The 223,943-nt window shown below is 69.9% G+C and carries 214 protein-coding genes, 2 pseudogenes and 1 riboswitch (2 of these 217 running past the window's edge); of the genes and pseudogenes, 107 read left to right on the forward strand and 109 right to left on the reverse strand.

From position 1 onward, the window contains the following. The 7 genes from OG386_RS35250 to OG386_RS35280 form a co-directional block, all read right to left on the reverse strand. Window positions 1–183: the start of a hypothetical protein gene (locus OG386_RS35250; RefSeq protein WP_328791417.1), read on the reverse strand. 717 nt of this gene lie to the left of the window's left edge; the window shows 183 of its 900 coding nt (coding positions 1–183); the start codon lies at window positions 181–183; its stop codon lies beyond the left edge, outside the window. Window positions 184–405: 222 nt separating this feature from the next. Beyond that, window positions 406–603, reverse strand: a complete 198-nt coding sequence (locus OG386_RS35255) for a hypothetical protein (protein ID WP_328791418.1) — start codon at window positions 601–603, stop codon at window positions 406–408. Between the two features lie 321 nt (window positions 604–924). After that, the gene (locus OG386_RS35260; RefSeq protein WP_328791419.1) at window positions 925–3,300 is read right to left on the reverse strand and encodes a DNA topoisomerase; all 2,376 of its coding nucleotides are present in this window, start codon (window positions 3,298–3,300) and stop codon (window positions 925–927) included. Window positions 3,301–3,341: 41 nt separating this feature from the next. Continuing rightward, complete coding sequence (locus tag OG386_RS35265; RefSeq protein WP_328791420.1) at window positions 3,342–3,563, reverse strand: hypothetical protein; 222 nt, start codon at window positions 3,561–3,563, stop codon at window positions 3,342–3,344. Continuing rightward, the gene (locus tag OG386_RS35270) at window positions 3,560–4,729 is read right to left on the reverse strand and encodes a hypothetical protein (RefSeq protein ID WP_328791421.1); all 1,170 of its coding nucleotides are present in this window, start codon (window positions 4,727–4,729) and stop codon (window positions 3,560–3,562) included. Before OG386_RS35270 ends, OG386_RS35265 begins: the two co-directional genes overlap by 4 nt. After that, on the reverse strand, window positions 4,726–5,133 hold the full coding sequence (locus OG386_RS35275) for a hypothetical protein (RefSeq protein WP_328791422.1): 408 nt from the start codon (window positions 5,131–5,133) through the stop codon (window positions 4,726–4,728). Before OG386_RS35275 ends, OG386_RS35270 begins: the two co-directional genes overlap by 4 nt. Window positions 5,134–5,283: 150 nt before the next feature. Continuing rightward, on the reverse strand, window positions 5,284–5,859 hold the full coding sequence (locus tag OG386_RS35280) for a hypothetical protein (protein ID WP_328791423.1): 576 nt from the start codon (window positions 5,857–5,859) through the stop codon (window positions 5,284–5,286). 884 nt (window positions 5,860–6,743) lie between these two features. On the opposite strand from OG386_RS35280, the gene OG386_RS35285 reads away from it, so the two are divergent. From OG386_RS35285 to OG386_RS35300, 4 genes are all read left to right on the forward strand, one after another. Further along, the gene (locus OG386_RS35285) at window positions 6,744–7,241 is read left to right on the forward strand and encodes a homing endonuclease associated repeat-containing protein (RefSeq protein ID WP_328791424.1); all 498 of its coding nucleotides are present in this window, start codon (window positions 6,744–6,746) and stop codon (window positions 7,239–7,241) included. Between the two features lie 55 nt (window positions 7,242–7,296). Continuing rightward, complete coding sequence (locus tag OG386_RS35290; protein ID WP_328791425.1) at window positions 7,297–7,584, forward strand: hypothetical protein; 288 nt, start codon at window positions 7,297–7,299, stop codon at window positions 7,582–7,584. 260 nt (window positions 7,585–7,844) lie between these two features. Continuing rightward, entirely contained in the window at window positions 7,845–7,985 is a 141-nt protein-coding gene (locus tag OG386_RS35295) for a hypothetical protein (protein ID WP_328791426.1), read from the forward strand. 386 nt (window positions 7,986–8,371) lie between these two features. Continuing rightward, the gene (locus OG386_RS35300; RefSeq protein WP_328791427.1) at window positions 8,372–8,656 is read left to right on the forward strand and encodes a hypothetical protein; all 285 of its coding nucleotides are present in this window, start codon (window positions 8,372–8,374) and stop codon (window positions 8,654–8,656) included. A 394-nt stretch (window positions 8,657–9,050) separates the two neighbouring features. On the opposite strand, the gene OG386_RS47035 is transcribed toward OG386_RS35300, so the two are convergent. Together OG386_RS47035 and OG386_RS47040 are read right to left on the reverse strand one after the other, a co-directional pair. Continuing rightward, a complete protein-coding gene (locus OG386_RS47035; RefSeq protein WP_405786513.1) occupies window positions 9,051–9,260 on the reverse strand; it encodes a transposase in 210 nt (69 codons plus the stop codon). A 35-nt stretch (window positions 9,261–9,295) separates the two neighbouring features. Next, window positions 9,296–9,571, reverse strand: a complete 276-nt coding sequence (locus OG386_RS47040; protein WP_443053247.1) for a transposase — start codon at window positions 9,569–9,571, stop codon at window positions 9,296–9,298. Between the two features lie 945 nt (window positions 9,572–10,516). Here OG386_RS47040 and OG386_RS35310 point away from each other — a divergent pair. Genes OG386_RS35310 through OG386_RS35330 form a run of 5 tightly spaced genes read left to right on the forward strand, consistent with a single transcriptional unit; the run spans window position 10,517 to window position 17,309 of the window. After that, window positions 10,517–13,456, forward strand: coding sequence for a PEP-utilizing enzyme (locus tag OG386_RS35310; protein WP_328791428.1), 2,940 nt, complete (start codon window positions 10,517–10,519; stop codon window positions 13,454–13,456). Continuing rightward, window positions 13,453–14,115: a gamma-glutamyl-gamma-aminobutyrate hydrolase family protein gene (locus OG386_RS35315; RefSeq protein WP_328791429.1), complete on the forward strand. Its 663-nt coding sequence runs from the start codon at window positions 13,453–13,455 to the stop codon at window positions 14,113–14,115. Before OG386_RS35310 ends, OG386_RS35315 begins: the two co-directional genes overlap by 4 nt. A 24-nt stretch (window positions 14,116–14,139) precedes the next feature. Continuing rightward, window positions 14,140–14,940: a phosphocholine cytidylyltransferase family protein gene (locus tag OG386_RS35320; RefSeq protein ID WP_328791430.1), complete on the forward strand. Its 801-nt coding sequence runs from the start codon at window positions 14,140–14,142 to the stop codon at window positions 14,938–14,940. Beyond that, window positions 14,937–16,337 (forward strand): glutamate ligase domain-containing protein, encoded by a 1,401-nt coding sequence (locus tag OG386_RS35325; protein WP_328791431.1) that lies wholly within the window; start codon window positions 14,937–14,939, stop codon window positions 16,335–16,337. Before OG386_RS35320 ends, OG386_RS35325 begins: the two co-directional genes overlap by 4 nt. Then, window positions 16,338–17,309 (forward strand): NUDIX hydrolase, encoded by a 972-nt coding sequence (locus tag OG386_RS35330; protein ID WP_328791432.1) that lies wholly within the window; start codon window positions 16,338–16,340, stop codon window positions 17,307–17,309. A gap of 113 nt (window positions 17,310–17,422) precedes the next feature. On the opposite strand, the gene OG386_RS35335 is transcribed toward OG386_RS35330, so the two are convergent. Beyond that, window positions 17,423–18,175, reverse strand: coding sequence for an NUDIX hydrolase (locus tag OG386_RS35335; RefSeq protein ID WP_328791433.1), 753 nt, complete (start codon window positions 18,173–18,175; stop codon window positions 17,423–17,425). A gap of 472 nt (window positions 18,176–18,647) precedes the next feature. Between OG386_RS35335 and OG386_RS35340 the strand changes: the two genes are divergently transcribed. The 6 genes from OG386_RS35340 (at window position 18,648) to OG386_RS35365 (ending at window position 22,143) form a co-directional block, all read left to right on the forward strand. Next, window positions 18,648–18,851, forward strand: coding sequence for a hypothetical protein (locus tag OG386_RS35340; RefSeq protein ID WP_328791434.1), 204 nt, complete (start codon window positions 18,648–18,650; stop codon window positions 18,849–18,851). A 78-nt stretch (window positions 18,852–18,929) separates the two neighbouring features. Next, the gene (locus tag OG386_RS35345) at window positions 18,930–19,259 is read left to right on the forward strand and encodes an SDR family oxidoreductase (protein WP_328791435.1); all 330 of its coding nucleotides are present in this window, start codon (window positions 18,930–18,932) and stop codon (window positions 19,257–19,259) included. A gap of 31 nt (window positions 19,260–19,290) precedes the next feature. After that, on the forward strand, window positions 19,291–19,716 hold the full coding sequence (locus OG386_RS35350; protein WP_328791436.1) for an NUDIX hydrolase: 426 nt from the start codon (window positions 19,291–19,293) through the stop codon (window positions 19,714–19,716). An 845-nt stretch (window positions 19,717–20,561) separates the two neighbouring features. Beyond that, on the forward strand, window positions 20,562–21,050 hold the full coding sequence (locus OG386_RS35355) for a hypothetical protein (RefSeq protein ID WP_328791437.1): 489 nt from the start codon (window positions 20,562–20,564) through the stop codon (window positions 21,048–21,050). A gap of 363 nt (window positions 21,051–21,413) precedes the next feature. Further along, window positions 21,414–21,575: a hypothetical protein gene (locus OG386_RS35360; RefSeq protein WP_328791438.1), complete on the forward strand. Its 162-nt coding sequence runs from the start codon at window positions 21,414–21,416 to the stop codon at window positions 21,573–21,575. Between the two features lie 439 nt (window positions 21,576–22,014). Beyond that, complete coding sequence (locus OG386_RS35365) at window positions 22,015–22,143, forward strand: hypothetical protein (RefSeq protein WP_328791439.1); 129 nt, start codon at window positions 22,015–22,017, stop codon at window positions 22,141–22,143. Here the strand turns inward: OG386_RS35365 and OG386_RS35370 are convergent. Then, entirely contained in the window at window positions 22,140–23,426 is a 1,287-nt protein-coding gene (locus OG386_RS35370; protein WP_328791440.1) for a ParM/StbA family protein, read from the reverse strand. The two genes, OG386_RS35365 and OG386_RS35370, sit on opposite strands and share 4 nt — an antisense overlap. A 58-nt stretch (window positions 23,427–23,484) precedes the next feature. Beyond that, window positions 23,485–23,949, reverse strand: coding sequence for a hypothetical protein (locus OG386_RS35375; RefSeq protein WP_328791441.1), 465 nt, complete (start codon window positions 23,947–23,949; stop codon window positions 23,485–23,487). Window positions 23,950–26,140: 2,191 nt separating this feature from the next. Between OG386_RS35375 and OG386_RS35380 the strand changes: the two genes are divergently transcribed. Together OG386_RS35380 and OG386_RS35385 are read left to right on the forward strand one after the other, a co-directional pair. Continuing rightward, the gene (locus OG386_RS35380; protein ID WP_328791442.1) at window positions 26,141–26,452 is read left to right on the forward strand and encodes a hypothetical protein; all 312 of its coding nucleotides are present in this window, start codon (window positions 26,141–26,143) and stop codon (window positions 26,450–26,452) included. 8 nt (window positions 26,453–26,460) lie between these two features. Further along, window positions 26,461–26,946, forward strand: a complete 486-nt coding sequence (locus OG386_RS35385) for an SLOG family protein (protein ID WP_328791443.1) — start codon at window positions 26,461–26,463, stop codon at window positions 26,944–26,946. An 88-nt stretch (window positions 26,947–27,034) separates the two neighbouring features. On the opposite strand, the gene OG386_RS35390 is transcribed toward OG386_RS35385, so the two are convergent. Continuing rightward, window positions 27,035–27,370: a histone-like nucleoid-structuring protein Lsr2 gene (locus OG386_RS35390; protein WP_266843015.1), complete on the reverse strand. Its 336-nt coding sequence runs from the start codon at window positions 27,368–27,370 to the stop codon at window positions 27,035–27,037. Window positions 27,371–27,580: 210 nt separating this feature from the next. Here OG386_RS35390 and OG386_RS35395 point away from each other — a divergent pair, with 210 nt between their 5' ends. The 4 genes from OG386_RS35395 (at window position 27,581) to OG386_RS35410 (ending at window position 30,698) form a co-directional block, all read left to right on the forward strand. Then, window positions 27,581–28,582 (forward strand): DHH family phosphoesterase, encoded by a 1,002-nt coding sequence (locus OG386_RS35395; protein WP_328791444.1) that lies wholly within the window; start codon window positions 27,581–27,583, stop codon window positions 28,580–28,582. A gap of 457 nt (window positions 28,583–29,039) precedes the next feature. After that, on the forward strand, window positions 29,040–29,435 hold the full coding sequence (locus OG386_RS35400) for a hypothetical protein (protein ID WP_328791446.1): 396 nt from the start codon (window positions 29,040–29,042) through the stop codon (window positions 29,433–29,435). 20 nt (window positions 29,436–29,455) lie between these two features. Continuing rightward, entirely contained in the window at window positions 29,456–30,259 is an 804-nt protein-coding gene (locus OG386_RS35405) for a CPBP family intramembrane glutamic endopeptidase (protein WP_328791447.1), read from the forward strand. Between the two features lie 151 nt (window positions 30,260–30,410). Beyond that, the gene (locus OG386_RS35410; RefSeq protein WP_328791448.1) at window positions 30,411–30,698 is read left to right on the forward strand and encodes a hypothetical protein; all 288 of its coding nucleotides are present in this window, start codon (window positions 30,411–30,413) and stop codon (window positions 30,696–30,698) included. A 487-nt stretch (window positions 30,699–31,185) separates the two neighbouring features. Here the strand turns inward: OG386_RS35410 and OG386_RS35415 are convergent, their stop codons facing one another. Next, window positions 31,186–31,824 (reverse strand): HAD-IA family hydrolase, encoded by a 639-nt coding sequence (locus OG386_RS35415; protein ID WP_328791449.1) that lies wholly within the window; start codon window positions 31,822–31,824, stop codon window positions 31,186–31,188. 164 nt (window positions 31,825–31,988) lie between these two features. Then, window positions 31,989–32,174, reverse strand: coding sequence for a hypothetical protein (locus OG386_RS35420; protein WP_328791450.1), 186 nt, complete (start codon window positions 32,172–32,174; stop codon window positions 31,989–31,991). Here OG386_RS35420 and OG386_RS35425 point away from each other — a divergent pair. After that, window positions 32,163–32,393 (forward strand): hypothetical protein, encoded by a 231-nt coding sequence (locus OG386_RS35425; protein WP_328791451.1) that lies wholly within the window; start codon window positions 32,163–32,165, stop codon window positions 32,391–32,393. The genes OG386_RS35420 and OG386_RS35425 overlap by 12 nt on opposite strands. Before the next feature lie 259 nt (window positions 32,394–32,652). Here the strand turns inward: OG386_RS35425 and OG386_RS35430 are convergent, their stop codons facing one another. After that, window positions 32,653–32,973, reverse strand: coding sequence for a hypothetical protein (locus OG386_RS35430; RefSeq protein ID WP_328791452.1), 321 nt, complete (start codon window positions 32,971–32,973; stop codon window positions 32,653–32,655). Window positions 32,974–33,181: 208 nt separating this feature from the next. Here OG386_RS35430 and OG386_RS35435 point away from each other — a divergent pair, with 208 nt between their 5' ends. Further along, window positions 33,182–33,652, forward strand: a complete 471-nt coding sequence (locus OG386_RS35435) for a LysM peptidoglycan-binding domain-containing protein (RefSeq protein WP_328791453.1) — start codon at window positions 33,182–33,184, stop codon at window positions 33,650–33,652. 454 nt (window positions 33,653–34,106) lie between these two features. On the opposite strand, the gene OG386_RS35440 is transcribed toward OG386_RS35435, so the two are convergent. Next, complete coding sequence (locus OG386_RS35440) at window positions 34,107–34,625, reverse strand: hypothetical protein (protein WP_328791454.1); 519 nt, start codon at window positions 34,623–34,625, stop codon at window positions 34,107–34,109. A 266-nt stretch (window positions 34,626–34,891) separates the two neighbouring features. Here OG386_RS35440 and OG386_RS35445 point away from each other — a divergent pair, with 266 nt between their 5' ends. Then, a complete protein-coding gene (locus OG386_RS35445) occupies window positions 34,892–35,740 on the forward strand; it encodes a helix-turn-helix transcriptional regulator (RefSeq protein ID WP_328793481.1) in 849 nt (282 codons plus the stop codon). Between the two features lie 330 nt (window positions 35,741–36,070). Here the strand turns inward: OG386_RS35445 and OG386_RS35450 are convergent, their stop codons facing one another. The 3 genes from OG386_RS35450 to OG386_RS35460 all read right to left on the reverse strand — a co-directional run bounded on the left by OG386_RS35450 (window position 36,071) and on the right by OG386_RS35460 (window position 38,793). Further along, a complete protein-coding gene (locus OG386_RS35450) occupies window positions 36,071–36,700 on the reverse strand; it encodes an HAD-IA family hydrolase (RefSeq protein WP_328791455.1) in 630 nt (209 codons plus the stop codon). A 321-nt stretch (window positions 36,701–37,021) separates the two neighbouring features. After that, window positions 37,022–38,257, reverse strand: a complete 1,236-nt coding sequence (locus OG386_RS35455; protein WP_328791456.1) for an MAB_1171c family putative transporter — start codon at window positions 38,255–38,257, stop codon at window positions 37,022–37,024. 8 nt (window positions 38,258–38,265) lie between these two features. Further along, entirely contained in the window at window positions 38,266–38,793 is a 528-nt protein-coding gene (locus tag OG386_RS35460; RefSeq protein ID WP_328791457.1) for a hypothetical protein, read from the reverse strand. A gap of 383 nt (window positions 38,794–39,176) precedes the next feature. On the opposite strand from OG386_RS35460, the gene OG386_RS35465 reads away from it, so the two are divergent. Further along, entirely contained in the window at window positions 39,177–39,386 is a 210-nt protein-coding gene (locus tag OG386_RS35465; protein WP_328791458.1) for a hypothetical protein, read from the forward strand. A gap of 574 nt (window positions 39,387–39,960) precedes the next feature. Here the strand turns inward: OG386_RS35465 and OG386_RS35470 are convergent. Next, window positions 39,961–40,221: a hypothetical protein gene (locus OG386_RS35470; RefSeq protein ID WP_328791459.1), complete on the reverse strand. Its 261-nt coding sequence runs from the start codon at window positions 40,219–40,221 to the stop codon at window positions 39,961–39,963. 569 nt (window positions 40,222–40,790) lie between these two features. Between OG386_RS35470 and OG386_RS35475 the strand changes: the two genes are divergently transcribed. From OG386_RS35475 to OG386_RS35490, 5 genes are all read left to right on the forward strand, one after another. Beyond that, window positions 40,791–41,132 carry a hypothetical protein gene (locus OG386_RS35475; RefSeq protein ID WP_328791460.1) on the forward strand — a complete coding sequence of 114 codons (342 nt, stop codon included), beginning with the start codon at window positions 40,791–40,793 and terminating at the stop codon, window positions 41,130–41,132. A gap of 149 nt (window positions 41,133–41,281) precedes the next feature. After that, window positions 41,282–41,434, forward strand: a complete 153-nt coding sequence (locus tag OG386_RS35480; RefSeq protein ID WP_328791461.1) for a hypothetical protein — start codon at window positions 41,282–41,284, stop codon at window positions 41,432–41,434. 13 nt (window positions 41,435–41,447) lie between these two features. Beyond that, window positions 41,448–41,507, forward strand: a complete 60-nt coding sequence (locus tag OG386_RS47045) for a hypothetical protein (RefSeq protein ID WP_442271675.1) — start codon at window positions 41,448–41,450, stop codon at window positions 41,505–41,507. A 197-nt stretch (window positions 41,508–41,704) separates the two neighbouring features. Beyond that, window positions 41,705–42,112: a hypothetical protein gene (locus OG386_RS35485; RefSeq protein ID WP_328791463.1), complete on the forward strand. Its 408-nt coding sequence runs from the start codon at window positions 41,705–41,707 to the stop codon at window positions 42,110–42,112. Further along, window positions 42,105–42,614 carry a hypothetical protein gene (locus OG386_RS35490; protein WP_328791464.1) on the forward strand — a complete coding sequence of 170 codons (510 nt, stop codon included), beginning with the start codon at window positions 42,105–42,107 and terminating at the stop codon, window positions 42,612–42,614. Before OG386_RS35485 ends, OG386_RS35490 begins: the two co-directional genes overlap by 8 nt. A gap of 115 nt (window positions 42,615–42,729) precedes the next feature. On the opposite strand, the gene OG386_RS35495 is transcribed toward OG386_RS35490, so the two are convergent. The 18 genes from OG386_RS35495 to OG386_RS35580 form a co-directional block, all read right to left on the reverse strand. Continuing rightward, window positions 42,730–43,113, reverse strand: coding sequence for an HU family DNA-binding protein (locus OG386_RS35495; RefSeq protein WP_266843047.1), 384 nt, complete (start codon window positions 43,111–43,113; stop codon window positions 42,730–42,732). Window positions 43,114–43,245: 132 nt separating this feature from the next. Continuing rightward, window positions 43,246–43,611 (reverse strand): hypothetical protein, encoded by a 366-nt coding sequence (locus tag OG386_RS35500; protein ID WP_328791466.1) that lies wholly within the window; start codon window positions 43,609–43,611, stop codon window positions 43,246–43,248. Between the two features lie 40 nt (window positions 43,612–43,651). Beyond that, window positions 43,652–45,391: a hypothetical protein gene (locus tag OG386_RS35505; RefSeq protein ID WP_328791467.1), complete on the reverse strand. Its 1,740-nt coding sequence runs from the start codon at window positions 45,389–45,391 to the stop codon at window positions 43,652–43,654. 1 nt (window position 45,392) lies between these two features. Continuing rightward, on the reverse strand, window positions 45,393–50,942 hold the full coding sequence (locus OG386_RS35510; RefSeq protein ID WP_328791468.1) for a hypothetical protein: 5,550 nt from the start codon (window positions 50,940–50,942) through the stop codon (window positions 45,393–45,395). 165 nt (window positions 50,943–51,107) lie between these two features. Continuing rightward, window positions 51,108–55,154: a type IV secretory system conjugative DNA transfer family protein gene (locus tag OG386_RS35515; protein WP_328791470.1), complete on the reverse strand. Its 4,047-nt coding sequence runs from the start codon at window positions 55,152–55,154 to the stop codon at window positions 51,108–51,110. A 136-nt stretch (window positions 55,155–55,290) separates the two neighbouring features. Next, window positions 55,291–57,345, reverse strand: coding sequence for a hypothetical protein (locus OG386_RS35520; protein ID WP_328791471.1), 2,055 nt, complete (start codon window positions 57,343–57,345; stop codon window positions 55,291–55,293). Window positions 57,346–57,486: 141 nt separating this feature from the next. Further along, the gene (locus OG386_RS35525; protein WP_328791472.1) at window positions 57,487–59,253 is read right to left on the reverse strand and encodes an AAA family ATPase; all 1,767 of its coding nucleotides are present in this window, start codon (window positions 59,251–59,253) and stop codon (window positions 57,487–57,489) included. Window positions 59,254–59,671: 418 nt separating this feature from the next. Next, a complete protein-coding gene (locus OG386_RS35530; RefSeq protein ID WP_328791473.1) occupies window positions 59,672–60,226 on the reverse strand; it encodes a hypothetical protein in 555 nt (184 codons plus the stop codon). Window positions 60,227–60,394: 168 nt separating this feature from the next. Further along, window positions 60,395–62,653: a relaxase MobL gene (mobL, locus tag OG386_RS35535; protein WP_328791474.1), complete on the reverse strand. Its 2,259-nt coding sequence runs from the start codon at window positions 62,651–62,653 to the stop codon at window positions 60,395–60,397. 94 nt (window positions 62,654–62,747) lie between these two features. After that, window positions 62,748–63,791, reverse strand: a complete 1,044-nt coding sequence (locus tag OG386_RS35540) for a hypothetical protein (RefSeq protein ID WP_328791475.1) — start codon at window positions 63,789–63,791, stop codon at window positions 62,748–62,750. Then, the gene (locus OG386_RS35545) at window positions 63,791–64,315 is read right to left on the reverse strand and encodes a hypothetical protein (protein ID WP_328791476.1); all 525 of its coding nucleotides are present in this window, start codon (window positions 64,313–64,315) and stop codon (window positions 63,791–63,793) included. Before OG386_RS35545 ends, OG386_RS35540 begins: the two co-directional genes overlap by 1 nt. Before the next feature lie 63 nt (window positions 64,316–64,378). Then, a complete protein-coding gene (locus tag OG386_RS35550; protein ID WP_328791478.1) occupies window positions 64,379–65,083 on the reverse strand; it encodes a hypothetical protein in 705 nt (234 codons plus the stop codon). Further along, entirely contained in the window at window positions 65,080–65,868 is a 789-nt protein-coding gene (locus OG386_RS35555; protein ID WP_328791479.1) for a hypothetical protein, read from the reverse strand. Before OG386_RS35555 ends, OG386_RS35550 begins: the two co-directional genes overlap by 4 nt. 74 nt (window positions 65,869–65,942) lie before the next feature. Continuing rightward, window positions 65,943–66,644 (reverse strand): hypothetical protein, encoded by a 702-nt coding sequence (locus tag OG386_RS35560; RefSeq protein ID WP_328791481.1) that lies wholly within the window; start codon window positions 66,642–66,644, stop codon window positions 65,943–65,945. Then, window positions 66,641–67,645, reverse strand: a complete 1,005-nt coding sequence (locus OG386_RS35565) for a hypothetical protein (protein WP_328791482.1) — start codon at window positions 67,643–67,645, stop codon at window positions 66,641–66,643. Before OG386_RS35565 ends, OG386_RS35560 begins: the two co-directional genes overlap by 4 nt. A 193-nt stretch (window positions 67,646–67,838) precedes the next feature. Next, window positions 67,839–70,424, reverse strand: coding sequence for a phage tail tip lysozyme (locus OG386_RS35570; protein ID WP_328791483.1), 2,586 nt, complete (start codon window positions 70,422–70,424; stop codon window positions 67,839–67,841). Between the two features lie 57 nt (window positions 70,425–70,481). Beyond that, complete coding sequence (locus OG386_RS35575) at window positions 70,482–71,786, reverse strand: hypothetical protein (protein ID WP_328791484.1); 1,305 nt, start codon at window positions 71,784–71,786, stop codon at window positions 70,482–70,484. A gap of 138 nt (window positions 71,787–71,924) precedes the next feature. Further along, window positions 71,925–72,317 (reverse strand): hypothetical protein, encoded by a 393-nt coding sequence (locus tag OG386_RS35580; RefSeq protein WP_328791485.1) that lies wholly within the window; start codon window positions 72,315–72,317, stop codon window positions 71,925–71,927. A gap of 443 nt (window positions 72,318–72,760) precedes the next feature. Here OG386_RS35580 and OG386_RS35585 point away from each other — a divergent pair, with 443 nt between their 5' ends. Next, window positions 72,761–73,270 carry a helix-turn-helix domain-containing protein gene (locus OG386_RS35585; protein ID WP_266843082.1) on the forward strand — a complete coding sequence of 170 codons (510 nt, stop codon included), beginning with the start codon at window positions 72,761–72,763 and terminating at the stop codon, window positions 73,268–73,270. Between the two features lie 635 nt (window positions 73,271–73,905). Further along, complete coding sequence (locus OG386_RS35590; RefSeq protein ID WP_328791487.1) at window positions 73,906–74,067, forward strand: hypothetical protein; 162 nt, start codon at window positions 73,906–73,908, stop codon at window positions 74,065–74,067. A 127-nt stretch (window positions 74,068–74,194) separates the two neighbouring features. Here OG386_RS35590 and OG386_RS35595 read toward each other — a convergent pair whose 3' ends face one another. Beyond that, entirely contained in the window at window positions 74,195–74,779 is a 585-nt protein-coding gene (locus tag OG386_RS35595; RefSeq protein WP_328791488.1) for a hypothetical protein, read from the reverse strand. 74 nt (window positions 74,780–74,853) lie between these two features. Further along, the gene (locus OG386_RS35600) at window positions 74,854–75,393 is read right to left on the reverse strand and encodes a GNAT family N-acetyltransferase (protein ID WP_328791490.1); all 540 of its coding nucleotides are present in this window, start codon (window positions 75,391–75,393) and stop codon (window positions 74,854–74,856) included. A gap of 955 nt (window positions 75,394–76,348) precedes the next feature. Between OG386_RS35600 and OG386_RS35605 the strand changes: the two genes are divergently transcribed. After that, window positions 76,349–76,705: a hypothetical protein gene (locus OG386_RS35605; RefSeq protein ID WP_328791491.1), complete on the forward strand. Its 357-nt coding sequence runs from the start codon at window positions 76,349–76,351 to the stop codon at window positions 76,703–76,705. A 27-nt stretch (window positions 76,706–76,732) separates the two neighbouring features. Next, window positions 76,733–77,023, forward strand: a complete 291-nt coding sequence (locus OG386_RS35610) for a hypothetical protein (RefSeq protein ID WP_328791492.1) — start codon at window positions 76,733–76,735, stop codon at window positions 77,021–77,023. A gap of 260 nt (window positions 77,024–77,283) precedes the next feature. Here OG386_RS35610 and OG386_RS35615 read toward each other — a convergent pair whose 3' ends face one another. Together OG386_RS35615 and OG386_RS35620 are read right to left on the reverse strand one after the other, a co-directional pair. Further along, the gene (locus OG386_RS35615; protein WP_328791493.1) at window positions 77,284–78,162 is read right to left on the reverse strand and encodes an undecaprenyl-diphosphate phosphatase; all 879 of its coding nucleotides are present in this window, start codon (window positions 78,160–78,162) and stop codon (window positions 77,284–77,286) included. Between the two features lie 47 nt (window positions 78,163–78,209). Then, on the reverse strand, window positions 78,210–78,938 hold the full coding sequence (locus tag OG386_RS35620) for a TVP38/TMEM64 family protein (RefSeq protein WP_328791494.1): 729 nt from the start codon (window positions 78,936–78,938) through the stop codon (window positions 78,210–78,212). A gap of 49 nt (window positions 78,939–78,987) precedes the next feature. On the opposite strand from OG386_RS35620, the gene OG386_RS35625 reads away from it, so the two are divergent. From OG386_RS35625 to OG386_RS35640, 4 genes are all read left to right on the forward strand, one after another. Then, a complete protein-coding gene (locus tag OG386_RS35625) occupies window positions 78,988–79,704 on the forward strand; it encodes a DNA alkylation repair protein (protein ID WP_328791495.1) in 717 nt (238 codons plus the stop codon). 276 nt (window positions 79,705–79,980) lie between these two features. Next, window positions 79,981–81,162 carry an elongation factor Tu gene (gene tuf / locus OG386_RS35630; RefSeq protein WP_328791496.1) on the forward strand — a complete coding sequence of 394 codons (1,182 nt, stop codon included), beginning with the start codon at window positions 79,981–79,983 and terminating at the stop codon, window positions 81,160–81,162. A 90-nt stretch (window positions 81,163–81,252) separates the two neighbouring features. Further along, window positions 81,253–82,113 carry a patatin-like phospholipase family protein gene (locus OG386_RS35635; RefSeq protein ID WP_328791497.1) on the forward strand — a complete coding sequence of 287 codons (861 nt, stop codon included), beginning with the start codon at window positions 81,253–81,255 and terminating at the stop codon, window positions 82,111–82,113. A 122-nt stretch (window positions 82,114–82,235) separates the two neighbouring features. Continuing rightward, window positions 82,236–83,027 carry a spermidine synthase gene (locus OG386_RS35640; protein WP_328793482.1) on the forward strand — a complete coding sequence of 264 codons (792 nt, stop codon included), beginning with the start codon at window positions 82,236–82,238 and terminating at the stop codon, window positions 83,025–83,027. Window positions 83,028–83,048: 21 nt separating this feature from the next. Here the strand turns inward: OG386_RS35640 and OG386_RS35645 are convergent, their stop codons facing one another. Next, window positions 83,049–84,374 (reverse strand): MFS transporter, encoded by a 1,326-nt coding sequence (locus OG386_RS35645; protein WP_328791498.1) that lies wholly within the window; start codon window positions 84,372–84,374, stop codon window positions 83,049–83,051. 66 nt (window positions 84,375–84,440) lie between these two features. Beyond that, the gene (locus OG386_RS35650; RefSeq protein WP_328791499.1) at window positions 84,441–85,484 is read right to left on the reverse strand and encodes a hypothetical protein; all 1,044 of its coding nucleotides are present in this window, start codon (window positions 85,482–85,484) and stop codon (window positions 84,441–84,443) included. A gap of 96 nt (window positions 85,485–85,580) precedes the next feature. Between OG386_RS35650 and OG386_RS35655 the strand changes: the two genes are divergently transcribed. The 5 genes from OG386_RS35655 (at window position 85,581) to OG386_RS35675 (ending at window position 90,357) form a co-directional block, all read left to right on the forward strand. Continuing rightward, complete coding sequence (locus tag OG386_RS35655) at window positions 85,581–86,033, forward strand: DUF4442 domain-containing protein (RefSeq protein WP_189973593.1); 453 nt, start codon at window positions 85,581–85,583, stop codon at window positions 86,031–86,033. Between the two features lie 78 nt (window positions 86,034–86,111). Beyond that, on the forward strand, window positions 86,112–86,312 hold the full coding sequence (locus OG386_RS35660; protein ID WP_327386565.1) for a type II toxin-antitoxin system VapB family antitoxin: 201 nt from the start codon (window positions 86,112–86,114) through the stop codon (window positions 86,310–86,312). A 115-nt stretch (window positions 86,313–86,427) separates the two neighbouring features. Beyond that, window positions 86,428–88,938 (forward strand): glycoside hydrolase family 3 protein, encoded by a 2,511-nt coding sequence (locus OG386_RS35665; protein WP_328791500.1) that lies wholly within the window; start codon window positions 86,428–86,430, stop codon window positions 88,936–88,938. Between the two features lie 58 nt (window positions 88,939–88,996). After that, entirely contained in the window at window positions 88,997–89,668 is a 672-nt protein-coding gene (locus OG386_RS35670; protein ID WP_030010395.1) for a DedA family protein, read from the forward strand. Beyond that, window positions 89,665–90,357: an ankyrin repeat domain-containing protein gene (locus OG386_RS35675; RefSeq protein WP_328791501.1), complete on the forward strand. Its 693-nt coding sequence runs from the start codon at window positions 89,665–89,667 to the stop codon at window positions 90,355–90,357. The genes OG386_RS35670 and OG386_RS35675 overlap by 4 nt, the downstream gene beginning before the upstream one ends. On the opposite strand, the gene OG386_RS35680 is transcribed toward OG386_RS35675, so the two are convergent. Continuing rightward, window positions 90,354–90,899, reverse strand: a complete 546-nt coding sequence (locus OG386_RS35680; protein WP_328791502.1) for a gamma carbonic anhydrase family protein — start codon at window positions 90,897–90,899, stop codon at window positions 90,354–90,356. The two genes, OG386_RS35675 and OG386_RS35680, sit on opposite strands and share 4 nt — an antisense overlap. Window positions 90,900–91,037: 138 nt before the next feature. On the opposite strand from OG386_RS35680, the gene OG386_RS35685 reads away from it, so the two are divergent. Further along, entirely contained in the window at window positions 91,038–91,784 is a 747-nt protein-coding gene (locus OG386_RS35685) for an acyltransferase (RefSeq protein ID WP_328791503.1), read from the forward strand. Between the two features lie 25 nt (window positions 91,785–91,809). Here the strand turns inward: OG386_RS35685 and OG386_RS35690 are convergent, their stop codons facing one another. Next, complete coding sequence (locus OG386_RS35690) at window positions 91,810–92,676, reverse strand: DMT family transporter (protein ID WP_328791504.1); 867 nt, start codon at window positions 92,674–92,676, stop codon at window positions 91,810–91,812. Window positions 92,677–92,780: 104 nt separating this feature from the next. Between OG386_RS35690 and OG386_RS35695 the strand changes: the two genes are divergently transcribed. Next, a complete protein-coding gene (locus OG386_RS35695; protein WP_328793483.1) occupies window positions 92,781–93,401 on the forward strand; it encodes an XRE family transcriptional regulator in 621 nt (206 codons plus the stop codon). Window positions 93,402–93,403: 2 nt separating this feature from the next. On the opposite strand, the gene OG386_RS35700 is transcribed toward OG386_RS35695, so the two are convergent. Further along, the gene (locus OG386_RS35700; protein ID WP_327734403.1) at window positions 93,404–93,808 is read right to left on the reverse strand and encodes a CoA-binding protein; all 405 of its coding nucleotides are present in this window, start codon (window positions 93,806–93,808) and stop codon (window positions 93,404–93,406) included. A 166-nt stretch (window positions 93,809–93,974) separates the two neighbouring features. On the opposite strand from OG386_RS35700, the gene OG386_RS35705 reads away from it, so the two are divergent. Next, window positions 93,975–94,529, forward strand: a complete 555-nt coding sequence (locus OG386_RS35705) for a hypothetical protein (RefSeq protein ID WP_328791505.1) — start codon at window positions 93,975–93,977, stop codon at window positions 94,527–94,529. Here the strand turns inward: OG386_RS35705 and OG386_RS35710 are convergent. Next, entirely contained in the window at window positions 94,518–95,045 is a 528-nt protein-coding gene (locus tag OG386_RS35710; RefSeq protein WP_328791506.1) for a hypothetical protein, read from the reverse strand. The genes OG386_RS35705 and OG386_RS35710 overlap by 12 nt on opposite strands. 236 nt (window positions 95,046–95,281) lie before the next feature. Between OG386_RS35710 and OG386_RS35715 the strand changes: the two genes are divergently transcribed. From OG386_RS35715 to OG386_RS35725, 3 genes are all read left to right on the forward strand, one after another. Next, entirely contained in the window at window positions 95,282–95,908 is a 627-nt protein-coding gene (locus OG386_RS35715) for a YigZ family protein (protein ID WP_328791507.1), read from the forward strand. 85 nt (window positions 95,909–95,993) lie between these two features. Beyond that, window positions 95,994–97,163, forward strand: a complete 1,170-nt coding sequence (locus OG386_RS35720; RefSeq protein WP_328791508.1) for an exonuclease SbcCD subunit D — start codon at window positions 95,994–95,996, stop codon at window positions 97,161–97,163. After that, the gene (locus OG386_RS35725; protein ID WP_328791509.1) at window positions 97,160–100,171 is read left to right on the forward strand and encodes an SMC family ATPase; all 3,012 of its coding nucleotides are present in this window, start codon (window positions 97,160–97,162) and stop codon (window positions 100,169–100,171) included. The genes OG386_RS35720 and OG386_RS35725 overlap by 4 nt, the downstream gene beginning before the upstream one ends. Here the strand turns inward: OG386_RS35725 and OG386_RS35730 are convergent. Further along, complete coding sequence (locus OG386_RS35730) at window positions 100,161–100,607, reverse strand: Lrp/AsnC family transcriptional regulator (protein WP_030008650.1); 447 nt, start codon at window positions 100,605–100,607, stop codon at window positions 100,161–100,163. The genes OG386_RS35725 and OG386_RS35730 overlap by 11 nt on opposite strands. A 94-nt stretch (window positions 100,608–100,701) precedes the next feature. Between OG386_RS35730 and OG386_RS35735 the strand changes: the two genes are divergently transcribed. Next, window positions 100,702–101,232: a rhodanese-like domain-containing protein gene (locus OG386_RS35735; RefSeq protein WP_328791510.1), complete on the forward strand. Its 531-nt coding sequence runs from the start codon at window positions 100,702–100,704 to the stop codon at window positions 101,230–101,232. Between the two features lie 156 nt (window positions 101,233–101,388). On the opposite strand, the gene OG386_RS35740 is transcribed toward OG386_RS35735, so the two are convergent. The 4 genes from OG386_RS35740 to OG386_RS35755 all read right to left on the reverse strand — a co-directional run bounded on the left by OG386_RS35740 (window position 101,389) and on the right by OG386_RS35755 (window position 107,593). Further along, window positions 101,389–103,092: a DUF885 domain-containing protein gene (locus OG386_RS35740; RefSeq protein ID WP_328791511.1), complete on the reverse strand. Its 1,704-nt coding sequence runs from the start codon at window positions 103,090–103,092 to the stop codon at window positions 101,389–101,391. Window positions 103,093–103,341: 249 nt separating this feature from the next. Further along, window positions 103,342–104,805, reverse strand: coding sequence for a GNAT family N-acetyltransferase (locus OG386_RS35745; RefSeq protein ID WP_328791512.1), 1,464 nt, complete (start codon window positions 104,803–104,805; stop codon window positions 103,342–103,344). A gap of 170 nt (window positions 104,806–104,975) precedes the next feature. Further along, window positions 104,976–106,544 (reverse strand): alkaline phosphatase D family protein, encoded by a 1,569-nt coding sequence (locus OG386_RS35750; protein ID WP_328791513.1) that lies wholly within the window; start codon window positions 106,542–106,544, stop codon window positions 104,976–104,978. 197 nt (window positions 106,545–106,741) lie between these two features. Beyond that, window positions 106,742–107,593: an alpha/beta fold hydrolase gene (locus OG386_RS35755; protein WP_328791514.1), complete on the reverse strand. Its 852-nt coding sequence runs from the start codon at window positions 107,591–107,593 to the stop codon at window positions 106,742–106,744. A 288-nt stretch (window positions 107,594–107,881) separates the two neighbouring features. Here OG386_RS35755 and OG386_RS35760 point away from each other — a divergent pair, with 288 nt between their 5' ends. Further along, complete coding sequence (locus OG386_RS35760) at window positions 107,882–108,652, forward strand: GntR family transcriptional regulator (RefSeq protein WP_328791515.1); 771 nt, start codon at window positions 107,882–107,884, stop codon at window positions 108,650–108,652. A gap of 124 nt (window positions 108,653–108,776) precedes the next feature. On the opposite strand, the gene OG386_RS35765 is transcribed toward OG386_RS35760, so the two are convergent. The 3 genes from OG386_RS35765 to OG386_RS35775 form a co-directional block, all read right to left on the reverse strand. Further along, on the reverse strand, window positions 108,777–109,931 hold the full coding sequence (locus OG386_RS35765; RefSeq protein WP_328791516.1) for an ROK family transcriptional regulator: 1,155 nt from the start codon (window positions 109,929–109,931) through the stop codon (window positions 108,777–108,779). Between the two features lie 100 nt (window positions 109,932–110,031). Further along, a complete protein-coding gene (locus OG386_RS35770) occupies window positions 110,032–110,682 on the reverse strand; it encodes a response regulator (RefSeq protein ID WP_266599050.1) in 651 nt (216 codons plus the stop codon). 4 nt (window positions 110,683–110,686) lie between these two features. After that, a complete protein-coding gene (locus tag OG386_RS35775; protein WP_328791517.1) occupies window positions 110,687–111,862 on the reverse strand; it encodes a sensor histidine kinase in 1,176 nt (391 codons plus the stop codon). Window positions 111,863–111,970: 108 nt separating this feature from the next. Here OG386_RS35775 and OG386_RS35780 point away from each other — a divergent pair, with 108 nt between their 5' ends. From OG386_RS35780 to OG386_RS35790, 3 genes are read left to right on the forward strand one after another with little or no spacing between them, the layout of a single operon-like run. Next, the gene (locus OG386_RS35780) at window positions 111,971–112,882 is read left to right on the forward strand and encodes an ATP-binding cassette domain-containing protein (protein ID WP_328791518.1); all 912 of its coding nucleotides are present in this window, start codon (window positions 111,971–111,973) and stop codon (window positions 112,880–112,882) included. 37 nt (window positions 112,883–112,919) lie between these two features. Beyond that, window positions 112,920–113,669 (forward strand): ABC transporter permease, encoded by a 750-nt coding sequence (locus OG386_RS35785; protein WP_328791519.1) that lies wholly within the window; start codon window positions 112,920–112,922, stop codon window positions 113,667–113,669. A gap of 40 nt (window positions 113,670–113,709) precedes the next feature. After that, window positions 113,710–114,147, forward strand: coding sequence for a hypothetical protein (locus OG386_RS35790; RefSeq protein ID WP_328791520.1), 438 nt, complete (start codon window positions 113,710–113,712; stop codon window positions 114,145–114,147). Here OG386_RS35790 and OG386_RS35795 read toward each other — a convergent pair. Next, window positions 114,131–114,592: a mismatch-specific DNA-glycosylase gene (locus OG386_RS35795; protein WP_443053326.1), complete on the reverse strand. Its 462-nt coding sequence runs from the start codon at window positions 114,590–114,592 to the stop codon at window positions 114,131–114,133. The genes OG386_RS35790 and OG386_RS35795 overlap by 17 nt on opposite strands. A gap of 13 nt (window positions 114,593–114,605) precedes the next feature. On the opposite strand from OG386_RS35795, the gene OG386_RS35800 reads away from it, so the two are divergent. The 3 genes from OG386_RS35800 to OG386_RS35810 all read left to right on the forward strand — a co-directional run bounded on the left by OG386_RS35800 (window position 114,606) and on the right by OG386_RS35810 (window position 119,531). Beyond that, a complete protein-coding gene (locus OG386_RS35800) occupies window positions 114,606–115,802 on the forward strand; it encodes a tyrosine-type recombinase/integrase (protein ID WP_328791523.1) in 1,197 nt (398 codons plus the stop codon). Next, window positions 115,765–118,239, forward strand: coding sequence for a tyrosine-type recombinase/integrase (locus OG386_RS35805; RefSeq protein ID WP_328791524.1), 2,475 nt, complete (start codon window positions 115,765–115,767; stop codon window positions 118,237–118,239). Before OG386_RS35800 ends, OG386_RS35805 begins: the two co-directional genes overlap by 38 nt. A gap of 170 nt (window positions 118,240–118,409) precedes the next feature. Continuing rightward, a complete protein-coding gene (locus tag OG386_RS35810) occupies window positions 118,410–119,531 on the forward strand; it encodes a tetratricopeptide repeat protein (RefSeq protein WP_328791525.1) in 1,122 nt (373 codons plus the stop codon). A gap of 64 nt (window positions 119,532–119,595) precedes the next feature. Here the strand turns inward: OG386_RS35810 and OG386_RS35815 are convergent. From OG386_RS35815 to OG386_RS35835, 5 genes and pseudogenes are all read right to left on the reverse strand, one after another. Further along, a pseudogene (locus tag OG386_RS35815) lies at window positions 119,596–119,754 on the reverse strand (uracil-DNA glycosylase family protein); the annotation flags it as partial. Continuing rightward, complete coding sequence (purB, locus tag OG386_RS35820) at window positions 119,751–121,184, reverse strand: adenylosuccinate lyase (protein ID WP_328791526.1); 1,434 nt, start codon at window positions 121,182–121,184, stop codon at window positions 119,751–119,753. The pseudogene OG386_RS35815 and the gene purB, both read right to left, overlap by 4 nt. A gap of 71 nt (window positions 121,185–121,255) precedes the next feature. Further along, window positions 121,256–122,038 carry an SGNH/GDSL hydrolase family protein gene (locus tag OG386_RS35825; RefSeq protein ID WP_328791527.1) on the reverse strand — a complete coding sequence of 261 codons (783 nt, stop codon included), beginning with the start codon at window positions 122,036–122,038 and terminating at the stop codon, window positions 121,256–121,258. Between the two features lie 65 nt (window positions 122,039–122,103). Next, window positions 122,104–123,129, reverse strand: a complete 1,026-nt coding sequence (locus tag OG386_RS35830; RefSeq protein WP_328791528.1) for a hemolysin family protein — start codon at window positions 123,127–123,129, stop codon at window positions 122,104–122,106. Next, the gene (locus tag OG386_RS35835; protein WP_328791529.1) at window positions 123,126–124,460 is read right to left on the reverse strand and encodes a hemolysin family protein; all 1,335 of its coding nucleotides are present in this window, start codon (window positions 124,458–124,460) and stop codon (window positions 123,126–123,128) included. Before OG386_RS35835 ends, OG386_RS35830 begins: the two co-directional genes overlap by 4 nt. Window positions 124,461–124,666: 206 nt before the next feature. Here OG386_RS35835 and OG386_RS35840 point away from each other — a divergent pair, with 206 nt between their 5' ends. Next, on the forward strand, window positions 124,667–125,089 hold the full coding sequence (locus OG386_RS35840; RefSeq protein ID WP_328791531.1) for a GNAT family N-acetyltransferase: 423 nt from the start codon (window positions 124,667–124,669) through the stop codon (window positions 125,087–125,089). A gap of 124 nt (window positions 125,090–125,213) precedes the next feature. Here the strand turns inward: OG386_RS35840 and bioD are convergent, their stop codons facing one another. From bioD to bioB, 3 genes are read right to left on the reverse strand one after another with little or no spacing between them, the layout of a single operon-like run. Beyond that, window positions 125,214–126,002 carry a dethiobiotin synthase gene (gene bioD, locus OG386_RS35845; protein WP_328791532.1) on the reverse strand — a complete coding sequence of 263 codons (789 nt, stop codon included), beginning with the start codon at window positions 126,000–126,002 and terminating at the stop codon, window positions 125,214–125,216. Window position 126,003: 1 nt separating this feature from the next. Continuing rightward, window positions 126,004–127,326 (reverse strand): adenosylmethionine--8-amino-7-oxononanoate transaminase, encoded by a 1,323-nt coding sequence (locus OG386_RS35850; RefSeq protein WP_328791534.1) that lies wholly within the window; start codon window positions 127,324–127,326, stop codon window positions 126,004–126,006. Then, a complete protein-coding gene (gene bioB / locus OG386_RS35855) occupies window positions 127,319–128,566 on the reverse strand; it encodes a biotin synthase BioB (protein WP_327386591.1) in 1,248 nt (415 codons plus the stop codon). The genes OG386_RS35850 and bioB overlap by 8 nt, the downstream gene beginning before the upstream one ends. Window positions 128,567–128,723: 157 nt before the next feature. On the opposite strand from bioB, the gene OG386_RS35860 reads away from it, so the two are divergent. After that, on the forward strand, window positions 128,724–129,905 hold the full coding sequence (locus OG386_RS35860) for an 8-amino-7-oxononanoate synthase (RefSeq protein ID WP_328791535.1): 1,182 nt from the start codon (window positions 128,724–128,726) through the stop codon (window positions 129,903–129,905). Between the two features lie 81 nt (window positions 129,906–129,986). Here OG386_RS35860 and OG386_RS35865 read toward each other — a convergent pair whose 3' ends face one another. Further along, on the reverse strand, window positions 129,987–130,208 hold the full coding sequence (locus OG386_RS35865) for a DUF397 domain-containing protein (protein WP_327386593.1): 222 nt from the start codon (window positions 130,206–130,208) through the stop codon (window positions 129,987–129,989). Window positions 130,209–130,220: 12 nt separating this feature from the next. Continuing rightward, entirely contained in the window at window positions 130,221–131,105 is an 885-nt protein-coding gene (locus tag OG386_RS35870) for a helix-turn-helix domain-containing protein (RefSeq protein WP_030011134.1), read from the reverse strand. Window positions 131,106–131,301: 196 nt separating this feature from the next. Here OG386_RS35870 and OG386_RS35875 point away from each other — a divergent pair, with 196 nt between their 5' ends. Continuing rightward, the gene (locus OG386_RS35875) at window positions 131,302–131,751 is read left to right on the forward strand and encodes an ATP-binding protein (protein ID WP_327386595.1); all 450 of its coding nucleotides are present in this window, start codon (window positions 131,302–131,304) and stop codon (window positions 131,749–131,751) included. 81 nt (window positions 131,752–131,832) lie between these two features. On the opposite strand, the gene OG386_RS35880 is transcribed toward OG386_RS35875, so the two are convergent. Then, entirely contained in the window at window positions 131,833–132,225 is a 393-nt protein-coding gene (locus OG386_RS35880; protein WP_328791538.1) for a VOC family protein, read from the reverse strand. Between the two features lie 314 nt (window positions 132,226–132,539). Here OG386_RS35880 and OG386_RS35885 point away from each other — a divergent pair, with 314 nt between their 5' ends. The 7 genes from OG386_RS35885 to OG386_RS35915 all read left to right on the forward strand — a co-directional run bounded on the left by OG386_RS35885 (window position 132,540) and on the right by OG386_RS35915 (window position 138,984). Beyond that, window positions 132,540–132,842, forward strand: a complete 303-nt coding sequence (locus tag OG386_RS35885) for an urease subunit gamma (RefSeq protein ID WP_030011137.1) — start codon at window positions 132,540–132,542, stop codon at window positions 132,840–132,842. Window positions 132,843–132,858: 16 nt separating this feature from the next. After that, window positions 132,859–133,170 carry an urease subunit beta gene (locus OG386_RS35890; protein WP_266599086.1) on the forward strand — a complete coding sequence of 104 codons (312 nt, stop codon included), beginning with the start codon at window positions 132,859–132,861 and terminating at the stop codon, window positions 133,168–133,170. Next, window positions 133,163–134,884, forward strand: a complete 1,722-nt coding sequence (locus tag OG386_RS35895) for an urease subunit alpha (RefSeq protein WP_328791539.1) — start codon at window positions 133,163–133,165, stop codon at window positions 134,882–134,884. The genes OG386_RS35890 and OG386_RS35895 overlap by 8 nt, the downstream gene beginning before the upstream one ends. A gap of 16 nt (window positions 134,885–134,900) precedes the next feature. Next, the gene (locus OG386_RS35900; RefSeq protein ID WP_328791540.1) at window positions 134,901–135,575 is read left to right on the forward strand and encodes an urease accessory protein UreF; all 675 of its coding nucleotides are present in this window, start codon (window positions 134,901–134,903) and stop codon (window positions 135,573–135,575) included. Window positions 135,576–135,594: 19 nt separating this feature from the next. Further along, on the forward strand, window positions 135,595–136,290 hold the full coding sequence (gene ureG, locus OG386_RS35905; protein ID WP_328791541.1) for an urease accessory protein UreG: 696 nt from the start codon (window positions 135,595–135,597) through the stop codon (window positions 136,288–136,290). An 89-nt stretch (window positions 136,291–136,379) separates the two neighbouring features. Then, entirely contained in the window at window positions 136,380–137,129 is a 750-nt protein-coding gene (locus OG386_RS35910) for an urease accessory protein UreD (protein ID WP_328793484.1), read from the forward strand. 181 nt (window positions 137,130–137,310) lie between these two features. Continuing rightward, on the forward strand, window positions 137,311–138,984 hold the full coding sequence (locus tag OG386_RS35915) for an alpha/beta hydrolase (protein WP_328791542.1): 1,674 nt from the start codon (window positions 137,311–137,313) through the stop codon (window positions 138,982–138,984). Between the two features lie 28 nt (window positions 138,985–139,012). Here OG386_RS35915 and OG386_RS35920 read toward each other — a convergent pair whose 3' ends face one another. The 6 genes from OG386_RS35920 to OG386_RS35945 all read right to left on the reverse strand — a co-directional run bounded on the left by OG386_RS35920 (window position 139,013) and on the right by OG386_RS35945 (window position 144,293). Beyond that, the gene (locus tag OG386_RS35920; RefSeq protein WP_328791543.1) at window positions 139,013–139,723 is read right to left on the reverse strand and encodes a lysophospholipid acyltransferase family protein; all 711 of its coding nucleotides are present in this window, start codon (window positions 139,721–139,723) and stop codon (window positions 139,013–139,015) included. An 84-nt stretch (window positions 139,724–139,807) separates the two neighbouring features. Further along, window positions 139,808–139,966, reverse strand: a complete 159-nt coding sequence (locus OG386_RS35925) for a hypothetical protein (RefSeq protein ID WP_030010293.1) — start codon at window positions 139,964–139,966, stop codon at window positions 139,808–139,810. A 32-nt stretch (window positions 139,967–139,998) separates the two neighbouring features. Further along, entirely contained in the window at window positions 139,999–140,961 is a 963-nt protein-coding gene (locus OG386_RS35930) for a cytochrome c oxidase assembly protein (protein WP_328791544.1), read from the reverse strand. Between the two features lie 103 nt (window positions 140,962–141,064). Beyond that, the gene (locus OG386_RS35935; protein WP_189746068.1) at window positions 141,065–142,090 is read right to left on the reverse strand and encodes a 6-phosphofructokinase; all 1,026 of its coding nucleotides are present in this window, start codon (window positions 142,088–142,090) and stop codon (window positions 141,065–141,067) included. A 215-nt stretch (window positions 142,091–142,305) separates the two neighbouring features. Continuing rightward, window positions 142,306–143,034: a type 1 glutamine amidotransferase gene (locus OG386_RS35940; protein WP_327386604.1), complete on the reverse strand. Its 729-nt coding sequence runs from the start codon at window positions 143,032–143,034 to the stop codon at window positions 142,306–142,308. 20 nt (window positions 143,035–143,054) lie between these two features. Beyond that, window positions 143,055–144,293 (reverse strand): MurT ligase domain-containing protein, encoded by a 1,239-nt coding sequence (locus OG386_RS35945; RefSeq protein ID WP_327386605.1) that lies wholly within the window; start codon window positions 144,291–144,293, stop codon window positions 143,055–143,057. Window positions 144,294–144,416: 123 nt separating this feature from the next. Between OG386_RS35945 and def the strand changes: the two genes are divergently transcribed. Then, entirely contained in the window at window positions 144,417–144,971 is a 555-nt protein-coding gene (gene def, locus OG386_RS35950; RefSeq protein WP_328791545.1) for a peptide deformylase, read from the forward strand. 99 nt (window positions 144,972–145,070) lie between these two features. Here the strand turns inward: def and OG386_RS35955 are convergent, their stop codons facing one another. After that, entirely contained in the window at window positions 145,071–145,715 is a 645-nt protein-coding gene (locus OG386_RS35955; protein ID WP_327734361.1) for a TetR family transcriptional regulator, read from the reverse strand. Window positions 145,716–145,931: 216 nt separating this feature from the next. Between OG386_RS35955 and OG386_RS35960 the strand changes: the two genes are divergently transcribed. Then, window positions 145,932–147,161 (forward strand): acyl-CoA dehydrogenase family protein, encoded by a 1,230-nt coding sequence (locus OG386_RS35960; protein ID WP_327386608.1) that lies wholly within the window; start codon window positions 145,932–145,934, stop codon window positions 147,159–147,161. 56 nt (window positions 147,162–147,217) lie between these two features. On the opposite strand, the gene OG386_RS35965 is transcribed toward OG386_RS35960, so the two are convergent. Together OG386_RS35965 and OG386_RS35970 are read right to left on the reverse strand one after the other, a co-directional pair. After that, window positions 147,218–147,994 carry an LppU/SCO3897 family protein gene (locus OG386_RS35965; RefSeq protein ID WP_328791546.1) on the reverse strand — a complete coding sequence of 259 codons (777 nt, stop codon included), beginning with the start codon at window positions 147,992–147,994 and terminating at the stop codon, window positions 147,218–147,220. A gap of 72 nt (window positions 147,995–148,066) precedes the next feature. After that, window positions 148,067–148,504 carry an SRPBCC family protein gene (locus OG386_RS35970; protein WP_328791547.1) on the reverse strand — a complete coding sequence of 146 codons (438 nt, stop codon included), beginning with the start codon at window positions 148,502–148,504 and terminating at the stop codon, window positions 148,067–148,069. A gap of 155 nt (window positions 148,505–148,659) precedes the next feature. Between OG386_RS35970 and OG386_RS35975 the strand changes: the two genes are divergently transcribed. After that, window positions 148,660–148,845 carry a DUF5999 family protein gene (locus OG386_RS35975; RefSeq protein WP_030011808.1) on the forward strand — a complete coding sequence of 62 codons (186 nt, stop codon included), beginning with the start codon at window positions 148,660–148,662 and terminating at the stop codon, window positions 148,843–148,845. Window positions 148,846–148,997: 152 nt separating this feature from the next. Here the strand turns inward: OG386_RS35975 and OG386_RS35980 are convergent, their stop codons facing one another. Next, window positions 148,998–151,094 carry an ATP-binding protein gene (locus OG386_RS35980; RefSeq protein ID WP_328791548.1) on the reverse strand — a complete coding sequence of 699 codons (2,097 nt, stop codon included), beginning with the start codon at window positions 151,092–151,094 and terminating at the stop codon, window positions 148,998–149,000. Between the two features lie 62 nt (window positions 151,095–151,156). Further along, the gene (locus tag OG386_RS35985; protein ID WP_328791549.1) at window positions 151,157–152,122 is read right to left on the reverse strand and encodes a fibronectin type III domain-containing protein; all 966 of its coding nucleotides are present in this window, start codon (window positions 152,120–152,122) and stop codon (window positions 151,157–151,159) included. Between the two features lie 319 nt (window positions 152,123–152,441). On the opposite strand from OG386_RS35985, the gene OG386_RS35990 reads away from it, so the two are divergent. Continuing rightward, window positions 152,442–152,636 (forward strand): hypothetical protein, encoded by a 195-nt coding sequence (locus OG386_RS35990; RefSeq protein ID WP_328791550.1) that lies wholly within the window; start codon window positions 152,442–152,444, stop codon window positions 152,634–152,636. Between the two features lie 129 nt (window positions 152,637–152,765). Beyond that, the gene (locus OG386_RS35995; RefSeq protein WP_328791551.1) at window positions 152,766–154,331 is read left to right on the forward strand and encodes a hypothetical protein; all 1,566 of its coding nucleotides are present in this window, start codon (window positions 152,766–152,768) and stop codon (window positions 154,329–154,331) included. A gap of 180 nt (window positions 154,332–154,511) precedes the next feature. Here OG386_RS35995 and OG386_RS36000 read toward each other — a convergent pair whose 3' ends face one another. The 12 genes from OG386_RS36000 to OG386_RS36055 form a co-directional block, all read right to left on the reverse strand. Then, window positions 154,512–155,651: an LLM class flavin-dependent oxidoreductase gene (locus tag OG386_RS36000; protein WP_328791552.1), complete on the reverse strand. Its 1,140-nt coding sequence runs from the start codon at window positions 155,649–155,651 to the stop codon at window positions 154,512–154,514. 11 nt (window positions 155,652–155,662) lie between these two features. Further along, window positions 155,663–156,709, reverse strand: a complete 1,047-nt coding sequence (locus OG386_RS36005; RefSeq protein WP_328791553.1) for an LLM class flavin-dependent oxidoreductase — start codon at window positions 156,707–156,709, stop codon at window positions 155,663–155,665. Next, a complete protein-coding gene (locus tag OG386_RS36010; RefSeq protein ID WP_328791554.1) occupies window positions 156,706–158,088 on the reverse strand; it encodes an NtaA/DmoA family FMN-dependent monooxygenase in 1,383 nt (460 codons plus the stop codon). The genes OG386_RS36005 and OG386_RS36010 overlap by 4 nt, the downstream gene beginning before the upstream one ends. 48 nt (window positions 158,089–158,136) lie before the next feature. Beyond that, the gene (locus OG386_RS36015; protein WP_328791555.1) at window positions 158,137–159,318 is read right to left on the reverse strand and encodes an LLM class flavin-dependent oxidoreductase; all 1,182 of its coding nucleotides are present in this window, start codon (window positions 159,316–159,318) and stop codon (window positions 158,137–158,139) included. A 131-nt stretch (window positions 159,319–159,449) separates the two neighbouring features. Then, on the reverse strand, window positions 159,450–160,184 hold the full coding sequence (locus OG386_RS36020; RefSeq protein WP_328791556.1) for a GNAT family N-acetyltransferase: 735 nt from the start codon (window positions 160,182–160,184) through the stop codon (window positions 159,450–159,452). Beyond that, complete coding sequence (locus OG386_RS36025; RefSeq protein ID WP_328791557.1) at window positions 160,181–161,200, reverse strand: ABC transporter substrate-binding protein; 1,020 nt, start codon at window positions 161,198–161,200, stop codon at window positions 160,181–160,183. Before OG386_RS36025 ends, OG386_RS36020 begins: the two co-directional genes overlap by 4 nt. A 95-nt stretch (window positions 161,201–161,295) precedes the next feature. Continuing rightward, complete coding sequence (locus tag OG386_RS36030) at window positions 161,296–162,114, reverse strand: amino acid ABC transporter ATP-binding protein (protein ID WP_328791558.1); 819 nt, start codon at window positions 162,112–162,114, stop codon at window positions 161,296–161,298. After that, window positions 162,111–163,124: an amino acid ABC transporter permease gene (locus OG386_RS36035; RefSeq protein ID WP_443053250.1), complete on the reverse strand. Its 1,014-nt coding sequence runs from the start codon at window positions 163,122–163,124 to the stop codon at window positions 162,111–162,113. Before OG386_RS36035 ends, OG386_RS36030 begins: the two co-directional genes overlap by 4 nt. 174 nt (window positions 163,125–163,298) lie before the next feature. Next, entirely contained in the window at window positions 163,299–164,408 is a 1,110-nt protein-coding gene (locus OG386_RS36040) for an aryl-sulfate sulfotransferase (RefSeq protein WP_328791560.1), read from the reverse strand. 53 nt (window positions 164,409–164,461) lie between these two features. After that, the gene (locus OG386_RS36045) at window positions 164,462–165,460 is read right to left on the reverse strand and encodes an ABC transporter substrate-binding protein (protein ID WP_328791561.1); all 999 of its coding nucleotides are present in this window, start codon (window positions 165,458–165,460) and stop codon (window positions 164,462–164,464) included. 32 nt (window positions 165,461–165,492) lie between these two features. Beyond that, entirely contained in the window at window positions 165,493–166,212 is a 720-nt protein-coding gene (locus tag OG386_RS36050; protein WP_328791562.1) for an ABC transporter ATP-binding protein, read from the reverse strand. Then, a complete protein-coding gene (locus OG386_RS36055) occupies window positions 166,209–166,988 on the reverse strand; it encodes an ABC transporter permease (protein WP_328791563.1) in 780 nt (259 codons plus the stop codon). Before OG386_RS36055 ends, OG386_RS36050 begins: the two co-directional genes overlap by 4 nt. A gap of 178 nt (window positions 166,989–167,166) precedes the next feature. On the opposite strand from OG386_RS36055, the gene OG386_RS36060 reads away from it, so the two are divergent. Further along, window positions 167,167–167,736: a helix-turn-helix domain-containing protein gene (locus OG386_RS36060; RefSeq protein WP_328791564.1), complete on the forward strand. Its 570-nt coding sequence runs from the start codon at window positions 167,167–167,169 to the stop codon at window positions 167,734–167,736. Here OG386_RS36060 and OG386_RS36065 read toward each other — a convergent pair. After that, window positions 167,720–171,601: an nSTAND1 domain-containing NTPase gene (locus OG386_RS36065; RefSeq protein ID WP_328791565.1), complete on the reverse strand. Its 3,882-nt coding sequence runs from the start codon at window positions 171,599–171,601 to the stop codon at window positions 167,720–167,722. The two genes, OG386_RS36060 and OG386_RS36065, sit on opposite strands and share 17 nt — an antisense overlap. A gap of 150 nt (window positions 171,602–171,751) precedes the next feature. Then, the gene (locus tag OG386_RS36070) at window positions 171,752–172,114 is read right to left on the reverse strand and encodes a hypothetical protein (RefSeq protein ID WP_328791566.1); all 363 of its coding nucleotides are present in this window, start codon (window positions 172,112–172,114) and stop codon (window positions 171,752–171,754) included. A gap of 254 nt (window positions 172,115–172,368) precedes the next feature. Between OG386_RS36070 and OG386_RS36075 the strand changes: the two genes are divergently transcribed. The 3 genes from OG386_RS36075 (at window position 172,369) to OG386_RS36085 (ending at window position 175,379) form a co-directional block, all read left to right on the forward strand. Then, window positions 172,369–172,917: a DM13 domain-containing protein gene (locus OG386_RS36075; RefSeq protein WP_384840678.1), complete on the forward strand. Its 549-nt coding sequence runs from the start codon at window positions 172,369–172,371 to the stop codon at window positions 172,915–172,917. A gap of 240 nt (window positions 172,918–173,157) precedes the next feature. Then, window positions 173,158–174,285: a right-handed parallel beta-helix repeat-containing protein gene (locus OG386_RS36080; protein ID WP_443053327.1), complete on the forward strand. Its 1,128-nt coding sequence runs from the start codon at window positions 173,158–173,160 to the stop codon at window positions 174,283–174,285. A 35-nt stretch (window positions 174,286–174,320) separates the two neighbouring features. Beyond that, on the forward strand, window positions 174,321–175,379 hold the full coding sequence (locus tag OG386_RS36085) for a methyltransferase (protein WP_328791568.1): 1,059 nt from the start codon (window positions 174,321–174,323) through the stop codon (window positions 175,377–175,379). A 99-nt stretch (window positions 175,380–175,478) separates the two neighbouring features. Here OG386_RS36085 and OG386_RS36090 read toward each other — a convergent pair whose 3' ends face one another. Continuing rightward, a complete protein-coding gene (locus tag OG386_RS36090) occupies window positions 175,479–175,730 on the reverse strand; it encodes an acyl carrier protein (protein WP_030011473.1) in 252 nt (83 codons plus the stop codon). Between the two features lie 13 nt (window positions 175,731–175,743). Further along, complete coding sequence (locus OG386_RS36095) at window positions 175,744–176,916, reverse strand: SchA/CurD-like domain-containing protein (protein ID WP_328791569.1); 1,173 nt, start codon at window positions 176,914–176,916, stop codon at window positions 175,744–175,746. A gap of 101 nt (window positions 176,917–177,017) precedes the next feature. Between OG386_RS36095 and OG386_RS36100 the strand changes: the two genes are divergently transcribed. Further along, on the forward strand, window positions 177,018–178,772 hold the full coding sequence (locus tag OG386_RS36100) for an FAD-dependent oxidoreductase (RefSeq protein WP_443053251.1): 1,755 nt from the start codon (window positions 177,018–177,020) through the stop codon (window positions 178,770–178,772). A 95-nt stretch (window positions 178,773–178,867) separates the two neighbouring features. On the opposite strand, the gene OG386_RS36105 is transcribed toward OG386_RS36100, so the two are convergent. After that, window positions 178,868–179,413 carry a hypothetical protein gene (locus OG386_RS36105; protein ID WP_328791571.1) on the reverse strand — a complete coding sequence of 182 codons (546 nt, stop codon included), beginning with the start codon at window positions 179,411–179,413 and terminating at the stop codon, window positions 178,868–178,870. Window positions 179,414–179,628: 215 nt separating this feature from the next. Then, window positions 179,629–179,857: riboswitch (cobalamin riboswitch) on the forward strand. Window positions 179,858–180,037: 180 nt separating this feature from the next. Between OG386_RS36105 and metE the strand changes: the two genes are divergently transcribed. Continuing rightward, entirely contained in the window at window positions 180,038–182,356 is a 2,319-nt protein-coding gene (gene metE / locus OG386_RS36110; protein ID WP_328791572.1) for a 5-methyltetrahydropteroyltriglutamate--homocysteine S-methyltransferase, read from the forward strand. Here the strand turns inward: metE and OG386_RS36115 are convergent. From OG386_RS36115 to OG386_RS36125, 3 genes are all read right to left on the reverse strand, one after another. Continuing rightward, window positions 182,353–182,976, reverse strand: a complete 624-nt coding sequence (locus tag OG386_RS36115; protein WP_328791573.1) for a TetR/AcrR family transcriptional regulator — start codon at window positions 182,974–182,976, stop codon at window positions 182,353–182,355. The two genes, metE and OG386_RS36115, sit on opposite strands and share 4 nt — an antisense overlap. Before the next feature lie 128 nt (window positions 182,977–183,104). Then, window positions 183,105–185,174, reverse strand: coding sequence for a galactose-binding domain-containing protein (locus OG386_RS36120; RefSeq protein ID WP_328791574.1), 2,070 nt, complete (start codon window positions 185,172–185,174; stop codon window positions 183,105–183,107). Window positions 185,175–185,461: 287 nt separating this feature from the next. Then, on the reverse strand, window positions 185,462–186,661 hold the full coding sequence (locus tag OG386_RS36125; RefSeq protein WP_328791575.1) for a serine hydrolase domain-containing protein: 1,200 nt from the start codon (window positions 186,659–186,661) through the stop codon (window positions 185,462–185,464). 265 nt (window positions 186,662–186,926) lie between these two features. On the opposite strand from OG386_RS36125, the gene OG386_RS36130 reads away from it, so the two are divergent. Further along, window positions 186,927–187,754 carry a helix-turn-helix transcriptional regulator gene (locus OG386_RS36130; RefSeq protein ID WP_328791576.1) on the forward strand — a complete coding sequence of 276 codons (828 nt, stop codon included), beginning with the start codon at window positions 186,927–186,929 and terminating at the stop codon, window positions 187,752–187,754. On the opposite strand, the gene OG386_RS36135 is transcribed toward OG386_RS36130, so the two are convergent. Continuing rightward, entirely contained in the window at window positions 187,749–189,344 is a 1,596-nt protein-coding gene (locus OG386_RS36135; protein ID WP_328791577.1) for a monooxygenase, read from the reverse strand. The two genes, OG386_RS36130 and OG386_RS36135, sit on opposite strands and share 6 nt — an antisense overlap. 64 nt (window positions 189,345–189,408) lie before the next feature. On the opposite strand from OG386_RS36135, the gene OG386_RS36140 reads away from it, so the two are divergent. Together OG386_RS36140 and OG386_RS36145 are read left to right on the forward strand one after the other, a co-directional pair. Continuing rightward, window positions 189,409–190,083, forward strand: coding sequence for a TetR/AcrR family transcriptional regulator (locus OG386_RS36140; protein ID WP_328791578.1), 675 nt, complete (start codon window positions 189,409–189,411; stop codon window positions 190,081–190,083). A 23-nt stretch (window positions 190,084–190,106) separates the two neighbouring features. Next, window positions 190,107–190,463 carry a zinc ribbon domain-containing protein YjdM gene (locus OG386_RS36145; RefSeq protein WP_323185223.1) on the forward strand — a complete coding sequence of 119 codons (357 nt, stop codon included), beginning with the start codon at window positions 190,107–190,109 and terminating at the stop codon, window positions 190,461–190,463. A gap of 213 nt (window positions 190,464–190,676) precedes the next feature. Here the strand turns inward: OG386_RS36145 and OG386_RS36150 are convergent, their stop codons facing one another. Continuing rightward, entirely contained in the window at window positions 190,677–191,648 is a 972-nt protein-coding gene (locus OG386_RS36150) for a ScbA/BarX family gamma-butyrolactone biosynthesis protein (RefSeq protein WP_328791579.1), read from the reverse strand. A gap of 102 nt (window positions 191,649–191,750) precedes the next feature. Between OG386_RS36150 and OG386_RS36155 the strand changes: the two genes are divergently transcribed. The 3 genes from OG386_RS36155 to OG386_RS36165 all read left to right on the forward strand — a co-directional run bounded on the left by OG386_RS36155 (window position 191,751) and on the right by OG386_RS36165 (window position 194,902). After that, complete coding sequence (locus OG386_RS36155) at window positions 191,751–192,476, forward strand: ScbR family autoregulator-binding transcription factor (RefSeq protein ID WP_328791580.1); 726 nt, start codon at window positions 191,751–191,753, stop codon at window positions 192,474–192,476. Further along, a complete protein-coding gene (locus tag OG386_RS36160) occupies window positions 192,473–193,429 on the forward strand; it encodes an NAD-dependent epimerase/dehydratase family protein (protein WP_328791581.1) in 957 nt (318 codons plus the stop codon). The genes OG386_RS36155 and OG386_RS36160 overlap by 4 nt, the downstream gene beginning before the upstream one ends. 105 nt (window positions 193,430–193,534) lie before the next feature. Continuing rightward, on the forward strand, window positions 193,535–194,902 hold the full coding sequence (locus OG386_RS36165) for a phosphomannomutase/phosphoglucomutase (RefSeq protein WP_328791582.1): 1,368 nt from the start codon (window positions 193,535–193,537) through the stop codon (window positions 194,900–194,902). Window positions 194,903–195,040: 138 nt separating this feature from the next. Here the strand turns inward: OG386_RS36165 and OG386_RS36170 are convergent, their stop codons facing one another. Next, window positions 195,041–196,237, reverse strand: a complete 1,197-nt coding sequence (locus OG386_RS36170; RefSeq protein ID WP_328791583.1) for an IS701 family transposase — start codon at window positions 196,235–196,237, stop codon at window positions 195,041–195,043. 312 nt (window positions 196,238–196,549) lie between these two features. Here OG386_RS36170 and OG386_RS36175 point away from each other — a divergent pair, with 312 nt between their 5' ends. The 11 genes from OG386_RS36175 (at window position 196,550) to OG386_RS36225 (ending at window position 209,692) form a co-directional block, all read left to right on the forward strand. After that, window positions 196,550–197,155 (forward strand): TetR/AcrR family transcriptional regulator, encoded by a 606-nt coding sequence (locus tag OG386_RS36175; protein ID WP_328791584.1) that lies wholly within the window; start codon window positions 196,550–196,552, stop codon window positions 197,153–197,155. Window positions 197,156–197,212: 57 nt separating this feature from the next. After that, window positions 197,213–198,118, forward strand: a complete 906-nt coding sequence (gene galU / locus OG386_RS36180; RefSeq protein WP_328791585.1) for a UTP--glucose-1-phosphate uridylyltransferase GalU — start codon at window positions 197,213–197,215, stop codon at window positions 198,116–198,118. A gap of 203 nt (window positions 198,119–198,321) precedes the next feature. Further along, window positions 198,322–199,293 (forward strand): ParB/RepB/Spo0J family partition protein, encoded by a 972-nt coding sequence (locus OG386_RS36185; protein WP_328791586.1) that lies wholly within the window; start codon window positions 198,322–198,324, stop codon window positions 199,291–199,293. Window positions 199,294–199,363: 70 nt separating this feature from the next. Further along, window positions 199,364–200,809: a DHA2 family efflux MFS transporter permease subunit gene (locus tag OG386_RS36190; protein WP_328791587.1), complete on the forward strand. Its 1,446-nt coding sequence runs from the start codon at window positions 199,364–199,366 to the stop codon at window positions 200,807–200,809. 121 nt (window positions 200,810–200,930) lie between these two features. Beyond that, complete coding sequence (locus tag OG386_RS36195; protein ID WP_328791588.1) at window positions 200,931–201,716, forward strand: SDR family NAD(P)-dependent oxidoreductase; 786 nt, start codon at window positions 200,931–200,933, stop codon at window positions 201,714–201,716. A gap of 8 nt (window positions 201,717–201,724) precedes the next feature. Then, window positions 201,725–202,993: an MFS transporter gene (locus OG386_RS36200; RefSeq protein ID WP_328791589.1), complete on the forward strand. Its 1,269-nt coding sequence runs from the start codon at window positions 201,725–201,727 to the stop codon at window positions 202,991–202,993. A 6-nt stretch (window positions 202,994–202,999) separates the two neighbouring features. Beyond that, window positions 203,000–204,691 carry an FAD-dependent oxidoreductase gene (locus tag OG386_RS36205; protein WP_328791590.1) on the forward strand — a complete coding sequence of 564 codons (1,692 nt, stop codon included), beginning with the start codon at window positions 203,000–203,002 and terminating at the stop codon, window positions 204,689–204,691. A gap of 305 nt (window positions 204,692–204,996) precedes the next feature. Continuing rightward, on the forward strand, window positions 204,997–206,193 hold the full coding sequence (gene wecB / locus OG386_RS36210) for a non-hydrolyzing UDP-N-acetylglucosamine 2-epimerase (RefSeq protein ID WP_328791591.1): 1,197 nt from the start codon (window positions 204,997–204,999) through the stop codon (window positions 206,191–206,193). A gap of 21 nt (window positions 206,194–206,214) precedes the next feature. Beyond that, window positions 206,215–206,997 (forward strand): hypothetical protein, encoded by a 783-nt coding sequence (locus tag OG386_RS36215; protein WP_328791592.1) that lies wholly within the window; start codon window positions 206,215–206,217, stop codon window positions 206,995–206,997. Beyond that, the gene (locus OG386_RS36220; protein ID WP_328791593.1) at window positions 206,994–208,247 is read left to right on the forward strand and encodes an FG-GAP repeat domain-containing protein; all 1,254 of its coding nucleotides are present in this window, start codon (window positions 206,994–206,996) and stop codon (window positions 208,245–208,247) included. The genes OG386_RS36215 and OG386_RS36220 overlap by 4 nt, the downstream gene beginning before the upstream one ends. A gap of 221 nt (window positions 208,248–208,468) precedes the next feature. Further along, window positions 208,469–209,692, forward strand: coding sequence for an acyltransferase family protein (locus tag OG386_RS36225; RefSeq protein ID WP_328791594.1), 1,224 nt, complete (start codon window positions 208,469–208,471; stop codon window positions 209,690–209,692). Between the two features lie 39 nt (window positions 209,693–209,731). On the opposite strand, the gene OG386_RS36230 is transcribed toward OG386_RS36225, so the two are convergent. Continuing rightward, window positions 209,732–210,649, reverse strand: a complete 918-nt coding sequence (locus OG386_RS36230; RefSeq protein ID WP_328791595.1) for a helix-turn-helix domain-containing protein — start codon at window positions 210,647–210,649, stop codon at window positions 209,732–209,734. A gap of 168 nt (window positions 210,650–210,817) precedes the next feature. On the opposite strand from OG386_RS36230, the gene OG386_RS36235 reads away from it, so the two are divergent. The 4 genes from OG386_RS36235 (at window position 210,818) to OG386_RS36250 (ending at window position 214,735) form a co-directional block, all read left to right on the forward strand. Continuing rightward, entirely contained in the window at window positions 210,818–212,227 is a 1,410-nt protein-coding gene (locus tag OG386_RS36235) for an MFS transporter (protein WP_328791596.1), read from the forward strand. Window positions 212,228–212,339: 112 nt separating this feature from the next. Beyond that, a complete protein-coding gene (locus tag OG386_RS36240) occupies window positions 212,340–213,212 on the forward strand; it encodes an alpha/beta hydrolase (RefSeq protein WP_328791597.1) in 873 nt (290 codons plus the stop codon). A 1-nt stretch (window position 213,213) separates the two neighbouring features. Further along, a complete protein-coding gene (locus OG386_RS36245) occupies window positions 213,214–213,735 on the forward strand; it encodes a hypothetical protein (RefSeq protein WP_328791598.1) in 522 nt (173 codons plus the stop codon). A gap of 13 nt (window positions 213,736–213,748) precedes the next feature. After that, window positions 213,749–214,735, forward strand: coding sequence for an LLM class flavin-dependent oxidoreductase (locus OG386_RS36250; protein ID WP_328791599.1), 987 nt, complete (start codon window positions 213,749–213,751; stop codon window positions 214,733–214,735). On the opposite strand, the gene OG386_RS36255 is transcribed toward OG386_RS36250, so the two are convergent. From OG386_RS36255 to OG386_RS36265, 3 genes are all read right to left on the reverse strand, one after another. Beyond that, window positions 214,732–215,274 carry a GNAT family N-acetyltransferase gene (locus OG386_RS36255; protein WP_328791600.1) on the reverse strand — a complete coding sequence of 181 codons (543 nt, stop codon included), beginning with the start codon at window positions 215,272–215,274 and terminating at the stop codon, window positions 214,732–214,734. The two genes, OG386_RS36250 and OG386_RS36255, sit on opposite strands and share 4 nt — an antisense overlap. A gap of 98 nt (window positions 215,275–215,372) precedes the next feature. Further along, on the reverse strand, window positions 215,373–216,368 hold the full coding sequence (locus OG386_RS36260) for an SDR family NAD(P)-dependent oxidoreductase (protein ID WP_328791601.1): 996 nt from the start codon (window positions 216,366–216,368) through the stop codon (window positions 215,373–215,375). After that, window positions 216,365–217,573 (reverse strand): UDP-N-acetylglucosamine--N-acetylmuramyl-(pentapeptide) pyrophosphoryl-undecaprenol N-acetylglucosamine transferase, encoded by a 1,209-nt coding sequence (locus OG386_RS36265; protein ID WP_328791602.1) that lies wholly within the window; start codon window positions 217,571–217,573, stop codon window positions 216,365–216,367. The genes OG386_RS36260 and OG386_RS36265 overlap by 4 nt, the downstream gene beginning before the upstream one ends. Before the next feature lie 73 nt (window positions 217,574–217,646). Between OG386_RS36265 and OG386_RS36270 the strand changes: the two genes are divergently transcribed. The 5 genes from OG386_RS36270 (at window position 217,647) to OG386_RS36290 (ending at window position 221,357) form a co-directional block, all read left to right on the forward strand. Next, window positions 217,647–218,399 (forward strand): response regulator transcription factor, encoded by a 753-nt coding sequence (locus OG386_RS36270; RefSeq protein ID WP_328791603.1) that lies wholly within the window; start codon window positions 217,647–217,649, stop codon window positions 218,397–218,399. After that, window positions 218,396–219,781, forward strand: coding sequence for a sensor histidine kinase (locus OG386_RS36275; protein WP_328791604.1), 1,386 nt, complete (start codon window positions 218,396–218,398; stop codon window positions 219,779–219,781). The genes OG386_RS36270 and OG386_RS36275 overlap by 4 nt, the downstream gene beginning before the upstream one ends. A 240-nt stretch (window positions 219,782–220,021) precedes the next feature. Next, the gene (locus OG386_RS36280) at window positions 220,022–220,417 is read left to right on the forward strand and encodes a peptidoglycan-binding domain-containing protein (protein WP_328791605.1); all 396 of its coding nucleotides are present in this window, start codon (window positions 220,022–220,024) and stop codon (window positions 220,415–220,417) included. A gap of 80 nt (window positions 220,418–220,497) precedes the next feature. Next, window positions 220,498–220,905: a peptidoglycan-binding domain-containing protein gene (locus OG386_RS36285; RefSeq protein WP_328791606.1), complete on the forward strand. Its 408-nt coding sequence runs from the start codon at window positions 220,498–220,500 to the stop codon at window positions 220,903–220,905. A gap of 47 nt (window positions 220,906–220,952) precedes the next feature. Next, window positions 220,953–221,357 carry a peptidoglycan-binding domain-containing protein gene (locus OG386_RS36290; protein ID WP_328791607.1) on the forward strand — a complete coding sequence of 135 codons (405 nt, stop codon included), beginning with the start codon at window positions 220,953–220,955 and terminating at the stop codon, window positions 221,355–221,357. On the opposite strand, the gene OG386_RS36295 is transcribed toward OG386_RS36290, so the two are convergent. Both OG386_RS36295 and OG386_RS36300 read right to left on the reverse strand, forming a co-directional pair. Next, the gene (locus OG386_RS36295; RefSeq protein ID WP_328791608.1) at window positions 221,335–221,826 is read right to left on the reverse strand and encodes a hypothetical protein; all 492 of its coding nucleotides are present in this window, start codon (window positions 221,824–221,826) and stop codon (window positions 221,335–221,337) included. The two genes, OG386_RS36290 and OG386_RS36295, sit on opposite strands and share 23 nt — an antisense overlap. Then, complete coding sequence (locus OG386_RS36300) at window positions 221,823–222,068, reverse strand: hypothetical protein (RefSeq protein WP_328791609.1); 246 nt, start codon at window positions 222,066–222,068, stop codon at window positions 221,823–221,825. Before OG386_RS36300 ends, OG386_RS36295 begins: the two co-directional genes overlap by 4 nt. A gap of 80 nt (window positions 222,069–222,148) precedes the next feature. Here OG386_RS36300 and OG386_RS36305 point away from each other — a divergent pair, with 80 nt between their 5' ends. From OG386_RS36305 to OG386_RS36315, 3 genes and pseudogenes are all read left to right on the forward strand, one after another. Then, window positions 222,149–222,784, forward strand: coding sequence for a VOC family protein (locus tag OG386_RS36305; RefSeq protein ID WP_328791610.1), 636 nt, complete (start codon window positions 222,149–222,151; stop codon window positions 222,782–222,784). A 93-nt stretch (window positions 222,785–222,877) separates the two neighbouring features. Further along, window positions 222,878–223,017 (forward strand): annotated as a pseudogene (locus OG386_RS36310) (IS5/IS1182 family transposase); the annotation flags it as partial. A gap of 223 nt (window positions 223,018–223,240) precedes the next feature. Next, window positions 223,241–223,943: the 5' portion of a tyrosine-protein phosphatase gene (locus tag OG386_RS36315; protein ID WP_328791611.1), read on the forward strand. The gene runs 122 nt beyond the window's last position; 703 of the gene's 825 nt are visible here — the first part of the coding sequence; its start codon is at window positions 223,241–223,243; its stop codon lies off the right edge, out of view.

Here is a 223,943-nt window from a genome sequence, read left to right on the forward strand (position 1 = left end):
GCCCGAGCTCGCGACGAACGTCGACGTGCTGAACCACAGCAGGGCGAGGATGCCGCCAGCGAAGAAGAGCAGCTGCTTGATCGGGGAGGGCTTCGCCGCCCAGCCGCCCTTGCTGAGCGTGATCTCGTGATCCAGAAAGCTCCTGTTCAGCGAACTTGGCACCTTGTAGGACAGCTTCGCCATGAATCTCCCATCCCCCTTGCGACCGCAATGGTCATTGCTCGACCTGTCGAGAAGTCTTCATACATGAGGCGCGCGAATCACATCCTATCTCAGATAGGCCATTCGAAACGAGCGTGAAAGGGGCGCGGGTGGCGACATGGGGCGAGTCTGACTAGCGGATCCGGGTCATCGAGTGCCGTTTGAGCGGCTGACAGATCAGTCGCACCACGGAAGCGATGGCGCTCAGTCCATCGCTTCCGCCTCGAAGCGCGGAACGTCGTCGCCTAGGCCGAGCACGGCCAACGCATCGGCGGAGCCGCTCTGGTCGAGGCCTTCCTGACGAACCGGCATCCCGTCGAGCACTGCCCGCTCCGAGTGCCGAGGGGGTGTGTGCCCGGCGCCGCACAGCGTCTCCTTGGCCGGATCGAGCACCGAGAGCACTCGCGCGTGGTGCACTTGACGCACCACGCGCGCATACACCAGAGCGTCGGGGTGCCGGCCGTGGCCGTGACGAGCCGCTGGACCGGCCCCGGGACAGCCAGCGCCTGGTGGTGCAGGCGCTCGCTCAGCAGGGCGAGCTGCTCGTTCAAACCCTCCAGAGCCCGGACGGATCCCGCTGCGGGTGCCGCGCCAGCATCCTGAAGTCGTCCAGCTACACGATTTCGCGCATCGTTCCCATCGCATCCTCGTTCCTGTCGTGAAATGGCGGCAGCGGGCCCCGAGGTCCGGGACCCGCTGCTACTCGTCAGTGCCCGGCCGACATCAACCGAACGACGGGACGATCTTCTTCTTGCCGCCCTCTTTCTTCCAGGAGATGCGGGCGTCGAAGGTCTTGCCCTTGGCAGAGACGAAGCCCGTGCCCTGGATGGTCTTACCGGCCGCCAGGTCCTTGCGCTGCGCATCGGTGAAGGTCACCTGGCACCAGGACCGAGGTGGCTCGTCGGCGGAGCCGAAATCAGGGGTGATCTTCCTGGCCTTCGCGTCCCAGGTGACCTTGCAACCGAAGGTCCCGCCAGTCCGCGCGCTGACGAAGTCGTCGATCTCCAGCACCTGGCCCGCCAGGAGCGCCGCGACCTCCGCCGGCGTGAACGTCCGGCCAGACCACTTCGTCGGCATGTCCGGCACCTCCAGCTGGAACCCGACGAACTTGCGACCCTTGAAGGTGCCGACGCCGAGCGCACCGGTGGCCGGGAAGGGCTTGTTCTCCTTCGGCCTCGCCTCGAACGAGATCGTTTCGCCCGCGAGCAGCTTTGCCACCTCGTCATCGCTGAACTCGTGGCCCGACCAGACCTTCTTGAAGGCGACCTTCGTCGGGCCACCTGGCGCGGCCTGCCACACGCCCTCGGCGCGGGCGGCGCCGACCTGCTCCTTCAGGCCCAGCTCGGCGCGCATGGACGAGGCGTTCTTCGTCATCGTGGCGATGTCCTCGCGCACCCAGTCGGCGACGACGGCCAGGCGCTCCTCGGCGGTAGCGATCCCGGCGGCGATGTCGCGCATGTCGGCGTAGACCTTCTCGGTGAGCCCGAGATCGCCGATGCGCGTGCCCGGCAGGAGCCTCCAGCTCATTTCGCCGGCCTGCGCCAGCCTGAGCTTTTGTCCCTTCTCGGTCAGCAGCGGGTACTTCGCCTCGTCGTTGGTGACCTCCGAGTACGTCGAGGTGCGGGTCGCACCCGTACCCACGTCGCGCTTCTCCAGCTGCTTCATGAGCCACTTCATCGTCGGGTGCTCGGGGCGCTCGTTCGCGCCCTCGAAGACGAACGGCTCAGCGTTCCGGCCCAGGCCCTTGCGGGACTCGTTCCCGTCGCCCTCGTCCGCGTCGTCGCCAGTATCCGGATCGAACACGGCCTTCCAGCCTGGGCTCTTGGGCACGTTGGCGATGCCGACGAAGTCCGGGTACTTCTCCACGTGGCCCTTCTGCTGCTCATAGAGGTAGTCCTCGGCGAGCACGGCCAGGTAGTTCTTCGCGAGCATCTCGTAGATGAGCCGCCCGGCCTTGCCGTACTTGCGCTCGACTTCGTCCAGCGACGAGGGCACCTTCGGACCCGGACGGTTCGCGCCGTGCGCGCCCTGGGGCTTCACGTGCGTGGAACGAGGGTGCCGGTGAGTCAGAAGCCCAGCGTCAACGCCGACCACGGCGGCGATCTTGTCGACCAGCGGCGCGAGGTCCTTGAACTGCTCAGGCGTGATCGTCTTGTCTTCCGTGCGCGGGTACGAGACAACCTGGTCCTCATACATCTTCTGGTAGGTCGAGAGCGTCAGGTTCGCCTTCACGCCCTGGCCCACGAGCATCGAAGACAAGGTGGCAAGGTCGAGCAGCTTCGGCGGCGCAGTCTTCTTGTACGCCTTGCTGTCCAGGACGACAGCGGAAGGGCCGTACTGCTGCGGCACCTGCCCCTTCTGGTCGGACCGCGGCTCGTCTGGGTTCGTGTACATGACGGCGTTCTCGTCGCGGAAGCGATTCTGGAAGAACGGCTTCCTGACGTACGCGTCGTAGGCCTTCTGCTGGTCGCCGACGAGAGAGACCATCGCCGACTTCAGCCGGCCCTGGCGCAGCACGAGGTCCTGGCCGGACTGGTGGCCCATCGCCGTGGCGATCCGGGTGAACTGCATCGAGAGGAAGTCCCACTGTGAGCGGTACATCGCCTTGCGGTAGTCACCCTCGTCCTGCATGGACTTCACCGGGCGGCGCTGCTCGAAGGCATTCTGGATCGAGGCTTTCGACTCATCGGTGAACTCCATACGGCTGAACCGCTTGCCATGGAAGCCGAGTTCGTCGATCGCCTCCCAGAAAAGCAGATCGCCCTCGCCGGACGGGTCCAGGTCCGTGGCGATGACGATTTCGTCGCCGCGGCCGAGCGCGCTGCGCAGCGTCTCGATGACGTCCGCGACGTTCTTCTGCGGCTTGCGCTTCCACGAAAGATGCTGCGGGTTCCACGGCAGACTGCCCAGGTCCCACTTCTGATAGGCGTCCGCAAGCGAGGAGTCCACCATCGCGTGCGGCTGGGCGAACTCATAGAGATGACCTCGCAGGCTCACCACCTCGTAGGCAGTGCCCTTGTAGCTGCCCTTCGTCCCACCGAGGGCACTGGCCATGTTCCTCGCCGCACTGGGCTTCTCTGCGACAACGATCGCGACCATGCCGACTCCTTCTCGTCACTGACTTGGAAACGAGTGTGAGCTTACTTCAAAAGGGATTGAATGAGGCTTGAAAGGTGTTTAAGGGAAGCTTGAATGGTGCGATGGTCGCGCACGGAAAGGCGGCGTCGGCATGCCGTTCGGATGGGCAGCACGCCGGGCAACTCGGCGACCTGCTTGCGAGTGGCTTGGCCCCTGAGCTTGATCAGCAGATCTTCGCAGCGCTGACGGACGGGAAGGAGCTTCTCCTTGCTCGTCGCGGTCATCGGAACGGCCGCCCTTCCCGCTCGCGTTCGAGCCTCGACTGCTTCTGGGTCGCCTCACGGGCCATGTCCCGGAGATGGATCGCCTCCTTGTGCGTGATCGGCGCGTCATGAAGGTTGTGCGAGCCCCGCAGGAAGTTCTCCGTGCGGTCGGCGATGGAGTATGCGAGCGCCTGCTCGATCACCGCGCTGGTCTGGCGCACCTCGCCCAGCTCGTCGCGCAGCTTGCGCAACAACCCGTCCCGCTCGCGTTCGACAGCCTCGATGCTCATCAACCGTGTCAACACGCCGCCCAGCAGCGGGTCGCGGGAGCGGAACAGCTCCACGGCGCGCTCGGTGGCAGGATCGGCATCAAGGTGCAGGTCGAGCTGTGCCAACAGGAACGCCATCACCAGCGTGCCCTGGCTCAGCCGCCGGCTGAACCCCCGAGCGGCGCTGTCGCTCACGCCCAGCTCACGGACTGCGGCTGCTCGCAGCTGCTCCCGCAGCGCGTTCATGACGCTGTCGGGCAGTGCCTTGATGTGCGGCTGGCTCTGCACGCCGGCGAGCCGGAAGCCCGACTGGGGGAGCGCGGCGGTCTCGGCTGTACTGACCGAGCCCCCCTTCGGGGGCGCGCTCTGCACGGCGCCCTGATCACCGGTGAACTGCGGCGATCCGGGCCCCACCCGCTCGGGTTCGTCCGGTGCGGCGACGCCGTCATGAGCAGCGATTTCGGCTGTAGCGGCGCCCTCCACGTCCGGATGTGCCCCGGGAGCGGAAACGGCATCGGCGGCAGGACCCGCCGGCACACCGCCCGGGAGCACCCCGTCAGCGGTGTTCTGTCCGCCGCCAGCGCCACCGCGCTGATTGGATCGACCGGCCCGCTCGGAGTCGCCAACGTCGGGCTCGCGGTCCGGCTCCAGGTTCGGACGATCCGTTTCGGCTTCCCCATCGAGACCAGCCTGCGGACCTTCAACCTCGAGTTGAGAGTCGATGTCGCCGGTCTCATCGAACTGCGCCTCCGGCTCGGGTGTTGCCGCCTCAGGCTCAGGCGGTGCGGCCTGAGCCTGGACGCGCTTCAACTCCTCGCTCCCACCACGCCGGTAGGCGTCGAGGAAGGACGTGTCCACATCCATCACCTCGTCGGTGGGCGTGGCCGCCTCCAGCATCTCTGCGAAGTCCCGGCTCATACGAGCTCACCGTCCTCCTCGTCGAGCAGGTAGTTGTCGCCGCGGGTGAGCCCGATCAGCGAGTCGAAGCCCGTGGTGACGACGCGTTCGAGGTTCGCCGAGTTCGTCGCCAGCGCCGCGACCTGATCGACGAGCTCATTGAGCCGCGCGATCTCCAGGGTCGGCAGGTCATAGTCGAGGTTCTCGCGCCGGATCTTCTCGACCACCGCCTCGGCCACGTACTCGCTCACCGAGGAGAACCCGCGCTTGTCGGCCCAGTACTCCGCGCGCTGCTTGTCGTCCGAGCTCAGCCGGACGAACATGCCCTGGCGGCCACCGCTGTTGCTCTGTGTCCCGCCCGGCAGCTTCTTCTTCGGGCCGCGCACAGGTTGCGTCGTCTTTTCCAACTCGTGTGCGGCAGTCATCTGCGGCTTCTCCATGCCTTGCCTTGCCAATCCGTGAAGTCGCCTTATCGACGCTAGTGGATAAGGCATCTGCCACTCTCTATGTCCTGTCGAGCATCGGTAGAGTCGAAGACGTGCCCAGTCGCCCCCCTCGCCATGATGAGTGCCCGCTCAGGAGGCGGGCAGGGGAGTCGGCGTCGTGTTCGTCGTGCAGTCGACAAGTTCCTGGGTGAACCTCGGGGACTGCCAGATCGCCTTGTCCTTGTCGTTCGGCAGGTGTTCGACGATTGACCCGGTGCCGAGCGGCGCACCGCCGGCGAAGAAGTGCAGCGCCTCCTGGCTGAAGCCTGCCTTGTACACCAAGGTCGACAGGCACTGGCCGGCCGCCGCGTAGGTCTTCTTCTGGCTCTCGTCACGGGCGTAGGAGGAGAACATCGAGACCAGGCCCTTCGTGAGCTCGATGGACGAGCTGACTGGCTGATCCGCGCGGACTGGGTAAGCCGGCTTCAGGTTCGGCTTGCCCACCACTGGCTTCGCGGCTGCCTCCGGCGGCGCGTAGCTCTGAGCCTTGGGGCTGCCGCTGTCCGGAAGTGCGGCCTCGCTGATGCATCCGTCGAAGTCCTTGCGCAGTGACCGCGAGGCCAGGAGCGCGGCGTCGTCCTCGCTCACCTTGTTCAGTCCGCCGATGACTGCGCCTATGTCGTCGCTGTCGGCCTCGACGATGTAGGCCAGCGCCTCCTCCGACATTCCCGCCTTCCGCACTGCGCTAGCCAGGCAGGCTCCGCCGTCCTCTCTGGAGCTTCCGGCGCCTTGGAAGGCGAGCTTGTCCAGTGCCTTGCTGAGAGCTTTGTCAGCGACCTTGGCTGCGCTTGCGGTCGGGCTTGATGCAGGCGATGGCTGTGCCTCCTTGGCCGTTCCGCCGTTGCCGCTGGAGCACCCAACGAGCACGACGCCCGCAGTCAGCGCCGCAGTGGAGAGTCCAGCCTTCCCCGTCCTCCAGGTCCTCATCTCTTCTCGCCTCGCATCCCCTGTTGCCGACCAGTCTGATTGGATCCACTGATCTATGAGGGTATCTCATTCGAGTGGTCATTGAATGATGGTCTGTGATGAGTCAGAATGTCGCGAGATAGAGGATGTAGAGGCCGTGCAGAGCGGGACTAGGGCGTGCGGAGTGCCTGCGGGCCTGTTTGGCGCTTGGGGGTCAACAGAGCTGATCCGGAGGGCTCTGCGATGGCGCCGTGCGCGTGTCGGCTACGGGTGGCCCCCTGTCGGGCGGCTGTTCGTGGGCTTCTCATCTCCTCCCGCGAAGGACTGCTCGCCATGACTGCTCTTGCTTCTGCTCGGACCACCGCCGACGTCGATCTGCTGACGCTCACGCTGCACGTGGGTGATGAGCACAAGACCTGGTACCGACCCTCTTCGAGGGCGAGGACCCGGCCTACGTCGACGAGCAGGGCGCAGCCTGGCCGGGGGAACTGCCGTGCCTCGCAGTCGATATGGACGACTCGACCTGCTGCGGTCGGCTCCCTCGAACCTTCAGCGGAGTGCCCGTGTCCATCGCCCGCGACCAGCAGCTCATGCAGGGGGCCACACTCTGACGCGCGTCCGCTTCCGGAAGGAGAGCGCCGGACATGACTATGCGTGCTGCGCACGTACCCGCGCCCATGAAGCCAGGCCCGGTCGTCTATAGCGACCAGCAGCTTCTCCGCGTGCTCATCCGCCTGGCGCAGGGGAAGAGGCTCCTCGGACGTCGCGAGTTCGAGCAGCGCCGCGGGGACGCAGACCCCTCTTCTCCGCTCTACGAACGGCGCTTCGGCAGCTGGAACCGCGCGATAGAACTCGCGGGACTCGACACGGTCGCACAGCCGGAACAACTGCAGGACGCGACGACGAAGTGGACCCAGGAACAACTCATCGCCGCGATCCGCCGGTGTCTGCTGGTAACGGGATCCACGACGCTGGCGGCCTACGAGGCCTGGCGCACGGATCCGGCAGATCCGAAGTCCGATGTTCCGTCGGCCGCCACCATCCGCTTCCGGATGGGCAGTTGGTCGCGAGCCACAGAGCTGGCTTGCGGCTGGAGTGGGAAGGAGATTCATGGTGGACGTCTTCGCCGTCTGCGTTCTTGAGCCGTGCTGCGAGAAGACGGAGCCGGGATTTACGCCGAGACCGAGGTCGTACTACGTGCGCACCCCGGGCTGGTCGGACTCATGCAACCACCTGCGCAGCGAGCGGGAGCGGTATAAGGCGACGATCACCACGTACAAGACGCCTGAGGAGGCCGAGGCCGAGTACCAGTGCAAGGTGCGCGGCTGGGGGTCGACGGATGGATGGCTGTACGAGGGCGAGAGCCGCCGGAGGGTGAGCGGTTCCGGATCACCGATCAAGGGCACCCTGACCACGCACTTCTGGCACAGGGAGCCGGTCGAGATCCCGTTCCCGACCATCGACTCGAGGCGACCGGCGGGGTGAAGTTGCGGGAGCAGGGCCACATGTCGCACCTCACCCCCGGCCGGGTCCCCGACTCGATCAACTGCCCCGGCTGCCGCTTGGCCTTCGGGATGGGCAAGTGAGCCAGACCAAGGACGCCGCCGCAACCGACCTGCCACCGGCCCCCCGGCGCTGGCCCTCGTGCTCGGAGGAGCCCCACACTCTGTGGGGGACGTGTCCGTGCAGTCAGGGGAAGGGTACGACGACTGCTCCGGCGCACACTCACTGCCGAAGGAGCAGCGATGCCGCGGCCCGCGCTGTTGCCGGATGTCAGAGACCTCGACATCACGATCAGCAAGCTGCCGCAGGTCTACGAACCTCCAGCTGGAGCCGTGGCCCGAATCAGCGAGCTCTATTGCGAGCAGGGGCTGGGTGGTGACTGACCTGGATCGACGCAGTCGATCCGGAAGCGGATCTGCAGAGGCATCGCCATCCCCCTCGCGCACGGGCGCGATCGCTTCGTGGGCCCTGCGGCAGGTCATGGTCGAGGCCGAGCGCCTCGCCGCCAACTTTGCGGCCATCGCCGGAATGCACGGCGCGAACTACCCAGACCTTGGCGCTGCCTGGGGTGCGACCCGCCAGGGCGCAGCAAGCGCTGGCCCCAACCGGTCAGCTCGGAGGCTGTGCACCCATCCCGGTGGTGAATTGCCACCACCGCGAACCGCAAGGTCCAGGAGGCGCCCGAGGACCTCACATACGACACGAGCGAAGATGCCGCCGCCGGCGCCTTCCTCGCCGCCAACACCACCACGAAGGACGGAGACCCGACATGATGCTCGCGATCGGCGCGCTGCTCGGCTGCGCCGCCACTCTGCTCACCCTCGCCATCCGGCGCAGCCTGACCCGCACGCCGCACTGCGGGTGGTGCGCGACCGCCTCGAACTGGCCCACCTCCCGTCACGATGCCCTGCACTGCCGCGGCTACGTCCAGGACCGCCGCCGCGAACGGCTGCGCGACATCAGGAACGGCCGCCCCGTCGAGGAGCAGAACCCGTGGGGCGAGGCGTACCTACTCGAAGAAGAGATCGCCCAGCGAACCAAAGCCGACGCCTGAGCACCGAGACCACCACGGCCGCCGCCGACTTCGCCCAGGCGCTCGCCGAGCGGGCCGACGGATACCCGACCGACCCGCGGAGGGCACAGCGCCCGTGATCGCCACAGTCGCCGACCCGGCGACAGGCGACAGCACCCGGTCCCGATCGAGCCCGGCCAGCTCGACTGGGTGACCGCCCGGGTTCGGGGCGATCGGTACACCTTCCGCTCCGCCCGGTGCCGCGGCAGTCTTTCACCCTGATCCGCCGGCTCGGTGTCGTGCCGTTCGTCATTCCTCGTCTTCGCAATGGCCCTGGTGTTCTGGTTCATCACCGCAACGCTCCGCGGGGTCGAGATCACGGATCTCGGATGGTCACGGCGTTCGGGGTGGTGTGGCCGATCCCGCGTTTATGCAGTTAGGCACGTATCTTGCGGGAGCTGTAGCCCTTGTCGCCCAGGACGTGGTCCGGGCGGGTTCGGGGTCGCCCGGGCTCGGCCCGGCGGACCTTGATGGTGTCCATGACCTCCTCGAAGCGGGTGCAGTCGGCGGCGTTGCCGCCGGTGAGGACGAAGCCGAGAGGCCGGCCGCGGCCAGCATTCGCGTGAACGTCCCGTCCAGCGCCCACCTGCGGAAACGCGTGTACAGGGTCCTCCAGGGCCCCTACCGTGCCGGCACGTCACGCCACGCCGCCCCCGTCCGCGGCTTCCACACGATCCCGTTCAGCACCCGCCGGTCGTCCAACCTCGGCCGTCCCGAGGAGGGCCGCGGCAACAGCCCGGCCAGCGCCTCCCACTCCACATCCGTCAGCTCATGACGACGCACCATGCCGACGTGATCCCCCTTCAGAACCCTTTGAAGACACGCCCCGAAGCAGACCAAGTGGATGCCGAGCTGGGGGACATCATGCCGGGGTCTGGTCGGGAGTGGCCGGTACATCAGCGAAGAACGCGAGTTTGATCGGCGAAGCCGATCCGGGACTCGGAATGACGAAGTGTTCGATCAGCGCGGCTGGTTCGGATGAAGCGTTGAGAGAGGAAATCATGTGATCGGCGGAGCCGATCCGGGTGGTGGCATGAGAGATAGCTGAATGTCTCAGCCCAATCACCCAGCTGTGCGCGGACGTTGTTATCGATCCGGGTGCTGTGTTGTGTGTTGGACCCATCGGGGTTGGCCGTGTTCAGGCCGGATCCCGCACTTGACCTCTTTTCCCTGAACACCCATGTGGTGGGCGGCGCTTTGTGCTGCCCGTGCTGTGGGAGGAGATCGGCGAAGCCGATCCGGGACTGGGAATGACGAAGTGTTCGATCGGCGCGGCTGGTTCGGATGAGGCGTTGAGAGAGGAAATCATGTGATCGGCGGAGCCGATCCGGGTGGTGGCATGAGAGATAGCTGAATGTCTCAGCCCAATCACCCAGCTGTGCGCGGACGATGTCATCGATCCGGGCGCTGTGTTGTGTGTTGAACCCATCGGGGTTGGCCGTGTTCAGGCCGGATCCCGCACTTGACCTCTTTCCCCTGAACACCCATGTGGTGGGCGGCGCTTTGTGCTGCCCGTGCTGTGGGAGGAGATCGGCGAAGCCGATCCGGGACTGGGAATGACGAAGTGTTCGATCAGCGCGGCTGGTTCGGATGAGGCGTTGAGAGAGGAAATCATGTGATCGGCGGAGCCGATCCGGGTGGTGGCATGAGAGATAGCTGAATGTCTCAGCCCAATCACCCAGCTGTGCGCGGACGATGTCATCGATCCGGGCGCTGTGTTGTGTGTTGAACCCATCGGGGTTGGCCGTGTTCAGGCCGGATCCCGCACTTGACCCCTTTTCCCTGAACACCCATGTGGTGGGCAGCGCTTTGTGCTGCCCGCACTGTAGGAGGAGAAACCTGATGAATCACGAATCCACGAAGTTGTCGGTCGCTTTCAATGGGGCCGATAACACGGGTAAGACCACGCAGATCGACCTGCTGGCCCGCCGGATCGGTCCGGCTGCGGCGCCCGCCGGCGCCCTGCACGACCACGACTCTTCTGCGAAGGACGCCACTACCGGCTTCCCGCCGGCCAAGCAGGTGGCCGTGATACTTCCCCGACCGGCGAGGACGGCGGGACCGTGGTCCGACAACGACCGTCTCGCCTCGGTCCTGACCGAACTTGTTGGCACCCGTGTCAGGGTCGTCGAACTCCAGGACACGGACACCGATCTCCGGTCGCTGCCGGACCGTACCGCCTTCGCCTCCGTGCTGTGGTGCCAGCTGAGGGCGCTGCCCACCGCCGAGTGCAGCCGTGCCCTCCTTGACGACCAGGGAATCAGGGTGTGGACGGGCGAGGAGGCCGACGAGGGAGCCGCCTACAGCTTCGGACATCTTGCTCTGCGCGCCCACGCCGCCTGCATCGTCAACTGCCCGCCGCGCGCCCAGGCAACCATGATCGAGACTGTCCGACACCTCATCGAGGAGCATCACGTTCCGTTCCACGGACGTGAGCACGGACTGGTGCCCCTGACCGACGGCGACCAGCGGGCACGGCTCCTGCTCGGAGGGAAGGACGTGTCGCTGCGCAGGCTTGCTCCCGTCTTGCCGGAAGTGCATGTCGACCGTGGCCACACGCTCACCTGGACGGCGTGGCAAGACAACCGGGCAGCCGCACTCCGCGATATCCGCCGCGTCTACGGCACCTCGCCCGTGATCGTCCGGAGCTGCGCCGTTGCCGAAGACTCCTGGGAGCGCTCGGCCGCCGGCGAATACGACAGTGTGCCTGTGACCGGTGGCGGTGACACGCTTCTGGCCCAGGCGATCACCAAGGTGTTCGCCTCCTACCCGGCCCCCGACGCCGCCAACAAGGTGCTCGTCCAGCGCTTTCTGCAGCCGGTGCTCGCCGCCGCAGTGGTGACCACCCGCACACTGTCCGGAGCGTCCTACTACGTGGCGGCGCTCGACAGCACCTCAGGGCGCACTGACATGGTCACCAGCGGCACCGGAGACCACGTCGACACCTGGTACGTCCACCGGGACAGCCTGGAGCGTGTTCTGGAGAACCCGTCCGCTCACGGCCTGCCGGACTTCGCCGCCCGCGTTTTGGGGGCAGCGGCCCAGACGGAGGACGCGGCAGGGACGAACCGCCTCGACACCGAACTGGCGATCACCGAAGACGGCGTGCACCTGCTGCAGGTCAGGCCGCTTGCCGCGGGGCGGGGCCGGACGACTGACGACGCCCAGATTACCGCCATCCTGTCGGCAGCCCGGCGGACAGTCGAGGACATGAGCATCTCGGACAACCGTCTGCTCGGAGACCGGCCCGCCCTGTCCTGTATGGCGGACTGGAACCCTGCCGAGATGCTGGGCCGGCGACCTCGCCCGCTCTCCATCTCGCTCTACCGCCACTTCATCACTGATTTGTCATGGGCACGTCAGCGAAAGGAGTACGGGTACCGCGATCTGCGTGGTGTCCCGCTCATGCACACCCTGGCCGGACACCCCTACATCGACGTGCGCGCGTCGTTGGCCTCCTTCCTGCCGGCCGACCTCGGCGAGAAGCAGGCGCGCGAGGTGCTCCAGGCACAGATCGCGCGACTGAGCCAGGACCCGGACTCGCACGACAAGATCGAATTCGAGATCGCGGCCACCTGCTGGACTCCCGACCTGAGCCAGCGCACCTCCTACCTCACACAGTCGGGAGTCGGCCAGACGACCCTCGACAACCTGCACGACCATCTCCTGCGCATCACGCGGACCGGCATCGTCCGGCTGACGGGCGACATGAACGATCTCGCCCAGCTGGGCCTGCCGACGGAGAAGGACACCCACCCCAGTCGCCTCGAGGCCACCCTCGAACGGACGCGCCGCGCGGGCCAGGTCTTCGCTCATCTCGCCCGCGCCGGCTTCGTAGCCGTCGACCTGCTGCGCTCGCTGCGCGAGGCGGGGCAGGCCGACCGCTACGACGACTGGATGCGTGGTCTCGGGACCGTCACCACGCGCATGCAGCGCGACGCCACCGAGGTTGCCGCAGGTCGCCTGAGCTGGGAGACGTTCGTCGACCGGAACCGATGGATCCGGCCCGGCACCTACGACCTCACGGTCCCCAGTTATGGGCAGGACCCGGAAGGCTACCTCCGCCCCCTGCTGGACCAGCCCTACCACGTCGAACCTCTTTGCGGCGCTCCGTGGTCCCCAGAGCTCAGCCACCAGGTCGCCGGCGTACTGGAGCCCCTGGGGATCGATGCGGACGGTGCGGAGGACTTCTTCCGCAAAGCCATAACCGCCCGCGAACACGGCAAGGCCGTCTACGCGGCATGGGTCAGCGCCTCACTGGAAACCATCGCGACGCTGGGTGGAACCGCTGGCCTGAGCCGCGACGACATCACCCACCTCACCATCGCCGACCTCCTGACCACACCCTCGGACACCTGGCCTGCGACCGTACTTCGCCGTCGGGCCATTGGGGCCGCGGAGGCGCAGGTGGAACTGCCCGAGGTCATCACCGACACCGGCGACCTGCACTGCTTCCGCCGGGGATCGGGGCGCACCAACTTCATCGGCACCGGACGCGTGGACGGACGTGTGCACGCTGCTCCCGCACCGGCCAGCCCGCCGGAGTCCGGCAGCATCATCGTCATCGAATCCGCCGACCCCGGCTACGACTGGATCTTCGCTCACCGGCCGGGAGCACTGGTGACCGCATACGGCGGGGCCAACAGCCACATGGCCATCCGGTGCGCAGAACTCGGCATCCCGGCAGCCATCGGAGCCGGCCCCCAGTCCCATGCCGCCTGCGCCGTCGCCGACCGCCTGGTCGTCGACTGCGACGCACGCCGACTGGAAGTGATCCGGTGAAGGGACCTGGATGGATCGCGATCACACAGCGCCACGTCTCCTACCCGCACCGATCCGAAGAAGGTGACTACCTGGACCGCCAGTGGTACGCCCTGGAAGCGGTCAGCAACCGACGCCTCCTGGCCGTACCGAACAATCTCCCCATCGCTCAGCGCACACTGCGGGGCCTGCCCCTGGCGGCTGTGATCCTCACCGGCGGCAACGATCTGCCGTCCGTCCCGGACCCGAACGACGTGGCTCCTGAACGAGACCGCGTCGAAACGTGGCTTCTTGAGCAGGCGGAGGAACTGCGGACACCAGTCATCGGCATCTGCCGTGGTGCTCAATCCATCGCCCACCGCTTCGGTGCCCGGCTCGTGGACGGACAGCACGGCCACTCCGGTACCCGCCACCACGTCCGAAGCACAGGTGACGCCCCCTGGCAGTGGCCCGAGCAGTTCACTGTCGCCTCCCACCACCGCTGGGCCATCCCAGCCGATGGTCTGCCCGAACAACTGCGCCCCCTCGCCCTGGCGGAGGACGACACCGTCGAGGCGTTCGCCCACCGTGACCTGCCCTGGTGGGGACTGATGTGGCACCCCGAGCGAGAGTTTCCCGCAGGTCCCGCCGCTGATGCCCTCACCTTCATCCTCAACCACTCCACGAATCCGTCCCACTGATCCCAGACAAAGGAGCACTCGCAAATGCGCACCATCATCCTCGCGGCTGGCCGCGGTTCACGTCTCGGTCCGCTCACCGACCAGCGCCCCAAATCCCTCGTGCCGCTGGCCGGTATCCCCATGCTGACCCGGCTTCTCAACGCCCTCCGTACCGCGGGGCTGAGTGACATCACCATCGTCACCGGCTACCAGTCGGACCTCATCAACAAGGCTGCTCCCGGCTGCCGGACCCTGCACAGCCCCCGGTGGGCCCACACCAACATGGCCGCCAGCCTCCTGGTGGCCGCAGACGCGGGCCTGCTGGAGGACGGCGCTGTCATCTCCTACAGCGACATCGTTGTAGAGCCTCGCGTCCTGACCACTCTGCTGAGCGCCCCGTCCGCTCCGCTGACCCTGCCGGTTAACACCGCCTGGCTCGAGGTGTGGAGCGAGCGCATGGCGGACCCCCTCGCCGACGCCGAGCGCCTCATCCTCGACGCCAACGGAAGGCTCCTGGACATCGGCGGCGCCCCTCGCGGCCTGCACGAGGTGCACGCGCAGTTCATGGGACTCCTGCGCCTGGACCCGGACGGGGCCCGACAGCTCATCTCCTTCTACCGCGACGCCCTCGGGGCTGAGCCCGCAGCCGAGCGCTGGGACACCACCACCCTTCTCCGCGCCTGGCTGAACGCCGGCGGAACAGCCCACACCGTGCCTGTCCACGGAGGCTGGCTCGAGGTCGACACCCCCGAAGACAAGGACCGCTACGAGCAGCTGCACCGCCTCGGGCGCCTGGCCGCCATCTGCGCACTCGACACCACCGAAAAGGACGGCGACAACCGATGACGAACACCCTCCCCAGCACCAAACTCCCGACGGCCGCGCACTTCAGCGGTCTTGGCGGTAAGGGAATCGCCCCCGCCGCCTCCCTGGCCCTGGCCGCCGGCATGCGAGTGACCGGCGACGACCTGGTGCCCAACCACCGCACCGACATCTTCACCGCCCACGGCGTACCCGTGGCTCTCGGTGCCAATCACGTACCCCATCACGTCGACCTGCTCGTCTCCAGCGCGGCCGTACCCGTGGACACGGCCGCCCCCATCCACCAGATGGCGCGCCTGGAATTCGTCCAGCACCTGTTCTCCGAGCACCGCAAGCGCATCCTGGCCGTCGCCGGATCGCTGGGCAAGTCCACCGCCGCAGCCATGGCTCACCGCATCCTGTCCAGTGTCGCTCCCTCCGCCTACATCGGAGCCGATGTCCCGGGGCTGCTGTGCGGCGGAGAACTCGCGACCGGCGAATGGGCCGTGGTCGAAGCCTGCGAGTACCGCAGTGCCTACAGCGCTCTGACCCCTGAGATCGTGATCGCCCTGAACATGGTGCAGAACCACGAGGACGATCTCGGCGCCGGAACGGCCGGGTTCGAGCGGAGCATGACCAAGTTTCTCACCGAAGGACCCACTCCTCCCGGCCTGATCGTCATGCCCTCCGAGGTGGCAGGCCTGATGTCCCCCCACCTCACCGCTGCCGGAACTGCCGGGCAGATCGAGGTGATCGGAGCCGGCGGTCCGTGGCAGGTTCACGTTCTGCGGCAGGACACCAAGGACTCCACCTTCCGGCTCACCCATGGCGGGCGCGATGCCGGAACATGGACCGTCCCCGCTCCCGGACCGCATCTGATTCCCGGCGCAGCCTGCGGCATCGTCTCCGCGCTGCACCTCGGGCTCCAGACGAGCGACATTGCCGCCGGACTGGCTGACTTCCGTCTGCCGGGACGGCGCATGAGCGTCGTGCACTCGGACGAGCGACTGGTCGTCGTGGACGACAACGCACGTCAGCCGGACCAGGTCCGTGCCCTCATCCAGGCACTCCGCCAGGCCCACCCCGACCGGACCCTCGTCATCGCGGTGGCCCCTTGGGGGCGCCGCAACAAGCGTGACCTGACCGCCTGGCCGGAATCGCTGTCCGGGGCAGACGCGGTATGGGTCCTGCCTGTCGGCGACAACGCGACCCCGGGAGGGGAGGACCCGGACGCTGATGTCCGGCTTACCGAGTTGCTTCGCCGCTCGGGAACCGTCGCACACGCCATCAAGAATGACATGGACCTGCCAATCCCGGGAGGTGGTGCGAAGGGCCTCGTCATCGCCACCGCCGGCTACGACGCCAATGCAGCCGAATTCGCCACGCTGCACCGGCAGGCCATCAACGCCCTCGGCAGTCCCGCACAGGAAGAAGGAGAATAGATGTCCACCCGCCGCCGACCGGCACGCGTCACCGCCCTGCTGGTCACTACGCGCGAAGGGGCCGTCCTGCTCACGCAGGGCGGCCCCCGCCCCGGGGACCTACCCCATACCAGAATTCGGACCCGCGAGAACCCCTACAGCGCAGCACGACGTCTGGCAGCTGGCCTGAACCTCTCCCTCGCAGAGACAACGCTCCTGGCCATCGACGAAGCCGAGGGTTACAACGGACCGCAGACCGTCCATGTCATGTCCGCACGCCTGTCTCCCAGCAGTGCTCCACCCGCAGCCGGACACTGCCTGACCCCAGTGGGTCAGGCAACCGCTGCCATGACGCCCTCTGCCGCGTCACGGCTGAAAGCCGTCTGCCGGGCAACGATCCTCAACACCATGTCGCCGACCCGCCAGGAGCCCCTGAGGCTTGTCGACGGCCGCAACGTTCTCCAACCCGCAACCAAAGCAGAACGAACCCGATCCCGCTTCACCTGGCATCCCCGCCTCACACCGCCCGAAGAGATACCAGTGCAACAGACCTGGGGATGGCTCGTCGATCCACACGGCCGTGTTCTAGTGATGCTCGACCGGCACGGCGTTCCGAGCCTGCCCGGAGGGCGCCCCGAAGCCGGAGAGAGCCCCTTCGAAACCCTGGCCCGCGAGGCAGAGGAAGAAGTGCAAGCAAGGCTGAGCACCCCCTACCCGCTGGGCTATCAGCAAGTGCGAGAGCACGGCCGTCCGCCTTACGCTCAGTTGCGCCTGGGAGCACTCCTGCGGGGCCTCGATTCCGCAGCCCCAGACCGCGACACCGGGGAGAAGTACCAACGAGTACTCATTCCTGCTCGACAGGCGAACCTGCTGCTCGGCTGGGGGCCGGAGGGAGACGCACAAGCACACGCAGTCTCACGGATCTGGCCTCCCCTCACGACACGTCCCGCCCAGTACGTGCCTGAAACCGGCCTGGAGTTCACCGAGGAATGACTGCAAGTGCTGCCTGGTCATCGGACCAGGCAGCACACGCCGCACCATGCACAGAGAGAAAACCGACGGGCCTCCCCTGGGAGGGCGAACCCAGCCCAGACCCTCGACAGGAACTAAGCGGAACCAGAAGAAGCAGAAAACTCAAAATTCCGGCGGACGATCGGCTGCAGGTAGTCCACATGTTCCCCAGTAAGACAGGACAACTCGGCCTCGGAGTCGATCAGCGCGATCCTGTCGAGTTCAGAAGCCCGACCCTGTTCTCGCTCCGAGGACACCAAAGCCGCAAATCGTTGATGCAGGAATTCGGCAGGTAGAGCAGGAGCGCGAAACACAAAACCGACACTACCCCGCGCGCCACGCGTGACAACCCACAAAGACAGGGATTCAGGCAATGTGTCGATGCCGAGCTCCTCCATAAGCTCTCGGGCCGCATGTCGGCGAAGCAGAGCCACATCGAGAGACTCACCCCTAAGAGGGGGCTCCATGGAGCCCCCCGGCAGTTGCCATCGGCCGGGGGTGGACGTTGAAGAAGACATGCGGGCCACCAAAAGACGCCCGTCCTCCGTCGGCTGAGCAGCGCACACGAAAACGGATGAAACGGAGGGAGCGTCGGAAATCTGACGCAGCATACGGTATCTGTATGCCGCCCTTGCCCAGGAGAGAACCAAACTCCCTGGTTCCTTCCACTCTACATTCATGCAAGCTACTGTGGGCCCGTCGAAAAGGTTCGGATTTTCCTGAACCGCTTCAGACCAAGCACGTTCCATAGTCAGGCGGTCTGGCTCAGAAATTGGGTGCCACGCCTTTTCGGCGAAGCGGATGCGACGGACATCGAAAATCTCTACACCAGAGAATGCGTTATTCACTGACCTATGCTCTCACATCGCGTGCGACGTGCGAGCAGATTGGTCCGGATCGAAGGATGACGGTCTCTTTCCAGAATGTCCATGCTGGCCACAGTTACACCTTCAGGAGTCAGGTGTCGGCGTACTCCTCTGAGTGCTCCGCCAAGTACAGATGGAACGCTGAGGGCCGCACGGTGGCCACTGTGGTTCTGACGCATGCTGACGCTGCCAACCTTCTTCAGGGTCTCGCTCATGGCGCTGCCTGAGCCGACCAGCCGAGAAATCCGCGAAGCCGAAGAGGTTGCCATGCGTGCGGATGTGTATCGGACGGCCGTAAGCCTGGTTCAGTCATCCCGGCTACAGGTGGACGCTGAGCCTGAGGACATTCTGAGACTCGCCCGTTACCTTCTGCGCGAGGAAAGCTAAATAGCGACTCTGTCACGGGTCACATACCAATTTCGGTATGTGGCCCGTTGGCGTTAAGGAGAGTTTGATGAGTATTCGGTGGCGGCTTGTCGTCGTGGCATTCCTGATGCCGCTCTTCCTGCTGAGCCTCAGCGGGTGTGACGACCGTAAGTGTCTCGACTACGACACGCAGATTGTGAGCACGCTGACCATAGTGAACGGTAAGTCGGTTCCCGGTACGTCCGTGGTTACCCATTGCGTCCAGTACGAAGAGGTGAAGTCGAAGGGCTGACCCGCATAAACCTAAGCTACCTGCGCTATTAGTGCCGATTCTTATCTGCGGGTTTTCTGTGGGCGGGTTCATCTTGGGTTGGGGCTGAGGGAGTCTTTAACCGGAAGGTTTCCGGGCGGGTCCCTCCCGGGGCAAGAACAGGGGGCCGAGTGCTCGACTGGCGTCGCGGTCGGCGAGTGCGGGATCACCGTCAACTCGGTCCTGCCCGGAGCGATCCAGGTTCCTGCTGAAGAATCCCTCCCGCCCTCCGCCCGGGTGTCCCCCGAGCACCAGATCGCCCGCCAGTGCGTTCCCCGCCGCGGGCGGCCGGATGACGTGGCCGCCGCTGTCGCCTTCGTGGCAAGTCCTTCGGCCGGGTTCATCACCGGTCAGATTCTCCACGTCGATGGCGGCTGGATGATGAACTGATCTCCTCGACAGCAACGCCTGAGGAGACACAGTGAAAGAACGCGTGCGTGCCGTCCTGATCACCCCGGCCCACACCATGCTCATCATCCGCCGCACCGTCCCCGGCCGCGACGTCTACCACGTCCTCGTCGGCGGCGGCATCGAGGACGGCGACCCCACCCCGGAAGCGGCTCTCCACCGTGAGATCCACGAGGAGATTGCCGGGAAGGCTCATATCGTCCGGCTGCTGGGCACTCTCGCCGACACCGAACGCGAAGAGATCCAGCACGTCTATCTCGCCGAGGTCCGCACCTGGGCCTTCGACGACCGTACCGGCAGCGAGTTCACGCGTGTCGATCGCGGCACCTACGAACTCGTCGAGACCCCCCTCACCACGCCGGAGGCCCTGGCCGCCCTCAACCTCCAGCCTCCATCGGTGCTGCCCCTGATCCAGGAGGTCATGTCCGAATGGGCGTGAAGCGGCGCTGGAGATTCGGCTTTCTGGCCGCGAATGCCGTGTGACAGCGCGGAAGACCGTCTGGCCGATCACGAGCTGTGCAAGGGCACGGGGGCGAGCTGGTGTGTTCGGATCTCACGTCCAGGCGGAGCAGCCCGTCACCTTCGAAGGAAGTCGGTCAGCCGTATGGCGGTTGGCCTGACAAACCCACCACAGACTTCTGCACGGAGCGGATCAAGTCCGCAGTGCGCCGGCTGATCCTCGGCGTACGCCAGTGGGCACACCGTGCAGACCGACCACGGAAGGGGTTCGATTCCTGAGCGCTGCAGATGATCCCTGCGGCGTGTCCCTGGAGATCTCTGCAGCTCCAACTTCCCCAGCACCCCGGTGCGCGCTCTGCCTTCGGGCAGGTGCGGCGCCGGGGTGCTGTGTTTTTTCGTGGCTCGCCCTACTCGCCCCGTGAAGGCAGTGAGCACAAGGGATCAGCAGAGCTGATCCGGATCTGACGTTGAAGAACGTCCTTGTCCCGCCAGGAGTCGAGCCATGAACTGCCCGAACTGCGCCAGCGATATGGAGTCGAGCGCCTACGACATCCGCGCTGGCAAGAAGGCCACGCACACGTGCTCCGAGTGCGGATACAGCGAAACACGCTGAGCGGCTGCTTCTCTCCTTCAACTGCGATCTCGGGCGAACCCATGACGGGCTCGCCCGCCGCCAGCTCCCTCCTCATCGGCATCGGCGTCGCCGCCCTGGAGGCCGCACACATCTACGGCGGGCGCTGCGAACTCGACGAACTCGTCTTCTTTCGAAGCCATGCGGGCGGCCCAACCCCCAGCACAAGCACTGACCAAGGAGCACGGACCATCATGAGTTTCCTCAGCCGCATCGGCTGCATCGAGACCGAAGAGCAGGAGCGGACCCGGCTGGCCCAGGCCCCCGAAGGCTCGCTGAACCACTACCTGTCAACTCTGCCCGTGACCATCGACGAGTGGCCCAAGGACCTGCTCGTCGAACTGCCCTGGCAGCAGCCGCGCACTCACCAGGCCTACCGCGTCGTCGTGGTGCCGATCGAGTTCCAGGAGGAGGCTCTGTCTGAGGGTGTCGAGGAGGAGCCGCTGCCGCGCAAGCGCCACTCCGGCGCTTGGATGTGTGCCGTGGTGTTCTCCGACCACCCGGACTACCCGGCCAGCGGCTTCCGCATCGATGTCCCAGCCGCCGAGATCGTCCGAGGCCGGAAGGTCGACCTCGCCACCGTCCTGGCCCCGTTGTCATACGTGTCCGGCGAGACTCTGCACACCCCGGAACCGCCGTGCGGCTCGTGCGAAGACCGCGGCCTCTTCCGCCCTCCGTTCTAACGCCACGGCGCCTGCGGATCCGGGGCCTTTGGCCGGTCCCTCCCGGTTCGAGGCGAGGCACTGACCGCACGCCGGTTTCCGCAATGCACCTGTGCGGTGTACCAGGTCACCGGGTACGCGGAACCGGTTTGGATGGTGCGCGAAGTCGGCGGCGAGCGGCGGCAGGTCGGCACCACAGCACCACCCGTAAGGGCGCGCTCGCGCTGGCGGTCGGCGCGGTTGCCCACGAGCGGGAGAAGGCCGCCGCCGCGCCCGACCGACCGTCGCGGAAATCCGGATGGCGTATCCGCTCGCCGGTGGGGGCGCCACGCTGCGCGAACACGGAAGGACTGCAGATCGCCGCCGGGTGGCACCTGATGCGGTTTGGGTTCGACATACGCGCGCGGCGCGGCCCGGGCGCCGTACACCGGCAGCGCGAGCAGCGAGGCACAGTGGAAGGAGTGGTGGTCGATGCTGCCCGACGGGCACCAGTGGCCACACACGGTGCGCGTCGCCATCACGGCAACCCCTTCGGGCGCCACCTGACCTTCACCAACGACATCGAGGTCCGGATCACCGTTCCACACGAGGCAGACCGGACGCCACGCCTCGAGCGGCTGCGCTGCACGGTCAAGCCCTTTGATGCGTCGAACCCGAGCTACACCGGGGACCCGCACGCCAGGGGGGTGGCCGAAGATCGGGCCCGACCAGGAAGGCACGGTCACATGAAGCCTGAGTGGTCTCTTCTCGAACGGTGGCCAGCAACTGTGTCAGGACCGGATCACGATCCTCGTGCCGGACGGCAGTACCCAGCCGTAGCCGACTGGGGGCTCTCCCCTTCTGCATGATCAGCGGAGCTGATCCGGTCTGGCCTTCGGAAGATCACGTCCATGCCAGGAGTACAGCCGTGAGCCAGGCGCTCCGCTGCAGAGCAGCGCCGGGAGTCTCACTGCCGAGTCCATCACATCTTCCGGGGGAGATCGCCATGCCCGAGCGCACCGAGCACACCCTGCTCTCCATCAAGTACGTCGACGACGCCCTCGCCGAGCAGGGTGTCGCCGCAGTCGAAAGCGCGATCTCTGGCATCAGCCTGAGGATCAGGCCACCTCCTTAACTGTGCTTGCCCGCGGGCTTCGCGGCGACGGCCTGCTGCTCGACGTGCCGTGCCGCGATGTACAGGCCCTCGCGGTTCAGGTGTCGCGAGTAGCTCGAGTCGAGGTAGAGCACGGGCACATCGCCAGCGGCCTTCAGAAGCGCAGGGTGCAGCAGGTGCTTGATAGGACCCGAGCCGCCGCCGTAGACGTAGACGACCTCGGTCGTCGCACCGGCCTGGGAGAGGACGTCGCCGAAGGAGGAGACGATCTCGTCGACCAGGTAGCTGGCCTCGTCCTCGACGAAGCCGGCGGCGCGCTGGTGACGATTCTTCACCAGCACAGACGGCTTCGCGTGGAGGAAGTCCGCCAGCTGCTTGCGTGAGGAGAACTGCAGCGTGGCGTCCGACTCACTCATGCGCTCCATGGCGTTCATCAGCGCGGTGCCGTAGCCCTCGTCGAGCGTGGCTGCCGCCTCGGGGTTGAACCGCCCACCGGTGAAGACCGGGAAGTTCACGGTGCCCTCACCGATGTCGACGCCGATGGTGTTCTGCACCGCCACCAGATCGGAGGCCGTGACCCCTTCCACGACGGAGGCGTCGCGAGTGCGCAGATCATCGAGAAGAGCCTGGGCCAGCGGCTCGCCCTTGTCGGTGATGGCGAACTGAGCGGAGGCACCCTCGGCCATCACCTGAATGTCGACGAACTGCAGGCGCACCGAGACCGGGGTGCTGAAGTTCTTGATCGTCACCAGGTGCACCGCGGGGTCGGAGCTGCCCAGCAGACCGATGAACTCGGCGGCGTAGGCGTGGCGGCGCGCGACGAACTCGGAGATCGGCAGCGCCAGGCCGGCGCGCACGTGCACGCGCAGCTCGTGATCGGGCAGCGCGCCGTTCTCGCGGACGTAGTCGCGCAGGGCCTTCGCGGCGAAGGCACCCAGGACCAGGACCTTGCTCAGCTCCTGATCAGCCTTGGAGTGCTTGCCCAGTACCTCGAACTCGGTGAACTTCGAGCCGCGCACGCTCAGCGCTGCCCGGCCGAAGATTCGGCGGTCCGACGCCGCTACCAGGGTTGTGGTGAGCGAGCAGTCGAGCTGGTTGTAGAAGTCGCCGGCCATCACGGAGGCCGCATCCGCGTCGGGGAGCGGCACCTTCGGCGAGGTGCGGGAAGTCGAGACGACTGCGCTGGGCAGATCGATCTCGTCGAAGATCTCCCGCTTCGTATTCTGGATGACGCCCTTGACGTAGCCGTTGCCGACGTCGATGCCGCCGGTGAGGGTGATGATGTCGTTGCTGTTGGCGCTCATGAATCCGGTCCCTCGGTGTCTGTGTTGTCTGCCTGGAAAATGAAATTCACCGCGTCACTCAGCGCCGAGTACTCGCCATGATTTCGTCAATGGAGGCCAGCTTCGGCGGCTCCGGGGTTGGGCCGGGGGCACTTACCGCAGGATCCTCGACCGTCTCAACAGGTGTCGGAACCGGCTCGGGTCGGACTACCGGCGCTGGTGCTGTCTTCTCGACGACGGCGTCGGCCTGGTCGGCGACCACGGGCTGTGGCCGGCGAGGAATGGCGGCCGGACGGCGCTCGGTGACCGCCTCGTCGTCCTCGCGCTGCTCGGTGCTCTCCAGCGGCGGCCGGCCGCGACGCGGCAGCTGCTCGACGGGCTTGTAGTAGACGTCGACGTATCCGTCGCGCTGAATGGACTCCCGAATGAGCAGTCGCAGCGACTGCGAGATGTTCTCCTGCTGATCGAGCCACTCGATCACCGAGGTGTCGGCAGCGGGCACGGTCCAGCGGATCTTGCGAGGTTCACTCGGCTGATTCGCCATTGCACTCACCTCGCCCTTCCGCTCGCTCCTGCACTCCATCCAGTCGTTCGCCGGATGTCTCTCGCTCTGTCACATGGACTCGCCACCCTTCATGCTTTCCTTCGGATTCGAATCGCTATGGGCTCACTCTAGTGTCCCTATTGAGGCCCATGCAAGTCTCATTCGATACACGAGTCGGACGCCATTAATGTCCCCGGTCGTCTCTGGCGGGGACGCCTGCGAGACGCTGCAGTGCCCCTGCCGCAGACGACTGGGCGCAAGCCGACGGCGCCATGCGCCTATGAGTCCCACATGCAACGCAACAAGGGCTCCCACGGGACACCTGCGAGACACCTGACGTCAGGGCGTGGTCTCGGGGAAGCCGAACGGAGGTACGCGTAAGCTCCCACTGGTGTCCCGACCGTGCCTCCTCAGAGACACCACCCGGCTCCCCGACGCAGACGCGTCCTCCGAGGGCACTGCATACGACACCGGGGCGGCACTGTTGGAGCGCGCACGAGACACTGTGCGGACACGCGCGGGACTCTGAAAGACCCAGCAGCATCAGTCGGTGTCTTATACGTGTCCCAGTCGCGGCCCCTGCGTGTTCCGATGGGTCACCGCAGAGACGCGAGGGGAGTGCTGTTTCACGGGGCCGCGAGGCCTGACCGCCCCCTTGTCAAAGCCATCCGGCGGGTACGTTGAGACAGTCAGGGACCGCTGGCGGAGCGTGGCCAGCACAGCTGTCAGCGAGACACCGACACAGCGCTGGCGCGGCGGTCGGCACGGCGGCGTCATCGAGCCGACACGGTCGCGCAGAGTGAGAAGGGTCGACGGGGGGAGTAGGCCCCACACCCAGCGAGCATGCGAGGAGCGACGTGCTTGCGCAGCACGGGCCGTGGGGTGGAAGGGGCTCGGAGGCATTGCTGCGGAGGCGCCCCCTGGAGGAAGACGACAACGCTCCGATACCCCTCGAGCTGCTCGCTGTGCCCGATGGGCGGATGGTCGCCGCAGCCGGGGCTCTCTTCTTCTGATGCATCCACGAGAGACCGCCCCGGGCTCGCCGCGCAAGCGCGAAACGAAACACGGCCCCGGGCCGGATCGTGTGTCGACGAGGTAGTGCCGAACGCCCGCCTCCGGCGCGGTGCGTCACGTGCTGGCACGCCGCCGCGGCACTACCGGAGCAACGGCCAGAGCACGGCGAATCCAGGTCGGTGCAACCAGCAACACGATGGTGCGAGGCCGGCTACGCCGTCAGCGGCGAGCGATGAAGCAGAGCGTTATCCACAGCCGAAGCGACGGCGTCGCGCGAGGACGGATCCGCTGCTAGGCGAGGGCTGTGCCGCCTGCGGCAGCACGGTGGCGAACCGGAGCTGTGCGCCGTCGGGAGCAGACCCGTACCCCACCTCGTTCGTGCCTCACGAGGACGGATCGGCACGGGGGTACGGCCGTATCCGGAACGACGAAACAGCGGTACGGCCAGAAGGTGTGATGACCAGGCGAAACAGCCAGACCCGTACTCCCGCCGCACGAAAGGGGGGAGGGGTACGAGTCGAGAGGGTACGGACCGTTTCCCCTGATGTTCCAGGCTTCCGCTCATGCTCCAGTCGTGGAACAGCGGGGACGGCGACAAGGAAGTGAAGGGCATAAGGGAAACTGATAACGCGTGCCCTGCGGACCCTCGCTCCGCTCGGCCTCTTTACTGCGCTCCGATGACGTGTCAGGCATAGCCCGACGGGTTTCCACCGGGCGCTGAGCTCGCCGGTCCCTCGGTCGCCGGCGCTCCCTCTGGCCATGCCCAGCCCTGCGCTCGAGAGGCGAACCCCAACGCTGCCCCGCCGCAGTTGTCCACAGACGTGCGGACCAGCGAGCGGACAGGGGTGAAGGGTGCAGCAGCGGATAGGCGGGCGGGCAGCGCCTGGCTCAGGCGAGAAGTGACGCTCCGCGCGGTGGCTCGCAGTGCGATCCGGCCAGGGGTGGATCACTCAAGCGGGATCTTCCGGGTCGTCAGCCAGCAGGGCTGGCACGGGAGCTGGGCTGAACATCGAGATCGCACGGACCCCACCGGGGTCCGCACTCGATGGTCGCTACCCCACCCGAGTCCACGCAGAGGCACGACAACGACGCAGTCCCAGCCTGAACTCGTCCTGCGATAAAGGAGCCTGCTGCGTGCCGAAGTTGTAGCAGTCGGACAGCGAAGCCGTCGCCGAGGATGCGCTCCGGCGAAGTCGGGGACGTCGATAACGTCGACTTCACCGACGACGAGAACAGCGCGGTCGTCACCGTGAACATCCCCCGCAGCGGTGACGGGATGTACATCGCCCACCTCATGCCGGTGTGTAGTGACGATCAGATCCGGGTCGAGCTCCATCGGGAGAAGGGCCTGGCCGTGATCGGGTCCAGTACCGGCCGGCCGGAATGGGGCAGCGGCATGCAGGCCGCCGCGCCTGCCCAACGTCATGACCACGGCTCTCGATTCCAGCTGTGGAGACCACCGAGTCATAAGGAGAGGAGACTCGAATGATTGCTGAAATGATTCCAGAGTCGTCCTCGAGCGTCGTCCTCGTCACCGGTTCCCGCAGCTGGAACGACGCGAAGAGCATGCGTGCGACGTTCGGCGACGCCTGGCGCGGCTGGGGGCCCGAGAACGCCACCCGGCCGGTGCTTCTTTCGGGGCACTGTCCCAAGGGGGCCGACGCCATGGCTGAACTGATGTGGCGGGAAGCAGGCTCCGAGATCACCGCCCTTCCCGCCGATTGGTCGGCCCACAGGGGAGCAGCCGGCTTCCAGCGGAACCAGGAGATGGTCGGCGCCGCCCAGGTCTTCCGCGAGGCCGGGGCTCAGGTGCTGTGCACGGCCTTCCTCAACCTCTGCCGGCAGCCCGGATGCCCGAAGCGAAGCCAGGAGCAGCTCCTCATGCCGGATGCATCGGGGCACTTCTCGCACGGCGCCATCCACTGCAGGGCTCGAGCGCGAGCTGCGGGGATCAAGACGACCAACGTGATCCATCCGGTCTGAAGACGCGCGAAGGGCCCTGCAGTGTGCTGCAGGGCCCTTCGGGGGTGAACGAGAGGAGTCGGCCAGGAGGCGAACATCAGGCTCGGCGCTAGTTGCTCCGATCGATGCCGTGAGCCTCGTCGTAGGCCTTCATGACCTTCTTCGGGATGCGCCCCCGATCCGCGAACTCGTGGCCCTTCTCCTTGGCCCACTCGCGGATCTTGTCTCGCTCCTCGGCAGTCGTCTCAGGTACGACTCGCTTCTTGGGTGCAGGCTTCCCGGCTTTCCGGCTGACCTCCATGTACGACTTCAGCGCAGCCTCAAGGCTCTTCTTCTCCTCAGCTGTGAGATCGACTTCGTACCAGGTGTCTCCCAGGCCGAAGGTCACGGTAGCCGCATCCGGCTTACCACTGAGATCTGACTCGACAATGCTTCGAATAGCCATACTGGCGAGAGTAGCTGATGCGCAAGGACTTTGGAAAGCCTGTCGCAATCATTCGACATAAGTGTGCCATTTGGGGCCCGAATGAGGCTCAAAGATGCTGGTGAATTGGCAGAAGAAGTGACTGTTACTGCTAGAATCGCAGTAACGTTGAAAGGCGTCTCATGCCCCGTTCTCCACCGACCAGCGACCCCGATCGAGAGGGCCTCCACGATGTCCACGCTTCATGCCGTCGACGACCACTCGCTCGCCGACGAGGACATCGACCTCTTCATGCTGCTGTGCCAACGCAGAGGATGGTCGGATCAGCACCTGAAGGAGATCGAGTCCACCGAGCACGACGAACTCCTGGACCTGGCCGAGATGGTCGAAGCCCTTCATGACTCCCGGAGCGCGGGCAAGAAGATCAGCATCGCCCCCGACTTCTACATGGACGGCATCTCCTCTGGCGTCCTCGGCCACGCAGGCCTGTCCGAGCTTGGCTTCGACGTCGAGCTGCACCTGCCCGACTACCGCCGCGGCCGCGAGCTCGCGCCCGAGGGCGTCGCCGAGATCCATGCGAAGCGGCCTGATACCCGGGTTCTGCTCACCTGCGACGGCGGAGCGAACTCCCACCGCGGTATCGCCGCCGCGCGTGCCCTGGGCTGGACGACGTTGGTGACCGACCACCACGAGGAGCTCGCGCCGGGCTCGACCGCGGACATCACTGTCGACCCGTGCCGGATCGACGAGACCTACGCCCACACCGGGATCTGCGGTGCCCACGACCTCTACCGGGTGATCGAGGCGTACACCCGCGTGCACCGGCCCGAGAAGCTCTGGGAGATCCGCCTGCTGCGTCTGTTCGCCGGCCTCGGCACTGTCGCCGACGTCATGCCCGTGCCGTACGAGAACCGCCAGCTGGTGCGCGATGCGATCTCGATTGCCCGCCTGCTGCGCGTCGCCGCGCCGAAGACCATCCCCAATCCCAGGGGTGGGTTCGACGCCGACCCCGATGCCATCGACATCGACATCGACATCGAGCAGTCGATGCTGATGCAGCTGCTGCGCACCGAGCCGCATCACCCGGTCTTCCTCCGGGCCTTCGAGGGCTTCGCGATCGTGCTCAAGGCCTTCGCCCAGGCCGGCGAGATCGCCGGGGACCAGCCTCTGGCCCCGTGGGTGTACCTCTTGGACGCCCCCCGGGCACGTACGGGCTGCTGGCCAACCGGATGATGGGGATCAACGGCCACCCGGTCGTCGTCGTCAACCGGCCTGCCGGCCCCGACGATTTCGTCAGCGGTTCCGGCCGCGCGCCGAGGTGGTTCGACATCATCACCAGCCTGGAGCAGCACGACGGTCTCAGCGCCATCGGACACCAGCAGGCCTGCGGCGTTCGCGTCGCGAAGGCCGAGAAGCTGGGCGACCTAGGTCGTCTCTTTCGGATCTTGTCGGCCGGGCCCGCGGCGTCCGGTGCCGTACATGGCAAGGCGGAGGGGTGCAGCGTGTACTGGACGCACTCGGGCGCCCCGACAACCTGGGGGTCTCCCCGGACGGAGCCTGGGGGATCAGGTGCGGTGCCGGGCGTCGCGGGTCCGGCAAGATCCGGAAGAGACGGCCAGGCCGCCGTGCTGCAGGAGACCACGCAGGTTGCCCTGCTCGCCGTCAGCACCGATGGCCCAAAGGCGATCTCGTGCTCGGCCCGGACGCCGACTGTGACGCCCGCCTTGAAGATCTGCAGCCGCTGTTCGAGCTGGTGCGCCGGACCGAGGGCCTCAAGCACTTCGGGTACGGCTTCACCACGCCGGTCGTCGAGATCGCGATCGAGCCCCTGGGCCTGCGCGCGGACCGGATCGGATCCGAATCGCACTACCTGCGCCTGGTCACCCGGTCCGGCCTGTCCTGCCTGGCCTGCCTGTGGTGGAACGTCGCTGAGGAGAAGTTCGACGTGATCCAGAGCTTCGTGCAGCGCGCCAGCCGTACCCAGCTCGGGACGCTGCGCTTCACGGCGACGTTGCAGCTGAACACCTTCCGCGGCTACACCCGCGTCCAGGCCGTCATCAACGAACAGATCACCACGGCTGCTTGAGCCCCGTAGAGGAGAAGACCATGACGACGCCACCGACCACTTCGCGTCTGCTCGGCATCGGGTGGTGCGCCCTCGTGCCGTTCGCCGTCGTCGCTGCCTACCTCGGTCTGGGCACCGTCGCAGTCCGCCTCATCGGCGAGCCGATCGTCGCGACCTCCGTCCTGGGCATGCTTGTTGTCGTCCTGGTCGGCTCGGTGAGGATCCAGCGGCCCCAGTGGCTCGCGCATGCGCCGGCCCCGCGGCCGAGGACGGAAATTCCGCGCTTCGGGTGGACCGCCGTCGGCTGCGCGGTTCTGGCATTCCTCGCCGGGCAGTCGCTGGCCTTGTGGATCTACGCCGCGACCGGGTCCACAGGCTTCGACGCGTCGAACCAGACGAGGCACGCGGCTGGAGTGCTGGCGACCCTGCTGCTCGCCATGGTCGCGGCTCCTGCGGGAGAGGAGGCACTGTTCCGAGGGCTGGTCTACCCATTGCTGCGCAAGCGGGTGAGCATCCTCGCTTCCACGCTGGTCACCGCCGTGGTGTTCGGCCTGCTGCACGGCAACGCCGTACAGTTCGCCTCGACCCTGCCATTGGCGGTGCTCCTGGCCCTGATCTACGAACACACGCGCGTTCTGTGGCCCTGCGTGCTCCTGCACCTGGGCTTCAACCTCGCTGCCGCCCTTGTCCCAGCACAAGCGCTCTTCGCTCTGGCGAACCCCGTCTCCGCAGTGCTCCTGTACCTGGCTTTCGCTGGTTGTGCCTTCGGGCTCTACCGGCGGGTCGCCGGCTTGACCGCGCCAGGCGCAGTCCAGGCCCCGGGAGGCGAGTCCGCGATGCAGTGAGCGAGGTACTCGGCCTCTTCTGGAAAACGATGGTGCCCTCCGCACTGGACCTGACGGCCTGCCAGCCACCGGTCCCGCGTACGGAGGGCATGTTCGTGATGACTGGGGCGATCCGGCCACCGGGCGTGTGGCTGAAGGTAACTATTCAGTGATGCTCATCAGGAGGGGAGAGGATCTCATCATGGCTGTCGTCGGCACCTGCACGTACGACTCGCGAGGAAAGCTCGTCCATCCCGAGACGCTCGACATCAGTCGTGCGAAGATCCGTCCGGACCTCGACACCGGTGAGAAGCCCACCTTCGATCGCGGTCACACGCACGTTCTCGTCGTCTCTCCTGCGAGATCCTCTACGTCGTCGAAGCAGACGAGCGATCCCGTAGCCGCAGTCCCGAGACCCCCGTGCGGGATAGGAGCGAGGCTGAAGCGCAGTCGCCCCTGAATCGCGTCATCTGAGCCCCGCGCTCGTCAGAGCACGCAAAGAGGCCGGAGAGGCGAGAGCCTCAGGGCATTGAGGATGTTCCTGCGGCTCCACTCCCGATGGGGCTCGGCCTCGCCGCCTGTGAGCCGCACGGCGGCTCGGTGCGGAAGTCCGCTTCACCTTGGTCGCCAGGGGGCGCGTCGAGCTGCCGGCGGTACCACAAGACGTGGTACGCACCTGAAAGCCGCGCCTGACCTGGGCAAACACTTGTACCGCGAGGCTCTTTCCTGCGTCAGGTGTACCCCGTGGAAGCGCCGACGTGGTACGACGTTTTGTCTGGTCGGCCCTCGCTTCCCGTCGATGTACCACGAGGACCACGTCTTTTTGACCGTTTACATAGGGGACGCATTCGGGAGTCGCCAGCCAGATTTGGTTGGACGAAGACCTTCGCCGGTGCCCGTCTCCGTGGGCCCAGCGCCGACCAGGCTGAAGACCGGCCAGGCCGACGTCATCCGAGCGGAACCCACTCCGGGGCCAAGGGCCGGGCCTTCAGATGAGCCGCGATGCGCGTGATGGTCCGGGCGTTGTCCTCGAACAGATGCGCCTGCATGCCCGCCGCCTGGGCGGCCGCAACGTTGACTGCGACATCGTCGATGAACAGGCAGGTTTCCGGCCGCACGTCCAAACTGGCGTAGGCGGCCTCGAAGGCCCGCAGGTCAGGCTTCTCGATGCCGATCTCGTGCGAGTAGACGATCTGCTCAACCAGTTCGTCGAAGTGGTACAGCGTCGTCTCCCGCTCCCGGGCGCCCACGAAGCTGTTGCTCAGGATGCCCAGCCGGCAGACTCCGCGCAGCCCTTGCACATAGTCGATGAGCTCCTCGTTCGGAGTACCCAGATACTCCTCCCAGAGATCAGCCATGAAGGCTTCAACCTGGGGGGCGTCGAGACCCAAACGGGCGGCCACCTGCTCGTGCACCTCTCGCTCGCTGATGCTCCCAACGCTCCCAGCCCGCCACACGTCGTGCATTCGCTCGTGGACAGTGCCCATCGGTAGCTTCAGCCGAGCTTCCCACCGTTGTGCCCATCCCGTTTCCGGCGTGATCTCCAGCACGCCGCCGATGTCGAGAATGACGCAGGTCGCGGTCACGCGAGCTCCCCCTCTTCGTCCTCGTCTTGTCAGCGAGCACAGACCGCCCGCTCATGTGATCGACTCAGACACTGTCGCCTCTCGCTCTGGGGCAAGATCAAGCGATCTTTGAAGCTGTGACAGCCCTGTCGCAAGACGCAGATCCTGGGGAGCCATCCTGGGCGTCACTGGAGGAGGAACATCTTGCGGAGTAGTTCGAATCCGGCTTGGCCGTAGAGCTGCCGCTTGATCTTCTTGATGCGGTTGACGGCGCCCTCGATGCTGCCGGAGCTCCAGACGAGTGTGAGCCCCGCGACGTGCCCGCCACTCCGTACGTCACCCGCCTCCTTGCAGGCGCCGTGATCGGCCACCTGCCGGTCGCAATGGCCCCGCTGGCGATCCTGATCGCGGCCCGGGCCGACGGCGGAACACTGAGCCCGGCCGGAGCCCTCGCCGCCGTGCATGGTCTCGCGGCTGCAATCGGCCACCCCCTGTGGGGACGCCTGCTGGACCGGCGCGGCCACTACCCCGCCATCGGTCTGACCGCCCTGACCTCCGCCGCCGCCTTTACCGGTCTCGCCTTCCACTAACCGGTCCAGCACCCCGACCTCGCCGCGGCCATCGCCGCGGTCGCCGGCGTGTGCACCCCGCCGCTGGAGGCCGCGCTGCGCGTCCTTCACCTCGGTCGCCACCGGGACAGCGGCGGGAGGGGCAGGGGCGGCCTGAACGGAGCGCGGCGTGCCGTTGAGCACGATGCCACGCGCAGCCAGCTCAGCCTGATCGATGTCGCCGGCATTGTAGTAGCGCGGCTACTCGTGAACGATCACCTGCTTGAGGGCCGGACCGCGGTTATTGAAGGACGAGCGTGACGTCGAGGCCATGCACGAGCTCCCGGCCGGACTCGTCCTGGTCGTAGGTGCCGTCGCCGTTCAAAGAAGGGACCGCGATGACCGGCAGGGTGGTGCCCTTCGAGTCGATGGAGTAGATGGGTCCGGTTTCGGGCCGCTTCGGGGAGCCGTAGCGGCGCTCGGAAACGAACTGCCCCTCGAGGGTGGGGTTGTTCGGATCGGCGAACTGGACCTCGGCGTGAATGATCGTCGTTGGCCATGGTGGTGCGCTTCCTTCGTTCGGCCTGGCGGTCGATGGTTCTGGGATCCATTGGCGACCCATCGGACAGGATTCCGACCGCCATTCAATCCCTTATCGTATCGACTTGGATTCGACTATGAGTAGAATGTCAATGTCGGACAGGATGACTCTGCATGCTATTCATAGAGGAGTTGAGGCAGGGATGGCGGCTACGATTCAGGAGCCAGCGGGGACGGCGTCGAAGCCGACGGCACGGACGAGGGCAACTGCCGGGAGTCACGCCGGCCCGATGGGCTTCGGCAAAGGGCCGCTCATCGCGGCCAGCGTCATGGCGGGCGGAGCAGCGCTCTTCGCCGGCTGGGGCCTGACGCAGCTCGCGACTTCCGACGGCGGCTTCACCCAGGCACTGCAGGGCAATCACGCCCCGGCCGAGGTACCGGGGAACCCCAACGAGAAGGACGCCGGAGGCGGCAGCGCCCAGCAGCCGAGCGAGGGCGGCACGGCGAAGCAGGACGAGAGCGGGGCGAGTCCGGCTCCGACGCCCGGTCGCGGCGACGAGGGCGAGGACGAGCCCAACGGATCGGGAGCACCGGCCGAGCCCGCGCCGAAGACGAAGCCGTACACCATCGAGCCGGGCGATACGCTCGCCGCGATCTCGGGGACGACGGGGGTTCCGATCGGCATTCTGATCGAGATAAGCAAGGTCCAGAATCAGGATCTCATCTACGCGGGGGCCTCGCTGCTCATCCCGCCGGTGTGACGACGCGACAGGGCAACACCGTCACGTACCGAGCTTGAATCGACGCCCTGACGCCACGAGGCCGTCAGGGCGTCGTGTCCTCAGGCGGAGAACTCTGCTGACCGGCGGCCTGCAGGTCCATCAGTCGCGTGCGCAGCCGGCGCAGCTTCTCGATCTCGTCGTCCATGGACGGGATGCCGTTCTGCTCAGCGGTTCGCTCACGGGTTCCGCCCCTAGAAGGCGACTGCGTCGAAGACGAACTGCCCGACCTCGTGGGGCTCACCGCCAGGCGTCACCCGGGACCGGCGCGAGCCGGTCCACGGCACGCCTGCAGTCGGCCCGGGTTCGACACCCGGATCAGCTGTGCTGATCCCCCCTCGTTGCGAGAACGCGGCGCCGCAACAGCGTCAGAGATCAGGCGACCCCGCCGACAGCCTGGTCAGCGGGGTCGTCCGATGTACAAGATCGTGGTCCCTCACGCCGCATCGGTCTCATCGGACTCACCTCGGCCAAACAGGAATCCGCGGACATCGCCGGTCTTCATCATGTCCTGCAGATGCATCAAGAACACCGCACGCTGCGTGGCCCGGCGATCGACCAAGGGCTCGTACTCGCGCAGTACCTTCAGGTTGACGACCCAGCCGTTCTCGCGAGAGATGGCCTGGTCGAGCTGCGAGTCCGGCACGACGTCCATCCCAGTGAAGTCGTGGTCGAACTCGGAAGCGATGTCGAGGTGTTGATTCGGTCCGTCGATGTAGAGCGTGTCAACGCCGACCTGCTGGCCGGCCTCGTCGAATGCCACGAGGAACACGCGGTCCGCCCTGGTGGTGTTGTCGACGTGGACCGCTGCAACGTTGGTATCGTCGATGAAGCTCGTCTCCTCGAACCGCTCGCACACGCGGGCACGAGCCTCATAGCACCACATGATTCGCCGGGCTTCGTTGAAACCTTTGAACTCGCCAGAGTCGAACACCTCTGGGTGGGGCTGGATCATCGGTGGGATCCTTCCAGGTTCCTGGACCGTTGCATGACCGGGTCCGGTGGACCCGCCTTGAACAGGGCGAGTAGTTCAGCGATGGACTAACCAGGGCATAGGATCGACGCGCGAGCAGAGCCCCACCATCAGGTGCGATACAGAAACGTACGGTAGATGCATGGATCGATCAAGCCAGTTGCCGTTAGGGTTCTCTTGTCGCCACCCGAGGTCCAGACCGTCAAGTCGCAGGAGTTCATGTGCCACGTCAATTCGACGGCAGCCGAGTGCGGGCTGTCAGACGGGGTAAGGAGCTCAGCCAGAAGGAGTTGGGCGCGAAAGTAGGTGTCCGCGGCCCGACCGTGGCGCGATGGGAAAGCGGCGAGGAGTTCCCCAAGGGGGAGAAACTCCCGGGGATCGCGTCGGCACTTGGTCAGGACCTTGACGTCCTCTTCCCCTACGACGGCGCCGTGGACCTGCAGTTGCTTCGCTGCGACGCCGGCCTCAGCGTGGCGCAGGCCTCCGAGGCCATCAACGCCAGTCGCGTGCCGCTGAGCAACGCGGAGTCCGGCAGGCGTCGGCTCCAGGATGCCTACGTGGGACCTCTCTCGCGCGCCTACGGGGTGACGACGGAAGAGCTACTGGCCGCGCAGGATGTCTCGTTCGGGCTCCGCAGGGTGCGGCCGCTGAGGGAAGCCCGTCCGTCTGCACCTCGCACGGTCGGCGAGAAGATCAACTATCTTCTGGAGCACGGGTACGCAGGCCGGACGCCTCCGTCCAACGAGCAGATCGCGCAGGCCGTCAACGAGCACAGCGGCACGACGCACATGACTGCCGATGGTATCGCCGCGCTTCGTTCGGGCGCCGCAACGACTCCCTCGGACGCAGTACGTGCCGGCCTGGCTCATGCTCTCCAGGTCGACATCGCCCTCTTCCAGGACGACGCCGAGTTGAGCCCTGCGGCCGGTGAATTCCTCGAAGCCATCCGCTTCCTCGGGTCGATTCACCAAGGCCAGATCCTCGGCCTCGCCGCCCGTGGCAACCATGCGGGGCTGTCGGCCGGCCTGATGGCCAAGATCAACGAAGTCGTCGGAGAGCTGAAGAACAAGCTTCCGGGCAAGCAGAGCGAGCAGTGACGCCGGCGCCACGCCTTTACAGCGCCGCCGAGCTGTCCGCCCCTGGCCATGGCAGAGCCGGCCGCTTCCCGCCCTCAGCCTGACGCCCTTCGCGGCTGAGCTGCAGCTTGGGGCACGCCCCATGCGGCATGTCGAGGTAGCCGACGGCCGGGCTTCGTCCGGGGATGGAACGGAACCTTCCGCGTACCAGATGTGGTCCCACAGTTCTGACGCGTACGACCAGGGTCCCGAGCCGCACCGGCAAAACGCAGATCCCCGGTCGTTTGCCACCTCGCAGTGAGGTGGCAAACGGCCGGGGACGGCTGGACCAGGCGCCTGCCCGGGGGCCGGCTACGGCGCGGCGGTGAGGTCCACGCCCAGCAGGTTCGACAGGTCGGCCACCGTCTGCTTGGGGTCCTTGTTGTGCACCCCCGCGAAGCCGAGCTGCTCCGCCGCCTGGACGTACGCCTGGGTGTCGTCCACGAAGACGCACTGCTCGGCAGGCATCTCCATGAGCTTGAGCGCGATCTCGAAGAGCTCGGGGTCGGGCTTGCGCAGCTGGTGGTGCTCGGAGATCACCACGACGTCGTACAGCTTGTCGAGGTCGTAGCCGTCGTAGAGGTCCCAGGGCGCGAGGCCCACCGAGTTGGACAGGATGCCCACCTTGATCCCCGCTCGCCGCGCCGCGGCGGCGGCGTTGATCAGCAGCGGCTCCGGACGCAGGCCTCCGAAGATCCTGCCCATCAAGTTGTCGGGAGAGACGCCCAGCTTCTTGCCGGCAATCTCGTTCCACTCGGTCTGGCTGACCGCTCCACGCTCGAGGTCGCTGGTGATCCGGACGCCCTCTTCGTCCTGGTACAGGGCCGAGATACATGCACCCTGGGGAAGCCCTTCGCGCTGCTCGAAGGCGAGCACCACGGGCAGGAGCGGTGTGGTGAGCACGCCTCCGAAGTCGAGGACGAGGCCGGTGTGCTGAGACATGCAGGAACTCCAGTGCTGAGAATCTGGGCGCCGCCCGTACTGGACAGCGTTCCGGCCCCGGGATACGCGTGGCGGCGACAGCGCCTGCGCTTCGCTTTCCAGGGTCGGCGGTATTTATAGGGCGGAAAACGATGCCACCCACTGTCTGGCCCACGGTACCAGCCACCCCTTTGCGGGACTGGCGGTCCCGCCCGAATCTGAAAGGCGGCAATAGCACCTGGGGGCTATTTCCTATTTCACGCGACCTCCCAATTGAGTCGACTTCTTCAGCCGCAAGGAGCAGTACCTGAAACTCGAACAGTATTTTCGGGCTGCAACGTTTTACGCGTCCGGTTCAAGACTCAGCTCCGCGGACTGCTGCAGAAGCTCTTGAGCGTCGCCCGGGGTGATGACCGCGTAAGCCTTGCTCACTCGCACGAGCCAGGCTGCCTCGCTGTTCGTGTCGACGAAAGGTTTCTCCTGGAGCGGGGCTGTCGCGTACTGGCTGGCTCTTGTGGAGGCAGCGGCACGGAGCGCCGCGGCGATCCAGTACGCCTCGGCGCTCGGCTCGGGGTCGGGGTGCGACGCGGTTGTCTCCTCAGCAGCCCACAGGAGCGTCTCCGGGGCGTAGTACCGGAGCTTCTCGCAGGCATCAGCGACGTCCTGGGTCCATCGGTCCAGGCGGACATCGCTGGGGACCCGCATGTGGATCAGCTCGGCCAGGCGCGACCCGGGCGGATAGAGACTCGTTCCGGGGAAAGCCTTCACCAGGTCGAACCAGAGCGGGTGAAGGCGGTAGAGGGTCTTCCATGTCTTCCAGCGAGCAGCGACGACGCTGGTGGTGGGGATGCTCGCGCCGACAGCCACGATCAGGAAGAGCAGGTTCATCCACATCGCCGTGAGATCAATGAGTATCTCCACTGTGGAATGGCTCAGCGGGAAAAATACCGCCGTCCACACGATGACGATTCGGGCCACCGTATGGAGGAGCCCCATCCACATCGAGATTCCCATGAGCCTGAGACCGATTCGCATACTGGTCGTCTCGGCTTCTCGCGCCCCCCGCGACCACTGGTAGCCGCAGACGGCGGTTGTGACGAGCGGGAAGAAGTAGAAGACGCTCATATATACAGCGGCGCCCAATTCCCCTGCATGATCGCTGAGAAAGTCTTCACTTTGCCGGTGGCGGTCCACAACGGTGAAGAAGAGAATGGTGAGCAGGGTCACGCCGATTGCGCCCACCGGGTAGGAGGCACGGGCGATCCAGCGCGACACCGTGACGTGTCGGGGCGCCACGGCCTCGGAGCTCTTGCCGTAGCTGGTCGCAACGTACGTCAAGGACGCGATGATGGCGGCGGTGCTGGCGAAGTGTCTGAGGAGAGCGTTCAGGTCGATCACGGGGATGCGGTCCACGGCGTGCAGCGCTGCTGGTGTGTAGAGCCACAAGGCCACGGAGAATCCGGCGTAGCCGCCCCAGAGGGCTCGGCGGTGGGCGTCACCGTACCGGACGGCGGGGAATCGCCAGACGGCTATGAGGGTCATCACTGCCGCGGTCAGGTATCTGAAGAAGTCGAGCATGCCGTCCGTTATTCGTTCTTGGAGCCACGCCGCGGCGGAGCAACCGGGTGGGAGAGCGAGGACTCCAAGAGGCTGACCATGTCGTCGCCGGCCAACGGCTGACGGCGGGCCAACCGCTTGATCAGGGACGCCGACAACTCGGCCTGCTGCTCCTCCGGGCTGTCGTAGTTCACGCGGCCTTGGACCAGGGCCGAGGGGAATCGACGAAGGACTTCCTCCCGGATGTGCTCAGGGACGTATCGCTCGACCTCTTCATCGGTCAGGGTGCTCCCGTGGTCCAGCCACTCGTGCGCCAGCTCATGAAGGATGATGTGCTCGGTCTGGTTCCGGCTGGATCGGCGCCGGTAGAGCACGACCGTGAACTCCGGCGTCCTGACTCGAAGGCCGCAGGCTGTGCCCAGCCCTCCATCCGGGTCGTCAAAAGGCACCAGCCGAATCTGACGCTTCAGTGCATGCTCCATGTTCCGAATCAGCGCCTCGACACTGAAGGGAGTGGGCACAGGCAGATCGGCAAGCAGCTTCTCGCATTCCTTCAAGAGGGCGCGTCGCGAAGGGTCCCCGCGCCACCGCATGACCGCTCTCGCGAGGTGCGTCGGCGTTCTACCGCCTGGTTCTGCACGCAACCCGCCACTCTCCCCGCTCCGGGCGGTCTTCCGTCGAGCAGCCCACCTCATCGCCCCGTCCCCCCATCGCCCCTGCCCCGCTTGCTTTCGGGTCGCCACCCGCCCCGCGCTCAGGCATGCGTTGGGCAGGCTGAGCCAGTAGTCGTCAGACTTTCCGCGTGTGCAGTGAACCCCCGCCTCGCTGCCCGGCGTGACGACGTGTGGTGACCATGTGCAGCACGTCGTAGACGACGTCCAGCACCATCGCCACGGCCATCACCACCCTGCCGGGCTTCACCGCCCGCCGGGGTGTCTGCTTGACCGCGCCGCGCCGCTGCGCAGACCGCGACGGCAGCGGTGCAGAGACAGAACAGGCCCATGCCTATATGCAGACCCGAGACGCCGGCGTGCGGTTCCATGAAGTACGGAACTTCAGCGACAACCTCGAACGCAACGGTGGACACGAAGGCCATCGCGATGACGGCGCCCGTGAACGCCCGGGTGGCAATGCGGTGGACTGGTCGTGATCCGCGGACACTGCGCGGGGGGAAGATGTTGTCAAACGGCTGCGCCCGGCGCTTGGTTTCCTCAACGATGTTCCCGGCCACTCTGCGTACGGCACGGCGGCTGACCGCATACCCCTTGCCGACGCGGCGAGCTTTCCACCGCATGTACTGGCCTTACCCCCCGTTGCGGAACTGAACAGTACGGCCAGGTCAACCAAAGATGTTGACCATCTAGCCCACTTGATGAGAGATCGTACGATATCCCTACACGTAACGATCCTATCAAGTCGACTGGATCTAGCGCACGTTCGGGTGCACCCGGGATCCGTGCTCGCCGTAGTCTGCCCCAACCCTTATGCGGGGGAGGCTGACTTACTTCTCTCATGGTCTGGTCGGCGGCTCGGCTGAGTAGCCGCCACCGGAGGGCGGTCGGCAGCAGGGGTGAAGTGGCGGCAGCACGACGGACCCGGCTGCGGCCCCGCCGGCGGCAACACCTGCGGCTGCCGCGGGAGCAGTGGCCGCTGGCACGAGCCCCGCGAGTGTGATCCCACCGGCCTGTCCCAGGCCCAGAGAGGCGATGAGCCAGGCCGACGCCTCAGCGAGAGTAGGCGGGGCCGAGGAAGTCCAGCGTGTGGAAGGCCGTCACCAGCAGCGGCGCGAGGAAGAGGCCGGGCAGTACGGCGGCCGTGATGGCCAGGGCAGGGTCGGGGTCGGGGTCGGCAAGCATCGGCAGGGAGCCGACCGCAAAGCCGCAACCGAGCGTGCGGAGTTGACGCGTCGGCGTGCCGGGCCAGGTGCGGCGTCCGTAGAGGAGGCCGCCGATCAGGCTGCCGACGGCGAGCGCCGCGGGCGTCATCGTCGAGAGGTACTCGGCGTGGTGACGTTCGGCGGCGGCGAGGGCGACGACGTTGAGTGCTCCCAGGGTGATGCCCGCCCCGAACAGGGCTGCCGCCAGGGCGCGCAGACCAGGGGTACGGATCGGGCCGAGCCAGTGCGTGCGGGTGCAGGACGGCTTCCACGTGCGGGGCGGCCGGCGGTGCGGTGAGGAACAGCGCGCACCCGGCGAGCACGATCGCCGCTGTGGCGATGAGCACGACGGTGGTGCCGGTCAGGGTGTGCGGGGCCAGGACGAGTAACGGGCCGCCGATGAACACGAGTTCCCGGGCGCAGGCATCGAGCGAGAGCGCGGCTCGCCGTTGGTGAGGGCTGCGCACGACGTGCGGCCACAGGCCTGTCCTTTCCGGCCCCGCAGCCCGCGTCCGCACCTGTGGCCGTGGCCGCTCAAGCCCTGGTTCAGACTGCCCCGGCGACCGTCGGTGCTCCGCGGCGGCCTTCGCGTCCATCGAGGACCTCTACGCGCAGCTGGCCGTGAAGGCCAGCGAGAGCTCCGGCGCTTCAGCGTCCGCTGTCGACACCACCGAGGGCATGCACGGCATCCCGTACTCGCAGGCCATCATCGAGCAGACCCTGTCCGGTGCACGTCATCAGCTCCGGGATCCCGGCGACTTCAACCACGACATGTCCCGCTGGGAGTTCTCGGTTCTCGCCTCGCTCTACGGCCGGATGCGGACGCAACTGCGGGCCTGCAGTGCCCTCGGCGTCGAGTACTCGACAGGCGGCACCTCGTGGGTGCTCTACAAGGCTGGGCTCGACGTCATTCCTGCGCGCCCCAAACACGGCGAGCGGCGAAACGGCCGGCCCTTCCTCCTCGACCGGGCGGCTGCGCTCGTGGCTGACCGCGAGGCCCGCTCCTCGTCGACCAACTGACGCTCCATGCCTGTTCCTGCTGCTTCTGCTTCTGCTCCTGGTTCATCTGCTGTCTCCGTCAGCGGGTGAGGCAGGTGACGGGTACTGCGGAGGAGCCGAGTACAGGTGGGGGACAGCGCTGATCGCGCGGAGCGCGATCGGGTGGCGATGTGCAGCAGGACTCCATTGAGGCTGGTGCGACGCCCGCTCCCATGGGCGAACCCGGTATTGGCAAGTCCAGCTTCGTCGAGGCCCTGGCCTACTTCATGGGCACGCAGGCCTTCACGCTGCCGTGCAACCAGCTCGCCAACCGCCCTGGATGACCGTGACCGAGTGGTGGCCCTGTGGCGCTCGCTCGGCATTGTCTGCATGCAGGTCGACGAGGGGAACTTCTGAAGTCGTGACTGTCCATCAATCAGGGGCCCGTGCTCCAGCCCCGCACCGTGCGGGACTGGAGCACGGGCTCCTCCTTCTCTTGCTTGGCCCGCCTCTCGGAGATGGAGTGGGCCATCATTCGACACCCGTATCGACTCGGCGATGACCCTCGTATGTGAGTCGACAAGAAGTTGATCTCGACTGACTATACTGAGGGCATGACTCGCAACGACAACGCTCACGACAACAGCACTTCCGGTGCCGAGCTCCCGAAGTTCTCTGTCAATGTCGTCCCGACAGGCCAGCTCGGGCACGAGGAACTCGCCACGATTCTGAACCTCTATCGCCGCGGCCAGATCACGCCGCTGATCTTCGGAGACGGCAACAAGCCCGAGGCCGCGATCATCCCCTTTGCCGCGTTCGTGCGCCTCATGAAGTACGACCACGCGGCCCATGTCCGCGCTGAGGCTGATTTCCAGGCCGAGCTCTCCCATCGCATCCAGGAGTCCGACGCCTCCGGCGAGGCGGGCATGACCATCGAAGAGCTGGCCGAGAGCCTCGGCCCGCTCGGTCAGCAGTGGGCGGATGACCGTCGTGCTGCCCAGCAGAAGAAGACCCATGAGTGAGCGTCGGCCTGCCATCCGCTTCCTGCCGACCGCCGGTCTCAAGCAGGACCTCCAGACTCTCCACGACGCTGCGATGGCGCGACCTCAAGGACCACAGGGCCGGCTCCTGCGCGTGGCTCTCAACCAGCTGAGCCGGATCCAGCAAGGCGCGCCGGGCACGCACCCGCTGGCGTACTTGCCCAGCTATCCCGACCTCTCCGATTGCGAGACCACATACGTCGGCGCGGATCCGAATGCGAAGCCCTCGCACCGGATCGTTTGGCGGGAGCTCGCGCCCCAGCGCCCGGGCGAGCCCGTCACCCGCGAGGCCATCGCCCTGGGTGAACGCGCGAACGGGCAGGCCTACTACATGGCCGGCCAGCGTCTGGGCCGTCCTGTGGGCTTCACTCTCGCCGAGCTGGCCGCGCAGCGCGAGCCGATTGCGAGTCCCTCGCGACCCGGACGGCGCTTGACCGGCAGCTTCGACACGCCATCTACGAACGAGCCCGACCTCCAGTTCTAGTGACCTGTACCTGTCCGTGGCCGGCGTGCTCATGAACTCGTCTCATCCATAAAGAGAATCCCCGTGATGCCTGCAGGCATCACGGGGATTTTCCTTTCTGTCGGCTCCTCGCCGTCTACGACGCGGGCCGCAGCTCACGACCTTCAATGACGTTCTCGAACTTGTCGGCATCCCCGATCGCCCCGTAGGTATCGCGTGAGGCGTCGTCCCCATTGCCCCCCAGTCGGCGGTTGAAGCTGCTCGATGCGGAGAACTTGAGAACCACGTAGTCATCGACGTTGCTCTTGCCGAAGCGCACCTTGTGACCCTTGTGGTCCTGCCGGTAGAAGCGGCCGAAGCTCGTGAGTACGACCGCCTCTCCGCAGCTGACCGCGCCAGTGAGTTCACCAAGCAACGACTCGTATACCTTGTTCACCACCCGGACGGGCAACTTGCTGCGAGTCGCGACCCGCGAGATGAACTCACGCTTACTGACACGCGGTGTCTTCGTCGTTTCCATGGCTACACCCTGTCCTATCGCCGCTCATTACACGGTTCCACTGAGAAACCAGTCTATCGGAGATAGTCATGAGTAGAGAAGGGGAGTTGGGTGTATCAAGTGTAGTCGCCATGCTTATCGTTGCTCAGTTGACTAGAATTCCAGATCTGGCTCGATCCCCTCCCGGTCGTCCTCGGGCTCATAGTCGACCGACTCGATGATGGTCCGCGCGTTCGGATCGCGGCGCCGGCTCACGACCTTGTCGTGAGAATCCCCGAACCGCTGCTGCGTCGCCACGCGGTCGGCCGCATCGAGCGTCGCGCCGATGCTGCGCTGTCCGAACTCCATCATCGAACTCAGTGCCGACATCATGCCCCGCTTGATCGCGCTGACGTTCGGCTTGTTCTGCGCCCGCTGCTGCTCCCATCGGCTCCGATCCTCCGGTGTGACGTAGCCGAACATCCGCGCGAAGCGCGATCCGTACCTGACCTGCTGTCCCTCGTTCTGTTCCTGGTCCATGCCCCTCCTCCTGCTCCTTGTTCGCGTTCCCGGATCGCGCTCAGGTGGGCTGGTAGTCCTCGGAGTCGGCCCCGGCGTTCGGGCCGTTGTCCTGCGCGCCGGCCTCCTGCTCGGCCGACGGACCCGTAGGGCGCGACCGCGCCTTGAGTCGCTGCTCCTCGAAGAAGGCCCCGGGGTCGTCGACCGCCGTCTGCAGTGCTTGCTGCCAGTTCTCTCCGAGGCCCCGCTTCAGCTGAGCTTCAAGATCCGGGTACTTCTCGTTCACTGCCTCCATCGCGTCGACGTAGGCGTTGGAGTAGACCCGCTGCTGCTCCTCGGGTGGCAGACCGTCGATGTCCATGCTCGCGATCATCACCTCGGACTGGTCCAGGCGGTGCTGGAGCATGCCGGGCAGCCCGCTGGTGTCAAGACCCTGCTTCCGCGCCGCGAAGCCGACCAGGTAGCCGAGCATGTTGCCCCCGTAGGCCTCCTGGTCACCACGGCCCAGCGCGTTGAGAAGCGAGGTCTTCATCGTCTCGGCGAGCTGAACCTGGTGGGCGTCCGCGTCCATGGGCTGGCGCAGTGTGAACATCCCGTCCTCGGGCAGACGCTGGCCCAGCTGGTCGTCGAACTCCCCGCTCCAAACTGTGTGGACCCGGTCGGAGCCCGCGATCTGCTGCTCGTGTGCAGGGGCCTTGACGATCCGGCCGTGGGCCACGCCGTTGAACATCGTGCGCAGCTCGGGCTCGTACTCCATCCGCTCGCCGATGATCATTCGCGCGCGCTGGACGACCTCCTGGCGCTCCAGCCCGTCTGCACCCATCTGCTCGTGCAGCCGCTTGCGCATCGCCCGGTAGCTATCGCGGATCAGGCCGACGTCCGCGCCCGGCTCACGCATCTTCCAGAAGGCGTTCTCCATGAGCGCGACCTCGGTCATGGCTGCCGAGTCCGGAGTGAACATCTCCCGGTGGCCGCGCTCACGATGCTGCATGGCGTCGAAGCGCTTGCGCCACTTCTTCGTCAGGTGGTCACGCGGATCCGTGCTGCCGATCAGGCGCTCGCGCCGGGCGTCGCTCGGCAGGTCCTTGAAGATCCTCTGCCGGTGCGTGATGCCGCTCTCGGCAAAGGCCACCATGCCACGGGCCCTCGTGTCGATGCGCTCCTGGATCTTGTCCTTGAGGGGTTGGAGGTAGCTGTCCATCTCCTTCTTGAAATCCGGGGCGAGCATCCGCATCGTCACCACCATGCCGACCGCCTGGATGATCGAGTTGGCATTCACTCCGCGCGAGAGCGGCTTGAGACACGACTGCATCATCATCTGCATGTAGACGTGGTGCATGACGTCGAGATCCTGGGTCCGCTCCTCGTCGTCGAAGCCGGGCACCAACAGCTTCGAGTCCCGTAGCGAGGCCATGTACTTCTCGCCGGCCAGCCGCGTCTCCGCCCTGAGTTTGAGTAGCTGCTCGCGCTGATCCAGGCCTTCGCTCTCGTCCTCGGCTCGGTCGACGTCGATCCCGTGCACGCGCTCACGGTCGGCCATCCGCTTCCGGGTCTTCTCACCGAAGAACTCGCGGGCACGGTCCCGGAGCCGCTCACGCCAGGCGCGCGCACCGTCTGCGTCCTGCGGCCCCGGATCGTCGATCACCTCGGCGTCGATCGGCTCGTCCGAGCGAGAGTCCCAGCGGGCATAGGTGTTGCCTCGCGGCTCACCGGTCCGAAGCCGATCGTCGCCAACCGGAAGCACCTTGAGCGCGCGCCGGCGGCCCGCGGGTCCTGTTCCCAGTTCCTTGTGCTGTGCCATCTCAGTACCCCATCCCGTAGTCGCCGCCGTCGACCTCCGGCTGATCGATCTCGATGCGCGGCGTGTAGACCCGGCGCGCCGGGCCCACGCCAACGGCATGCGCGGAGCGGCGATTCGAGCCGCGGGTGCGGGACGCCTGTGCGTCTCGAGACATCACGTCGGGCTTGACCACCGAGTCATCGACAGCGATCACGGCGTTGTCCGGGCTGTGGGTCTTGGCGGAGCCCAGCTGATCGAGCAGCCAGGACGCCTGCACCCGAGCCCTCAGAGTCCCCGAGGACGCGAACTGCTCGTTCTTCTCGCCGTCGTAGACGCTCTCGCGGTTCTCGGCCGCCTCGACCAGATCGGTGAACGCGCCGCCGTAGGCCATCCGGTCCATCACGGTGCCCCGCAGCGACACGTCTTCTTCCAAGTTGCGGATGAGCCCGGTCGCCGGGTCCTTCAGCGCACTGGCCACGCGGGCCACGTACTCCGGGTTGACCGTGACTCCGAAGCCCTCCTTGGACTCGTAGAACTCGATGAACTGCTTCTCCCACGCCTCGGCCGTAGCCTGGACGGGCTCACCGTCGACGAACGGCGTGTGCCACTGGCCCGGGCCGACCTGTTCGATGCTGCGGCCCCTCCAGAGATCGCGGCCGGGTCCCTGGAGCATCGCGTACTTGTGCCGGGCCTCGGCGGCGTCGTGCTTGGCCTGCAGGATCGACTGGGTCACCGGGTAGGTGACCTCCAGGACGGCCTTGAGGTCCTCGCCGCGCAGCGCGCGCACGGCGCGCTGGCTGAACGAGCCGCCCAGACCGGTGCCGTGTGACTTGATCGCCGTGGCGAACATCGAGGCTTCCTGGTCGGTCTGCGTGATGCCGGGCACGCCCTGCGCATCGCCCAGGTTCCGGGCGTAGTCGGCGAGCTTCTGCTCGTTCCCCTTGGCGCCGGTCTCGACACAGACCTCGCGCACGCTCTGCAGGTGCGCCTCGCGATCCGAGAACGTCAGTGCCGTACCGAACTCGCCACGCTGCGCCTGGCGGTACAGCCCGCTCAGCTCCTGCGTCACGACCTGCTGGGCGAGCTTGATGTCCTCCGGCGAATCCGAACCCGTGAGTGCCCGCAGCCGGAGCCGGTGCGCCTGGCTCCGCGAACCCTCCAACTCAGCGGCCAGTCCAGCGTCCTTGGACAGCGCGACCCGGGTGTCCAGCGACACCTGCATGGCCAGCGGGTGTGAACCGTCGCCCTTGACCACTCCGGTGTCCAACAGGTTGGCCGGCACCGAGAGCTTCGCCAGGGCCTCAGCCTTGGCTGCCTCGCTGTGCAGCTTCACCACGGCGACGGCGTCACCGTCGAAGTCGCCGTCGAAGCAAGCGTCCATCACCGGGTTGATCGCGGCGCCGGTGAGTCGGTCGTCGATCGCGACCCGCAGGTAGCGCACGCCGGCGTCACGGAGCACCGGGTCACGCCACACCAGCGCGTGGTCGCCCTCGGCGAGCCCCAGCTGCTCAGCCTTGACCGAGCTGAGCGCAACCTGGTCGACGTTCAGCCGTGGGTCCGCGGTCCACACCATCGTCGCCGAGTCGGTGAGCCGTGAGGCCATCAGCCCGGTCTTGAAGATGTTGCTCTTGCCTGTCAGCACTCGGTTCTGGACGTCGGTCGTGATCGCTTCGAAGGCGCGCTGAGCGTGCGAGACCGATTCGCTCATGGCGCGACGCACCTCGGCGCGCTTCTCGGCGGACAGACCCTGGCCGTCCAGCTGCTCGGCCATGTAGCGGTAGCGGCAGGCTTCCACGAAGACGTCGTGATAGCTGCGGGTGTAGTCGTGCGTGACGGAGGACCCGTCCTCGAACTGCTGACCACTGCGCAGATGCGAGGACATCACCGGCAGCTTCCACGAGCTCGCGCTCACCGTCTCGGTCTGCTCACCAGTCGGATACGTGAGCGGGAACGGGATCTCCATGTCGCCGCCGCGGTCGCCGATGAGGTCGCCGAAGGACTTGCGCATCGCCATGATGTTCAGTCTCGGGAGCTGGCCCGCCTTGCGCGGCTGCGTGCGCAGCAAGTCGGGCATCGGGATGAACCGACGCTCAGTACGCTCGTCGAGGGCCTCAGCCCGGCCGATCACGCGCAGCGTGCCGTCAGCGTCCATGTCCATGCCGGTCACCAGCAGGTACTCGCGCAGGCTCGACTCGGCCCCGCTGTTGTGGCCGTAGAACTCGCGCATGATCGCCGGGCAGTCCTGGGACTGCAGCGCCCAGGCCAGCTGAGCGGAGGCCTTGCGGCCCTTGCCAGCACGCACCTGCTCGTCGTCGTAGATCTTCGTCTTCTCGTCGACGGCCATATGGGTGACCACGAAGCGCATCTCGCCCACGGCACTCGGCCGCAGTTCTCCGTTGGGCGAGCGCAGATCGGAGACGTTCCCGCTCATCAGCTCGCGCGCCGAGCCCGCGTTGCGCCGGGAGATGAGGCTGAACGGACTCATCACCACGTCCAGACCCGGGTTGGCCCGGAACCAGTCGACCTCTTCGACGACGGCCTGCTGCCGCGCGTCGTGCAGAGGCATGTCCCGGTCGACGATCAGCGAGATCACGCCCTTGTTGCCGTGCAGATCCGAGATCTTGTCGCCCACGACGAGATCGCGCTCCTGACCGCCGGCCCCGCGGATGCGGTGGCGCCCGGCGAACTCCTTCGACACCACGATCGGGTCATCAGCCGTCCAGCCGCCGAAGGTCATCAGCGCCGTCTTCGCCGGCGCGGTGACCTCAGAGGACTGCATGATCGTCGAGGCCGTCATCTGCTGACGGTCGAACGGGTCGTACCGCAGCGTCTCGAGCTCGGGGAGGGCCATGAGCGGCGCACGCTGTCCGGCCACGCTCTCGTCGCCCGGCACGATCCGACCATCGGTGTCGACCCGGGCCTGAGCGGTCAGGTACCGCACGATGCCCTGGTTGGTCGCGCCTCCGGTCATCACCGGGTCGAAGTAGCCCCTGGGCGCGGCCACGTTGTTCCGGTCCTTGCCGGTGAGCACCGTCATGTTCCGCCCGCCGGTGAGCCGCCAGGCGTCGAAGCGGTTGTCATCAGCCGGGTCGGTTCGGTCGCGCTGGGCCCTGTACTCGGCGTAGACCGTCGAGCCGGCCTTGATCTCGTTGGAGTAGCGCACACGGCGAGCCTCGGTCTGCAGGATCGCTGCCGTCCACTCCTCCAGGTGCGCCTTGACCTCGCCGGTGGACTCGTCCCGCTGGTACGTGGTGGCGCGCTCGATGAAGTCGATCGGGTGCTTGGTGCCGTACAGCTGTGAGTAGACCGTGTTGAGCGAGGAGGGCTCGCCGGTCTCGCTCCGCCCGGCGATGAGGTCACCGGCGATCTGGTACTGGATGCGCTCGTGCATGAGCTGCTCGTAGCCGCGCAGGCGCGTGCGCTCCTCGACCGAGGTCGGAGCCTCGCCCGGGGCCTGGGCCGTGATCGTGGCCTCGTAGCCGGGCACGATGAGGGCGTTCTGCCCGCTGGCGAAGGCGGTGGTGATCTCGCCGTACTCGCCGACATCGAAGACCTGGCCGATCTCACCCGAGATCGGAGTTCCCTTGCCGTCACGGCGAAGCTTCTCGCCAGTCCAGCGAATGACGCCGTGCTCGTCGACCAGGATCTCGGAGACCCGCGCCGCGTTGCGCTCAATGCTCTCGCGCACGGTGGCCCCGATACGCCGTATGAACGCAGATTCGTGATCGGCGATCGGCACGGAACGCTCGGCGTTGAAGCGGACGAGCCGATCCTTGAACCGGGTCGTCTGGAAGGTCGAGCCCATTATCTCGTCAGGGGAGATCTCGCAACGACGAAGCGCTGAGGCGAGGTTGTCGAGGTTCGACCACTGCCCGGTGGGGCTGGTCATGTACCGCGCCACCCGCTCCGGGTTGAAGCGCTGATCGACCCACTCGCCGTCGACGTCATGGGGCAGCGCCTCCCAGGTCCCGATGAGTTCGAAGGAAACGTCCTCAGCGTGCTGTCGGACCTTCTCGACGGCGGTGCCGCCGTAGACGAGGTTGCCCATCCCGGGCGCCTCCTCGGCCTGCAGCTCGCCGATCCCCTCCAGCCTTTCCTGGTACATCTCCTCGGTCGCACCCGGGCGCAGCAGTTCGCTGCGCGCGCCTGTGAGCACGTCCCAGTACGAGCGCTGGATCGCAGCGACCTCAGAGTCAGCCGAGTACTCCGGCGGTTCGATCGCATCCAGCGCTCCGCCGGTTCGCTCCAGCTCCGTCTCGGCACGAGCAATGAGATCCTCGACGCCAAGGGCTGCCCGCAGGTTCTCCCGAGCGCTCTCGACGGCGGTCTTCGCATAAGCCTCGGCCGGCTCGGTGTCGAGGAAGAAGGTCGGCAGTGAGCGGTTCTTCGCGTCCCGGCGCAGCATCACCTTCGAGCCGGGCCGAGGGCGGGACTCGCCGGGGGCCACGTAGTCGCCGACCACGAACATCGAGTCACGGTCAACGCCGTGGTAGCTGTCGGGCACATCCACCATGCGGTCACGGCCGCGCTCCTGGTGTGTCGCGCCGGTCTCGCCGGCGGCGTGCCCCGGCAGATCCTTACGCTCGACGCGATGTCCCTGGGCGAAGCGCAGTAGTTGGACAGCCTCCGTCGGCGAGGGGGAGTAGACCGCCATGCCGCCGGGAACCCGGTAGTTCGTCGAGTAGCGCAGCACGGTGCCGTTGTCGTACACCCGAGCTCCGGCGTACTCCTCCTGACGCGTGTCGGTGAGGCGGATCTCCATGCCGGTCCCAGCGATCTTCGCCTTGATCTGACCTGGCTCGCGGTCGCGCATCACCTCGTAGGACACGCCCTGGGCCTTCAGCTCTTCGAGCAGAGCGGCCGAGCGCGCCACGGCGCGCGGGGACATGAAGCGGGTGCGGTCGACGCGGTTCGTCTGCGGGTCCCGGCCGCCGTCGATGACCCACTCGCGCACTTGGTCGTACTCCTGCTGGCTCATCTTGTCCATCAGCGCGGTGAGTCCAGCGGCGTCGTCGTTCGTCATCGCGCGGCCCGCCTCGAACGGCCTGCCGTCGTCGCCGATGCGCCAGAGCACCATGTTTCCGCGCCGCGGATCGGCCAGGGTCTCCACCTCGCCGCCGGCCACGCGTTCGATCGTCTCGTCCGGCAGGTACACCAGCGCGGTCCCGGCGCGCTTCACGGTCGCGCGTTCGGACCAGTCGGGGTCATAGGGGCTGATCGGCAGCCCGGCCGACTTCGGGTCGACCTGGGCACCGACACCGGTGACGCGGGTGAACTCCCGCTGCGACTGCTGATAGCGCTCGTTCTGCGGGGAATGATCACCGAACTGCGGCTCGTAGCCGGACACCTTCTCCGCGAACGCCTGGTCGATGGCAGAGAGGCAGTCCGCGATGGCCAGCCGCGGGTCGGCCAGTGCGGTGCCCCGCTGGCCGAGGATCTCGTCGACTCGGGCGCGGATCGCCTTGGCCTGGGAGATCGGAACGACCTGTCCGGTCTGCGCCCGGGCCTGCTCGACTGCCTTGTAGTAGACGTACTCGTAGAAGTACCTGCGCAGTCCGCGTGCCTTCTTCATGGTCAATCAGCCTCCTGTGGACGCTTCGGGTTGCATAGAGCCTACATTGCCTATCGAAAGAGAGTTGGAGGCTATTCAAAAGGTGAGTGCCGAGGCTGTCTCTCTTAGGTGAGAGATGGCCTCGGCACTGGTTGTGATCCTTGTCCGACCCCAAGCGGCCGTCAGCTACTTCGAGTTCATCTCGATGGCCATCGCCCTGTCGAACCGGCCGTCGGCCAGCACCTCCCAGCTCGGCAGCGAGGCCAGGTACTGGTAGAAGGCCGAGTAGACCCTCACCGTCGCCAGCGACTTCAGGTCCTCCTCGGTGACGTCCTCCTCCGCGAACACCCGCGAGTCCTTGTCGTTCACGTGGCCGTTGATCCGGCGGGCGGCATTGACGTATGCGTCCGAGCGGATCTGGCTGATGTAGGTCTGAGACCCGTCGGCGCTGCGCAGTTCGCCGTCGCCGCCGACCGAGAAGTGCTCGCGATCCTGTTCCAACTCGGTCTGCGCGGACTTGTAAGCCTCACCGATCTCGATGTCCAGGCTCTTGACCTTTGCCGAGCCGTCGGGATTGACCAGCATCTCCTTGCTGATCGTCCCCTCCGCGTAGAGCAGACGCCGCCGCTCGACGCTGAGCGCCTGACCCTCGGCGACTGCGACCCCGACCTCGACGTTCTCAATGAACTGGTCCTCGTCGAACATGCTCATCCCCTCGTACTCGTCGGGGTCGACGACCACCGGAGCGTTGGGGTCCTGGCACTTGTCGACCGTGGTCATCGTCGCGATGACCTCCATGACCTCGTCGGCGTAGACATCCGGGTCCAGGCGCTCGATGTCGACCTCCTGGTAGCCGTAGATCTCCTTGTACAGCGCCTTCGCGTCCGCGGCCTTGACCGCCTGCCGCATGCGCTTCTCCAGCATCTTCACGAAGTCCGGCTGATTCATCCGCACGTCGAAGTCCATGGCACTGGACAGCGTGGGGATCGTCTGCAGCGAGTACGTGTGCCCCGGGTGCTTGATCGTGTTCCCCAGTAGCCGGAACGACATCGGCAGGATCGTCTGGTTGCGGTTCCAGATCGGCGCATCGCCGGCCCGGAAGACGATCGAGTTGCGCGGCGAGAGGAAGGCCATGTCGTTGTAGCTGATCAGCGGCTCTTCCTTGGTGCTCATCGTGTAGGAGACCCGGCCCTCGGTCTTGCCGCCGATGACCTTGTCGAGATCCTGGCTGATCTGCTTGCTGTCCCTGTACGACCGGTGAGTCTTGCCGCTCATCTTCTCCAGCGTCTCGATCATCGAGTCGTCCGTGGACTTCAGGAAGACGATGTTCGAGGTGTTGCCCTGCACGATCTTGTCGACGCTCTCGCCGTAGACGTCGCGCAGTTGCTGCAGGGTCTGCAGGATGAGCGTGAACTGCTGCTCCTGGCCCAGGCCGATGGAGAGCATCGTCGCGAAGCCGTCGATGCCCTTGCCCTCCGACTGCAGGTTGCCGAGCTCGTCGAGCATGAACCGCGTGCGGTAGAGCGGCTTCTGGTTCGACTTCGTCATGTACGACTGGTCGGCGCTCACGTCGAACAGCTGCTTGACCAAGATCAGGATCAGTTTCGCGTACTTCATCAGGTGAGGCGGAGTCACTAGGAACAGCGCCTTCGGGGACTCCGAGTAGCGAGACAGCTTCTGCGTGATCGCCCGTGCCTGATACGAGACCTTCTCCGGGTTGCCGCCGCCGGAGAAGTCGAGTCGCGTGTCCGGGTAGAGCGTGTCCCCGACCTGGAAGGACAGGATCTTCCCGTCCCGAGTGCCACCCTCACGCACCGGCTTCAGCTCACGCATCACGCCGTTCTTCACGATCTTCTTGCCCGTCACCGGCTCGACCACGTAGTGCCGGCCGTTGAGCGAGACCTGGTGGGTCTTCGTGAAGCTGAAGTAGAAGGTGCGCACCAGCATCTTCGTCTGCGGGTTGACCAGCTCCAGCTTGAGCCAGGCTTCGTCGTCAGGGAACTTGCCCTTGAAGTTGTACCGGGCCCAACCTTCGCGGCCGACGATCTCCTCGTGCTCGAAGTCCTCGCCGAGGCTCTTGGTGAACATGGGGTCCGCGTAGGCCGACCACACGGCCTGCTGGCCGACGAGGTGGTCGCGCTTGACGTAGTTCGGCGCGAAGCGCACGCCGAGGCGACGCGGGAAGCTCAGGCCGGCCAGGTCGGTGTTCTGCGACGGCTTGCCCGAGGTCAGCGTCGAGATCGTGGGGTCGGTGAAGAACGACATGGCGGTGATAGCGATGCCGTACACCGAGGCGAGCATCTTCTCCGCCCCGGCCATCGAGCGCAGCGCGTTGTGGGCGTTGCCCACCATCGTGCGCATGTTGTTGCGGGGCAGCTCCTCGCTCGCGTTGAAGTACAGGCTGAGCATGTCCTGATCGGCCTTGCCTTCCCATATGAAGGCCTGGGCCGCAGCCCTCTCCTGCTCCTCGGCCAGGGCGTCCCCGTTGTTCTCGAACTCGCCGGCCTTGACCCGCTTCTCCAGTTCGGCCTCAGGGTTCTTGATCTTCTTCGAGCTCATCTGCACGAAGAGCTGGTAGCAGTTGTAGAGCGTGACCTTGCCCCAGAGGTCATCGAGCTTCTGCTCGAGCAGCGCCGGGTCCATGTCGAGCACGGCTGCGGCGCTGCGCAGCTCCCGTTCCTCCTCCAGGTAGAAGTCGATGAGTCCGTAGGCCGCGCGCTTGAAGGCGTTGTTGGCGGCGTTGGGCCAGACCGGGTCCTCGCCGCCGTCGATCGGAAAGAAGATCCCGGCGATGTTCTCCACGTACAGTGCGCACTTGGTGAAGTTGCCTTCACGCGCTGCGTCGGCCGCCAGCCCCAGGGGGTTGTAGATGTCGGTCTTCATGGAGTTGATCAGGTTGAACTGCACCGGTTCGAACCCGCGTGTGACCAGGGGCACGTAGTTCTTCACCAACAGCTCGCCCTTGGGGTCGTTGATGACCATGTTCGAGGGCTTCTTCTCTCGCGACCACATGTCGATGACCGGCTCGATGTACGTCTGGCCCTTACCGGCTCGGGTAATGGCCAGAACCATGGTGTTCACCGGCGCGGTATCGACTACGTACGCCCCGGCGGGGCGCTGGACCTCGTACGCCGGGAACGTCCAGTCCTCCTTGATCAGGGCGGCGACGGTCTTGTACATGTCCGATCCGAAGCCGAGTTTGTCCCGGTTCTTGCCGTCAGGGTTGTACGGGATGCGAGTCGTGTCGTACTTCTGCCGCAGGGTCTTGTCATCGGGGAGGCCGGAAGCCTCGAACAGCTCGTCGCCGAAGCCTTCGTCGATGATCGGCAGGGTCTGCGTCAGCGGACTGCCTTCGTCGTCGTCCATGACCTCGCCGGCGTAATAGGCGAGGTTCCCCTCCTCATCGATGACGTCCTTCTTGGCGCGCTGGGCGACCTCGACGGTGCCCAGACCCTTCTGCCTGAGCATCATGTGGCTGAGCATCGAGCTGACCTGCACGCTCGAGTGAGCGCCGGCGTCGGGGAACCAGTCGTAGTTCTGCTGGATCTCTTCCGGCAGAGCGATGTGCTGGTCGTTCTGGTACTGGTTGATGTCGCTCGTGGTGTTCATCAGGTTCGCCGCGGCGACCCTCCGCGAGAACCACGTGCCGATGACGAGGGCGACCATCAGACCCGAGCCGAGCGTGATGAAGAGCTTGAACCCCGAGACGTTCCCCAGCTGCTCTCCGACCGTCGTCGCGCTCTTCTCGGGCTCAGCCGGCCTGTCGGCGCTGAGCTCGTCGTCCTTCGCCGCGGTGTACCAGACGGGGACCGGAACAGCGTCAGCGCTGGGGTAGCACTTCGCCTTCACGTCCGGGTTGCCGTCCTTGGTCAGGGGCCGGTAACACTTCACGACCGAGCCGCCCGCACCCGTCGCGGTGTCCTGAACGTAATACGCACTCGGCTTGCCGCTGCCGCTGCCGGACACACCCGAGCCCGCAGCCACGCCCACCGAGAGCACCGCCGTGGCGATGAGCGAGTAGAAGACCCAGGCAACGACCGTCACCAGCACTCCGGTGATCACCGCGGCGACGATGCCCGGTCTGCTCGACCTCAGGGTCAGGAACTTGCTGCGGTCCAGTTGCTGGTTGTCGTAGACGTCTCGGTTCGTCAGCGTCTCGCCGGGCGTCCGCGCCGAGATCTTCTCCCAGCTGTTCGCCTTCGGCCGTGCCGCCTTACGCCTGTTCGTGGCCATCGTGATTCCTTACTCCCGAGCCTCGCTCATTTCGCTGTCCCGCTGTCCAGCACGCCCGTCTGCGCAGACGACGACGGCGCATGGGGAACGCGCCCCATGCGCCGTCAGATCACCCCGTCGGTCATGACCGGATCGCTCAACGGATCAAGACCACCCCGACGATGAAGCCGGCCACGCCCATCAGGAGCGAGAGCGTGACGATCATGACGACGAGGATCTTGTTCGAGCGGCTCTGCATCTCGGAAGCCCGCGCCAGCTCGTTGGCGTAGGACTCCTTGTCGGCCTGCATCTCCGTCAGGCGTGCTTCGTACCGCTTGGCCACTGAATCCTCGACCGTCGACAGCTGCTTGAGCAGGTCGGTGACCCGCGTCACCTGGGAGTTGGTCTTCTCCTTCTCCAGGTCGAGGTTGTGCTGCCAGTCGGCGTCCCGAGTCGTCATCTGGATGATGGCGTCCTTGCGGTTGCGTTCGAGCTCGTCCTCCATCCGGCGGATCCGGTCGGCGTGCTCAGAGCGCACCAACTCCAGGAGGTCCCGCTGTTCCCGGCGCACGATGCCGACCTCGTCCGTGGTCCGCTGGTGCTCGGCCAGCGCCTCGTACTGGGCGATGTCGGCCTTGCGGTTGTCGTCGACGATTCGCTGGATCTCGGACTTCCACCGGTTCAGGCGCTCTTCCTCGGCCGCCAGGTACTCCGACTGCCGTTCGGCCAGCACCTCGAATACCCGCGTCTGCCCGGTCTGCATCTTCAGCGTTGCGTCCGACCGCCGGACCCGCAGGATTTCCTGCTGGTTGTGCGCGTGGGTATCCTCGATGTACCGCTCGATCTCGGTGACGGAGTCAATCTGCTCGCGCTCCATCCGCGAGCGGTTGCGCTCCTTGTACTGCAGCTCCGCCGAGAGCGCCGCCTGCTGGGCCGCCTTGGCGGCCTGCGCCTCGTAGTCCTTGGCGATCTCCGCCCGGCGGGCTCGGATCTTTTCCTCCCTCTCTGTCTGCCGCTGCTGGTGCTCAGCCTCAGCCGCGTCCTTCAACAGCTTGTACCGGGAGCCCTCGCGGTCGGTGGCCACCGCACGGATGACCTGCTCGGTGTGGGCCGACATGAGGTTGACGTAGAGCGCACGCAGCTCGACCTCGTGCGCGGAACGGAGCTGCATCAAGTCTGCGTTGGCCTGCCGGTTGAGCTGGGCGACCTGGTCCCCGAGCCACTCGGTCGCTCCCTCCGGCACGGCGATCTGTACGACCGGTGCGCCGATGGCGAAGGTCGCGTTGAACTCATCGAGCCGGACGTCCAGGTCCAGCTCCTCGGAGAGGAACCGGCGGGCGATGACATCGCGCACCTGGGCCTGATCGGCCAGCAGCACAGCGTCGCCGGCCTCCTGGTAGTCGCCTTCGACGCCGTAGCCGGCGTCGGTCTCGTCGAAGCCCTCGTAGCCGGTCACCTCGTCGCCGTCATGGTCCGGCCATGACTCGACCGAAGCGGTGCCCACGTCGTCCCCGTCGAACACGGGCGTGTCCACCCCTTCATCGTCGACGACGTCGCTGAAACGCGGCTCGTCGTCCAGGCCCTCGTCAGCCCCCTCGCCACCGGGGATCTCGTCGAAGATCGCATCCCCCTCGTCCTCCCAGAGGACCGCCGGGGCGGGGCCAGCGGTCCCAGCCTCGGCGACCAGGCCGCTGTGCTCTTCCCACGCCTTCTTACCCACGGCTTCTTCGAGGCTCGTGGTACCGGCAGCGACAAAGCGCGCCTCCGCGAAGGTCGCATCGTTCACCAGATCGACGAGCAGATCGCCGCCGGGCTTCTGCCACACGACGGCCCAGGCGTAGGTGGCACCGGTGAGCAGCGAGTACTCCTCCATGCGCGCGAGGGTCTCGTCGGTGGGGATGATGCCGAAGACCTCCTCTTCGATCATCTCCGCCGTGGCCACCGTGCGGATCTGGTCGGAGCTGATGAGCTCGATGATCGAGCCCTTCGCCTCGTCCCGGCCGTGCCGTTTGCTCAAGCCGCCGATCTCGTCGGCCGCAAGCACGAGCATCACCCAAGCCGTGCCGCTGGGAAAGACGAACGGAGTGTTCGACCGCAGCAACTCGACCGCTGCCGGGATCGCCGTCTCTCTCACCACGGAGGCCAGAAGCTCGTCGGGCTTCTTCTTCCGTTCCTTCTTCTGGCGGACCGCCGCCGCTCCCAGAATGCCCATTGATGCCGATCCCTTCGCCCAAAGAACACAGTCCGCCTGGTTTATGAGCATCCTATCGTCGCCTTGTCGGAGTAAGCAACTACAGGATGCCTAAGGGCTATCGACTCGTTAGTCGACTAGGTCCCCCCGGCCTTGGCCGACTCATCGCACCGCACTGACCTCGATGTGGGCATCGGAACTCAGCAGGTTCTTGTCGTCGCTGACCAAGTCGCCGACGACGTCGATGCGGATCCGTCGCTCTGAGGGGTGCTCGTTGAGGAAGGTCGCCACCGCGGTGGTGACCTCGTCGGTCAGCCTCGCCACGGCCGCACGCGCGCCGCCGGCATCGGAGTCGGTGTCACCCTTGTCCTCGATGAGGTACTGCAGGACCCTCGCATCGACGTCGACCCGCACGTTGTGCTTGATGAACACCTCCTGCACCATCTGCCGCAGCTTCTTCCGTACGATCTTCTGCTGCGTCGGCAGCGACAGCGGCTGGAAGGGTACGATCGCGTCGATGCGGCCCAGCAGCTCGGGCGGGAACCGGTTGTCGCCCGTCGTCGAGGAGATGGAGCGGCGGATCAGCTTCTCGTACTCCATCAGCTGTTTGCCCGAGCCGGTGTCGTCGGCGGCGTACTGCGAGATGCTCTTGTAGATCTCCGTGCCGGCGTTCGTCGTCAGAACGATGTACGTGTTGAGGAAGCTCACTTCGCGGTTGTTGTCGTCGTTGAGCCGGCCGTCGTCGAGCACCTGTAGGAGCACGCGCGTGACCATCGCCGAGGCCTTCTCGACCTCGTCGAAAAGCAGCACCGCGTGGGAGAGGTCCCACACCCGCTTGGTGAGTTCGGAGCGGAAGGCCGCGAATGACGAGTCCTCGGCGTACTCCGTCATGTCGAAACGGATCAGGTGCCGCTGGTCATCGCCGAACAGCAGCTTCGCCAGCTGCTTGGTGAGTTCGGTCTTGCCGACACCGGTGGAGCCCGTGAACAGCAGGCTCGCCATCGGCTTTCCCTTGTCGTTGAGGTCCGCCACCGCCAGCTGTAGGCGACGTGCCACCGCGCTGGTCGCCCAGTCCTGGCTGAACACCTTCTCGTCCAGCTGCTTCTTGATCTTCGCGCCGTCGACCTTGAAGGCCACGTTGACGTTCAGGGTCTCCATGAGCACGTCCGAGAGCAGGTCCCGGTCCATCGGCCGGTGCGTCAGGCGAGACCAGCCGACCATGGAGTCGAGCACGAGGATCGACTTGCGCGGTTGAGCGCTGGCCGGCATGTAGCGCTGGGTGTACTCGTAGATCTGCCGGAAGATGTGGTCGTCGTAGAACTCGTCAGCCACCCCGTATCGTTCGGCCATGCCCTGCAGGATCTTGATGGTCGTCGACTGGTCGGGCGGGTTCAGGTTGATGCGTTGCAGTCGCTCGACGAGCGGCTGGTTCGGCGAGATGTGCTTGTGGAACTCCTCGTAGGTCGTCGCCGCGATGATCCTGATGCCGCGGGTTCCCGATGCGGCGAGGACCGGCTTGATCGCCTCGACGGCGGCGTCGGAGAGCTGAACGACCTGATGGAACTCGTCGATGAAGAGGACCAGTTCGTGCCTCTCGTTTCTGACGAAGTCCTCGGCCTCGTCGAAGAAGCCCTTGAGGATCGCGGCCATGTTCTCGGCGGTGCCCGCCTCGGAGATCATGCGCGCCGGGTCCACCTCCAGGTAGAGGCGGTCCTTGTCCACCAGCATCGTGGCCTGGACCAGGGCCGTCTTGCCCGTGCCGGCCTCGGCCAACAGGAGCGCGTTGCACAGCTCGGGACGGCTCATCGAGGCCAGCAGCTGTGTCGTCTCATGCTCGCGGCCGACGATGTCGCGCGCGGCCTTCTTCAGTGGCTCCGAGAGCTTGGACAGGAGCCGGTAGCGCTCGTTGAGCTGCACCTCTTGAAACATGCCACACAAGACCTCTCGACAGGACTGCTGATTCAACTGCAATATCAGTCGAAACCTATCATGAGTCGTACTTGATAGGGCGTTTGATGGTGAGTGGGAAGGGCGCGCTCACTGGCTGGGTCGTGGATCGGAACCCGGCGGCCGCGCGATCAGTGCTCGACATCTCGTAGCCGTAGGTCGTGCACTCCAGTGGGTCAAGGCGATCGACTTGTGCGTCCAGATGCATGCGCTCGCGCGCGCAGCGCTGACGGTTTCGGTGGTGTGAGCTGGCCGGCGGGTAGGCGCCCCGTTGTAGCGGTCCAGCGAAGCCGTCATGGCCTGTTGCCCTATCCCGCTCGTGTCCCGTGCAGTCGAAAGGCCCCTGGATGTCATTCCAGGGGCCTTTCGCGTAAGGCTTAACTCGGCCTCGACCTTGGTCTCAGCCGGCCGTCGGCTGGTCGACCTCGACCTCGACCTCGGCTGCCTGCTCCCACTCGGTCTCGGGGGCCGAAGCCTGAGTCTGTGACTCCTTGGCCGCGGCCTCGGCCCTGCGGGCTGCGCGCATGGAGGTGAGTTGGTTGTCCAGCGTTTTGCTGTCGACCTCGAACTCGGAGGCCTCGACGGACTTGGTGTTGACCACCAGGCCGGTGCCGCGCGTCGAGGGCATCACATTGCCCTTGAAGCCGTAGACGGTGCCGACCTCGTTGCCGTCCTCGTCCAGGATCGGCTCGGTGTTCGACCCCGCGGCCTTGGTGATCTCCTCCATCTGACTGATGGAGTACGGGGCGCCGTTGTTGTAGCGGACCTTGCCGTCCTCACCCCGAACCCGATCGGACTTCAGATGCAGGTTCGTCTGATTCGGGCCGCGCGGATCTCGAGCGTCAAGCTGGACGTCGGCGTACTGGGACTTGCCATCCCTGGAGAAGCCCTTCTTGCGGACTATCGCGATGAGGTTGACTCCGGTCATCGCGCCCCTGCCCTTGAGAAGTGCCATGATCTCTTCCCTCCACTTGTTCCGACTGTCATCTGGCAAGTCGGCCGCGATCAGTCACATCGCCCGAACAAGGCGTTGAGTCCCCGCCGAACATTCTTCACGCTAGTACCCTTATAGGTCATTCGACAAGGCCGCTAACTAGCCTGCCGAGTTGCGCTTAGAAACGGATTAGATGGACGGCTGATGCGAGTCGAATGCCATCTCGGCGTCTGGTGTGGTCACAGCCTGATCGACTCGGGCCTGGACCCGCACGACGAGGCCGGCGTCCAACGAGGAAGCCTTGGATCGCCGCATCCGCTCGGCCTGCTCGCGCCCGGCGCGCAGCTCCGCGATTCGGGAACGCAACACGAGCGAGCCGGATCCGGCGCCCGTCTGCTGAGGCGTCAGCTCCCGGGAGACCCGTGTCATCGCCGCGACATCGTTCACCGGCAGATCGGGAATTGCCTCTGCCTGACCGGACTGGTCCAGGTAGTCCATCGCCGCCAGCAGCAGCCGTCGGCGATCCCTGGCCGTCTCGACGAAGGCCTGGTGTGCGCGCGGCCCGATCTTGACGTCGGCGACGAAGTCGTAGCCCAGGTGGTGTAGATCCAAGCCCTTGACCTCGTCGAAGTCATACGCGGCACCGACGACGACCTCGAAGTCCGTGCTGACCGCGTCGGTCTCCGTACTCGGCCGATCCGCGGCGCTCGACCCCACGCGCAGCACCAGGCCGGAGGAAGCGAGATCGGCCCGGAGGCCGTCCAGCTTCTGGTCATAGGACTGCTTCATCGTCCGAATGCGCGCGTCCAGCACCGCCCGGCCGCGCTCGCCCTCGGTCAGGAGCCTGCCGCCGGGCTGATCGTAGATGGTCCGGCCCAGGTTCTCGGCCTCCTCGGAGTCTTTCATCCGCTGCAGAGAGGCATCCGCGCGCAGGGTCATGAGCGAGAGCAACCGCTGTCCGTAGGCCGCCACGTCCTGTTGCTGCTCGCGCCATGCGCCTGCATCCCCGGCAAAGGGTAGGAAGTGCCGGTACTTGCTCATCAGCCTCCAGTGGTAGTCCTCCTCGAAGCGATAGAAGGCGTAGAGCGGGCGCGAATCCTCGGCGGCGGCACCGGCCTTCTCGGCCCGTTCCCACTGGTGAGCGAGATCGCGATAGACCCCGACCTTCTCCCGGTGATGCTGCAGACGTGAGGCGTAGCTGCGCAGCCGGAAGCCGAAGGAGACCAGATCGGCTTCCGTGTTCTCGTGGTCCAGCTGACGATCTGCAGCCAGCGCCGCCATCTGCTGATAGTCCATCCCCATGACTTCGAGCATCGGCGTGCGCACTCGCAGTTCCGACTCCTGCATGGCTCGCAGCATCTGGTAGATGCCGTTGACGGCGCGCTCCGTGATCTGCGTACGTCCCTGCTCGACCAGCTTCTGCCATTCCTCCGTGCTCAGATGCTCCTTCGCACGGCGCTCGTTCGCGTAGTCGACGATGCGCTCCATGGCCTCCGGCATCGGGGACCCAGCACGTTCGAGCTGCTCCTTCACGAGCTCGGTCACCAGCTGGTTCGCCTTGCGCATGCGAGCGTCGTTCGAGCCGGCGCGCCAAAGCGTTCGGTCCCCGGGCAGGCAGGCGAGCAGAAACTGCGGCAGGGACTCGGCACGGATTCGCTCGTGCGCCCACCGCTTGATGAAGGTGGTGACGTTGCGCCGCTCGTAGCCGACGGCGCTGGAGAGGTGAGCCACCGCCTGCTTCTCCTCGAGCCAGGCATCGACGCCGCGGCGGAGCCGGGACTTGTGCCGGTCCAGCAGCTTGCCGCGCTGTGTGCCGTCCTTCGTCACCTGGCCCCGGCCGCCGTCGACCATGGCCAGGTGGCAGTGCACATGCTCGGTGTCGACCTGGATGACCCCCACGTACCGCAGGTCGTCGAAGCCGCTGGTGCCCGAGCTCATCCGCTCCAGGCCGTACATGATCGCCATGCGCAGCTTCATCTGATCGATGTGGCCGCGGTAGTCACCGCGGGCTTCGCAGCGGAAGTCATCGTCGATGATCTTTTGCTTCCGCAGGTACTCCTCGTCGAAGGACAGCACGGTCTTCAACACGGTGTGCCCCGCGTCGAAGTAGTGCTGGATGTCCTTGCTGGCCGCCTTGAGCTGTTCGTCCGAGAGCGAGACCGAGCCGTAGCCGAAAGCCACGCCGCCGTCGCCTTGGGCCTGGCGCATCTCGTGCTTCGTCGCACCCCGCGAGATGCCGACGCGCCCGACGGCGGACTCCCGCGCCGTGTAGCGCAGGATGAAGTCGTCGGTGCGCAGGCGCTGGATCGGAGCCAGAGACTCCGTCGCCTGCGCGCGGGCCATGTACCGGGTGACGTAGTCGCCCGGCGTCGCGCCGCGCGATCCCGTGCCGCCGGGCAGCGGCACACTGAACTCATTCACGATCACGATGTCCTGCTTCAGGCCCATCGTCGCTCTCCTTCCCGTCTCGCTACCGATGCACTACGGCCCCGGCTGCTGTCCGCCAGCACCCGGGGCCGCGCACGCCGTGCCTGATCCGTTCTCAGGAGCCCAAGCCCTGCTCGTCGTCAACGCCGAAGTCCAGATCGGCCGCACGCTGGGCCACCTGGAGCTTGCGCTCGTCCAGGCTCGGGACGGGCTTGACCTCACGTCGCCGTGTCTCCTGCTCCTCCGCCTCCAGATCGAGATCCAGGTTCAGGCCGCGCTGCGCCTCACGGGTCGGGACCGAGGAAGCGGCCGGCACCTTCTGCTCTTCAGCCCTGTGCAGTGGTGTAGCCACGCGCTCCCGGTAGAGGTTCTCCGTGGTGCCCTCGGTGCTCGCACGCTCGGTCTTGTACTGCTCCCGTTCGGCGGCGATTTCCGCCTCGATCTGCCGCAAGCGTGCGTTCATGCCGTCAGCGACCGGCGCTGCCTCAGGCACGGGCGCTCCGACGACATTCTTGACCTCGGTGTCCAGGCCCAGCTCGTCCTCGGTGAACAGCGGGTTGATCGCGTCCGAGCGCGACTTCAGCCCACGTGCATCGACTACGGCCTCGGCCCGCGGGACGCCGTTCTTGGAGTGGTCGGCGAAGTAGCCGGCGAGGTCATAGCCGCTGGACTCGAGATCGATCTCCAAGCCCCCGATGCCGTGGACCTGGGTGAAGACCACGGGCACATCGCCTTCGGTCTGCACCTCCGACGGAGCGAGGACAAGCATGTCCGCCGTGGCCGGCAGCTCCCACTCGATCCCAGTGACCTGCTCGGGCACGGTGAAGCCACTCGTGAAGTATCCCTTGCTGGCCAGCGCCACCAGCTGCTGGTCGTCGAACTCGTAGAAGGCGTCCACCTTCTCGCCCTGGCCGGGGGAGTAGGTCACCTGGGAGATGCCGAACGGCAGGGCCTCGGCCGGGGTGACCGAGCGCAGCTCGCCCCTCATGTGCAGATACGGACGATAGTTCTCCTCCTTGCCCCGATGCTTGAGGTCGAGCGATTCGACCATGACGCCGAGCTCGACGACCACCCCCTCCAGCCGGTGCGTCTCCACTCCTCGTTCACGCAGGACACGGTGGGCCCATACGTCGTTCATCGTCAGTCCTGCGGTACGCATCACTTGCTCCTCTTGCGGTTGGTCTTGCTCTGGTTGGCGGTCCTGGTCGTGGACTTCGGTGCGACGTCGGCCCCGGTCGCCTCGCCCCGGGCGTCCCGGATCTTCGCGATCATCCGAGTTGCCCAGCGCCACATGCCGCGCATCACGACGAACTCGCCGGCGGCGAGCAGGGCGACCAGGAAGAGGAGCGGCATCAGCCACATGGCGATGGTTCCATCCGCGCTGAGCGCACCCTGGGATGCGCCCGACCGCTGGTGCAGCCATGCGCCCAGCAGCGGGAGGACGACCACGGCCGTGATGAATGCCAGCAGGTAGTCGGCGAGAAGGACGACGGCCCGGAAGAACCCCGCCCACACCACGACGGAGAACCTACCGGCCTGATTCTTCGGAGCCAGGCGCCGCCATCCGGTGCGCAGCTTCGAATCCTCGTGCTCCTGCTCAGGCTTCGCCGTGGTCTTCCTCGCCGCCGCGGCCGTGCTCGTCGGGACAGTCGTCTCGGTCTTCTCCAGGGCCTGAGTCGACATGTTCGTGTCCTTACGTCTCGTAGGGGTCTTCTGGGGTGCGTGCCGAAACGGTGGGTGCTTCGCTCACCGTTTCGGGGAGGGCTGTTCCTCGCTGGTGCCGACGAGGGCGTCGCGGGTCTTGCTGGAGGCCCGATAGGCGTCCAGCGACGTCGCCGTGCCGTCCTGAGAGGTGGAGTAAGTGAGGACCACGAACTCGCTCTTGGCAGCGCTGCTCTGATCCGGTCCGACGCGGACCGGATCGAGACGGGCCACCCCCGTGTAGGAGTAGTTCAGGCCCTGCACCCGACTCACATGAACGTCCAGATCAGCAAGCGCGTACGTCGTCCCGGCGCCCTTCGTGGCTCCGGTCGCAGTCATCCACTCCGGCACGAACTCGGTCAGTACCCGGGACTCGTGGTCGAGGAAGCCGTAGCGCGTGTCGAGTAGCGCCTGCTGCTCCTTGACGGTCCGGCTCGACGCCGAGCTGTCCGTGAGACTGAGCAGAAGGGACCGACCCGTCGTCCTGTCACGGTTCACCCGCTCGATGTCCACGCCCGGCAGCTGGGCCAACAGCGCCGTGTGCCGTGCTGCGAGCTCGGTCTGGGCGTTGCTGAGGTTGCCTTCGAGCTTCTGAACAACCGCGTTGTCCTGGATGTCCGACCCGGCCGGACCGTCGCCGAGCAGGCTGGCTCCGAGTGCGACCACCGAGAGCGCGAGCAGCGCCCCGGTGCCGCCGAGCAGGATCTTCCCGGCGTGCAGGCGCAACTTGTCCTTGATCTCCTCCTTCACGGTGCCTCCACCTCCTGCTCCAGAGCCTCGCCCGTGGCCGTTGTACCGGTCTGGATGTTCACGAACGCGTTGCGGACCAGGTCGTAGTCGGCGCGGGCCCAGGCCAGCACCGCCGGCTTCTCGCCCGCACCGGTCCTGGTCTCCATCGCCAGCCAGGTCACCGCGATGGTGCCGTCGTCGTTGACCAGGTAAGGCACCTGGACGGCCCACTCAAAGCCGGAGTTGAAGCTCATGGGGATCCCGACGCCGGCTGGTACGTCCTTGTCGCTGGCGAGCAGGTACCACGGGCCCAGGTCCTTCTGGTGTACCGAAGGGGCGAAGTAGGGGATGAGATTGCGTAGCGTCGACTGAGACGTCGCCGCGTCGAGCTTGCCGCCGTCTGCCGCCACGTTGGGCGCCAGGTAGCGGTAGTCGTTCTGCAGCTTCGCGACCTGACCGGCCGCCGTCAGGGCCGTGGTCAGACCACGGTCCGCGTCGTCGGCCTTCGGTAGCGCCGCAGTTTTCGCCTTGGTGATCCTGATCTGCTCCTGCAGAGAGGACATCTTCGGTACAGCCGTACCGCGCACCGCGCTCTGGCCGTCGGAGGTTCCTGCGGAGAGTACGAAGCACAGCAGTGCGGCCACACCCATGCTCAGGCCGGCCGCAAGGGTGGGCTTGCGCAGGCTGCCCGCGGGCTCCATGCGCTCAGGAGTGTCCGCACCCTCCTGCGAGGACCCGGACGTCGCGACGAAGCGCGTCTTGCGTACCGCGGACCCGCTCGACTCGTCGGTCTGTGTCGACGCCATTAGCCCTCAACTCACCGTTCCACTCGAATATCAGCATGACTCTATCAGTGAGGCGAGTCGAAAGGGAGTGTGAGTCATTTGGAATGGCGAGTCTCGCCGCTCGCTGGCACGCCGGAGAGGTTCGAGACCTTGCCCTGGGCGTCGACCGTGACGAAGAGCAGCGCGCGCCGGTACGCCGTGACACTGGCTTTGCTCGCCTTGTTCTGGGACGTCGCGTCGGAGGTGACCTCGACGTCGGCAAGGGCGGCGTAGGTGTAGACGCCCGCCTTGGCGTCGATGACCTCTATGTCCGGATCCGCGCCGAGGGCCGAGTTCAGGCCAACCGTGTCGATGTAGTAGTAACGCCGCCCTTGGGAATCCTCGTTGAACCTCGACGGGGGCATGAACGACTTCAGGAACATCTCGTTCTCGGTGAGGCCGAACCGACTCTTCAGGCTCTCGCGCGCAGCCTCGTAGCTCTGCCCCGAGTCCCACGTGAAGACCATCGAGAGCAGCGACCTGATGCGCTCACCGTCGGTGCTCAGCCGGCTCTGGCTGACACCCAGGGCCGCCATAACGTCCGCGTTCACCTGCTCAGCGCGACTCTTCTGGACTGCCATCAGGTGTCCCTCGACATCGTTGATCTGGGCTTCCTGCTCAACCAGGGTCGCGTGCTGGCTGCTCCAGGTCGCTCCGCCAACCGTCGCGACGACCGCGAGGACCGCTGCCGTCCCCAGGACCGTGAGGTTGCGCCGGAAGAATCCCCGCCGCGTGGGTGCTGCCGTCTGCTCCGTCATCGCTTCCCGCTCTCCTCCTGTGTCCCCGTGCCACTGAGCTCTGTCCCCGTGCCGCTGAGTTCGGGTACTCCGGACCCGGCCGGCATCTTGACCGCCGGGTTCTCGTACTGGGCCCCAGCGGCGGTTACCACGAGGGCCAAGTGGTCGAAGGCCCCCGCCGTGCCATTGCGCACGTAACGCGCGCTCGCCCAGGCGAGCACCTCGCCGCTCGTCGTATCCCGGCACAGCCAGACGACCCTTGCCTGGTTCGTCGCGCCGGAGCCGCCCTTCACGCTCAGATCGGGCGTCACCGTCTCGACCTTCCATGCGTACGTGCTCGGGTCAGCTGCCTTCTCGCCGTCGTAGCGGATGTACCAGGCGTGGCGCGGATCGATCTCGGTGGTCGCATCGAACGGCGTCAGCGACGAGGTGCTGTACGCCTCCTTGTCGCTGACGAGGAAGGAGTCCTTGCCGAACAGCGGCGCCAGGTCCCGTCGGTGCTCGACGATTTCCAGCGCGGCCTGGTTCGGAGCCCCGTTGTTCGGGCTGGGCTGGACGCTGGCCTGGTGGTACAACGTGGCGAAGGTCTGCTCACCCGCCGCGACCTTCTTCGCGTCGGCGGCTGCCGCCTCGGCGAGCTTTGACAACTGCGCGCCGGCGTCCGCCTTCACGGGCGTGGACTGGGCATCGGCCAACTGTTCCTTGAGTCGGACGATCCGGGCCTCGTAGTCCGCTGTGGTCGCCTTGAAGCTCTCGCCGGTCACGCCCGCAGCGACGACCAGGGCGAGGATCCCGGCACTCATCACCGCGGTGACGCCGCGGCGGAGCAGGCGCGCGTTGTCCGCTGGGGCGCGGGCCTGGCCCTTCTCGCGCTGGCGCGTCATCCAGCCCGCGAAGCGCTCTTCGAGCTCTACTCCGGTGACCTTCGTGTACGTCTTCGATACCGCGGGCTTCTCCTCGGGCATCGACTCGCTCTCCTGCTCCGCTCCGGCGCTCTCGGACTCGTCAGGGGTTGTCGTCACGCAACGCTCCTCACTCCGCATTGCTCTCATAAACGAACCAAGCCTATACCGAAAGCCATTCATGGCCGAGTCTGAATCCATTCAGAAAGGGCGTCGAAGGTGGAACTGGCGCGCGGACCTGACTCGGACACGAAGAAGCCGGTGCCCGGATCGCCGAGCACCGGCTTCTACCTCCCAGGTCAGATGCTGCGCATCAGGCCTTTTTGATCTTGTCGGAGGTGAGCATCGCATCCGACATATCCACGAACTTCCAGCCCTGGGCAGCCAACCGCGCCGCGCTGTCGACGCGGACCCGGCCCATGTAGGCGCAGTAGCCAGCCTCACCGAGGATGACCTTGTCCCCCTGGACGCCGAGCACCACGAGGGTGTGGCCGACGGGAGTGGATCCCGGCCCGGACCCGACCGAGTAGGGGACAGGGGTCGACTGCAACGTCTTGCCGGTCTCCCTCGCGATCGTGTAGGCCGTCTCCTTGCCATCACCGGACGGGTAGGCCTGGAACGTCGTGTACTTGTTCACGAAGTAGGTGGAGAAGCTCACGCAGTTCATTGCGTGGTTGTCGCCGCAGGAACCAGGGCCGCCGCCCGGACCGTACCGGTCGTCGAGGAACTTGTCGCCCTCCTTGTTGAAGAGGTCGACGAGGGCCTGGGCCTCCTCCTGCGTCATCCCGCCGTCCTTCGGCGAGACGGAACCGCCGTCCGTGGAGGTGCAGTTTCCCAGGATCGTGTTGATCCCGTTCGCTATGTTCTCGATGATCCCGCCGACGATGTCCTCGACGCCACCCACGATCGAGCTGTCGACCGACCAGCCGCTCATCTTGCCGAACCACATCTCGGCCTTGTCGCCTCGTGCAGCGACCCCGGCCGCGCCGTCAGCGGAGCGCTCCCAGTTCTCGTGAAAGTGCAGCGCTGCCGCACGCGGCGAGCCCTGCGACTTCCTGAGCATGTCCTTGAAGACCGCAACGTCGCCCGGGTTGTCACCATCGACCATGAAGGCCAACTGGGCCTTGATCGTGAACCAGTCGACGCCCTTGCCCTGCGCGTACTGGCGCAGCAGCGTGTTGCGGCCGAACGTCCACTGCCCAAGACCGATACCGTTGTCCGTGTTCTGCGCGGCGCTGGCCTTCGCGGCGGTCATGGCATACGTCCCCGTCGGAAAGTTCTGCACACTCGTCGGGTCGATCCCAGACTCCTGCGACCAGTTTCCGAGGATGCCCGCGATGTTCGCCTTCGGCATCCCCCAACTACTGAGTACCGAGTAGATCTCCTTGGCGTTCTTCTCCACGTCCGCCGGGACGGTGGCACCGGAACCGTTGCCGACGCTACCCGCGTTGACGACGCACGCCGCCCTGCTCGCGTTGATGCCGCCCTCGGTCAACGCCGTCGAGTTGAGGACACCGGTCAAGACCGCGCCCAGCAGGGCCACGGTGGCAGTCACCGCGACCACACCCGACATCGCTGCCGCCACAGGGGCCATCGTCGCGGTGACGGCGATGCCCAGGACCGCGCCGGCCCCCTTGGCTATGAAGCTGCCGATCGCCACGAACGGCGCAGCGATCGCATGACCAACCGCCTTGACGATGTTGACAATGAGCATCCACAGCAGCTTCCCGGCGTTGAGGGCCATCGCCATGGCTGCGAAGAACATGGACTTGAGCCAGTTCAGTAAGGCCATGGCCATGATCACGCCCATGGCTGGCGGAGCAGCAGCCGCACCACCGCCGACGGCGGCGCCCTTGGCCGCCTTCGAGCCCAGGCCCTCGCCGTCCTTCGTCGCACCGCGCTCGTAGCCCGTGCCGCCGACACCCAGCTCGCGCTGGTCGGCCGGCTTGGCGTCCGGGCTGCCGCCGGTGGCCTTGGACACGCCCTTGACCGCGTCCTGGGCCCCCTCGACAGCGACGTTCTTCGCTGCGCCAACGGCGGCTCCCGGAAGCCCGCCAGCCTGTGCGCCGGCCACGGCACCGGAGACAGCGGCTCCCGCGTAACGCCCGGCGTTGCGACGGGTCGCGCTGCTGCCGTCTCCTTCGATCGCCTTCTGGGTCGCGCCTCCGGCCAGGTTGCCGGCGACGCCGTTCATACCCTGCTTGAACGTCGCCCCGGCCTTCGCGGCCCCGGAATTCGCGGCCTCGGTATTCGTCGCTCCGGCCTTCGCGGCCCCGGCGTTTGCGGCCCCGGTAGTCGTCGCTCCGGTAGTCGTCGCTCCGGGATTCGCGGTCCCGGTATTCGTCGCTCCGGTAGTCGTCGCCCCGGGATTCGCGGCCTCGGTATTCGTCGCTCCGGGATTCGTCGCTCCGGCCTTTGCGGCCCCGGCTTTCGTCGCCCCGGCTTTCGTCGCTCCGGCCTTTGCGGCCCCGGCTTTCGTCGCCCCGGCTTTCGTCGCTCCGGCCTTTGCGGCCCCGGCTTTCGTCGCCCCGGCTTTCGTCGCTCCGGGATTCGCGGCCCCGGCCTTCGCGGCCCCGGTAGTCGTCGCCCCGGCCTGCGCAGCCCCAGCTGTCTTGCCTGCGGTGCCTGCACTGTCCGGTATCTTCGACCCAGCCTCCGACATCTTCGGCGCAGTGTTCGCCGTGTCCGATGGGCCAGAAGGACCGGAAGAATCAGCTTCCCGCCCCGGGAGCTGCTTGGGCACGGTGGCCTTACCCGAAGGAGGCTTCTCGATGCCCTCCTTATGGCCGAGGCTCTTGGTCCCGCGACCCTGCCGGGGCATCCGCTGACTCACCGACGCGTCCGGCTGGTCCTTCGTCGTCCCCTTCTTGGAGCTCCGATTCGGTTGGTCGGCGGCCATGCTGTTTTCCTTTCCGGCTCAATCCAGGTAGCAGGGTGCGACACTTCCTCGCCGCGCTCAGTGGAGCGTCGTGAGGAAGTCCTTGTCGTCGCGAATGGTGCTGTTGGACTGCACGTCCCGCAGACTCACGTCCAGTCGGAGTAGGTCGAGCGAGAGATCCGACTGGTACTTGGACTTGTTCCTTGAGTAGTTCTGATACGCCTGTGAAAGGTTGTTCATGATGTTCATGAGCGGGCGCATCGTCACGTCAGAGGACTGGTAGTCCTTGGTGAGGCTGGTGCCGTCCGAGAGAATCCACTGCATGTCCGAGACCTGCTGACTCGTCGGATCTGAGCCCTCGTCACGCTTCTTGGTGAAGAACTGGGCGTAGCTCTGTCCGGCTGGCGTCAGGGCATCGAGGTAGCCGTCGTAGACGTTGCCTGTGCGCCAGTTGAGGTCGAAGCCGCCGGGGGCGACGTGCTTGGTCTGCAGTGCCAGCGTCGGGACACCGTCCTTCGCCTCGGCTGCGGAGACGCCCGTGATCTTGTCGGTGGCGATCGAGGCCGGAACGGTCGGCGGACGCAGGAACAACCCGTCGATCTTCGTCGTCTGCAGGTCGGACGTGTAAGACCGAATCTGCGTCAGATTCGCGCGCATCTCGACGAGCTTCTGGTCCAGGGCGTTCCTGGCCTCGGTCTCCTTCTCCTTGAGTGCGACCCCGTAGTAGGCCTGCGCGGGATCGAAGGTCGGAGCGTTGAGCGCCGCGATTTTCTGGACCCCGGACGCACCGGGGTTGAAGAAGACCCGCCACTGGTCGTACTTGGAGAAGGTCTCGTCGCCGGCCAGCTTGCCGCTGCTCTGCTTCTGCTCCGCTCCGGGCGCGGTGAGTTCGGCATTCGCACGGACCGTCAGATTCAACACCTGACGGTCGAAGGGCCGGTCGGCGTTCAGGAGGACCCCGATGTAGCCGGTCGAGCCGAAGGCGTAGAGGGAGCCCTTGATCCCGCTGGTGCTGACCGGCTCGCTGTTGAGCGAGGTGTCCGACCCGAGCAGGAACGCTCTGTAGTCCGCGGCGTTGTACGAGATCTGAGCGGTCGGGCTGAAGTGCATCATCACGAGCGCCTTGTTGCCGCTCTCGTTGGTGTAGACCCCGTCTACGGTGCCTTCGAGATTCGTCTTCGACGTTTTGAAGTCGCGGGTGTACAGCGCCGTCTGCGACAGCGAGTCACGCTCCGCCTGGTATGCCGAGACCCCTGATGCGCCGATCGAGATCGCGCCCGTGACCGCGAAGATGCTGAAGAACACCCCGAAACGCTCGATCGCGTGGTGCGAGTCAAGCTTGAACTTCCTACTGAAGGCCAGCGCCTTGTCCTTGATCCCCATGTTCTGCTCTCTTTCGCGCGTGCACCGTGCTGCGAGCCCGGATATGGCGAACCGGGTCGGAAGAGGCCTTGCACCTCAACCGACCCGGTTCGCTCGATGCCTTTGTCACCGTTCGTGTGCGCGGTCTGTGGCGGCCCCCTACTTGGTAGGGCCGCTCAGGAATCCGCTGACCTGGTCGACGGTCCGCACGATCACCGTGGCGCCGCCGAGATCCGTAATGGTCTTCTGGCCGCCGGAGCCGATCGTCGAGATCAGCGTCCACCCGCCGGTGCTCAAAGCTCCGCCGACGAGGATGAGGAGCGCGATCGTGCCCCAGCCCTGCTGTTGGCCAGCGGACTGCGGGTTGGCCATCAGCTTCTTGATCAAGAGCACGCCGCCCCAGACCAGGCCGACAACACCGAGCAGCATGAGTGCAGAGCCTCCCCAGAGCTGGACCTGGGACTTGGCGTTCGTCAGGAAGCTGGTCAGGTCCCAGGCGGCGCTCGGCAGGGATGCCTGTGTGAGGACGGCTGCCCCGTAGGTGTTCGGCATACTTCTTTCCTCTCGCCTTTCGATTCATTCAGTGGCGTGACATCGAGTCGCACCGCAACAAGCGCAGACTGCCTGCCGTGGCAGGTGGTGATAGGAGCTGAGGCGATCGATGACGTCCATCGACGCCTCTTGTCGACTCGTATACGTGTGCATCTTGAGTGGTCAATCTACACCATTCGAATGGTGGAGCGTAGGGGTGCGCCAGGGCCTGTCGATAGACGGCCGAAAGGGGCTCGGAAACGAGGCGAATCGGCGTCGCGGCGCGTGGTCGTAGAGGTGGCGCGTGGCCGTGGAGGTGCGGCGGAGGCCTGTGGAATCCGCAGTGCGAGATGTGTAATGTGCCGCTCTAGCACTGCTGCGACGCTGGCTTGCTCGGTTCCGAGGTGGGCCGCCCCCACCTACCCCCGTCGATCGCGATCTCGACCAGGAAGTGTCAAACCGCCATGAATCCACTGCCCGGTGACCTTTTCGCCCGCCGGCTTCGCCAAGAGCGCGAACGCCTCGGCATCAGCCAGGCAGAGCTAGCGCGCCGTATGGCCGCACTGCTTGGCACGAACGTTGACTCCACCGCCATCACGCGCATCGAGCAGCAGACCCGTGCGGTCAGGCTCGACGAGGCGGTCACCGCTGCCGAGGCTCTCGGGGTTCCGCTGATCACACTGGTCAGCGACAACTACGCCCGGGAAAACGAGGCTGAGATCCAGAAACAGCTCGCCGAGCTCGCCATCGCCGAGCAGGAGCAGGAGAGGCTGCGGCAGAAGATCCACCGGATCACCCAGACCATCCAGCAACTCTCCGCCGAGCGGGAGGCCTTCCGCTCTCACGCGCTGAGCGTCAACCCTGAAACCGCCGGCGACCACGAGCTCGACCCTGAGCCCCAGGCCTCTCTCGATGTCCGGATGCGTGTTGTCCGCAACAAGCCGGCCGGAGAGGGGACAGGCCTAGGCGCATGACGCTGCTGCGGGCGGCCGGGTTGAACTTCCGGTCGCAGACGTTCACCGTCTCGGTTTCCGCCACCGGCCGGCCTGCACGATCTCCTCGGTGCTCGCGCCGTTCCGCCTTATCCGGGTGACATGACCAGCCCGCAGGCTGTGGAAGTCGTACGCCGACGGATCCCTCCCGGGCCCTCCCATGTGCCGGTGCGGCATCGCGTGCAGCGCGTCGCCGCTCACGCCGGTCGTGTGGATCCGTGCGTCCCTTCGAATGGGGGGCGTCGCCCGCGGCAAGGAGTGGACGACCAAGGTCCGCTGCTGATCAGCCCCGCGTGGCCGGCGGCGTCGAAGACGTGCGCGTCGAGTCGGCGCCCGTACGAATGCCGCGTGATCGTCCGCCGACGCCCATGGGCATTTCATGTAGTAGAGGCCGCCACCAGTGCGCCCCACCGGTGAACCGTGCACGGCGCGCAGGTCGATGGTGCCGGCTCGGACGGCGTGACAGCGGCGTCGAGAAGCACATGGTCCTGGTTGGCCTTCGGCTGGCCACGGGCCCATGGATCCCTCTATCAGATGTAGCTCCAGGCCGTGCAGCCGCACGGCCGCAGTGTCCCGCATCGCCGAGACTGTCGGGCGGTGCAGATAGGATCGTAGGTATGGGAATTGACTGGGAAAACATCCTCGGAACAAGCGGGAACGGCCTCGACGAGGCATACGACAGTGCGGTCTCCTCGGTCGTCTACGGCGATACCCAGGACGACGACCGTCAGCCACTCCCAATCGGCGAAGAGTTCGACGACACGGATGGCCTGCGCTGACCTGAGGGCGCACGCAGAAACTGCCCGATGAGCCGGGGTTGTTGCTGGGCTTGGTCGCCTGAAGTAACGAGTCGCCGCACGATCGGGCTTGGGATGTGCTGACCTGGCGGTTCGACTCGGGGGTGGATCAGCAGGCCGTTGCGCGGACACGATCGGGTTCCGCGCTCGGCCTGCTGCGGGTTGGGCGCTTGGCGCTGCGGTCGGAGACCAGGGCGCCGATTGCGGCGATGACCTCGGGCAGGTCGTCGCGCTCGCCGGTCCAGCGTTGTAGCGACCGCCACTGCTCGACCTCTGTGTTGGCATGCTCGACCACGAGCCGCCGTTGGGGTTGGCGGCGGCGCGCATGGCCGTGGAAGTTGCGCTCGGACGGCCCGGCGTCCGTCGCTGGCTTCTTCGGCGGGGCGCTGACCTGGCCGGGGTCGTCGCGGGCCAGGCCGGCATAGCCGGAATCGACTTCGGCTTTCACGTTCGGGTGCGGACGCAACTGCTCCTCGCGGCCCTCGGTGCGTACTGCAGTGACATCGTGCGTCCGGCCTGGGCGGATCGCCCCGAGCCACAGCGATCGGCCATGGCCACGCCGCTTGGTCAGCTCAGACTCTCGGGCTGCGGTCCACGGCCCGGCCAACTCGGTGATCAGTGCACCCAGGTGTTCCTTCGAGATCCCGCACAGGGCTGAATCAGAACAGGCCGCGCGGGCCCAACTCGACTTCACACCCCAGATGATCCCGCGCGGCTTTCGCCTCGGACACCAGGGCGGCTGCCGGAGCCTGACCACCGACGCCCCGATCATTCAGGCCCGGGCCGGTGCGCCCATTCCTGGTCGAGGATGCCGAAGACTTCGGAGTCACGCCAGCCGTCCCGGATCAGCGCGGTGTGCCGGTGTCGACCCTCGTGGGTCATGCCGAGCTTGCCCAGCACCCGGGCCGATGCGACGTTGCGAGGATCGCAGGTCGCATAGATCCGGTGCAGTGCCCTCAGCCCAAACCCTCTGCCGAGAAGTTCCCCGCCGATGGCTGTGCCCACGCCTCGACCCCACACCCGAGGATGTACGAGATAGGAGATCTCGCCCTGACGGTGGGCCAGGCTACGGACCTTCAGCTCGCCGATACCGACGACTTCACCGTCGAGGCAGGCCGCATACACGAATCTTGCCTGCGGGGACTGCAGCCGGGCATCCACCGCGCCTTGGACGAAGTCCCGCGTCTGTTCCTCGGTGTTCGGCCCCCACGCCTGGTAGCGGCAAGCCTCCGGCAGGCCGGCGAAGGCATGCACAGCGTGGAAGTCACTGACAACGAGCTCGCGCATAGTCACCGAGGTTTTGATCACGAGCCGATCCTGTCAGGCCACAATCGCCGAATACCAGCACTCGAGTCACGGGGCTCCTACGCGATCAAGGTCGCGTCGTGATCGTGCGGCTACTCGTAAGCCTGCGCGCGCTGACCGACGGGGCGACGCCGACCGGAGGAGCCTGGATCGGCAGCTGGGCGGCACGCACCCGAGCCCCGGTTCGTACCCCTGAGTCCTTTGGCTACGAGGACTGGTGCGACTCGCGGGGTCTGGCGAGCACGCCAACGTGATCAACTCGGTGCCGACATCACCAGTCCGACTTCAGTAGGACCCGCCCAGTCGGCGGGGTGCTCGTGCGCTACGCCGCCTTGACCAGGTCGGCGCGGGTGGCCTTCTCCCACTTAACCAGGAGCCGTTGGTACTCCGCCGCGCGCCGGGGTGTGTCGGGTTCCTCCATGAGTCGTCGGATCGCCGTGTTGAGTCGATCAACTCGCGGCCCGCCCTGACGAAGAAGGGCGGCGAACTCGTCCTCACGGAGACGGCGCGGAGCGTGGGGTGTGAGTTCCAGGCCAAGCAGTTCGAGCGGGCCGGCTACACGGTGACCATCGTGTCCCGCCTCGCCACGAGCCCGCTCCGGCTTGCCGTCGGGGTGTACGTGCCGTCCCGCGAGCAGACGGAGGCGAAGGCCACTAGGAAGCACACGTTCCTGGAGGGCCTGGCCGCCGCGCTCCCCACCGGGGAGGCGGCCACCGCCTGGTCCTCGGGGACTTCAACATTCTGGAGCCGGAGCACGTCCCGAAGTACCGCACGTTCCAGGTGCGGGAGTACGCGTTCCCCACCGGGCCCGCCGCGGCCGGCTACCGGGACGTCTTCCGTCTCCTGGCCCCTGACGCCCTGGAGTATTCCCGGGTGGGGCGCGCCGGGGACGGCTACCGCTGCGACCACGCCCGCGTCTCCCGGCCCCTCGCACGCCACGTAGAGGACTGCCCGGTACGTGTATGAGCCGCGCACCAGCGAGGACCGGCTCACAGACCAGTCCGCACTGACGGTCTCCCTGGCAATCCACACCACGGCGCCGCTGCGAGTGAACGACCCGGACGCCGCGGACGTCACGGCGTCGGCGGCGTTCCAACCCGAGAAGATCGGCATGAAGGTTGAGACCTGGGAGCACGTGACGCGGCTGCGGAAGTGGCTCGACATGAACGCGGCCCCGACGTTGGCGGAGGACGCCTGGCTCCTGCGCATGCTCAAGATTTCCGAGGAGCTGGGGGAGGTCGCGGAGGCCCTTCACGGGACGCTTGGCGTCAACCCGCGCGAGGGTGCGTTCCGCGACTGGGGAGACCTCGCGTAGGAACTCGCGGACGTCATCGTGACGGCCATGGCCGCCCTGGACACCGTGAGCCGGGACGGCGCGGCGGTGGTGGAGCACCAGCTCCAGGGCCGCGCGCCGGATGACATAACGGCGGCCGGGGACATCCGGCTCCTCCAGGCCCTCGCGATCAACGGGGACATAGGTGCCATCGCCACCGCCGGGTACGGCGCGCTGGGCACCGGTCCGCGCGGCGAGGCGGTCGAGATCACGCACGCGTGGGAGGACATGGAGGCGCGCCTCGGCCTGCTCATCCTCACTGGACGACCTCACCGGCGATGTCTGGGACACGGTGGATGAGCGGCTGCGTTTCCTCGCGGTGAAGGTCGCGGCCTGGGCCGGACACGAACCTCAGCTGACCCGCTCCACCCTCTGTACGGAAGGGCCCGCACGGCTTGCCGTGCGGGCCCTTCCGCGTCATCCCCCGCTTTGCGGACGCGCGCGCCGCAGTGGGAGTGCGTCCCGCCTCCCAGGTGGGAGACGAGTGGGAGATGATCACGGCGTGGTGATGCAGTCAGGCGCTAGGAAATGCTGGATGGTGCTACATGTGCGGCCCGGGATCAGGACCCGGACTCGCCCGCGTGCGGGCTCAGCACGTCCGTGCCGATCAGCACGAACAGCACGATGCCCAGGAGGATCCGGTAGATCACGAAGGGCATGAAGCTCTTGGTCGAGATGAACTTCATGAACCAGGCGATCACGGCGTAGCCCACGAAGAAGGCGATCACCGTCGCGAAGATCGTCGGACCCCAGGAGATGTGACCCGGGTTCTCCACCACGTCCTTGATCTCGAACGCCCCCGAGGCCAGCACGGCCGGGATCGCGAGGAGGAAGGAGTAACGGGCCGCGGCCTCGCGGGTGAAGCCGAGCAGCAGACCGCCGGAGATCGTCGCGCCGGACCGGGAGACGCCGGGGATCAGGGCCATCGCCTGGCAGACACCGAAGATCAGACCGTCCTTGACGCCCAGCTGCTGGAGCGTCTTGCGCTCGCGGATGGCGCGGTGGCGGCCGCCCTCCTCGTCGCGGGCGGCCAGGCGGTCGGCGACGCCGAGCACGATGCCCATCAGGATCAAGGTGGTGGCCGTCAGGCGCAGGTCACGCGCCGGGCCCACGATCGCGTCCTTGAAGACGAGGCCGAGGACGCCGATCGGGAGCGAGCCGACGATCACCAGCCAGCCCATCTTGGCGTCCTGTTCGGAGCGCAGGGCCTTCGTGTAGAGCGAGCGGAACCAGGTGGAGACGATCCGCGCGATGTCCTTGCGGAAGTAGATCAGCACGGCGGCTTCGGTGCCGATCTGGGTGATGGCGGTGAAGGCCGCTCCTGGGTCGTGCCAGCCGGCGAACGCCGCGGTCAGCCGCAGGTGGGCGCTGGAGGAGATCGGGAGGAACTCCGTAAGCCCCTGGACGAGACCGAGGATTAGGGATTCGAACCAGCTCATGTCGGGGTGCGCTCGTCCTTGTGATCGTCGGGCAGTTCCGTCCGATGCTATGGCCCGTGCGAAGCGCCAGTGACCACAGGGGGGTGCTGGGGCGACAGCTCGGGCACCGGAGCCGGTGTCCGAGGGGGTACCAGGCGGTGGCGCTTGCGCCATCCGACGACCGCGCCGCCCACCACGGTGACCACGATGAAGCCGAACGAGACGAGGAACGCGGGCGATCCGGGGGAGTCGGCGCTGGCCCCCGCGACCACGTACGCGGCCGTGTTCGGGACGACACCGATCGCCGTGGCGAGGAGGAAGGGGCCCCAGCCGCACCGCGACACCGCGGCGCAGTAGTTGGCCACCTGGAAGGGCAGTCCGGGGAAGATCCGGACCGCGAGGATCGAGCGGAAACCGTGCCGGCTGAGCTGGCCGTCGGCCGCCTGGAGCCAGCGCCCGCGCAGGAACGGTCGCAAAGCCTCCTGGCCCAGGATCCGGGCCAGGCCGAAGGAGATCGCGCCACCGAGCACCGTGCCGCCGACCGCCGCGACGAGGCCGAACTGGGTGCCGAAGACGGCTCCCGCGGCCAGGTTGAGCAGGGGGCGCGGCACGAAGGCGGCCGTGCACACACCGTACGCGGCTGCGAACAGCAGGACCGCCGTGCCCACCGGGAGCCCCGGGGGCCAGCCCTCCGAGAGGATGCGCTGGGGCTCGTACAGCAGCACGCACACGCCGGCCGTTACGAGCAGCACGACGAGCACCGCCAGCCGGGTCCGCGGCGCGAGGAGGAGGGACATCCCGGGAGACTAGCCCACGTATACAACGGTGCGCCGTAATCTGGGCCTCATGCTGTCGAACGACCGGCGACCCCCGCGGGTTCCCCGCAGCGCCCTCGCGGACACCCTGGTGGAGCGGCTGACGGGGGCGTACGCGGCGGCCGCCGATCCCGTGCGGGCCCGGGCCATGGCCGCGTACATGAAGGACGTCGCACCCTTCCTCGGCATCCCCACCCCGCTGCGCCGGGACCTGTCGAAGACCGTGACCAAGGACACTCCAGAACCTTCCGAGGCGGACTGCACGGCGCTCGCGCTGCGCTGCTGGCGGCTCCCGGAACGCGAGTACCAGTACTTCGCGGTGGACTACCTGCGCCGCCACGTCCCCCGCTGCTCCGCCGGCTTCCTGCCGGTGGCCCGGCACCTGGTCGTCACCGTCCCCTGGTGGGACACCGTCGACCTGCTGGCCGCGCACACGGTCGGACCCCTGGTGGCCGCCGACCCGGAACTCGCGGCCGTGATGGACGAGTGGATCGAGGAGGAGGACCTCTGGCTCGTCCGCACCGCGCTGCTCCACCAGCTCCGCTTCAAGTCCGCCACCGACACCGGACGGCTCTTCGCCCATTGCCGTCGCCGGGCCGACCACCCGGACTTCTTCGTGCGCAAGGCCATCGGCTGGGCCCTGCGCGAGTACGCGAAGACGGACCCGGACGCGGTTCGCGCCTTCGTCGAGGCCGAACGAGGCTCCCTGGCCCCGCTGTCCGTGCGCGAGGCGCTCAAGAACCTCTGACCGCGCCGTAATTCGTTCGACGTGCCCCGGACCGTCCGGCAGGATCAGGGGCATGAACCGGTACGCCTTCCTCGCAGTGCGGTCCGCAGTCGCGGACGCGCCGAAGGCTGCCGTCACCCCGGGCGCACCGGCAGGCGCACCTGCACACGCACCCGTCCTCGCCGCATTCGACGGCGCACGAAGCTGACCCTTCCCGGATCGTCCGGCGGACCCCGCAGGGGGAGGGTCGGCTCGCCCTCGGGGTCCCGTTCCAGCTTCCAGACACGGGAATCAATCATGGCCAAGACGGCCTTCGTGCGCACCAAGCCGCACCTCAACATCGGCACCATGGGTCACGTCGACCACGGCAAGACCACCCTCACCGCTGCCATCACCAAGGTCCTCGCCGAGCACGGCGGCGCCTCCTTCGTGCCCTTCGACCGCATCGACCGGGCGCCCGAGGAGTCCCGGCGCGGCATCACCATCAACCTCACGCACGTCGAGTACGAGACGGAGACCCGGCACTACGCCCACGTGGACATGCCCGGTCACGCCGACTACATCAAGAACATGGTCACCGGCGCCGCCCAACTCGACGGCGCGATCCTCGTCGTCTCCGCGCTCGACGGGGTCATGCCACAAACGGCCGAGCACGTGCTCCTCGCCCGGCAGGTCGGCGTCGACCACATCGTGGTGGCCCTCAACAAGGCCGACGCCGGGGACCCCGAGCTGACCGACCTGGTCGAGCTGGAGGTCCGCGAGCTGCTCACCGCGCACGGATACGGCGGTGACGGCGCGCCGGTCGTACGGGTCTCCGGGCTCGGGGCGCTGGAGGGCGACCCGCGGTGGACCGAGGCGATCCAGGCGCTGCTGGACGCGGTGGACACCTACGTACCGACCCCGGTGCGCTACACGGACGCGCCGTTCCTGCTGCCGGTGGAGAACGTGTTGACCATCACCGGGCGCGGGACCGTGGTGACCGGCGCCGTCGAGCGCGGCACCGTACGCCTCGGGGACCGCGTGGCGGTCCTCGGCGGCGACGGCGAGCCGACGGAGACGGTCGTCACCGGGCTGGAGACCTTCGGGAAGCCGATGGAGTCCGCCGAGGCCGGGGACAACGTCGCGCTGCTGCTGCGCGGGGTGCCGCGCGACGGCGTGCGCCGCGGGCACGTGGTGGCCGCGCCCGGCAGCGTGACGCCGCAGCGCCGCTTCACCGCGCAGGTGTACGTGCTCTCCGGGCGCGAGGGCGGCCGTACGACACCGGTCGCCAGCGGCTACCGGCCGCAGTTCTACATCCGCACCGCCGACGTGGTGGGGGACGTGGACCTGGGCGAGGTCGCCGTGGCCCGGCCCGGGGAGACGGTCACCATGACCGTCGAGCTCGGCCGGGACGTCCCGCTGGAGTCGGGGCTCGGCTTCGCGATCCGCGAGGGCGGGCGGACCGTGGGCGCGGGGACGGTGACGGCCGTACTGGGATGACCCGGGCCTGATCCGGACCCTCTGTGGTGGCGGTGGACTGGCTGCGCCAGACTGCCGTCACCACAGGCATGCGCGAAGGGGCGGGCGGAGATGGGCGGCGACACGGCACTGGTGCTCGGCGGCGGCGGACTGACCGGCATCGGCTGGGAGTGCGGAATGCTCCACGGGCTCGCCCGCGCCGGGGTGGACCTCACCACCGCGGACCTGGTCGTCGGCACCTCCGCCGGCTCGGTGGTCGGTGCCCAGCTCACCTCCGGACTGCTCAGCGTGCAGGAGCTGTACGAGCGCCAGCTCGGCGACGCCTCGGCGGAACCGGTGGCGAAGCTGGGGGCGGCCGTCATCGCCCGGTACGCACTGGCGATGGCGCGCTCGCGCAGCGACGCCGGCGCCTACCGGAGGCGGGTGGGAGCCATGGCCCTGGCCGCGGACACCGGCTCGGAGGCGGAACGCCGCAAGGTCCTGGCCGCCCGGCTGGTCTCCCACGAGTGGCCCGAGCGGCGGCTCGTGGTCACCGCGGTGGACGCGCTCACCGGTGAGCTCGAGGCGTTCGAGCGGGGGAGCGGCGGCGGGCTGCTCGACGCGGTCGCGGCGAGCTGCGCGGTTCCGGGGGTGTGGCCACCGGTGACGGTCGCGGGCCGCCGCTTCATCGACGGCGGGATCCGCTCCGCCACCAACGCCGACCTGGCCGCCGGTTACGACCGGGTGGTGATCCTCGCCCCGATCTCGCTCGGTTCCGCCCTTGTGCCCTCGCCGTCGGTGCAGGCGGACCGGTTGCGGGCGGCGGGGGCGCGGGTCCTGCTGATCACCCCGTCGCCGGCGGCCCGCAAGGCCTTCGGGCGCAACGTGCTGGATCCGGCGCGGCGGGCCCCGGCGGCGCGGGCGGGCCTGGCGCAGGCCGAGGAGCACGCGGCGCAGGCGGCTGCGGTCTGGTCGGCGGCCGGGGCTGCCTGAGGGCTGTCTGAGGGCTGTCTTACGGCTGTTCGAACCTCGTCCGGCCGCTGTCGGACAATGGACCGGTGAACGACGAACAGATCCCGGTCGTCCGGGACGTGGGCCAGGGCACCGCCAAGCTGATGCCGGACGTGGACCGGGACCGGGCCTGGCTGCTGACCGTCGACGGGGCCCCGCAGTCGTACGTGGACCTGGACGATCCGCAGCACCTGGAGTTCGAGTACGTACGCCGCCTCGGGCACGTCCTGGACTGCGCCGCCGAGCCGGGGCACGCGCTGGACATCCTGCACCTCGGCGGCGGCGCGCTCACCCTGCCGCGCTACGCCGCGGCCACCCGGGCCGGCTCCCGGCAGACGGTCGTCGAGTTCGACGCGGGCCTGGTCGACCTGGTGGCCGAGCACCTGCCGCTCGCGGCGGGCTCCGGGGTCACCGTGCACACCGCCGACGCCCGCGCCTGGCTGGAGGCCGCGCCCGCGGCGAGCGCGGACGTGGTGGTGGCCGACGTGTTCGGCGGCTCGCGGGTGCCGGCGCAGCTGACGTCGGTGGAGTACGCCCGGGCGGCCGCGCGGGTGCTGCGGCCCGGCGGGCTGTACGCGGCGAACCTGGCCGACGGGGCGCCCTTCGACTTCCTGCGAGCGCAGGTGGCCAACTTCGCCGAGGCGTTCGCGGAGCTGGCGCTGGTCGCCGAGCCGGCGGTGCTGCGGGGGAGGCGGTTCGGGAACGCCGTTCTGCTGGCCTCCGACGCCCCGCTGGAGGTGGGGGCGCTGGCCCGCAAGTGCGCGGCCGACGCGTTTCCCGCCAGGGTGGAGTACGGGGACGGGCTGGCCCGGTTCAGGAAGGGCGCGGCGCCGGTGGCCGACGCGGACGCGGCCCCTTCCCCGGCGCCGCCGGAGGGCGCGTTCAGCCTGGGGTGAGCGGCCGGGTCCGACGGTGCGTCAGTGGCCGACGGCGTCGGCGGGGGTCTGCTCGGCGGTCGCCGGCGCGGCCGCGGCCGCGCCGGCGACGGGTTTGCCGTGCGCCCTGCGGGTCATGCGGCGGACGTCCGGAACCAGCAGGACGAGGGCGGTGGGCACGATGACCAGGACCGCGCAGCCCCACAGGGCCTCGGTCCGTCCGAAGGCCGCCTCGGCGGGCCCGGCCAGGGCCGTGGCCACCGGAAGCATCGACACCGAGCCGAACCAGTCGTAGGCGGTGACCCGGGAGAACTTCTCCTCCGGGATCTCCTGGTGCATCGCGGTCATCCAGTTCACGCCGAAGACCTCGATCGCGGCGCCGCTGACGAACATCACCACGCACAGCCCCCATACGGGCAGCGGCACGGCGAGTCCCGCCGAGGGCAGTGCCAGCGGGAACACGCACAGGGAGCCGACGAGCAGCAGTCGGCGCGGTTTCCACGCCATCATCAGGACGGCTCCGGCGATGGTGCCGACGCCGAAGAAGGCCAGGGCCACGCCCCAGGGTGCGGGCCCGCCCAGCTGGTCCCGGGCGACCAGTGGTCCGTACACCGCGTCGGCGGCGCCGACCACGGCGACCACGACGGAGAACTGGAGCACGATGCTCCACAGCCAGGGGCGGCTCCGGACCTCCACCCAGCCCTCGCGCAGATCGGACAGCAGGCCGCCGCCGGGGGCCCGGTCGGGAACGTGACTGACGTCGAGGAAGGTACGCAGGGCGCCGGCGACGGCGAAGGCCGCCGCGTCGGCGGCCAGGACCCAGCCCGGTCCCACTGCGGCGATCATCGCTCCGCCGAGGGCCGCGCCGCCGATGCCGGCGCCGTTCATCGCCATGCGGAAGAGGGCGAAGGCCCGGTTGGAGTGTTCGCCGGAGACGGTGGAGAGCAGCATGCCCTCGGCCGCGGGATTGAAGAAGGCCGTACCGGTCCCGCACAGGGCGGTCAGCAGCATCATCTGCCACAGCCGGGGTTCGCCCGTGAGGACGAGGACGGCGAAGGCGGCCTGCGAGAGGCAGTTCAGGACGTTGGCCGCGACCATCACCCGGTGGCGGGGCAGTCGGTCGGCGAGGGCGCCGCCGATGAGCAGGAAGAGGACGAGCGGCAGTGTGCGCGCGGCCGCGATCAGGCCCACGTCGCCGACGGACCCGCCGGCATCCATGACCGCGAAGGCGGCCGCGATGTGAGCTCCGTGGCTCCCCAGGTTCGTGATGATCGCCGCACCCGTGAGGAGGCTGTAGTTGCGGCCGGCCCAGTCGGGTCGGCGGCGGTTCACGGGCGTACGGGGTGGTGCGGTGCGGGGAGAGCTCACCCCCGGACTATCCCCGCCCCGGGCCGAGAATCCAAACGGATTGCCGGCGCGGGGCGGGAAGCGGGATCACGGGGTGGTGAGCCGGATGGAACTCATGACCTTGTCGGAGATATCGGTCGGAACCTCGTCCTTCACACCGGCCGCGCTGATGAGCACGAAGCTGGCGAAGTCACCGACGGCGTTCTTGAAGCCGAAGCCGACCGCCTTGCCGTCGGTGGAGCACTTGTGCTCCTTCTTCAGGTTCGGAGCGGTCGCCACCACCATGTGGCCCTTGATCCCGGAAGCGGTCGTGTACTCCTTGGCGGCCTCCACCTTCACCGTTCCCTTGGGCTCCTTCTGGGCGAAGGCCGCCCAGACCCAGGCGCCGGTGTTGTCGGTCGCCACCTGCGCGGTGTCCTTGGCGCCCTGGGCGCCCTTGACGCCGGTGTCCGCGACCGAGAACTTCTCGACCCTGCCGTCCGCGTCCTTGTCGACCGTGCACCACTCCTCCTTGAGGGTGGCGGTGCCGGTCATCGTGATGAGCGGACCGCCGTCCTTCTTGACCTCGTCGGAGATGGAGAGGATCGCGCCGGACTCGTGGACGTTCCACTCGGGGGGCACGTCGTAGCTGACGTTGTACTTCGTGTTGACCACGACCTTCCAGCCCGGGATGACGGGCTGGGCGTTGCCGCCGGCCCGCGGGTTCGGGCTGCTGCCGGCCGGTGCGGGTGCCTCGGAGGCCGGCGCCGAGGGGCTGGCCGCCGGCTTGTCGTCGGCCTCGGTCTTCTTGTCGTCCCGGGTCAGGACGAACGCGCCGGTCGCGGCGGCCACCACGACGACGGCGGCCGCGGCGACGATCGCCACGGTCTTGGTCGAGTACGAGCTCCCGCCGCCGCCGCCGGTCGCGACGGTGGCGGGCTGGGGCTGCTGGGGCATCTGGGGCGGACCCCACTGCTGGCCGGGAACGCCCTGGGGCTGCTGGTACCCCGGCTGCTGCGGGTATCCGTAACCGGGCTGCTGCTGGTACGGGTTCGGCTGCCCCGGCTGTCCCGGCTGCTGCTGGTACGGGTTCTGTTGCGCGTCCTGGGGGTTCTGTTCTCCCCCGGGCGGCTGCTGCTGTCCTGGCCACATGGCCGGTAACGATAGTGGCCGTGGCAGCGGGGAGCCACGGCCACCCCCTTGGGAGCTCTGGTCAACGAGGACTACTCGCGGGTAACATCGCGTTCCATGAGCGCAGACCAGATGAACGTGGGCGAACTGCTCGCCGCGACCGTACCGATGGCCCGGACCCTGAACCTCCAGTTCCTGGAGACCACCCCCGAGCGCGCGGTCGTCCGGCTCCCGGACCAGCCCGACTACCACAATCACGTCGGCGGCCCGCACGCCGGCGCGATGTTCACCCTCGCCGAGTCCGCGAGCGGCGCGATCGTCCTGGCCGCCTTCGGCGACCAGCTCTCGCGCGCCGTCCCGCTCGCCGTGAAGGCCGAGATCGGCTACAAGAAGCTCGCCAAGGGCGTCGTGACCGCCACCGCCACCCTCGGCCGCCCGGCCGCGGAGGTCGTCGCCGAACTCGACGCCGGCGGCCGCCCCGAGTTCCCGGTGACCATCGCCATCCAGCGCGAGGACGAGGCCGTGACCGGCGAGATGACCGTCGTCTGGACCCTGCGCCCCAACGCGTGACGACCGGCGGACGCCAACCCCTGCGGCCACGGGCCGGCACGTCCTAGAGTCCGTCGCACGACGACGGAGGGAACGCCCGTGGCCAAGGTCAACATCAGCCTCGACGCCGAGCTCGTGGTGGAGGTGATGGTGCTCGCCGGAGTCGGCTCGCCGCAGGACGCGGTGGAGGCCGTCGTACGGGACTACATCGCGCGCGGCCACCGCACCGAGGCACGGGTACAGCGCCAGGACGAAACCCGGCGCGGCACCGACGGAGCGCCGCCGCTGCCGGAGGGCTGAACCTCGGCGCCGCGGTGGCGCGTCCCGGCCGACCCGGCGGGCGCGCGACGCACAGTGGGCGCGGGAGCGGTCCGGCGCGGGCCGCTCCCGCCGACCCACGCCGCAGGGAGCGCCCATGAGCGAGGCCGTGTCCAGACGTTCCGCGATGCGACTGCTCGCGGCGGCGGGCACGGCGGGCACGGCCCTCGGAGCGGGCGCCTGCGCGCCCGGGGTGCCACCGGGCGCGGGAGCCCGAAAGGCGCCGCCCGCCGCACCGGCCGCCGCCGAGGCCAAGGGCGCCGCGCGCATCGACGCCCTGCTGGAGCGGCTCACCCTCGACGAGAAGACCGCCCTGCTGCACGGCGCCCCCGATCCCGACTCCCTCGGCCAGGCGGGCTACGTGCCCGGCGTACCGCGCCTGGGCATCCCGGCGCTGCGCCTCGCCGACGGGCCCGCCGGGGTCCGGGTCGCCAGACCCGCCACCGCGCTGCCCGCGCCGGTCCTGCTCGCCTCCGCCTTCGACCCGGCGCTGGCCCGCGAGTACGGTCGCGTCATCGGCCGCGAGGGCCGGGCGCTCGGCCAGGACGTCCTGCTGTCACCCATGGTCAACCTCATCCGCACCCCGTACGCGGGCCGGAACTTCGAGACCTTCGCCGAGGACCCGCGCCTGACCGCCGACCTGGTGGGCGAGATGATCCGCGGCATCCAGGACGAGGGCCTCATCGCCACCGTCAAGCACTTCGCCCTCAACAACCAGGAGCACGGCCGCGACACCGTCGACGTGATCGCCGCCGAGCAGACCCTCCACGAGACCGAGCTACGGGGCTTCGAGGCCGCCGTGGCGGCCGGCGCGGGCGCGGTCATGGGCGCCTACAACAAGGTCAACGGCGTCTACGCCTGCGAGAGCAAGCCGCTGCTCGACGAACTGCTGCGCAGCAGCTGGGGGTTCGACGGCTGGGTGATGTCCGACTGGGACGCCACCCACAGCACCGTCGCCGCCATCGGCGCCGGACTCGACATGGAGATGCCCGGCGGCACCCACTTCGGCAGACCGCTGCGCGAGGCGGTGCGCGGCGGCTCCGTACCGGAGGGTGCCGTCGACCTCGCCGTCCGCCGGATCCTGACCACCATGGACCGCTTCGGGCTGCTCTCGGCCCCGCCCGCCGCACGGCCCCCGCGCGACGCCGCCGCCGGGGCGCGGACCGCCCGCAAGGTGGCCACCGCAGGAGCGGTACTGCTGCGCAACGAACACGGCACCCTGCCGCTGACCGGAGCCGCCGCCCGTTCGATCGCGGTGATCGGACCGACCGGCCAGGTGCCCTTCGTCAGCGGCGGTGGCAGCGCCCACGTGGTCCCGGACGGGGCGGCCGCCCCGCTCACCGCCATCCGGCGCCGGGCCGGCAACGGTTCGACCGTCCGCTACGCCCTCGGCGAGGACCTGTACGGGCGGCCGCTCCCGGCGAAGCTGTTGATCCCGGCCGCCGACCTGGACGAGCGGACCGTCGAGCCCGGGCGCGTCTGGAGCCACGAGGGAGAGTTCCGCCTCGCGGCCGACGACGAGTGGACCCTGCTCGTCCACTACACCGGGAAGCGGCCCGTCGTACGCCTCGACGGGGAGGAGCTGTTCCCCGTCCGGCAGGGCGCGGCCGAGTACTTCGCCGGCGGACTGCTCGGCTCCGCACCCGACGGGATGAGCGTCCGCCGCAACACCCTCGCCCTCGCAGCGGGCGCCCACCGGCTCGCCGTGACCGCAGAGGGCGGGGAGAAGGGCCAGCGCTTCCGGCTCCGGCACACCACCGGGGCGATCCGCGCCGCGGACCTCGCCGAGGCCGTCAAGACCGCGAAGTCGGCCCGCAGCGTGGTGCTGTTCGCCTACGAGGACGCCACCGAGGGCCGGGACCGGACCTCCCTGGCGCTCCCGGGCGGGCAGGAGCGGCTGATCGAAGCGGTGGCCGCCGCGAACCCCCGTACGACCGTGGTGCTCAACACCTCCTCCAGTACGACGATGCCGTGGCTCTCCCGTACCGGAGCGGTCCTCCAGATGTACTACCCGGGCCAGGAGGGCGCGGGAGCCACCGCCGACCTCCTCTTCGGGGACGCGGACCCCGGAGGCCGCCTCACCCAGACCTTCCCGGCCGACGAGCAGGCCACCCCGGTCGGTGGCGACCCGCTGCGCTACCCGGGCGTGGGCGGCCGGCAGGAGTACTCCGAAGGCGTCCACGTCGGCCACCGCTGGTACGACGCCCAGGGGGTGACCCCGCTGTTCCCCTTCGGGCACGGGCTCTCCTACACCACCTGGCAGTACGAGAAGCTCACCGTCCGGCCGGAGCGGGCCGGACTGCGCGTGGAGTTCACCGTCCGCAACACCGGGCGCCGCAAGGGCACCGAGGTGGCCCAGGTGTACGTCGGCCCGTCCGCGGAACTGGAGCTCGACCAGCCGGTGCGCGCGCTGGCCGGCTACCGGCGACTGGTCCTGGCACCCGGCGAGGCGGAGCGCGTCACCCTCGACATCGGCGAGCGGGTGCTGTCGTCGTGGGACCCGGAGCGGCACGCCTGGGTGCTGGGTTCCGGCCGACGGCAGGTGTTCGTGGGCCGTTCGTCGCGTGAACTGCCACTGAGGTCCAAGGCGGTCGTGGCGAGCCGATAGGCTGCCCGTTCGGCGTGTCACAGGGGGCGCGCCGAGGACGACACGGGAGGACGTACCGGTGCACATCCAGGAATGGCTGGAGACGATTCCGGCGGTCAGCATCTATCTCCTGGTGGGTCTGGTCATCGGGCTGGAGAGCCTCGGCATCCCGCTGCCGGGAGAGATCATCCTGGTCAGCTCGGCGCTGCTGGCCTCACAGCACGGGGAGATCGACCCCGTGGTCCTGGGACTCTGCGCGATCACCGGGGCGATCGTGGGCGACTCGATCGGCTACGCGATCGGCCGCCGCGGCGGCAAGCCGCTGCTGGACCGGCTGGGCCGGCGCTTCCCCAAGCACTTCGGACCCCAGCAGGTGGCGCTGGCGGAACGCTCCTTCGAGAAGTGGGGCATGTGGGCCGTCTTCTTCGGACGGTTCGTGGCCCTGCTGCGGATCTTCGCCGGGCCGCTGGCGGGCGTGCTGCACATGCCCTACTGGCGCTTCCTGGTCGCCAACGTCCTCGGCGGCATCCTCTGGGCCGGCGGCACCACGGCCGTCATCTACTCGGTCGGGATCGTCGCCGAGCCGTGGCTGAAGCGGTTCTCCTGGCTGGCCCTGGCGCTCGCCGTGCTGTTCGGGCTCGCGGTGACGCTGGTGGTGCGCAGCCGGATGAAGAAGGCGGCCGCGGCCGCCGGGGCCGCCGATGCGGAGATCCCGTCGCAGGCGGCTGCCCGGGCCACCGTCGGCGAATGACGGCAGCGGGGGGACCGGAGCCGGACTGGTCGGACGAGGGCCGGGAGGACCACTACCACCCGCTGGCGAACGGGTTGGGACGCGCTGCCGAGGCCGGGGACACGGACCTGGTGCGGCGCCTGCTGGCGGAGGGGGCCGAGGTAGACGCCTGGGTCCCCGGCGGCCGGCGGGCCCTGGACCTGGCCGCGTGCGCCGGACGGGCGGAAGCCGTCCGGCTCCTCCTCGCTGCCGGTGCCGACCCCCGGCTCGACGCCGGCCCCTACGACGAGGCGACGCCCCTGGCCCTGGCCGCGATGAACGGGCACACGGACGCGGCCCGGGCCCTCCTCGACGCGGGCGCCCCACCGTGCGGCCCGGCCGGGCGGCTGCGCTACGTGCCCCTGGTCCTCGCGGCCACGTCCCCCGAGAGCGGCAATCCGCCGCTGGTGGACCTGCTGCTGGACCGGGGCGCCGACATCGAGGAGACGATGCGGGACTGCACCCCGCTCGACTGGGCCGCCCGCTTCGGCTACCCGGCCATGGTGGAACGGCTCCTCGAACGGGGCGCCGCCCTCACCGAGCGGACCTTCCGGGAAGGGGCCGCGGGACAGAAGTCCACCGGCAGCACGAGACCGGGGCCCGGCACGCGCCACGATGAGTACAAGGCCGTCAGGGCACTGCTCGTGGCCGCGTGGGAGGCCCGGAACTAGACGTCCGGCGTCACCGAGGCACGGTGCTGCTCGGCCAGGTCCACGTACATCAGGGCGTTGACCTTGATGCCCTCGCGCTCCTCGTCGGTCAGCTCACGGCGCACCTTGGCGGGCACGCCCGCCACCAGCGAGCCGGGCGGCACGACCATGCCCTGCGGGACCAGGGCCTGCGCGGCCACCAGCGAACCGGCGCCGATGACCGCGCCGTTCAGCACGGTCGCACCCATGCCGATCAGACAGTCGTCCTCGACGGTGCAGCCGTGCACGACGGCGTTGTGGCCGATGGAGACGCGCTCGCCGATCGAGACCGGGAAGCCGGGGTCCACGTGCACCGTGCAGTTGTCCTGCACGTTGCTGTCGGCGCCCAGCGTGATCGGGCCGCAGTCGGCGCGCAGCACCGCCGAGTACCAGATGCTCGCGCCCGCGGCGAGGGTGACATCGCCGACCACGACCGAGGTCGGAGCCGTGAAGGCCGTCGGGTCGATGTCCGGGTTCTTGCCGCCGACACCCGCCACGAGTGCCTGGGCCGCCTGGTGCGTCATGTTCTCTTCCTCTGCGTCCGTCGTCCGGTTGCCGCGCTAACGGCACCGTAGGCCACGCGGGCCGCCGCACCGGCGATGGGGTGAAGATCACAGGAGTGTGGCCGGGGCGAGCGGGGCCCGGCGCACTACCGTGGCCGGGTGCCGAAGAAACAGAACACGTTCTCATCTCTGACGGCCGCGCGCCGCCGGCTGGCGAGCCGCGTGGTCCACACCGGCTGGCGCTGGATGCAGCAGGCCGGTGCGGTCACCGCGCAGACCCCTGGGCGGCTCAGGTTCGGCGCGATCGGGGACGGCACCCGGCTCGCGTTCCCCCAGGGCACCGTCTTCGGCGAGCGGTGGATCCGGCTCGGCGGGCACTGCATCATCGGCGAGCAGGTCACCCTGACCGCCGGGATGATGCCGGACCTCGACCTGGGCTCCGAGCCGATGCTGGTGCTCGGCGACGGGGTGGTCATAGGCCGCAACAGCCATGTCATCGCCGACGCCCGGATCACCATCGGCTCGAACACCTTCTGCGGCCCCGGGGTCTACATCACGTCCACCAACCACAGCTACGACGACCCGCACGAGCCCATCGGCCGGCAGTGGCCGCGCAGCGCACCCGTGGAGATCGGCCCGGGGTGCTGGCTCGGCACGGGCGCGGTGATCCTGCCGGGCGCCCGCCTCGGCCGCAACGTGGTGGTGGCCGCGGGCGCCGTCGTACGGGGCGAGGTCCCGGACCACGCCGTGGTGGCGGGGGCTCCGGCACGCATCGTGCGGCGCTGGGAGCCGGAGACGGGCTGGCAGCCGCCGCTGCGCACGCCGACGCCGGTGCCGATCCCGGACGGGATGACCCCGGAGCAGTTGCGCGGTCTGGCCGAGCTCGCGGAGGCCGAGCAGTCCTAGGCCCTGCCGGTCAGGTCGGAGCCGCTCAGCCCGCGGCCAGCAGGACCGTTCCGGCGAGGGCCAGGCCGGCGCCCGCGGCCTGGACCGTGCGCAGCCGTTCCTTGAGCACGGCGAAGGCGGCGAGCGCGGTGATCACCGGGTAGAGCGAGGACAGCACGGCGGCCATGGTCACCGGGCCGTTCTGGGCGGCCATGGAGTACGTGCCGTTCGCCGCGACGTCCGCGAGGCCGACGAAGGCCAGGGCGGGCAGCAGCCCCCACAGGAGCTTCGGGCCGGTGCCGGCCGGAAGGGCGGGCAGGCCGCGCCGGGTCTGCGTCCACAGGGCGGCGCCACCCACGGCGACATTGGTGACCCGCTGCACGAACAGCGCGAGGAACAGCCCGGTGACGGTGCTGGACGCCTCCGCGATCAGGGCCATCACCGCACCGAAGCCGAAGGCCGCGACCAGGGTGAGGACGACGGCCTGCCGCTGGACGGGCGCGCCCCGCAGTTCCGGGCCGCCCGCGAGGACGATGCCGACGACGGCCACCGCGATCCCCGCGAACTGGCCGAGGCCCGGCCGCTCGCCCAATATCAGCCCTGCGGTGACGGGTACGACCACGCCGAGGGAGCCCAGTGGCGAGACCACGCCCATCGGGCCGAGGGCCAGCGCCTTGTAGAAGCTGAGCATGGCGACCGGCCCGACCAGGCCCGCGCCGACCGCGAACCACAGTTGCGGACCGGCCTCCCGCCAGGCACCGGTTCCGAGGACCACCGCGCCGAGCACGACCACGGCCACGACCTGCGAGACGACGACCACCGTGAGAGCCGGGATCCGGCGGGTCAGCAGCCCGCCGCCGAAGTCGGCGAGCCCCCACAGCACGGCTGTGGCCAGGGCAAAGAGGGCGGTCATGGGGCCTCGCAGTACAGTGCGGTGAACGCTGGAGTGCAGCATGGAATACAGAACACGTTAGTTCACTCTGTTGGACTGTGTCATCCAAAATATTGGACGGAATGGTGTCGGACCTCGAACAGCTCACCCAGGCGCTCGCCCGGAACCTCAAGCGGTGGCGCGGCGAACGCGGTTTCACCCTGGACTCCCTGGCGGCCCGCGCAGGAGTGAGCCGCGGGATGATCATCCAGATCGAGCAGGCCCGTACGAACCCCAGCGTCGGCACCACGGTCAGGCTGGCCGACGCACTGGGCGTCAGCATCTCCGCGCTCCTCGACCACGACCGGGGCCCGCAGGTCCGCATCGTCCAGCCGGACCAGGTGGTGCGGATCTGGTCCAGCGAGGCGGGCAGCTCGACGACCATGCTGATCGGCACCGACGAGCGCGGGCCGATGGAGCTGTGGACCTGGCACCTGGTGCCGGGCGAGGGGACGGACTCCGTCGCGCACCCGTCCGGCACCATCGAGATGCTGCACGTCACCGCGGGGGAGTTGACCCTGGTGGTCGGCGACGAGGAGTTCCGCGTCCCCGCCGGGGCCGCGGCCGCCTTCGAGGCGAACCTCGCGCACTCCTACCGCAACGACGGCTCCGAACCGATGGAGATGACCCTCGCGGTGTCGGTCCCCCCGGTCTCGACGCCGCCGCCCGCCCATGCCCACGGCGGCCCGGCGGCGTCCGCCGGTTAGGCCTACAGCGCCGGGATCTCGATCGCGGGGCAGCGGTCCATGACCATCGTCAGCCCCGTCTCGCGGGTGCGGGCGTACGCGGCCTCGTCGATCACCCCGAGCTGGAACCAGACGGCCTCGGCGCCGACGGCGACGGCCTGGTCGGCCACCGGCCCGGCCAGCTCGCTGTTCACGAAGACGTCCACCACGTCCACCTTGAACGGGATGTCCGCCAGCGAGGCGTACCCGGGCTCGCCGTGCACGGTCTCGGCCTTGGGGTGCACGGGGATCACGCGCTTGCCGAACCGCTGGAGCACGCGGGCCACCCCGTAGGCCGCGCGGTCCTGATTGTTCGAGAGCCCCACCACGGCCCAGGTGTCGCCCAGCTCGGTGAGGATCTTGCGGATGGTTGCCGGATCGCCGTACACGTGTGCCGCCTCCTGATGCCCTTGTCCCCGCCGGCCCCCGTCCGCGGCTTCTCCGCCGCGTCCGACCGGCCGGCGCTCAGCGGCGTCAACCGAAAACCCCCGGGCGCCATTCCCCGGTGCCGCTCTGTACTCTGTCGATCCGTTCGAACGGTACGAGGGGTGGTACGTGGACACGCTGGTGGAGGCCTCCGCCGTGGAGGCCCTGCTCACGGGTGATGCCGGGACGGTCCGCCTGTACGTGGCCGCCTGCGCCGAACGCATGGTGCCCCTGTTCGTCGGCATGCGGGCGGGCCTGCCGGACCGCACAGCCGATCTCGATCTGTGCGTGGAGTCCGTGCGCGGCCTCTGGTACGCGGACCGGGCGCTGCCCGGTGCCGCCGAGCACGTGCGCGCGCTGGAGGGCTTCCCGGAACTGCGGCCTTGCGAAGAGGGCATCACCGATGTCGCGGGGACGTACGCCTTCTTCGGCGTCCTCGTCCTGCGGTACGCGCTGCTGGCCAACGCCTCGGCGGACGCCGGCCACGCGCTGTCCTGCGGTCATGCCGCGCTCACGGCGATGGGCCTGCTGGACCAGAACCTGGCCGGTGGTGGCGTCTTCCGGGCCGAGGAGGAAGCGCTGCAGGCCCGCTCGCTGAGCGGTGCTTCCGCGGGCCTGTGGGAAGCGAGCGTCGCGTCGGGGCGCGAGAGGTTCCGGGCCGTGCTGGGCGGCCTACCCCGCTGACGCGTCCACGTTCCAGGCCGGCGGCAGGGACGCGTCGCAGAAGACGCAGACGAAGTGCTCGTCCCGGACGACGTTCAGCTGCGCGCAGGCCGGGCAGCGGCGGAAGACCACCTCGTGGGTGAAGCCGTCCGGGCGCAGGCCCAGTCCGGCCGCGTCCAGGGCGTCCGCGACGGCCGGCCACGAGGCGGGGTCCGGGCAGTATCCGGTCGACTGGTTGCTCACCGTCCGGACCACCCACCGCCCGGACTCCCGCCCGAAGGCGATCTCCCCGGCGCTCAGCACCCTGTCACCGCCGGCGCAGACCACGTGCTCGCTGCGCCGCGGAGCGAGCCGCAGCACACCGGCGCGGTCCACGACGAACGTGACGGGCTCGGACAGCTCGGCCGCCGCCGGGCCCGCGGCCCAGTCCTCGAACTCCGCGGCCGAGCGGATGCTCCGGCCCCCGCCCTCCGGCCGGACGAGCGCCCTCAGCTCGGCCGGCCCCACGTACCGGTACGCCCACCCCCGCAGCTCCATGCCCGCCAACCTAGGCCCTGTCGTCTAAGTCCCGTCGGGCCCGCGACGCCCGGCACCGCACCTGGCCGCGTTGTCGGGGCACCCGAGTACGTCCAGTACACGGGCGCCCCTCCGCCTTGCCATGCACGGCACCGGACGCCGTGGGCTCGGCCGACGCCACTTTGACGACAGGACCTAGTGCGGTGGCCCTGCCACGGGCGGCCGGGGGCCCGTTCTGCACCGCTTAGGGTGGTGAGGTGAAGGCAGACCAGTACGTGACGGTGGCCCGTGAGGGCGTCCACGAGTCCGAGATCAACCGCTCGCGCTTCCTGTGCTCGCTCGCGCCCGCCGCGACCGAGCAGGAGGCGCAGGACTTCGTCGCGCGCATCCGCAAGGAGCACCCCACCGCCACGCACAACTGCTTCGCCTACGTCGTCGGCGCGGACGCCTCCGTACAGAAGGCCAGCGACGACGGCGAGCCCGGCGGCACCGCCGGGGTGCCCATGCTGCAGATGCTCATGCGCCGCGACGTCCGCTACGCGGTCGCCGTCGTCACCCGCTACTACGGCGGCGTGAAGCTCGGCGCCGGCGGCCTGATCAGGGCCTACGGCGGGGTCGTCGGGGAGGCCCTCGACGAGCTCGGCACCGTCACCCGGCGCCGCTACCGGCTGGCCACCGTCACCGTCGACCACCAGCGGGCCGGCAAGACCCAGAACGACCTGCGCTCCACCGGCCGGACCGTGGTGGACCTGCGCTACGGGGCCGAGGTGGAGATCGAGGTGGCCCTCCCGGAGGCGGACCTGCCCGCCTTCGAGGCCTGGCTCGCCGACACCACCGCGGGCAGCGCCGGCCTCACGCTCGGCGGAGAGACGTACGCGCCCTGAGCGCCCCCGGGGACGGGTTAGCGTAGAGGGGTTCAGCGAGCGGGAGACGACCAGGGGGAGACGGCATGTGCGGCGGGGCCGGCGAGTGAAGTTCCTGCACACCTCCGACTGGCACCTCGGCCGGGCCTTCCACCGGGTCAACCTGCTCGGCGCCCAGGCGGCCTTCATCGACCACCTCATCGAGACCGTGCGCGAGCGCGAGGTCGACGCCGTCCTCGTCGCCGGTGACGTCTACGACCGGGCCGTGCCCCCGCTGCCCGCCGTCGAGCTGTACGACCGGGCCCTGCACCGCCTCGCCGACCTCGGCGTCCCCACCGTGATGATCTCCGGCAACCACGACTCGGCCCGCCGCCTCGGCGTCGGCGCCGGGCTGATCGGCCGGGCCGGGATCCACCTGCGGACCGACCCGGCCGGCTGCGCCGACCCCGTCGTTCTGACCGACGAACACGGTGACGTGGCGCTGTACGGCCTGCCGTATCTGGAGCCCGCCCTGGTCAAGGACCAGTTCAGCGCGGAGAAGGTGAGCCACGAGGCGGTCCTCGGCGCCGCCATGGACCGGATCCGGGCCGACCTGGCCACCCGGGCGCCCGGCACGCGCTCGATCGTCCTCGCACACGCCTTCGTCACGGGCGGACGGGCCAGTGACAGCGAGCGCGACATCACCGTCGGCGGGGTCGAAGCCGTACCCGCCTCCGTCTTCGCCGGCGTGGACTACGCCGCCCTGGGCCACCTCCACGGCTGCCAGACCATCGACGAACGGGTCCGCTACTCCGGCTCCCCGCTCGCCTACTCCTTCTCCGAGGCCGACCACCGCAAGACCACGTGGCTGATCGAACTCGGCGCGCAGGGCGAGATCACCGGCGCCGAGCGGATCGACACCCCCGTCCCGCGCACCCTCGCCCGGCTCCGCGGACGACTGGAGGACCTGCTACGGGATCCGGCGCACCAGGTCCACGAGGACGCCTGGGTCGAAGCCACCCTCACCGACCCGGTCCGCCCCGACGACCCCATGGCCCGCCTCGCCGCCCGCTTCCCGCACACCCTCACCCTCGCCTTCGACCCCGAGGGCCGCCAGGAGGAGACCGGCGCCTCCTACGCCCAGCGCCTCGAGGGCCGCAGCGACCAGCAGATCGCCGAGGACTTCGTCGCCCACGTGCGCGGCGGCGGCCCCGCGGACGAGGCCGAACGGGCCGTCCTCCAGGGCGCCTTCGACGACGTACGGGCCGACGACAGCCACCGGGAGACCCACCGATGAGGCTGCACCGGCTGGCCGTGACCGCCTTCGGACCGTTCGCCGAGCCCCAGGAGATCGATTTCGACGCCCTGTCCGGCGCCGGCATCTTCCTGCTGCACGGACCCACCGGCGCCGGGAAGACCTCCGTGCTCGACGCCGTCTGCTACGCGCTCTACGGTTCCGTACCCGGTCCCCGCCAGGCCCCCGGCACGAGCCTGCGCAGCGACCACGCCGCCGCCCACACCCCGACCGAGGTCACCCTCGAGCTCACCGCGGGCGGCCGCCGCCTCGAGCTCACCCGGCGGCCCGAACAGGAGCGCCCGAAGAAGCGCGGCACGGGCACCACCAAGGACAAGGCCCAGAGCTGGCTGCGCGAGCACACCGGTGCGGGCTGGGAGCCGCTCAGCCGTTCCCACCAGGAGATCGGTGAGGAGATCGAGCAGCTGCTCGGCATGAGCCGCGAGCAGTTCTGCCAGGTCGTCCTCCTGCCGCAAGGGGAGTTCGCCCGCTTCCTGCGCGCCGACGAGGCCGCCCGCGGCCGTCTCCTCGGCCGGCTCTTCGACACCCGCCGCTTCGCCGCCGTCGAGGCCCTGCTCGGCGAGCGCCGCCGCGCCGCCGAGGCCAAGGTCCGGGCCGGCGACGAGAAGGTCCTCCACACCGCCCAGCGCCTCGCCCAGGCCGCCGGCGACAGCGCCGACCTGCGGGCCTGGCCGATGCCCGGACACCAGCCGGGCGACCCCGGGCTCGCCGAGGCCGTCCGGGCCTGGGCGGCCGTCGCCCGGTGCGCGGCCCGCGAGCGCCTCGACGTCGCCGAGTACGCCCTGGCCGCCGTCGAGAGCCGGCACGCCGCCGCCCGGCGGGCCGCCGAGGACGCGCGGGAGCTCGACCGGCTCCAGCGCCGGCACGCGGAGACCCTCCGCCGGGCCGCCCTGCTCGCCGGGGCCGCGCCCGAGCGGGACCGGGTGCGCGACCTGCTGGACCGGGCCCGGCGCGGCGCCCTGGTGGCCCCCGCACTGGAACTGCGCGGTGCCGCCTCCGCCGCGCACCTCGCCGCCGCCCACGCCGAAGCCTCGGCCCGGGCACAGCTCCCGCCCACGCTGAAGGAGGCGGGCGCCGAGCAGCTGGCCGACGTCGAGCAGCGGCTGCGCGGCGCCCTCGGTGCGCTCGGCGCGGCGCAGCGGGCCGAACAGCGCAGCGCCGAGATCGGCCGGGAACGCGCCGACCTGGAACGGGAGTCCCGGGCCGCCGAGGAGGCGCACCAGGAGTCCGCCGAGTGGCTGGAGCGCTGGGAGGCGACCCGGACGGCGCTGCAGGAACGCGTGGACGCCGCCCAGCAGGCGGCCACCTTGACCGAGCAGCTCGCGGGCCGGCTGGAACCCGCCCGCATGCAGCTGAACGCCGCCCGCCGGCGGGATGAGCTCGACGCCGACACGGCGCGCGCCGCCGGCGAACTGCTCACCCTGCGCGAGGAGTCGGCCGCCGCGCGGGAGCGCTGGCTGGAGCTCAAGGAGGCCCGGCTGCGCGGGATCGCCGCCGAGCTCGCCGAGGCACTGGTGGCCGGGGAGGCCTGCACCGTGTGCGGGTCCGCGGAACACCCCGCTCCGGCCCGACCGGCCCCCGGCCACGTGGACCGCGCCGCCGAGGACGCGGCCCACGCCCACTTCGAACGGGCCGAGCAGGCCCGGGCCGCCGTCGAGCGCCGGCACGCCGCCGCCCAGGAGGCCCGCGCCGAGGCCGCGGCCGCCGCCGGGGAGGTCGCCACCGCCGAACTCCTCGACCTGACCGCCGACCTGAGCACCCGTCATGCCGCCGCCCACGCCGCGGCCGCCGGCCTGCACGCCGCTCGTGAGCAGCTCGCCCGCGCCGAGCGGGAGCACGCCGCGCGCAGCGCCGACCGGCAGGGGGCCGAGACCCGGGCCGCCGCCAGGGCCTCCCGGCGCGAAGCCCTGGACCGCGAACAGGCCGGACTGGAGAGCGAACTCGCCCTCGTACGGGACGGCGCGCCCACCGTCGCGGCCCGCGCCCGCACCCTGGAGGACCGGGTCCGGATGGTCTCCGGCGCGGCCACCTCGCTGCGCCGGGCCGAGACCACCGCGGCCCGGCTGAAGGAGGCCGACGACCAGCTCGCCGACGCCGCGTTCAAGGCCGGGTTCGACACCGTGGAGGCGGCCGCCGACGCGGTGCTCCCCGAGTACGAACGCACCGCGCTCCAACACCGGCTGGACGCCTGGCAGGCGGAAGAGGCCCTGCTGGCGGACCGCCGCGGCGAGACCGGCGCCGCCGAAGCGGCAGCCCTGCCTCCGGCCGCACCGGATGCGGCCGACGCGTACGCGGCCACCGCTGCCGCGAAGCTTCGTACGGCAGGGTCGGCAGCCGACGCGGCCCGGGTGCGCTGCACGGAGCTCGACCGGCTCTCCCGGCAGGCCGAGCAGGAACTGCGCGCCCTCGGCCCGTTGCGGGAGGCCTACGACCGGGTCGCCCGGCTGGCCGGACTCACCGCCGGCACCTCCGCCGACAACGAGCGCAAGATGCGCCTGGAGGCCTACGTCCTGGCCGCCCGCCTGGAGCAGGTGGCCGCCGCGGCGACGGTACGGCTGCTGCGCATGTCCGGCGGCCGCTACACCCTGGTCCACTCCGACGCGCGAGCGAGCGGACGAGGGCGCTCCGGCCTCGGACTGCACGTGGTCGACGCGTGGACCGGTAGCGAGCGGGACACGGCCACCCTGTCGGGCGGCGAGACCTTCTTCGCCTCGCTCGCCCTGGCGCTCGGCCTCGCGGACGTGGTCACGGACGAGGCGGGCGGGATGCGCCTGGACACCCTCTTCATCGACGAGGGCTTCGGCAGCCTCGACGACCAGGCGCTGGACGAGGTGCTCGACGTCCTGGACTCGCTGCGCGAGCGGGACCGGAGCGTCGGCATCGTCAGCCACGTCGCCGACCTGCGGACCCGGGTCCAGGCCCAGCTGGAGATCGTCAAGCAGCGCGGCGGCTCCGTGGTGCGCCACCGCACGGCGGCGCTCACGGACTGAGCGGCCGGCGGGGCAGCGGAGAGGAGTAGACGATGCTCGTCGTCACCGAACCGAGCCCCGCGATCCGGCCCGTGACCTCCTCCAAGTGCGACATCGAGCGGGTCGCGACCTTGAGGACGAAGCAGTCGTCGCCCGTGACGTGGTGGGCCTCCAGGATCTCCGGAGTGGCCTCCAGGAAGTCGTGGAAGGGCTTGTAGTTGCCGTGCGGGTAGCGCAGCCGCACGAGGGCGAGGATCGACTTGCCGAGCCTTTCCGGGTCCACCACCGCCGTGTAGCCGGTGATGATGCCGGTCTCCTCCAGTCGGCGGACCCGCTCGGTGACGGCGCTCGCGGACATGGACACGGAGCGGGCGAGCTCGGTGAAACTGGCGCGGCCGTCCCGCTGGAGGGCTTCGAGGATCCGCCAGTCGGTGGCGTCAGGGGAATAGTCGGTCATGGTGCAGGTCTAGCAGGGGATTCCCCGGCCGGATAAGGAGAAGGCCGGGGATATCCACTTCCGACGGTGATCAACGGATCGTAGATTCCTTGCCATGACGACGACGCAGACGCACCCGAACCAGCCGGGCTCCGCCGCCCCCGCCACCACCAACCCCGTGCTCCGGGTGCCCCCGGCCTCCCCGGCCGCGGCCGCCGCGTACTTCGCCGCGAGCCTGGCCTTCCACGCGGACGTGTCGGACGTCGCCGCCGCCTTCAAGGCCCACCGCGAGCAGGGTGCGGAGCTCGGCTTCCAGCTCGTCGACTCCCGCTCCACCCCGTCCTGGGACCAGGCCCACGTGCCCGGCGCCGTCCACCTGCCCACCGCCCTCATCCCCGAGCAGGCCGAGCGGCTCCTGGACAAGGACGTCCCCGTGGTGACGTACTGCTGGGGACCCGGCTGCAACGGAGGCACCCGCTCCGCCCTCGCCCTGGCCGAACTCGGCTTCCAGGTCAAGGAGATGCTCGGCGGCATCGAGTACTGGATCCGCGAGGGCTTCGAGGTCGAGACCTGGCAGGGCAACGAGCAGCGCGCCGAGGCCGACCCGCTGACCGCGCCCACCGACTCGGACGACTGCGGCTGCTGAGGCGCGTGCCTACGGCGCCGGGGGCCGGTAAGGCGCCGAGGGCCGGTCCGAGGACCGGTACGGCGCCGAGGACCTGGACGGGCCCACGAGAACGGGCCGCTCATCCCCCCGGGAATGAGCGGCCCGTCCGTCCTTCGCCGCCGGGCGGCCCGTCCGTCAGAGCTTCGACAGCTCGTCCACCAGATCGTCCAGCCCCAGCGAACCCTGCGACAGCGCCGCCATGTGCCAGGCCTTCAGGTCGAAGGAACCGCCGTGCGCGGCACGCGCGTTGTCCCGTCCCAGGAGCCAGGCGCGCTCACCCAGCTTGTAGCCGATCGCCTGTCCCGGCATCGACAGGTAGCGGGTCAGCTCGCTCTCGACGAAGTCCGCCGGCCGGCCGCTGTGCAGGCCGAAGAACTCCTGCGCCAGGTCCACCGTCCACTGCTCGCCCGGGTGGAACGGCGAGTCCGCCGGGATCTCCAGGCCCACGTGCATGCCGATGTCCACGATGACCCGCGCCGCGCGCATCATCTGGCAGTCCAGGTATCCCAGGCGCTGCTCGGCGTCCTTGAGGTAGCCCAGCTCGTCCATCAGCCGCTCCGCGTACAGCGCCCAACCCTCGGCGTTGGCGCTGACCATGCCGACGGTGGCCTGGTAGCGGGAGAGCTGGTCCGCCACGTGCGTCCACTGCGCCAGCTGCAGGTGGTGGCCCGGCACGCCCTCGTGGTACCAGGTGGACACCAGGTCGTACACGGGGAAGCGGGTCAGGCCCATGGTGGGCAGCCAGGTGCGGCCCGGGCGGGAGAAGTCCTCGGAGGGGGACGTGTAGTACGGGGCCGCGGGGCCGCCCGGCGGGGCGATGCGGGACTCCACCTTGCGGACGCGCTCGGCGAGTTCGAAGTGCGTGCCGTCGAGGTTCTCGATGGCCTCGTCCATCAGGCCCTGCAGCCAGGCCTGGACCTCGTCGACGCCCTCGATGTGGGTGCCGTGCTCGTCCAGGTGCTTCAGCGCCTCCCAGGGGCCGGCGCCCGGGAGGATCTTGGCCGCCTCGGACTTCATCTCGGCGAGCAGTCGGTGGTACTCCGACCAGCCGTAGGCGTACGCCTCTTCCAGGTCCAGGTCGGTGCCGTTGAAGAAGCGGGCCCAGCGGGCGTAGCGCTCGCGGCCCACGGTGTCGGGCTTGCCCTCGACGGCCGGGGCGTACACCGAGCGCATCCAGTCGCGCAGTTCGACGACGGCGGCGGTCGCGCCGGCGGCCGCTGCGTCCAGTTCGGCGCGCAGGGCGTCCGGACCGGCGGAGACGAAGCCCTCGAAGAAGGGCGCCTCGGAGCCGTCCTGGCCGACCCAGGTCGTGAGCTGGCCGATCATGGTGGTGGTGGCGCGGGGGCCGCCGTACAGGCCGCGCTCCAGGCCGAGCCCGAGGCTCTCGCGGTAGCCGGCGAAGGCGGCCGGTACGGCGCGCAGGCGCTCGGCGATCGCCGACCAGTCCTCGTCGGTGTCGGCGGGGGTCAGGGAGAAGATCTCACGGACGGAGTGCGCGGGGCTGTGGATGTTGCTGACCGCGCACAGGTCCTCGTCCGCCTCCAGTACGGCGAGCTCGGCGGTCAGGCGCTCGCGCAGCAGCCGGGCGCAGCGGCGTTCGGCGTCGCTGTCGGCGCCGGGCTCCGACTCGGCCGCGTCGAGGCGGGTGAGGGTCTCGCGGATGAGCTCGGCCACGGCCGCACGGCCCGCCGGGGAGTAGTCCGGGAGCTTGCTCGAACTCGAGGCGACACCGAGGTAGGTGCCCGTGATCGGGTCGAGGGCGATGAGGTCGTCGACGTACGCGTCGGCCACCTGGCGGGGCAGCCGCGGTGCACTGCCGTTGTGGAGGGTCTCTGACATGCGGACATCTTCGTATGCGGGACGGGTTCCCGTCATCACCGATTGCCGCCGGACTGCTGACGCGGGCCGGAGCGGGGCCGGTAGTGCGTGCGAAAAATCTTCAACCACCGTGCTGGACAAGCCACTTCACGTCCCGGAGGTCATGGCCTTCGGGGACGTGGCGCGCGCAGCTTGGCCGGATCCCGCCGGAGCCGGGCCCTGGTCGGGGCCGGGTCGGAGCCCGGTCGGGGCCCGGCTCCGGACGGGTCGTCAGGCGCGGCGCCGCGGAGCCGACTGCTCGCGCGGGAGTGCCTGCGGGAGCTCGCGGGGGAATTCGTAGGGCAGCCGGGAGCTGACCGGGGTCGCGTCCAGCCGGGCCGTGATCACCAGGGTGCCCTCCTCGATCTGGTAGTCGAGGGGGAGGCCGAGGCCGCGCATGGCGGCGACCATGCCGGTGTTGGAGGCCTGGGTGACGGCGTACACGCTGTCGCACCCGGCCTCGACGGCCATGGCGAGGAGTCGGCGGAGCAGCTCGGAACCGATGCCGCGGCGCTGCCAGTCGTCTTCGATGAGCAGGGCGACCTCGGTCTCGTCTCCGTCCCACAACAGGTGGCCGAGGGCGACGAGCTTGCCGGAGGCGGTGGTCGCGGCGAGGGTGCGGCCGAAGCGGGGGCTCAGCAGGTGGCCGAGGTAGCGGTCGGCGTCGCTCACGGGGCCGTGGTAGCGCAGCGACAGCGTGCGCTCGGAGCAGCGGTCGTGCATGGCCCGGGCGGCCGCTCGGTCGGAGCCGTCGGCGCGGCGCACGGTGATCTCGTTGCCCTCGGGCAGGGTCAGTACGTCCTGACTGCGCGGGACGCGGGGGCCGAGCCGGGCGTCGAGTTCGACGAGGGCGCGGGCCCGGGCGAACTCGGTCGGGGTGAAGGGAAGGTAGGGCCGCTCCACGGTGATCGCACCGCCGGAGGGGTCGCGCAGCCGCATGACGGTGGCCTCCAGGACCCCCTCGACCGGGGCGTCCGCGCCGGCGTTGGGGCGGCCGGAGAGGGTGGTCGCCGGGATCGAGTGGATCGTGCAGCGGCCGAGCAGCTGGCGCAGGGCGAGGGGCAGCTCGGCGGCGTCCAGGGCGGTGCGGGTGGCGAGGCCGAGGACCCGCGTCGGGGTGTCGACCAGGTCGTGGGCGTCGGCGCGCTCGATCCAGGTGCTGTGGCCGCCGGCCCGGGAGATCGCCCGGGTGAGGTCTGCGGAGGGCAGTTCCTGCGGGGCGCGCAGCAGGAACTCGTCGACCGTGCCGCCCTCTGGGAGCGGGTGCGTCTGGAGGGTCAGGATGTCGACGCCGTTGCGGGCGAGGGCGGTGCAGAGGGCGGCCAGGGAGCCCGGCTCGTCCCGGACGGTCGTGCGCATCCGCCAGAGGGCGGTGCTGCTGCCGGCGGTCGTGGGCGCGCTCGCTGCCGTGTCGGAAGTCGCCGACGGGAGCGGCTCCGGATCGCCGGGGGCTGTGCTCCGGGGCGGGGGCGCATGGCTGTGGCGCCGTGCCCACCAGGTGTGGAAGGCCGCCGTCACCAGGAGTACGACGGCCGAGGCCACGAGCAGGACCGGGCCCCTCGGGCCGTGCACGACGAGATTGGCGATGGCGTCGGCGACCGCGACGGCGCAGAACATCGCGGCGAGTTCGACGACGTCGCGGCGCCAGTGGTGACGGTGGGGACGGTGGGCGGAGGCGGGGTTACGGTCAGTCATGCGCACCACTGTGGCGCAGGGGTGTTGCGTGATCACGAACGATCTGTGACCGACTGGTTAAGTGTCCATCTGGCCGATTTCACCCAGTTTTCGGGGCCATTTCCGGATTGCAAGGTCGGAGAGGCCGAGGCCCCCGCGGAGTACGGGGGGCTTCCGGTGACTTCAGGGCGTCACTGTCCCACGCGCCCGGGCTGGAGCGTCCGGGTGAAGAGTACGCCCCCTCCTTGGCGGCGCAGGCGGACGGTGAGTTCCCCGCTGCCGCCGTCGATGTCGACCTCGCCGTAGTACGGAGGGTTCTCGGACGGTGACATGTTGGCGAAGGGAGCCGACTGCACGTAGGCCGTCTCAGGGCCGAAGGTGGCGTCGAGCCGCCCGGCCGGGAAGCCGCCGGCGCCGATCGGGCCGGACACGAACTCCCAGAACGGTGCGAAGTCGGCGAAGGCCGCCCGCTCGGGTGCGTAGTGGTTCGCGGCGGTGTAGTGGACGTCGGCCGTGACCCAGAGGGTGCCCGTGATGCGCTGGTGCTTGATGTGCCGCAGGAGTTCGGCGATCTGGAGCTCGCGGCCCAGCGGAGCGCCCGGGTCGCCCTGGGCCACGGCTTCGAAGTTCGCGGCCCCGTCGGGGACGACGATGCCCAGGGGCATGTCGGCGGCGATGACCTTCCAGGTGGCGCGCGAGCGGCACAGCTCGCGCTTGATCCAGGCGAGCTGCTCGGGGCCGAGGATGCCGATGGGGTCCTCGGCCTGGGAGCCGGGGGAGTTGGCGTTCCGGTAGGTGCGCATGTCGAGCACGAAGACGTCGAGCAGCGGGCCGTACCGCATCACCCGGTACATCCGGCCCTCGGCGCGGCCTCCGCGCAGATCGGTGACGGGGAAGTACTCCCCGAAGGCCTGGCGGGCGCGGGCGGCGAGGGTGTCGGCCTCCTTGACGGTGTATCGGGGGTCGTCGATGAGCTGGCCGGGGTACCAGTTGTTGCGCACCTCGTGGTCGTCCCACTGCGCGAGGACCGGGACCTGGGCGTTGAAGTCGAGCAGATTGCGATCGAGCAGGTTGTAGCGGAAGTTCCCCCGGAACTCGGCGAGCGTCTCGGCGACCTTCGCCTTCTCCTCGGTGGTGACGTTGCGCCAGAGGCTGCCGTCGCGCAGTGGGGCGGTGGCCTTGATCGGCCCGTCGGCGTAGATCGTGTCCCCGCTGAAGAGGAAGAAGTCGGGGTTGCGCAGCCGCATCTCCTCGAAGACGCGGTAGCCGCCGAGGTCGGGGTTGATGCCCCAGCCCTGGCCCGCCAGGTCGCCGGACCACAGGAAGCGCACGTCGTGGCGGCGGGAGACGGGGGTGGTGCGGAAGGTGCCGTGCACCGGCGGGGAGCTGCGGCGGGGGTCGTCGGGGTCGGTCAGGACGACCCGGTAGTGGATCTGCTGGCCGGGCGGCAGGTCGCGCAGCACGGTGGTTCCGGTGAAGTCGCTCGACGGGCCGAGCAGCGGGCCGCGGTGGCGGCGTACGGCGTAGCGGAAGGCCTCGCTCGGGGAGGTCTCGACGTACATCCGCGCCAGGCGGTCGGAACGGGTCCACACGGTGGCCGAGTGGGCGGTGATCTCGCCGGACTGGACGCCCCACAGCGCGCCCGGCCGGCCGGAGCGGGCGAAGGCGGGGGCGGCGAGCGCCGGGGCGGCGATCAGAGCGGAGGACAGGGCGAGGGAACCGCCGATGAGGGACCGTCGGGTGTGCGGGATCGATGCCATCGGTACGTCTCCTGGGGGGCGGCGAGGACGGGTCGGACCAGCGTGCCGTCGCACACCGGCCCGGCCGCGTCGCCCACGCGAACCGCGGATGAACAACCGTCAGCCGCTCATTCGTTCATCTGTTCAGGTGTTTGGCCGGTTCGGTCGGTTCGGTTGGTTCGGTTGGTTCAGTCGGTTCGGTCGGTGAGGTCGACCTTTCAGGCGGCCACGAGCCGCACGCTGCGGGCCGTGTCGAGCACCACGCGGGACACGAGGGCCGGATCGTCGTTCATCGGGACGTGGCCGCAGCCCGGGAGTCGGACCAGACGGGCACCGGGGACGGTGTGCTTGGCGCGGATGCCCTGGCGGCGCAGCAGCAGCCGGTCGCGGGTGCCCCAGGCGATGGTGACCGGCATGCCGGGCACGTCGTCGGTGAACCGTACGGAGCCGCCCGCGCCCAGCGTGTCCTCGAAACCGGTGGCGTCGCGCAGGGCGAGCGTCTCGGCGACGACCGCCTCGGCCGGGCGGCGGGACGGGCGGGCGTAGATGGTGCCGGTGAGCGCGGCTCGGCCGGCGGCGGTGCGCGCGAGCCGTCGTACGGCGGGCAGCGGCAGCGCCTTGGCGCCGGCGCGCATCGCGAGGAGGGTGGCGAAGGCGTAGCGGCGCTCGGCCTCGGTCCAGAACCCGGCGGGGGAGAGGGCGGTGACGGAGCGGACGAGGTTGCTCCGGCCCATTTCCAGGGCGAGCAGACCGCCGAGCGAATTGCCCGCGACGTGCGGGCGCTCGACGCCGAGGGCCGTGCAGAGTGCCCCGAGGGCCGGAGCCACGGTCCCCAGGGAGTAGGGGACGCCCTTGGGCAGGGGCTCCGAGACGCCGAAGCCGGGCAGGTCAACGGCGATCACGTCGTGCTCGGCGGCCAGGATGTCGATCACCGGGTGCCAGGCCTGGAGGTGATGGCCTATGCCGTGCAGCAGGAGAAGCGGTTCGCCGGCGCCTTTGCGCTCGTAGGCGACGGTGGTGGGGCGGGGGCCGAGCGGCGAATCGATCGTGAAGGAGACCGTGGCGGTCATGCTGCTCCTCGTCGGTTGGACGCGTGCAAGACAGGATGTCAGTAGTGCCTACCGCCATGATTACCGTCCGGTAGCCCTTGACTACAAGCCTTCCGTGCCTACGAGAACATCCCGTGAACGGCTTGATACGTATGCCCGTTCTGCCCGGCAAAGGTATGAGCATTGGTCTTGACCAAGGGGGTGCGTCGTCCTATCGTCGCAGGGATAGTGCAGGAACCTTTAATAAACAAAGGCGCGGAACTGCCGCTGAAACACACGGCGAGTGCAGCGATGGCAGGAGGAGTCAGGGTGGGGACCACGCAGCTCGAAACGGCACCGGAGCCGAAGTACTGGCACCTCAAGACCGTCCTCAGCGAGGCGCTCGACCAGGACTTCGCCGTCGGCGAGGTGCTGCCCAACGAGCGTGACCTCGCGGCCCGTTTCGGTGTCGCCCGCGCGACCCTGCGTCAGGCGCTGGAGCAGCTGGAGCTCGAAGGCCGGCTGCAGCGCCGCCGTGGCGTGGGTACCACCGTCGCCCCGCCGCGCGTCGGTGTCGCCGTGGGCAGTGCGCAGCACGGTTGGCCCGGCGAGAGCGCCGACGGCTGGGAGCCGCTCGACGCGGCCGAGACCCTGCCGACGGCCGCGGTGCTGAAACTCCTCGGTACCGGTGGCGCCTTCGCCGCCGACCAGCCGGTGCACACGGTGCGCCGGACCCGGGTCACCCACGGTCAGGCCGTCGCCGCCGAACTGCTCTACGTCCCCGCCGCGTCAGTGCCCGGACTCCCTGCCATCGAGGCCCCGGCCGGACCGGCCCGTGCCCGCGCCGTCCTGCGCGAACTGCAGCGGCTGGTGCTCGACGGCCAGGACCGCTCGGTGGAGCTCGGCTCCGCCCGCGCCGACGACGCCAAGGAACTGGACCGCCTGCCCGGCGCCCCGGTGCTCCTGGTCACCACGCGCTACTTCACCTCCGCGGGAACGGCGGCGGTCTCGGTGGCCACCTACCGCGCGGACACCTGCCGCCTCACCTTCGGTGACTCGGGCAACGTCGAGATCACCCACGATTCGCGCGTCGCCTCCTGACACCGTCAGGGGCCCGACCCGGTCCCCGATCCTGCTGAGCGTGTGACTCAGCTACGGCCCGGCCCCGGCAACCAGTTGCCGGGGCCGGGCCGTAGCGGCGCGTACGGGAGGGTGCGAAGCGGGGTCAGCGGCGGGCCGTGACCGTCTTCTCCACCGCGAAGAGCTCCTCCTCGACGTGGTCCAGCGCGAGCCGGAGGGCACCGGTCGCCACCGCGGCCTCGCCGAGCATGGACTGGGCCACCCTCGGCGGGCGCAGGCAGTAGCGCTCCAGCTCCTGGCGGAGGGGCTCCAGGACCCCGTCCAGCCCGGCCGCCCAGCCGCCGACGACCACCAGCTCCGGATCCATCGCCAGGACCAGCGCCGCCACGTCGTGCACCAGCCGTTGCAGGAACCGCTCCACGGCGGCCACTGCCCGCTCGTCGCCCCGCTTGGCCATCGCGAAGACCTCGGCGACGGCGGCCTCGTCCAGCGGATGCAGCGGCTCACCGGTGGTCGACAGCAACCGCTCGGGCGTGACCTCACGGCCCAGCAGGTGCAGGGCGCCGATCTCGCCGGCCGCCCCGCCGAAGCCCCGGTGCAGCCTGCCGCCGATCAGTGAGCCGGCGCCGGGGCTGAGGCCTGCCATCACGAACACCATGTCGCCGGTGTCCCGCGCAGCGCCCTTCCAGTGCTCGGCGACCGCTGCCGCATTGGCGTCGTTCTCCACCTGGACCGGGCAACGGAACGAGCGCCGCAGCCGTTCCCCGAGCGGCAGCCCGGTCCAGCCGGGCAGCGCGGTGCCGAGGCGGACCGTGCCGTCGGCCTCCACGATCCCGGGGCTGCCGACGCCCACCGCCCGCAGCGAGCCCCGTGGCACCCCGGCGCGGCGCAGCAGATCGGCCACTGCCGCCCGTACCCGCTCCAGCCGCTCGTCGGCGGACGCCGTCTCCGCGACGTCCTTGGTACCGGCACCGATGACGCGGCCGTCCAGCCCCGACAGAAGCACCGCGATCCGGTGCGAACCGATCTCGATGCCCAGCAGGTGACCCGCCTCGGTCCGGAAGCGGAACCGCCTGGCCGGGCGGCCCTGCCGTCGCGCGCCCTCCTCCGCGTCCGCCTCGACGACGAGCCCGGTCGCGATCAGTCCCTCGACGACACCCTCGACGGTCGGCCGGGAGAGTCCCGTCAGCCGTGTGAGGTCGGTGAGGGTCGGTGATCCGGCCGTCCGCAGTGCGCGCAGCACCACGGCGGAATTGATCCGCCGGAGCAGAGAGGGGTCCCCGCCGGTCAGCTGCCCCAACGTGTGTCCTCCCAGGTAGCGAGCTTGTCAGCCGGATCGTACTGCCCGCCCGATGCGTCGGCGAGAAGCAGCCCCCCATCGGCCGGAAGCAGACCTTCCCTCATGCGGGCGAGACGAACCCCGACTCGTACGCCGTGATCACCGCCTGCGTCCGGTCCCGCGCCCCCAGCTTGGCCAGGATCGCGCTGACGTGGGACTTGACCGTCTCCGTGCCGATGATCAACTCGGCGGCGATCTCCACGTTCGTGAGCCCCCGCGCCATCAGCCGCAGCACCGCCTCCTCCCGCTCGGTCAGGGCGGCCCGCTCCAGCGTCGCCCTGGCCTGCCGGTTGCCGTACTCCGCCGCCAGGGCCCGCACGGCCGCCGGGAAGAGCAGCGTCTCGCCCTCCGCCACCAGCCGTACCGCGTGCACGATCTCCGAAGGCCGGGCCCGCTTCAGCAGGAACCCGTCCGCTCCCGCCCGCAGCGCCTGGTAGACGTACTCGTCGTTCTCGAAGGTGGTCACCACGAGGATCTTCGGAGGGGAGTCCACCGTCCGCAGCACCGCACGGGTCGCCTCGATCCCGTCGAGGAGCGGCATCCGCACGTCCATCGCCACCACATCCGGCCGCAACTGTCGGACCAGCGGGATCACGGAGGCCCCATCGGCCGCCTCACCCACCACCTCGATGTCGGGCTGGGCCTCCAGGACGGCGCGCAGACCCGCACGCACCAGGGGTTCGTCGTCGACGAGCAGTACGGTAACCGGCATCCGGTCAGCGTATTCGCTCCAGCGGCAGCCGGGCGCGCACTCTCCAACCGCCCTCGTACAGACCGGTTTCGGCCTCGCCGCCGAGCAGCGCGGCCCGCTCCCGGATCCCGCGCAAGCCGCTGCCGCCGCCGACCGTAACACCGGGGCGTTCCGGCAGCGGGTTCGTCACCTCCAGGTCCAGTCGGCCCGCAGTCATTTCCACCCGAACGCGCACCGGCACCGGGCCGCAATGGCGCAGTACGTTGGTCAGCGCCTCCTGCAGGATCCGGTAACCCTCCCGGGTGACCGGCTCCGGCAACTTCTCCAGCGATCCCGTCAGTTGCGCGTCCACGACGGAGCCGGAGGCCCGGGCCGACTCCAGGAGCCGGTCGGCCTCCGCCAGCGTCGGCCACTGCGACGGCGGCCGACTCGACTCCCGCAGCACCCCCAGCACCCGCTCCAGATCCTCCAGCGCGGCCCGGCCCGTTTCCTCGATCGCGCACAGCGCCCGATCGGTGAAGGCGGGATCACCCGCGGCGCGCGCCGCCCCCGCCTGCACGACGGCCACGGTGAGCGCGTGCCCGATGGAGTCGTGCAGCTCCCGCGCGATGCGGGTGCGCTCCAGCAGTTGCTCCGTGCGTGCTTCCAGCGCGGTCAGCCGTTCGGCAGCGGACGGGCCGAGCAGGCGGGTGGCGGCCGTGGTGATCAACTCGCCGAGGAGGACCACGATGACGATGAGTACGACCAGCGGCACGGGCACGAGCAGTGCGGCGGCCCAGCGCCCGGGTACGAACGGCAGCAAGTGGTCCGGGCCCATGGGATGGCCGATCGCTATCGCGACGAGCTCTACGGGCATGGCCGACAGCCAGACCGTGGCGCCGAACGCACCGACCGCGATGACCATCCGCGTCTCCAGCCACAGCACGGTTCGCCAGCGGTCCCCCCAGTGGGCCGACGGGGCGAGGCTTATGGCGCTGTCGGAGGAGTCGCGGTCGTACGGCGTGAGCAGGAACCGCGCCTGGAGGCCTTCCGCCAGCCGCACCCAGGGCACCAGCCCGAACGGCAGGACGAGCAGCAGCGGCACCCAGGGCCAGCGGGGCATGATGAACATCCATACCGCCAGCAGCAGCAGCGGCACGCAGAGGTGCAACCAGCGTGAATAGGTCACTGGTTGGAACGGGGCGCGCAGCAGTCGGTTCATGACTCCATGGTGGCAGCGCCCTGTTCACGACCGTCTCCCCCACGTGGGGGAGACGCCACCCTCGCACGGGGGAGGGGAGGGGGTGGGGCCGGCGGCGAGTCTTGAGCCATGAACAGCATCGAGATCCGAGAACTCACCAAGCATTACGGCACCCACCGTGCGGTGGACGGCCTCACCTTCGACGTCCTGCCCGGGCGGGTGACCGGCTTCCTGGGCCCCAACGGCGCGGGGAAGTCCACCACGATGCGCCTGCTCCTGGGCCTGGACCGGCCCACATCCGGCACGGCCACGATCGGTGGCCGGCGGTACCTGGAACTGAAGGACCCGCTGCACCGGGTCGGCGCCCTCCTCGACGCCCAGGCGGCCCACGGCGGGCGCACCGCCCACGACCACCTCCGCCTGCTCGCCGCCGCCGGCCGCATCCCGATGCGCCGGGTGGGCGAGGTCCTGGAGCAGACCGGCATGGCCGCCGTCGCGAAGCGGCGGATCAAGTCCTTCTCGCTCGGCATGCGCCAGCGCCTCGGCATCGCCGCCGCACTCATCGGCGACCCCGGAGTGCTCCTGCTGGACGAGCCCACGAACGGCCTCGACCCCGAGGGCATCATCTGGATCCGCGAGCTGATGCGCTCCCTCGCTGCCGAAGGACGCGCCGTCCTGGTCTCCAGCCATCTGATGTCGGAAACCTCGGCGCTCGCCGACCACCTGGTCGTGCTCGGCAGGGGCAAGCTGCTCGCCGACACCTCGATGGAGTCGTTCATCGACGCCCGCAGCACCCCGAGAGCGCGCCTGCGGACCTCCGACCCGGTCCGGCTACGGGCCGCGCTGGCCCGGGACGACCTCGAGTTGGTGGCCGCCGACGACGGGCGATGGACCGTCGAGGGCATACGGGCCGAGCAGCTCGGCACCCTGGCCGCCCGCGAGGGGGTTCCCCTGCTGGAACTGTCCGACGAGCGCGCCTCGCTGGAGCAGGCCTACCTCGACCTCACCGCCGATCACGCGCAGTTCAGCGCGGCCCACTGACCGTCCACCCGCTCCCGTACCCTCAGGAGGCTTCGCCATGAGCGCCGCACTGCCCACGATCCCCGTACTGCACTCGGAATGGATCAAGATCAGGTCCCTCCGGGGCACGTTCTGGTCGCTGATATCCGTCCTCGTCCTCACCGTGGGCGTCCAGGCGCTGGCGGCTGCGGCCCTGGGCGGGGCCGAAGACGGCGCCATGGGGGACGACCCGCTCCTCGCGGCCTTCTACGGGCTCAACTTCGGCCAGATCGCGGCCATCGCCTTCGGGGCCACCGCCTTCTCCGCCGAGTTCCACAACGGAGCCCTGCGCACCAGCCTCACCGCTGTGCCCCACCGCACGCGGTTCTACTGGTCGAAGCTCTCGATGCTGGTCGCGCTCGTCCTCGTGGCCGGCCAGCTCGCGGGATGGCTGACCTTCGTGGCCGGGCAATCGTTCATGGGGCAGGACGCCCTTGAACTGGGCGACCCCGGTACCGTGCGGGCCGTTGTCGGCTGCAGTCTCTACCTGACCCTCATGACGCTGTTCGCGGCCGGGCTCACGGCGGTGCTGCGCAGCGGGGTGGCCGTCCTCGGCATCCTCATACCCTTCGTCGTCATGGTGTCCTTCATCGTGGGCGCGGCAGCGGACGGGGTGGGGCAGTTCATGCCGGACCGAGCCGGGCAGGCGATGATGCGCAGCCAGCAGTACGGCGACCTCGGCCCGTGGGCCGGGCTGGGAGTGCTGGCGCTGTGGGCGCTGACCGCGGTACTGGGGGGCTTGCTGGCGGTACGCCGCCGGGACGCGTGACGCCGGGCCAGTTGTCAGTGGCCCTCGGGATACTGACGGTATGACCACGGCAGAGCACCTCGACACGATCGACCGGCTCCGGGAGAAGGAGTTCCCGCCCGAGCCGGTCCGGACCGGAGGAAACAGCAGCGGCCCGGGATTCCACCTGGTTCAGCTCGCCCGGACGCGGAGCTTCTGGGACGACGACGGCTCGGGCCGGATCGAGGCAGCCGACCAGATCGGTGCCGAGTACGGGGCGCTCGCCCAGGCCGCGACCGACCGGTGGGGGGAGCCGCAGGTCTTCAGCCTGGGAACGCTGAGGGACCGCGGATTCGCCGGGGAGGAGATACCGCAGCCGTGGGACGAGCTGGGCAGCAGTACCGACCACGTGCACCTGTGGCGGGTCGGCGCCCACTGGCTGGTGGTCTACGTGGCGCAGTGGGCCGGCCAGGACCCATACCAGCTGATGGCAGGGGTCACCGTCACCGACCCGCCGTAGGGGGTGCCTCGTCCGCCTCGGCGGCCGTGCGGAGGCGGGCGTACTCCTGGGCCATGGACTCGGCGGTCCAGTGGGCGTTGAGACCGCTGGGGTTGGGGAGGGCCCAGATCCGGGTGGAGCCGATGGTGCGCTCCTGGGGGCCGATCTGCGCCTTCTTCTCGCCGAAGGCCGTGCGGTAGGCGGTCACTCCCACCACCGCCAGCCACTGGGGGCGCAGCAGTTCCACCTTGGCCGTCAGGATGCGGCCCCCCTCGCGGAACTCCTCGGCGCTCAGTTCGTCGGCGCGGGCCGTGGCCCGGGCCACGACGTTGGTGATGCCGAGACGGTAGGTCAGCAGCTCTTCCTGCTCCGCGGGGGCGAGGCGGCGCGGGGTGAAGCCCGAGAGGTGCACAGTTATCTGCACTGCCTCTCCTCGTTGGTCTCGGTGCTGGTTCCCGAGATCAATGAGGAGAGCACGAGTGGACCTGCGGCACGAACTGATGGAGGGGCGCGCGGACATTCCCCGCGTCGGGGCGGTGATTCCGGCGAGGTGGGTGCACCCTCCGTACGTCGTCGTTAACGGGTACGACGACGAGATCAAGCCGGCCACCGCGTACCTGCGAGACCTGGCCCTGAGCGACAGCAGTCCGCTGACGATCCGCAGCTACGGTTATGGCCTGTTGCGCTGGTTCCGACTGCTGTGGCTGCTCGGGGTCGCTTGGGAGAGGGCGACCGAGGCCGAAACGGCGGTCCTGGCCGGATGGCTGCGGACGGCGTCGAACCCTCAGCGGCAGCGGAAGTCGGCCGACAGCCCTGCTCCGGGCTCGGTGAACTTGCGCACCGGCAAGCCGGTCCTCCGTGCCGGCTACGCGCCACGGACGATCAACCACGCCCTGTCGGTGGTGAGCGGGTTCTACGAGTTCCATGCTCATCAGGGCAACGGGCCGGTCACCAACCCCGTTCCGGTCTCCCCGCAGCGACGCCGGGCCTTGGCCCATCGCAGTCCACTGGAGCCCCGGCCGGTTCTGGGCAGGTCCCGGCTGCGACAGAAGGTGGCAGACCGACCGCCGAGGTCGATCCCCGATCACCTGTGGGATGAGTTGTTCGAGCGCATGGGATGTGAGCGTGACCGCGCACTGCTGGAGTTCTATGTCTCCAGCGGTGCCCGGGCCGAGGAACTGCTCGGCGTCGGTATCGGCGACCTCGATTGGGCTGGCCAGCGTATCTACGTGATCTCGAAAGGCTCGCGGGAGCGCCAGGCCATCCCGGCTTCGCCGCAGGCATTCGTGCGGCTGGCCCGCTACCTCGACGAGACCGGCACTCCGCCCGCAAACGAGCCGCTGTGGCGAGCTCGCCGAGGGGCAGATCGGCCCTTGTCCTACTGGGCCATGAGGCGCATCCTCCAGCGCGCCAACAAGGAGTTGGCCACCAACTGGACGCTTCACGACCTGCGGCACACCGCTGCGAGCCGCATGGCCAACGGCGGCAAGCTCACGCTGCCCGAGGTGCAGGCCATCCTGCGGCACGCCAACATCCAGACGACCAGTCGCTATCTGGCGGTGCGTGTCGAGGAGCTCTTCGACAAGCTCACCGAGCACTACAACACCCCGCGCGTTGAACGGAGCTACCCCACCGGCTATGACGCTGCCGACATCGCGGCGGTGTTCGGTGCCTAAGTCCCAGCTCAGCCCCACGACGGGCGCTAGCCGGCGGCACGGCCCGGTGGCCGAGGGGCTTGAATTCGCCAGCCGTTTCGTCGGAGGACCGATCAAGCCGAAAGCAGCCGTCGCCGCGGTTCCGCCCCGCCCGCATGGGGAACTGTCCGTCGCCTCCATCGCCCACATCGGCGGGCTCGCCGCCACATTGTGGGAGGACGCGGGGAAGTCGACCCGTGGCCAGCGTGCCCAAGCGACCCGCTGCGTGCTGAAATACCTACTCGACTTCCCCGGCCAGACGTGGCAGGAACGATGGGATGCCAGTCCGATCGGACAAGGGCTGGTCGGTGCAAACACTCTGGGCACCCGACGCACTACAGGTATGGCCATCCCTCCTGGTGTCCGGGCGCTCTACTGCCTGCGCGTGATTCAGCCGTCCCTGCTCACCTTCCGGCGCAACGTCCTGCACAACTTCGCGCCGATGTTCGTCGCTGCCCAGGACGACCCGCTCCTGCACAAGTACGCCGCGCAGGTCCAAGCGCACCCACTGCGGCACATCCACCGCAGGGAGGCGCTGTCAGAGATGTGCACTCTGCTCGCAGTCCAGGGGGTCCGACTCAGCGATGTGACGCCGGCCGCCGTTCTGCACTTCACCCAGGAAAACCGTCGGGCTCGCAGTGCTCTCCAACCGGGGAACACAGTGGCCAACCGGTTGGTGGGCCAGGGGATGTGGAACGTCCTGCACGCCATGGGGCACTTCCCGCCCTCGACACCGGTCACGCTGAGGGCCGCTTTGATGCGAGGCCAGCGCACCGTCGAGGAATTGGTCGATCAGTACCCCATCCGCAACCGGTCGGTGCGGGGATTGTTGATTGATTACTTCACACGACGCAGGGTCGACACGGACTACTCAACGCTGAAGCAACTCGTCCTGCTGGTCGCCCATCACTTCTGGGAGCGGATCGAGCGGGTCAACCCTGAACAGGCCGATCTGCGGATTTCTCCCGAGCACTATGCCGCCTGGCGGCAGACCATCATGGTCAAGGACAACGGTAAGCCTCGCGCCGGCCAGGACAGCATCATCATCGCGGTCCGCAGCTTCTACTACGACCTCCACACCTGGGCCGCCGAAGAGCCTGAACGCTGGGCCGCGTGGGTCGCCCCCTGCCCCGTCCCGCCCAGCGAACTACACGGTCTCGGCACCCGCCGCCGCCGGATCAACGAACGCTCAGCCAACCGCACCCGCCAACGACAGCCGCTGCTGCCGGTCCTGGTCGAACATGTGGAGATGCGTTATGACCATGCCCGCCTGCTCTTGGACCGTGCCAACAAAGCCTCGGACGGCGAACTTTTCACTCACGACGGGACCGAGTACCGCCGCGTCACTACGGAATCCGACCGCAAGCTCCTCCGCCACGGCGACGCGGTTCCGACACGCGTTATCGAGGAAGCCACCGGCCAGATCAATCACATCGGGACCGAGGAGGAAGCGGCCTTTTGGGAGTGGGCCATGGTAGAGACCCTGAGGCACTCCGGAGTGCGGGTGGAAGAGCTCGTCGAACTTACCCACCTGAGCGTTCGCCAATACCAACGGGCAAACGGCGAGGTCATCGCGTTGCTGGTGGTCGCCCCGTCGAAGACGGACCGTGAGCGCGTCATTCCGATGTCCGCCGAGCTGTTCCATGTCATCGCATCGATCATTCGTCGCCACACGCGGACCGGCCGTCCGATCCCACTTGTCAGCCGGTATGACTCGCACGACAAAGAGTGGAGTGCCCCCATGCCGTTCCTCTTCCAACGGCAGAACGGCACAACACCTGCCGTGTTCAGCACGGCCGCCGTCCAAGAGATGATCGGCCGACGTGGTCAGGCCCTCGCCGAAGTCCACCCCGGCTTCCGCGGACTGAAGTTCACTCCCCACGACTTCCGCAGAATCTTCGCCACCGAGCTTGTCAACAGTGGCCTGCCGATCCATATCGGAGCCGCCTTGCTGGGCCACCTCAGCATCCAGACCACCCGTGGATACGTGGCGGTCTTCGATGAGGATGTAGTCCGCCACTACCAGGAGCATCTCCATCGACGACGCAACGTTCGGCCCGAGGGCGAGTACCGCAACGCAACGGATCAGGAATGGGCAGAATTCGACGAGCACTTCGACCGCCGCAAGGTCGAACTCGGCTCCTGTGGGCGACCTTATGGCACACCCTGCCAGCATGAACACGCTTGCATTCGTTGCCCCATGCTCCGCATCAACCCCAAGATGCTCGCCCGCCTTGAAGAACTTGAAGCCGACCTCCTCGCCCGCCTTCGACGGGCCGAAGAAGAGAACTGGCTCGGCGAGGTCGAAGGCATCAACCTCACGCTCACCTTCCTGCAAGCCAAACGCGAGGAGACCGAACGGCAGGCCCGACGTCCCAGCGTCAGCCTCGGTATCCCCAAGCTCCGGCGGGCTAAGTAAACTCGACCGCCGTGCCCGCGTCGTGAGCTGCCTCGAATCCATACCGCCGAAGCCCCCGGCCGCGCCAAGCACTCTCATGCGTCATGCTTTCACCCCTGCAGCTGTTTTCAAGCGTCCATGTGGCCGAGTCGAATAGCGCTATATGGCACCACATCCTTGATACTTACCCTGTGGCAGTAGATGTCGAGCAGTCGTTCTCCGGTCGAAATATTCATGTTCGCTCTGTCATCCTGGGAACGCTCGCTTCCCTGACGGTAGGGCTAATTGCTATTGCCTTCTTTGTGGGGCAATTCCCTTGGTCGAAAGCATGGCCAATCTTCGGCAGCGCTGTAATTATTGCTGGAGGTGCGGTCGCTGTCGGTACTCTGTTGGGGTTTATCTTTGGCCTTCCGCGAACATTTGATCAACCGCCAAACGAATCTGGCGTCGGCAAACTATCGCAGGTCTTCTTGCTGAAGTACGCCTCGAACGCCAACCTGGACCAGATTTCCGACTGGCTGACGAAGATCATTGTTGGTGTCGGACTCACGCAGCTAGTCAACATTCCCAAAGCCCTCGAATCGCTGGGTGAATCGATCAAACCCGCACTGGGGGACGTAGCCAGCAGCCAAGCGTTCGGAATCGGGTTGATCATTTACGGTTCAGTGGTTGGCTTTCTCTTCGGGTACCTGCTGACACGTCTACGGATGGCTTATGCTCTCACTCTGTCTGAGATTCAGATGAGTATGAGAGCGGAAGGCATCAGCAGGAAGATCCGCGAATTTGATACGGAGTTGATGGTTCCGGAAACCGGCGAGCTGGCAGAGCCTGATGAGTCCGCGACAGCGCGTATTGCCGATCTAAGTAGACTTGTCAAGAAGCTCGAACAAGCCGGTGGTCGGCTCGATGTCGACGCCTACCGACGCCTTGCTCGGCAGCTTAAGAAGGCTGGCAAGTATACAGAGGCGGAGCGTGCATACATGAAGGCAGCCGAGCTCTCCCCGAATGATCCAAGTCCGCTGAATTTCGCCGGTGTCATTAGAAGTAAGTATCTTAACGACCCTGCCGGCGCAAGAGAATATTACCTTCGCGCAATCTCGCTGGATCCGACTTACGCCTCCGCCATGTACAACATGGCTTGCAATGAGATGCGCCTTGGCCGTGCCGAAGAAGCGTTGAAATTGCTTGCTGTGGTTGTCTCGGATCCCAAATATCGTGATCTTGCCGAGGAGGACGCTGGTCCAGGCGGACCGTTCGAATCCGTGAAGGACGACCCTGAGTTCCAGAGGTTGGTGCAACGGGAGGAAGAGTAGAGTTCGGGCGGATTGTTCGAGAACTAAACGGCCATGTCACTCAGACGGGTGAAGTGCAGAGAAGCAGGACGGGCCAGAACCGGTTGCCGGGGCGGGCGAAGTGGTGGCCGGTCGCGGCGGAGAGGAGTCCGGGGTTGATTCCGCAGAAGAGCACACGCAGACCGCCCGCGACCACGTCCGGGAGGACGCGGTCGCGGGCGGCGTTCAGCTCGTCGGGGGTCAGAGGATCGACCCCGGCGCGTACCCGGCGGCCTCCGGGTGCTGCTTGGCGATCGCCTCGATGCGGGAGACCACCACTGCGACCTGGTCGCCCGCAGCGCCCGTGAACGACAGCTTGTCGGCCATCAGGGCGTCGAGCTGGGCCCGGTCCAGCGGCATCCGCTCGTCGGCGGCCAGCTTGTCCAGCAGCTCGTTGCGCTCGGCGCCCTGCTCGCGCATGGCGAGCGCGGAGGCCACCGCGTGCTCCTTGATGACCTCGTGGGCGGCCTCGCGGCCCACGCCGGCCCGCACCGCGCCCATCAGGACCTTGGTGGTCGCGAGGAAGGGCAGGTAGCGGTCCAGCTCGCGGGCGACGACCGCCGGGAAGGCGCCGAACTCGTCGAGGACCGTCAGGAAGGTTTCCAGCAGGCCGTCGAAGGCGAAGAAGGCGTCCGGCAGGGCCACGCGGCGGACCACGGAGCAGGAGACGTCGCCCTCGTTCCACTGGTCGCCGGCCAGCTCGCCGGTCATCGAGGCGTAGCCGCGCAGGATGACCATCAGGCCGTTCACGCGCTCGCAGGAGCGGGTGTTCATCTTGTGCGGCATCGCGGAGGAACCGACCTGGCCGGGCTTGAAGCCCTCGGTCACCAGCTCGTGGCCGGCCATCAGGCGGATGGTCTTGGCGATCGACGACGGGGCGGCGGCCAGCTGCACCAGCGCGGTGACCACGTCGTAGTCGAGCGAGCGCGGGTAGACCTGGCCGACCGAGGTGAAGGCCTGGGCGAAGCCGAGGTGGGCGGCGATCCGCTGCTCCAGGTCGGCCAGCTTGGCGGCGTCGCCGCCCAGCAGGTCGAGCATGTCCTGGGCGGTGCCGACGGGGCCCTTGATGCCGCGCAGCGGGTAGCGGCCCAGCAGGTCCTCGAGGCGGTCGTAGGCCACCAGCAGCTCGTCGGCCGCGGTCGCGAAGCGCTTGCCCAGGGTGGTGGCCTGCGCGGCCACGTTGTGGGAGCGACCGGCCATGACCAGCTCGGCGTGCTCGCCGGCCAGCTTGCCGAGGCGGGTGAGGACGGCGACCGTGCGGTCCCGGGCGAGCTCCAGCGAGAGCCGGATCTGCAGCTGCTCGACGTTCTCGGTCAGGTCGCGGGAGGTCATGCCCTTGTGGACGTGCTCGTGACCGGCGAGGGCGTTGAACTCCTCGATGCGGGCCTTCACGTCGTGCCGGGTGACCTTCTCGCGCTCGGCGATGGAGGCGAGGTCGACGGTCTCGAGGACGCGCTCGTAGTCGGCGAGGGCCTCGTCCGGGACCTCGATACCGAGGTCCTTCTGGGCGCGCAGCACGGCGAGCCACAGCCGCCGCTCCAGCGTCACCTTGTACTCGGGGGACCACAGGACGGCGAGCTCCGCGGAGGCGTAGCGGCCGGCCAGGACATTGGGGATGCGGGGCTTGGCAGTCACGTGGAGGGATTCTACTTGGGCCGCCGCTGTGTGTTTACGCAGGTAGGGCCACCACTCGGGATTGTGCCTTGCTACGAGAGCGGCGAGTCCCCGTACGGGAGCAGCTCGGGGCGCTTGGCCGGGCGGCCGTCCCCGGAGGAGCGGCCCGTCAGGCGGCGGCCGATCCAGGGGAGCAGGTGCTGCCGGGCGAAGCTCAGGTCCTGGGCCCGGCGTACGGTCCAGCCCGGGGGAGCGGCGGCGGGCAGTTCGGTGCGCCAGTCCAGCTCGGCGGGCAGGCCCAGTGCCTGCCAGACGGCCTCCGCCACCCGGCGGTGGCCCTCGGCGGTCAGGTGCAGCCGGTCGACGTCCCACATCCGGGGGTCCGCGAGTACCGAGGCCCCGTACAGGTCGACCACCACGGCGTCGTGCCGGGCGGCGAGCTCCTCGACGGTGGCGAAGAGCTCCTCCATGCGCGGCCGGAAGCGTTCCATCACCGGCCCGTTGCGCCCGGGGGAGCGCATCAGGACGAGGCGCTTGCAGGAGGGGGCGAGGAGTTCCACCGCCGACTCCAGGTGATCGCGGACCCGGCCCATGTCCACCTTGGGGCGCAGGGCGTCGTTGAGCCCGCCCACCAGGGTCACCACGTCGGCCCCCATCGCCGCCGCCACCGGGACCTGGTCCTCGGCGATCTGGCCGATCAGCTTGCCGCGGACCGCGAGGTTCGCGTAGCGGAAGCCCGGCTCCCGAGCGGCGAGGCGGGCGGCCAGCAGATCGGCCCAGCCGCGGTAGGAACCGTCCGGAAGCAGGTCGGACATGCCCTCGGTGAAGGAGTCACCGATCGCGACGAAACTGGTGTAAGAGGCATTCATCTCCATGGCGGAGTGATGTTACCGCGCGGTACCCCGACCCCGCAGGGCCGGGGACCGCACGCCTCGAACGATCACATGGACGCGGGCCTGCCGAAGAGCTCCCGCAGTACGTCCTCCATCGTCACCAGGCCCGTCATGGCGCCGTCCGTCCCGAGTACCGCCGCCAGGTGCGTACGGCTGCGCCGCATGGCCGTCAGCACGTCGTCCAGCGGGGTCTCCGCCCGCACCTGGGCGATCGGCCGCAGCGCCGTCACCGGGAAGGGCTCGTCCCGCTCCTCGTCGTCCGCGTCCAGGGCGTCCTTCACGTGCAGGTAGCCCAGGATCTTGTGCTGCGCGTCGACCACCGGGAACCGGGAGTACCCGGACTCGGCCGACAGCAGCTCCAGCCCGGCCGGAGTGATCCCCTCCCGGGCCGGCACCACCTGGTCCTCGGGCAGCACCACATCGGTCACGGGCCGCCGGCCCAGTTCCAGCGCGTCGTGCAGGCGCTCGCTCGCCCGGTCGTCGAGGAGCCCCGCGTCACTGGAGTCCTTGACCATCCGCGCCAGCTCGTCGTCGGAGAAGGTCGCCGCGACCTCGTCCTTGACCTCCACGCGCAGCAGCCGCAGCAGGGTGTTGGCGAAGGCGTTGATCGTGAAGATCACCGGTCGCAGTACCTGTGTGAGGGTCACCAGCGGCGGCCCCAGCAGCAGGGCGGTGCGCACGGGCTCCGACAGCGCCACGTTCTTCGGCAGCATCTCGCCGAAGAGCATGTGCAGGTACGTGGCCAGGGTCAGCGCCACCACGAAGGAGATCGCGTGGGAGACGCCCGCCGGTACCCCGACCAGGTCGAACAGCGGGGTCAGCAGATGGGCGATGGCCGGCTCGGCCACCACGCCCAGCACCAGGGTGCACAGCGTGATGCCCAGCTGTGCCGCGGCCATCAGCGCAGACACGTGCTCCAGCCCCCACAGGACGGCGCGGGCCCGCCGGTCGCCCTGCTCGGCGTACGGTTCGATCTGGCTGCGCCGGACCGAGATCAGCGCGAACTCCGCGCCGACGAAGAAGGCGTTGACGACCAGGGTCGCCAGGCCGATCAGCAGCTGGATGACGGTCATCGGGCCTCCTCCGTTCCCGTGGTGGGCTCGATCGGCGCGTGCAGCAGCACCCGCGCGGCCCGGCGCCCGCCGGCGTCCACCACGTCGAGCTGCCAGCCGTTCAGTTCCATGCGGTCGCCGACCGCCGGAATCCGGCCGAGCACGGTCGCTATCAGGCCGGCCAGGGTCTCGTACGGACCGTCCGGCACGTGCAGGCCGATGCGCCGGAGCTGGTCGGTGCGTGCCGCGCCGTCGGCGGAGTAGAGCAGGCGCCCGGAGTCGTCCGTACCGGCCGGGGCCAGGTCCGGGGTCTCGTGCGGGTCGTGCTCGTCGCGGACCTCGCCGACGACCTCCTCGACGATGTCCTCCAGCGTGGCCACCCCGGCCGTGCCGCCGTACTCGTCGATGACCACGGCCATCGTCTGCTTGCCGGACAGCCGGTCCAGCAGCCGGTCCACGGTCAGCGACTCCGGTACGAGGAGGGGCTCGCGCAGCAGCTGCGAAACGGGACGGCGGCGGCGCTCCGCGGCCGGCAGGGCCAGGACGTCCTTGATGTGGACGATGCCGACGACCGTGTCGAGGCTGCCCCGGTAGACCGGGAAGCGGGACAGGCCGGTGGCCAGCGTCGCGTTGGCCACGTCCTCCGCAGTGGTCTGCACGTCGAGGGCGGTCACCTGCACGCGCGGGGTCATCACGTTCTCCGCGGTCAGGTCGGCGAGGTTCAGGGTCCGGACGAACAGCTCGGCCGTGTCCTTCTCCAGGGCGCCTTCCTTCGCGGAGTGACGTGCGAGGGCGACCAGCTCCTGCGGGGTGCGCGCGGAGGCCAGCTCCTCGGCCGGCTCCATTCCGAAGCGCCGCACCAGATGGTTCGCGGTGGTGTTGAGGTGGCTGATCAGGGGCCTGAAGGCCCGGCTGAAGACCCGCTGCGTGGTCGCCACCCGCTTGGCGATCGCCAGGGGGGAGGAGATCGCCCAGTTCTTGGGCACCAGCTCGCCGACGACCATCAGGACGACGGTCGAGATCGCGGTGCCGAGGATCAGGGCGGTGGAGGAAGCGGCGCCGGCCGACAGGCCCATGGCCTCGAAGGGGCCCTGGAGCAGGGCGGAGATCGACGGCTTGGAGATCATGCCGATGACCAGGCCGGTGACGGTGATGCCGAGCTGGGCGCCGGAGAGCTGGAACGTCAGGGTGCGGACGGCGGCCAGGGCGCTGTCGGCCCCGCGCTCGCCGCGCTCGACGGCCCGTTCGAGCTCGCTGCGCTCGACGGTCGTGAGCGAGAACTCGGCCGCGACGAAGACTCCGCAGGCAAGGCAGAGCAGCAGTGCCACGATGAGCAGGAGCACCTCGGTCATCGGTCGATCACCTCCGTCCCATGATCGGCCAGGAGGAGGGGTACCGCGCGATGTCGCGAACGCGTATGTCGTGGACTGGGAGGCTCGCCCATGGGCGGACGCTCACACCTTTCACTCAAGAGGGACCTTTCACCACATGGTAAAGGAAGAGCAAAGGGAACGGATCATTCTTTTGGCGGAGCGCGGCCGGATGGTGGGATTCGGCCATGACTGATCTTCATATCGGCTCCGCGTCGGCCGCCGACCTGGGTGCGGTCCTGGCCTTCTGGAAGACCGCCGCGGAGGGAACGAGTATCAGCGACGATCTGGCCGGGGTCGAGCGGCTGCACGACCGCGACCCCGGGGCGCTGCTGCTCGCGCGCCGCGACGGGGAACTCGTCGGCACGGTGATCGCCGGGTTCGACGGGTGGCGCTGTCACCTCTACCGGCTCGCCGTGCACCCCGGGCACCGGAGGCAGGGCATCGGGGCCGCCCTGCTGGCTGCCGCCGAGGAGCGGTTCGTGGCGCTCGGGGGGCGGCGCGGGGACGCGATGGTGCTCGATCGCAACGAGCGGGCGCACCGGGTGTGGGGCGCGGTGGGCTACCGGCCCCAGGAGCAGTGGACGCGCTGGGTCAAGCCGCTCGGCTAGGTGCGGGTGCGGGTGCGGGTGCGGGTGCGGGTGCGGGTGCCCGTGCATGGGCCGGTGGGTGCGGCCGCCCGTGGTCGGGCGGCCGCACCTCAAGGATTCGGGGCTCCGCCCCGGACCCCGCGCCTCAAACGCCGGCGGGGCTGGGGTTGGCGCCGGCGGGGGTGGGGTTGGCGGGGGTGGCAGGGGTGAAGGGCGGTGGGGTCCAGGTGGACAGGAAGGAATCCGCCGACCAGGTGCCCGACAGCGACGGGGCCAGCCAGGACGGGGCCGACGCGCGGAACCGGTCCGGCGCGAGGGTCCCCGAGCCCTCCGGGACCGCGCCCAACAGCGGCAGGCCCGAGGATTTCGTGAGGTCCGCCAGGTTGCAGCGCGCCGCGAGGTCCGGGCTCTGCGGCCAGCTCCCGACCACCACACCCAGCGCGGTCAGTTCCCGGGCTCGCAGGGCCTCCGCCGTGAGGGTGGTGGAGTTGAGCGTGCCCAGACCCGCCTGGGCGACGATCAGCGTCGGCGCGCCGAGCAGGCGTGCCGCGTCGGCCAGCGTGTTGCCCGACTCGTCGAAGCGGACGAGCAGCCCGCCCGCACCCTCCACCAGGACCAGGTCGTGGTCCAGCGACAGCCGCTGCGCGGCCTCCGCGATCTGTGCCGGGGACAGCGTCGCCAGCCCCGAGCGGCGGGCCGCCGTGTCCGGGGCCAAGGGCTCCGGGTAGCGGACCAGTTCCACCGCCGTGACGGAGGGACCGGCCAGCCGGACCGCCTCCGCCGCGTCCCCCGGCTCCTGCGGGCCGACACCCGTCTGCGCCGGCTTGAGCACCGCCACCGATCGGCCGGCGGCCACCGCGGCGGCCGCGACCGCCGAGGTGACCACCGTCTTGCCGATCTCGGTACCCGTCCCGGACACCATCAGTACGGACATCTCAGCCTTCCTGCGCCGCCGCGCACACCGCACGGCAGATACGGTCCACATCCTCGTCACCGGTCACGAAGGGCGGCATCACGTAGATCAGGTCCCGGAACGGGCGCACCCACACGCCCTCCCGCACCGCCGCCCGGGTGGCCGCCACCACGTCGATCTCGTGGTCGAGCTGCACCACGCCGATGGCGCCCAGGACGCGTACGTCCTTCACCCCGGGGACGTCGGCCGCGGCCGACAGGCCCTCGCGCAGCCCCGCCTCGATCCGCTTGACGTCGGTCGCCCAGTCCTGGCCGAGCAACAGCTCGACGGAGGCCAGGGCCACGGCCGTGGCCAGCGGGTTGCCCATGAAGGTCGGCCCGTGCGCCAGCACCGGGACCTCGCCCTGGGAGATGCCGCTCGCCACCCGCTCCGTGCACAGGGTCGCCGCCAGCGTGAGGTAACCCCCGGTCAGCGACTTGCCCAGGCACATCACATCCGGGGTGATCCCCGCGTGGTCGGCCGCGAAGAGAGCGCCCGTACGGCCGAAGCCCGTGGCGATCTCGTCCAGGATCAGCAGGACCCCGTACTCGTCGCACAGCTCGCGCAGCACCCGCAGGTAGCCGGGGTGGTGGAAGCGCATGCCGCCCGCGCCCTGCACCACCGGCTCCACGATGACCGCGGCCAGCTCGTCCGCGTGCGCGGAGATCGTGGCGCGCAGGTGGTCGGCGTACGCCGGGTCCACGGGCGTGTCGAAACCGGCGGGCGGTGCGTCCGCGAAGACCTGCCGCGGCAGGTGACCCTGCCACAGCTCGTGCATCCCGCCGTCGGGGTCGCAGACCGCCATCGGCTGCCAGGTGTCACCGTGGTAGCCGCCGCGCCAGGTCAGCAGCCGGGTCTTGCCCGTGTGCCCCAGCGAACGCCAGTACTGCAGGCACATCTTGACAGCGACCTCGACGGACACCGAACCGGAGTCGGAGAGGAAGACGTGCTCCAGCCCCGGCGGGGTGATCTCGACGAGCTTCGCGGCGAGCCGGACGGCGGGCTCATGGGTGAGCCCGCCGAACATCACGTGCGACATCAGACCCAGCTGCGCGGTGGCGGCCTCGTTGAGCACCGGGTGGTTGTAGCCGTGGATCGCCGACCACCAGGAGGACATGCCGTCGACCAGCTCTTCGTGACCGTGTCCCTGGGACGGGTCGGCGAGCCGCAGCCGCACCCCCGAGGCGGAGGCGATGATCAGCGGCTCCTGCCGCCCGGGCATCGGGCCGTACGGGTGCCAGACGTGCTGCCGGTCCAGTGCGAGCAGTTCCGCACCGGCGGCCAGCGGTCCACGCTGATCAGGCATTGGGGGCGACGTCCGTCCCCGCACCGCGTCGGCGGACAGCCACCAGCTCCGGGCGGACCTCGCCGGCCTCGGCCTGGACCGGGGCGGGCGTCCGCTCCGCCGGCGCGTGGCCGGAGCAACCGCCGCACGCGGAGCCGCAACCCGCGGCTTCGCCCTCGGCGGGCGCGCCCGAACCGCACAGCGAGGCGCCGCCGTTCGAACCGCAGCCCCCGCCGGTGGCGGCGGCCAGGGCGTCGGAGCGGTGCGCGGGAAGGGTCGACGTACCGGCGCCCTCCACCTCGAAACCGGCGTCCGCGATCATGTCGAGGTCGGCCTGACCGGCCTGGCCCTCACTGGTCAGGTAGTCGCCGAGGAAGATCGAGTTGACGATGTGCAGGGCCAGCGGCTGCATCGAGCGCAGGTGCACCTCGCGCCCGCCGGCGAGGCGGACCTCGACGTCGGGGCAGACGAAGCGCGCCATCGCCAGGATGCGCAGGCAGCGCTGCGGGGTGAGGTTCCACTCCTTGGCCAGCGGGGTGCCCTCGAACGGGATCAGGAAGTTGACCGGCACCGAGTCGGCGTCGAGCTCGCGCAGCGAGAAGACGACGTCGACCAGGTCCTCGTCGCTCTCGCCCATGCCCGCGATCAGACCCGAGCACGCGGACAGACCGGCGCCGTGCGCCTTCTGCACGGTGTCGACGCGGTCCGCGTAGGTGTGGGTCTTGGTGATCTGCCCGTACGTCGCCTCGGAGGTGTTGAGGTTGTGGTTGTAGGCGTCCGCGCCCGCGTCCCGCAGCCGCTCCGCCTGACCGTCCGAGAGCAGGCCGAGGCACGCGCAGACCTCGACGCCCTCGTTCTGCTCCTTGATCGCCGCGATCGTCTTGCCGACGCGGTCCACGTCCCGGTCCGTCGGCCCGCGGCCGCTCGCGACCAGGCAGACCCGCTTCGCGCCGCCCGCGACACCGGCGGCGGCGGCCTGGGAGGCCTCTTCGGGCTTCAGCCACGTGTACTTGAGGATGCCGGCCGTCGACCCCAGGCGCTGGGAACAGTAGGAGCAGTCCTCCGGGCACAGGCCCGACTTCAGGTTGACCAGGTAGTTCAGCTTGACCCGACGTCCGAACCACTGGCGGCGCACCTTGCCGGCCGCGGCCACCACGTCGAGCAGTTCGTCGTCAGAAGTCGCCAGTACGGCGAGCGCTTCTTCGCGGGTCGGCAGCTCTCGCCGCAGCCCCTTGTCCACCAGGGTGTTCAGCAGGTCCATGAACCCGATCCTGGACCACACCCCCGCTCCCGGCCAAGGAGAGATCGCACAACATGGCCGGATGGGTGTGTGTGTATCACCACACCTGGCGCAGCGGTCACGCGAGCTAGGGTCGGGGCAGGTCTGTGGACTGCCGACAAAACACGAGGACGTGCCGATGCCCGAGCTCACTCCCGAACCGTTGGACGTCTTCGCGTGGATCGACGACGCGGAGCGCGCGCGGGAGGAGGCCGGCCTCGTCCGCACGTTGCGCCCCCGGCCGCAGGCGTCGCCCCTGCTGGACCTCGCGAGCAACGACTACCTGGGCCTGTCCCGACACCCCGAGACCGTCCGGGGAGCGCAGGAGGCGGCCGCGCGCTGGGGCGCCGGAGCCACCGGTTCGCGGCTGGTCACGGGTACGACCGAGCTCCACACCGAGCTGGAGCGGGAGCTCGCCGCCTTCTGCGGCTTCGAGGCCGCGCTCGTCCTGTCCTCCGGCTACGCGGCCAACCTCGCCGCCGTCACCGCGCTCAGCGGCCGGGGCACGCTGGTCGTGTCCGACGCCGGCAACCATGCCTCCATCGTCGACGGCTGCCGGCTCTCGCGCGCCGAGACGGCCGTGGTCCCGCACGCCGACCCGGACACCGCACGCAAGACGCTCGCCGCGCACGAGGGCCGCGCGCTGCTGGTCAGCGACTCGGTGTTCTCCGTGGACGGGGACGCCGCCCCGCTGGCCGCGTACGCCGCCGCCTGCCGGGACGAGGGCGCAGCCCTGGTCGTCGACGACGCCCACGGGCTGGGCGTGCTGGGCGAGGGCGGCCGCGGCACGTTGCACGAGGCCGGGCTCGCAGGCGCGCCGTACGTGGTCGCCACCCTGACCCTCTCGAAGTCCCTGGGCAGCCAGGGCGGAGCCGTGCTCGGCCCGGCCAAGGTGATCAGGCACCTGGTCAACACCGCGCGCACCTTCATCTTCGACACCGGACTGGCCCCGGCGGCCGCCGGGGCGGCGCTGGCGAGCCTGCGCCTGCTCCAGCGGGAACCGGAGCGCGCGGACCGCGCCCGCGAGGTGGCCGCCCAGTTGTACGGGCGACTCACCGCGTCCGGCCTGACCGCGGCCCGGCCGGACGCGGCCGTGGTGTCGGTACGGGCCCCGTCGGCGTCGGCGGCACTGCGCTGGGCCGCCGACTGCCGCGAGGCAGGTCTGTCCGTGGGGTGTTTCCGTCCGCCCTCGGTGCCGGACGGCATCTCCCGGCTGCGGTTGACCGCCCGGGCCGATCTCACGGGGGACGAGATCGATCGGGCGGTCGCGACGATCCTGGCGACCGCACCCGCAGGAGCCACGGACGGTCAGGGCCGGTAGGGCACATCGGCCGGGGTCCGGGGATTCCCGGGCCTGGGTCTTCCCGGGGCCGGGGTGTTCCCGAGCGGTTCCGGGCGGGGCTTACGCGTGCGCGTCAGCCCCTACCGAGGCGAGGAAGCCGGTCCAGGCGGGCCCGGTGAAGAGCACGGCCGGGCCGTCCGTCCGCTTGGAGTCACGGACGGCCAGCAGACCGCCGTCCAGGACGGCCGCTTCCACGCAGTTGTTCATTCCGGTGCTACGGCTGCTCCGCCGCCACCGCGCGCTGATCAGAAGTCCGCTGCTGGATAAGGGGGTTGCGGACACGGGGGTGCCTCCTTACGCGTCGTCAGCGAGTGAGCTGATGAGATCCGACGAGTCCTGGGGCGGGAGGGCGTGCGCCTGGATGGTGCGGAACGCGGCGCCGTACGCCTCAAGGTCTTCCTTCCGCTCCAGATAGAGGCTACTCGTCAAATGGTCGAGTACCACCACATCCAGATCGGCGATGTCCGGAAATGAAAAAATAACGAACGGCCCGGTCAGGCCGAGATGCCCTCCGACGCTGAACGGGAGTACTTGGAGGCGCACTTGAGGCAGCTTCGACACCTCTGCCAGGTGCCGCAGTTGCTCGGCCATCACCCCGGGTCCGCCGATCTGCCGGCGCAGCACCGCCTCGTCCAGTACGGCGCTCAGCTCCAGCGGGGGATCGGCCCGCAGCACCGACTGCCGGGCCAGCCGTACGTCGACCAGCGCGTCCACCTTCGGTTCCGGCAGCCCGCCCAGCGCGGCCCGGGTCACGGCCCGCGCATATCCGGGGGTCTGCAGCAGCCCGGGCACCACGGACAGCTCCACGGTGCGGGCGGACCTGGCCCCCGCCTCCAGGCTGATGAAGTCCCGGTACTCCTGCGGCAACAGCCCCCGGTAGTCGTGCCACCACTGGCGGCCGCGCCCGGTGTCGCCCGCCGGACCGGGGCCGGCGGCCGAGGCCGACAGGGCCTCCAGCAGTGCGCGCTGCTCCGGGCTCACGATCTCCCCGTAGGCGTCGAGGAGGAGCCGGATGTCCTCCGGTTTCACGCCGCTGCGGCCCGTCTCGATGCGGCTGATTTTCGACTGGTGCCATCCCATGATCCGGGCCGCCTCACCACTGGTGAGTCCGGACCGGTCGCGCAGGGCACGCAGTTCCTCGCCGAGCTTGCGTCGGCGCACCGCGGGACCGTGCTGCACACCCGCCTCCTTCCACCGGCACAGCTCGCACCAGTTTGCCGTTCAAATAAGCTCTTCCGTAGCAGAGTTCACCGCATCGAGCGACAGATATATGCATATCTTGGGGGAAAGGCAGATGTGACGGCACGATCGGTGGCACTCTGGCGTCCAGCACAGATCCGGGGCTTTTCGTCCCGGTGGGAAAGGGACCGTCGCCATGGCAGATCACCAGGAAGCATCCGTCACTCTGCCGAGCGATCCCGCCTCGGTCGCCACTGCCCGACGCTACGTCGCGGAGGTGCTGAGCGAGTGGGGACTCCCCGATGACGCCGACATCGCCGACAGTGTCCGGCTGATCGTCTCGGAGCTCGCCACCAACGCCGTGCAGCACACTTTCGGCCAGTCGCCCACCTTCACGGTCGACGTCCGGCTGGAGCGCCAGGAGTGGTTGCGCGTCGGGGTGACCGACAGCCACCCGCGCTGGCCCAAGCGGCTCCCGGCCGCCGTCCAGCAGGACAACGGCCGGGGCATGGTCATCATCCGCTGGCTGACGGCGGAGGCGGGCGGTCGGCTCTCGGTCACCCCGACCGAGGACGGGGGCAAGACGGTGTGGATCGCGCTGCCCTGGAGCGTCGGGGCCCCGGCGCGGAGCGCCACCGGCTACTGACCTGCAGGTCTCCGACGAGGACCGGGAGCCGGAATCGGACCGGGACCCGGACCGCGACCCGGACCCGGACCCCTACCCCGGTCAGGCGGGGCCGCGTTCGCCCGCGCTGCGCTCGATGCACAGCTCGTTGCCCTCGGGGTCGGCGAGCACGACCCAGCCGGCGACGCCGTCCGCGGCGCGGCGGTCGTCCACGAGCTTCGCGCCGAGCCCGATCAGGCGCTCGACGGTCTCGTCCCGGGTGCCGGTCGGCGGCTGGATGTCCAAGTGGACCCGGTTCTTGACCGACTTGCCGTCCGGGACCCGGATGAACAGCAGCCCCGGAACGCCGGGCTGCCCGGGTTCCAGCATGACCTCGTCGTCCCCCTCCACGTCGTCGGGATGCATCGTGAAGCCGGTCACCGCGGACCAGAACTCGGCGACCCGGTAGGGGTCGAGGGCGTCGAAGGTGATGTGCCGGACGGGGTTGATGAACATCTGTCTCCTCGATGGGGGATCGGTGCGCGGGGCCGTATACGGAATCGGGGCTTTGGGGTACCGGAGTTGAACCGGGTACCTGCCCGAAACGTGGGTTAACCCAGCCGAAAAGCGCAGCGCTTAGCGTGGCGGCCACGTTCGACCGCCAATGATCACCCATGATCCGGTAAAGCGGCGGTGGTCGGGGTGGAAAGCCTTTCCCTGCGTTGGGCAAGAGACGCTTGGTTCGGATATGCGCAGGTCAACGAAGTGTTGAAGACCGGTAGGGTCGCCCCGCTCTTTGTTGATCTTGTCCCGGAAGCTTGGTGATACGAGTGCAACTGACACCGCACGAGCAGGAGAGACTGCTCATCCATGTGGCCGCCGACGTGGCCGAGAAGCGGAGGGCGCGCGGGGTCCGCCTCAACCATCCCGAGGCGATCGCGCTGATCACGTCGCACCTTCTGGAAGGGGCCCGCGACGGCCGGACCGTGGCCGAGCTGATGGCCTCGGGCCGCACCGTCCTGACCCGCGAGGAGGTCATGGAGGGGATCCCGGAGATGATCCACGACGTCCAGGTGGAAGCGACCTTCCCGGACGGCACCAAACTCGTCACGGTCCACGACCCGATCGTCTGAAACGGAGTACCCCCGCATGATCCCCGGCGAAATCGCCTACGGGGACGGCCCGGTACCCCTCAACGAGGGCCGTCCCGTCACCCGTCTCACCGTGCTCAACGCGGCCGACCGGCCGGTCCAGGTCGGATCCCACTACCACTTCGCCGAGGCCAACCCCGGCCTCGACTTCGACCGCACCGCCGCCCGCGGGCTCCGGCTCAACGTCGCCGCCGGGACGGCCGTCCGCTTCGAACCGGGCATCCCGGTCGCGGTGGAACTCGTACCGCTGGCGGGCCTGCGCACCGTACCCGGGCTGCGCGGCGAGACCGGAGGGCCGCTCGATGGCTGAGCTCTCCCGCCAGGTGTACGCCGACCTCTTCGGGCCGACCGCAGGTGACCGGATCCGGCTCGCCGACACCGACCTCTTCGTCGAGATCGAGCAGGACCTCAGCGGCGGCCCCGGGCGGGCCGGCGACGAGGCCGTCTTCGGCGGCGGCAAGGTGATCCGCGAATCCATGGGGCAGGCCCGCACCACCCGGGCCGAGGGCGCTCCCGACACCGTGATCACCGGGGTCGTCGTCCTCGACCACTGGGGCATCGTCAAGGCCGACCTCGGCATCCGCGACGGCCGGATCTGCGGCATCGGCAAGGCCGGCAACCCCGACACCATGGACGGGGTCGACCCCGCACTGGTCATCGGCCCCGAGACCGAGGTCATCGCCGGCAACGGGAAGATCGTCACCGCCGGTGCCATCGACGCCCACGTGCACTTCATCTCCCCGACGGTCATCGAGGAGGCGCTCGCCTCCGGGACCACCACTCTCGTCGGCGGCGGGACCGGACCGGCCGAAGGGAGCAAGGCCACCACCGTCACCCCCGGGCCCTGGCACCTGGCCCGGATGTTCGCGGCCCTGGAGGCCTATCCGGTCAACATCGGCCTGCTCGGCAAGGGCAACACGATGTCCCGCGAGGGGATGCACTCCCAACTGCGCGGCGGCGCCCTCGGATTCAAGATCCACGAGGACTGGGGGGCCACCCCCGCCGTCATCGACGCCTGCCTCTCGGTGTGCGAGGAGACCGGCGCCCAGGTCGCCATCCACACCGACACGCTCAACGAAGCCGGTTTCGTCGCCGACACCCTCGCCGCCATCGCCGGACGGACCATCCACTCGTACCACACCGAGGGCGCCGGCGGCGGGCACGCACCCGACATCATCACCGTGGTCTCCGAGCCGAACGTCCTGCCCAGCTCCACCAACCCCACCCGGCCGCACACGGTCAACACCGTCGAGGAACACCTCGACATGCTGATGGTCTGCCACCACCTCAACCCGGCCGTCCCCGAGGACCTCGCCTTCGCCGAATCGCGGATCCGGCCCTCGACCATAGCGGCCGAGGACGTCCTCCACGACCTCGGAGCCATCTCCATCATCTCCTCCGACTCCCAGGCCATGGGCCGGGTCGGCGAGGTCGTGCTGCGCACCTGGCAGACCGCCCACGTGATGAAGAAGCGGCGCGGCTTCCTCCCCGGCGACGGACCCGCCGACAACCACCGGGCCCGCCGTTACGTCGCCAAGTACACGATCAACCCCGCAGTGGCCCAGGGACTCGCCCGCGAGATCGGCTCGGTCGAGATCGGCAAACTCGCGGACCTGGTGCTGTGGAACCCGGCCTTCTTCGGGGTCAAGCCCGAACTCGTCATCAAGGGCGGCCAGATCGCCTACGCGCAGATGGGCGACGCCAACGCCTCCATCCCCACCCCGCAGCCCGTCCTGCCCCGGCCCATGTTCGGCAGCCACGGTCGCGCGCCCGCCCTCAACTCCCTGAACTTCACCGCCCAGGCCGCGCTCGACGACGGACTGCCCGAACGGCTCCAGCTGGGCAAGCAGTTCGTGGCCATCGAGGGCACCCGCAAGCTGAGCAAGGCCGACATGCGCAACAACGACGCCATGCCGAGGGTCGAGGTCGACGCCGACACCTTCACGGTCTCCATCGACGGGGAAGCCGTGGAACCGGCACCCGCGGCGGAACTGCCCATGGCCCAGCGCTACTTCCTGTTCTGAGAAGAGGTCCTTGCCGATGAGCCGCGCCGCGCTGCTCGTCCTCGCCGACGGCCGCTTCCCCGCCGGGGGGCACGCCCACTCCGGCGGGGCCGAGGCCGCCTGCAAGGCGGGCCGGATCCATGACGCCACCACACTGGAGGACTTCTGCCGGGGCCGGCTGCACACCGCCGGCCTCACCGCCGCCGCGCTCGCTGCGGCCGCCGCCCTCGGGCTCGACCCGGCCGTGCTCGACGCCGCCGCCGACGCCCGCACCCCGTCGCCGGCGCTGCGCACCGCGGCCCGGCGGCTCGGGCGGCAGCTGCTGCGCGCCGCCCGGGCCACCTGGCCCGCCGCCGAACTGGAGTCCCTGGCAGCGGCGTTCCCGCGCGGGGCCCACCAGCCCGTGGTGCTCGGCATCACCGCCCGGGCGGCCGGGCTCGGGCCCGGGGACGCCGCGCACGTGGCGGCGTACGAGAGCGTCGGCGGACCCGCCACCGCGACCGTACGGCTGCTGGGCCTGGACCCCTTCGAGGCGAGCGGGGTGCTGGCCCGGCTCGCCCCCGAACTCGACGCCGTCGCGGCCCGGGCGGAGCGGGCCGCGCTGCGAGCCCGCTCCCAGGGCCCGGACGCGCTGCCCGCGGCCTCCTCGCCGCTGCTGGACATCTCGGCGGAGGTCCATGCCGACTGGCCGGTTCGCCTCTTCGCTTCCTGACCCCCAAGGAGACACCCCCATGCACCTCGACCACGCCGTGACCTATCCCCACCGGCACACCCGCAGCGCCGATCCCCTGCGGGCCGACGGCAGCCGGCGGGCCCTGCGCATCGGACTCGGCGGGCCCGTCGGCTCCGGCAAGACCGCCACCGTCGCCGCCCTGTGCCGCGCGCTGCGTACCGAGCTGTCCATGGCCGTCGTCACCAACGACATCTACACCCGCGAGGACGCCGAGTTCCTGCTCCGCGAGGCCGTCCTGCCGCCCGAGCGGATCACCGCCGTCGAGACCGGCGCCTGTCCGCACACCGCCATCCGCGACGACATCTCCGCCAACCTGGAGGCCGTGGAGGAACTGGAGGACGCCTTCCGGGAGAACGGCCGACTGGACCTGATCCTCGTCGAGTCCGGCGGGGACAACCTCACCGCCACCTTCTCCCGCGGACTCGTCGACGCCCAGATCTTCGTCATCGACGTGGCCGGCGGGGACGACATCCCCCGCAAGGGCGGCCCCGGCGTCACCACCGCGGACCTCCTCGTCGTCAACAAGACCGATCTCGCCCCCCACGTCGGCTCCGACCTCGACCGGATGGCCCGCGACGCCGCCGCACAGCGCGGCGAACTCCCCGTCGCCTTCCAGTCGCTGCGCGGCCCCGAGGGCGTCGGCCCGGTGGCCGCCTGGGTGCGCGAGCGGATCGCGGCCTGGTCCTCGCGGTGAGCGGCGCGAACGCCACCGACACGGCCCCGGCACCCACGGCACCCACGGCGTCCCCGGCACCGGAGACGCCCCCGACGCTCCCGGCGGGCCTGCGGGCCACCGCCCGCATCCACGCCGTGGCCGACGGACGGGGCGGCACCGCCCTGCCGCTGCTCGCCGGGGAAGGGCCGCTCGCGCTGCGCCGCACGCGCTCGTCGTCGGGCGCCGAAGCCGGGGTCATGCTGGTCGGCGCGATGAGCGCCCCGCTCGGTGGGGACCACCTCACCATCGAGGCCACCGCCGGGCCCGAGGCGCAGCTCGCCCTCGCCTCGGCGGCGGCCACCCTGGCCCTGCCCGGCCGGTCCGGCGAGCCCGCACGGTACGACGTGCACCTCGTCGTGGGGGAGGGGGCATCGGTGCGGTGGCTGCCCGAGCCGCTGGTCTCGGTGCGCGGCAGCGACCTGAGGGTGCGCACCCGGGTCCGACTCGCCCCCACGGCACGGCTGGTGCTGCGCGAGGAGCAGGTGCTGGGCCGTACCGGGGAGGTTCCGGGCCTGCTGCGCAGCCGCGTCACCGTCGAGCGCGGAGGCCGCCCGCTGCTGGACCAGGAACTCGCCTGCGGCCCCGGTGCGCCCGGTGGCTGGGACGGCCCGGCGGGCCTGGCCGGGTACCGGGCGCTCGGCCAGCTCCTCGTCGTTGACCCCGCCTTCGCCGAGGATCCGCCCGCAGCCGCGGTCCTCGGGGAGTTCGCCGCGGTGACGCCGCTGGCCGGCCCGGCCGTCCTGGTGACGGCCCTGGCCGCCGACGCCCTACTCGTGCGCGAGCTGCTGGACGAGGCCTGCCGTAGCTACGGGTGGTGAAAGCGGGACGCATCAGGCACCGCTCAGCGGTACACGCCTTTCCGGTTATCGGGTTGGCAAAGAAGTCGATCCGGCCCTGTCGCCGGATCCCGATCAGGCGACAGGATCCCCCTGCACGCCGACGACCGAAACGACCAACTCGGCCGCCCACGGCCGTACCTGACGCAGGGGGAACAACCACGTGATACGCAACGCGGCGCTGGGGAGCGCCGCCACACTGATCACCGGCACACTCGCGGCGAGCCTGCTGCTGGCGCCGCCCGCCGCAGCGGCCTCCGCCGGCAGCGACGGCAAGGTGCCGGAGGCGCTGGGCGTCCAGATCGCCGCCGCCCGCGCCGCCCGGGCCGGGATCGACTGGAAGGACTGCCCGGCGGACTGGGGCTTCGAGAAGCCCATCCAGTGCGGATGGGTCAAGGTCCCGCTCGACTACGCCAAGCCGTACGGCAAGACCATCGACATCGCCGTCGACCGCATCGGCAGCACGGGGACCAAGGAGGAGCGCCAGGGCGCGCTCGTCTACAACCCCGGCGGTCCGGGTGGTTCCGGCATGCGCTTCCCGCGCCGTGTCACCACCAAGAGCCCGCTGTGGGTCAACACCTCCAAGGCCTACGACTTCGTGGGCTTCGACCCCCGCGGCGTCGGCCACTCGGCGCCGATCTCCTGCATCGACCCGCAGGAGTTCGTCAAGGCCCCCAAGGCCGACCCGGTCCCGGACTCCGTGGCCGACAAGCGCGCCCAGCGCAAGCTCGCCGCCGAGTACGCGGACGGCTGCAAGGAGCGCAGCGGCGAGATGCTGCCGCACATGACCACGCCGAACACCGCGCGCGACCTCGACGTGATCCGTGCCGGCCTCGGCGAGAAGAAGCTGAACTACCTCGGCGTCTCCTACGGCACCTACCTGGGCGGGGTCTACGCGACCCTCTTCCCGACGCACGTGCGCCGCATGATCGTCGACAGCGTGGTGGACCCGTCGCAGGACAACATCTGGTACGAGGCCAACCTCGGCCAGGACGTCGCCTTCCAGATGCGCTGGAACGACTGGCAGGACTGGGTCGCCAAGAACGACTCCGTCTTCCACCTCGGAGACACCCGCGCCAAGGTCGAGGCCAAGTATCAGGAGCTGCGCGCCAAGGCCAAGGCCAAGCCGCTCGGCGGGGTCGTCGGCCCGGCCGAGCTCATCGGCTTCTTCCAGGGCGCCCCGTACTACGACTCCTCCTGGGTGCCCGTCGCCCAGACCTTCGCGGCCTGGGCGGCCGGTGACGAGCAGGCGCTCGTCGACGCCATCGCTCCGGACATGACGGACATCAAGGGCAACGCGGCGGCGGAGAACGGCAACGCCGTCTACACCGCCGTCGAGTGCGCCGACGCGAAGTGGCCCACCAGCTGGTCCAAGTGGGACCGGGACAACAGCAAGCTGCACCAGAAGTACCCGTTCCTGACCTGGTCCAACGCGTGGATGAACCTCCCCTGCGCGACCTGGAAGGCCAAGCAGAGCACCCCGATCGCGGTCGGCGCCAAGCGCGGGCTGCCGCCCGTACTGATCGTCCAGTCCGAGCGGGACGCGGCCACGCCGTACAAGGGCGCGGTCGAACTGCACCGCAGCCTCGCCGGCTCGCGGCTGATCACCGAGAAGGGCGCGGGCTCGCACGGTGTCACCAGCCTGGTGAACCCCTGCATCAACACCCGGGTGGACGCCTACCTGCTCACCGGCAAGGTCGACGCCAAGGACGTGACGTGCACCCCGCACGCCACCCCCGTGGCCCCGGCCCCGGCCGCGGCGAAGTCCCTGTCGTCCGACGCGCCGGCCGAGTCCTCGGTCTTCCCGGCGCCGGAGGAGCTCCCCGCCGTCCGTTAAGGACCGGCGGGATCGAGCGGGAGAAGGCTCAGCGCGCGGTGCGCCGGGCCTTCTTCCGCTGTTCCTCCTCCTCGGCCTTGACCTCGGCCGCGTACCGGTCGACGTACTCCTGGCCGGACAGCCCGAGGATCGCGTACATGATCTCGTCGGTGACCGCCCGCAGGACCGCGCGTTCGCCCTCCATCCCGGCGTACCGGGAGAAGTCCATCGGCTCGCCGAAGCGGATCGTCACCCGCCGGATCTTCGGGATCTTCTTCCCGGGCGGCTGGATCTCGAAGGTGCCGACCATCGCGCAGGGCACCACCGGCACCCGGGCGCCCAGGGCCATCGCCGCCACGCCCACCTTGCCCTTGTAGAGCCGGCCGTCGTGCGAGCGCGTGCCCTCCGGGTAGATGCCCAACAGCTCGTCCTTGGCCAGTACCGCCAGCCCCTCGCGCAGGGCGGCCTGCCCGGCGTCCTTGCCGGACCGGTCCACGGGGATCTGCCCGGCGCTGCGGAAGAACGCGGCGGTGAGCCGGCCCTTGATCCCGGGACCGGTGAAGTACTCGGCCTTGGCCAGGAAGGTGATCCGCCGCTTGAGGATGGCGGGCATCAGGAAGTGGTCCGAGAAGGACAGGTGATTGCCCGCGACGATGGCGGCGCCCTCGGCGGGGATGTTCTCCAGACCCTCGATCCGGGGTCTGAACAGCAGCCGCAGCAGGGGGCCGAGCAACACGTGCTTGAGCAAGTGGTAGAACACCAGGCCGCTCCCGTCGACATCCCGTTGTCACAGCCATATTACGGACGGTGAGCCACGGGAAGCAGGGGGCGGACGGGACCTTACTCAGACATTGCGCGTGGCGGCCATCCCGGCGGTCAGCAGCCCCAGCACCACCCAGCCGAACCACAGCCAGCCGTTGCTGCCGAGGGCCACGGAATACGTGGCGACGGCCACCAGAGCGGCGAAGGTCATCACGGCCATCGCCTTAACGGATCCGGTCATGCCCCATGGTGGCGCGCGAAGGCGGTTTCGCGCTACTGGCCACGCGCTCGGAGCGAGGCGAGATACGCGTTGTACGCCGCCAGCTCCTTGTCGCCGTTGCGGTCCTCGGCCCGGTCGGACCGCCGCGCGGCCCGCTGCTCGGAGTGGTACCACTGGTAGACGAGGGCGATCAGGACCAGCACCGAGGGGATCTCGCTGAAGGCCCAGGCGATGCCGCCGCCCCACTGCTGGTCGAGCAGGGGGTCGATGCCGAGGGACGCCGGCGGGTTCGCGTACGTCTTGATCATCGGCTGGCTCGCCATCATCAGGGCGATGCCGAAGAAGGCGTGGAAGGGCATGCCCGCGAACAGTTCCAGCATCCGCATCACGTAGCCGGGCCGGTGCGGGCCCGGGTCGATGCCCATGATCGGCCAGAAGAAGATGAGGCCGACCGCGAGGAAGTGGACCATCATCGCGATGTGCCCGGTCCGGCTCTCCATCAGGAAGTCGAAGAGCGGGGTGAAGTACAGGGCGTAGAGGCTCGCGATGAACATCGGGATCGTGAAGGCCGGGTGGGTGATCACCTTCATGTACCGGCTGTGCAGCAGCATCAGCAGCAGCTCGCGCGGCCCCTTGCTGCCGCGGGCGGCGGGCGGCAGCGCACGCAGCGCCAGCGTCACCGGGGCGCCCAGCAGCACCAGGATCGGGGTGACCATGCTGATCACCATGTGCTGGACCATGTGGACGCTGAACATGACCATGCCGTAGTCGTTCAGCTTGGTGCACATCACGAGGAGCACGGTCAGCACGCCCACGGTGAAGGCGATGGTCCGGCCCAGCGGCCAGGCGTCCCCGCGCCGGCGCAGCCGCAGCACGCCCCACCCGTACAGGGCGAGTCCGACCAGCGAGCCGATCAGGAAGAAGGAGTCGAAGGAGAACTCCAGCCCGCGCCCGAGAGTGAACGGCGGCAGGTCCATGTCCATGTGCATGTCCATGCCGTGCCCGCTGTGATCCATCTGTTCACTCCCTTGACCGTGATGCCCCACCACAGTAATGCCGCCCCCGTACGCTCTTGCGCGCGGGGGCGGCCCAGGATAAAAGGGGCGCACAAAAGGGACGTCAGAGAACCGTCTGCGCCTCGTCGTAGCGGTCGGCCGGAACCGTCTTGAGGGTCGACGTCGCCTCGGCGAGCGGCACCATCACGATGTCCGTCCCGCGCAGCGCGGTCAGCATGCCGAACTCGCCCCGGTGCGCCGCCTCCACCGCGTGCCAGCCGAAGCGGGTGGCGAGGACCCGGTCGTACGCGGTGGGCGTGCCGCCGCGCTGCACGTGGCCCAGGATGACCGGCCGGGCCTCCTTGCCCAGGCGGTGCTCCAGCTCCACGGCGAGACGGTTGCCGATGCCGGCGAACCGCTCGTGCCCGTACATGTCGACGCCGCCCTCCTCCAGGTCCATCGACCCGGGCCGCGGCTTGGCGCCCTCGGCGACCACGACGATCGCGAACCGCTTGCCCGCGGAGAAGCGCTCGCCGACGATCTCCGTCAGCTGCTCGATGTCGAAGGGGCGCTCCGGCACGACGATCGCGTGCGCGCCGGCCGCCATGCCCGAGTGCAGGGCGATCCAGCCCGTGTGGCGGCCCATGACCTCCACGACCATCACCCGCTGGTGGGACTCGGCGGTGGTCTTCAGCCGGTCCAGCGCCTCCGTGGCCACCCCGACGGCGGTGTCGAAGCCGAAGGTGACGTCGGTGGAGGCGATGTCGTTGTCGATGGTCTTCGGGACGCCGACGATGGGCAGACCGGCCTGCGAGAGCAGGTTCGCCGCCTTCAGGGTGCCCTCGCCGCCGATCGGGATGATCGCGTCGAGGCCGAGGTCCGCGACGTGGCCGCGGGCGCGCTCCACGCCGTCGCGCAGGTGCGCCGGCTGGACCCGGGAAGAGCCGAGGATGGTGCCGCCGCGGGCGAGGATGCCGCCGACGGCGTCGAGGTCGAGCTTGCGGTAGTCCGCCTCCAGCAGGCCCTTCCAGCCGTCGAGGAAGCCGATCACCTCATCGCCGTGGTCGACCACGGCACGGTGCACGACGGAGCGGATGACGGCGTTGAGACCGGGGCAGTCGCCACCGGAAGTGAGCACACCTATGCGCATGGCAGGAACGGACCTTTGCAACGTGGGCCGACGACCGGACCACGTCGTCCGGTTGGAACTAACGCCACCCTACAAGCGCCGGAGCGGTGGGCTGAACCATCCTCCACATGCTGGTCGCACTCGTCGTGCGAAACCACGTCGGCCCGGTCCCCCCTAGGGAAAACCGGGCCGAACACATGATGGAGGGGCCGCCCCGATGAGCGGTTCTCCGGGTGCTACGCGGGCTGCGTCGCGGTGGCGATGCGCTCCGCGCGCAGCGCCTCGTACCACCGGTCGTCTATGGCCGGCAGCGCGTTCACGTCGAGGGCCAGCTTCAGCAGCAGGTCCGCGATCTGCGGGTTGCGGGCCATCACGGGACCGTGCATGTACGTGCCGAACACCGTGTCGTTGTACGCGCCTTCGGTGCCGTCACCGGTGCCGTTGCCGCGGCCCATGGTCACCCGGGCGAACGCCTTGGCCGTCGGGCCGAGGTGGGTCACGCCCTGGTGGTTCTCGAAGCCCGTCAGCTGCGGCAGGCCCAGGCGCGGGTCGATGTCCGCGAGGACGTCGCCGACGCACCGCTCGCCCTCACCGCGCACGGTGACGACGTCCAGCAGGCCGAGGCCCTCCTGGCGCTGGCCCTGGTCGTTGACGAACTCCTTGCCGAGGATCTGGTAACCGGCGCAGACGGAGAAGACGATCGCCCCGTTCGAGACGGCCCGCTCCAGGCCGCCGTCGCGCAGCAGGCGCTCCGCGGCCAGGCGCTGCGGCCGGTCCTCGCCACCGCCGATCAGATAGATGTCGCCCGAGGTGGGGATCGGCTGGTCGCTGCGCACGTCCACGCGCTGCACGTCCAGGCCGCGCTGGCGCGCCCGGCGCTCCACCACGAGGGCGTTGCCCTGGTCTCCGTACGTGCTCAGCAGGTCCGGGTAGACCCACACCAGACGCAGGCTGTTGTCGCTCATGCTCTTGTCCTTTATGGGTACTAGTTGCCGACGCGGCGGCGCACGTCCTGGAAGGCGGTGTAGTTGGCGATCAGCTCGATCTGGCCGGGCGGCGCGAGCTGCACGGCCTCGTCGAGGGTCTCGCACACGCGGAAGTCCAGGCCCGCGACCTCCAGGCGGACCGCGAGGTCCAGCTTGCGGTCACCGATCACGAAGATCGGGTGACCGGCGAGCCGCGGGTAGTCCACGTCCCACAGCCAGGAGGTGTCGGTGCCGTCGGCGCCGCGGGCGTTCACCGAGAGGATCACCGGGGTCGGCGGGGGATCGATCAGAGAAAACGTTTCGAGCCAGCCCGCCGGGTTCTTCGCGAGCAGCAGCCGCAGTTCACGGCCCTGGAAGCTGACCACGTCGTAGCGGCCGGCGACGGCCTGCACCTGGTACATCCGCTCCAGCGCCACCTGCGGCGGTACGCCGAAGACGGCGGCCACGGCGGCCGAGGTGGCGGCGTTGGCCTTGTTGGCGCGGCCGGGCAGCTGCAGGTGGATCGGCCAGGCCGAGCCGTGCGGGTCCAGGACGTGGTCGCCGGAGAGCACCCACGTCGGGGTCGGGCGCCGGAATCCGCACTCGCCGCAGAACCAGTCGTCGCCCGGGCGCTGCATGACACCGCCGCAGGAGGGGCACGACCAGGCGTCGTCCTTCCACTCCTGGCCGGCCGCGACCCACACCACGTTCTGGGAGGAGGAGGCGGACCACACGATCAGCGGGTCGTCGCAGTTGGCGACGATGACCGCCTTGGAGCCCTGGAGCCCCTCGCGCCACTTCTCCGCGAGCATGCGGGTCTCGGCGGCGCGGTCCAGCTGGTCGCGGGAGAGGTTGAGCAGGGCGATCACCTTGGGGGTGACGTCCCGGGCCACTCCGGCCAGGTACTTCTCGTCCACCTCGATGACGCCGTACTTGGCGTCCGAGCCTCCGGCCAGCGCGGAGGTGATGCCGGCCGGCATGTTGGCGCCGAGGGCGTTGGAGACGACCGGACCGCTGGCCCGCAGGGCCTCCGCGATCAGTCGGGTCGTCGTGGTCTTGCCGTTCGTCGCGGAGACGAGGACGACATCGAGATGTTGCGCCAGCGCGCCGAGAAGATCGGGGTCGAGCCTGAGTGCGACCTTGCCACCGATTACCGATCCGCTTCCGCGTCCCGCGGCCCGCGACACCGCCGCCGCGGCCTTGCCCGCCGTCACGGCCAGCTTGGCCCGCGGCGAAAGCGGCTCCGTGTTGCCTGCCATCGTCCCTTGTCCTCCTTGCGTCGGTCGGCCCCAGCCTATCCAGTACCGGCCGGAGCCTTGACCGCGGCGCCCCCGCCCCGCCGCGGATCTCCTCATATAGTCGCCCGTCGTAGGGTTGAGGCCATGCGACAGCGTCCCATTCCCGGTACCTCCGGCCTCGTCCGCCCCATGAGTCTGTTGGGTGATCCGGTGCTCCACTCCGCGTGCGCGGAAGTCACCGCATTCGGCCCGGAACTCGACCGGCTCATCGAGGACATGTTCGCCACGATGTACGCCGCCGAGGGCGTCGGGCTCGCCGCGAACCAGATCGGCGTCGGACAGCGGGTGTTCGTCTACGACTGCCCCGACGACGAGGACGTCCGCCACGTCGGGCACATCGTCAACCCGCGGTTGGTGACGGCCGACGGGGACGAGTTCCGGGGGCCGGAGGGGTGCCTGTCCCTGCCGGGGCTGGAGGCGGGGACGGTCCGCTTCGACCACGCGGTGGTGGAAGGCGTCACGTCGGACGGGGCGGCCGTCAGGATCGCCGGGACGGGGTTCTTCGCGCGGTGCCTCCAGCACGAGTGCGACCACCTCGACGGGACGGTGTACGCGGACCGCGTGACGGGCCTGCGCGCCCGTCGCCTGCGGCGTGCCATCCGAAAGACCTCCTGGGGAGCCGAGGCGCTGCGCGGCTAGCCGGATCCACCCCCGCCGGCGCCGATCCGGTTTCGCCGGGTACATCCAGCCCCTCCTCAAACGCCGGAGGGGCTGAACGGCGGGGCTGAAGTGGTGCGGCTAGAAGCCCGGGCCGTCTTCGCGGTTGCCGGCGGTGGCCAGGCGGCCCCAGAGGAGGTCCGTGAGGCCGGCGACCAGCTCCGCACGCTCGCAGGGGCGTTCGCCCAGCCACCAGTCGCCGGCCGCGTGCATCATGCCGACGATGCCGTGGCCCCAGATCCGGGCGAGGCGTTCGCCCCCCGGACCGAGGTCCACGCGTTCGCCGATCACCTCGGCCAGTTCCTCGCCGAGCCGGCGCAGCAGCGGGGCCGAGTGCAGGCCGACGTCGAAGCCGCGTTCGGCGCTGTGGGAGTCCTCGGCAGGGTGCATGAGGAAGCGGTAGACCTGCGGGCGGGCCTCGATGGCGGCAAGATAGGTGTCGAGGGTCGCCTCCACCCGGCGGCGCCGCTCGGCGGGGGCGTCGAGCGCCGCCCGAAGCGAGTCGAGCAGGGCGTCGGTGTGCCGGACGGCGAGGGCCTGGTAGAGGCCCGCCTTGTCCCCGAAGTGCCGGTAGAGGATGGGCTTGGTGATGCCGGCCTCCGCCGCGATCGCGTTCATGGAGGCTTTGGGGCCGTCCCTGAGCACGACCCGGTCGGCGGCTTCGAGCAGTTCCCGACGGCGGCGTTCGGCCGCTCCCGGCTCACCGGCCTGCTGAGTGGTCTCCATGACGTGTTTCTCTCCCCGCCCTTGCGATGTGCGTGACGCCCACGCAACGTAACACCCCGCACACCCTGTCGATCGAATCGGAGGCTACGCCGTCCGGCCTCGTGGCCGGTGCGGACGGTGCTTGACAGTGCTTACTCGCCGGTAACAGACTGTGGTCTTCGCGTAGGTTACCGCTAGTAACTTCCGCAGGGCCGAGTACAGACAGGTGGAGGGGACATGGCGGAGTTCACCATGGAGCTGAACGACGACCAGAAGCAGGTGCGGGACTGGATCCACGGCTTCGCCGCCGATGTGATGCGCCCCGCCGCCGCGGAATGGGACGAGCGCGAAGAGACTCCTTGGCCCGTCATCCAGGAGGCCGCCAAGGTCGGCATCTACTCGCTGGACTTCTACGCCCAGCAGTTCTTCGACCCGACGGGCCTCGGCATTCCGATGGCGATGGAGGAGCTCTTCTGGGGCGACGCGGGCATCGCGCTGTCCATCGTCGGCACCGGACTCGCGGCCATCGGCGTCGTCGCCAACGGCACCGAGGAGCAGATCGGCACCTGGATCCCGCAGATGTACGGGACCCCGGACGACGTGAAGGTCGCCGCCTTCTGCTCCTCCGAGCCGGACGCCGGCTCCGACGTCGGCTCGATGCGCACCCGGGCGGTCTACGACCAGGCGAAGGACGAATGGGTGCTGAACGGCACCAAGACCTGGGCGACGAACGGCGGCATCGCCAACGTCCACATCGTGGTCGCGGTCGTCGATCCCGCTCTGGGGACCAAGGGGCACGCCTCCTTCATCATCCCGCCGAACACCCCCGGCCTGTCCCAGGGGCAGAAGTTCAAGAAGCACGGCATCCGCGCCTCGCACACCGCCGAGGTGGTGCTGGACGGCGTACGGATCCCCGGCTCCTGCCTGCTCGGCGGCAAGGAGAAGCTGGACGAGCGCCTCGCGCGGGCCCACGAGCGCGCCCGCAGCGGCGGCGGGGAGAGGGTGAAGAACGCGGCCATGGCCACCTTCGAGGCCTCCCGCCCGGCGGTCGGCGCGATGGCCGTCGGCACCGCGCGCGCCGCCTACGAGGTGGCCCTCGACTACGCGAAGACCCGTACCCAGTTCGGCCGCCCGATCATCGACAACCAGGGCGTGGCCTTCCAGCTCGCCGACATGCGGACGCAGATCGACGCGGCCCGGCTGCTGGTGTGGCGGGCGTCCTGGATGGCGGTGGCGGGCCGGCCGTTCGAGTCGGCGGAGGGCTCCATGTCGAAGCTCTTCGCGAGCGAGGTCGCCAAGAAGGTCACCGCCCAGGCGGTCCAGATCCTCGGCGGCAACGGCTTCACCCGCGAGTACCCGGTGGAGCGCATGCACCGGGACAGTGCCATCTACACGATCTTCGAGGGGACCAGCGAGATCCAGCGCCTGGTGATCGCCCGCACGATCTCCGGCATGCCGATCCGCTGACGCGCGCCCGCGTACGAGGGCTCCCGGACGCCTGGTGGCGTTCGGGAGCCCTCGCCTCACCTGGGCAGGGGCGTGAGGCAGGTGGACGTGGAGCCGTCCGGGCCGTACTCGGCGCCGGCGACCCGGTCGAGCGGGGCGCACCGGTCGCCGGACGTCTCCAGCCGCTTGCTGACGCGGTACTCGGCCTTCGGCGAACCGCAGTCCCGCACGCGCAGCCTCAGGCGCTCCCCGTCCCACTCGTTGCCCACGCACTGGCCCACCGACAGGGTCGGCGTGCTGTCACCGACGAGCAGGGCGATCCCGATCAGTGCGGGAATCCCCAGGAGGACGAGCAGTACCGGTGTGAGGAACAGCAGGACCGGGGCCCGGCGCCACATCGGCTTGCCCGGGTCGAGCGCGGGCCGGTAGCCGCCCGCCGGGGGAGCGAGCCTGCGGAAGGACGCCCGCGGGCCGAGGTTCATCAGCAGGGTCACGGGCGTGATGAAGAGGGACAGCGGCCCCCACCAGCCCTGCCACAGGGTGTCCGAGGACATGCGGCGGTAGGTGGCGAGCCCGCAGTCGCGGCAGAACGGTCCGGGCAGGCTCAGGAACCGCATCAGCACGATCAGGCCCTGGTGGCCGCGTACGGTCGCGTGCGCGGCGGGCCAGGCCCCGCACAGTCGGCAGCCGTAGCGGCCCGGCTCGGGGTGCGCGCCGTACGCGCCGTACGCGCCGTAGGGCTGCGGTCCGGCCTGCCAAGAGCCGGCCGAGCCGCCCTGCTGCGGGACGGGCGCACTGTAGGGGTTGTACGGGCCGGCGCCCTGCTGCGGTTGTGGCTGTGGCGGAGTGGCCACGGGAATCTCCTCGATCGCTTCGTGATCACCGGCACGGTGATCACGGCACCCTACGCCCTGCCGGCCGCGCCCTCAGGGCCGCAGCAGCCGCACGAGGGCCCGGCCGAAGAGGAACCGGCCCACCGCCGCGACCAGGGGATCCAGGGCGCGCGGGAGGCCGCGCAGGCGCAGCTCCTCCCGCCAGTGGATCTCCGCGCCGCCCGTGCGCAGGGGGCGGATCTCGATCTCCGCCCAGCCCGTCACCGACCGGCCGCGCTTCTCGAGTCGAACCAATCCCGACGAACCTTCGGCAGGGGGTCGCCATTCGACGACCTCCATGCGATCGTCGAATGTGATCCTGCTCACGCCCGTCCGTGCCGTGAAGATCGTTCCGACGCGGGTCGGGGGTGCCGTCTCGATGATCGTCCGGGTGAGCGGGACCTGCGCGCCGTGGCGCTCCCAGTCCGTGAGCTTCGGCCACGCTTCGAGCGGTGGCAAAGACGTGTGGTGAACGATCCGGATAGCGGGCATGAGCGCATGGTAAGCGGGCATACACACCGTGAACTGGACGGCGAATATGGGTTCCGTCCGGGGGCGGCGATCAGTAATACTCACCGCCACCGTGGATCGCGGATTCGACCGGGTGACCACCGGCGCTCCCGCCCCACTTCGCGAGGAGGTGCGCCATGTGCTCCCACCAGCCACCCTGCCCTACTGCCGACAGCGCCGATCACGACGCCGCCCGCATCGTGGCCTCTCACCCTGAACAGGGCTGGAGCCTGCTGTGCAACGGAGTCGTGGTCTTCGACGACACCGGTGAACTGCTCCCCGACAGCCGCACGGTGGAACCCCGCCGCCCGGCCTTGGTCTGAGCGAGGAGGCAGCATGCGCCAGCAGCTGATCCGTAAGCCCGTCCCGAAGCCCGCCCCCCGAGACCTGGACCTGCGCACACCGTCGGGCAGACCCCTCCCGTACTGACGGGAGCCCAGGATTTAGGCCGTAGTCCAGACCCACCGGCCGAGACTCAGCCGGTGGGCGCAGCCGCGCCGCCCAGGAACGCCGCCTCGTAGGCGGCGTCCCCGATCGCCGCGCGGGCCTGCCGCTCGCCCTGGTCCCGCAGCGCCCTCAGCGAGGGCGAGCCCATCTGCGGCCGGCCCACCGTGCGCCACCACGCGTGCGCGGTGCCGAGCAGCCGTGCCGCGAGTTCCCCGTCGCCCAGTCCGGCCACCGCCGCGGCCAGCAGGTCCAGGCCGAGCGCGATGCCGAAGCGGTCGCCGAGCAGCCGCTTCCCGGAAAGCATGGCCCGTACGTGCCGGGCGGCCTCCCCGTGATCGCCCAGGCCCAGCGCCGCCACCGCCAGGATGTAGTCCGCGTACGCCCGCAGCCAGCGCTCGCCCAGCTCCGCGCAGGCCTCCCGCAGGGACTGTGCCTCCTCGGTCGCCTCGTCGAAGCGCCGCAGGTCGCACAGGGAGTAGCTGGTGGCCAGCTTGCACAGCAGCCAGCCCGTGCCGCTGGTCCGCCCGCCGTGGCCCGCCCGGGCCCGGGGGCCGGCCAGGAGCAGGGCCCGTACGGGGTCACCGGGCATGAGGACGGACGCCGCCGCCAGATAGGCCGCGCGCAGCTCCCGCTCGGGGTCCGCGAGCCGGGCGGCGTCGCGCGTGCACTCGTCGCCGAGTCGTCGCGCCGCGTCCATGTCGCCCTGGAGCAGCAGGGTGAGTCCGAGGGCCCACACGGCCTGGTTGTACGCGGCCCCCGTGCGCGGAGCGGCCCGCAGGGCCCGTTCCAGGAAGCCGCGGCCTTCGTGCACGTGCCCGCACGCGAACCAGTAGAACCACAGGGCCCCGGCCATCTCCAGCGCCGCCGTCGGGTCGGCGGCGATCAGGTGCTCCAGAGCGGTGCGCAGCTGTGCGTGCTCGGCGGTGATCCTGCGGTACCAGTCCACCTGCCCCGGGCCCATCCACCCCCGCTCGGCAGCCTGGGAGAGCGCCGCGTACCAGTGGGCGTGCCGGTCGGTGACGATCTCCACCTCGCCGAGCTCGCCCAGCCAGTCCTGTCCGTACTCGCGGATCGTGTCCAGCATCCGGTAGCGGGTCCCGGTCCCGCGTTCCTCGATGCGCAGGACCACGGACTTGGCGGCGAGACCCGCCAGCACGCGCTCCACCCGGGCGGCGGGCAGCGGCCCGCCCGAGCAGACGGCGCGCGCCGCGGCGATGTCGAAGTCACCGGTGAAGACCGAGAGTCGGGCCCACAGCAGCCGTTCCAGCGGCTCGCACAGTTCGTGGCTCCAGCCGATCGTGGTCCGCATCGTCTGGTGCCGGCGCGGCAGTGCGGCCCGGGCGTCGGACAGCACCTCGAAGCGTTCGCCGATCCGTTCGGCCATGTGCTCCAGCGTCCACAACCGCATCCGGGCGCCCGCGAGTTCCAGCGCGAGCGGGATGCCGTCCAGGCGCCGGCACACCTCGGCGGCCAGGGCGGTGCGCGCGGGGTCGGCGAAGACCGCCGCCGCCCGCGGGGTCGCGGCCAGCGCGCGGGCCCGGAAGAGCGTGAGGGCATCGCTGTCGGGTCCCTCGCAGGGCAGCGGTCGGACCTCGACGACCTCCTCGGTCGGCATGTCGAGCGGCTCGCGGGAGGTGACGAGGATCGTCAACCCGGGTGCGGACTGCAGGAGTTCGCCGACGAGATGGCGGCAATCGGCCACCAGGTGCTCGCAGGTGTCCAGGACCAGGAGCAGCTCCTTGTCGGCCATCCACGCGCACAGCTCCTCGTCGAGAGGGCGCGGGGAGTGGTCGGCGAGGCCTACGGTGTGGGCGACGGTGGCGGTGAGCAGGCTCGGATCGCGCAGGGGCGACAGTTCCGCCCACCAGACCCCGTCGGGGCGCGCCTGGCGGGCGGCGGCGACGGCCCGCAGGGCCAGCCGTGACTTGCCGACGCCGCCCACCCCCGTGAGGGTGATCAGTCTTCGCTCGCGCAACAGGCCGTCGAGCAGCTGGAGTTCGCGCTCCCGGCCGACGAAGCTCGCAGGTTCCGGGGGCAGGTTGCCGGGCACCGGGCAGGGGTCCGGTCCGGGATCGCCGTCCGCGGATTCTGCCTGATTGTCATTGAACGAGTACTCACCGAACACGGATGTATTGTGCGCGATCTTCCCGTGGGGCCGTGCCGTTCAGGCCGGATCGGTGTCCACTTTCATGCGACGAGTGTGATCCGGCGCTCCGCGGAGAAGGATCCCCAGTTGCCGTCCGGGAGCCTGGCCCGCAGTTTCACGGCCCAGACCGTGCCGGTCGGCTCGGCCACCGCGAGCCGGTGCTCCGCCCGGCCGCTGGGCACCGCACCCGCTCCGAACTGGATGACGGTCGTGGGCACTCCGTTGACGTACAGCTCGTACTCGGTGGTCAGGTCGCCGGTGTCCGGGGCGGTCCACGTCAGTGTGACGGCGCCCGGGGAGGCGGTGGCGGCGAATTCGGCGGGTGCCGTGCCGGGGCCGTCGCCGGAGGCCGGCGGGGTCGTCACGTCCACCGCCGGACCGTCGGGGGAGGAGTTGTCCGCCCCGTCGCGGGCCCGGACGGTGAAGGTGTAGACGGTGTCCGGCCGGAGGTCGTTCAGGGCCGTGGCGCTCTCGCCGGGGCCGGCGGTGTGGATGCGGACGCCGCCCTGGTAGACGTCGTAGGCCGTGACGCCCGTGTCGTCGGTCGCCGCCGTCCAGGACACCTGGGCCGACCGGGGGCCGGTCGCCCGGGCGGTGGTGGCGGCGGGGGCGGTGGGGGCCGTGCGGTCCTCGGCTTTGGCGGCGGGGGTGGTCACCCGGGCGGCCGGGCCGGGGCCGGAGAGGTTCCCGGCGGCGTCCTTGGCCCGGACCGTGAAGGCGTAACCGGTCTGCGGGGCGAGGCCGGTGATGTCCACCATGGTCTTCTCGGCGGGGAGCTCGCGGACCAGGCGGTCGGCTTCGAAGACCTGGTAGCCGGCCACCCCGTCCCGGTCGGCCGCCGCGTCCCACATGACGTGCACGCTGGTGGCGCTGCCGGCCTGGGCGGTCAGTCCGGCGGGGGCGGGCGGGGGTTCGGTGTCGGGCGCGGTGCATGCCGTGAGGCCGGTGGTTCCGGCGATGCCTGCGACGGCCAGGCAGAGGGCGAGCGTGGGGGCGCTGCGTCGCACGGGGTGCCTTCCTCGGCTTCCTTAATGGTCTAGACATATATGGCACGGCGGGCGGGACCCCGACAAGCCCCCTGCGCCCGACGGTCCGCGGTGTGCCCGGGTTCGTGTTCTTCTGTGCCCGCAGGGCCCGGCCGTCCGCACCACACCCCGGTGGTCGGCGGCACGTGGCCGGCGGCCGGTGCGACCGTACGACCGACCGGGACGGGATCGTCAAGGACCGACCGGCCGTCACGGACCGTCAACACCCGTACGGCGGACACGTCTTTCGCTCGAAGGCACCCCCTCCTGCGCCACCATGACGGCGAGTAAGGAGGTTTCGATGGTGATTTCCCTCTCGGTGGTCGTCCTGCTCTTCATCCTGGCCTGGATCTTCCTGCGCAGCGGCGGTCTCAAGTTCTCCCACGCCGTCGTCTGCGCGCTGCTCGGCTTCTACCTCGCGAGCAGCAGCATGGCCGCGACCATCCACGACGGCCTGACGGCCACCGCGCACGTCGTGTCCAGTCTCAATCCTTGATCGACTGTTGCGCCTTCGTGAATCATCCGGCCCGTCCATGGACTCCTCGAGCGGTGCGATCTAGCGTCTGGCGGCGGCGCGACATCAGACGCAATGTCAACAACGCTGAGAGAAACGGAGGAAGTCCGGATGTTCCGAAGATCGCTGAACTGCGCCGTGCTGCCCGTCGTCGCCGCCCTCACGGTGATGTACGGCGGCTCGCCGGCCCAGGCCGAGGAGATACCCAAGGCCCCCGGCCACCGTCTCGTCACCCACTACGACGGCGCCCCCGCGGCCGCCGCCCCACTGCCCGGCGAGGCGCCGCCGCAGCACCCCTTCCTCGCACCCAACGGTCGCAGCGGCATGCACTCCGACGCGGCGGGCAGCGCCACCTCCCCCTGGTCGGGGCCGCTCGGCAAGAACCCGAAGGTGACCAGCGAGAAGATCGCCGCACTCGGCGGCGAGTGCGCGACCGCGACCTTCGACTCGGCCGGCCGGCTCGTCACGGTGTGCGGCACCTTCTCCGGCTTCAAGGTCAAGCTCCTGGAGCCCCGTACGCTCGCCACGCTCGCGGAACACCAGCTCCCGCAGCGCTCCTCGACGGTCGAGGCGATCACCTCGCTCGACTTCGCGAAGATCTTCAAGGACACCTCGGGCGGCGCCTACTTCTACCTGGACGACCAGGACCGTGCCGTGCTGGCCGACTCCCGCCAGCACATCCTGCGCCTGGCCCACTCCCAGAACCCCGACGGAAGTTGGAAGTTCACGGTCGACGACGACTGGGACCTCACCGGGCAGGTCCCGCACGACTGCGTGACCTGGACCAACCTGTGGCCCAGCGGTACCTGTGACCCCGTCACCTCGGTGATGCCCGACTGGAACGGCCGCATCTGGTGGGTCACCCGCCAGGGCCGGGTCGGCACGGTGGATCCGGCGACCTCGCAGATCCGCTCGGTCCAGCTGCGGGGCGAGGAGATCCAGAACTCCTTCTCGGTCGCCGAGGACGGTGTCTCCATCGTCTCCGACCACGCGCTCTACAGCTTCCGTGCCGCTGCCGACGGCACCCCCGAGATCCAGTGGCGCCAGACGTACGACCGGGGAACGGCGTCCAAGCCCGGTTCGGTCAACCAAGGTTCGGGCACCACCCCGGACCTCTTCGGTCAGGGCTACGTCGCCATCACCGACAATGCCGACGACCGGATGAACGTCCTGGTCTACAAGCGGGGCGTGGACGTACCCGCCGACCGGCGGCTGGTCTGCAAGGTGCCGGTGTTCGGCTCCGGCGCCTCGACCACCGACAACTCCCTGATCACCTGGGGCAACAGCATCGTCGTCGAGAACAACTACGGCTACGAGACCCCCACCACCCTGCTGCTGGGCAAGTCCGTCGTGGGCGGAGCGGCCCGCATCGACGTCCGCGCCGACGGCAGCGGCTGCGACACGGTCTGGGAGAGCGCGATCCGCGCTCCCTCCGTGGTCCCGAAGCTGTCCACCGCGAACGGGCTGCTCTACTTCTACGAGAAGGAGCCGAACGCCTGGGGCATCGACGCCTGGTACCTCACGGCCGTGGACTTCCGCACGGGCGAGCGCCGCTGGCGGCAGCTGACCGGCACCGGTCCGCTCTACGACAACAACTGGGCCCCGATCACCCTCGGCCCCGACGGCACCGCGTACGTCGGTGTCTTCAACGGCATCGTCGCGGTCCGCGACAACTGACGGACGAGCCGCCCGCCGCCGGACACCCCTGGCAGCGGGCGGCTCGATCACAGAATCAGCGCCGCGCTCGGAGGCACGCTGGTCGGGCACACGGCCGCTGGCGCCTCACGTTGGCGCTGGTCGTGGCGCTGATCGATGCCCGTGTTCAGCGGGCTGTTCCCGGTACCGGCCGGGACCTCGTCAGAGTGCCGCCCGGCGGCGCCATTCCTCGGCGAGCAGCCGGTAGGAGTTCACCCGGTCCGCGTGCCCGTGCGTGATCGTGGTGATCAGCAGTTCGTCCGCGCCGGTCGCCACCTGGAGCCGCTCCAGGTGATCGGCGACGGTGCGCGCGGAGCCGACGAACCGGGTCTCCAGACGGTCGGCGACCAGCAGCCGGTCCGCATCGGTCCACGGCAGGGCCCGTGCCTCGGCCGGGGTGGGATAGGAGATGGCCCCCTCGGCCGTCCGGATGCTGCGTACCCAGGCCCCGTACCCGGTGGCCAGTTCGTGCGCCGTCTCCTCGTCCTCGGCCACCACCACGTCGGCGGACACCGTCAGGTACGGCCGGTCCAGCTCGGCCGACGGCTTGAAGGCGGCCCGGTACCCCGCGGCCGCGTCCAGCACCGCCGCCGGACTGACGTGGTAGTTGGCCGCGAACCGGAGCCCGTTGCGACCCGCCGTCTCCGCGCTCACCCCGCCGCTGCTGCCCAGGATCCACACCTCTACGTCGGCCCCCTCGCCGGGGACGGCATGCGCCTCCACCCCCTCCGGCGAGCGGTACTCGCCCCGCAGCAGCGCGAGCACGTCGTCGACCTGCTCGCCGTACTCCTGCGGCTCGGCCCCCGGCAGGTTCAGCAGCTTCTGCTGGAGGGCCACCCGCGGATGGCCCAGCAGATGGGCGAAGGAGAACGGGTCGGGGATCCGCAGCCCGTTCGGGGCGTACCCGTCCACGACCGGGGGGACCGGCGCCGGCCCGCCCGGACCGTCGGACGGCCGGGGCCGGCCCGCCGAGCGGCCCAGCCCCAGGTCGATGCGCCCGGGATGCAGCGCGTCGATCAGGCCGAACTCCTCGACGGTCGACAGCGCGGTGCGGTGCCCGAGCTGCACCGCGCCCGAGCCGAGCCGGATGGTCGAGGTCGCGGAGGCGGTCAGCGCGAGCAGGACCGCCGGCGAGGTCCCGGCGACCCCGGGATTGAGGTGGTGCTCGGCGAACCAGTAGCGGGCGTAGCCGAACTCCTCGGCCCGCCGGGCGAGATCGATGCTGCGGTGCAGGGCTTCGGCGGCGGTGGAACCGGAGGAGACGGGGACGAGGTCGAGGACCCCGAGGGGGATGCCGGGCATGGCCGGACTCCTTAAAGATCGGGGAAGCAGGGGTCGGGTATTGCGCGGCGCAGGGCCGGCGCGATGTCCGACTGGAAGAGTTCGAGCGAGGCGCGGTGGTCCGCCTCGGCCAGCCCGCCCGCCTCGGCCTGCAGGTGCAGGGCCGTGTGGCCGAAGGCCTCGTGGTAGCGGTGCACCTTCTCGATCACCTGCTGGGGGCTGCCGATCAGCGCCGAGCTCCGCTCGACGAAGTCCTCCAGGGTCGGGAAGACGGGGGCCGCGCCCAGCTGTTCGTGGAAGGCGAGGTAGCGCGCGAACGCCGGCCGGTACGCCGCGACCGCCTGCTGCGAGGTGCGGGCCGCGTGGTAGCCGGCCGTGCCCGCGCCGACCACGGCCCGCGCCGGATCGTGCCCGTAGTGCTCCCAACGCTCCCGGTAGTGGCGGATCAGCTCCGCGTACGGACCGATCGGGTGGGTGACGTTCGCCGAGAACAGCGGGTCGCCGTAACGGGCTGCGAGATCGACCGACTCCCGGCTCGTGGCACTGCCGTGCCAGACCCGCAGGGCCCGTTGGAACGGCCGCGGCAGCACCTCCGCACCGCTCAGCGCGGGCCGGAAGCGCGGCTGCGCGCTCACCTCGTCCTCCCGCCAGATCCGGCGGAACAGCTCGTAGCCCTCGGCGTTGCGTTCCCACTGGTCCTCGGGGGACACCTGGAACAGATCGCGCTGCGCCGTGCCGTTGCCCTTGCCGATCATCAGCTCCAGGCGCCCGTCGCTGAGGTGGTCGAGCGTCGCGTAGTCCTCGTACGCCCGCACCGGGTCGAGCAGGCTCAAGGTGGTGACGGCGGTGAACAGCCGGATCCGGCGGGTCAGCGCGGCGATGTGGCTGAGCACCACGGGCGGCGAGGAGGACAGGAACGGCCGCTCGTGGCGCTCGCCCACGCCGAAGCCGTCGAAGCCGAGCTCCTCCGCCAGCAGGGCGGCGGCGACCACCTCGCGGAACCGCTCCCGGGTGGGCTTCAGCCGACCCGTCGCCGGGTCGGGAGAGTCCGTGATCAAGGTGATGGCGAGGAACTTCACGAGGCCGGGTCCGGGGCTGGAGCTGGAACCGGCGCCGGGGTCGCGAGGCCGAGGTGGTCGCGCAGGGTGGTGCCCTCGTACTCGGTGCGGAAGACCCCCCGCTCCTGGAGCAGCGGTACGACCGAGTCCGCGAAGCCGTCCAGACCGCCCGGGGTGATGTGGGGGACGAGGATGAAACCGTCGGCGGCGTCCGCCTGCACCAGCGTGTTGATCGACTCGGCGATCGTGGCGGCCGATCCGACGAAGGTCTGGTCGGCGGTGGTCCTGATGACCAGCTCGCGGATCGACAGGCTCTTGGCCCGGGCCAGCTCGCGCCACTGCCGGGCGGTGGCGAGCGGATCGCGGAACTGCCGTACGCTCGCCCGCCCGAGGGCGATGGTGTTCTCCCCGACCAGGGGGTCGACTTCGGGCAGCGGGCCGTCCGGGTCGTAGGCGGACAGGTCCCGGTTCCACACGTGCTCCAGGTACTTGATCGCGGTCTGCCCGCTGACCTGGAGGCGGCGCACCTCGTGCGCGAGTTCCCGTGCCTGCGCGTCGGTGTCCCCGAGGACGAAGGTGGCCGCGGGCAGGATCTTCAACTGGTCGTGGGTACGGCCGTGCCCCGCCAGCCGGCCCTTGACGTCCGCGTAGAACTCCCGCCCCGCGTCGAGGGTTCCGTACCGGCCGAAGATCGCGTCGGCACCGGCTGCGGCGAACTCCCGGCCCTCCTCGGAGTCCCCCGCCTGGAAGATCACCGGCCGGCCCTGCGGGCTGCGCGGCACGTTGAAGTGGCCCTCGATGTCGAAGTGCCGGCTCCGATGGGCGAAGGCACCTGCCCGCGCGTCGCGCAGGAAGGTGCCGGAACCCGCGTCGGCGGCGATCTCGGAGCCGTTCCACGAGTCGAACAGCACGTTGGCGGTGGCCAGGAACTCCTGGGCGCGGGAGTAGCGGTCCTCACGCGGCAGGAACCCGCCGCGCCGGAAGTTCTCGCCGGTGAAGGAGTCCCAGGAGGTGACCACGTTCCAGGCGGCCCGGCCCTGCGACAGGTGGTCGAGCGTCGCGAACTGGCGGGCCACCTCGTAGGGCTCGTTGAACGTGGAGTTGATGGTGCCGGTCAGGCCCAGGCGCTCGGTCACCGCGGCCAGGGCGGCGAGCACCGTAAAGGTGTCGGGCCGGCCCACCACGTCCAAGTCGTATATCTCACCGCCCTGTTCGCGCAGCCGAAGCCCCTCCGCGAGGAAGAGGAAGTCGAACTTGGCGCGCTCGGCCGTCTGCGCGAAGTGGATGAACGAGTCGAAGTCGATGTGGCTGCCGGCCGCCGGGTCGCTCCACACCGTGGTGTTGTTGACGCCCGGGAAGTGGGCCGCGAGATGGATCTGCTTGAGCGGCTTGCTGCTCATGGTGGGTCCTTCCGGAGGGTCCGGGTCGGGCGGCGGGTCGGGCCGTGATCAGGCTGCGGGCCGCGCGTAACGGTTGGCCGGGCGGTCCAGCCCGAGCAGGCCGCGCAGGGTGTCCGCCTCGTACTCCTGGCGGAAGGCACCGCGCCGCTGCAGTTCCGGCACCAGCCCCCGGGTGAGGGCGGGCAGGTCGTGGGCGATCACCCCCGGCCGCAGCAAGAAGCCCGACAGGCCTGCCGCACGCCGTTCCAGGAGCAGGTCCGCCAACTGCCCGGGGCTCCCGGTGAAGACCGCGCCGTCACGGGCGTACGGGACGCCCGCGAGCGCGTCGAGACGTTCCAGGCGTGCGGCGGCCGCCGGAGCGTCCGCGTCGAGGAACACCGTGAGGTCCCCGAAGAGGTGCAGCGGGTCCGCCGCGAGCCCGGTCGCCTCCCGGGCCCGCCGGATCGCCGCCACGGCCGCCCGCGTACCGTCGCCGTCGCGCGCGGCCACGTACCCGACCTCTGCGGACCGGGCGATGAGCGCGTACGAGGCCTCGCCGTCGCCGGCCGCGCTGACGACGGGCTGCCCCTGCGGCGGGCGCGGGGTGATCGAAGGCCCCCTGACGCTGAAGTGACGGCCCTCGAAGTCGATGTGGTGCAGCTTCTCGCGGTCGACGAACCGGCCCGTGGCCACGTCCCGGATCTCCGCGTCGTCCTCCCAGCTGTCCCACAGCCGCCGGATCACCTCGACGTGGTCGGCGGCCTCCGCGTACAGCTCCCCGTCCGCGAACGGAGCGGTCCGCCGCCCGAAGTGCCGTGCCTCGTGGTCGAGCTCGGACACCTGGATCCGCAGGCCGGCCCGTCCCCGGCTCACGTGGTCGAGCGTGGCGATCGCCTTGGAGATGTGGAAGGGCTCGGTGTGGGTCGCCGTCACGGCCGGGACCAGCCCGATGTGCCGGGTCAAGGGTGCGACCCGGGCCGCGGTGAGCACCGCGTCCAGTCGCCCGCGGACCCGGTCCGTGCGCCCGTCGGGTCCGGTGGGCGAGGAGGACTGGAGGGCGAGGCCGTCCTCGAAGGTGATGAAGTCGAGCAGCCCGGTCTCGGCCTCGGCGGCGAGGCCGGCCCAGTAGCGGGCGGTGAAGAGCTCGGCGGGCCGGGCACCCGGCTCGCGCCAGGCGGCCGGGTGCCGGCCCGCGCCGTCGAGGGCGACGGCGAGGTGCAGGGGCGCCGGGGACGATGAGGAAACGGACACGGAGAATTGCGCCTTCCTGCTCGGCGTACGGGAAAGGGAAGCCGATGCGGGATCATGCAATTGGGCGGCCCGTCATCAATTTCTTTCGAAAACGCTACGCCCGATAGCGGTGCCATACAATGACCGCAATATTAAGAGAATTTGGCGGTGGTGTTGCCCGGGGCCCGGACGGCCAGGAAGAAGGGCCGGCGGCGCAGGGTGAAGCCGATCGACTCGTAGAGCCGGATCGCACGCGTGTTGCTCGCCGCGGTGTGCAGGAACGGGACTTCGCCGCGTTCCCGGATGCCCGCGGCAACGGCTCGCACCAGCTTCGTCGCCAGGCCCTGGCCGCGGTGGTCGGGATGGGTGCACACCGCGCTGATCTCGGTCCAGCCGGGCGGACGCAGCCGCTCCCCGGCCATGGCGACCAGCCGGCCCTGCCGGCGGATGCCGAGGTAGGTGCCCAGCTCGACGGTGCGGGGCAGGAAGGGCCCGGGCTCGGTCAGCCGGATCAGTTCGAGGACCTCCGGCACGTCGGCGGCGCCCAACCGGACCGCCTCCGGGGCCGGCTCGGCGCGCAGCGAGGCGTCGACGAGCTGGACGCCCTGGATCCGCCCGACGGTCTCCCACGCGTCGGGCGGGGTCAGCACCCCGGCGAGCGAGGCGACCTCGCCGTCGCCGACCAGCGCGCGCAGGTCGGCCCAGGAACGCGGGTCGCCCGGGTCGGCGAGGGCGGCGAAGGGCGAGACGTCCGGGGAGTAGCGGGCGGCGCGGGAACCGCCGCCCGCCGGGTACTCGGCGAAGGCGGTGTGCGCGCCGGACAGGGCGGCCCAGGCCGGGTTGTCCAGCACGTGGGGGGACAGCGAGGTGTGCGCGGGGGTGCTCATGAGTTGCTCAGGGGCAGACCGGGCGGGTTGACCGTCGAGGTCTTGACGGCCTCGTTGGACAGGTTCCAGGCCGCCAGCAGCTTCTCGTACTGGCCGTTCTCGATCAGGTGGTTGATGGCAGCCGCCACCGGCTCGGCCAGCCCGCTGTCCTTCTTGGCGGTCGCCGCGATCAGGCCCTGCAAGGACTCGCCGGCGCCGGAGAAGGCCCCCGCGTTGCGCGTGGGGGCGTTGCTGCTCGCGGTCTGGGTGACGTGGTAGGCGACGGAGGGGTTCGGGGCGAAGTTGACGTCGATCTTCTTGCCGCCCAGGGCCAGGTAGGTGCTGTTGGTGTCGGGGAAGTACTTGACGGTGAGGTCCTTGCCCTCGGCCTGCAGCTTCTTCTGCCACTCCAGGAGGATCTTCTCCTGGTTGGTGCCCGAGCCGACGGCGACCGTCCGGCCCGCGAGGTTGCGGTAGTCGCCGTTGAAGTTCCAGGGGCTGTCCTTCAGCACCTCGAAGGCCAGGTTGTCCTGCCGGTACGAGGCGAACTCGTACTTCTTCTTGCGTTCCTCGGTGACCGTGACGTTGGTGAAGGCCACGTCGACCTTGCCGCTGTCGATGCCGACGAAGAGGTTCTCCCAGGTGGAATTCTTCACGACCGGCTTGAGCCCGAGGGCGGCGGCCACCAGCCGGCCCAGGTCGGGCTCCGCCCCAGTGAGCGTCTTCTGGTCGGTGCCGACGTAGGCCAGCGGTGGGAAGCCGGCGGGGAGCGCGCCGACGCCGACGACCAGCTCGCCCCGTTCGCGGACGGCCTCGGGCAGCCGCGCGCGCAGCGACTCGACGACGGGTACGGACAGTTCGGTCGGTCGGGCGGCGCCGTTGGACTCCGCGCCGACGGTGACCTGGCCGGAGGCCGTCGCCGGCGCAGTGGCCTCGGCGTCACCGCACGCGGTGAGTCCGCCGGCGAGGGTCACGGCGGCCGTCGCGGCGCCGAGGCCGCGCAGGAGTCTGACGCGCAGGGTGGGCTCGTGGTGCATGGCGTTCCTTTGTGGGAGTGGGAAGAGCGGAGGAGGCAGGCAGGAGGAAGGGAGGAGGAAGAGGCGGGCGAGGCGGAGACGGAGCCGGAGCGGGGTCACAGGACCTTGCTCAGGAACTCCCGGGTGCGCGGGTGGGCGGGCCGGTCCAGGACCTGCTCGGGCGGACCCTGTTCGACGACGCGCCCGTCGTGGAGGAAGACCACCTCGTCGGCCACCTCGCGGGCGAAGCCGATCTCGTGCGTGACGATCACCAGCGTGGTGCCCCCGGTGGCCAGCTCCTTGATCACGGACAGCACCTCGCCCACGAGCTCCGGATCCAGCGCGGACGTGGGCTCGTCGAAGAGGATGACCCCCGGCCGCAGCGCGAGGGCTCGGGCGATGGCCACCCGCTGTTGCTGCCCGCCGGAGAGCTGGCGCGGGTGGGCGCCGGTCCGGTCCCCGAGCCCGACGCGGTCCAGCAGTTCCCGCGCCAGGTCCTCGGCCTCCTCGCGGGGGAGCAGCCCGGTGGCGACCGGAGCCGCGGCGACGTTGTCCAGCACGGTGAGGTGCGGGAAGAGGTTGAAGTTCTGGAAGACGAAGCCGATCCGGCTGCGCTGGGCGAGGATCGCCCGCTCGCTCAGCTCCTTCAGCCGCCCTCCGTGCCGCCGGACGCCGATCGGCTCGCCGTCCACGCTGACGTACCCGGCCTCGGGCTTCTCCAGGTGGTTGATGACCCGCAGCAGGGTGGACTTCCCCGAGCCGGAGCGCCCCAGGACGACCGTGACCGTGCCCGGCGGGACCGCCAGGTTCACCCCGGCCAGGACCGGCCGGCCCGCGAACCCCTTGTGCACGTCGTGGACCTCGATCGCGGCGGGCTGCGCGGCGAGAGCATCGGTCGTGGTCGTGGTCGTAGTCGTGGATGTGTTCGTGGTCATCGAGCGGTCTCCTTCTGGAAGCGGACCCGCAGCTCGCGCACGGCCGCCCGGACCCGCTGCGCCGGTGTGGGTGGCAGCGTGCGCAGCGCACCGCGCGCGTAGTGCCGCTCGACGTAGAACTGGACGACCGAGATCAGGCTGGTGAGGACCACGTACCAGGCGGTCGCCACCAGCAACAGCGGCACCACGTCGCCCGAGTAGGTGCCGGCCAGGTTCTGCACCGCGCCGAACAGGTCGAGCAGGGACACGTAGAAGACCAGCGAGGTGGCCTTGACCAGCCCGATCAGCAGGTTGACGTACGAGGGGACGGTCGCCCGCAGCGCCTGCGGCAGGACGATCCGGGTGAACCGGTAACGCCCGGGCAGCCCCAGTGCGGCCGCCGCCTCGTGCTGGCCCTGGTCGACGGAGAGCAGGCCCGCCCGTACCACCTCGGCCGCGTACGCGGCTTCGGCCAGGCTCAGGCCCACGACCGCGATGACCATGTCGGGGGCCGGCCGGGACTCGTCGAAGGTGAGGAAGGCCGGCCCGAACGGCACCCCGATGCTCAGGGTGGGGTAGAGCGCCCCGAGGTTGTAGAGGAAGAGCAGGACGACGATCAGCGGCACGGAACGCAGCAACCAGACGTACGTCCAGCTCACCGACCGCAGCACCGGGTTGGCGGAGAGCCTGGCGAGGGCGAGCAGAACACCGCCGGCCAGGCCCAGCACCGCGCTGTACGCGGCCACCTGGAGGGTGATGAGCAGCCCCTCGAGGATGACGGGCCGCAGGAACCAGTAGGCGAAGCGGTCCCATTGGTAGAAGGGGTTGGTGAGCAGCCCGTGCACGGCCTGGGAGGCGAGCACCAGCACGACGCCGGTCGCGAGCCACCGCCCGGGCCGGCGGAGCGGGCGGACCCGCTCGGCCGGCGCGGGCCGGCCGGAAGGGCCGGTGGGCGCGGCGAGGACAAGGGATTCGGTCACGGACACTCCAGCAGCTTCGCCACATCGAAGAATCGAAAAAGCAGCCGTCATGCCGGAAAGAAGAGGCCGCTGATGTCGTTATCTGCGGCGTAAGCTAGGCAGCCCGGAGAAGGGCTGTCAACGTTCCTGATCGGTATCCGGATAAGCGTGCGGCAATTTAATCGGCCGTACATGAAACGCCTTCCGGCGAAATGATTCGGGGCGTGCGGGGCGTGCGGGGGTGCCTCACAGCCACGGGATCTGCTCCGCGGCGTACCGGTAGGCGCGGAAGACCGAGTTCTGGGCGCCGGCCGAGGACTCCAGGCCCACGCCCTCCCCGAAGGACCGGAACTGCGGGATCACGAACTCCCACACGACCTCCCCGCCGGGGGTCACCTCGAAGAGCCGTCCGAAGGAGCCTTCCGCGATGAAGGTGTTGCCGTTCGGCAGACGCTGGGCGCTGGACATGTACGGGCTGAAGAAGTTCTGCGGCGGGTTGTCCTCGTACGCCCACACCTCCTCGCCGGTGGTCGGGTCGAGCTCCAGCACCCGCGAGTACGGCACCGAAGTGGCGTCGCGGTAGGTGCCGTTGTCGAAGACCAGGAGGGTGCCGCCGGGCAGTTCGTGCGGATGGTGCTGCTGGGCCAGCACGTCCGGGCCGATGCGCCAGCGCACGGACCCGTCGGCTCGGTCCACCGACACGGTGGTGGACGCGCTGCGGAAGCCCACCACGATCGAGCCGTCCGCGCTCTCGTTGACGGTGTTGGCCATCGGCCAGTGGTTGCGGGCGAAGTGCGGGTTCAACGGCACCTCCTGCGGGTCCAGGTGCTCGATGGCGGCCCAGCGCCACACGATCTCCCCGTCCCAGGTCAGCTCGTACACCACGTCTGCGTAGATCACCCCGCCGGGCGCCTCGGATCCGGGAACGCCGCCCCGGATCCGAGCCGCGTCGGCCGGGTCCAGCGGCTCGACGGCCCCGATGATCAGGTTGCCGTTGCGCAGGAGCGAGGCGTCGTGGTGGTGGAAGGGGTGCCGCACTTCACGGATCACCGTCGAGTCGGGGGCCAGCTCCTGGAAGATGCCGCCGTGGTAGACGTCCCAGATGGGGAAGAGGGTCGGGCCGCTCGTGTCCTTGGCCGCGTAGAAGAGGTTCCCGTTAGGCAGGATCTGCGCCTGACGGCCGGGCGGGTGCGGGGAGTGCCAGGTGTGGACCGGCCGGCCCTCGATGTCGACGAGGTGGATCTCGCCGGCGCTGGTGATCGGGGCGTAGAGGGTGAGGCCGCCGTAGCTGCGCTCGGGGTCGTGGGCGATCAGGCCGACGCCGCGGCGGCGCAGGGTGTTCTGGTCGACGGTCATGGGGTCTCTCCCGGGTACGTGTGCGCTTGCGTGCGCGTGTGCGGGTGGGTGGTTCAGCGGACGGTGACGGCGGTCGGGTCGACGGCCGTCAGGGGGCCGGTGTTCAGGTATGCCAGCAGTGCGGCGCGGTCGGCGGCGCCGGGCAGGTTCTGGGCGGCCTTGGCCCAGGCGGCCTCCTCCTCCAGTTGCGCCAGTAGCTCGGGGGAGAGGGTGGCGCCGTACGTGTAGCGCGGCTGGAACGTGTTGACGTAGGCGGCCTGGAGGACGCCCTTGGACTGGGCGAGCACGGCCTTGCGCGCACCCGCCGGGTCGGCGCCGAGCTCCCGCTGGGCGCGCAGCAGCGTGCGCAGGACCGCGGTGGTGCTCTCCTCGCTCGCGGAGGGCCCGGCGACGAGGAGGGTCCTGGCCGTGTACCCGGTGAAGGGGAGTTCGGCGTAGGAGCCGCCCAGGGCGGTGCGCGCGGCGTCGTAGAAGCTGGGGAAGGTGACGCCGGCGTCGATGTCGCCGCGGGCCAGGGCCGAAGTGACCTGGTTCGGGGCGAGGTTGACCACGGTGACGTCCGCCGCGGTCAGTTGCGCCGAGGCGAGCATCCGCGACAGCGCGTACTCGACGTTCGTGCCCTGGGGGACCCCGACCTTGCGGCCCTTCAGCGCGGCGAAGGCGGTGATCTGCCGGTCGGTCCGGGTGAGCAGGCGCCAGTCGGAGAACCGGGACAGGTCGGCGACGACCCGCAGCTCCCGCCCGCCCAGCGCGGCCGTCACGGCGGGCAGATCGCCGACGACGCCGAGCTGGGCCTGGCCGCCGAGCACGGCGTTCAGTGCGTCCCGGCCGGTGGGCTGGGTGGTGACGGTGGCCTCGATGCCCTCGGCCGACCAGAGGTCGCCCTCTTCGGCCACGTGGACGGGGGCGCCGCCGAGGTGGTCGCTCGCGGCGACGGTGACGGCCGGCCGGTCGCCGTCCGCCGGGTCCGACGGGGAACCGGCGCAGGCCGTGGCGAACGGGGAGAGCAGGGCGGCCAGCAGTGCGGCGGCCACCGCACGGGGTCTGAGCATGGTGAGCGGTCCTTCCGGGGACGTGAACGGGATCATTCGGAGCCGAGGTGGCGGGCGATGAGGGAGCGCAGGTCGGGATCGGGCGGCCCCGCCGGCACGGCGTGGTCGGCGAGCACCCGCCCGGGACTCCCACCGAGGACGATCACGCGCCCGGCGAGCGCCAGCGCCTCGTCGATGTCGTGCGTGACGAACAGGACGGTGGTGCCGCGGCGTTGCCACAGCTCCCGCAGCAGGGTCTGCATCCGGGTCCGGGTCAGCGCGTCCAGCGCTCCGAACGGCTCGTCCATCAACAGCACTTCGGGTTCGGCGGCCAGCGCGCGGGCCAGCGCCACCCGTTGCTGCATCCCGCCCGACAGCTGGGCCGGGTACTTCTGCGCGCCGTCCGCGAGCCCCACCTCGGCCAGCGCCGCCAGCGCGCGCCGGCGGCGCTCCGCGCGGGGCAGCCCGAGGCGCCCCAGGGCGAACTCGACGTTGCCGCGTGCCGTGCGCCACGGGAACAGCGCGTAGTGCTGGAACACCACGCCCCGTTCCGGGCCGGGCCCGCGCACCGGCTCCGCGCCCGCGGTGACCTGCCCGGAGGTCGGCCGTACGAAGCCGGCCACCGTGTTGAGGACCGTGGACTTGCCGCAGCCGCTGGGCCCGAGCAGCGCCGTGAACGAGCCCGCCGCGAACTCCAGGTCGGTGTGCTCCAGCACCGGCGCGCCGGCCCCGTATCCCGCCGAGAGCCCCTCCAGCCGTACCGCGAGGCTCATGACGCGCTCCAGTGCACGAACCGGCGGCCCACGGAGGCCAGTACGAGGTCGACGGCCACTCCGAGCAGCCCGAGCACGAGCAGCCCCGCGAACATCCGGTCCACCCGCAGGAACTGGCCGTCCACCTGGAGCCGGTACGCCAGCCCGCTGTCCGCGCCGCCCAGTTCGGCCGCCACCAGCGCGAGCAGGGCCACCGAGGCCCCGTAGCGCAACGCCGCGAGCAGGGCGGGAGCGGCGGCCGGCAGCAGCACCTCGGTGAACCGCCGGTGCAGCGGGGCGCCCAGCGACCGGGCCGCCCGCAGATGGGAGACCGGTACCCGGGACACCCCGTCGTGGACGTACAGCCAGACGGCGAGCAGGACGGCGTACGCGATGAGCAGGCGCTTGGCGCTCTCTCCGATGCCGAACCAGGCGGTCGCGAGCGGGACCAGCGCGATGGCCGGGATCGGCCGCAGGAAGGAGATCACCGGGGTGACGGCGGCGGAGACCTTCGGCAGGTAGCCGGTGGTGAAGCCGAGCGCGCTGCCGACGACGGAGCCCAGGGCGAAGCCCTGTCCGGCCCGGGCCAGACTGGCGCCGAGGTCGGCGGCCAGGGTGCCGTTGCGGGCGCTGTCCGCCAGGGCGGCCGCGGTCGCGCCGGGCGTGGGCAGCAGCCCCGGGGCGACCCCGCCGGAGCGGGCGAGGAGGTACCACAGGGCGAGTACGACGCCGGCCGCGCCCAGGGCCGGGCCGAGCCCGGCGAGGCCCCGGCCGGGGGGTGAGGGGGTGGCGTGCACGGGGCGGCTCCTCGTTCGTTGCGACGCGTTCGTTCCGGCGCGTCCGTGGCGACGTTCGTTCGAACGTGTTGATAAGTGAGGTCAATAATTGACCACGCTTATGACGGGAGTGTTGCGGCCGTGCGAAACCTCCCGCGGCCCTCCGGCGCGCCAGATCCAATGAGGTACGTTCACCTGCGTGTCTCGCCCAGAACCCACGCCCGAAGCGATCGAGGTCGGACGGGTGATCCGCGGCTGCCGCAAGCAGCGCGGCGTCTCCATGGCCGTACTCGCCACCCGCTCAGGCCTCTCCCAGCCCTTCCTCAGCCAGCTGGAACGCGGACTCGCCACGCCCAGCCTCAGCTCGATCTACCGGATCGCCGAGGCCCTGGACGTCACCCCGGGCACCTTTCTGCGGCCGCCCGCCCGGCCCGGCGCCGTCAGTCACGAGAGCGACCCCCAGGTGATCCGCGTGAGCGAGGCCGCCGGACAGATCGCCCAGGTCCTCATCCCCGGCGGGCGCAGCACCCTCATGGAGGCCTACGAGCACCACTTCGAGCCCGGCCGGGGCGAGCGCGGCTGGTTCGAGCACCCGGGCGAGGACTTCCTCTACGTCCTGGAGGGCGAGATCGTCCTCGAAGTCGAGGGCGAGGACCCGTTGACCCTGCGCGCGGGCCAGAGCGCCCACCACCGGGGCGAAGTCCCGCACCGCTGCCGCCTGTCGGGCCCGGCCGCGGCACGCACCCTGCTCGTCATCGCGAACGCCTGAGCCCGAGGGCCGGACCCCCGTCCCGCCCCGCGGGCCCAGACGTCCGCAGCCTGTCGACCGCCGCCAGCCGCGCCCCGACGTCCAGGTCCCACAGCCGCACGGTGCCGTCCGTACTGCTGCTGGCCACCGTCCGTCCGTCGGGAGCGAACACGACGCCCCACACCGCGTTCGCGTGGCCGGACAGCGCGGCCACCGTCCGGCGCCCGGCCACGTCCCACAACCGCACCGTGCGGTCGTTGCCGCTGCTCGCGAGCGTGCGGCCGTCGGGGGAGAAGGCGAGCCCCCGCGCTGAGCCGGTGTGCCCGGCCAGTTCGGCCTCGAAGCGGTGGCGCCGCGCGTCCCACAGCCGTACGGTCCCGTCGTTGCCGCTGCTCGCCAGCGTCCGCCCGTCCGGGCTGAAGGCCACTCCGCGCACCGCGCCCCGGTGGCCGGTGAGGACGCTGAGCGGGCGGCGCTCCGCCACGTCCCACAGACGGACCGCCAGATCGTCCCCGGCGCTCGCCAGGGTGCGCCCGTCGGGGCTGAACGCCACGTCGTTGGCGAAGTCCGTATGACCGGTGAGGACGGCGAGCGGGCGGCGCCCCGCCACGTCCCACAGCCGAACGGTGCCGTCGGAACAGGCCGAGGCCAGGGTCCGCCCGTCCGGGGAGAAGGCCACCGCGAACACGGTCCCGCCCCCGCCGTCGAGCACGGCGGACCGGCCGCGGGCCGCGGTGTCCCAGAGCCGGATCGTGCCGTCGGAGCCGGCCGAGGCCAGGGTCCGCCCGTCGGGAGCGAAGGCCACCGAGAACACCGTCTCGCCGTGCCCCGCGAACGTGGCCAGGACCCGGCGCCCCGCGACGTCCCACAGCCGCACCGCGTGATCGGCCTCCGCGGTGGCCAGCCGCTTCCCGTCCGGGCTGTACGCCGCGTGCCAGATCTCCGTGAACGGCCGCGAGGTCAACACCGCGCCCCGCAGGTCCCACAGCACCACCGACTGGTCGAACCCGGCGGTGGCCAGCACCGCACCGGCCCGGTCCACGGCCACCCCGAGGACGTAGTCGGTGTGGCCCGCGAGCGTGGCCGTGGCCCGGCCCCCGGCCACGTCCCACAGCCGGGTCGTACCGTCGCCGCCCGCGCTGACGACCGTCGTCCCGTCCGGGGTGTAGGCGACACCGTTGACGTCGTCGCTGTGCCCGGTCAGCGTGGCGGTCGTCCGGCGCCCGGCCACGTCCCACAGCCGTACCGTGCGGTCGACTCCGCCCGTCGCGACCGTACGGCCGTCCGGAGCGAAGGCCACGCCCAGCACCTCGTCGGTGTGCCCGGTGAGGACGGCCTGCGGACCCGGCTCCACCGGATCCCACAGCCGTACGGTCCGGTCGACGCCGGCCGACACCAGCGTCCGGCCGTCGGCGGCGTACGCCAGGGCGTTCACCCGCCCCGTGTGGCCGGTGAGGGACGCGAGGGCGTGGTGCTCCCCGGCTGCGTCCCACAGCCCGATCGTCCCGTCGGCCCCGGCGACGGCCAGGCTCCGCCCGTCCGGCGCGAAGGCAACGGCCCGGGCGCCCGTCGTACTCGCCGGGAGCGGCGCCCCCGCGCCGCGGCCCGCCGTGTCCCAGAGCCGCGCAGGCCCGTCCGTCGACGTCGCCGCGAGCATCGAGCCGTCGGGGCTGAAGGCCACCGCGCGCACCCGCCCGGGCAGGGTGAAGGTCGCGATCGTCCGGCGGTCGGCCACCCGCCGCAGCATCACCCTCCCGTCGGAACCGGCCGTCGCCAGCATGCCGTTGCCCGGTCCGAAGGCCACCGCGTTGACCGGCCCGCCGTGCCCGCCCAAGCGTGCGGTGAACGGCTGGGACTGGGTGCTCAGCAGCGCCCCGCGGGCCTCGCTCGTCGCCGAGGTCCGGTACGCCCGAGCGGCGAGCAGCATCGAGGCCTCGGGCCGGCCCGCGGCCAGCGCCGCGGACTGCAGGGCGAGCGCCCGCGAACGGGCGACGCGCTCCTGGCCGAGCGCGCCCGCGCGCTGCTGGTACGCGAGTCCGCCCGCGCCCACGGCGAGGACCAGCAGGACCACGAGCGTGGCCAGCGTCCACTGCCGCAGCCGCACCTGCCGTCCGGCCTGCTGCTCACGGCCGTCCTGCGCGTCCTGGCTCGCCCGCAGGAAGGCGGCCTCCAGCGGGCCGAGCCGGCTCCTGCCGTCGTGCTCGTCGGCCCAGGCCCGGGCGCTCTCCAAGCGGGTCCCGCGGTGCAGCGCCGACGGATCGCGGCCCTCGCGCTCCCATTCGGCGGCGGCGTGGGCCAGTTGCTGGTGGACCAGGAGCCCGGCCCGGTCGGCGCGGATCCAGCCGCGCAGCCGCGGCCAGGCGTGCAGCAGGGCCTCGTGGGTGATCTCGACGGTGTCGCGGTCCATGGTGATCAGGCGGGCCCGGACGAAGGCGTCGAGCGCGGCCGAGGCCGGGCCCGCCTCGGCCAGCTGTTCCATCAGGGCGGTCCGGCTCATCCGGCGTCGCGTGGCACCCGTACCGTCGGCGACGTGCACCAGCCGCACCAGGACCCGGCGGAGCGTGTTCTGCTCGGCCGGGTACAGGCGGGTGAACACCTCCTCGGCGGTGCGGGCGATCGCCCCCTGGATACCGCCGGTGCGCTCGTACCCGTCGACGGTCAAGGTGGCGCCCTCGCGCTGGCGCCAGGTGGCCAGCAGGGCGTGCGAGACCAGGGGGAGCACCCCGGAGGGGGTCCGGTCGGGCTGGTCGTCGCGCAGTCCGGCATCGCGCATCAGCAGCGGGAACAGACCCGGTTCGAGGACGAGGCCGGCGAGGTCCGCCGGGCGGGTGATCGATTCCCGCAGCTCCGCCAGGGACATCGGGGGCAGGACGAACAGCCCCCGGGTGAAGACCGGGGCCAGCTCCGGCAGGTCCAGGCAGTTCCCGGAGAAGTCGGCCCGTACGCCGAGCACCACGACGGCGGGGCCCGGGTCGCCGCGGTGCTCGGCGTCCGGTTCGCGGCGGGCGGCCGCCAGCGCGCACAGCACCCGGACGAACGCGCGCCGCTCGTCCTCGTCGGAGCACAGCGTGAACAGCTCCTCGAACTGGTCGACGAGCAGTACCGGACGCGGGGGCGGAGGCGTCCGGTCCGGGCCGTCCGCCGGGGGACCGCCCGAGTGCCGGCGGACGGCTTCGAGCAGCGCGTGCGGCCGGTCCCGGACCTCGCCCACGGTGACGCCGTGATCGGCTCCGAGGGCCTTCGCGGCGCAGTCCAGCAGTTCCGCCAGCGGGTGCGCGGTCGGAGTGAACCGCAGCACCGGCCAGGTGTCGGAGCCCGGCATCGGGAAGCCGCCCCCGCGCAGCGCCGGCACGAAACCGGCGTTCAGCAGGGAGGACTTGCCCGCGCCCGACGGGGCGAGCAGCATCAAAGGCCCGTCGCCGATCCGTTCGAAGACCCGCTCGATCAGTTCGGCCGTCGCCCGCGCCCGTCCGAAGAACCAGGGGGCCTCCCGCGCGGTGAAGGCCGGCAGGCCCCGGTAGGGGCATTCGCCGTCGGCTTGCGCACCGGCTCGCGCACCGGTGTCGCCCAGCCCGTCGCCGTCGCCGCCGCCGTTGCCGTCGGCTCCGCGCGGCCCTTCCCGGACCATCCGCACCAGTTCACCTCCGGCCCGCAGTACGTCGTCGCAGCGTCGCGCGACGTCGACGGTGACGCGCTTCGAGCCGGTCTCGATCTTGCTCAGATAGCCCTTGCTGTAGTGCGTCTGCCGGGCGAGGTCCGCGAGGGACAGGCCGCGTTGCACCCGCAGACGTCTCAGCTGCGCGGGAAAGGGCATCGCGGCGTCGTCGGACTCGCGCTGGCCATCGGTCTTCCGCCGGTGGTCCGGATCCCCCAAGACATCCCCCATGGCAGTGCGCGCCCAGGCAGCGGTACGGGAGCGCCCAGGCTACAGCGGGGGTGGGGCGGACGGCCGCCTCTTCCAACCGGTATGACCAGCACACGAGCGTGCGGAGCCGCCTGGCGGGAGGCCCCGTACGCCGCCCCGGAAGGGGCGTCACTACGGGTTGAGCCGGACCGAGTTGACGGGCGTGAGGTCGGCGTAGACACCGGTCTTGGAAGCGATGGCGCTGCCGCAGCCCGAGCCTCCGGTACCCGTGCACAGCTGTGCGGTCGCACCGCCGTACTGGTTGTTGAGCACCCAGTGGTTCCCGAACTGATTGCTCAGCTTGTGCACCCCGTAGGTGTAGAAGACGTGCGTCGGCTTGACGGCGGGGTTCTGGTTCTGAGGGTAGATGCAGACCGCCCCGTCCGGGCAGCCCGCCCACGCGTCTGCCGGCTTGGCCTCGACCGTCCCGCTGAGCGCGATCACGGCGACGACGGAGGTGGCGAGCGCGGCGGCGCCGCGGAACATCTTGCGCATGACTTCCCCTTGTGGTGCGTGCTTCGTGCTGACGGCTCCAGCCTCCCCCCGGCCCGTACCGGGGTCGACGGGTTGCCCGTTGCCCATCGCGGCAGCGCCCGGGAAACCCCCTGCCACCAGCCCGAACACGGGACAGGAAGGCAACGCCCGGTGGGGCGGCGTAAGACTTTCGTCATCGGTGCGGGCATGGCGCACGGCGCCCCGACCACGTTGAATTCGACAGAGACGGACGAGGCGAGGAAGAGGGAACGGCAGTGACACGGACAGGGCGGCGCGGACGGTTGTGGGGCGGAGCATCGATCGCGGCGGCGGTGGTGGTGGCAGTGGCGCTGTACTGGCTGCAGCCGTGGAAGCTGTGGCAGGACGAGACCGTCCGCGAGGCGCTCCCGGCCGCCGCCGCGCCGTCGGGTCCGGGCGCGCCCGCAGCCGTACCGGGTGCCCCGGTCGCCCCGGTGACCGTCGCCCGCGGGACGCTCATCAGCCACGAGCACGCCACCACCGGCGCGGTGGAGCTCATCCGGCTCCCCGACGGGTCCCACACCCTGCGGCTGGCGAACCTCGACACCAGCAACGGCCCGGACCTGCGGGTGTGGCTGGCCGACGCCCCGGTGAAGGAGGGCGTGGCGGGCTGGCGCGTCTTCGACGACGGCAAGCACGTGAGCCTCGGCAAGCTCAAGGGCAACAAGGGGGACCAGAACTATCCGGTGCCCGCCGACGTGAACGTCGCCGAGTTCACCAGCGTCACCATCTGGTGCGACCGCTTCGACGTCTCCTTCGGAGCGGCGAGCCTCACCGCCGTGTGACCCGCCGCCGGGGCCGTCCGGGCCGGGCGACACGCCGTGGGGCCGGAGCTGATCGGGCGTCACCCCGTTCGGCCGTCTCCCGGAGTACGACTATCCACTCCTCCGGACGGCAAAATGCGGCCGTTTGCCCACGGGATGTATCCATCCGCTCATGCGGTGTGGCAATAGGTCGTAATCGCCCATAACTTCAGAATCGTGACGAACCGACAAATCAAGTCCCTCACGTGCATCGCAGTCGTCATGGCCGCAGGTCTCGGCGTGCTCGCGCCGTCCGCCGCCGCCGAAGCCGGACGCAGAGTGCACCCGGGCGACTCGATCCAGGACGCGGTGAACTACGCCAGGCCGGGCGACATCATCACCGTGATGCCCGGCACCTACTACGAGAACGTGCTGATCACCAAGCGGCTGACCCTGCGCGGGTTCGGCGCCCGGACGGTGATCAAGCCGCCGGTCACGGCTGTCGCGCCGGCCATGCCGGTCGCGCCCGTGGCGCCGCCGGCCCCCGGCGCGTCGGCGGCGCCGGTGGCACCCGGAGCGGCCAAGGCGCCGACCGCGGCGACGGCGCCGTCCGGCCGGGCGCTCGCCTGCTCGCAGGCCGACACCGGAATCTGCGTCATGGGGACGGCGGAGCAGCCCGTCGTCGGCGTGGACATCCGGTCGCTGACCGTCTCGGGCTTCAAGCGCAACGGCATCTGGGCCTCCTACACCGACCGGCTGAGCGTCCAGCGGGTGATCTCCGAGAAGAACGGCACCTGGGGCATCGCCCAAGAGCGGTCCACCCGCGGGCTCTTCCGCGACAACACCGCACGCGACAACGTCGAGTCGGGCCTCTTCATCGCCAACACCGTCGATCGGGAGGGCGGCGCCACCGACACCCTGGGCGCCGTGATCCGCAGGAACACGCTGACCGGCAACCGGATCGGCGTGACCGTCCGGCGCGTGCGGAACCTCTCCGTCTACGGCAACACCCTCACCGGCAACTGCGGCGGCATCTTCGTCGTCGGCGACGAGGGCATCCCCGGCGCCGGGGACATGACCATCCGCAACAACCGGATCCACGAGAACAACAAGTTCTGCAAGGGCAACACCCGCCTCCCCGACATCCAGGGCGTCGGCATCGTCCTCACCGGCGCCGAGCAGACGGTCGTGCGTTCGAACGACATCCGCGGCAACGTCGGAGCCTCCCCGCTGTCGGGCGGAATCCTGCTGTTCAAGAGCTTCGTGGGCGCGACGAACACCGACAACGTCATCCGGGACAACGTGGTGCGGGACAACAAGCCGGCGGACCTGGCCAACCAGGGGACCGGCACGGGCAACCGGTTCGTCAACAACCGGTGCGCATCCTCCGTGCCGGCCGGGATGTGCTGACGCGTGACCCCCCTGATCAGCAGAATCGAGACCTCATGACCACGGTAAGTCCCACCCCGACACCGATCCCGTCGCCCCAGCACACCCCCCAGCCGGCCATGCGCCTGCGCGAGCTCGTCTTCGGAGCGGCCTGCGCCGCCGCCGTACGGGCCGCCGCCCGCCTCGCGGTGGCCGACGCCCTCGGGGAGGAGCCCGCCACCGCCGCCGAACTCGCCACCACGGTCGGCTCCGAGCCGCTGCCCCTGCAACGGCTGCTCCGCGCCCTGTCCTGCTACGGGATCTTCGCGGAGACGGAGGACGGGCAGTTCGTCCACACCGAGATGTCGCGACTGCTGCGCGAGGACGACCCGCACAGCCTGCGCTACATCGCCCTGTGGTGCACGGAGCCCTGGACCTGGCAGGCCTGGCCGCGGCTCGACGACGCCGTCCGGTCCGGCGGCAGCGTCTTCCAGGAGCTCTACGGCAAGGGGTTCTTCGACTACCTGCACCAGGACGCGCACGAGTCGGCCCACGTGTTCAACCGGGCCATGACCACCTCCAGCATGCAGTCTGCGCTGGACGTCGCGGAGCTCCTCGACCTCACCGGGATCTCGGTCGTCGCGGACATCGGCGGCGGCCAGGGACACGTACTGGCGAGCCTGCTGGAGAAGCACCCGACGGTGCGGGGCGTCCTGCTCGACCTGCCGGGCGTGGCGGCGAAGGCGGATCCGCGGCTGCGGGAGGACGGTCCGCTCGCCGCACGGGCCGACATCGTCCCCGGGGACTGCCGTGAGGCCATCCCGGTCGACGCCGACATGTACATCATCAAGAACATCCTCGAGTGGGACGACGAGAGCACCCGCAGGACCCTGCGCAACGTCGTCGAGGCGGCCCGCCCCGGCTCCCGGGTCGTCATCATCGAGAACCTGGTCGACGACACCCCGTCGATGAAGTTCACCACGGCCATGGACCTGCTGCTGCTGCTCAACGTCGGCGGTGCGAAGCACACCAAGGCCAGCCTCACCGCCCGCATGGAGGACGCCGGACTGGTGATCGGCGAGATCCGGCCGGTCAACGCCTACCTGCACGCGTTCGAGTGCACCGTGCCCGGGTGACGCCGGCCGGCATAGGACCGTACGCCTCGAGACCGGCACGGAGCCGGTCTCGAGGGCGTCCCGGTCACCCGGGTGTCGGGCGGTGCCCGGGCGTCGGCGTCAGGCCGCCAGGGCGCTGTTGACGAGGTCGAGGAACTCGCGCGGCGACTTGCACCGGTCCGCATCGGCGGGCAGCGGCCGGCTGTGCCGGTTCTCCAGCTCACCGACGATGCCGAGGAGTCCCAGGGAGTCGAGCCCCCACTCGTCGAAGCCCGAGTCGGGGCGGCTCGCCATGTCCGCGGGGTCGACGGTGACGCCGGCACCCTTCTTCATCAGGGCGGCCAGTTCTTCCATGGTCAGTCGAGCGGTCATGACGGACAACTCCTCAGGCTTGGGCCGGCGCACGCCGGTCGGTGATCAGGCGCATTTCAGAGCGCGCGAGGAAGCGTGAGATCTCCTGGTCGGTGGTGGGGACGCCGTCCTTGGCGCTGTCGAGCAGCCGGGCGAGCACGGCCGCCTTGTGGCCGCCCTCGACGCCGAGGGCCAGTGCGGGCCGCGCGTCGAGCGGGCCGCACAGGTCGAGGAGGCGCACGACGATGTCGTCGCGCTGGAAGACGGTGCTGCCCTCGATGGGGCTCGTCGGATCGTCCACGGCCGCCTCGTCCTGCCCGGCGAGCAGCCGGGCCAGCGCCATGCCGCACCCGTCCTTCGCGGGGTAGAAGAGGGCGTGCCGCCTGACGTCCGCGCTCTCGCGGCCGCCGGCCGCCACATGGTGCACCGCCGGGAGCGCCGCACGGGTGAAGAACATCCGGGCCGATCCGGGGTCGCTGAGATCCCGGTCCTGCTCCAGGTACGGGTTGATGGCCTCCTCCAGCGCCCGTACTTCGGGCTGCTGGGACACGTGGCGCAGGGCCGCGAGCAGGTCGCCCTCGACCTCGACCGCCCGGACGACGCGGTTGCCGTGCATGAACAGCGAGGTGCGGCGCAGCCGGGTGTTCTCGTCGACCTGGGCCTGCGGGGACGTGTACCCGGCCAGGAGCTCCGCCACCACCGTCTCGCTGCCGGGCTTCACGGTGAAGGTGAGTGCGTGGCGGACCACGCCGTCACCGCGCCGCGGAGCGACCTGGAGGCCGCCCCTGGCCCGGTCCGCGGTCTCCGGCGAAGAGGCGGCGGCGGAGGGCGGGCCGGTGGGGGAGGGGGAGCCGGGGGCCGGCCCCTTGCCGACCTCCCGCAGCACGCTGAAGCGCAGCGAGCGGGTGTCCCGTACGCAGCCGTGGAGCGGCTGCACCGACGCGACGTGTTCCTCGCTGTTGACCCAGGCCAAGAACCGCGGTGCGCTCTCCCATTCGCTGGTGATGAGCCACTGCGACGGATTCTCGATCGACTGGCACAACTCGTCGCTGATGTGTCCGGGGACGGAGGACACTTGCTCCTGGAGGTGTTCGTACACCTCCAGGAACTGATTCTGCGCACCGTCGTACAGATCCAGCAGCAGAACGACCCGAAGTCTCGAGCCGTCGAAGGCGGACTGGGATATCCGTTCCGACAAGGTTGTCATCGTTCACACTCCTTCGAGACCACACGGTCGCCACGGGCGGCGCCACCCGAACCGATCGTTGTCCCGTAATCCCTGCGGCGCGAGAGGAGAGAACCAAGCGGGTGAACGAGCGAGGGAACCGGCCTCGTACAGGGCATGGAAGAGCCATGAAGGAAAACGTCGACCACCACGTCCCGGTCCTCATCGTGGGCGGCTCGCTGGTGGGTCTGTGCACCTCGCTCTTCCTCGGCCGGCATGGCATCAGACACATGGTGGTCGAGAAGCACGCGGGTACCTCGATGCACCCACGCGGACGCGGTATCAACGTACGGACGATGGAACTGTTCCGGGTCGCCCGCGTCGAGGACCAGATCCGTGAGGCCGCCTCGGTCCTGGCGGACAACCACGGCATCATGCAGGGCGGCTCGCTGACCGGGGACGATCAGGAGTGGCTCTTCGAGGAGATCGACCCGGGCGGCGCGCTCGCGCGCTTCAGTCCGGCGGCATGGTGTCTGTGCAGCCAGAACGACATTGAGCCGGTCCTGATGTCCGTGACCCCCTCACTAGGGGCTGACCTGCGTTTCTCCACCGAACTCCTCTCCTTCGACCAGGACCCGGGCGGGGTCACCGCGATCGTGAAGAACCGGGAGACCGGGGAGCACAGCACGGTGCGCGCGGACTACCTCGTCGCCGCCGACGGGCCGCGCAGCCCCGTGCGGGAGGCGCTCCGGATCGGCCAGAGCGGCTCCGGGGACCTGTTCCACAACGTGAGCATCACCTTCCGGTCGCAGATGCTGGCCCACGTGGTCGGCGACCGGCGTTTCATCGTGTGCTACCTGACCAAGCCCGATGCCGACGGGGCCCTGCTGCCGGTCGACAACGGCGAGCGGTGGGTCTTCCACGCGCCCTGGCACCCGGACCGGGGCGAGACGCTGGAGGACTTCACCGACGAGCGCTGCGTGGAGCACATCCGCCGGGCCGTCGGCGCCCCGGACCTGGACGTCGAGGTCACCGGGAAGGCCCCGTGGCACGCCGCCGAGCGGGTCGCCGAGCGGTACGCGGTCGGCCGGGTCTTCCTGGCCGGTGACTCCGCCCACGAGATGTCCCCCACCGGGGCGTTCGGCTCGAACACCGGCATCCAGGACGCCCACAACATCGCCTGGAAGCTCGCCGCGGTGCTGAACGGTTCGGCCGGGCCGGGGCTGCTGCAGACCTACGAGGCCGAGCGGTTGCCGGTGGCCCGGGCGACGAGCGAGCGCGCCTCGGCGCGGTCGGCGGAGCACAGCCACCCGGGATACGAGCCCGACCCCGAACCCACGTCCGCGCCCGCTCCGGATTCCGGGTCCGCGCCCACGCCTGCGGCCGGGCCGGACTCCGCGCCCGGCGTCGGCGGCGGCCGGCAGGGCGGGGTCCTCTCCGTGGCCATGGGCTACCGCTACAACCAGGGCGCGGTGCTGGGAGCCGACCCGGAGCAGCCCGTCGTGCCCGAACGGATGCGGCTCTGCGGCGATCCGGGCAGTCGTGCACCGCACATGTGGCTCTGTGGTCCGGGGGATCCGGAGCCGAAGTCCACCGTGGACCTCTACGAGCGATCCTTCGTCCTGCTGTGCTCCGAGGGCGCTCCGTGGCGTGCCGCGGGGCGGTCCGTCGCCGAACAGTTGGGCGTTCCCCTGGACGTGTACGCGATCGGCACCGGTCCGGAGGCCGACCTGATCCCGGCGAACGGCGGCGACTGGACCGAGGTGCACGGCACGACCGGGCAGGGCGCGGTCCTCGTCCGCCCGGACGGCTTCGTGGCGTGGCGTTCGGCGCAGGCGGTGGCGGATCCGGCGGCGGTCCTGCACGAGGTCCTGACCACGCTGCTGGACCGCTCCTGATCCGGCCGATCCCGCTTCCCGCGAGCCCGGGGGCGCCGTCCGGCGGAGTGATCCGCGGGACGGCGCCCTTCACCTCGTGACGATGGCGGAGCGGGTCATCGCGTCGTCTTCGAGCCGAGGGCCCCGGGAGTCCTCGGGACCCAGTCGGGGGTTGCCGAGGCCTGCTTCGGGTCCGGCTCCCGCATGGTCACGCGCCAACCGTCCTCTCCGGCCCTTCCGGTGAGGCGCACCGTGAACGACTTGGTCTGGCCCGTGTCGTGGAAGTACACGACGACGAGCTGCCGCACGGACCCCTCGTCGTAGAACTCCGCGGTCACCTTCCCCTTGGCCCCCTCGTGGAAGGCCCGGATCCAGTTCCGCGCGGTCCGCTCGACGTCCCCCTTCGCGTCGTCGGGGTCGGCGGCGAGCGACTCCACCTCCTCGGCCTTGCCGTCGGCGAGCCGCCAGATCAGCTTCTGGGTGATCTGGAGGGATTCGGAGGTGGGGTACCCGACCACGCCCAGCGGTTCGTGCCCCGCGTAGTCGGTCGCGTACTGCAACGCTTCGTCGTCGGCGGCGCATGCGGTGAGACCGCCCCATGCCACCACGGACACCAGGGCGGCGCGCAGGGCGAGTGCGGCGCGCGGGACCGGTCCAGCCATACTTCCTCGGTCTTCCGGTGGTCATCGAGCGATCTCGATGCAGAGAGCTGCAACGTACTGCCCTGACCGGGCAGTTCGATCCGGTAAACGGACAAGCGGGACACAACTCGCGCCGCAGTGACGCAATTCACTCCATGGCTGGATTTCGACCCTCATGTGTCTCACCCCGCCATCCGGATGCCGGACAACCCCGCGCGCCGGCGGGCAACGCCGTCTACTCTGGCCGGGCAGCTGGTTCGCCCCGTCCGCCAGGCGGGATGCGTCGCAAGAGGGAACCCGGTGGGAATCCGGGACTGCCCCGCAGCGGTGAGCGGGAACGACCGCCGTCATACGCACTGGGCCCGGACGGGTCTGGGAAGCGACGGCCAGTAGGAGTCTCGTACGGCATCCGTACGACGGGACGCGCCCGCGAGTCCGAAGACCTGCCCGTTGCCCGTGCGCGACCGATCGCGCGCGGAAATCCCGGTGACCTCGTGGGCGGGTCGGCGACACATCAGGCGGACGACCGCGGGCACGTGCAGCCGCACGCACCCGTACCCGGTCGGCATCCGCCCGGTTCGTCATCCCTTCGCGCCCTCGACCCCTCACCGGGTCCACAGGAGAACGCTCGCGAAGGAGAGTTCCGTGACCCGCACGACCCCCGCCGCCGCAGGACGGCCCACGGTGGCCACCGTGTACGGCTACCCCCGCCAAGGCCCCAACCGCGAACTGAAGAAGTCCGTCGAGGGCTACTGGAGCGGCCGCAACGACGCCGAAGCCCTCCGGGAAACCGCCCGCGACCTGCGCCGGGCCAACTGGCAGCAGCTGGCCGACGCCGGCATCACCGAGGTGCCCACCGGTGACTTCTCGTACTACGACCACGTGCTGGACACCAGCGTGATGGTCGGCGCCGTCCCCGCGCGGCACCGCGCCGCCGCCCTGGCCGACCCGCTCGACGGGTACTTCGCCATGGCGCGCGGTACCCGGGACGTGGCGCCGCTGGAGATGACCAAGTGGTTCGACACCAACTACCACTACCTGGTGCCGGAGCTCGGCCCGGACACGGTCTTCACCGCCGACTCCACCAAGCAGGTCGCCGAGCTGGAGGAAGCGCTCGGGCTGGGCCACGCCGCCCGCCCGGTCCTGGTCGGACCCGTCACCTACCTGCTGCTGGCCAAGCCCGCCCCCGGCGTCGCCGCCGACTTCGATCCGCTGGCCCTGCTCGACCGGCTGCTGCCCGTCTACGCGCAGGTCCTGGCCGACCTGCGCGCCGCCGGAGCCGAATGGGTGCAACTGGACGAGCCCGCCCTGGTGCAGGACCGCACCCCGGCCGAGCTGAACGCCACCGCCCGCGCGTACCGCGAGCTCGGCGGCCTGCCCGACCGGCCCAAGCTGCTCGTCGCCTCCTACTTCGACCGGCTCGGCGAGGCCCTGCCCGTGCTGGCCAAGGCACCCGTCGAAGGGCTCGCCCTGGACTTCACCGAGGCCGCGGCCGCGAACCTCGACGACCTCGCCGCCGTCGGCGGCCTGCCCGGCAAGCGCCTCGTCGCCGGTGTCGTCGGCGGCCGCAACATCTGGATCAACGACTACGAGAAGTCCCTCAGCACCCTCGGCACCCTCCTCGGGCTCGCCGACCGGGTGGACGTGGCCGCCTCCTGCTCCCTGCTCCACGTGCCGCTGGACGCCACCGCCGAACGGGACGTCGACCCGCAGGTGAGGCGCTGGCTCGCCTTCGCCCGCCAGAAGACCGCGGAGGTCGCCACGCTCGCCCGGGGCCTGGCCCGCGGCACGGAGGCCATCGCCGCCGAACTCGCCGCCAACCGGGCCGACCTGGCCTCCCGCGCCGGATCCGCCCTCACCCACGATCCGGCCGTCCGGGCCCGCACCGCCGCCGTCACCGGCGCGGACGGGCGGCGCGCCCAGCCGTACCCGGAGCGGGCCGCCGCCCAGCGGGCGCACCTGGGCCTCCCGCTGCTTCCGACGACCACGATCGGATCGTTCCCGCAGACCACCGAACTGCGCACCGCCCGCGCCGACCTGCGGGCCGGGCGCATCGACACCGCCGGCTACGAGGACCGCATCCGGGCCGAGATCCGGGAGGTCCTGGCCTTCCAGGAGAAGGCCGGCATCGACGTACTGGTGCACGGCGAGCCCGAACGCAACGACATGGTGCAGTACTTCGCCGAGCAGCTCACCGGCTACCTGGCCACCCAGCACGGCTGGGTCCAGTCCTACGGCACCCGCTACGTCCGTCCGCCCGTCCTGGCCGGCGACGTCTCCCGCCCCGACCCGATGACCGTGCGCTGGACCACGTACGCCCAGGCGCAGACGTCCAAGCCGGTCAAGGGCATGCTGACTGGCCCCGTCACCATGCTCGCCTGGTCCTTCGTCCGCGACGACCAGCCCCTCGGCGACACCGCCCGCCAGGTGGCGCTCGCCCTGCGCGACGAGGTGGGCGACCTGGAGGCGGCCGGCACCGCGGTCATCCAGGTCGACGAACCCGCCCTGCGCGAGACCCTCCCGCTGCGGGCCGCCGATCACGCCGCCTACCTCGCCTGGGCCACCGAGTCCTTCCGGCTCACCACGGCCGGAGTCCGCCCGGACACCCAGATCCACACGCACATGTGCTACGCCGAGTTCGGTGACATCGTGGAGGCCATCGAGGACCTCGACGCCGATGTCATCAGCCTGGAGGCCGCCCGTTCCCACATGCAGGTCGCCGGTGAACTCGCGGGCGCCGGCTACCCGCGCGAGGTCGGTCCCGGCGTCTGGGACATCCACTCGCCGCGGATCCCCTCCGTCGCCGAGGCGACGGCCCTGTTGCGCAAGGGGTTGGGGGCCATCCCGGCGGAGCGGCTGTGGGTCAATCCCGACTGCGGCCTGAAGACCCGGGGCTGGCCGGAGACCAGGGCGTCCCTGGAGAACCTGGTCGAGGCGGCCCGGCAGGTACGCGCCGAGCTCTAGCGCGCGGGCGCGCCCGCGGACGCCCCGTCGTCGCCGACGAGGCCCGCGACGTGGTCGGTGATCACATCGAGGACGTCCGCCGAGATCCGGTCGTCGCCGAGGACGAGGTGGTTCAGCGTCAGGCCGTCGGTCATGGCGGCCAGATAGCGGGCCAGCACGCTCACGGGCACGCGGAGTTCGAAGGCCATGTGGTGGCGCAGCTGCTCGATCAGTTCGGTGTAGGTGTCGCAGTACCGCTCGTACTGCCGCCGCGCCAGGTGTTCGAAGTCCGGCCGGCGCAGGGCGTACTGGGTGAGTTCGTAGGTGAGCATGTGTTCGCCCGGGTGGGCGGACACATGGTCCCAGTACGCCTGGAAGCCCGCCCGGACGGTCTCGTGCAGCGTGGCCTTCGGCTGGATCGCCTCCCTCACCAGGGTGACGCTGTGGTCGGTGATCGCCGCGATGACGGATTCGAGCAGGGCCTGCTTGGAGTCGAAGCAGTAATGGAAGACGCTCAGGGACACGCCGGCCTCGGCGGCGATCGACCTGGTCGTCGTCGCGGCGACGCCGTCGCGGGTCATCGCGCGGATGGCGGCCTCGGTCAGCTGCCGGCGCCGCTCGGCCGAGGGCATCCGTGCCATGGGCGTTCCTTCCGGTTCGTGCTGCGGTGCGTGGTGCTTGGCGCCTGGTGCGTGGTGCCATGGCGGCCGGGGCCGGCCGGATCAGTAGATCCGGCCGGCCCCGGCCCCTGGACTTCCGTTCGGCGGGATCAGCTGCTGTAGACGCCGACCTCGTGGAGCGAGTACCCCCACTTGGTGCCGCGTTGGAGTCCCTGGATGCGGACGTAGCGGGCCGGCACCCCGGAGAAGCGTGCCGTGTCCAGGCCGCCGTCACTGGCGGTCGTGGACCAGACGGTCTGCCAGTTCGTGTCGTCCGTGGAGACCTCGATGCGGTACGACTTCCCGTACGCGGCCTCCCAGTCGAGGGTGATGCGTCCCACCCGGTTCGCGGACCCGAGGTCGATGCGCAGCCACTGGTTGTCGTTCCACTCGCTGGCCCAGCGGGTGCCCGAGTCCCCGTCCACGGCCCGGCCCGGGGAGAAGTTCACGAAGGGGTTCCACCACTCCGCGCTCGACGCCGAGGCCGGGGAGCCTGTGGCGAGGTTCACCCCGGACTTGTGCTTCTCGGAGTTCCCCCAGGTGGTCAGGTAGGACTCGGCGCCCTTGAACAGGTCGTCCACCACGCCCTGGCCGCCGACGAGGCGGATGTCCTCGATCCAGTCGGGGACCAGACCGTAGTGCGAGGCGCCGTCGGTGTTGAGGTCCCAGGTGCGCGAGCCGGTGGTCTGCCGGTCGATGACGGATCCGCCGTCGGTGCTGCGGAACGGGTAGCGCACCGGGTTCGGGGTGTCGGCCCCGCGCGGTCCGGGCCAGCCGCCGACGCCGTTCATGTCGGTGCCGTACCCGTAACCGACGTTGTACTTGTCGCGCAGCGCGTCCGTCCGCTTCGCCTCGGCGCTGAATCCCTCGGCGCCGCTCATGTACGAGGCGATGAAGCCGCCGAGCTTGTAGACCCGCTCGGTCCAGTCCATGTCCATCCAGCTGTGCGAGGAGATCACGCCCGGGTACGACTCGGACTCCATGATGTCGAAGGACCGGCCCGCGGCCTTCACGCTCATGTGGTCGACCTCGAGCATCATCTTGCGCTTCATCATGCCGCGCACCGCGTACTCGCCGAGTTCAGTGAGTCCGCGCGTGTTGCACTGGGCGTCGGCGGCGTAGGACGGGATCGCCACCCCTTCGGGGAGTTTGCTCTGCACCGCTGGCGCGGCCGCCGCCAGCCCGATGGGGTTGTCGTGCTGGGGACCGGTGCACTTCTCCGTCTTCCAGAAGGTGCCGGTCGACAGGAACTGGCCCGCGTTGATGGCCGTACCGAGGGCACCCTCGTCGAAGCGCACCCCGCACAGGGCGTTGTCGAACTTGTGGCACAGGAACATGCTGCGCACCCCGAGGCGGTACAGCTCGTCCAGGCCGCGGTCGATGTCCGCCTTGCTGCACTGCGCGATGTCCAGGATCTGCTTGCAGCCGAAGGGTTCGGAGGTCTCGACGCCGAGGACCACGGCCAGCTTGCCCTGCTGGACGACGTCGCGGGCCTGCGCGGAGTCGGTGACGATCCGGAACCAGCCCTTGCCCGGGCCGCCGTACATCTTGTCGATGTAGGCCTGCATGTCGTAGGTCTTCTGCGCTTCGAGCCGGATGGCGGTCATCTCGTCGCAGCCGCGGTCCTTGAAGAAGTAGACCGAGCAGATGACGCCGTTGGTGACGAGGTCGTTCACGAGCACGCGCTGTCCGCCGCGCCAGGCCCGCTCGACCCAGGCGTAGTAGTTCTGCTGGTGGGTCAGCGAGTCGTGGGCGGGCCAGTCCTTGAAGGTCGGCCAGCCGTTCGGGTCGTGCTTGCCGTCACCGCCCTTGGTGATGAAGTCGAAGATCGCGAGCGTGCCGTCGGGGTAGTGCTCGGGGCAGTCCTTCAGCGCGTCGGCCACCCCCGCTTCGGAGAACGGCTTGCCGCAGATGAGGCGGCCGCCGAAGCCCTCGTTGGACATCAGGTGGTCGTGCGCGTCGACGAAGCCCCGGACCCGCCCCTGGGAGTCGGTCCCCTTGAAGGGTTCGCCCGTGACGTTGATGTCGGAGTCGGGTGCGGGCCGCGCGACCGGGTTCCACCAGCCGGGATCGGCGGCGGAAGCGGGTACGGGGCCGAGCACCATGGCCACCACGGCGAGGAGCAACGACAGGACCGCCAGGGGCCTACGCCTGTGGTGCGTGTGTCGAGAAATGGTCATCACTCACGTCTTAAGGTCAGCCGGATGGCGCGGTCGGGGAGCCGGATCCGTTCGGGGGCACGACGAGCCACGGCCACAGGCGTGACTTGTCATGGACCCCACAAACAGTGGGACGAGAATCGCGACTGGCATCGACAGAGTCAATAGTCCGGGACAGCTGACCTGATGATTCATCAGATGGGCCGTTTCTTCACAAGGTCCCCGCACCCGGGCGGCCCGGCTCGGCGCGTTGCGTGGAGGAGCGCGCGAGCCGGGTCCGCCCCGCCCGGGGCGACGGCGCCGCGGCGTCAGCGCGCGCCGTGCTCCAGCAGGTCCATCTCGGCCGGGGCGACCCCGAATCCGCGCTTCGTGGCCTTCGGGGCCGGCTTGCCGCAGAACGCCGCTTCGAGGGTCCCGCCGAGGGCCGTGTTCGCCTCGCCCTTGTTCGAGGTGTTCGCCATCGCGGAGAGGGAGCGGCGCCCGTCGCGGGTGGAGAAGGCGTAGGTGTAGAAGCCCTGCACGGTGCCCGTGTGCCCGTAGACCGAGGTGCCGCAGGACAGGTCGTAGCGGCGCAGGCCGAGCCCGTAGAACCGGGTGTTCGTGGTGTCGGTCGGCGTCATGGTGACCATGGCGTCCAGCATGTTCGCGGGCAGCAGCCGCCCGCCGAGCAGCGCGGACGTGAAGGTGTTCAGATCGGCGGGATTGGAGATCACCGCTCCGGCGGACTGGGCCCACGACACCGTCTGCTCGGTGGAGTCGACCAGCGGCGCGCCGGCCTCGTCGGGGTGGAGGTAGCCGCGGGTGTGCAGCCCCTTGATCTGCGCGCTGGGGTGCACGTAGGAGGTGTTGCGCAGCTTCAGCGGCTTGAAGATGCGCCGCTCGTATTCCTTGGCCACACCGTTGCCGGTGGCCTTTTCGATGAGCATGCCGACGACGACGAAGTTGGTGTTCGAGTACTTGTACGCGACGCCGGGCTCGGTCGTCCGGGGTTCGCGCAGCGAGAGGTCCACCAGCTCCTGGTAGCTGAACACCTTGTTGCGCACGGACTCGAAGCCCGGCACGGTGTGCTCGAACATGGCGTTCGTGTAGTCCGCCAGCCCGCTGCGGTGGGTCAGCAGGTGACGCACCGTGATCCGGTCGTCGGGCAGCAGTCCGGGCAGGTACTGGTTGACGGCGGTGTCCAGGCCGATCCGGCCCTCGTTCACCAACTGCAGCAGGACGACGGAGGAGAAGGTCTTGCTGACGCTACCGATCCGGAAGCGGGCCTGCGGGTCCATCGCCGAGCCCGTGGTCCTGTCGCGCACCCCCTCGGTCCGGACGCTGACCCCGTCGGGCCCGCTGAAACGCGCCAGGGCGCCAGGTGCACCGGCGGCGGTCGTGTTCCGCAACGCCTGGGTCAGCGCTTCGAGATCGGGGGTGGTGGTCGGGGCGGCGTGGGCGGTGGTCGCCGGAACCACGGCGGCCATCACCGCCAGCAGGGCCGAACTGAGGGCCAGGCGACGGTTCATGGGCAGGGGCACGATGCTCCTCGGGTGGGGGGTCGTACGGGTCGGACGACACGAGCCTACGCAAGATCATCGGGCCGATCGGCCGCTCGCACGGGCCGGAACGCGCCAATTACGAACGGCAGTTCAGCCACCCGGGCGAGTCGCCTCGTACGTCCCCGTTGCCGCTGACGGCTCAGCGCGGAGCGGCGGTACGGGGAGGGCGCGGCGGAGTGCCCGGGTGCGCCGCACCCAGGCACCCGCTCGCGGGCGCGCCTAGTCTGAAGCCGTGACTAGCAGCGATCTCGGAGACTTCCTGCGTGCCCGGCGCGCACGCCTGCGGCCGAACGACGTGGGACTCGTCTCCTACGGACAGCGCCGCGTGGCGGGGCTGCGCCGCGAGGAGGTGGCGGTCCTCGCCGGAATGAACGGCGACTACTACGCCCGGCTGGAACAGGGGCGCGAACGCGGCCCTTCCGCGCAGGTCCTCGACGCGATCAGCGGCGCCCTGCGGCTGGACGAGGCGGCACGGGAACACCTCTTCCGGTTGGCGGGCGCCGCGCCGGACGGCGACCGGCCGCAGCCGAGGGAGTCGATCGGAGCCCCCCTGCGCCAACTCCTGGACGGGTACCCGGTGACCCCGGCGTTCGTCCTCAATCCCGCCACCGACGTACTGGCGGCCAACGCGATGGCCGACGCGCTGTTCTCCCCGTTCGCGCAGCGGGACAACCTGGCGCGCATGACGTTCCTCGACCCCGCGGCCCGGCCGTTCTTCGTCCGCTGGGACCGTGCGGCCGAGGCGGTGGTGGCCGGCCTGCGCCACGCGGCCGGACTCGATCCGCACTACCCGCGCTTGAAGGCACTGATCCGCGAACTGAGCAAGGAACGCGCGGAGTTCACGGCGCTCTGGGCCGCTCACACGGTCCGCGGCAAGACCCGCGACAGCAAGGAGCTCCACCACCCCGACATCGGACCGCTCACGCTCGGCTTCCAGTCCTTCGCCGTGCTCGGAGCGCCGGGTCAGCAACTGGTGGTCTACCAGGCCGAACCGGGAAGTCCGAGCGCCCGGGGCCTCGCCCTGCTCGGCAGCCTGCACGCCACCCGCCGCACGTCATGACCGGCGTACGCCAGGGCCGACGGGCGGCCGCGTCGCCCACGTGACGAGTGCAGCGTCCCGCCCGGTTTGGCGCAGGCCGGCGTCGGCGCTCCTGGTGGCCCAGGCGACGTGCCCGTCGGGGCGGACCAGGACCTCACGGACCCCGTCGAGCTCCGGGTGCTCCTCGGTCGCGCGGGCGGTGACGACACCGATCCGCGGGCCCCGTCCGGCGGCGGGGGTCTCGTGCGCCTCCGGGTGCGGGCCCTGCGCGTCCGTGAGCCGGAGCAGGACGAAGCCGCCCCGGTGCAGGAGCTCGTACACCCGCGTCGCGTCCGTGCTGTCCGTGCCGTCCGTACTGCCCGTGCCGTCCGAACGGGCGGAACCGGTCACGCTCAGGCCGATGTCGGGCATCCGGCGGCCGACCAGCGGATCGGCGTCGGGGGAGGCGGCCGGGTAGCGGGTGCCGAGTGCGGAGACCTGGTCGGCGAGGCGGCGGTTGACCTCGGGCATCTTCAGCAGCTCCTCGACGAGGCCGCGCAGCGCGGCGGCCGGCCGCCGGTACCGGTCCACCAGCGGAAGCTCCGCCAGCAGCGTCTGCACCGCGGTGTTCTCGGTGACGGCCCGGCCGACGGGGTGGCGCTCGGCGTGATACGTGTCGAGGAGTCCGGGCGGGGCCCAGCCGTGCACCTCCGCCGCCAGTTTCCAGCCGAGGTTCATGGCGTCCTGGAGCCCGGTGTTGAGGCCCTGGCCCGAGGCGGGGAAGTGGACGTGGGCGGCGTCGCCCGCCAGGAGGACCCGGCCGCAGCGGTAGGCGGCGGCCAGCCGGGTGGCATTGCCGAAGCGCGAGAGCCAGCGGGGCCGGTCGACCCCGAAGTCGGAGCCGCAGATCCGCACCAGCCCCGTACGGAACTCCTCCAGGGTCACCGGCACCCGGGTCGGCGTCCGCATCCGCTCCGGATCGATGTACACGAAGCGGGTGATCCCGTCGTCCAGGGGGACGGCGAGTACGCCCGCGTCCCGCGCGGTCGCGAGGGCCGCCGGGTCGGCCCCGACGGTGGCGAAGTCCCCGAGCACTCCGGTCAGGGTCTCGTCCGTGCCCGGGAAGTCGATTCCGGCCGCCTGCCGGACGAAGCTGCGCCCGCCGTCGCACCCGACCAGGTAGGCGGCGCGAAGGAGCCGTAGGTCCCCGTCCGGCCCGCGCACCTCCGCCACGACCCCGTCCGCGTCCTGCCGCAGGCCCGTGAGCGGGCGCCCGCGCTCTATCCGCACCCCCAACTCCTGCGCCCGCTCGGCCAGCAGGGCCTCCGTGCGCGCCTGGGCGAGGAACAGCATGTGCGGGTGGCGGCTGTCCAGCGCGGCGAAGTCCAGCGGGGTGTCGAGAGCAGCGAAGTGCCATCCCGGCATGGTCCGGCCGAGCCCCAGGAAGCGCGGGGCGAGCCCGCGCAGGTCCATCAGCTCCAGGCTGCGCGGATGCAGGGTCAGCGCCCGGGAGTTCTGGTGGGGCTCGGTGCGCCGCTCGACGACCAGGGTCCGTACGCCGGCCAGTGCCAGCTCGCAGGCGAGCAGCAGCCCGGTCGGTCCCGCGCCCACGACGATCACGTCGGTATCCATCGGTGATGCCTCCCACAATTAGTGAACAGCGTTCACGTGAACGGCGTTCACTATAGTGAGGTCCATGAGCTCCCCGTCAACCCCGGCCCGGGGCCGCCCGGCTCGACTCGATCGCGACCGGACGGTCGACACGGCCCTGGACCTCCTGGACGAAGTCGGCCTCGACGCGCTGACGATGCGCCGCCTGGCCGATGCGATGGACGTCCAGGCCGGCGCGCTGTACCGGTACTTCGCCACCAAGGACGAGCTGCTGACCGCGATGGCGGAACGCATGCTGGCCGACCTCGCGGCGGCCGGGACCGACGGCGACTGGAGCGAACGGCTGGCGGCCCTGGCCCGGGCCATGCGCACGGCACTGCTCGCCCGCCGCGACGGCGCCCGCGTCTACGCGGGCACGCACGCGACCGGGCCCCACACCCTCGGCTTCGCCGAAGCGGTCGTCGGGGTGCTGCGCACGGCCGGCTTCGGGGAGGAGGACGCGGCGCGCGCGCTCATGGCGGTCGCCCACTTCACCATCGGCCACACGCTGGAGGAACAGGCCGCGCTCCGGCCGCCGCAGGCCGGCGGGGTGGCGGATGCCGAGCGCCTGTACCTGGCGGTCGAGCCCGAGCGGTATCCGCAGCTCGCCGCCGTGCTGCCCACGCTCACGCGTGGTGACTTCGCGGCGCACTTCGACTTCGGGCTGTCCCTGCTCCTGGACGGGCTGCGGGCCCTCGATCGGGGCGCGGACCTGCGGTGACGGCCCTGAAATATACTGACGGGGTGACTGAGAACCCGCTGCCTCCCTGCCCCGAATGTGCGGGCGCGTACGCCTACGAGATGGGGGCGCTCCTGGTCTGCCCCGAGTGCGGGCACGAGTGGCCGCTCGCCCCCGGTGAGTCCGGCAGTGTCTCCGAGGAGCGGGTGATCAAGGACGCGGTCGGCAACGTGCTGGCCGACGGGGACACCGTGACGGTGGTCAAGGGCCTGAAGGTCAAGGGCAGCCCGTCCGGCATCAAGGCGGGCACGAAGGTGCGCAACATCCGCCTGGTGGAAGGCGTCGACGGCCATGACATCGACTGCAAGATCGAGGGATTCGGCCCGATGCAGCTGAAGTCCAGCGTGGTCAGGAAGGTCTGACCTGACCTGACCGGCAGGGCGAGATCTGGCCGGGCCCGCCGCGGCCGAGCCGCCCGTCGGCGGAGCACGAAGGCGCCTGTCGGGCACGGTCCCGATCAGGCGCCTTCGTCGTTCTTCCGTAGGGGCGGAGTCGATCCGGCGGGCGGCTCATGAGCCGGCGCGCTCACGGGCCAACGGGATCGCCGGAGGCTTCCCCGGTGGGGGGCGGGCCGGTCAGCGCGCGGCGTACAAGCGGTGGGGGACGGTCGTCGCGGTGGCGATGGACGCCGTGGCGGCGAAGATCACCTCGTCGTTCTGGCGGGCGATGACGCGTACGGGATGGCGGTTCGGCGCGCTCGCTTCTTCGGTGTTCGGGAGCGTCTCGATCCAGCAGGCCGAGGTCAGCTCCGCATAGCGGAAGAAACGAATCTCCATATCGGTCAGGACTCCCCGCCGGGGGTAGGCGGAGCGGTACGCGGCCTGGCGCACGGCTTCCAGGAGCAGCATGCCCGGGGCGTGGTCGACGGGGTGGTCGAAGAGGATCGGGTGGTTGACGTCGGCCCGGAGCTGGGCGCGCCGCGTGGAGCTGGTGGGGGAGAGGACCACGTCGTGGAAGCGGTCGCGGCCCACGCGGCGGGGAGTCAGCGGCGGCGGAAGCGGGATCGTGCGGGCGGCCACATCGGCGAGGTCCCCGTTCCGGCCGCGCAGCCGCTGGTAGACGGCCTCGGGCTGATTGGTGAATCCGGCCTCGGCGGTGCCGAGGAACTCTCCGCCGCGGGTCGCCGTCACGTGCATGGTGAGACCCGCGAGTCTGCGGCCGCGGCGCGAGATGCCGGAGCAGCGGATGTGCAGCGAGATGTCGGCCGGGGTCGAACCGACGGCGAGGGCGTCGGCGTTGGTCGAGTAGCTGAACGTGTCCCAGATCTGGCGGTGACCGAAGGGGACGTCGTACGCGACGTGGCTGAGGAGCGGGATGGCCTGGCGGACCGATTCGGCAAGGAGGAGGGGGTCGTGGTGACCCCCGTCCGGTGTGTAGAAGCTGTGGGCGCGCGGCCACTGGGCGGTGACGACGAACTCGTCCGGTGCGACGGTGTGCCATCCGGTGAGCAGGACTTCCGAGTGTGCGCTCTTGTGTACGTACTCCCGCGGTAAGGCGCTGCTGAGCGCGGCGACGGGTGAGGCGGAGTGATCAGTAGACACAGTCATGGTTGAGCCCCCCTGGAACGTCGGACATGAGCTGGTGCTTGTTCGGCGCAGGTCCTAAAATAAAGGATGTTCGTTTTTTTTGTCGAGATTAGTTAGGTGCCCATGTCAGAACGAAAGCAACAACGCGCCCCCCAACTCAGGGCAGTTCAGACCAAAGCGGCCATCCTGCGCGCCGCGGCCGAGGTCTTCGACGAGTTCGGCTTCAGCGGCGCCAGCATCAGCAAGATCATGAAGCGGGCGGACGTCACCCAGGGCGGGATGTACTTCCACTTCAGCTCCAAGGAGGAGCTCGCCTACGCCGTCATGGTCGGCCAGGGCGACGGCCTGGAGTTCCCCGCCGGCGAGGACGGCCTGCAGCACCTGATGGACATCACGCTCTACCTCGCCGAGCAGCTCCAGCACAATCCGGTGCTCCGCGCAGGCGTGCGACTGGCCGTGGAACAGGGGGAGTTCGGCCTGCGCGACGACGTCGCCTACCAAGCCTGGGTGCTGGAGTTCCGTCAGCAGCTGCGCTTCGCCCGGGCGAAGGGCGAACTCCAGCCGGACGTCGACGACCACGAACTGGCCTGGGTGCTGGTCAGCTCCTTCACCGGGGCGCAGCTCTTCTCCCAGGCGTCCACCGGCCGGGCCGACCTGCCGCAGCGGATAGCTTCCTTGTGGCGCTACCTGCTGCCCGCGGTGGCCGCCGACGACATCCGGGGCGGACTGCGCCTGTCGCTGCCGCCGACGGAGCCGAAGCCGGAGACGGAGCCGGAGCCGGAGTCGAAGCCGGAGCCGGAAGCGAAGCCGGAGCCCAGGTCGAAGTCGGCATCGGGGAAGCGGGCGTGAGTACCCCTCGTGTCGTCGTCACCGGCGCGACGGGCTTCGTGGGGTCGGCGGTGCTGCGCCGACTGACCGGGCGGGACGAGCAGGCCGTGGTCCGTGCGGTGTCCCGCACGCAGGCCCACACGGCCTTATCCGGAGCGCAGTGGGTGGGCGCGGACCTGGCGGACGGACCGTCCCTGCGCGGGGTGTGCGACGGCGCGGACGTCCTGTTGTCCCTGGCCTCCTACGTCGGACCGGACGCCGACCGGTGCACCGCGGTCAACTCCGCCGGAACCGCGGCCCTGGTGGCCGAGGCCCGGCGGGCCGGAGTGGGGCGGATCATCCACCTGTCCACCTGCGCGGTCTACGGTCCGGGCCCGCACCGGGGGCTGGACGTGGGCGAGTTGGTGCCCGCCCCGGTATCGGCGGCCAGCGGCAGCCGACTGGCGGGGGAGGGGCCGGTGCTCGACGCGGGGGGACTGGTCCTGCGCGCGGGGCTCGTGCTGGGGCGGGGCGACCGGTGGGCCGTACCGGCCCTCGTCGACTCCTTCCGGCGGGTACCGGCACGCTGGGGCGCGGGAGCCGGGCTCGCCTCCTTCGTCGACGTCGACGACCTGGCGCGGCTCATCGTGGCGCTCGCGCTCGGTGGCGGCGCCGCGGCCGACGCCACGGGTGTCCTGCACGCCCACCACCCCGAGCCGGTGCGCAACCGGGACCTCATGGACGTCCTGGCCGAGCACCGCGTGCTGCCGGCGCGGCCCGACGTCGACTGGTCGTGGCGCAGGTGTCTGGACACCCTGGCCGAGACCCCGGGATGGGTGAGCGAGCGTCAGTTCACTTTGCTTGCCGGTGATCACTGGTACCGCGCCGACGAGGCATGGGAGCGCGCCGGGATCGAACCGGGGCCCGGCCCGCTGAGCCGGATCGGCCCGGCGGCCCAGTGGTACCGGGAGAGGGGCGGGATCGCCCCGGGGTGACGGCGATCTGCCAAAGCCTCAGTGGGATCGGGCGTGGGCGGGCTGTGTCGAGCAGGGCGGCGGGTAGCGTCCGCAGCACAGCCGGTCACCCCTGAAGGAGTGGAAATGTCCGATCTTTCGAACATCGTCAAGGCGTATGACGTGCGTGGCGTCGTGCCGGACGAGTGGGACGAGTCCCTGGCCGAGCTGTTCGGTGCCGCGTTCGTCGAGGTCGTGGGCGCTGGGGCGATCGTGATCGGTCATGACATGCGTCCGTCGTCGCCGGGTTTGTCGGCCGCGTTCGCGCGGGGTGCGGCGGCGCGGGGTGTGGACGTCACGCTGATCGGTCTGTGTTCGACGGACCAGCTGTACTACGCGTCGGGTTCGCTGGACCTGCCGGGTGCGATGTTCACGGCCTCCCACAATCCGGCGCAGTACAACGGCATCAAGCTCTGTCGTGCGGGTGCGGCTCCGGTGGGTCAGGACACGGGTTTGTCGCAGATCCGTGAGCTGGTGGAGAAGTGGTCGGACGAGGGTGCTCCCGTGATCCCCGAAGGCACCGTCTCCGGAACGGTCACGGAGCAGGACACGCTCATCGGTTACGCCGCCCACCTCAAGGGTTTGGTGGACCTGTCGTCGATCCGTCCGTTGAAGGTGGTCGTGGACGCGGGCAACGGGATGGGTGGCCACACGGTTCCGACGGTGTTCGAGGGTCTGCCGTTGGACGTGGTGCCGATGTACTTCGAGTTGGACGGGACGTTCCCGAACCACGAGGCGAACCCGCTGGATCCGAAGAACATCGTGGACTTGCAGGCGCGGGTGTTGGCGGAGGGTGCGGATCTGGGTATCGCGTTCGACGGTGACGCGGACCGTTGCTTCATCGTGGACGAGCAGGGCATTGGTGTGTCGCCGTCGGCGATCACTGCGTTGGTTGCGGCGCGCGAGCTGGCCCGCAACGGTGGCGCCGGCACCGTGATCCACAACCTGATCACCTCTTGGTCGGTTCCCGAGGTCGTTCGCGAGAACGGCGGGACGCCGGTCCGCACTCGTGTCGGTCACTCCTTCATCAAGGAGGAGATGGCGAAGACGGGTGCGATCTTCGGTGGTGAGCACTCGGCGCACTACTACTTCAAGGACTTCTGGAACGCGGACACGGGCATGTTGGCTGCGTTGCACGTGTTGGCGGCGTTGGGTGGTCAGGACGGTCCGTTGTCGGCGTTGGTGGCCTCCTACGACCGTTACGCGGGCTCGGGGGAGATCAACTCCACGGTTGCGGACCAGGCGGCCCGTCTGGCGGCGGTGAAGGCGACCTACGGCGACACCGAGGGCGTCACGTTGGACGAGCTGGACGGTCTGACGGTGACCGCCCAGGACTGGTGGTTCAACGTGCGTGCCTCCAACACCGAGCCGTTGCTGCGGCTGAACGTCGAGGCCCGTGACGAGGCCACGCTGGCCAAGGTCCGCGACGAGGCCCTGGCCCTCATCCGCGCCTGACCCGCCGTTTCAGGCCGGGCTCCGCCCGACCCAGCCCCGCCGGCGTTTGAGCAGGGGGCACCTCCCAGCGGTAGCTGGGGGAGGGTCCGGGCGGAGCCCGGTGCCCGGCGGAGCCGGGTTCCTCCGAACCCACGCCGCTCAGGCGGACCGCCCGACCCCCGCCTCACCACACCGCACCGCGTACGCGTACGCCGCTGACATCAGCGTCATGTGATGGTGCCAGCCCGGGAAGGACCGCCCCTCGAAGTCGAGGAGCCCGAACTCGTCGGCCAGCGAGCCGAGCACCGCGCCGGACCGGGCCGACCGTCGCACCAGGTGCAGCAGGTCGTCCATCCGGTGGCGGTTCATGTTGGTGAGCCAGACGGGTCCGCCGCCCCGCCGGTCCGGCCGCCGTTCGCCGAACAGCCGGTAGATCTGCTGCGCCCCGCGCCCTGCCGATTCCCCCTCCGGCAACCGGACCAGCGCCGAGTGGATGCGCTGGCGCTGCGGACGCACGTCGGGGCCGGCGAGCGGCGTGCTGTACGGGTGGCTGGTGTTGCCCAGCCGGGCGATGTCGCCCGCGGTGGTCCCGCCGCGCCCGGGTGTGCGCGCGCGATCGCCGCCCTGTGCCGGGACGGCGGCGCGGACCGTGAGGGCGGGCGGTACGGACACCAGGAAGTCGTGCCCGCGGCGGCTGAGCACGCCGATCAGCGCGGCGGCGCCGCCGCCGAGGCGGCTCAGGTCGGCGACCACGGGGGGATGCGCCGACGAGGTACGGGAGGCGATCCAGTCGACGAGCTCCAGTACGAGGGCCTCCGGAGCCTGGTGGACGACCTCGGGGGAGATGCGTGCCCGGCGGCGCAGGACGGGATCCGTCACCCAGGCCTCGGGAAGGGCCAGCCGCCAGTCGACGGGCACGTTCATGCCGTCCAGGGAAAGGAAGAGGCAGAAGCCCAACTGGCAGTTGACGATGCGTCCGGCGGCGGGGTCGAAGCGGCGGTGCACGCCGACCGAGTGCTCACCGCGTTTGGGGAAGCACACCTGCCCGATCGCCCAGGCCCGCACGGGATGCCGTTCCTCCACCCACCGGAGCAGTTCGGTGCGGGCCGGATTCCAGTCCCAGGGGCTCGCGTTGATGAACTGCTGGAGGGACTGGGAGGCGGTGGGCGACTCGGTGACGGACGCCGCGAGCCTGCGTACGGACTTCTTCCCCGGGGTGGTGAGCAGTCCCTGTAGGTAGACCCGGGCCCAGCGCCGCTGGTCGGCTCTCGGTAAGTGACCGAAGAGGCGTTCCGTGAAGTCGGCCAGGGCGGTGTCACCGGCAGCCAGGGCTCTGGTCCTTGTCCGTGTCGTCATCTGTCTCCCCCTCCACTGCGGACGTCGGCGTGCGCCGTCTACTACTCATAGAATACAGAACGTTCGTTTTTTTTCTAGCGAACCTATGGCGTCCCGCCCACGACTTAGGCACGTTGGATCCGGAGGCCTGCGGCGCCCGTGCCGCAGTCGTGCCGCAGTCGTGCAGGGCCGTCCTCCGGGAGGCCGGGCATGGGCGCTTCTTCGTCAAGTCGGCGTTGTCGGCGGTCGGCGCCGGGGCGACGCTGGAGGTCGCCATCTCCGTGCGGGGCGCAATGGCGAGTGAGGAACGACCTGGATGGCAGTGATAGCGCAGTGGTGAAGCAAGAGCGCGGCGTACGCACCCGTAATCATCTGATCTCGGTGGCCGCCGTTGAATTCGACCGCAATGGGTACGACGGGACCTCCCTTTCCCGGCTGAGCCGCTCCGCCGGAATTTCGATCGGAGCGCTCACCTTTCATTTCGCAGCGAAGGGGGAGTTGGCTTCTGCCGTCGAGGATTCGGGACGCGCGGCCACCCGCAGGGTGGTCGAGGGGGTGACGGCCCGTGGCGGCCCGGCGCTGGACACCGTTTCCGCGCTCGTCCTCGCCCTCGGCCGGCTGATCGAGACGGACGCGGCCGTGCGCGCCGCGGCGCGGCTGACCCAGGAGCGGGTGGGCGCCGGACCCGATTGGTGCGGCTGCTGGCTCCCTGACGTCAAGGAGCTGCTCGAACGGGCCGCCGAGCAGGGCCAGCTGGACCCCGAGGTCGACCCGTGCCCGGTCACCCTGCTGACGGCGCACCTGGTGGGTGGTGTCGTCACCCGGGTGCGCCGGGGCCGGAGCGAGCGCCCCGGCGCCGTGACCGGCGAGCTCAGGGAACTGTGGCGGCTCATCCGGCGGGGCATCGTGGCCCAGACGGACCCGGAAATGCCCAAGTAGGAAGAAAAGCGGGGTAATTCAAGCCAGTGGAGTGCGCTGCCCCCTAGCGTCGGCGGCATGAATTCCACACCTCACCGGATAACCAAAGCAGTGATCCCCGCCGCGGGACTCGGCACGCGATTCCTCCCGCTGACCAAGGCCACCCCGAAGGAAATGCTGCCGGTGGTCGACAAGCCGGCCATCCAGTACGTGGTGGAAGAGGCCGTCGCGGCGGGGATGTCCGACATCCTCATGGTCACCGGCCGCAACAAGCGGCCGCTGGAAGACCACTTCGACCGCAACTACGAGCTGGAGGAGGCCCTCCAGCGGCGGGGTGATCAGGACAAACTCAGGAGTGTCTGCGCCTCCACCGAACTCGCCGACATCCACTACGTGCGCCAGCGGGACCCCAAGGGTCTCGGGCACGCCGTCCTGTGCGCCGCGCCCCACGTCGGCCGGGAGCCCTTCGCCGTCCTCCTGGCCGACGACCTGATCGACCCCCGCGACCCCCTGCTCGCCCGCATGGCCGAGGTGCGCGAGCGGCTCGGCGGCAGCGTCGTGGCCCTCATGGAGGTGGATCCGCAGGCGATCCACCAGTACGGATGCGCCGCGGTGGATCGGTCGGCCGGCGGTGACGGCGTGCGCATCACCGAGCTGGTGGAGAAGCCGGAGCCCGGTACCGCGCCCAGCAACCTGGCCGTCATCGGCCGCTACCTCCTCGACCCCGAGATCTTCGAGGTCCTGCGGAACACCGCCCCGGGGCGCGGCGGCGAGATCCAGCTCACGGACGCGCTGCGCACGCTGGTCCAAGCCGGACGCCCCGTGCACGGCGTGGTCTTCTCCGGCCGGCGCTACGACACCGGAGACCGCGCTGAGTACCTGCGCGCAACGGTCAGGCTCGCTTGCGAGCGCGCGGACCTGGGGCCCGAATTCCTGTCCTGGCTCAGGGAGTTCGTGCGCGCCGAAGAGCTCGTGGGGGTCTGAAAGACCGCCCGGTGGGCGACCGGGGAACTTCCGCGGTCGCCCACCCCACCAGGCACTCCTGCGTCAACTTGCCCAGATCTCAACGGGGTTCGGCTCCCCGATTGGTTACCGAACGGTAATTACGTAATTTCTTCCCCGGGGTCGCCGCCCCGCCGGACGGAGCGGCACCCGAAGCACCGAGTGCACGGAAGGAGGTGAACTTCATGGACGAGCCGAACCCGCGGCACGCGACGCAGCCCCCCGACGTCGCGGCCGAGGTGCCGGTCGGCGCACTGCTCGCCGCGGATTCCCCCCGCGCCGTCCAGGTGGACGAGAGCCATGCACAGGCCCTCGCGCACTCCGGCCGGACGCTGCCGCCGCTGCTCGTGCACCGCCCCACCATGCGGATCATCGACGGCACGCACCGGTTGCGAGCCGCCGTACTGCGCGGGCAGGACACGGTGCCGGTGACGTACTTCGACGGCAGCGCCGAGGACGCGTTCGTGCTCTCGGTCGAGGCCAACATCAGTCACGGGCTCCCGCTGACCCACGCGGAACGGACCGCTGCGGCGTTACGGATCCTGCGGTCCCACCCCGACTGGTCCGACCGCGGCATCGCGCGGCGGACCGGGCTGGTGGGCAAGACCGTCGGGGCGCTACGACGCCGTGAGGTTCCGGGACCCGCCCCGCCGGGCCGCGTCGGCCAGGACGGCCGCGTCCGGCCGGCCGACCCGGTCCGCGGCCGGGAGGCCGCGGCCCGGCTGCTGGCCGGACATCCCACCGCGTCGCTGCGGCAGATCGCGCGGGAGGCGGGCATCGCGCCCTCGACCGTGCGGGACGTACGGCGCCGGATCGGAGCGGGCGCGGATCCCGTACCGGCGGCCCAGCGGCGCTCCGGCAGCACCCCGGCCCCCGCACCACCTCCGGTTCCCGCCCGGGTCCGGGGGCAGCCACTGCCCGCACTGGTCACCAGCCTGTGCAAGGACCCCCTGCTCAGGCTGAGCGATGCGGGCAGGCTCCTGCTCCGCATGCTCGACCTCCAGGTGAGCGGACTGCGCCAGTGGGAGCGGATCGTCGCCGCAATACCCCCGTACCGCGTGGAGACGGCGGCCGACGCGGCCGCCCAGTGCGCACGGGACTGGCAGGAACTGTCCGAAGAACTACGGCGCCGTGCCTCGGCGCACACCCCTGCCTGAGCCGGCTTCCCCGGCGAGTACCGGCCTTCGCGTCGGAAGGCCCCAGTTGTGATCGAAAGGACGTATGGCGATGTCGGTTGTCGAGGGAGCGCGTGTTGACGCGGGTTCAGGGGAGGGGGGAGGAGCCGAGGGGCCCGTTCGTTTGGACGGGCGTTTGAAGTTGGTGTTGGTGGTGCTGCTGGTGGCGCAGTTCATGCTGGCGGTTGATTTCTCGATTCTGAACGTGGCGTTGCCGGTGATCGGTGACGGGCTGGGTTTCTCGTTGTCGAATCTGCAGTGGATCGCGACGTCGTTCGCGTTGTGTGCTGCTGGTTTCACGCTGTTGTTCGGCAGGGTGGCTGACCTGTTCGGGCGTCGTCGGTTGTTCCTGGTGGGTCTGGCGGTGCTGGGCCTGTCCTCGCTCGTGGGCGGCCTGGCGACGTCGCCGGAGATGTTGATCGCGGCGCGCGTGTTCCAGGGGCTGGCGACCGCCGCGGTGACGCCGGCCGGTCTGTCCCTGCTCACCACGTCGTTCCCTGAGGGTCCGCTCCGTGAGAAGGCCCTCGGCCTGAACGGTGCTCTGATGTCGGCGGGGTTCACGACGGGCGCGATCCTGGGTGGTGTCCTGACGGATCTGTTGTCGTGGCGGTGGGCGTTCTTCATCAACGTTCCCGTGGCGTTGGCGGTGTTGTTCATTGCTCCGGCGGTGATCAAGGAGTCGCGTCCGTCGGTGCGTCCGAAGTTGGATCTGCCGGGTGCTACGGCTGTGACGTTGGGTCTGTTGGCGTTGATCTACGGGTTGACGCAGGCGGGTGAGCACGGTTGGGGTGCGCCGTCAGCGTTGGGTTGGCTGGCCGCGGGTGTGGTGCTGCTGGTGGTCTTCTACGCCATCGAGTCGAGGAGCTCGGCTCCGCTGGTGCCGGTTTCGGTGTTGAAGAAGAAGACGGTCGCGTGGGGCAACATCGCGGGTCTGATCGCGTTCCTCACCGAGACCAGCCTGGTCTTCCTGATGACGCTGTACCTCCAGGAGGTGCTGGACTTCTCGCCGCTGACGGCGGGTCTGTCGTTCGGTGTGTTGGGTATCGGCACGGTGATCGGTGGTTCGATCGCTCCGCGGGTGATCGGTGCGGTGGGAACACGGTCGACGCTGATCATCGGTGGTGTGTTGCAGGCGGTCGCGACGCTGAGCCTGATCGCGTTGGGTGAGACTTCGTCGAGCATGTGGCTCCTCCTCGTCGCGACGTTCGCGGGTGGTGTGGGCAACATGTTGGTGATCGTCGGGTTCATGGTGACGGCGACGACGGGTCTGCCGGATCACGAGCAGGGTATGGCGACGGGTCTGGCGACGATGACGCAGCAGGTCGGTATCACGATGGGTACGCCGATCATGTCGGCGATCGCTGCGGCCAACACGGACATTCATGCGGGGATCACGACCGCGGTCATCGTGAACACCGCGATCGTCCTGGTCGGCACCGTCACCACCGTCCTCTTCCTCCGGAACAAGGCCGCGAAGGACCTCGCCGCCGCCGGCTGAGCCCCCTGACCGACCCTCCCCCTCAGAGGCGCCCCCGGCACGGTCCCCTTCCCCCGACCGTGCCGGGGCGCCCCCTCCCCAAGGTCTCCCTCCCCAAGGTCTCCTCTTCTCAAGGAACGTGATGGACCTCCGTATCGAAGACCGCGTGTACCTCGTGACCGGCGCGTCGTCCGGAATCGGCGAGGCAACCGTCCGCCTCCTGGCCGCCGAAGGCGCCACCGTCGTCGGCGTCGCCCGCAAGCCCTGGAGCACCGAAGCCCTCGGCGCCCGGGTCAGCACCGTCGCCGCCGACCTCACCGACCCCGACGCCGCCCGCCACGTGGCCGACACGGTCATCGAACGCCACGGCCGGCTCGACGGCCTCGTCAACAACGTCGGCGCGCTGGAGTCCCGTACCGGCTTCCTCGACGTGACCGACGAGCAGTGGAAGAGCACCTTCGAGGTCAACTTCCACTCCACCGTCCGCATGACCCGCGCGGCCCTCCCCGCGCTCCTGGACACCGGAGCGGGCGCCGTCGTACACATCGCGAGCGAGGCGGCCCGCTTCCCCGACCCGGGCATCGTCGACTACGCCGCCACCAAGACGGCGCTGCTCTCCCTCTCCAAGTCCCTCGCCGCGGAGTTCGGCGTACGCGGCGTGCGTTCCAACGTGGTCTCGCCCGGGCCCACCCGGACCGCGCTCTTCGACGCTCCCGGCGGGTTCGCCGAGCAGCTCGGAGAACGGTTCGGCCTCCCGGCCGACGAGGCCGTCGACCACTTCATCCGCGAGGTACGCCGACTCCCCAGCGGCCGCATCGGCAGCCCCGACGACGTCGCCGGCGTCATCGCGTACCTGCTCTCGCCCCTCGCGGGGCAGGTCACCGGCGCCGAGTGGAGCGTCGACGGCGGCGCCCTGCGACAGGTCTGACCGGGCCGATGCGCGCCTCCCTCCTCGCCCTCGCCATAGGTGCCTTCGGCATCGGGACGACCGAGTTCGTCATCGTCGGTCTGCTCCCGGAAGTCGCCGAGGACCTGTCCGTCTCCATCCCCTCCGCCGGCATGCTGGTCACGGGCTACGCCCTCGGCGTGGTCGTCGGCGCACCGCTGATGACCGCGGCCGGTGCCCGGCTGCCGCGCAAGACCATGCTCGTCGTCCTGATGGCCATCTTCATCGCCGGCAACCTGCTCTGTGCCCTGGCCGGCGACTACACCGCCCTCATGGGCGGGCGGCTGATCGCCGCCCTCACGCACGGCGCGTTCTTCGGGATCGGCTCCGTCGTGGCCGCCGACCTGGTGGCACCCGACCGGCGGGCCAGTGCCATCGCCCTGATGTTCACCGGGCTCACCCTGGCCAATGTGCTCGGCGTACCGCTGGGCACCTTCCTCGGCCAGGAGTTCGGTTGGCGCTCGACCTTCTGGGCGGTCACCGGCATCGGGATCGTCGGACTGGTCGCTCTGGTCGCCCTGGTTCCGGCCCAGCCCGCGCCGGAACGCGGAGCCCTGCGCGGCGAACTCGCCGTCTTCCGCAAGCCCCAGGTGTGGTTGGCGCTGACGACCACGGTCCTCGGTTTCGGCGGGGTCTTCGCCTCCTTCACCTACCTCGCGCCGATGATGACGGAACTGGCCGGCTTCTCCGACGGCGCGGTCGCCTGGCTCCTCGTCCTCTTCGGCGTCGGGCTGTGCGTGGGCAACGTACTCGGCGGCCGGGCCGCCGACCGGGCCCTGATGCCCAGCCTGTACCTCATCCTCGGCGGCCTCTGCCTGGTACTGGTGATCTTCACCTTCACCTCGCGCGCCGCCGTACCCGCCGCGATCACCCTGGCCGCCTTCGGGGCGATCGGATTCGCGACGGTGCCCCCGCTGCAGGCACGTGTGATGCAGCAGGCCGCGGGCGCCCCGGCCCTCGCCTCCGCGGCGAACATCGCGGCCTTCAACCTCGGTAACGCCCTCGGGGCCTGGCTCGGCGGCCTCGCCGTCGCCCACGGCTTCGGGTGGACCTCACCGACCTGGATCGGTGCCGGACTGGCCGCGGCCGGTCTGGGCACTGCGGCGCTCTCCGGCCGGCTCGACCGCCGCAGCCACGGCAGCCGCGGGAGCGGCGGACCGCACCCGCAGCCCGGCGCAGCGCTCCCCACCGCACCACTCACGAACGCACCAGGTGCCGGACACGGCACGCACTCCATCGTCGAACAGAAGTCGAGGTAGACGCACATGAACGGTGTCGATCGCCGGACCATGCTCACCCGCAGCGCGGCCGTCGTCGGAGGCGCAGCGGTGGCCGGCGCCCTGTCCGGCCCCGTGGCGGCGGCAGCCGCCCCGAACGCCTCCGGCGACGCGGCGCGCGCCGCGGCCGCCGGGACCGGATCCGTCGTCAAGCCGGGGGATCCGCGCTACGAAATGCTCACCACGGGCAACAACCAGCGCTTCGTGGCACGCCCGGACTACATCAAGATGGTCCGCTCGACCGCGGACGCCGAACGCGCGCTCAGAGACGCGGTCCGGGCGGGCAAGCGGGTCTCGGTGCGCAGCGGCGGCCACTGCTTCGCCGACTTCGCCGCCCACTCCGGCACCCAGGTCATCATCGACTTCTCGGAGATGACGCACGTCGGCTACGACCCGAAGTTCCGCGCGTTCGTCGTCGAGGCGGGCGCCCGCCTGATCAACGTGTACGAGGCCCTCTACAAGGGCTGGGGCGTCACCGTCCCCGGCGGCATCTGCTACAGCGTCGGAGCCGGCGGGCACATAGCCGGCGGCGGCTACGGACTGCTCTCCCGGGCCCACGGCCTGGTCGTCGACCACCTCTACGCCGTGGAGGTCGTGGTGACGGACGGGAAGGGCGGCGTACGCACCGTCGTGGCCACCCGGGAGAAGAACGACCCGAACCGGGACCTGTGGTGGGCGCACACCGGCGGTGGCGGCGGCAACTTCGGCCTGGTGACCCGCTACTGGTTCCGCTCCCCGGGCGCGAAGGGCACCGAGCCCTCCGAACAGCTGATATCCCCGCCGTCGAAGGTCCTGGTGAGCGCCGTCGACTTCCCCTGGGAGCAGCTGACGGAGGCGAAGTTCACCCGGCTGCTGAAGAACTTCGGCGCGTGGCACGCCGCCAACAGCGCGCCCGACTCCCCGTACCGCAACCTCTCCAGCCTGTTCAACGTCAGCTCCAAGGCGCACGGCAGCCTGGGCATGTTCACCCAGGTCGACGCGACGGTGCCGAACGCGAGAAAACTGCTCGACGACTACCTGGCGGCCATCACCGCCGGCACGGGAGTCACCCCGAAGGCACTCACCCGCCCCACGGGTGAGCTGCCCGCCATGCCGCAGTTCGCGGAGCCCAGGACCCTGCCCTGGCTCCAGGCGACCAGACTGGTCGGCACCAACAACCCGGTCATCACCAACCCCACCTCACGCGGCGCGCACAAGTCCGCTTACATGCGCAAGAACTTCACCGACCATCAGATCTCCGCGCTCTACCAGTACATGAGCCGGCCGGACTTCAAGAACCCCGACACCATGCTGGTGCTCTTCTCCTTCGGCGGGCAGGTCAACGCCATGGCACCCGACGCGACGGCCAACGCGCAGCGCTCGTCCATCTTCAAGATGTGCTTCCAGACCTTCTGGCAGGAGGAGTCCGAGGACGCGTTCTACCTGGGCTGGCTGCGCGACCTGTACGAGGACTTCTTCTCGGCGACCGGTGGCGTGCCGCTGATCGACGACAGCACCGACGGCTGCTACATCAACTACCCCGACCGGGACATCACCGATCCCCGTCGCAACAGGTCCGGTGTGCCGTGGCAGACGCTCTACTACAAGGACAACTACCCGCGCCTGCAGCAGGTGAAGAGGAAGTACGACCCGTCCGACTTCTTCCGCCACTCGATGTCGATCAAGCCTGCGCGAGGCTGACCCCTCCCCACCCGTAACCCCTGGTCAGAAGCCCCGTACTCCGGTCTCCGGAGTGCGGGGCTTCTGTCGTTCCCGTCCAACCGTTCGAGTGGCCGCGGGTGTTCGTTGACTCCCCGGCCGGCTGCGGGAAAGCTGTGTCTTGGCCGGAAGAGGGCAGCTGAAAAGCCCCTCGCAGTGAGATCCGATCCCCTGGCCGCCACCTCCCGACAGGCCCGCGGTACATCGCCGTGCCGCGCCCTCGCACGCCCCGCCACGGCTCGATTCCCCACGCGTCAGAAAGCACGCGTCAGAAAGTAGAGGAAGCCATGCGTTCCGTCGCCGTAGTCCTCGGCACCCGGCCGGAGGCCATCAAGTTCGCGCCCGTCATCCGCGCCCTCCAGGACGACCCGCGCTTCGAGCCCGTCGTGATCTCCACCGGGCAGCACCGCCAGATGCTGGACGAGACCCTCGACGCCTTCGGCCTCACCGCCGACGTCGACCTGAAAGTGATGGCCCCCAAGCAGACCCTCTCCCAGGTCACCTACCGCTCGCTGCGCGGCCTGGAGGACTACTTCGCCACCGCGCCCGCCGACGCGGTCCTGGTCCACGGTGACACCGCCACCACCCTCACCGGAGCCCTGGCCGGATTCCACCAGCGGATCCCCGTCGTCCACGTCGAGGCCGGACTGCGCAGCGGCCGGCTCGGCTCGCCCTTCCCCGAGGAGGGCAACAGACGGCTCGTCGCCCAGGTCGCCGCCCTCCACCTGGCCCCCACCCCCGGCAACCTGGCGAACCTGCTGCGCGAGGGCATCGCCGCCGACACGATCACCGTCACCGGCAACACGGTCATCGACGCCCTGCGCTGGGCCAGCGGCCGCGCCGAGAGCTACGGCGACCCGGCGCTGGCCGACCTCGACCGCGACCCGCGCCGCGTCGTCCTGGCCTCCGCGCACCGCCGCGAGGCCTGGCCGCACCTGCCGCAGATCGGCCGGGCGCTGGCCCGCATCGCCGACGAGCCCGGTGTGCGCGTCGTGGTCCCGCTGCACCGCAACCCCGTCGTCCGCGAGGCGCTCCTCCCGCACATCGGCAGCCACCCGAGCATCACCGTCGTCGACCCGCTGCCCTACCTCAGCTTCTGCAAGCTCATGGGCCGTGCCGACGTCATCGTCTCGGACAGCAGCGGCAGCCAGGAGGAGGGGCCCGCGCTCGGCAAGCCCACGCTGGTCCTCGGCGACGTCACAGAGCGGTCCGAGGCCATCGTCGCCGGCACCGCCTGCCTCGTCGGAACGGCCACCGAGGGCATCGTCACCCGCACCCTGGCCCTGCTGCGCGACCGCGCCGAGTACGACCGGATGGCCACCGCCGCCAACCCGTACGGCGACGGACGGGCCACCGACCGCACGGTCGCCGCGCTCGCCCACTTCTTCGGCCTGGGTCCCGCGCCCGAGCCCTTCGTCCCCGACAGCGCCGTCGACGAGCTCAGCGTCGAGCTCGCCCGCACGGCCGACTTCGCCCGCACCTGAACCCCGGAGAGGAACCGCCGCATGAGCGCCACCCCGTCCGCCGTCGAACGCCCGCTGAACTTCAGCACCCCGTACCTGAGGGCCGCGCTCGTACGCGACGCCGTGGACTACACCGTCGAAGGCCGCACCATCGTCGTCAACCCCGGCGTGACGCCCGTGACCATCGCGGAGGAACCGCGCAAGACCATCCCCCCGCTCTCCTCGACCGTCCTCGCCGACACCCGCATCGAGAAGGCCGAGGCGCTCCTCCTCCTGCGCACCGCCCCCGACGGCACCGACATCACCGGCATCACCGCGGAACCCGGCTGGTCCCACCTCGCCGACCTCCTCGGCCCCGGCGAATTCCCCCGCGAGACCGCCCTGTACCGCAGCCCCCAGGACGACATCAACACCGTCCTGTTCGACCCGGCCCACGTACTCGGCGAGCGCGAGAGCGCCATGGACCTGCGCGAGTTCAACGTCCGCGCCAACCTGTGGTTCTCGCCCGCCGGAACCGACTGCGCCGTCCACAACCAGCACGACTTCATCGAGGTCCACACCCAGGTCCACGGCCTGGGCCGGATGCAGCGCTTCCGGGACCGCGACCACGCCTCGCTCTACCAGGACGTCCTGATGAGCCCCGGCTACACCACTCCGGACCCGTTCTGCGCCACCGGCCCCCAGTGCACCTACCACTACCCCTGGCACCAGTACCGGGCCGACACCGACTGCATCTGGCTCGCCATCGAGTACCACCCCGTACCCCGCGCGCTGCGCACCCTCCGCCCCGCGACCGCCCTCACCTCCCTGGAGAACCACTCATGACCACCACCGGCACCGGCAAGAACCCCGAGACCGTCCTGCGCGCCCCGAAGTTCACCGCCGAGGTCGTGGCCGACCAGCTCCGCGACGGCTACTGGCTGGAGGCGCCGGACATCAACGGGGACGGCAAGCCGGACCTGTTCGGCTACGGGCTGCGGCTCGGCGAGATCTACTGGTACGCCAACGACGGCGACTGGACCCGCCGGCTGATAGCCGACCGCATCAAGATGCCCGTCGGCGCCGACTTCGCCGACGTCAGCGGCAACGGCCACCCCGACGTCATCGTCTGCTACGACCTCTACGGCCCGATCGGCACGATCCACGACGCCAACACCGAAGGCGGAAAGATCGACTGGCTGGAGAACCCGGGCACCCCCGACAAGGACGAGTCGCGCTGGAAGCGCCACTACGTCGGCCGCGCCACCGGTATGCACCGCCTGCGCGCCGGCCACTTCACCCGCACCGACCGGCTCCAGATCATCGGCCTGCCGATCGTCGCCAAGGAGGACGTCCACGCCGTACTGCCCGTCGTGCTGTTCACCCAGCCCGACGACGTGCACACGGCGGAAGAGTGGCCGATGACGGTCATCGACGACAGCCACTTCCGGATGATCCACGGCGCCGAGAAGAAGCAGGGCCTGGTCCCCGGCTCCGAGCTCGAATCCCTGCTGCTGGCCTCCGACGAGGGCGTCACCTGGCTCTGGTTCGACGAAGCCCGCCAGGAGTGGGTCCGCGAGCTGATCGGCACGGGCGAGCTCACCCAGTTCGAGCAGACCGGCTTCCGCGGCAGCGGCGACCTCAACGCCGGCCGGCTCGGCGACGACCCCATGGCGTACGTCGCCGCCATCGAGCCCTTCCACGGCAACACCGTGGCCGTCTACACCAAGGCCGAGGACGGCGAGGGCTGGAACCGCGTCCTGCTCGACGTGTACGGCGACCCCAACGAGAACGGCGAGGGCCCCGGCCACCAGATCGTCTGCGCCGACTTCGACGGCGACGGCGACGAGGAGTTCCTCGTGGCCCTGCGCGGACCGTGGCCCTGGCAGGGCGTCATGTACTACAAGGCGATCGACGCGGCCAACGGCGTCTGGGCCAAGTGGCGGGTCTCCGAGGAGTCCGTCGCCCGCATCGCCACGGCCGACTTCAACGGGGACGGCCGCCTCGACTTCGCCACCATCGCGTACTCCGTCCAGAACTACTACGTGGCCAAGGACGCCAAGCTCATGGTCTACCGCAACGAGATCGACCAGTAGCGGGTGTCCGCGCCGGACCAGGCGCCCGCGCCGCCCCGCCCCGGCCCGCGCCGCCCCCGTCGCCCCGTGCCCTGAGCCCCGACGGTCAGTACCGCCCCTCGCGACGCCCCAAGGGTGTCCAGCACGCCGCCCGGGACCGTGTCCCCACCGTACGGACCACGGCCCCGGCGGCCGTCCTTCACGAAACCTCTTCCGCACCTCTTCCGAAAGAGCGATTCCCTGTGGCCTCCACGACGTCCCCCGACGCCGCGAAGCGGGCGAAGCTGCCCTCACTGACCGGCCTGCGGTTCTTCGCCGCGCTCTCCGTCTTCTTCTTCCACTCGTCCCTGACCGACTCCCCGATCCCGCCGAACGCGCCCATCAACCCCTTCGCCGACGCCACCGTCGCGGACTGGTTCTCCACCGCCTTCGGCAAGGCCGGCTACCTGGGAGTCTCCTTCTTCTTCGTCCTCTCGGGCTTCGTCCTCGCCTGGGCCGCCAAGCCCGGCGAGCGCGTCACCGCCTTCCTCCGCCGCCGGCTGCTGAAGATCTTCCCCAACCACGTCGTCGTCTTCGCCGCCGCGATGCTCCTCTTCGCCGGCTCGGCCGTCACCGGCGTCGCCGACTGGCTCCCGAACCTCTTCCTCATCCACACCTGGTGGCCGCAGCCCACCGTCAACCTCAGCGTCAACCCGCCCAGCTGGTCCCTCGGCAGCGAGCTGCTCTTCTACATGCTCTTCCCGGCCCTCATCGTTCCGATCCGCAGGCTCCGCGGCCGGACCGCCCTGTGGGGCTGGAGCGCCGCGATGATCGCCGGGATGGTCGCCCTCCAGCTCATCGCCACCTACTTCGTCCCCGACACCCCGAAGTCCACCATCACGCCGATCTCCGGGATGCAGTTCTGGTTCGGCTACCTGCTCCCGGCCGGCCGCCTCTTCGAGTTCGTCCTCGGCATCCTGCTCGCCCGGATCGTCCTTTCGGGACTGTGGCCGCGCCGCGTCGGCTTCGGCGTCTCCCTCGCGCTCACGGTCCTCGGCTACGCCGCCGCGCTCGTCGCCCCGTTCCAGTACGGATTCGTCGTCGCGACGATCATCCCGGTCGCCGCGCTCATCGGAGCCACCGCACAGGCCGACGTGGACGGCCGGGCCACCTTCCTGCGCAGCCGTCCCATGGTGTGGCTGGGCGAGGTGTCCTTCGGCTTCTACCTCGTCCAGGGCGTCACGATCTTCTACCTGCGCTCGCTGCTGGGCGAGCACACCTACGGCGTCCCCGTGGCCCTGCTGGTGATCGCCGGGTTCTTCGCCGCCTCGCTGCTGGGCGGCTGGCTCCTCTTCCGCTTCGTGGAGATGCCCGCCATGCGCCGCTTCGGCCGGGCCAGGACCCGTACGCCGGCCGGCGCGGCACCCGCCCCGGCCCGTGAGCCTTCCGGTGACCGGACCCCGGTCACCGCGGCCGCCCGGGACTGACCCGCCGCCCTACCGCTCCCCGCCCTACCGCTCCCCGCCCTACCGCTCCCCGCCCGCGTCGGCATCCGCCGACGCGGGCTTCGGGTTTTCGTGCCCCGCCGCCGCAGCACCGGCGGTCAGGCTCGACAGCATGCGCAGGGCGGCGTCGGAGGGCGAGGATTCGGGGGCGCTGTAGAGCAGCATCCGGTGGTTGGTGCCGTCGGTGAGGTGCAGGTTCTCGAAATCGAGGGTCAGCGGGCCCACGACGGGGTGGTGCAGGGTCTTGGTGCCGACCGTGCAGTCCCGTACGGGGTGCTTCGACCACAGCGAGGCGAAGTCGGGGCTCTGCAGCATGAGCGCCCCGATGAGCTCGGCGAGCGCGCGGTCCTCCGGATTGCGCCCGGCGACCAGGCGCAGGGCCGCCAGGGCGACCCGAGCCTCGCTCTTCCAGTCCGTGTAGAGCTCCCGGGTGTGCGGATCGAGGAACAGCATCCGCGTGAGGTTGGGGCGTACGGACGGGTCGTCGGGGCTCGCGATGTCGACGTGCCCCGCGAGCAGGGCGTGCCCCAGCGGATTCCAGGCGAGCACGTTGTTGCGGCCGTCCAGGACGACCGCCGGGACCTGCGGCATCGCGGCGATCAGCCGGCGCGTGGTGTCACGGGCGTACTCGGGGCGCGGCGACTGGGCCCGCTTGGCGCGCGGCGGCCGGGCGAGGTTCAGCAGGTGCGCGTGCTCGTCCGGGGTCAGGCGCAGGGCGCGGGCCAGGGCGTCCAGGACGCTGTCCGAGGCGTTCGTGCTCTGCCCCTGCTCCAGGTGGGTGTAGTACGTGATGCTCACCCCCGCCAGGAGGGCGAGCTCCTCGCGCCGCAGCCCGGGCACGCGCCGGCGGGTGCCGTGGGAGGGGAGCCCGACGTCCTCGGGCTGGAGCTGGGCGCGACGAGTGCGGAGGAACTCGCCCAGGGCAGTCGGTGTGTCCATGCGTTCCAGTGTGCCGGGGGAGGGCGTCGAACGGAGCCCGTGAAGGTGGCCCTGGGAGTGCTAGCTTGCCCGGCGCCAGCACAACCAGGGGGCTGGGTAACCCTCTCCGACCGGTCCAAAGTCGATGACGCAACAGCTCGTTGCGTGATCGAGAGGAAGTGTGTGGCGATGTCGGTCGTCGAAGGTGCGCGGGTCGAAACGGGAACGGAGGGGCCCGTTCGTTTGGACGGGCGTTTGAAGTTGGTGTTGGTGGTGCTGCTGGTGGCGCAGTTCATGCTGGCGGTTGATTTCTCGATTCTGAACGTGGCGTTGCCGGTGATCGGTGACGGGCTGGGTTTCTCGTTGTCGAATCTGCAGTGGATCGCGACGTCGTTCGCGTTGTGTGCTGCTGGTTTCACGCTGTTGTTCGGCAGGGTGGCTGACCTGTTCGGGCGTCGTCGGTTGTTCCTGGTGGGTCTGGCGGTGCTGGGCCTGTCCTCGCTCGTGGGCGGCCTGGCGACGTCGCCGGAGATGCTGCTGGTGGCGCGTGTGTTCCAGGGTTTGGCGACGGCGGCGGTGACGCCGGCCGGGCTTTCGCTGCTGACGACGTCGTTTCCGGAGGGTCCGCTCCGTGAGAAGGCCCTCGGCCTGAACGGTGCTCTGATGTCGGCGGGGTTCACGACGGGCGCGATCCTGGGTGGTGTCCTGACGGATCTGTTGTCGTGGCGGTGGGCGTTCTTCATCAACGTTCCCGTTGCCCTGGCGGTGTTGTTCATTGCTCCGGCGGTGATCAAGGAGTCGCGTCCGTCGGTGCGTCCGAAGTTGGACCTGCCGGGTGCTACGGCTGTGACGTTGGGTCTGTTGGCGTTGATCTACGGGTTGACGCAGGCGGGTGAGCACGGTTGGGGTGCGCCGTCAGCGTTGGGTTGGCTGGCCGCGGGTGTGGTGCTGCTGGTGGTCTTCTATGCGATCGAGTCGAGGAGCTCGGCTCCGTTGGTGCCGGTTTCGGTGTTGAAGAAGAAGACGGTCGCGTGGGGCAACATCGCGGGTCTGATCGCGTTCCTGACCGAGACCAGCCTGGTCTTCCTGATGACGCTGTACCTCCAGGAGGTGTTGGACTTTTCGCCGCTGACGGCGGGTCTGTCGTTCGGTGTGTTGGGTATCGGCACGGTGATCGGTGGTTCGATCGCTCCGCGGGTGATCGGTGCGGTGGGGACACGGTCGACGTTGATCATCGGTGGTGTGTTGCAGGCGGTCGCGACGCTGAGTCTGGTGGCGTTGGGTGAGACTTCGTCGAGCATGTGGTTGCTGCTGGTCGCGACGTTCGCGGGTGGTGTGGGCAACATGTTGGTGATCGTCGGGTTCATGGTGACGGCGACGACGGGTCTGCCGGATCACGAGCAGGGTATGGCGACGGGTCTGGCGACGATGACGCAGCAGGTCGGTATCACGATGGGTACGCCGATCATGTCGGCGATCGCTGCGGCCAACACGGACATTCATGCGGGGATCACGACCGCGGTCATCGTGAACACCGCGATCGTCCTGGTCGGCACCGTCACCACCGTCCTCTTCCTCCGCACCAAGCAGCCCAGCTGACGAAGTGCGCGCCTCCACTAAGGCAACTCCGCCTTGTGACAGCCCTGCCCCCGCCGCGAACGTTGGCCCCGGGCCCGGCGCGAGCGCCGGCTACCGATGGAAAGGAACCCCGATGGCCACACCCACCGTCATCAGCTGGGAGCAGGTGTCCGTGCCCACCCCGTCCGGGCCCCTTCCCGCCCGGGCGTACCGGCCCGGCACCGCTTCACCGCAGGGCTGGCTCGTGTGGGCCCACGGGGGCAGCTGGCGTGCCGGATCCGCCCAGGACTGGCACGGCGCCACCGCCGAACTCGCCCGCTACTCCGGCTTCGGGGTGGTGAGCGTGGACTACCGGCTGGCCCCCGAGGTACGCCACCCGGCCATGGTCGAGGACATCCTGTCCGCCCTGACCTGGGCCGGGGAACAGCCGGACGGGTCCGCCGGAGCCCCGTCCGCCCCGCCCGTCCTCGCCGTCGGCGGGGACAGCGCCGGCGGCACCCTCGCCGCCTCGGCCGCCCTCGTCTGCCGCGACCGCGGGGTTCCGCTGGCCGCGCAGGTACTGGCGTACCCGCCGCTGGACCCCGACTGCGCGGCGGCCTCGTACCACCGCTTCCCGGACATGTTCCCCACGGCCTCCTACCTGATGGCGGCCTGGCAGGACTACCGGCACCCGGGCCGGCCGGTCGCCGCCGACGGCACACGGCTCCACAGCACCCCCCTCGAAGCCGCCGACCTGAGCGGACTCGCACCGGCCGTGATGGCCACCGGTGACCTCGACCCCGTCAGCGACGACGTGCACCACTACGGGCGCCTGCTGCGGGCGGCCGGGGTGGAGGTCGCCCTACGGGAGTTCCGGCAGACGGGTCACGGGGCGTTCCTGCAGCCCGGCCGAGGCCCGGGCGGGCACCCGACGGTGTCGATGCGCGGCTGGCTGGGGCTGGCCCTGCGCCGGCTCACCTCACCGAACGGCCCCGAAACCCTCCCCTCTTCCCCTCCATGGAGCTGACATGACCACCTCCGACGTCTCCAACCTCGACGCCCTGCTGCGCCACTTCGCCGACCTGCGCGACGGCATCCACGGCGGCTCCGTCTCCCGCCCCGACAAGGAGGAGCACTTCCGTACCGCCGCGCGCCTGCTGGACCCGTACGCACGCCAGGCGCTCGGCGAGCTCAACGACGAACTGCTCCTCGGACAAGGCGTGATCGACGCCAGCGGCGTCCAACGGGCCGACGACCGGAGCCTCTTCCACGCCTGGACCCTGTGGTGGGACGAGCAGTCGGCCGCCGACATCCCGCCCGTGACGCTGTACGCGCACTACGGAGCCTCCTTCCACCACCCGCACCTGCGCGGCGCGACGGTCTCCGAATGGCCGCTGAACGTCTTCGACGACGCACAGGCCGCCGCCGAACTGCCCACCCTGCGCGCGATCGCCGCCGCAGACCTCCACAACCTGGTCTTCGAACGGGACTTCAGGATCGTGCCCGCGACCATGGCGGGTGCCACCGGTCTCCCCGCCCACCAGCACTGAAAGGCGGCCCGTCATGACGAAGCTGCGACTGTCCGTACTCGACCAGACCCCGGTCGGCGAGGACCACACCCCGGACCAGGCGCTGCGGGCTTCCGTGGACCTCGCCCGCGCCGCCGAAGGCCTCGGCTACGCCCGTTACTGGGTCGCCGAACACCACGACTCTCCCGGCTTCGCGAGCAGCGCGCCGGAAATCCTCGCGGGCACCCTGCTCGCCCACACCTCGCGGATGCGGATCGGGACCGGCGGAGTGCTACTGCCCCGCTACGACCCGGCGAAGGTGGCCGAGGTGTTCGGCGTACTGGCCTCCCTCCACCCGGGACGGGTCGACCTCGGCATCGGCCGGGCCGGCGGCCCCGCCCGCGACTTCCCGCAGCGGCTGGCCCAGCTGCGCGCCCTGCTGGGCGAGGGCGGAGTCGTCCCGCACGCACCGGTCCCGCCGCAGATGTGGCTCCTGGGCGCGGGACGCGAGTCGGCGCGGCTGGCCGGGCTGCTGGGCACCGAGTTCGCGTTCGGGCACTTCTTCTCCCCGGCGGGCGGCCAGGAAGCCTTCGAGGACTACCGTGCCCAGTTCCGCACCTCCACGGGCGACCGGCCGGGCGGCGCGCTCGCGGTCCGCGTGGTGACGGCGGACAGCGCCGGCCGCGCCGAGGAGCTGGCCCAGAGCCTGCTGCTGTGGCGCGCCCGCAAGGACCTCGGCCAGGACGGCCCCCTGCCGTCGTACGAGACCACGCGCCGCCACCGCTGGACGGGCGCGGAACTGGAACGGGCCAAGGTGCACCGCACGGCCCTCGTCTCCGGGGCGCCGGAGCAGGTGTCCGCGGTACTGAGGGCCCTCGCCGGGAGCCACGGCGTGGACGAGCTGATCGTCAACACCCTGACCTGCGATCCGGCGGACCGCCACCGTTCGTACGAGCTGCTGTCCGAGGCCTTCGCCCTCCCGGCCCCCGAAGCGCAGCAAGCGGCCCCGGTGGGAGCCGCCGGCCTGGCCCTGCGGCGTTAGGGGCGGTCGAGGCCCCAGGTCTGGAGCGCGTAGGGCCGGCCCTTCTCCTCGCCCGTGATCAACGGCACGTCGAGGAGGCGGAATCCGGCCCGGGTGGCCACGCCGACGCTGGAGGCGTTCTCTGCCTCCAGTTCCAGGATCACCCGGTCCACCCCCAGCTGCTCGAAGGCGTACGCGGCCATCACCCGCACTGCTCGGGCGGCCAGCCCCCGGCCCCGGTGCGCCGGACCGAGCGCGTATCCGAGCTCCGTGCCCTCGGGCGCGCGCTTGAGCATCACCTCGCCGAGCGGGGCGCCGCCGTCGACGGTGATGGCCAGCAGGAGGGCCGTACCCTCCTTGCGCAGCTCCCGCGCCCGGTCCAGACGGTTGCGGGCGGCCTCGTCGTCGAAGGGGGAGACGATCGGCGTCCAGTACGCGATGTCGGGGTGGTCGAAGAGCTCGGGCATCGACGCCAGGTCCGCCGCGGTCCAGTCGCGCAGGACCAGGCCCTCGCCCGTCAGCTCCATCCGGTCGGGAAAGGACGGCGTCGTGCTGCTCATGCGGGAGGACCTCCGTGGTCGGTGCGGGACGAACCAAGATATCCGGCGACGGATCATCCGTTCACCGGATTATCCGCCCGGCAGTGCCCTTGGGCCGGCTAGACCGCGTACCGGTCCGGGGCGAAGAGGGACGGGTTCGCCGCGATCCAGTCCGAGGTGCGGCGCAGGCCCTCCTCCAGGCCGACCCGGGGCCGCCAGCCGGCCCAGTCGCGGGCCCGGGAGTTGTCCGACAGCAGGCGCTGGACCTCGCTGCCCGACGGGCGCAGCCGGGTCGGGTCCACCACGACCTCCGCATCCCGGCCGGAAGCCGCGATCAGGGCCTCGGCCAGGGCGCCGACCGAGATCTCCGCACCGGTGCCGAGGTTGACCACCTCGCCCAGCGCCCGGTCGCACTCCGCCACCGCCAGGAAGCCCTCCGCCGTGTCCGTCACGTACGTGAAGTCCCGGGTCGGCGTGAGAGAGCCGAGGCGGATTTCGCGGGCCCCCGCGTGCAGTTGCGCGAGGATCGTCGGGATGACCGCGCGCGCCGACTGCCGAGGCCCGTACGTGTTGAACGGGCGCACCACCGTCACCGGGAGCTCGAAGGCGTGGTGGAAGGAGAGCGCCATCATGTCCGCGCCGATCTTCGACGCGGAGTAGGGGGACTGCGGCTGCAGCGGGTGGCTCTCGGAGATCGGGGCGGTCAGCGCCGTCCCGTAGACCTCGCTGGTCGACGTGTGCACGAGGCGCCGCACACCGTGCCGCCGGCAGGCCTCCGCCACGTTCTGCGTGCCCGTGACGTTCGTCTGCACGTACGCACCCGGCGACGCGTAGCTGTACGGAATCCCGATCAGCGCCGCCAGGTGGAAGACGGTGTCGCAGCCGGCCACCGCATCGCTGACCCGGCCCGCGTCACGGACGTCGCCCGCCCACATCTCCACCGGAGCGTCCGGGTCGGCGAGGTAGCGCGCCAGGTGACCCTTCTCGGCGTACGGCTTGTAGTGGACGAAGGCGCGCACCCGCGCACCCCGCGACACCAGCAGGTCCACCAGCGTCGAGCCGATGAAGCCCTCCGCGCCGGTGACGAGGACGGTGCGGTCGGTCCAGCTGTTCATATGCGCTCCAGATCAGAGATGGCGGGGGTGACGGGGGTGGGGACGAGGCCGGCGACGCGGAGGACTTCGGCGGCCAGCAGTTCGGCGGCCCGCGCGTGCGGGCCGGGGTCGGCGGCGCCGGCCATCGCCGACAGCCGCGCCGGGTCGGCCAGCAGGGGCCCGATGAGGCCGGCGAGACGGTCGGCGGTGGTTTCGGCGTCGGGCAGGAGCAGTCCCGCTCCCGCGTCCGACAGCACCCGCGCGTTGTGGGTCTGGTGGTCGCCGGGCGCGTGCGGGTAGGGCACCAGGACCGACGGGACCCCGGTCGCCGCGAGCTCGGCGACGGTCGCGGAGCCCCCACGGCACACCACCAGGTCGGCGGCCGCGTAGACGAGGTCCATCCGGTCCAGGTAAGGGATGGCGCGGGCGATCCGTTGCCCGCCGGACGACACCAGCTCGGCCACCGTGTCGGGCAGCGCGTCCGGACCGGTCTTGACCAGCAGCTGTACGTCGTCCCGGTCCTGCCAGAGGTCGGCGAGCGCGGCCGCCGCCCGCGTGAGGCGGACCGCGCCCAGGCTGCCGCCGTTGAAGACGACCAGCCGGCGCCCCGCGGGCACCCCGAGCGCGCGCCGCGCCTCGGCGCGCAGCGCCACCCGGTCCGGTCCGGGCAGCTCCGCGAGGCCGGACAGGGCCGCCGAGATCGGCATTCCGGTGGTCAGCGCCCGCTCACCGCCCGAGAGGTGGCCCCGGCTGCGGTCGAAGGCCACCGCGACGTGCGGGGTGAGCCGGGCCGCGAACTGGTTGGCACGGCCGGGCACCGCGTTCGACTCGTGGATCACGGCCGGCAGCCCCGCCAGGCGGGCGCCGAGCACGGCGGGCGCGCTCGGATATCCGCCCATGCCCACGACGACGTGGGCACCCTGGGCCCGGAGCACCGAACGCGCCTGGTGCGCCGAGCGCAGCAGCGCCGCGGGGAGCAGGTACCGCTTCGCGCCCAGCGCGGGATCGAAGGGGATCATGTCGACGGTGTGCAGGCGGTAGCCGGCGCCGGGAACCAGCTCGGTCTCCAGGCCCCGCTCGGTCCCGATGAACGAGATCACGGCGCCGGGCACGGCGGCGCGCAGCGCCTCCGCGAGGGCGAGACCGGGATAGATGTGCCCGCCGGTGCCGCCCGCACCGATCACGACGGAGAGCGCCGCGGATGTGTGGGGTGTGGTGGTGGTCATGTGCGCACACTCCCGGTGCGCCTTAAGAAGCTTCTAAGAGGTTCTCTCAGAAGCCTTTGGCAGGCTTTGCCCCATGAGCTCCACGGACAGCACAGGCAGTACGGACAGCACAGGCGGCACGCGCAGTACGGGCGGCGCGGGCAGGCAGCGCATCCTCGTCGTCGACGACGAGCCCGAGGTGCGGGCGGCCGTCGAGGACGGCCTCGCGGTCGAGGGGTACGAGGTGCGGGGCGCCCCGGACGGGCTCGCGGCCCTCTCGCAGGTCGCGGCCTGGGAGCCCGACGCGGTCGTCCTCGACGTGATGATGCCCGTACTCGACGGCCTCGCCGTGTGCCGACAGCTGCGGGCGCTGGGCGACCGCACACCCGTCCTCGTCCTGACCGCGCTCGACTCCGTCAGCGAGCGCGTCGACGGTCTGGAGGCGGGCGCCGACGACTACCTCGTCAAACCCTTCGCCCTGGACGAGCTGGTCGCCCGGGTCCGCGCGCTCCTGCGACGGGCCGCGCCCGGACCCACCGGCACCGCCGCCCCGCTCGGCTTCGCCGACCTCGTCCTCGACCCCGCGACCCGGACCGGGCGCAGGGGCAGCCGTCCGCTGGAATTCAGCCGTACCGAAGCGGCCCTGCTCGAACTGCTCCTGCGCCACCCCGGCCAAGTGCTCCCGCGCGAACTGATCCTCGAACTGGTGTGGGGGCGGGACTTCGGGCCGGACTCCAACTCCCTCGCCGTCTACGTCGGCTACCTGCGCCGGAAACTGGAGGCCGCGGGCGAGCCCCGGCTGGTGCACACCGTCCACGGGGTCGGCTACCGGCTGGACGCGGCGTGAGCGGCGGCCGCCGGCGGCTCGGCCGCGTCTGGCGCAGGCGCGGCCCCCTGCGCACCCGGCTGGCGCTGTCGGTCACCGCCGCCGTGGCCCTCGTGGCCGTCGGGGTGTGCGCGGCGGCGTTCCTGGTGGTCCGGTCCGCACTCTACGAGCAGCTCGACCTCAGCCTCACCCAGTCCGCACGGCTGGCCGCCCAGCGCAACCCGGGGGACGCGCCGGGCACCCTGGCCGGGGAATGCCGGTTCCTGGCGGCTCCCGCCTGCGCCGAGGTGGTGGCCGCCGATCCGGCCAAGGACCCCGCAACCCCGGGACTGCTGCCCGTGGACCCGGCCGCGCGGGAGGTCGCCGCGGGCCGGAAGGCCCCCTACTACACCAACATCACGGTGGCCGGATACCCCGCCCGGATGCTCACCACCGACTACGCCAAGGGGCGTGCCCTCCAGGTGGCCCTGCGGGCCGACACCGTCGAGGACGGCATCGAGGAGGCAGCGCAGTGGCTGGTGCTGACGGCGGTGATCGGCGTGCTGCTGGCCGCCGTGCTGGGGTACTGGGTCTCGCGGACCGGCCTGGCCCCGGTCGCCCGGCTCACCGCGACGGCCGAGCGGATCGCCGCCACCCGCGATGCCCGGCACCGGATCGAACTGCCGCCGCCGGGACGGGAGGACGAGATCACCCGGCTGGCCACGAGCTTCAACACGATGCTGGGCGAGCTCGAACAATCGATCGCCGCGCAACGCCAACTGGTCGCGGACGCCTCCCACGAACTGCGCACCCCGCTGACGGCACTGCGGACCAACGCCGAACTGCTGGCCCGGGCCGATCGGCTCACCCCCGACCAGCGCGACCGCGCCTCGGCCGCACTGGGACGGCAGCTGCGGGAAGTGACGGGGCTCGTCAACGACCTGATCGAGCTGGCACGCGACGAAGAGCCGCAACCGCTCGTGGAACAGGTCCGGCTGGATGCGCTGGTGGAGCACTGCGCGCAGGCGGCGCGCACGCACTGGCCGGCCGTGCCCTTCCACGTACGCGTGCCGGCCGAGCCCGTCGTGGTGCCGGGGGTACCCGCGCGACTCAGCCGACTGCTGGGGAACCTGCTCGACAACGCGGCCAAGTTCAGCGGGAACGGGCTGCCCGTCGAGGTGGAGCTGACGGCGGGCGTCCCGGGCCGCGGACCGGCGCTGACGGTCCGGGACCACGGCCCCGGCATCTCGCCGGAAGACCTGCCGCACGTCTTCGACCGCTTCTACCGGGCCGGGGCGGCCCGCGCCCTGCCGGGGTCGGGGCTCGGCCTCGCCATGGCCCGGCAGATCGCGCGGGCGCACTCCGCCGAGCTGACGGCGGAGGCCGCCCCGGGCGGCGGCGCGCTGTTCCGGCTGACGTTCTGAACGGCCCCGGCGGGGACGGGACCGTTTCGTCCGCGGGTGTTGCGCGGTCTCTGCTGCCGCTCCTGGCCGGGACCGGCGTCACGTGACCCGGGACGTCCCTGGGACGTGCCCCGGGAAGCGGCTCTGAGCTGGGCGGACGTCCGTCCCCCACGTCCCGGACGGCTGGGATGCGGGAGGCGGCCGTGCTCCGTGTGGCAGTTTTCCGATGCCATCAGGTCACCAGCGAAAGGTTGTTTCGACATGCGCATCTCCCGCCCCGGGAAGGGCGTCACCTCGCTCCTCCTCGCCGCGGTCTCCGCCGGCGCCCTGTTCGTCTCCGCGCCGGTCGCCCATGCGGACGACTCCTCGTACAAGATCTGCAAGGACACGTACGGCACGCGCCTCTCCCCGAGCGGGCGCTACAACATCCCGCGGTACAACTACTCCCAGGGCGACTCCGACGTCTGCGTCGCCGGACTCCAGGAGCTCGTCGCGCAGTTCGGCCTGACCTCGTGGGAGCAGAGCGGCGGCAACTTCGTCGACGGCGTCTTCGGCGCTCGGACCAACTCGGCCATCCGTAGGTTCCAGAGCACCCACAACCTCGAGGCCGACGGCATCGTGGGCCCGCGGACCTGGGAGAAGCTCCTGACGGGCTGAGCTCCTCCCGCTTCTCGCGACCGTCGTCCTCACTCCCTTCCCTTCCGTTCCTCTTCCTCATCGCCAGGAGACGCTTCCCCATGTTCTCGTCGCGCCGTATCCGCCCTCTGGCGGCCCTCGCGCTCGCCGCGTCCGCCATCGGCACGCTGCTGGTCACCGCCCCCACCGCCCAGGCCAGTTGGGGCAATGAGCTACAGGCGTGCAAGAACGCCTACGGCTCCGAGTACTACAACGGCTGGGAGATCCCCACGGTGGTGCTCGCCAAGGGCTCGTCCAGGGTGTGCGTCCGGGAACTCCAGGAGGAGCTACTCGAGGCCGGCGCCGTTCGGAGCGAGGACCAGCCCGGCTTCGTCGACGGGAAGTTCGGCCCCAAGACGTACAACGCGGTGGTGAACTTCCAGCGCAGCGGCTCGACCCCGGGCGGCCCGGACGGCGTCGTAGGCCGCTACACCTGGCACCACCTGATCGCCACCATCTACTTCGAGTAGTTCGAGAGGGCGGCACCCCCACCCTTCACCGAAAGGAAGCTTCCGGCATGAACACCATCAGGCGGACCGCGACCCGCGTCGCAGTCCTGGGCGCGACGATGCTCATGGCCGTCGGGGTAGCCGCCCCGCAGGCCTCGGCCCGGTCCGGGTACCTGGAGGCGTGCACGAACCAGGTCGGCACGCGCTGGGCGTCCAACGGCTGGCCCGTCCCGGCCGTGAACCTCGCCAGGGGCTCCACGGGCGACTGCGTCCGGGCGCTCCAGTGGGCCCTGGTCCGCACGGCGTTCGTCGACTCCGCCGATGCCCCGACCTTCATCGACGGCTCCTTCGGCCCCAAGACCGAGGCGGCCGTGCTGCGGTTCCAGTCGACGTACCCTCGGGAGACCGGCGGCCCGGACGGCATCGTCGGCATCAAGACCTGGGGGTACCTCATCCCCGCCGCGGAGGGCTAGGCGGCCTGGACGAAGTTCGCTGCTGATCCTTTGATGCGTGCGCGTTGACGTTCAGGGCGTGGTCGACTGCGGTGCCGACCGCGTCGGCAGCGGTGTGGACGCGCTCGGTGTGGTCCTCGTACTTCGCCGAGCGCCACACCCGCTCGATGTCGCTCAGCTCGGGACTGCGGGGCGGCGGCGGGAGGTGGAAGAGTTCGACGCCGGTGGCGGCCGGTTCCTCCCGGCCCCCCTTGAAGATCCGGGCCACGTGCGCGGAGGCGTTGTCCCGTCCGACAGTGCACGGCCGCACGCGGGAGGAGACTGCGGGCGGCTCCTCCGGCTCCTCCGGCTCCTCCGGCTCCTCCGGCTCCTCCGGCTCCTCCGGCTCCTCCGGCGCGTCGGCACCGCCAGGCAGGCCGGCCAGCGCTTCGCGGTCCTCACGGGTGACCGAAGCCGGACCGCGCCGGGACCGCCCAGTGCCCTCGGTCAAGGCGTCTCGAGATCCGGCTCGGTCACGAACACGACGAGTTCGCCGCCGTACGGGCACAGCCGCCAGCAGTGGGCAAGGCCGTAGTCGCCGCTGTCCCAACCGAGCACGTCGTACATCATCGGCCCCCGGCCGGTTCCCTTGCCGTACGCGTCGAGCGGTCGTGGGCCTCGACGGGGCGGCAGCGCTGCTGCCTGCTTCGACCGGGCCTCCCCGCCGGGATGACGGTGATCGATCCGATCCACGGCCGAATCCGCGGCGGACGCGGCCGGGGCGGCGGGCGTGGCGTCGGGATTTGTGCGGGTTGTCGGGTCATGATGGCGCGGTGCGACTTGATCACGTGTCCTATGCGGTGGCCCGCGACAGCTTCGTCTCGACCGTCCAGTGGATCGGATCGGCCCTCGGCGCCGGGTTCGTCGACGGGGGCGTACACCCGCGATTCGGCACGCGCAATTTCATTCTCCCGCTGAGCGGCGGCACCTACGTCGAGGTCGTCACCACACTCGACCACCCCGCCGCCGACCGCGCACCCTTCGGCCAGGCGGTCGCGCGCCGCGCCGCCGAGGGCGGCGGCTGGCTCGGTTGGGTGGTCTCCGTCGACGACATGGCCCCGGTCGAGGCCCGCCTCGGCCGCACCTCGGCCGAGGGCCACCGTGTGCGCCCCGACGGGTTCGACCTGAGGTGGAAGCAGATCGGCCTGCTGGAACTGCTGGATGACCCACAACTTCCCTACTTCCTGCAGTGGTTGGTCCCCATGGAGGAGCGCCCGAGCGCCGACCCGCGCACCTCCAGCACCATCCACGGGGTCTCCATCGCCGGTGACGCCGCCTCCATCGCCGAATTCCTCGGCGAACCGGCCGACCACCCCCTCGACCAGATCGACGTCACCTGGGTCGAGGACGAGGAACCGGGTCTGGTCTCGGTCGAGTTCGCCACCGCCCACGGCCCGGTCACGATCTGACCAGGGCCCGTCGGGCTGCTCCGCAGGGAGCAGCCGACGGGGGTCTCCCGGCTCGTGCGCGCCTCCGCGGACGCCGATGACGACATCGGCTGGACCGTCTCGGTCGACTCCACCGTCGTTTGCGCCCAGCGGCATTCCGCCGGAGCACGCGCAAAGGGGCCGAAGGCCGCAGCGAGCCCGCCGGCCACGCTCTCGGACGCTCACGCGGCGGCCTGAGCACCAAGGTCCACGTGGGCCCGGCAGGCCCCGAACCCGGCCGCCCGCCGTGCTCGCGGACCACCAGGCCTACTCCACCTCGCCGCCATCCTCATCTGGGCACGACGCTGACCAAAGGGACAGGACCTAGTCGGTCCGGCGGTTGTGATCTTCGGCCCAGTCTCCAGCGGACCCCCCCGTCGGGCGGCCGACCTGCGGCAAGGTGACCGGTAAGGAGTCCGAAGACGGGGGAGGCATCCGATGGAGCGGCACGTCGAGTTCGAGCGTCTGCACAACTTCCGGGACCTGGGCGGCTACCGGTCCGCCGACGGCCGCACCGTGCGGTGGGGGACCGTGTACCGGGCCGACTCGCTCGGCAAGCTGGCGGACGACGACTGGGAGCGGTTCCTGGAGCTCGGGATCGGGACCGTGATCGACCTGCGGTATCCGTGGGAGATCGAGGCCAAGGGGCGGGTGCCCGAGGCGGAGCGGTTCCGCTACGTCAACCTGAGCATCGAGCACCGGCCCTACGACCAGGCCGAGATCGACCCGGACATCGACCCCTGGCGGTACCTCGCGGACCGGTTCGCCGAGGTCACCGAGGACGGGGCCGAGGAGATACGGCAGGTCCTGGAGGAGCTGGCGCAGGCCCCCGCCCCGCTGGTCTTCCACTGCACCTCGGGCAAGGACCGGACCGGGCTCATCGGAGTCTTCCTGCTGACCCTGCTCGGGGTGGACCGGTCCGACGTCCTCGCCGACTTCGCGCTCACCGAGCTGGCCACCGAGCGGCTCGCCGCCGACTGGCGGGCCGCCCACCCGGGCCGGGTCATGAAGTGGCCGAGCTACGGCCGTGCCCCCGCCGTGATCATGGAGTTGGTGCTCGCGGACCTGGAAGCCCGCTACGGATCCGTGCACGGCTACCTCACGGACCGGGTCGGCCTCTCGGAGCGGACCGCGCAGCGGT

The organism is Streptomyces sp. NBC_00273, from assembly GCF_036178145.1.
Lineage (GTDB): Bacteria > Actinomycetota > Actinomycetes > Streptomycetales > Streptomycetaceae > Streptomyces.

What these genes read in the sequence shown, in the direction of transcription:
- OG386_RS35260 (WP_328791419.1), bottom strand. Translation starts at nt 3,300, where the DNA reads ATGGTCGCGATCGTTGTCGCAGAGAAGCCCAGTGCGGCGAGGAACATG.
- OG386_RS35265 (WP_328791420.1), bottom strand. Translation starts at nt 3,563, where the DNA reads ATGACCGCGACGAGCAAGGAGAAGCTCCTTCCCGTCCGTCAGCGCTGC.
- OG386_RS35270 (WP_328791421.1), bottom strand. Translation starts at nt 4,729, where the DNA reads ATGAGCCGGGACTTCGCAGAGATGCTGGAGGCGGCCACGCCCACCGAC.
- OG386_RS35275 (WP_328791422.1), bottom strand. Translation starts at nt 5,133, where the DNA reads ATGACTGCCGCACACGAGTTGGAAAAGACGACGCAACCTGTGCGCGGC.
- OG386_RS35280 (WP_328791423.1), bottom strand. Translation starts at nt 5,859, where the DNA reads ATGTCGGAGGAGGCGCTGGCCTACATCGTCGAGGCCGACAGCGACGAC.
- OG386_RS35285 (WP_328791424.1), top strand. Translation starts at nt 6,744, where the DNA reads ATGACTATGCGTGCTGCGCACGTACCCGCGCCCATGAAGCCAGGCCCG.
- OG386_RS35295 (WP_328791426.1), top strand. Translation starts at nt 7,845, where the DNA reads ATGCCGCGGCCCGCGCTGTTGCCGGATGTCAGAGACCTCGACATCACG.
- OG386_RS35300 (WP_328791427.1), top strand. Translation starts at nt 8,372, where the DNA reads ATGATGCTCGCGATCGGCGCGCTGCTCGGCTGCGCCGCCACTCTGCTC.
- OG386_RS47040 (WP_443053247.1), bottom strand. Translation starts at nt 9,571, where the DNA reads ATGTACCGGCCACTCCCGACCAGACCCCGGCATGATGTCCCCCAGCTC.
- OG386_RS35310 (WP_328791428.1), top strand. Translation starts at nt 10,517, where the DNA reads ATGAATCACGAATCCACGAAGTTGTCGGTCGCTTTCAATGGGGCCGAT.
- OG386_RS35320 (WP_328791430.1), top strand. Translation starts at nt 14,140, where the DNA reads ATGCGCACCATCATCCTCGCGGCTGGCCGCGGTTCACGTCTCGGTCCG.
- OG386_RS35325 (WP_328791431.1), top strand. Translation starts at nt 14,937, where the DNA reads ATGACGAACACCCTCCCCAGCACCAAACTCCCGACGGCCGCGCACTTC.
- OG386_RS35330 (WP_328791432.1), top strand. Translation starts at nt 16,338, where the DNA reads ATGTCCACCCGCCGCCGACCGGCACGCGTCACCGCCCTGCTGGTCACT.
- OG386_RS35340 (WP_328791434.1), top strand. Translation starts at nt 18,648, where the DNA reads ATGAGTATTCGGTGGCGGCTTGTCGTCGTGGCATTCCTGATGCCGCTC.
- OG386_RS35355 (WP_328791437.1), top strand. Translation starts at nt 20,562, where the DNA reads ATGAGTTTCCTCAGCCGCATCGGCTGCATCGAGACCGAAGAGCAGGAG.
- OG386_RS35365 (WP_328791439.1), top strand. Translation starts at nt 22,015, where the DNA reads ATGCCCGAGCGCACCGAGCACACCCTGCTCTCCATCAAGTACGTCGAC.
- OG386_RS35370 (WP_328791440.1), bottom strand. Translation starts at nt 23,426, where the DNA reads ATGAGCGCCAACAGCAACGACATCATCACCCTCACCGGCGGCATCGAC.
- OG386_RS35375 (WP_328791441.1), bottom strand. Translation starts at nt 23,949, where the DNA reads ATGGCGAATCAGCCGAGTGAACCTCGCAAGATCCGCTGGACCGTGCCC.
- OG386_RS35380 (WP_328791442.1), top strand. Translation starts at nt 26,141, where the DNA reads ATGCGCTCCGGCGAAGTCGGGGACGTCGATAACGTCGACTTCACCGAC.
- OG386_RS35385 (WP_328791443.1), top strand. Translation starts at nt 26,461, where the DNA reads ATGATTCCAGAGTCGTCCTCGAGCGTCGTCCTCGTCACCGGTTCCCGC.
- OG386_RS35390 (WP_266843015.1), bottom strand. Translation starts at nt 27,370, where the DNA reads ATGGCTATTCGAAGCATTGTCGAGTCAGATCTCAGTGGTAAGCCGGAT.
- OG386_RS35395 (WP_328791444.1), top strand. Translation starts at nt 27,581, where the DNA reads ATGTCCACGCTTCATGCCGTCGACGACCACTCGCTCGCCGACGAGGAC.
- OG386_RS35405 (WP_328791447.1), top strand. Translation starts at nt 29,456, where the DNA reads ATGACGACGCCACCGACCACTTCGCGTCTGCTCGGCATCGGGTGGTGC.
- OG386_RS35410 (WP_328791448.1), top strand. Translation starts at nt 30,411, where the DNA reads ATGCTCATCAGGAGGGGAGAGGATCTCATCATGGCTGTCGTCGGCACC.
- OG386_RS35430 (WP_328791452.1), bottom strand. Translation starts at nt 32,973, where the DNA reads ATGGGTCGCCAATGGATCCCAGAACCATCGACCGCCAGGCCGAACGAA.
- OG386_RS35435 (WP_328791453.1), top strand. Translation starts at nt 33,182, where the DNA reads ATGGGCTTCGGCAAAGGGCCGCTCATCGCGGCCAGCGTCATGGCGGGC.
- OG386_RS35440 (WP_328791454.1), bottom strand. Translation starts at nt 34,625, where the DNA reads ATGATCCAGCCCCACCCAGAGGTGTTCGACTCTGGCGAGTTCAAAGGT.
- OG386_RS35450 (WP_328791455.1), bottom strand. Translation starts at nt 36,700, where the DNA reads ATGTCTCAGCACACCGGCCTCGTCCTCGACTTCGGAGGCGTGCTCACC.
- OG386_RS35455 (WP_328791456.1), bottom strand. Translation starts at nt 38,257, where the DNA reads ATGCTCGACTTCTTCAGATACCTGACCGCGGCAGTGATGACCCTCATA.
- OG386_RS35470 (WP_328791459.1), bottom strand. Translation starts at nt 40,221, where the DNA reads ATGACGCCCGCGGCGCTCGCCGTCGGCAGCCTGATCGGCGGCCTCCTC.
- OG386_RS35475 (WP_328791460.1), top strand. Translation starts at nt 40,791, where the DNA reads ATGCACGGCATCCCGTACTCGCAGGCCATCATCGAGCAGACCCTGTCC.
- OG386_RS35485 (WP_328791463.1), top strand. Translation starts at nt 41,705, where the DNA reads ATGACTCGCAACGACAACGCTCACGACAACAGCACTTCCGGTGCCGAG.
- OG386_RS35490 (WP_328791464.1), top strand. Translation starts at nt 42,105, where the DNA reads ATGAGTGAGCGTCGGCCTGCCATCCGCTTCCTGCCGACCGCCGGTCTC.
- OG386_RS35495 (WP_266843047.1), bottom strand. Translation starts at nt 43,113, where the DNA reads ATGGAAACGACGAAGACACCGCGTGTCAGTAAGCGTGAGTTCATCTCG.
- OG386_RS35500 (WP_328791466.1), bottom strand. Translation starts at nt 43,611, where the DNA reads ATGGACCAGGAACAGAACGAGGGACAGCAGGTCAGGTACGGATCGCGC.
- OG386_RS35505 (WP_328791467.1), bottom strand. Translation starts at nt 45,391, where the DNA reads ATGGCACAGCACAAGGAACTGGGAACAGGACCCGCGGGCCGCCGGCGC.
- OG386_RS35510 (WP_328791468.1), bottom strand. Translation starts at nt 50,942, where the DNA reads ATGAAGAAGGCACGCGGACTGCGCAGGTACTTCTACGAGTACGTCTAC.
- OG386_RS35515 (WP_328791470.1), bottom strand. Translation starts at nt 55,154, where the DNA reads ATGGCCACGAACAGGCGTAAGGCGGCACGGCCGAAGGCGAACAGCTGG.
- OG386_RS35520 (WP_328791471.1), bottom strand. Translation starts at nt 57,345, where the DNA reads ATGGGCATTCTGGGAGCGGCGGCGGTCCGCCAGAAGAAGGAACGGAAG.
- OG386_RS35525 (WP_328791472.1), bottom strand. Translation starts at nt 59,253, where the DNA reads ATGTTTCAAGAGGTGCAGCTCAACGAGCGCTACCGGCTCCTGTCCAAG.
- OG386_RS35530 (WP_328791473.1), bottom strand. Translation starts at nt 60,226, where the DNA reads ATGGCACTTCTCAAGGGCAGGGGCGCGATGACCGGAGTCAACCTCATC.
- mobL (WP_328791474.1), bottom strand. Translation starts at nt 62,653, where the DNA reads ATGGGCCTGAAGCAGGACATCGTGATCGTGAATGAGTTCAGTGTGCCG.
- OG386_RS35540 (WP_328791475.1), bottom strand. Translation starts at nt 63,791, where the DNA reads ATGCGTACCGCAGGACTGACGATGAACGACGTATGGGCCCACCGTGTC.
- OG386_RS35545 (WP_328791476.1), bottom strand. Translation starts at nt 64,315, where the DNA reads ATGTCGACTCAGGCCCTGGAGAAGACCGAGACGACTGTCCCGACGAGC.
- OG386_RS35555 (WP_328791479.1), bottom strand. Translation starts at nt 65,868, where the DNA reads ATGGCGTCGACACAGACCGACGAGTCGAGCGGGTCCGCGGTACGCAAG.
- OG386_RS35560 (WP_328791481.1), bottom strand. Translation starts at nt 66,644, where the DNA reads ATGACGGAGCAGACGGCAGCACCCACGCGGCGGGGATTCTTCCGGCGC.
- OG386_RS35570 (WP_328791483.1), bottom strand. Translation starts at nt 70,424, where the DNA reads ATGGCCGCCGACCAACCGAATCGGAGCTCCAAGAAGGGGACGACGAAG.
- OG386_RS35575 (WP_328791484.1), bottom strand. Translation starts at nt 71,786, where the DNA reads ATGGGGATCAAGGACAAGGCGCTGGCCTTCAGTAGGAAGTTCAAGCTT.
- OG386_RS35580 (WP_328791485.1), bottom strand. Translation starts at nt 72,317, where the DNA reads ATGCCGAACACCTACGGGGCAGCCGTCCTCACACAGGCATCCCTGCCG.
- OG386_RS35585 (WP_266843082.1), top strand. Translation starts at nt 72,761, where the DNA reads ATGAATCCACTGCCCGGTGACCTTTTCGCCCGCCGGCTTCGCCAAGAG.
- OG386_RS35590 (WP_328791487.1), top strand. Translation starts at nt 73,906, where the DNA reads ATGGGAATTGACTGGGAAAACATCCTCGGAACAAGCGGGAACGGCCTC.
- OG386_RS35610 (WP_328791492.1), top strand. Translation starts at nt 76,733, where the DNA reads ATGGCCGCCCTGGACACCGTGAGCCGGGACGGCGCGGCGGTGGTGGAG.
- OG386_RS35615 (WP_328791493.1), bottom strand. Translation starts at nt 78,162, where the DNA reads ATGAGCTGGTTCGAATCCCTAATCCTCGGTCTCGTCCAGGGGCTTACG.
- OG386_RS35620 (WP_328791494.1), bottom strand. Translation starts at nt 78,938, where the DNA reads ATGTCCCTCCTCCTCGCGCCGCGGACCCGGCTGGCGGTGCTCGTCGTG.
- OG386_RS35625 (WP_328791495.1), top strand. Translation starts at nt 78,988, where the DNA reads ATGCTGTCGAACGACCGGCGACCCCCGCGGGTTCCCCGCAGCGCCCTC.
- tuf (WP_328791496.1), top strand. Translation starts at nt 79,981, where the DNA reads ATGGCCAAGACGGCCTTCGTGCGCACCAAGCCGCACCTCAACATCGGC.
- OG386_RS35635 (WP_328791497.1), top strand. Translation starts at nt 81,253, where the DNA reads ATGGGCGGCGACACGGCACTGGTGCTCGGCGGCGGCGGACTGACCGGC.
- OG386_RS35640 (WP_328793482.1), top strand. Translation starts at nt 82,236, where the DNA reads ATGCCGGACGTGGACCGGGACCGGGCCTGGCTGCTGACCGTCGACGGG.
- OG386_RS35650 (WP_328791499.1), bottom strand. Translation starts at nt 85,484, where the DNA reads ATGTGGCCAGGACAGCAGCAGCCGCCCGGGGGAGAACAGAACCCCCAG.
- OG386_RS35655 (WP_189973593.1), top strand. Translation starts at nt 85,581, where the DNA reads ATGAGCGCAGACCAGATGAACGTGGGCGAACTGCTCGCCGCGACCGTA.
- OG386_RS35665 (WP_328791500.1), top strand. Translation starts at nt 86,428, where the DNA reads ATGAGCGAGGCCGTGTCCAGACGTTCCGCGATGCGACTGCTCGCGGCG.
- OG386_RS35675 (WP_328791501.1), top strand. Translation starts at nt 89,665, where the DNA reads ATGACGGCAGCGGGGGGACCGGAGCCGGACTGGTCGGACGAGGGCCGG.
- OG386_RS35680 (WP_328791502.1), bottom strand. Translation starts at nt 90,899, where the DNA reads ATGACGCACCAGGCGGCCCAGGCACTCGTGGCGGGTGTCGGCGGCAAG.
- OG386_RS35690 (WP_328791504.1), bottom strand. Translation starts at nt 92,676, where the DNA reads ATGACCGCCCTCTTTGCCCTGGCCACAGCCGTGCTGTGGGGGCTCGCC.
- OG386_RS35710 (WP_328791506.1), bottom strand. Translation starts at nt 95,045, where the DNA reads ATGGAGCTGCGGGGGTGGGCGTACCGGTACGTGGGGCCGGCCGAGCTG.
- OG386_RS35725 (WP_328791509.1), top strand. Translation starts at nt 97,160, where the DNA reads ATGAGGCTGCACCGGCTGGCCGTGACCGCCTTCGGACCGTTCGCCGAG.
- OG386_RS35730 (WP_030008650.1), bottom strand. Translation starts at nt 100,607, where the DNA reads ATGACCGACTATTCCCCTGACGCCACCGACTGGCGGATCCTCGAAGCC.
- OG386_RS35735 (WP_328791510.1), top strand. Translation starts at nt 100,702, where the DNA reads ATGACGACGACGCAGACGCACCCGAACCAGCCGGGCTCCGCCGCCCCC.
- OG386_RS35740 (WP_328791511.1), bottom strand. Translation starts at nt 103,092, where the DNA reads ATGTCAGAGACCCTCCACAACGGCAGTGCACCGCGGCTGCCCCGCCAG.
- OG386_RS35745 (WP_328791512.1), bottom strand. Translation starts at nt 104,805, where the DNA reads ATGACTGACCGTAACCCCGCCTCCGCCCACCGTCCCCACCGTCACCAC.
- OG386_RS35750 (WP_328791513.1), bottom strand. Translation starts at nt 106,544, where the DNA reads ATGGCATCGATCCCGCACACCCGACGGTCCCTCATCGGCGGTTCCCTC.
- OG386_RS35755 (WP_328791514.1), bottom strand. Translation starts at nt 107,593, where the DNA reads ATGACCGCCACGGTCTCCTTCACGATCGATTCGCCGCTCGGCCCCCGC.
- OG386_RS35770 (WP_266599050.1), bottom strand. Translation starts at nt 110,682, where the DNA reads ATGCCGGTTACCGTACTGCTCGTCGACGACGAACCCCTGGTGCGTGCG.
- OG386_RS35775 (WP_328791517.1), bottom strand. Translation starts at nt 111,862, where the DNA reads ATGAACCGACTGCTGCGCGCCCCGTTCCAACCAGTGACCTATTCACGC.
- OG386_RS35780 (WP_328791518.1), top strand. Translation starts at nt 111,971, where the DNA reads ATGAACAGCATCGAGATCCGAGAACTCACCAAGCATTACGGCACCCAC.
- OG386_RS35785 (WP_328791519.1), top strand. Translation starts at nt 112,920, where the DNA reads ATGAGCGCCGCACTGCCCACGATCCCCGTACTGCACTCGGAATGGATC.
- OG386_RS35790 (WP_328791520.1), top strand. Translation starts at nt 113,710, where the DNA reads ATGACCACGGCAGAGCACCTCGACACGATCGACCGGCTCCGGGAGAAG.
- OG386_RS35805 (WP_328791524.1), top strand. Translation starts at nt 115,765, where the DNA reads ATGACGCTGCCGACATCGCGGCGGTGTTCGGTGCCTAAGTCCCAGCTC.
- OG386_RS35825 (WP_328791527.1), bottom strand. Translation starts at nt 122,038, where the DNA reads ATGGAGATGAATGCCTCTTACACCAGTTTCGTCGCGATCGGTGACTCC.
- OG386_RS35830 (WP_328791528.1), bottom strand. Translation starts at nt 123,129, where the DNA reads ATGACCGTCATCCAGCTGCTGATCGGCCTGGCGACCCTGGTCGTCAAC.
- OG386_RS35835 (WP_328791529.1), bottom strand. Translation starts at nt 124,460, where the DNA reads ATGACCGAGGTGCTCCTGCTCATCGTGGCACTGCTGCTCTGCCTTGCC.
- OG386_RS35840 (WP_328791531.1), top strand. Translation starts at nt 124,667, where the DNA reads ATGACTGATCTTCATATCGGCTCCGCGTCGGCCGCCGACCTGGGTGCG.
- bioD (WP_328791532.1), bottom strand. Translation starts at nt 126,002, where the DNA reads ATGTCCGTACTGATGGTGTCCGGGACGGGTACCGAGATCGGCAAGACG.
- OG386_RS35850 (WP_328791534.1), bottom strand. Translation starts at nt 127,326, where the DNA reads ATGCCTGATCAGCGTGGACCGCTGGCCGCCGGTGCGGAACTGCTCGCA.
- bioB (WP_327386591.1), bottom strand. Translation starts at nt 128,566, where the DNA reads ATGGACCTGCTGAACACCCTGGTGGACAAGGGGCTGCGGCGAGAGCTG.
- OG386_RS35860 (WP_328791535.1), top strand. Translation starts at nt 128,724, where the DNA reads ATGCCCGAGCTCACTCCCGAACCGTTGGACGTCTTCGCGTGGATCGAC.
- OG386_RS35875 (WP_327386595.1), top strand. Translation starts at nt 131,302, where the DNA reads ATGGCAGATCACCAGGAAGCATCCGTCACTCTGCCGAGCGATCCCGCC.
- OG386_RS35880 (WP_328791538.1), bottom strand. Translation starts at nt 132,225, where the DNA reads ATGTTCATCAACCCCGTCCGGCACATCACCTTCGACGCCCTCGACCCC.
- OG386_RS35890 (WP_266599086.1), top strand. Translation starts at nt 132,859, where the DNA reads ATGATCCCCGGCGAAATCGCCTACGGGGACGGCCCGGTACCCCTCAAC.
- OG386_RS35895 (WP_328791539.1), top strand. Translation starts at nt 133,163, where the DNA reads ATGGCTGAGCTCTCCCGCCAGGTGTACGCCGACCTCTTCGGGCCGACC.
- OG386_RS35900 (WP_328791540.1), top strand. Translation starts at nt 134,901, where the DNA reads ATGAGCCGCGCCGCGCTGCTCGTCCTCGCCGACGGCCGCTTCCCCGCC.
- ureG (WP_328791541.1), top strand. Translation starts at nt 135,595, where the DNA reads ATGCACCTCGACCACGCCGTGACCTATCCCCACCGGCACACCCGCAGC.
- OG386_RS35925 (WP_030010293.1), bottom strand. Translation starts at nt 139,966, where the DNA reads ATGACCGGATCCGTTAAGGCGATGGCCGTGATGACCTTCGCCGCTCTG.
- OG386_RS35930 (WP_328791544.1), bottom strand. Translation starts at nt 140,961, where the DNA reads ATGGATCACAGCGGGCACGGCATGGACATGCACATGGACATGGACCTG.
- OG386_RS35935 (WP_189746068.1), bottom strand. Translation starts at nt 142,090, where the DNA reads ATGCGCATAGGTGTGCTCACTTCCGGTGGCGACTGCCCCGGTCTCAAC.
- OG386_RS35940 (WP_327386604.1), bottom strand. Translation starts at nt 143,034, where the DNA reads ATGAGCGACAACAGCCTGCGTCTGGTGTGGGTCTACCCGGACCTGCTG.
- OG386_RS35945 (WP_327386605.1), bottom strand. Translation starts at nt 144,293, where the DNA reads ATGGCAGGCAACACGGAGCCGCTTTCGCCGCGGGCCAAGCTGGCCGTG.
- def (WP_328791545.1), top strand. Translation starts at nt 144,417, where the DNA reads ATGCGACAGCGTCCCATTCCCGGTACCTCCGGCCTCGTCCGCCCCATG.
- OG386_RS35955 (WP_327734361.1), bottom strand. Translation starts at nt 145,715, where the DNA reads ATGGAGACCACTCAGCAGGCCGGTGAGCCGGGAGCGGCCGAACGCCGC.
- OG386_RS35960 (WP_327386608.1), top strand. Translation starts at nt 145,932, where the DNA reads ATGGCGGAGTTCACCATGGAGCTGAACGACGACCAGAAGCAGGTGCGG.
- OG386_RS35970 (WP_328791547.1), bottom strand. Translation starts at nt 148,504, where the DNA reads ATGCCCGCTATCCGGATCGTTCACCACACGTCTTTGCCACCGCTCGAA.
- OG386_RS35975 (WP_030011808.1), top strand. Translation starts at nt 148,660, where the DNA reads ATGTGCTCCCACCAGCCACCCTGCCCTACTGCCGACAGCGCCGATCAC.
- OG386_RS35990 (WP_328791550.1), top strand. Translation starts at nt 152,442, where the DNA reads ATGGTGATTTCCCTCTCGGTGGTCGTCCTGCTCTTCATCCTGGCCTGG.
- OG386_RS35995 (WP_328791551.1), top strand. Translation starts at nt 152,766, where the DNA reads ATGTTCCGAAGATCGCTGAACTGCGCCGTGCTGCCCGTCGTCGCCGCC.
- OG386_RS36000 (WP_328791552.1), bottom strand. Translation starts at nt 155,651, where the DNA reads ATGCCCGGCATCCCCCTCGGGGTCCTCGACCTCGTCCCCGTCTCCTCC.
- OG386_RS36010 (WP_328791554.1), bottom strand. Translation starts at nt 158,088, where the DNA reads ATGAGCAGCAAGCCGCTCAAGCAGATCCATCTCGCGGCCCACTTCCCG.
- OG386_RS36020 (WP_328791556.1), bottom strand. Translation starts at nt 160,184, where the DNA reads ATGAGCACCCCCGCGCACACCTCGCTGTCCCCCCACGTGCTGGACAAC.
- OG386_RS36025 (WP_328791557.1), bottom strand. Translation starts at nt 161,200, where the DNA reads ATGCACCACGAGCCCACCCTGCGCGTCAGACTCCTGCGCGGCCTCGGC.
- OG386_RS36030 (WP_328791558.1), bottom strand. Translation starts at nt 162,114, where the DNA reads ATGACCACGAACACATCCACGACTACGACCACGACCACGACCGATGCT.
- OG386_RS36035 (WP_443053250.1), bottom strand. Translation starts at nt 163,124, where the DNA reads ATGACGGCTGCTTTTTCGATTCTTCGATGTGGCGAAGCTGCTGGAGTG.
- OG386_RS36040 (WP_328791560.1), bottom strand. Translation starts at nt 164,408, where the DNA reads ATGACCGTCGACCAGAACACCCTGCGCCGCCGCGGCGTCGGCCTGATC.
- OG386_RS36045 (WP_328791561.1), bottom strand. Translation starts at nt 165,460, where the DNA reads ATGCTCAGACCCCGTGCGGTGGCCGCCGCACTGCTGGCCGCCCTGCTC.
- OG386_RS36050 (WP_328791562.1), bottom strand. Translation starts at nt 166,212, where the DNA reads ATGAGCCTCGCGGTACGGCTGGAGGGGCTCTCGGCGGGATACGGGGCC.
- OG386_RS36065 (WP_328791565.1), bottom strand. Translation starts at nt 171,601, where the DNA reads ATGGGGGATGTCTTGGGGGATCCGGACCACCGGCGGAAGACCGATGGC.
- OG386_RS36070 (WP_328791566.1), bottom strand. Translation starts at nt 172,114, where the DNA reads ATGCGCAAGATGTTCCGCGGCGCCGCCGCGCTCGCCACCTCCGTCGTC.
- OG386_RS36080 (WP_443053327.1), top strand. Translation starts at nt 173,158, where the DNA reads ATGGCCGCAGGTCTCGGCGTGCTCGCGCCGTCCGCCGCCGCCGAAGCC.
- OG386_RS36085 (WP_328791568.1), top strand. Translation starts at nt 174,321, where the DNA reads ATGACCACGGTAAGTCCCACCCCGACACCGATCCCGTCGCCCCAGCAC.
- OG386_RS36090 (WP_030011473.1), bottom strand. Translation starts at nt 175,730, where the DNA reads ATGACCGCTCGACTGACCATGGAAGAACTGGCCGCCCTGATGAAGAAG.
- OG386_RS36095 (WP_328791569.1), bottom strand. Translation starts at nt 176,916, where the DNA reads ATGACAACCTTGTCGGAACGGATATCCCAGTCCGCCTTCGACGGCTCG.
- OG386_RS36105 (WP_328791571.1), bottom strand. Translation starts at nt 179,413, where the DNA reads ATGGCTGGACCGGTCCCGCGCGCCGCACTCGCCCTGCGCGCCGCCCTG.
- OG386_RS36115 (WP_328791573.1), bottom strand. Translation starts at nt 182,976, where the DNA reads ATGGCACGGATGCCCTCGGCCGAGCGGCGCCGGCAGCTGACCGAGGCC.
- OG386_RS36120 (WP_328791574.1), bottom strand. Translation starts at nt 185,174, where the DNA reads ATGACCATTTCTCGACACACGCACCACAGGCGTAGGCCCCTGGCGGTC.
- OG386_RS36125 (WP_328791575.1), bottom strand. Translation starts at nt 186,661, where the DNA reads ATGAACCGTCGCCTGGCCCTCAGTTCGGCCCTGCTGGCGGTGATGGCC.
- OG386_RS36135 (WP_328791577.1), bottom strand. Translation starts at nt 189,344, where the DNA reads ATGGATACCGACGTGATCGTCGTGGGCGCGGGACCGACCGGGCTGCTG.
- OG386_RS36140 (WP_328791578.1), top strand. Translation starts at nt 189,409, where the DNA reads ATGAGCTCCCCGTCAACCCCGGCCCGGGGCCGCCCGGCTCGACTCGAT.
- OG386_RS36150 (WP_328791579.1), bottom strand. Translation starts at nt 191,648, where the DNA reads ATGACTGTGTCTACTGATCACTCCGCCTCACCCGTCGCCGCGCTCAGC.
- OG386_RS36155 (WP_328791580.1), top strand. Translation starts at nt 191,751, where the DNA reads ATGTCAGAACGAAAGCAACAACGCGCCCCCCAACTCAGGGCAGTTCAG.
- OG386_RS36165 (WP_328791582.1), top strand. Translation starts at nt 193,535, where the DNA reads ATGTCCGATCTTTCGAACATCGTCAAGGCGTATGACGTGCGTGGCGTC.
- OG386_RS36170 (WP_328791583.1), bottom strand. Translation starts at nt 196,237, where the DNA reads ATGACGACACGGACAAGGACCAGAGCCCTGGCTGCCGGTGACACCGCC.
- galU (WP_328791585.1), top strand. Translation starts at nt 197,213, where the DNA reads ATGAATTCCACACCTCACCGGATAACCAAAGCAGTGATCCCCGCCGCG.
- OG386_RS36185 (WP_328791586.1), top strand. Translation starts at nt 198,322, where the DNA reads ATGGACGAGCCGAACCCGCGGCACGCGACGCAGCCCCCCGACGTCGCG.
- OG386_RS36190 (WP_328791587.1), top strand. Translation starts at nt 199,364, where the DNA reads ATGTCGGTTGTCGAGGGAGCGCGTGTTGACGCGGGTTCAGGGGAGGGG.
- OG386_RS36195 (WP_328791588.1), top strand. Translation starts at nt 200,931, where the DNA reads ATGGACCTCCGTATCGAAGACCGCGTGTACCTCGTGACCGGCGCGTCG.
- OG386_RS36200 (WP_328791589.1), top strand. Translation starts at nt 201,725, where the DNA reads ATGCGCGCCTCCCTCCTCGCCCTCGCCATAGGTGCCTTCGGCATCGGG.
- OG386_RS36205 (WP_328791590.1), top strand. Translation starts at nt 203,000, where the DNA reads ATGAACGGTGTCGATCGCCGGACCATGCTCACCCGCAGCGCGGCCGTC.
- wecB (WP_328791591.1), top strand. Translation starts at nt 204,997, where the DNA reads ATGCGTTCCGTCGCCGTAGTCCTCGGCACCCGGCCGGAGGCCATCAAG.
- OG386_RS36215 (WP_328791592.1), top strand. Translation starts at nt 206,215, where the DNA reads ATGAGCGCCACCCCGTCCGCCGTCGAACGCCCGCTGAACTTCAGCACC.
- OG386_RS36220 (WP_328791593.1), top strand. Translation starts at nt 206,994, where the DNA reads ATGACCACCACCGGCACCGGCAAGAACCCCGAGACCGTCCTGCGCGCC.
- OG386_RS36230 (WP_328791595.1), bottom strand. Translation starts at nt 210,649, where the DNA reads ATGGACACACCGACTGCCCTGGGCGAGTTCCTCCGCACTCGTCGCGCC.
- OG386_RS36235 (WP_328791596.1), top strand. Translation starts at nt 210,818, where the DNA reads ATGTCGGTCGTCGAAGGTGCGCGGGTCGAAACGGGAACGGAGGGGCCC.
- OG386_RS36240 (WP_328791597.1), top strand. Translation starts at nt 212,340, where the DNA reads ATGGCCACACCCACCGTCATCAGCTGGGAGCAGGTGTCCGTGCCCACC.
- OG386_RS36245 (WP_328791598.1), top strand. Translation starts at nt 213,214, where the DNA reads ATGACCACCTCCGACGTCTCCAACCTCGACGCCCTGCTGCGCCACTTC.
- OG386_RS36250 (WP_328791599.1), top strand. Translation starts at nt 213,749, where the DNA reads ATGACGAAGCTGCGACTGTCCGTACTCGACCAGACCCCGGTCGGCGAG.
- OG386_RS36255 (WP_328791600.1), bottom strand. Translation starts at nt 215,274, where the DNA reads ATGAGCAGCACGACGCCGTCCTTTCCCGACCGGATGGAGCTGACGGGC.
- OG386_RS36260 (WP_328791601.1), bottom strand. Translation starts at nt 216,368, where the DNA reads ATGAACAGCTGGACCGACCGCACCGTCCTCGTCACCGGCGCGGAGGGC.
- OG386_RS36265 (WP_328791602.1), bottom strand. Translation starts at nt 217,573, where the DNA reads ATGACCACCACCACACCCCACACATCCGCGGCGCTCTCCGTCGTGATC.
- OG386_RS36270 (WP_328791603.1), top strand. Translation starts at nt 217,647, where the DNA reads ATGAGCTCCACGGACAGCACAGGCAGTACGGACAGCACAGGCGGCACG.
- OG386_RS36280 (WP_328791605.1), top strand. Translation starts at nt 220,022, where the DNA reads ATGCGCATCTCCCGCCCCGGGAAGGGCGTCACCTCGCTCCTCCTCGCC.
- OG386_RS36285 (WP_328791606.1), top strand. Translation starts at nt 220,498, where the DNA reads ATGTTCTCGTCGCGCCGTATCCGCCCTCTGGCGGCCCTCGCGCTCGCC.
- OG386_RS36290 (WP_328791607.1), top strand. Translation starts at nt 220,953, where the DNA reads ATGAACACCATCAGGCGGACCGCGACCCGCGTCGCAGTCCTGGGCGCG.